This window comes from Vibrio hannami, from assembly GCF_029589055.1.
In the GTDB taxonomy this organism is placed as follows: Bacteria; Pseudomonadota; Gammaproteobacteria; order Enterobacterales; family Vibrionaceae; genus Vibrio; species Vibrio hannami.
The window spans coordinates 57,672-288,357 of sequence record NZ_JARQZP010000007.1 but is presented as its reverse complement, the minus strand read 5'-3'; the positions used below and the strand labels follow the sequence as shown (position 1 = coordinate 288,357).

The 230,686-nt window shown below is 43.9% G+C and carries 196 protein-coding genes, 14 tRNA genes, 1 other RNA gene, 13 pseudogenes and 1 riboswitch (2 of these 225 only partly in view); of the genes and pseudogenes, 119 read left to right on the top strand and 105 right to left on the bottom strand.

Features of this window, described 5'->3' with window-relative positions; all coding sequences use genetic code 11:
* The 6 genes in view from kdsA to hemA are tightly spaced (at most 37 nt apart) and all read right to left on the bottom strand, a layout consistent with a single transcriptional unit that may run on beyond the window.
* Positions 1-766, bottom strand: partial view of a 3-deoxy-8-phosphooctulonate synthase gene (gene kdsA / locus P7F88_RS15720; protein WP_277826222.1) — the 5' portion only. Its footprint begins 86 nt before the window's first position; the window shows 766 of its 852 coding nt (coding positions 1-766); its start codon is at positions 764-766; its stop codon lies beyond the left edge, outside the window.
* Positions 767-793: 27 nt separating this feature from the next.
* Positions 794-1,603, bottom strand: coding sequence for a SirB1 family protein (locus P7F88_RS15715; RefSeq protein ID WP_277826220.1), 810 nt, complete (start codon positions 1,601-1,603; stop codon positions 794-796).
* 3 nt (positions 1,604-1,606) lie between these two features.
* Complete coding sequence (locus P7F88_RS15710) at positions 1,607-1,990, bottom strand: SirB2 family protein (protein WP_277826218.1); 384 nt, start codon at positions 1,988-1,990, stop codon at positions 1,607-1,609.
* Between the two features lie 37 nt (positions 1,991-2,027).
* Positions 2,028-2,882: a peptide chain release factor N(5)-glutamine methyltransferase gene (gene prmC, locus P7F88_RS15705; RefSeq protein WP_277826216.1), complete on the bottom strand. Its 855-nt coding sequence runs from the start codon at positions 2,880-2,882 to the stop codon at positions 2,028-2,030.
* Between the two features lie 4 nt (positions 2,883-2,886).
* Entirely contained in the window at positions 2,887-3,975 is a 1,089-nt protein-coding gene (gene prfA, locus P7F88_RS15700) for a peptide chain release factor 1 (RefSeq protein ID WP_277826214.1), read from the bottom strand.
* An 8-nt stretch (positions 3,976-3,983) separates the two neighbouring features.
* A complete protein-coding gene (gene hemA, locus P7F88_RS15695) occupies positions 3,984-5,249 on the bottom strand; it encodes a glutamyl-tRNA reductase (protein ID WP_277826212.1) in 1,266 nt (421 codons plus the stop codon).
* Between the two features lie 276 nt (positions 5,250-5,525).
* On the opposite strand from hemA, the gene lolB reads away from it, so the two are divergent.
* The 19 genes from lolB (at position 5,526) to P7F88_RS15600 (ending at position 12,172) form a co-directional block, all read left to right on the top strand.
* Positions 5,526-6,128 carry a lipoprotein insertase outer membrane protein LolB gene (gene lolB, locus P7F88_RS15690; RefSeq protein WP_277826210.1) on the top strand — a complete coding sequence of 201 codons (603 nt, stop codon included), beginning with the start codon at positions 5,526-5,528 and terminating at the stop codon, positions 6,126-6,128.
* 2 nt (positions 6,129-6,130) lie between these two features.
* Positions 6,131-7,003, top strand: a complete 873-nt coding sequence (gene ispE, locus P7F88_RS15685; RefSeq protein WP_277826208.1) for a 4-(cytidine 5'-diphospho)-2-C-methyl-D-erythritol kinase — start codon at positions 6,131-6,133, stop codon at positions 7,001-7,003.
* 30 nt (positions 7,004-7,033) lie between these two features.
* Entirely contained in the window at positions 7,034-7,984 is a 951-nt protein-coding gene (locus tag P7F88_RS15680) for a ribose-phosphate pyrophosphokinase (protein WP_277826206.1), read from the top strand.
* 192 nt (positions 7,985-8,176) lie between these two features.
* A complete protein-coding gene (gene pth / locus P7F88_RS15675) occupies positions 8,177-8,767 on the top strand; it encodes an aminoacyl-tRNA hydrolase (protein ID WP_277826204.1) in 591 nt (196 codons plus the stop codon).
* 10 nt (positions 8,768-8,777) lie between these two features.
* On the top strand, positions 8,778-9,869 hold the full coding sequence (ychF, locus tag P7F88_RS15670) for a redox-regulated ATPase YchF (protein WP_277826202.1): 1,092 nt from the start codon (positions 8,778-8,780) through the stop codon (positions 9,867-9,869).
* 430 nt (positions 9,870-10,299) lie between these two features.
* A tRNA-Met gene (locus tag P7F88_RS15665) sits at positions 10,300-10,376 on the top strand.
* A gap of 38 nt (positions 10,377-10,414) precedes the next feature.
* Positions 10,415-10,499 (top strand) — tRNA-Leu (locus tag P7F88_RS15660).
* 44 nt (positions 10,500-10,543) lie between these two features.
* Positions 10,544-10,618 (top strand) — tRNA-Gln (locus tag P7F88_RS15655).
* A 117-nt stretch (positions 10,619-10,735) separates the two neighbouring features.
* Positions 10,736-10,812 (top strand) — tRNA-Met (locus P7F88_RS15650).
* A gap of 60 nt (positions 10,813-10,872) precedes the next feature.
* Positions 10,873-10,957 (top strand) — tRNA-Leu (locus P7F88_RS15645).
* A gap of 25 nt (positions 10,958-10,982) precedes the next feature.
* A tRNA-Leu gene (locus P7F88_RS15640) sits at positions 10,983-11,067 on the top strand.
* A 30-nt stretch (positions 11,068-11,097) separates the two neighbouring features.
* A tRNA-Gln gene (locus P7F88_RS15635) sits at positions 11,098-11,172 on the top strand.
* A 103-nt stretch (positions 11,173-11,275) separates the two neighbouring features.
* Positions 11,276-11,352 (top strand) — tRNA-Met (locus P7F88_RS15630).
* 60 nt (positions 11,353-11,412) lie between these two features.
* Positions 11,413-11,497: transfer RNA gene (locus P7F88_RS15625), tRNA-Leu, on the top strand.
* A gap of 25 nt (positions 11,498-11,522) precedes the next feature.
* Positions 11,523-11,607: transfer RNA gene (locus tag P7F88_RS15620), tRNA-Leu, on the top strand.
* A gap of 30 nt (positions 11,608-11,637) precedes the next feature.
* Positions 11,638-11,712, top strand: a tRNA-Gln gene (locus P7F88_RS15615).
* 132 nt (positions 11,713-11,844) lie between these two features.
* Positions 11,845-11,929 (top strand) — tRNA-Leu (locus P7F88_RS15610).
* Between the two features lie 29 nt (positions 11,930-11,958).
* A tRNA-Gln gene (locus P7F88_RS15605) sits at positions 11,959-12,033 on the top strand.
* 54 nt (positions 12,034-12,087) lie between these two features.
* A tRNA-Leu gene (locus tag P7F88_RS15600) sits at positions 12,088-12,172 on the top strand.
* A gap of 289 nt (positions 12,173-12,461) precedes the next feature.
* Here the strand turns inward: P7F88_RS15600 and P7F88_RS15595 are convergent.
* Complete coding sequence (locus P7F88_RS15595; RefSeq protein WP_277826200.1) at positions 12,462-13,616, bottom strand: 2-octaprenyl-3-methyl-6-methoxy-1,4-benzoquinol hydroxylase; 1,155 nt, start codon at positions 13,614-13,616, stop codon at positions 12,462-12,464.
* A gap of 248 nt (positions 13,617-13,864) precedes the next feature.
* On the opposite strand from P7F88_RS15595, the pseudogene miaB reads away from it, so the two are divergent.
* The 5 genes and pseudogenes from miaB to lnt all read left to right on the top strand — a co-directional run bounded on the left by miaB (position 13,865) and on the right by lnt (position 19,441).
* Positions 13,865-15,291, top strand: a pseudogene (gene miaB / locus P7F88_RS15590) (tRNA (N6-isopentenyl adenosine(37)-C2)-methylthiotransferase MiaB).
* A gap of 90 nt (positions 15,292-15,381) precedes the next feature.
* Positions 15,382-16,485, top strand: coding sequence for a PhoH family protein (locus P7F88_RS15585; RefSeq protein WP_277826198.1), 1,104 nt, complete (start codon positions 15,382-15,384; stop codon positions 16,483-16,485).
* A complete protein-coding gene (gene ybeY / locus P7F88_RS15580; protein ID WP_277826196.1) occupies positions 16,486-16,950 on the top strand; it encodes an rRNA maturation RNase YbeY in 465 nt (154 codons plus the stop codon).
* A gap of 76 nt (positions 16,951-17,026) precedes the next feature.
* Positions 17,027-17,898, top strand: a pseudogene (gene corC, locus P7F88_RS15575) (CNNM family magnesium/cobalt transport protein CorC).
* Positions 17,899-17,926: 28 nt separating this feature from the next.
* Complete coding sequence (gene lnt / locus P7F88_RS15570; protein ID WP_277826194.1) at positions 17,927-19,441, top strand: apolipoprotein N-acyltransferase; 1,515 nt, start codon at positions 17,927-17,929, stop codon at positions 19,439-19,441.
* A 27-nt stretch (positions 19,442-19,468) separates the two neighbouring features.
* Here the strand turns inward: lnt and P7F88_RS15565 are convergent, their stop codons facing one another.
* Positions 19,469-19,939, bottom strand: a complete 471-nt coding sequence (locus tag P7F88_RS15565) for a zinc ribbon-containing protein (RefSeq protein ID WP_277826192.1) — start codon at positions 19,937-19,939, stop codon at positions 19,469-19,471.
* Positions 19,940-20,064: 125 nt separating this feature from the next.
* Between P7F88_RS15565 and leuS the strand changes: the two genes are divergently transcribed.
* The 13 genes from leuS to P7F88_RS15500 all read left to right on the top strand — a co-directional run bounded on the left by leuS (position 20,065) and on the right by P7F88_RS15500 (position 33,094).
* Complete coding sequence (gene leuS / locus P7F88_RS15560; protein ID WP_277826190.1) at positions 20,065-22,638, top strand: leucine--tRNA ligase; 2,574 nt, start codon at positions 20,065-20,067, stop codon at positions 22,636-22,638.
* Positions 22,639-22,887: 249 nt separating this feature from the next.
* Positions 22,888-23,472: an LPS-assembly lipoprotein LptE gene (locus P7F88_RS15555; RefSeq protein WP_277826188.1), complete on the top strand. Its 585-nt coding sequence runs from the start codon at positions 22,888-22,890 to the stop codon at positions 23,470-23,472.
* Positions 23,472-24,509 carry a DNA polymerase III subunit delta gene (holA, locus tag P7F88_RS15550; protein ID WP_277826186.1) on the top strand — a complete coding sequence of 346 codons (1,038 nt, stop codon included), beginning with the start codon at positions 23,472-23,474 and terminating at the stop codon, positions 24,507-24,509. The genes P7F88_RS15555 and holA overlap by 1 nt, the downstream gene beginning before the upstream one ends.
* A 45-nt stretch (positions 24,510-24,554) precedes the next feature.
* Entirely contained in the window at positions 24,555-24,872 is a 318-nt protein-coding gene (rsfS, locus tag P7F88_RS15545) for a ribosome silencing factor (RefSeq protein WP_277826184.1), read from the top strand.
* Between the two features lie 3 nt (positions 24,873-24,875).
* Positions 24,876-25,346: a 23S rRNA (pseudouridine(1915)-N(3))-methyltransferase RlmH gene (gene rlmH, locus P7F88_RS15540; RefSeq protein WP_277826181.1), complete on the top strand. Its 471-nt coding sequence runs from the start codon at positions 24,876-24,878 to the stop codon at positions 25,344-25,346.
* A 6-nt stretch (positions 25,347-25,352) separates the two neighbouring features.
* Complete coding sequence (gene mrdA, locus P7F88_RS15535; RefSeq protein ID WP_277826179.1) at positions 25,353-27,242, top strand: penicillin-binding protein 2; 1,890 nt, start codon at positions 25,353-25,355, stop codon at positions 27,240-27,242.
* Positions 27,239-28,360: a rod shape-determining protein RodA gene (rodA, locus tag P7F88_RS15530; RefSeq protein WP_277826177.1), complete on the top strand. Its 1,122-nt coding sequence runs from the start codon at positions 27,239-27,241 to the stop codon at positions 28,358-28,360. Before mrdA ends, rodA begins: the two co-directional genes overlap by 4 nt.
* The gene (locus tag P7F88_RS15525) at positions 28,360-29,121 is read left to right on the top strand and encodes a septal ring lytic transglycosylase RlpA family protein (RefSeq protein WP_277826175.1); all 762 of its coding nucleotides are present in this window, start codon (positions 28,360-28,362) and stop codon (positions 29,119-29,121) included. Before rodA ends, P7F88_RS15525 begins: the two co-directional genes overlap by 1 nt.
* 124 nt (positions 29,122-29,245) lie before the next feature.
* Complete coding sequence (locus P7F88_RS15520) at positions 29,246-30,418, top strand: serine hydrolase (RefSeq protein ID WP_277826173.1); 1,173 nt, start codon at positions 29,246-29,248, stop codon at positions 30,416-30,418.
* 122 nt (positions 30,419-30,540) lie between these two features.
* Complete coding sequence (gene ybeD, locus P7F88_RS15515) at positions 30,541-30,810, top strand: DUF493 family protein YbeD (RefSeq protein ID WP_277826171.1); 270 nt, start codon at positions 30,541-30,543, stop codon at positions 30,808-30,810.
* A 217-nt stretch (positions 30,811-31,027) separates the two neighbouring features.
* Positions 31,028-31,693, top strand: coding sequence for a lipoyl(octanoyl) transferase LipB (lipB, locus tag P7F88_RS15510; protein ID WP_277826169.1), 666 nt, complete (start codon positions 31,028-31,030; stop codon positions 31,691-31,693).
* A 15-nt stretch (positions 31,694-31,708) separates the two neighbouring features.
* The gene (gene lipA / locus P7F88_RS15505; RefSeq protein WP_277826167.1) at positions 31,709-32,674 is read left to right on the top strand and encodes a lipoyl synthase; all 966 of its coding nucleotides are present in this window, start codon (positions 31,709-31,711) and stop codon (positions 32,672-32,674) included.
* Positions 32,675-32,758: 84 nt separating this feature from the next.
* Positions 32,759-33,094: a hypothetical protein gene (locus tag P7F88_RS15500; RefSeq protein ID WP_277826165.1), complete on the top strand. Its 336-nt coding sequence runs from the start codon at positions 32,759-32,761 to the stop codon at positions 33,092-33,094.
* A gap of 242 nt (positions 33,095-33,336) precedes the next feature.
* Here the strand turns inward: P7F88_RS15500 and glyA are convergent, their stop codons facing one another.
* Positions 33,337-34,587, bottom strand: coding sequence for a serine hydroxymethyltransferase (gene glyA / locus P7F88_RS15495; RefSeq protein ID WP_277826163.1), 1,251 nt, complete (start codon positions 34,585-34,587; stop codon positions 33,337-33,339).
* A 373-nt stretch (positions 34,588-34,960) separates the two neighbouring features.
* On the opposite strand from glyA, the pseudogene P7F88_RS15490 reads away from it, so the two are divergent.
* A pseudogene (locus P7F88_RS15490) lies at positions 34,961-35,562 on the top strand (YitT family protein).
* A gap of 108 nt (positions 35,563-35,670) precedes the next feature.
* Positions 35,671-36,006, top strand: coding sequence for a zinc-binding metallopeptidase family protein (locus P7F88_RS15485; protein ID WP_277826161.1), 336 nt, complete (start codon positions 35,671-35,673; stop codon positions 36,004-36,006).
* 69 nt (positions 36,007-36,075) lie between these two features.
* Here the strand turns inward: P7F88_RS15485 and treC are convergent, their stop codons facing one another.
* From treC to gmhB, 4 genes are all read right to left on the bottom strand, one after another.
* Positions 36,076-37,782, bottom strand: coding sequence for an alpha,alpha-phosphotrehalase (treC, locus tag P7F88_RS15480; protein WP_277826159.1), 1,707 nt, complete (start codon positions 37,780-37,782; stop codon positions 36,076-36,078).
* A gap of 64 nt (positions 37,783-37,846) precedes the next feature.
* A complete protein-coding gene (gene treB, locus P7F88_RS15475; RefSeq protein WP_277826157.1) occupies positions 37,847-39,271 on the bottom strand; it encodes a PTS trehalose transporter subunit IIBC in 1,425 nt (474 codons plus the stop codon).
* A gap of 366 nt (positions 39,272-39,637) precedes the next feature.
* Entirely contained in the window at positions 39,638-40,588 is a 951-nt protein-coding gene (treR, locus tag P7F88_RS15470) for a trehalose operon repressor TreR (RefSeq protein WP_277826155.1), read from the bottom strand.
* Positions 40,589-40,613: 25 nt separating this feature from the next.
* Positions 40,614-41,171, bottom strand: coding sequence for a D-glycero-beta-D-manno-heptose 1,7-bisphosphate 7-phosphatase (gene gmhB / locus P7F88_RS15465; RefSeq protein ID WP_277826153.1), 558 nt, complete (start codon positions 41,169-41,171; stop codon positions 40,614-40,616).
* Between the two features lie 267 nt (positions 41,172-41,438).
* On the opposite strand from gmhB, the gene metN reads away from it, so the two are divergent.
* The 10 genes from metN (at position 41,439) to thiE (ending at position 49,921) form a co-directional block, all read left to right on the top strand.
* Positions 41,439-42,473 (top strand): methionine ABC transporter ATP-binding protein MetN, encoded by a 1,035-nt coding sequence (metN, locus tag P7F88_RS15460; protein WP_277826152.1) that lies wholly within the window; start codon positions 41,439-41,441, stop codon positions 42,471-42,473.
* A complete protein-coding gene (locus tag P7F88_RS15455) occupies positions 42,463-43,140 on the top strand; it encodes a methionine ABC transporter permease (protein WP_277826150.1) in 678 nt (225 codons plus the stop codon). The genes metN and P7F88_RS15455 overlap by 11 nt, the downstream gene beginning before the upstream one ends.
* A 66-nt stretch (positions 43,141-43,206) precedes the next feature.
* Positions 43,207-44,016 (top strand): MetQ/NlpA family lipoprotein, encoded by an 810-nt coding sequence (locus P7F88_RS15450; RefSeq protein ID WP_277826148.1) that lies wholly within the window; start codon positions 43,207-43,209, stop codon positions 44,014-44,016.
* Positions 44,017-44,273: 257 nt separating this feature from the next.
* Positions 44,274-44,371, top strand: a riboswitch (TPP riboswitch).
* Positions 44,372-44,442: 71 nt separating this feature from the next.
* Positions 44,443-45,273 (top strand): bifunctional hydroxymethylpyrimidine kinase/phosphomethylpyrimidine kinase, encoded by an 831-nt coding sequence (thiD, locus tag P7F88_RS15445; RefSeq protein WP_277826146.1) that lies wholly within the window; start codon positions 44,443-44,445, stop codon positions 45,271-45,273.
* Positions 45,266-46,018: an ABC transporter ATP-binding protein gene (locus tag P7F88_RS15440; protein ID WP_277826144.1), complete on the top strand. Its 753-nt coding sequence runs from the start codon at positions 45,266-45,268 to the stop codon at positions 46,016-46,018. Before thiD ends, P7F88_RS15440 begins: the two co-directional genes overlap by 8 nt.
* 61 nt (positions 46,019-46,079) lie before the next feature.
* Complete coding sequence (locus P7F88_RS15435; protein WP_422128553.1) at positions 46,080-46,817, top strand: ABC transporter permease; 738 nt, start codon at positions 46,080-46,082, stop codon at positions 46,815-46,817.
* 39 nt (positions 46,818-46,856) lie between these two features.
* On the top strand, positions 46,857-47,804 hold the full coding sequence (locus tag P7F88_RS15430) for an ABC transporter substrate-binding protein (protein WP_277826140.1): 948 nt from the start codon (positions 46,857-46,859) through the stop codon (positions 47,802-47,804).
* Positions 47,805-47,817: 13 nt separating this feature from the next.
* Complete coding sequence (gene tenA / locus P7F88_RS15425; protein ID WP_277826138.1) at positions 47,818-48,483, top strand: thiaminase II; 666 nt, start codon at positions 47,818-47,820, stop codon at positions 48,481-48,483.
* Between the two features lie 9 nt (positions 48,484-48,492).
* Positions 48,493-49,290 carry a hydroxyethylthiazole kinase gene (gene thiM / locus P7F88_RS15420; RefSeq protein WP_277826136.1) on the top strand — a complete coding sequence of 266 codons (798 nt, stop codon included), beginning with the start codon at positions 48,493-48,495 and terminating at the stop codon, positions 49,288-49,290.
* Between the two features lie 4 nt (positions 49,291-49,294).
* Positions 49,295-49,921 (top strand): thiamine phosphate synthase, encoded by a 627-nt coding sequence (gene thiE / locus P7F88_RS15415; protein WP_277826134.1) that lies wholly within the window; start codon positions 49,295-49,297, stop codon positions 49,919-49,921.
* Positions 49,922-50,069: 148 nt separating this feature from the next.
* On the opposite strand, the gene P7F88_RS15410 is transcribed toward thiE, so the two are convergent.
* Entirely contained in the window at positions 50,070-51,662 is a 1,593-nt protein-coding gene (locus P7F88_RS15410; protein ID WP_277826132.1) for an AbgT family transporter, read from the bottom strand.
* A gap of 201 nt (positions 51,663-51,863) precedes the next feature.
* Entirely contained in the window at positions 51,864-52,004 is a 141-nt protein-coding gene (ykgO, locus tag P7F88_RS15405) for a type B 50S ribosomal protein L36 (RefSeq protein WP_277826130.1), read from the bottom strand.
* 117 nt (positions 52,005-52,121) lie between these two features.
* Between ykgO and tsaA the strand changes: the two genes are divergently transcribed.
* The 5 genes from tsaA to P7F88_RS15380 all read left to right on the top strand — a co-directional run bounded on the left by tsaA (position 52,122) and on the right by P7F88_RS15380 (position 56,122).
* Positions 52,122-52,820 (top strand): tRNA (N6-threonylcarbamoyladenosine(37)-N6)-methyltransferase TrmO, encoded by a 699-nt coding sequence (gene tsaA / locus P7F88_RS15400; protein WP_277826128.1) that lies wholly within the window; start codon positions 52,122-52,124, stop codon positions 52,818-52,820.
* 88 nt (positions 52,821-52,908) lie between these two features.
* Positions 52,909-54,624 carry a proline--tRNA ligase gene (locus P7F88_RS15395; protein ID WP_277826126.1) on the top strand — a complete coding sequence of 572 codons (1,716 nt, stop codon included), beginning with the start codon at positions 52,909-52,911 and terminating at the stop codon, positions 54,622-54,624.
* Between the two features lie 283 nt (positions 54,625-54,907).
* Positions 54,908-55,588 (top strand): tellurite resistance TerB family protein, encoded by a 681-nt coding sequence (locus tag P7F88_RS15390; RefSeq protein WP_277826124.1) that lies wholly within the window; start codon positions 54,908-54,910, stop codon positions 55,586-55,588.
* Between the two features lie 135 nt (positions 55,589-55,723).
* Positions 55,724-55,930: a YaeP family protein gene (locus tag P7F88_RS15385; RefSeq protein ID WP_277826121.1), complete on the top strand. Its 207-nt coding sequence runs from the start codon at positions 55,724-55,726 to the stop codon at positions 55,928-55,930.
* Positions 55,931-56,122, top strand: a complete 192-nt coding sequence (locus tag P7F88_RS15380) for a DUF4250 domain-containing protein (protein ID WP_277826119.1) — start codon at positions 55,931-55,933, stop codon at positions 56,120-56,122.
* Positions 56,123-56,278: 156 nt separating this feature from the next.
* Here P7F88_RS15380 and P7F88_RS15375 read toward each other — a convergent pair whose 3' ends face one another.
* Positions 56,279-57,025: a DUF2884 family protein gene (locus P7F88_RS15375; protein WP_277826117.1), complete on the bottom strand. Its 747-nt coding sequence runs from the start codon at positions 57,023-57,025 to the stop codon at positions 56,279-56,281.
* 86 nt (positions 57,026-57,111) lie between these two features.
* On the bottom strand, positions 57,112-58,188 hold the full coding sequence (gene dinB, locus P7F88_RS15370) for a DNA polymerase IV (RefSeq protein ID WP_277826115.1): 1,077 nt from the start codon (positions 58,186-58,188) through the stop codon (positions 57,112-57,114).
* A 118-nt stretch (positions 58,189-58,306) separates the two neighbouring features.
* On the opposite strand from dinB, the gene P7F88_RS15365 reads away from it, so the two are divergent.
* Both P7F88_RS15365 and P7F88_RS15360 read left to right on the top strand, forming a co-directional pair.
* The gene (locus P7F88_RS15365) at positions 58,307-59,524 is read left to right on the top strand and encodes a response regulator (protein WP_277826113.1); all 1,218 of its coding nucleotides are present in this window, start codon (positions 58,307-58,309) and stop codon (positions 59,522-59,524) included.
* A 30-nt stretch (positions 59,525-59,554) separates the two neighbouring features.
* On the top strand, positions 59,555-59,713 hold the full coding sequence (locus tag P7F88_RS15360; protein WP_277826111.1) for a hypothetical protein: 159 nt from the start codon (positions 59,555-59,557) through the stop codon (positions 59,711-59,713).
* A 56-nt stretch (positions 59,714-59,769) separates the two neighbouring features.
* On the opposite strand, the gene P7F88_RS15355 is transcribed toward P7F88_RS15360, so the two are convergent.
* From P7F88_RS15355 to P7F88_RS15320, 8 genes are all read right to left on the bottom strand, one after another.
* Positions 59,770-60,771: an FAD:protein FMN transferase gene (locus tag P7F88_RS15355; RefSeq protein ID WP_277829197.1), complete on the bottom strand. Its 1,002-nt coding sequence runs from the start codon at positions 60,769-60,771 to the stop codon at positions 59,770-59,772.
* Between the two features lie 289 nt (positions 60,772-61,060).
* Positions 61,061-62,287, bottom strand: a complete 1,227-nt coding sequence (nqrF, locus tag P7F88_RS15350; protein WP_277826109.1) for an NADH:ubiquinone reductase (Na(+)-transporting) subunit F — start codon at positions 62,285-62,287, stop codon at positions 61,061-61,063.
* A gap of 35 nt (positions 62,288-62,322) precedes the next feature.
* Positions 62,323-62,919: an NADH:ubiquinone reductase (Na(+)-transporting) subunit E gene (gene nqrE / locus P7F88_RS15345; RefSeq protein ID WP_277826107.1), complete on the bottom strand. Its 597-nt coding sequence runs from the start codon at positions 62,917-62,919 to the stop codon at positions 62,323-62,325.
* Between the two features lie 6 nt (positions 62,920-62,925).
* Positions 62,926-63,561, bottom strand: coding sequence for an NADH:ubiquinone reductase (Na(+)-transporting) subunit D (locus tag P7F88_RS15340; protein ID WP_277826105.1), 636 nt, complete (start codon positions 63,559-63,561; stop codon positions 62,926-62,928).
* Positions 63,561-64,331 (bottom strand): Na(+)-translocating NADH-quinone reductase subunit C, encoded by a 771-nt coding sequence (locus tag P7F88_RS15335; RefSeq protein WP_277826103.1) that lies wholly within the window; start codon positions 64,329-64,331, stop codon positions 63,561-63,563. The genes P7F88_RS15340 and P7F88_RS15335 overlap by 1 nt, the downstream gene beginning before the upstream one ends.
* Complete coding sequence (locus tag P7F88_RS15330) at positions 64,321-65,559, bottom strand: NADH:ubiquinone reductase (Na(+)-transporting) subunit B (protein WP_277826101.1); 1,239 nt, start codon at positions 65,557-65,559, stop codon at positions 64,321-64,323. Before P7F88_RS15330 ends, P7F88_RS15335 begins: the two co-directional genes overlap by 11 nt.
* Positions 65,560-65,562: 3 nt before the next feature.
* Positions 65,563-66,903 carry a Na(+)-translocating NADH-quinone reductase subunit A gene (locus tag P7F88_RS15325; RefSeq protein WP_277826099.1) on the bottom strand — a complete coding sequence of 447 codons (1,341 nt, stop codon included), beginning with the start codon at positions 66,901-66,903 and terminating at the stop codon, positions 65,563-65,565.
* 424 nt (positions 66,904-67,327) lie between these two features.
* Positions 67,328-67,636, bottom strand: coding sequence for a BolA family protein (locus P7F88_RS15320; protein WP_277826097.1), 309 nt, complete (start codon positions 67,634-67,636; stop codon positions 67,328-67,330).
* A 159-nt stretch (positions 67,637-67,795) separates the two neighbouring features.
* Between P7F88_RS15320 and P7F88_RS15315 the strand changes: the two genes are divergently transcribed.
* From P7F88_RS15315 to P7F88_RS15280, 8 genes are all read left to right on the top strand, one after another.
* Positions 67,796-68,923, top strand: coding sequence for a methyltransferase (locus P7F88_RS15315; protein WP_277829196.1), 1,128 nt, complete (start codon positions 67,796-67,798; stop codon positions 68,921-68,923).
* A 51-nt stretch (positions 68,924-68,974) separates the two neighbouring features.
* Complete coding sequence (locus P7F88_RS15310; protein WP_277826095.1) at positions 68,975-69,547, top strand: YajG family lipoprotein; 573 nt, start codon at positions 68,975-68,977, stop codon at positions 69,545-69,547.
* On the top strand, positions 69,547-70,092 hold the full coding sequence (locus P7F88_RS15305; RefSeq protein ID WP_277826093.1) for a peptidylprolyl isomerase: 546 nt from the start codon (positions 69,547-69,549) through the stop codon (positions 70,090-70,092). Before P7F88_RS15310 ends, P7F88_RS15305 begins: the two co-directional genes overlap by 1 nt.
* 69 nt (positions 70,093-70,161) lie before the next feature.
* Entirely contained in the window at positions 70,162-71,508 is a 1,347-nt protein-coding gene (locus P7F88_RS15300; protein ID WP_277826091.1) for an AmpG family muropeptide MFS transporter, read from the top strand.
* Positions 71,509-72,097: 589 nt separating this feature from the next.
* The gene (locus P7F88_RS15295; RefSeq protein WP_277826089.1) at positions 72,098-72,913 is read left to right on the top strand and encodes a nucleoside-specific channel-forming Tsx family protein; all 816 of its coding nucleotides are present in this window, start codon (positions 72,098-72,100) and stop codon (positions 72,911-72,913) included.
* A 113-nt stretch (positions 72,914-73,026) separates the two neighbouring features.
* The gene (panE, locus tag P7F88_RS15290) at positions 73,027-73,914 is read left to right on the top strand and encodes a 2-dehydropantoate 2-reductase (RefSeq protein ID WP_277826087.1); all 888 of its coding nucleotides are present in this window, start codon (positions 73,027-73,029) and stop codon (positions 73,912-73,914) included.
* Position 73,915: 1 nt separating this feature from the next.
* Entirely contained in the window at positions 73,916-74,512 is a 597-nt protein-coding gene (locus P7F88_RS15285; RefSeq protein WP_277826085.1) for a DJ-1 family glyoxalase III, read from the top strand.
* Positions 74,513-74,527: 15 nt separating this feature from the next.
* Complete coding sequence (locus P7F88_RS15280; protein WP_277826083.1) at positions 74,528-75,733, top strand: aminotransferase class V-fold PLP-dependent enzyme; 1,206 nt, start codon at positions 74,528-74,530, stop codon at positions 75,731-75,733.
* 249 nt (positions 75,734-75,982) lie between these two features.
* Here P7F88_RS15280 and csdE read toward each other — a convergent pair whose 3' ends face one another.
* The 4 genes and pseudogenes from csdE to P7F88_RS15260 all read right to left on the bottom strand — a co-directional run bounded on the left by csdE (position 75,983) and on the right by P7F88_RS15260 (position 79,094).
* Positions 75,983-76,414 carry a cysteine desulfurase sulfur acceptor subunit CsdE gene (gene csdE, locus P7F88_RS15275; protein WP_277826081.1) on the bottom strand — a complete coding sequence of 144 codons (432 nt, stop codon included), beginning with the start codon at positions 76,412-76,414 and terminating at the stop codon, positions 75,983-75,985.
* A 121-nt stretch (positions 76,415-76,535) separates the two neighbouring features.
* Entirely contained in the window at positions 76,536-77,345 is an 810-nt protein-coding gene (tcdA, locus tag P7F88_RS15270; protein WP_277826079.1) for a tRNA cyclic N6-threonylcarbamoyladenosine(37) synthase TcdA, read from the bottom strand.
* Between the two features lie 168 nt (positions 77,346-77,513).
* Positions 77,514-78,605: pseudogene (gene mltA, locus P7F88_RS15265) on the bottom strand (murein transglycosylase A); the annotation flags it as partial.
* Positions 78,606-78,626: 21 nt separating this feature from the next.
* A complete protein-coding gene (locus P7F88_RS15260) occupies positions 78,627-79,094 on the bottom strand; it encodes a DUF2850 domain-containing protein (protein WP_277826077.1) in 468 nt (155 codons plus the stop codon).
* Positions 79,095-79,304: 210 nt separating this feature from the next.
* Between P7F88_RS15260 and argA the strand changes: the two genes are divergently transcribed.
* Together argA and P7F88_RS15250 are read left to right on the top strand one after the other, a co-directional pair.
* Positions 79,305-80,642 (top strand): amino-acid N-acetyltransferase, encoded by a 1,338-nt coding sequence (argA, locus tag P7F88_RS15255; RefSeq protein ID WP_277826075.1) that lies wholly within the window; start codon positions 79,305-79,307, stop codon positions 80,640-80,642.
* Positions 80,643-80,829: 187 nt separating this feature from the next.
* Positions 80,830-81,015 carry a hypothetical protein gene (locus P7F88_RS15250; protein ID WP_277826073.1) on the top strand — a complete coding sequence of 62 codons (186 nt, stop codon included), beginning with the start codon at positions 80,830-80,832 and terminating at the stop codon, positions 81,013-81,015.
* A 55-nt stretch (positions 81,016-81,070) separates the two neighbouring features.
* Here the strand turns inward: P7F88_RS15250 and recD are convergent, their stop codons facing one another.
* The 3 genes from recD to recC form a co-directional block, all read right to left on the bottom strand.
* Positions 81,071-83,134 carry an exodeoxyribonuclease V subunit alpha gene (recD, locus tag P7F88_RS15245; RefSeq protein ID WP_277826071.1) on the bottom strand — a complete coding sequence of 688 codons (2,064 nt, stop codon included), beginning with the start codon at positions 83,132-83,134 and terminating at the stop codon, positions 81,071-81,073.
* On the bottom strand, positions 83,127-86,747 hold the full coding sequence (gene recB, locus P7F88_RS15240; RefSeq protein WP_277826069.1) for an exodeoxyribonuclease V subunit beta: 3,621 nt from the start codon (positions 86,745-86,747) through the stop codon (positions 83,127-83,129). The genes recD and recB overlap by 8 nt, the downstream gene beginning before the upstream one ends.
* Positions 86,748-87,010: 263 nt before the next feature.
* Positions 87,011-90,457: an exodeoxyribonuclease V subunit gamma gene (gene recC / locus P7F88_RS15235; RefSeq protein ID WP_277826067.1), complete on the bottom strand. Its 3,447-nt coding sequence runs from the start codon at positions 90,455-90,457 to the stop codon at positions 87,011-87,013.
* 179 nt (positions 90,458-90,636) lie between these two features.
* Between recC and P7F88_RS15230 the strand changes: the two genes are divergently transcribed.
* The 7 genes from P7F88_RS15230 (at position 90,637) to P7F88_RS15200 (ending at position 98,711) form a co-directional block, all read left to right on the top strand.
* A complete protein-coding gene (locus P7F88_RS15230; RefSeq protein WP_277826065.1) occupies positions 90,637-90,933 on the top strand; it encodes a YebG family protein in 297 nt (98 codons plus the stop codon).
* Positions 90,934-91,221: 288 nt separating this feature from the next.
* Positions 91,222-92,604 carry an NCS2 family permease gene (locus P7F88_RS15225; protein ID WP_277826063.1) on the top strand — a complete coding sequence of 461 codons (1,383 nt, stop codon included), beginning with the start codon at positions 91,222-91,224 and terminating at the stop codon, positions 92,602-92,604.
* Between the two features lie 204 nt (positions 92,605-92,808).
* Positions 92,809-93,840, top strand: a complete 1,032-nt coding sequence (gene dapD, locus P7F88_RS15220; protein ID WP_277826061.1) for a 2,3,4,5-tetrahydropyridine-2,6-dicarboxylate N-succinyltransferase — start codon at positions 92,809-92,811, stop codon at positions 93,838-93,840.
* Between the two features lie 103 nt (positions 93,841-93,943).
* Positions 93,944-95,086, top strand: a complete 1,143-nt coding sequence (locus P7F88_RS15215) for a sugar diacid recognition domain-containing protein (protein WP_277826059.1) — start codon at positions 93,944-93,946, stop codon at positions 95,084-95,086.
* A gap of 126 nt (positions 95,087-95,212) precedes the next feature.
* Positions 95,213-96,346 (top strand): glycerate kinase, encoded by a 1,134-nt coding sequence (locus P7F88_RS15210; RefSeq protein ID WP_277826057.1) that lies wholly within the window; start codon positions 95,213-95,215, stop codon positions 96,344-96,346.
* A 133-nt stretch (positions 96,347-96,479) separates the two neighbouring features.
* Positions 96,480-97,421, top strand: coding sequence for a LysR family transcriptional regulator (locus tag P7F88_RS15205; RefSeq protein WP_277826055.1), 942 nt, complete (start codon positions 96,480-96,482; stop codon positions 97,419-97,421).
* A gap of 291 nt (positions 97,422-97,712) precedes the next feature.
* Positions 97,713-98,711 carry a substrate-binding domain-containing protein gene (locus tag P7F88_RS15200; protein WP_277826053.1) on the top strand — a complete coding sequence of 333 codons (999 nt, stop codon included), beginning with the start codon at positions 97,713-97,715 and terminating at the stop codon, positions 98,709-98,711.
* An 8-nt stretch (positions 98,712-98,719) separates the two neighbouring features.
* On the opposite strand, the gene P7F88_RS15195 is transcribed toward P7F88_RS15200, so the two are convergent.
* On the bottom strand, positions 98,720-98,965 hold the full coding sequence (locus tag P7F88_RS15195) for an HP1242/YdcH family protein (protein WP_277826051.1): 246 nt from the start codon (positions 98,963-98,965) through the stop codon (positions 98,720-98,722).
* Positions 98,966-99,266: 301 nt separating this feature from the next.
* Between P7F88_RS15195 and P7F88_RS15190 the strand changes: the two genes are divergently transcribed.
* Positions 99,267-99,680 (top strand): C-GCAxxG-C-C family protein, encoded by a 414-nt coding sequence (locus tag P7F88_RS15190; RefSeq protein ID WP_277826049.1) that lies wholly within the window; start codon positions 99,267-99,269, stop codon positions 99,678-99,680.
* 155 nt (positions 99,681-99,835) lie between these two features.
* Here the strand turns inward: P7F88_RS15190 and galM are convergent, their stop codons facing one another.
* From galM to P7F88_RS15165, 5 genes and pseudogenes are all read right to left on the bottom strand, one after another.
* The gene (galM, locus tag P7F88_RS15185) at positions 99,836-100,909 is read right to left on the bottom strand and encodes a galactose-1-epimerase (RefSeq protein ID WP_277826047.1); all 1,074 of its coding nucleotides are present in this window, start codon (positions 100,907-100,909) and stop codon (positions 99,836-99,838) included.
* Between the two features lie 14 nt (positions 100,910-100,923).
* Entirely contained in the window at positions 100,924-102,084 is a 1,161-nt protein-coding gene (galK, locus tag P7F88_RS15180; protein WP_277826045.1) for a galactokinase, read from the bottom strand.
* A gap of 23 nt (positions 102,085-102,107) precedes the next feature.
* Positions 102,108-103,163 (bottom strand): UDP-glucose--hexose-1-phosphate uridylyltransferase, encoded by a 1,056-nt coding sequence (locus P7F88_RS15175; protein ID WP_277826043.1) that lies wholly within the window; start codon positions 103,161-103,163, stop codon positions 102,108-102,110.
* 91 nt (positions 103,164-103,254) lie between these two features.
* A complete protein-coding gene (gene galE, locus P7F88_RS15170) occupies positions 103,255-104,265 on the bottom strand; it encodes a UDP-glucose 4-epimerase GalE (protein WP_277826041.1) in 1,011 nt (336 codons plus the stop codon).
* 410 nt (positions 104,266-104,675) lie between these two features.
* A pseudogene (locus tag P7F88_RS15165) lies at positions 104,676-106,777 on the bottom strand (alpha-galactosidase).
* A gap of 272 nt (positions 106,778-107,049) precedes the next feature.
* Between P7F88_RS15165 and P7F88_RS15160 the strand changes: the two are divergent.
* Complete coding sequence (locus tag P7F88_RS15160; protein WP_277826039.1) at positions 107,050-108,105, top strand: LacI family DNA-binding transcriptional regulator; 1,056 nt, start codon at positions 107,050-107,052, stop codon at positions 108,103-108,105.
* A gap of 113 nt (positions 108,106-108,218) precedes the next feature.
* Here the strand turns inward: P7F88_RS15160 and P7F88_RS15155 are convergent, their stop codons facing one another.
* The 4 genes from P7F88_RS15155 to P7F88_RS15140 form a co-directional block, all read right to left on the bottom strand.
* On the bottom strand, positions 108,219-111,335 hold the full coding sequence (locus P7F88_RS15155; RefSeq protein WP_277826037.1) for a beta-galactosidase: 3,117 nt from the start codon (positions 111,333-111,335) through the stop codon (positions 108,219-108,221).
* A 388-nt stretch (positions 111,336-111,723) separates the two neighbouring features.
* Positions 111,724-112,950, bottom strand: coding sequence for an ABC transporter substrate-binding protein (locus P7F88_RS15150; protein ID WP_277826035.1), 1,227 nt, complete (start codon positions 112,948-112,950; stop codon positions 111,724-111,726).
* 181 nt (positions 112,951-113,131) lie between these two features.
* Positions 113,132-113,983 (bottom strand): carbohydrate ABC transporter permease, encoded by an 852-nt coding sequence (locus tag P7F88_RS15145; protein WP_277826033.1) that lies wholly within the window; start codon positions 113,981-113,983, stop codon positions 113,132-113,134.
* Positions 113,983-114,903 carry a carbohydrate ABC transporter permease gene (locus tag P7F88_RS15140; RefSeq protein WP_277826031.1) on the bottom strand — a complete coding sequence of 307 codons (921 nt, stop codon included), beginning with the start codon at positions 114,901-114,903 and terminating at the stop codon, positions 113,983-113,985. Before P7F88_RS15140 ends, P7F88_RS15145 begins: the two co-directional genes overlap by 1 nt.
* Positions 114,904-115,248: 345 nt before the next feature.
* On the opposite strand from P7F88_RS15140, the gene P7F88_RS15135 reads away from it, so the two are divergent.
* The gene (locus P7F88_RS15135; protein ID WP_422128035.1) at positions 115,249-116,292 is read left to right on the top strand and encodes an ABC transporter ATP-binding protein; all 1,044 of its coding nucleotides are present in this window, start codon (positions 115,249-115,251) and stop codon (positions 116,290-116,292) included.
* Positions 116,293-116,613: 321 nt separating this feature from the next.
* On the top strand, positions 116,614-117,768 hold the full coding sequence (locus tag P7F88_RS15130) for an HD domain-containing phosphohydrolase (RefSeq protein WP_277826029.1): 1,155 nt from the start codon (positions 116,614-116,616) through the stop codon (positions 117,766-117,768).
* 77 nt (positions 117,769-117,845) lie between these two features.
* Here P7F88_RS15130 and P7F88_RS15125 read toward each other — a convergent pair whose 3' ends face one another.
* The 15 genes and pseudogenes from P7F88_RS15125 to P7F88_RS15060 all read right to left on the bottom strand — a co-directional run bounded on the left by P7F88_RS15125 (position 117,846) and on the right by P7F88_RS15060 (position 130,463).
* Positions 117,846-118,898, bottom strand: coding sequence for a tetratricopeptide repeat protein (locus tag P7F88_RS15125; RefSeq protein WP_277826027.1), 1,053 nt, complete (start codon positions 118,896-118,898; stop codon positions 117,846-117,848).
* Between the two features lie 9 nt (positions 118,899-118,907).
* Positions 118,908-119,848 (bottom strand): annotated as a pseudogene (locus P7F88_RS15120) (type II secretion system F family protein).
* Between the two features lie 11 nt (positions 119,849-119,859).
* Positions 119,860-120,824: pseudogene (locus tag P7F88_RS15115) on the bottom strand (type II secretion system F family protein).
* 20 nt (positions 120,825-120,844) lie between these two features.
* Positions 120,845-122,134: pseudogene (locus P7F88_RS15110) on the bottom strand (CpaF family protein); the annotation flags it as partial.
* Complete coding sequence (locus tag P7F88_RS26460) at positions 122,113-122,301, bottom strand: hypothetical protein (RefSeq protein ID WP_422128032.1); 189 nt, start codon at positions 122,299-122,301, stop codon at positions 122,113-122,115. The pseudogene P7F88_RS15110 and the gene P7F88_RS26460, both read right to left, overlap by 22 nt.
* 13 nt (positions 122,302-122,314) lie before the next feature.
* Positions 122,315-123,529, bottom strand: a complete 1,215-nt coding sequence (locus P7F88_RS15105; protein ID WP_277826025.1) for a CpaE/TadZ family protein — start codon at positions 123,527-123,529, stop codon at positions 122,315-122,317.
* A gap of 38 nt (positions 123,530-123,567) precedes the next feature.
* A complete protein-coding gene (locus tag P7F88_RS15100; RefSeq protein WP_277826023.1) occupies positions 123,568-124,062 on the bottom strand; it encodes a TadE/TadG family type IV pilus assembly protein in 495 nt (164 codons plus the stop codon).
* The gene (locus P7F88_RS15095; protein ID WP_277826021.1) at positions 124,062-124,487 is read right to left on the bottom strand and encodes a TadE/TadG family type IV pilus assembly protein; all 426 of its coding nucleotides are present in this window, start codon (positions 124,485-124,487) and stop codon (positions 124,062-124,064) included. The genes P7F88_RS15100 and P7F88_RS15095 overlap by 1 nt, the downstream gene beginning before the upstream one ends.
* 1 nt (position 124,488) lies before the next feature.
* On the bottom strand, positions 124,489-125,808 hold the full coding sequence (locus P7F88_RS15090; RefSeq protein ID WP_277826019.1) for a pilus assembly protein TadG-related protein: 1,320 nt from the start codon (positions 125,806-125,808) through the stop codon (positions 124,489-124,491).
* Between the two features lie 21 nt (positions 125,809-125,829).
* Positions 125,830-126,126: a hypothetical protein gene (locus P7F88_RS15085; protein WP_422128029.1), complete on the bottom strand. Its 297-nt coding sequence runs from the start codon at positions 126,124-126,126 to the stop codon at positions 125,830-125,832.
* 10 nt (positions 126,127-126,136) lie between these two features.
* Positions 126,137-127,581: pseudogene (locus P7F88_RS15080) on the bottom strand (type II and III secretion system protein family protein).
* Positions 127,582-127,592: 11 nt separating this feature from the next.
* On the bottom strand, positions 127,593-128,348 hold the full coding sequence (cpaB, locus tag P7F88_RS15075; protein WP_277826017.1) for a Flp pilus assembly protein CpaB: 756 nt from the start codon (positions 128,346-128,348) through the stop codon (positions 127,593-127,595).
* Positions 128,345-129,694, bottom strand: a complete 1,350-nt coding sequence (locus P7F88_RS15070) for a P-loop NTPase family protein (RefSeq protein ID WP_277826015.1) — start codon at positions 129,692-129,694, stop codon at positions 128,345-128,347. The genes cpaB and P7F88_RS15070 overlap by 4 nt, the downstream gene beginning before the upstream one ends.
* A 9-nt stretch (positions 129,695-129,703) precedes the next feature.
* Entirely contained in the window at positions 129,704-130,195 is a 492-nt protein-coding gene (locus P7F88_RS15065; protein ID WP_277826013.1) for an A24 family peptidase, read from the bottom strand.
* Between the two features lie 64 nt (positions 130,196-130,259).
* Positions 130,260-130,463, bottom strand: coding sequence for a Flp family type IVb pilin (locus P7F88_RS15060; RefSeq protein WP_277826011.1), 204 nt, complete (start codon positions 130,461-130,463; stop codon positions 130,260-130,262).
* A 208-nt stretch (positions 130,464-130,671) separates the two neighbouring features.
* On the opposite strand from P7F88_RS15060, the gene P7F88_RS15055 reads away from it, so the two are divergent.
* Together P7F88_RS15055 and P7F88_RS15050 are read left to right on the top strand one after the other, a co-directional pair.
* Positions 130,672-131,403 (top strand): helix-turn-helix domain-containing protein, encoded by a 732-nt coding sequence (locus tag P7F88_RS15055; RefSeq protein ID WP_277826009.1) that lies wholly within the window; start codon positions 130,672-130,674, stop codon positions 131,401-131,403.
* 428 nt (positions 131,404-131,831) lie between these two features.
* Entirely contained in the window at positions 131,832-133,520 is a 1,689-nt protein-coding gene (locus P7F88_RS15050) for an AMP-binding protein (protein ID WP_422128551.1), read from the top strand.
* 50 nt (positions 133,521-133,570) lie between these two features.
* On the opposite strand, the gene pgpA is transcribed toward P7F88_RS15050, so the two are convergent.
* The 14 genes from pgpA to P7F88_RS14980 form a co-directional block, all read right to left on the bottom strand.
* Positions 133,571-134,080 carry a phosphatidylglycerophosphatase A gene (pgpA, locus tag P7F88_RS15045; RefSeq protein ID WP_277826008.1) on the bottom strand — a complete coding sequence of 170 codons (510 nt, stop codon included), beginning with the start codon at positions 134,078-134,080 and terminating at the stop codon, positions 133,571-133,573.
* A gap of 3 nt (positions 134,081-134,083) precedes the next feature.
* The gene (gene thiL / locus P7F88_RS15040; RefSeq protein ID WP_277826006.1) at positions 134,084-135,061 is read right to left on the bottom strand and encodes a thiamine-phosphate kinase; all 978 of its coding nucleotides are present in this window, start codon (positions 135,059-135,061) and stop codon (positions 134,084-134,086) included.
* A 281-nt stretch (positions 135,062-135,342) separates the two neighbouring features.
* Positions 135,343-135,810 (bottom strand): transcription antitermination factor NusB, encoded by a 468-nt coding sequence (gene nusB, locus P7F88_RS15035; protein WP_277826004.1) that lies wholly within the window; start codon positions 135,808-135,810, stop codon positions 135,343-135,345.
* Positions 135,810-136,280 (bottom strand): 6,7-dimethyl-8-ribityllumazine synthase, encoded by a 471-nt coding sequence (gene ribH / locus P7F88_RS15030; protein ID WP_277826002.1) that lies wholly within the window; start codon positions 136,278-136,280, stop codon positions 135,810-135,812. Before ribH ends, nusB begins: the two co-directional genes overlap by 1 nt.
* A gap of 239 nt (positions 136,281-136,519) precedes the next feature.
* A complete protein-coding gene (gene ribBA / locus P7F88_RS15025; protein ID WP_277826000.1) occupies positions 136,520-137,629 on the bottom strand; it encodes a bifunctional 3,4-dihydroxy-2-butanone-4-phosphate synthase/GTP cyclohydrolase II in 1,110 nt (369 codons plus the stop codon).
* A gap of 51 nt (positions 137,630-137,680) precedes the next feature.
* Positions 137,681-138,340 carry a riboflavin synthase gene (locus tag P7F88_RS15020; RefSeq protein WP_277825998.1) on the bottom strand — a complete coding sequence of 220 codons (660 nt, stop codon included), beginning with the start codon at positions 138,338-138,340 and terminating at the stop codon, positions 137,681-137,683.
* 22 nt (positions 138,341-138,362) lie between these two features.
* Positions 138,363-139,460, bottom strand: coding sequence for a bifunctional diaminohydroxyphosphoribosylaminopyrimidine deaminase/5-amino-6-(5-phosphoribosylamino)uracil reductase RibD (gene ribD, locus P7F88_RS15015; RefSeq protein WP_277825996.1), 1,098 nt, complete (start codon positions 139,458-139,460; stop codon positions 138,363-138,365).
* Positions 139,461-139,468: 8 nt separating this feature from the next.
* Positions 139,469-139,918, bottom strand: coding sequence for a transcriptional regulator NrdR (nrdR, locus tag P7F88_RS15010; protein ID WP_277825995.1), 450 nt, complete (start codon positions 139,916-139,918; stop codon positions 139,469-139,471).
* Positions 139,919-139,934: 16 nt separating this feature from the next.
* Positions 139,935-141,185: a glutamate-5-semialdehyde dehydrogenase gene (locus P7F88_RS15005; protein WP_277825994.1), complete on the bottom strand. Its 1,251-nt coding sequence runs from the start codon at positions 141,183-141,185 to the stop codon at positions 139,935-139,937.
* 9 nt (positions 141,186-141,194) lie between these two features.
* Complete coding sequence (gene proB, locus P7F88_RS15000; RefSeq protein WP_277825993.1) at positions 141,195-142,307, bottom strand: glutamate 5-kinase; 1,113 nt, start codon at positions 142,305-142,307, stop codon at positions 141,195-141,197.
* Positions 142,308-142,438: 131 nt separating this feature from the next.
* Positions 142,439-142,828, bottom strand: coding sequence for a sigma factor-binding protein Crl (gene crl, locus P7F88_RS14995; RefSeq protein WP_277825992.1), 390 nt, complete (start codon positions 142,826-142,828; stop codon positions 142,439-142,441).
* 91 nt (positions 142,829-142,919) lie between these two features.
* Positions 142,920-144,161, bottom strand: a complete 1,242-nt coding sequence (gene frsA / locus P7F88_RS14990; protein ID WP_277825991.1) for an esterase FrsA — start codon at positions 144,159-144,161, stop codon at positions 142,920-142,922.
* Between the two features lie 96 nt (positions 144,162-144,257).
* Positions 144,258-144,716: a xanthine phosphoribosyltransferase gene (gpt, locus tag P7F88_RS14985; protein WP_277825990.1), complete on the bottom strand. Its 459-nt coding sequence runs from the start codon at positions 144,714-144,716 to the stop codon at positions 144,258-144,260.
* Between the two features lie 112 nt (positions 144,717-144,828).
* Positions 144,829-146,118, bottom strand: coding sequence for an NCS2 family permease (locus P7F88_RS14980; protein ID WP_277825989.1), 1,290 nt, complete (start codon positions 146,116-146,118; stop codon positions 144,829-144,831).
* 949 nt (positions 146,119-147,067) lie between these two features.
* Here P7F88_RS14980 and P7F88_RS14975 point away from each other — a divergent pair.
* Both P7F88_RS14975 and P7F88_RS14970 read left to right on the top strand, forming a co-directional pair.
* Positions 147,068-148,537 carry an aminoacyl-histidine dipeptidase gene (locus tag P7F88_RS14975; protein ID WP_277825988.1) on the top strand — a complete coding sequence of 490 codons (1,470 nt, stop codon included), beginning with the start codon at positions 147,068-147,070 and terminating at the stop codon, positions 148,535-148,537.
* 203 nt (positions 148,538-148,740) lie between these two features.
* Positions 148,741-149,961 (top strand): M20/M25/M40 family metallo-hydrolase, encoded by a 1,221-nt coding sequence (locus P7F88_RS14970; RefSeq protein WP_277825987.1) that lies wholly within the window; start codon positions 148,741-148,743, stop codon positions 149,959-149,961.
* A 190-nt stretch (positions 149,962-150,151) separates the two neighbouring features.
* On the opposite strand, the pseudogene P7F88_RS14965 reads toward P7F88_RS14970, so the two are convergent.
* Together P7F88_RS14965 and purL are read right to left on the bottom strand one after the other, a co-directional pair.
* Positions 150,152-150,382: pseudogene (locus tag P7F88_RS14965) on the bottom strand (DUF3622 domain-containing protein); the annotation flags it as partial.
* Positions 150,383-150,653: 271 nt separating this feature from the next.
* Positions 150,654-154,547: a phosphoribosylformylglycinamidine synthase gene (gene purL, locus P7F88_RS14960; RefSeq protein WP_277825985.1), complete on the bottom strand. Its 3,894-nt coding sequence runs from the start codon at positions 154,545-154,547 to the stop codon at positions 150,654-150,656.
* Between the two features lie 291 nt (positions 154,548-154,838).
* Here purL and mltF point away from each other — a divergent pair.
* A pseudogene (mltF, locus tag P7F88_RS14955) lies at positions 154,839-156,451 on the top strand (membrane-bound lytic murein transglycosylase MltF).
* Between the two features lie 298 nt (positions 156,452-156,749).
* On the opposite strand, the gene tadA reads toward mltF, so the two are convergent.
* From tadA to P7F88_RS14930, 5 genes are read right to left on the bottom strand one after another with little or no spacing between them, the layout of a single operon-like run.
* Entirely contained in the window at positions 156,750-157,277 is a 528-nt protein-coding gene (gene tadA, locus P7F88_RS14950; protein WP_277825984.1) for a tRNA adenosine(34) deaminase TadA, read from the bottom strand.
* 50 nt (positions 157,278-157,327) lie between these two features.
* Positions 157,328-157,714 (bottom strand): type IV pilus modification PilV family protein, encoded by a 387-nt coding sequence (locus tag P7F88_RS14945; RefSeq protein ID WP_277825983.1) that lies wholly within the window; start codon positions 157,712-157,714, stop codon positions 157,328-157,330.
* Complete coding sequence (locus tag P7F88_RS14940; protein ID WP_277825982.1) at positions 157,704-158,087, bottom strand: hypothetical protein; 384 nt, start codon at positions 158,085-158,087, stop codon at positions 157,704-157,706. The genes P7F88_RS14945 and P7F88_RS14940 overlap by 11 nt, the downstream gene beginning before the upstream one ends.
* A complete protein-coding gene (locus P7F88_RS14935) occupies positions 158,084-158,716 on the bottom strand; it encodes a PilW family protein (protein WP_277825981.1) in 633 nt (210 codons plus the stop codon). Before P7F88_RS14935 ends, P7F88_RS14940 begins: the two co-directional genes overlap by 4 nt.
* Positions 158,697-159,203: a pilus assembly FimT family protein gene (locus P7F88_RS14930; RefSeq protein WP_277825980.1), complete on the bottom strand. Its 507-nt coding sequence runs from the start codon at positions 159,201-159,203 to the stop codon at positions 158,697-158,699. Before P7F88_RS14930 ends, P7F88_RS14935 begins: the two co-directional genes overlap by 20 nt.
* A 92-nt stretch (positions 159,204-159,295) precedes the next feature.
* On the opposite strand from P7F88_RS14930, the gene P7F88_RS14925 reads away from it, so the two are divergent.
* A complete protein-coding gene (locus P7F88_RS14925) occupies positions 159,296-159,712 on the top strand; it encodes a type IV pilin protein (protein WP_277825979.1) in 417 nt (138 codons plus the stop codon).
* 58 nt (positions 159,713-159,770) lie between these two features.
* Here the strand turns inward: P7F88_RS14925 and dnaJ are convergent, their stop codons facing one another.
* The 3 genes from dnaJ to grpE all read right to left on the bottom strand — a co-directional run bounded on the left by dnaJ (position 159,771) and on the right by grpE (position 164,022).
* On the bottom strand, positions 159,771-160,916 hold the full coding sequence (gene dnaJ, locus P7F88_RS14920; protein WP_277825978.1) for a molecular chaperone DnaJ: 1,146 nt from the start codon (positions 160,914-160,916) through the stop codon (positions 159,771-159,773).
* A 306-nt stretch (positions 160,917-161,222) separates the two neighbouring features.
* Positions 161,223-163,145, bottom strand: a complete 1,923-nt coding sequence (gene dnaK, locus P7F88_RS14915; RefSeq protein ID WP_277825976.1) for a molecular chaperone DnaK — start codon at positions 163,143-163,145, stop codon at positions 161,223-161,225.
* Positions 163,146-163,404: 259 nt separating this feature from the next.
* Entirely contained in the window at positions 163,405-164,022 is a 618-nt protein-coding gene (gene grpE / locus P7F88_RS14910; protein WP_277825974.1) for a nucleotide exchange factor GrpE, read from the bottom strand.
* A gap of 147 nt (positions 164,023-164,169) precedes the next feature.
* Here grpE and nadK point away from each other — a divergent pair, with 147 nt between their 5' ends.
* The 3 genes from nadK (at position 164,170) to bamE (ending at position 167,415) form a co-directional block, all read left to right on the top strand.
* A complete protein-coding gene (gene nadK / locus P7F88_RS14905; RefSeq protein ID WP_277825972.1) occupies positions 164,170-165,054 on the top strand; it encodes an NAD(+) kinase in 885 nt (294 codons plus the stop codon).
* 147 nt (positions 165,055-165,201) lie between these two features.
* The gene (gene recN, locus P7F88_RS14900) at positions 165,202-166,863 is read left to right on the top strand and encodes a DNA repair protein RecN (RefSeq protein ID WP_277825970.1); all 1,662 of its coding nucleotides are present in this window, start codon (positions 165,202-165,204) and stop codon (positions 166,861-166,863) included.
* A 192-nt stretch (positions 166,864-167,055) separates the two neighbouring features.
* On the top strand, positions 167,056-167,415 hold the full coding sequence (gene bamE, locus P7F88_RS14895; RefSeq protein ID WP_277825968.1) for an outer membrane protein assembly factor BamE: 360 nt from the start codon (positions 167,056-167,058) through the stop codon (positions 167,413-167,415).
* A 49-nt stretch (positions 167,416-167,464) separates the two neighbouring features.
* On the opposite strand, the gene P7F88_RS14890 is transcribed toward bamE, so the two are convergent.
* Together P7F88_RS14890 and P7F88_RS14885 are read right to left on the bottom strand one after the other, a co-directional pair.
* Complete coding sequence (locus tag P7F88_RS14890; RefSeq protein ID WP_277825966.1) at positions 167,465-167,815, bottom strand: RnfH family protein; 351 nt, start codon at positions 167,813-167,815, stop codon at positions 167,465-167,467.
* On the bottom strand, positions 167,815-168,243 hold the full coding sequence (locus P7F88_RS14885; RefSeq protein WP_277825964.1) for an SRPBCC family protein: 429 nt from the start codon (positions 168,241-168,243) through the stop codon (positions 167,815-167,817). Before P7F88_RS14885 ends, P7F88_RS14890 begins: the two co-directional genes overlap by 1 nt.
* Positions 168,244-168,330: 87 nt before the next feature.
* Between P7F88_RS14885 and smpB the strand changes: the two genes are divergently transcribed.
* From smpB to P7F88_RS14850, 7 genes are all read left to right on the top strand, one after another.
* Positions 168,331-168,816 (top strand): SsrA-binding protein SmpB, encoded by a 486-nt coding sequence (smpB, locus tag P7F88_RS14880; RefSeq protein WP_277825962.1) that lies wholly within the window; start codon positions 168,331-168,333, stop codon positions 168,814-168,816.
* 68 nt (positions 168,817-168,884) lie between these two features.
* Positions 168,885-169,251, top strand: a transfer-messenger RNA (tmRNA) gene (gene ssrA, locus P7F88_RS14875).
* Positions 169,252-169,434: 183 nt separating this feature from the next.
* A complete protein-coding gene (locus tag P7F88_RS14870; RefSeq protein WP_001964156.1) occupies positions 169,435-170,661 on the top strand; it encodes an integrase domain-containing protein in 1,227 nt (408 codons plus the stop codon).
* Between the two features lie 396 nt (positions 170,662-171,057).
* Positions 171,058-171,336 (top strand): helix-turn-helix transcriptional regulator, encoded by a 279-nt coding sequence (locus P7F88_RS14865; RefSeq protein ID WP_000115789.1) that lies wholly within the window; start codon positions 171,058-171,060, stop codon positions 171,334-171,336.
* 137 nt (positions 171,337-171,473) lie between these two features.
* The gene (locus P7F88_RS14860; protein ID WP_222771448.1) at positions 171,474-173,894 is read left to right on the top strand and encodes a DEAD/DEAH box helicase; all 2,421 of its coding nucleotides are present in this window, start codon (positions 171,474-171,476) and stop codon (positions 173,892-173,894) included.
* Between the two features lie 167 nt (positions 173,895-174,061).
* Positions 174,062-176,506 carry an EcoAI/FtnUII family type I restriction enzme subunit R gene (hsdR, locus tag P7F88_RS14855; RefSeq protein WP_222771447.1) on the top strand — a complete coding sequence of 815 codons (2,445 nt, stop codon included), beginning with the start codon at positions 174,062-174,064 and terminating at the stop codon, positions 176,504-176,506.
* A gap of 268 nt (positions 176,507-176,774) precedes the next feature.
* Positions 176,775-177,767 carry an Abi family protein gene (locus P7F88_RS14850; RefSeq protein ID WP_222771446.1) on the top strand — a complete coding sequence of 331 codons (993 nt, stop codon included), beginning with the start codon at positions 176,775-176,777 and terminating at the stop codon, positions 177,765-177,767.
* Positions 177,768-177,829: 62 nt separating this feature from the next.
* Here P7F88_RS14850 and P7F88_RS14845 read toward each other — a convergent pair whose 3' ends face one another.
* The 3 genes from P7F88_RS14845 to P7F88_RS14835 form a co-directional block, all read right to left on the bottom strand.
* Positions 177,830-178,486 carry a DNA-methyltransferase gene (locus P7F88_RS14845; RefSeq protein ID WP_258669066.1) on the bottom strand — a complete coding sequence of 219 codons (657 nt, stop codon included), beginning with the start codon at positions 178,484-178,486 and terminating at the stop codon, positions 177,830-177,832.
* Positions 178,487-178,877: 391 nt separating this feature from the next.
* Positions 178,878-179,084 carry a hypothetical protein gene (locus tag P7F88_RS14840; RefSeq protein WP_062866013.1) on the bottom strand — a complete coding sequence of 69 codons (207 nt, stop codon included), beginning with the start codon at positions 179,082-179,084 and terminating at the stop codon, positions 178,878-178,880.
* Positions 179,085-179,159: 75 nt separating this feature from the next.
* Positions 179,160-179,525 (bottom strand): elongation factor Ts, encoded by a 366-nt coding sequence (locus P7F88_RS14835; protein ID WP_277825958.1) that lies wholly within the window; start codon positions 179,523-179,525, stop codon positions 179,160-179,162.
* Positions 179,526-179,599: 74 nt separating this feature from the next.
* Here P7F88_RS14835 and P7F88_RS14830 point away from each other — a divergent pair, with 74 nt between their 5' ends.
* Positions 179,600-179,749: a hypothetical protein gene (locus tag P7F88_RS14830; protein ID WP_277825956.1), complete on the top strand. Its 150-nt coding sequence runs from the start codon at positions 179,600-179,602 to the stop codon at positions 179,747-179,749.
* A gap of 129 nt (positions 179,750-179,878) precedes the next feature.
* On the opposite strand, the gene P7F88_RS14825 is transcribed toward P7F88_RS14830, so the two are convergent.
* On the bottom strand, positions 179,879-180,277 hold the full coding sequence (locus tag P7F88_RS14825) for a hypothetical protein (protein ID WP_237306662.1): 399 nt from the start codon (positions 180,275-180,277) through the stop codon (positions 179,879-179,881).
* Between the two features lie 165 nt (positions 180,278-180,442).
* On the opposite strand from P7F88_RS14825, the gene P7F88_RS14820 reads away from it, so the two are divergent.
* The 4 genes and pseudogenes from P7F88_RS14820 (at position 180,443) to drt2 (ending at position 186,563) form a co-directional block, all read left to right on the top strand.
* A complete protein-coding gene (locus P7F88_RS14820; protein ID WP_277825954.1) occupies positions 180,443-181,933 on the top strand; it encodes an N-6 DNA methylase in 1,491 nt (496 codons plus the stop codon).
* A pseudogene (locus tag P7F88_RS26455) lies at positions 181,933-183,059 on the top strand (restriction endonuclease subunit S); the annotation flags it as partial. The gene P7F88_RS14820 and the pseudogene P7F88_RS26455, both read left to right, overlap by 1 nt.
* Before the next feature lie 577 nt (positions 183,060-183,636).
* Positions 183,637-184,632, top strand: a complete 996-nt coding sequence (locus tag P7F88_RS14805; protein ID WP_277825950.1) for a PDDEXK family nuclease — start codon at positions 183,637-183,639, stop codon at positions 184,630-184,632.
* Between the two features lie 629 nt (positions 184,633-185,261).
* On the top strand, positions 185,262-186,563 hold the full coding sequence (gene drt2, locus P7F88_RS14800) for an antiviral reverse transcriptase Drt2 (protein ID WP_235428437.1): 1,302 nt from the start codon (positions 185,262-185,264) through the stop codon (positions 186,561-186,563).
* A gap of 329 nt (positions 186,564-186,892) precedes the next feature.
* Here drt2 and P7F88_RS14795 read toward each other — a convergent pair whose 3' ends face one another.
* A complete protein-coding gene (locus P7F88_RS14795; RefSeq protein ID WP_025506639.1) occupies positions 186,893-187,483 on the bottom strand; it encodes a recombinase family protein in 591 nt (196 codons plus the stop codon).
* A 626-nt stretch (positions 187,484-188,109) separates the two neighbouring features.
* Positions 188,110-188,397 (bottom strand): hypothetical protein, encoded by a 288-nt coding sequence (locus P7F88_RS14790; protein WP_030000947.1) that lies wholly within the window; start codon positions 188,395-188,397, stop codon positions 188,110-188,112.
* 705 nt (positions 188,398-189,102) lie between these two features.
* Between P7F88_RS14790 and abiEi the strand changes: the two genes are divergently transcribed.
* The 5 genes from abiEi (at position 189,103) to P7F88_RS14765 (ending at position 196,235) form a co-directional block, all read left to right on the top strand.
* Positions 189,103-189,630 (top strand): type IV toxin-antitoxin system AbiEi family antitoxin, encoded by a 528-nt coding sequence (gene abiEi / locus P7F88_RS14785; protein WP_277825948.1) that lies wholly within the window; start codon positions 189,103-189,105, stop codon positions 189,628-189,630.
* 293 nt (positions 189,631-189,923) lie between these two features.
* The gene (locus P7F88_RS14780) at positions 189,924-192,689 is read left to right on the top strand and encodes an AAA family ATPase (RefSeq protein ID WP_031415409.1); all 2,766 of its coding nucleotides are present in this window, start codon (positions 189,924-189,926) and stop codon (positions 192,687-192,689) included.
* A gap of 555 nt (positions 192,690-193,244) precedes the next feature.
* A complete protein-coding gene (locus tag P7F88_RS14775; RefSeq protein ID WP_031415402.1) occupies positions 193,245-194,039 on the top strand; it encodes a metallophosphoesterase in 795 nt (264 codons plus the stop codon).
* Positions 194,040-194,327: 288 nt separating this feature from the next.
* On the top strand, positions 194,328-195,659 hold the full coding sequence (locus tag P7F88_RS14770) for an ATP-binding protein (RefSeq protein WP_031415399.1): 1,332 nt from the start codon (positions 194,328-194,330) through the stop codon (positions 195,657-195,659).
* Positions 195,660-195,773: 114 nt separating this feature from the next.
* Positions 195,774-196,235 (top strand): helix-turn-helix transcriptional regulator, encoded by a 462-nt coding sequence (locus P7F88_RS14765; protein ID WP_025795024.1) that lies wholly within the window; start codon positions 195,774-195,776, stop codon positions 196,233-196,235.
* A gap of 288 nt (positions 196,236-196,523) precedes the next feature.
* Here the strand turns inward: P7F88_RS14765 and P7F88_RS14760 are convergent, their stop codons facing one another.
* Positions 196,524-197,390: a hypothetical protein gene (locus P7F88_RS14760; RefSeq protein ID WP_277825946.1), complete on the bottom strand. Its 867-nt coding sequence runs from the start codon at positions 197,388-197,390 to the stop codon at positions 196,524-196,526.
* A 75-nt stretch (positions 197,391-197,465) separates the two neighbouring features.
* A complete protein-coding gene (locus P7F88_RS14755; protein ID WP_277825944.1) occupies positions 197,466-198,008 on the bottom strand; it encodes a recombinase family protein in 543 nt (180 codons plus the stop codon).
* A gap of 335 nt (positions 198,009-198,343) precedes the next feature.
* Here P7F88_RS14755 and P7F88_RS14750 point away from each other — a divergent pair, with 335 nt between their 5' ends.
* From P7F88_RS14750 to P7F88_RS14735, 4 genes are all read left to right on the top strand, one after another.
* Positions 198,344-198,640, top strand: a complete 297-nt coding sequence (locus P7F88_RS14750) for a helix-turn-helix domain-containing protein (protein ID WP_078754421.1) — start codon at positions 198,344-198,346, stop codon at positions 198,638-198,640.
* Positions 198,624-199,937, top strand: a complete 1,314-nt coding sequence (locus P7F88_RS14745) for a HipA domain-containing protein (RefSeq protein ID WP_277825942.1) — start codon at positions 198,624-198,626, stop codon at positions 199,935-199,937. Before P7F88_RS14750 ends, P7F88_RS14745 begins: the two co-directional genes overlap by 17 nt.
* 682 nt (positions 199,938-200,619) lie before the next feature.
* The gene (locus P7F88_RS14740) at positions 200,620-201,981 is read left to right on the top strand and encodes a type II toxin-antitoxin system HipA family toxin (RefSeq protein WP_277825940.1); all 1,362 of its coding nucleotides are present in this window, start codon (positions 200,620-200,622) and stop codon (positions 201,979-201,981) included.
* Positions 201,966-202,466 (top strand): helix-turn-helix transcriptional regulator, encoded by a 501-nt coding sequence (locus P7F88_RS14735; RefSeq protein WP_277825938.1) that lies wholly within the window; start codon positions 201,966-201,968, stop codon positions 202,464-202,466. The genes P7F88_RS14740 and P7F88_RS14735 overlap by 16 nt, the downstream gene beginning before the upstream one ends.
* Before the next feature lie 91 nt (positions 202,467-202,557).
* Here P7F88_RS14735 and P7F88_RS14730 read toward each other — a convergent pair whose 3' ends face one another.
* The 3 genes from P7F88_RS14730 to P7F88_RS14720 form a co-directional block, all read right to left on the bottom strand.
* The gene (locus P7F88_RS14730) at positions 202,558-202,752 is read right to left on the bottom strand and encodes a hypothetical protein (RefSeq protein WP_277825936.1); all 195 of its coding nucleotides are present in this window, start codon (positions 202,750-202,752) and stop codon (positions 202,558-202,560) included.
* Between the two features lie 88 nt (positions 202,753-202,840).
* Positions 202,841-204,595, bottom strand: coding sequence for a gamma-glutamyltransferase (gene ggt / locus P7F88_RS14725; protein ID WP_277825934.1), 1,755 nt, complete (start codon positions 204,593-204,595; stop codon positions 202,841-202,843).
* 278 nt (positions 204,596-204,873) lie between these two features.
* Positions 204,874-205,545 carry a YiaD family glycine zipper/OmpA-like lipoprotein gene (locus tag P7F88_RS14720; protein WP_277825932.1) on the bottom strand — a complete coding sequence of 224 codons (672 nt, stop codon included), beginning with the start codon at positions 205,543-205,545 and terminating at the stop codon, positions 204,874-204,876.
* Positions 205,546-205,834: 289 nt separating this feature from the next.
* On the opposite strand from P7F88_RS14720, the gene P7F88_RS14715 reads away from it, so the two are divergent.
* From P7F88_RS14715 to P7F88_RS14685, 7 genes are all read left to right on the top strand, one after another.
* On the top strand, positions 205,835-206,473 hold the full coding sequence (locus tag P7F88_RS14715) for a response regulator (protein WP_277825930.1): 639 nt from the start codon (positions 205,835-205,837) through the stop codon (positions 206,471-206,473).
* Positions 206,460-208,043 carry a signal transduction histidine-protein kinase/phosphatase UhpB gene (gene uhpB / locus P7F88_RS14710; RefSeq protein WP_277825928.1) on the top strand — a complete coding sequence of 528 codons (1,584 nt, stop codon included), beginning with the start codon at positions 206,460-206,462 and terminating at the stop codon, positions 208,041-208,043. Before P7F88_RS14715 ends, uhpB begins: the two co-directional genes overlap by 14 nt.
* 72 nt (positions 208,044-208,115) lie before the next feature.
* Positions 208,116-209,429 (top strand): MFS transporter family glucose-6-phosphate receptor UhpC, encoded by a 1,314-nt coding sequence (uhpC, locus tag P7F88_RS14705; protein ID WP_422128006.1) that lies wholly within the window; start codon positions 208,116-208,118, stop codon positions 209,427-209,429.
* 108 nt (positions 209,430-209,537) lie between these two features.
* Positions 209,538-210,578 (top strand): ABC transporter substrate-binding protein, encoded by a 1,041-nt coding sequence (locus tag P7F88_RS14700; protein ID WP_277825924.1) that lies wholly within the window; start codon positions 209,538-209,540, stop codon positions 210,576-210,578.
* Positions 210,579-210,697: 119 nt separating this feature from the next.
* On the top strand, positions 210,698-212,794 hold the full coding sequence (locus P7F88_RS14695; RefSeq protein ID WP_277825922.1) for an ABC transporter permease: 2,097 nt from the start codon (positions 210,698-210,700) through the stop codon (positions 212,792-212,794).
* A gap of 18 nt (positions 212,795-212,812) precedes the next feature.
* Entirely contained in the window at positions 212,813-213,868 is a 1,056-nt protein-coding gene (gene fbpC / locus P7F88_RS14690) for a ferric ABC transporter ATP-binding protein (protein WP_277825920.1), read from the top strand.
* A 141-nt stretch (positions 213,869-214,009) separates the two neighbouring features.
* The gene (locus P7F88_RS14685) at positions 214,010-214,567 is read left to right on the top strand and encodes a GGDEF domain-containing protein (protein WP_277825918.1); all 558 of its coding nucleotides are present in this window, start codon (positions 214,010-214,012) and stop codon (positions 214,565-214,567) included.
* A 68-nt stretch (positions 214,568-214,635) separates the two neighbouring features.
* Here the strand turns inward: P7F88_RS14685 and P7F88_RS14680 are convergent, their stop codons facing one another.
* Positions 214,636-215,295, bottom strand: coding sequence for a hypothetical protein (locus tag P7F88_RS14680; RefSeq protein WP_277825916.1), 660 nt, complete (start codon positions 215,293-215,295; stop codon positions 214,636-214,638).
* A 172-nt stretch (positions 215,296-215,467) separates the two neighbouring features.
* Here P7F88_RS14680 and P7F88_RS14675 point away from each other — a divergent pair, with 172 nt between their 5' ends.
* From P7F88_RS14675 to nqrM, 4 genes are all read left to right on the top strand, one after another.
* Positions 215,468-216,622: a hypothetical protein gene (locus tag P7F88_RS14675; protein ID WP_277825914.1), complete on the top strand. Its 1,155-nt coding sequence runs from the start codon at positions 215,468-215,470 to the stop codon at positions 216,620-216,622.
* Between the two features lie 93 nt (positions 216,623-216,715).
* Positions 216,716-217,024 carry a DUF134 domain-containing protein gene (locus P7F88_RS14670; protein ID WP_277825912.1) on the top strand — a complete coding sequence of 103 codons (309 nt, stop codon included), beginning with the start codon at positions 216,716-216,718 and terminating at the stop codon, positions 217,022-217,024.
* On the top strand, positions 217,021-217,602 hold the full coding sequence (locus tag P7F88_RS14665; protein WP_277825910.1) for a NifB/NifX family molybdenum-iron cluster-binding protein: 582 nt from the start codon (positions 217,021-217,023) through the stop codon (positions 217,600-217,602). The genes P7F88_RS14670 and P7F88_RS14665 overlap by 4 nt, the downstream gene beginning before the upstream one ends.
* A gap of 13 nt (positions 217,603-217,615) precedes the next feature.
* Entirely contained in the window at positions 217,616-217,825 is a 210-nt protein-coding gene (nqrM, locus tag P7F88_RS14660) for a (Na+)-NQR maturation NqrM (RefSeq protein ID WP_277825909.1), read from the top strand.
* Positions 217,826-217,899: 74 nt separating this feature from the next.
* Here the strand turns inward: nqrM and P7F88_RS14655 are convergent, their stop codons facing one another.
* From P7F88_RS14655 to guaB, 4 genes are all read right to left on the bottom strand, one after another.
* The gene (locus tag P7F88_RS14655; RefSeq protein ID WP_277825907.1) at positions 217,900-218,907 is read right to left on the bottom strand and encodes an ion channel; all 1,008 of its coding nucleotides are present in this window, start codon (positions 218,905-218,907) and stop codon (positions 217,900-217,902) included.
* A 113-nt stretch (positions 218,908-219,020) separates the two neighbouring features.
* Positions 219,021-219,629: an acetate uptake transporter gene (locus P7F88_RS14650; RefSeq protein WP_277825905.1), complete on the bottom strand. Its 609-nt coding sequence runs from the start codon at positions 219,627-219,629 to the stop codon at positions 219,021-219,023.
* Positions 219,630-219,823: 194 nt separating this feature from the next.
* Positions 219,824-221,401 (bottom strand): glutamine-hydrolyzing GMP synthase, encoded by a 1,578-nt coding sequence (gene guaA / locus P7F88_RS14645; protein ID WP_277825903.1) that lies wholly within the window; start codon positions 221,399-221,401, stop codon positions 219,824-219,826.
* 178 nt (positions 221,402-221,579) lie between these two features.
* Positions 221,580-223,043: an IMP dehydrogenase gene (guaB, locus tag P7F88_RS14640; protein WP_277825900.1), complete on the bottom strand. Its 1,464-nt coding sequence runs from the start codon at positions 223,041-223,043 to the stop codon at positions 221,580-221,582.
* A 271-nt stretch (positions 223,044-223,314) separates the two neighbouring features.
* On the opposite strand from guaB, the pseudogene xseA reads away from it, so the two are divergent.
* Positions 223,315-224,660: pseudogene (gene xseA, locus P7F88_RS14635) on the top strand (exodeoxyribonuclease VII large subunit).
* A 260-nt stretch (positions 224,661-224,920) separates the two neighbouring features.
* Here xseA and P7F88_RS14630 read toward each other — a convergent pair.
* The 6 genes from P7F88_RS14630 to ispG all read right to left on the bottom strand — a co-directional run.
* Complete coding sequence (locus P7F88_RS14630; RefSeq protein WP_277825898.1) at positions 224,921-225,151, bottom strand: zinc ribbon domain-containing protein; 231 nt, start codon at positions 225,149-225,151, stop codon at positions 224,921-224,923.
* Between the two features lie 407 nt (positions 225,152-225,558).
* Complete coding sequence (der, locus tag P7F88_RS14625; RefSeq protein ID WP_277825896.1) at positions 225,559-227,043, bottom strand: ribosome biogenesis GTPase Der; 1,485 nt, start codon at positions 227,041-227,043, stop codon at positions 225,559-225,561.
* A gap of 147 nt (positions 227,044-227,190) precedes the next feature.
* Positions 227,191-228,351 carry an outer membrane protein assembly factor BamB gene (bamB, locus tag P7F88_RS14620; protein ID WP_277825894.1) on the bottom strand — a complete coding sequence of 387 codons (1,161 nt, stop codon included), beginning with the start codon at positions 228,349-228,351 and terminating at the stop codon, positions 227,191-227,193.
* An 11-nt stretch (positions 228,352-228,362) separates the two neighbouring features.
* On the bottom strand, positions 228,363-228,977 hold the full coding sequence (locus tag P7F88_RS14615; RefSeq protein ID WP_277829194.1) for a YfgM family protein: 615 nt from the start codon (positions 228,975-228,977) through the stop codon (positions 228,363-228,365).
* Positions 228,978-228,991: 14 nt separating this feature from the next.
* Positions 228,992-230,260, bottom strand: coding sequence for a histidine--tRNA ligase (gene hisS / locus P7F88_RS14610; protein ID WP_277825892.1), 1,269 nt, complete (start codon positions 230,258-230,260; stop codon positions 228,992-228,994).
* A 25-nt stretch (positions 230,261-230,285) separates the two neighbouring features.
* Positions 230,286-230,686: the final stretch of a flavodoxin-dependent (E)-4-hydroxy-3-methylbut-2-enyl-diphosphate synthase gene (ispG, locus tag P7F88_RS14605; RefSeq protein ID WP_277825890.1), read on the bottom strand. Its footprint extends 724 nt past the window's final position; the window shows 401 of its 1,125 coding nt (coding positions 725-1,125); the start codon falls outside the window, past its right edge — the gene reads right to left on this strand; its stop codon occupies positions 230,286-230,288.

Sequence of the window (230,686 nt, the reverse complement as noted above, 5' to 3'; positions counted from 1 at the left end):
GTAAAGCAGAAGGACCATCACATCTAGCTTGATCTGGGTTAGGGTGCGCTTCGATAAACAAACCAGCAATACCCGTTGCTAAACCTGCCTTAGCCAGTTCAACAGTCTGCTCTCGGCGACCACCTGAAGCAGCACCACTTGGATCGCGCATCTGAAGGGAGTGAGTTACATCAAAGATAATCGGGCTACCTTTCGATGCTTTCTTCATAACACCAAAGCCAAGCATATCAACCACTAGGTTGTCGTAGCCATGACAAGAGCCACGCTCACAAAGAATGATATTGTCGTTTCCACACTCACCAAACTTCTCAACAATGTTCCCTACCTGCCCTGGGCTCATAAACTGAGGCTTCTTAACGTTAATTACAGCGCCTGTTTTTGCCATGGCCTCAACCAGATCAGTCTGGCGAGCAAGGAATGCAGGTAGCTGAATAACGTCTACTACATCAGCAACTGGCTGTGCCTGTTCTTCAGTGTGCACATCCGTAATCACCTTTACGCCAAAGGTATCTTTCAGTTCCTGGAAGATTTTCATCCCTTCTTCAAGGCCAGGACCACGATATGAGTGTACGGAACTACGGTTCGCTTTATCGAAAGAAGCCTTAAATACATATGGAATGCCTAGCTTCTCTGTCACTTTCACATAGTGCTCACAGATCTGCATCGCAAGATCGCGTGATTCAAGTACGTTCATCCCTGCAAATAGGGTAAATGGCTTGTCGTTCGCAACAGGAATGTCACCAACGTGAACGATTTTTTGATCCATTTTCTTCTCTCTAAATTCAGTTTCTAATTAATGAAAAACAGTCGGTGTTTCATTGAGTGCCTTTACCTGAGCTTTTAGCAGTTCTGCCGCAGGATCTTCCGGGCATTGATCGATAAAAAACTCATAATCCGATTTCGCTACCTGGTGACAATCAAGTTGCTGATAGATGAAACCTCTGTCTCTGATCTCATACGGATCATCAGGAACAAACGTCAACGCTAAATCAGTACACTTCAACGCCAAAGTGTAGCGCTCTTCTCTTAACAAAGCGCTTTTAATTATTGCCAGCCAACGGCCAATCACTGTTGGGTTGTCTGCTGACTGCAGGTGTTCTGCTTCAAGTTTCGCCAGCGGACCCTCGTGCCCGATTAACCAGGCACCCAGTACTTTTTCAGCAACATACTCACCGTTAAACGGGTTAATATACTGAGCACGTTCATCGTGCCAATTCACTTTAACAATAAACTGAGTAGGAAATGCAACGCCTTCTACTGGTAGCCCAAGCTTGCGTCCAAAGTAGAGCAGCAGCGCGCCAAGGCTAACTGGTATGCCTTTTCTTCTTTCCAGCACTTTATCCATAAAGGTATTTTCTGAAGAAAAGTAAGCGTCTGCGTCGCCAGAAAATTTCCATTCGTGATAGAACAGGCGTAGGAATGATTCAAACTTTTGTTTTTCATCGGTCTCATGAACAAGAGACAACTCCGCATCTTTTAGCAGCCTGTTTAGTTCTTGTTCTGCCCACTGGACCTCTGTTTCAGGATTAATCGCGACATTTAACGCCAAAGCACCTTCCACCAACTCCATGTTGTCCAGGTCTTCATCAAACAAATCAAACATCGCTTACCCCATTAATGCAGGTATTTTGGTCACCGCAATTCGTCCTGCCATAAATAGCCAGCCAAGAGCACCAAAAAAAGCAAAGGTACGGATTAATTTACCCTTGGCCATTCGAAGGGTGAACATAGCCAACGCAAAGTAGGCAAGGATACAGGTCACTTTTTCTGTGAACCACTCGGTACCAGCAGTAAATGGAACAAATCCTAGAGTAAACACCAGTGCAATACCGGACACTAGCAATACTGAATCGACTATATGTGGCGTTACCTTCAGAATCTTGGCGTTTACTTTGCTTGAATCAGCCATGATAAGTGCGTAACGAATAGATAAAAGAATCGCACTTAGAGCAATAGCTACTAGATGAATATGTTTTAAGGCAAAATACATTTGTTCTCGCTTATTTTATTTTGTCCTGATACTTCTCTTAACCGAAAAACTGACCCATGGTCACTCGATCGTTTCCGGCATAATCTTTTTCTGTAGACACATCGCTGTAACCTAATTCTTTCATCAAGTTACGAACATCTGACCCCTGTTCAAAACCGTGTTCAAACATCAACCAACCGCCGGTATCAATATGAACCCGTGCCTCTGTTGCAATGTGCCTGATATCCGCAAGACCTTTCTCTTCCGCAACCAGAGCAGAAAGTGGTTCAAAACGAACATCTCCCTGCGTCAAATGCGGGTCGTCTTTTTCTATATACGGCGGATTTGAAACAATTAAAGCAAACTTTGTTCCGTTTTCAACAGGCTCAAACCAACTGCCCTGAAGAAAACGACAGTTTTTGATTCCAAGGTTACTAGCGTTTTCAGTTGCCAGGCGCTGAGCTTCTTGCCTGATATCAATACCAACAACATTCGCAGTAGGTAGCTCAGAAGCTAAAGCAAGAGCAATAGCACCTGTACCTGTGCCTAGATCAAGAATTGAGGCCACACCTTGCGGGGCTTTATCCAGCGCCAGTTCTACCAACCTCTCAGTATCCGGTCTTGGTATCAATGTAGAAGGAGAAACTTTCAAAGGAAGAGACCAGAACTCTCTCTCTCCGGTAATGTACGCGATAGGTTCGCCAGAAATCCGACGGTCTAATAATAGGCGGAAAGATTTCTGCTGCGATTCATCCAGCGCTTTATCAGGCCAGGTGAGTAGATAGCTTCTTGGTTTGTCCAGAACGTGGCAAAGAAGTACCGCTGCATCCAAAGACGGCGATTCGGTTCCACTTAACTGTAGTTCCGCAATAGCCGCCTTCAGAGATTGCTCAATGGAGGGTTGTGTATCCATTAAATTAGTTTTGTTCCGCAAGAGCCGCTAGCTGATCAGCCTGATGCTCCTGAAGTACAGGATCAACCAAGCTCTGCAGGTCGCCTTCCATAACTTCATTCAGACGGTAAAGCGTAAGGTTGATACGGTGGTCAGAAACACGACCCTGAGGATAGTTATAGGTGCGGATACGGTCACTTCGGTCACCACTACCTAAAAGGTTACGTCTTGTATCAGAAACTTCTGCTGCACGACGCTCCTGTTCAGCCTGTACGATTCGGGCTGCAAGTACAGACATCGCTTTCGCTTTGTTTTTGTGCTGAGAACGCTCATCCTGACACTCTACTACTGTACCGGTTGGTAAGTGAGTAATACGGATTGCAGAGTCCGTGGTGTTTACGTGCTGACCACCAGCACCTGATGCACGGAAGGTATCAATCTTCAGGTCTGCCGCTTTAATTTCCGGCAGATCCGCTTCAGGGATCTCCGCCATAACCGCTACAGTACAAGCTGATGTATGAACACGCCCCTGAGACTCTGTAGCAGGTACACGCTGAACACGGTGGCCGCCAGATTCAAACTTAAGGATACCGTATGCACCATCGCCATTAACCTTAGCGATCATCTCTTTATAGCCACCCTGCTCTGATTCGTTAGAGCTCATGACTTCAATGCGCCAGCCCTGCTTTTCCGCATATTTACTGTACATACGGAACAGATCACCCGCGAAAATTCCTGCTTCATCACCACCGGCACCGGCACGGATTTCCAGGAAGCAGTTACGCTCGTCATTTGGATCTTTAGGCAGCAGCAGAATCTGCAGCTCATCGGCCAGGCGCTCGATTGCCGCTTTAGATTCTTTGATCTCTTCCTGCGCCATTTCGCGCATTTCTTCATCGTCTTCGTTTGCCATTTCCTCAGCAGCAAGCAGATCTTCCTGAGCCTGTTGGTATGACTGGAAGCACTTAGTCACTTCTTCCAGCTGAGAATATTCTTTAGATAAAGCACGAAATTTGTCTTGGTCACCTATAATTTCAGGATCACCAAGAAGATGCTGAACTTCCTCATATCGTTCTACAAGGGTTTCCAGCTTAGTTAGAATGGACGGTTTCATAATCTTCTTTAATTCTGTTGTAGGTCCTCTAGACCTAAAGCCTGTCTTATGACAGAAAGCTTATCAGGCTCACCTCGTTCAGCCGCCTGTTGCAGGGCTCGTGTAGGAGCATGGATAAGCTTGTTAGTTAACTTATTGCTTAGTTCTAGCAGTACTTTCTCTGGATCACCACCTGACTGCAAACTCTGAAGGCTTTTAGTCAAAAGCTCTTCTCTGGTCTCATTTGCTGCAGTGCGGAAATCCCTAATACTATCGACAGCCTGAAGGGAGCGAAGCCATGTCATAAATGCGGCACTCTCTTCGGTTACAATTGCTTCAGCTTCGATAGCTTCTACTTTTCGTTGTTCTATATTTTGCTCAACGATAGATTGCAAATCGTCGACAGTATATAGATAAACGTCCCTCAACTCACCTACTTGCTGCTCAACATCTCGAGGAACCGCAATATCTACGATCAACATGGGTTGATGTCTACGCTGTTTGATAGCGGTTTCAACCATACCTTTACCAATAATAGGCAGTGGACTGGCTGTCGAACTAATAACAATATCGGCGCGATGTAAGTGCTCAGGAATTTCAGAAAGGCTGATAACTTCAGCGTTGAACTCTTCAGCTAAACCAAGCGCCCGCTCTCGGGTTCGGTTGGCGACAATCATACTCTCACAGCCGTTGTCTGCAAGATGCTTAGCCACAAGCTCAATTGTTTCGCCAGCACCAACAAGAAGAACCGTAGATTCACTCAACGACTCAAAGATATGTTTCGCTAACGTACAGGCCGCATAAGCCACAGAAACTGCGGCACCACCTATTTCGGTTTCTGTTCTTACACGTTTAGCCACCGAAAAGGTTTTCTGGAACAGCTTCTCCATCGTGCCATCAACAGCTTTGTATTCACGCGCACTGGTATAAGCTTGTTTAACCTGCCCAAGGATTTGAGGCTCACCCAATACAAGTGAGTCAAGGCCACAGGATACTCTCATCAGATGTTTAATCGCAGCCTGCTCCTCGTGGATATAGAGGCTGGACATAAGCTCTTCAGGAGTGATTTGATGAAACTGAGTCAACCAATCGATAACCTTATTCTTGCAAGCTTTCTTAACGTCGCAATAAATTTCTGTACGATTACAGGTAGAGACAATTACGCCGCTATTTACATTTGCATCTGATTCTAATTGTTTATGCGCTTCAGTTAATTTTTCTGGTGAAAAAGCAACCTTTTCTCGCAACTCAACCGACGCTGTATTGTGATTGATACCAATAGCAAGCAAAGACATGTGTATAGAATTCTCGATTTGGAACACAGACAAAGAAGGAATTTTACTTGATGGCTCAATCTAATAAAAGTGCGTTGCTTCACTGTTTTCCTTAGTTCGTGACCTAAAACCGTCTGTGTGCGGTATCTGTACAGCACAGTTCTGAAGAATTACCCCTAAAGGGTTAGGAAATAATAGAAAATGCTCATTTGACACGCAAATAACCTGAGACTTATTTTCATTTGGATTGAGTGGTATAGTTTGCAGCTAATACGTTCAGCTGATTTTTTGCCGCTAATGAAGACTCTATTTCGATTTTTTCTCTGTTTGTTCCCCGTTTTGTTACTTACCGCCTGTGAAACTGCGCCAAAAGAATCAACTCTAAGTGTAGAGTGGCAGAAGCATGAGGGGCTGCTAGCACAAATAGACCATTTTCAGGCATCCGGTAAACTTGGCTATAAAAGTCCGGATGTAAAGCAGAGCCTGAATTTTATCTGGAACCATTCTCCTGACAAAAGCCAACTTCGTTTAACCACCTTTCTTGGAAAAACCGTACTTAACCTGACAATGACACCGGAAGGCGCAACGGTTATCGATATCGACGGTAATGAATATCAGGATAAAAACGCCACTATGCTGGTATACAAGTTAACCGGGCTGGTTATCCCGGTTACCTATATGCAGGATTGGTTAAAAGGCCGGCCAACTGAGGCAGATGACTTCGTGTTAAAACAAGATACCAATACTCTTTCATCACTATCAAAGAAGCTTGGCAGTCAGTTCTGGAACCTTGAATACACCAGCTACCAGGCAGTAAATAGCATACCGCTACCCTATGCGATGAATCTGACTCAAAGTGACACTTCATTAAAAATTGTTGTATCTAAGTGGAAAATTTAACCATGATCCAGGGCACTACTTATTGGCCTTCTCCGGCTAAACTCAACCTTTTCTTATATATCACTGGCCGTCGTGACAATGGTTATCATGACTTACAAACGCTATTTCAGTTTCTCGATTATGGTGACGAACTGACCATTCAGGCAACAAAAGAACCAGAAATAGTTATAACGCCTGAAATTAAGGATCTTGCCGTAGAAGACAACCTGATATGGAAGGCCGCTAAAGCATTGCAAAACAAGGCTAGCTGTCGATTTGGTGCAACAATAGATCTAAAGAAGATCCTTCCAATGGGGGGCGGCATTGGTGGTGGTTCTTCTAATGCAGCTACGGCTCTGGTGGCTCTTAACTATTTATGGCAAACCAACCTTTCAGAAGATGAACTAGCAGAAATTGGCTTAAAGCTAGGGGCAGACGTTCCGGTATTTGTACGTGGTTTCGCCGCTTTCGCCGAAGGTGTGGGTGAAAAACTTGAAAAAGTGAGCCCTGACGAAAAATGGTATCTGGTTGTAAGGCCGGATGTCAGTATCTCGACAGCAGAAATTTTTAATCATCCAGAGCTCACTCGTAACACGCCAAAGCGAGGCTGTACCGAATTGTTAACTGGATCATACGAAAACGATTGCGAAAAAATCGTACGATTAACGTATCCAGAGGTTGATAAGCAACTTTCATGGCTGCTACAATACGCGCCGTCAAGATTGACGGGTACCGGATCATGCGTTTTTGCTGAATTTTCAAGCAAAACTAGCGCAGAAAATGCCCGTAAACAACTTCCTGACGATGTCTCTGCATTTGTTGCTCAGGGGAAAAATATTTCACCTTTGAGTAAGAGACTGTCTGAATATAAATCAGACATCATCCAACCGATTTAAAAAACTGGACGCAACCTTGAGGTTTCCACCGTGCCTGATATGAAGCTTTTTGCTGGTAACGCTACTCCCGAACTAGCACAACGTATTGCTGACCGCCTATACATCTCCCTTGGTGATGCAACTGTAGACCGATTCTCAGATGGCGAAATTGCTGTACAAATTAACGAAAACGTTCGTGGTAGTGATGTTTTCATTATCCAATCAACATGTGCACCAACTAACGACAACCTAATGGAGTTAGTGGTAATGATCGACGCAATGCGTCGTGCTTCAGCAGGCCGTATCACAGCTGTAATCCCATACTTTGGCTATGCTCGTCAGGATCGTCGTGTACGTTCTGCTCGTGTGCCAATTACAGCTAAAGTTATTGCTGACTTCCTTTCTAACGTAGGTGTTGACCGCGTTCTTACCATTGACCTTCACGCTGAGCAAATTCAGGGCTTCTTCGATGTTCCTGTAGATAACATCTTCGGTACTCCTGTGCTACTGGATGACATGCTAACTCGTGGTCTGGAAGATCCTGTGGTTGTTTCACCTGACCTTGGTGGTGTTGTACGTGCACGCGCAACAGCAAAAGCTCTGGGTAACATCGACATCGCTATCGTAGACAAGCGTCGTCCTCGTGCAAACGTATCTGAAGTAATGAACCTTATCGGTGAAGTTGAAGGCCGTGACTGCGTTATCGTAGATGACATGATCGACACAGGCGGCACACTGTGTAAAGCAGCTGAAGCTCTGAAAGAGCGTGGTGCTAAGCGAGTATTCGCTTACGCAACTCACCCTGTATTCTCTGGTAACGCCGTTAAGAACATCAAGAACTCTGTTCTTGACCAGGTGATCGTTACAGACTCTATCTCTCTAACTAAAGAGATGGCTGCAACAGGTAAAGTTACTCAGCTAACACTATCAAGCATGCTGGCAGAAGCAATTCGTCGTATCAGCAACGAAGAGTCTATCTCAGCAATGTTTAACTCTAAGTAAGGCATAAGGTTACTGGACGCGTCGCTACAAGCGACAGGTTTTGTAATCTCACCATACTCAAACGCCCGGCCAATTAAGCCGGGTGTTTTGTTTCGTTTAGTCATAATTTCTGTAACCCGTCACCTGTAGCCTGCAACCCAGAATGTGTGCTACCATACGGCGCTTTTTTCTATTCCAAGAGAGATCCTAGCCTTGAGCCAAGAGATAAAATTGCTGGTTGGTCTTGCCAATCCAGGGCCAGAATATGCCAGAACCCGACACAATGCAGGCGCATGGGTTATCGAAGAGTTGGCGAGAGTTCATAACGTAACTCTGAAAAATGAACCGAAGTTTTTTGGTCAGACGGGTCGAATCATGGCAAACGGTCACGATCTTCGTCTTCTGATACCAACAACATTTATGAACCTTTCCGGTAAATCCATTGCTGCATTAGCAAAGTTTTATCAGATCAAGCCAGAAGAGATCATGGTCGCTCACGACGAGCTTGATCTGCCTCCGGGTGTTGGTAAGTTCAAGAAAGGTGGTGGTCACGGTGGTCATAATGGCTTAAAGGACACCATCAGTAAGCTTGGAAATAACAAAGAATTTTACCGTCTGAGGATAGGCATAGGCCATCCCGGACATCGAGACAAAGTATCCGGTTATGTGTTAGGTAAGGCGCCGACAAAAGAGCAGGAGTGCCTTGATGCTGTTGTCGATGAGTCTGTTCGCAGCCTCGACATATTGCTAAAAGACGGCTTAACTAAAGCACAAAACCGTTTACATACATTCAAAGCAGAATAAGGTTACTATCATGGGTTTTAAATGTGGCATCGTTGGTCTGCCTAACGTAGGTAAATCAACCCTGTTTAATGCACTAACAAAAGCGGGTATCGAAGCGGCAAACTTCCCGTTCTGTACTATCGAGCCAAACACAGGTGTTGTTCCTGTGCCAGATCTTCGTCTGGACGCTCTGGCAAAAATCGTTAACCCACAACGTGTTCTGCCAACCACAATGGAGTTCGTAGATATCGCTGGACTGGTTGCCGGTGCTTCAAAAGGTGAAGGTCTGGGTAACAAATTCCTGGCTAACATCCGTGAAACAGATGCAATCGGTCACGTTGTTCGTTGTTTCGAGAATGAAAACATCGTTCACGTTGCAGGTAAGATCTCACCTCTTGAGGATATCGAGATTATCAACCTGGAACTTGCACTTGCTGACCTTGATACCTGTGAGCGTGCTATTCAACGACAGGCTAAACGAGCAAAAGGCGGTGATAAAGATGCAAAATTCGAAATCACTGTTCTGGAAAAACTGCTTCCTGTACTAACTGAAGGCGGCATGGCGCGTAGTGTTGAACTAGCTAAAGAAGAGCTTGCAGCAGTTGGCTACCTGAACTTCCTGACACTTAAGCCAACCATGTACATTGCAAACGTAAATGAAGATGGTTTCGAAGATAACCCATTCCTTGATCAGGTTCGTGAACACGCAGCTAAAGAAAATGCGGTTGTTGTTCCTGTTTGTGCTGCAATTGAATCTGAACTGTCTGAACTTGAAGACGAAGACCGTGAAGAGTTCCTTGCTGATATGGGCATCGAAGAACCAGGTCTTAACCGCGTAATTCGTTCTGGTTACGAACTTCTTGCCCTTCAGACGTACTTTACTGCTGGTGTTAAAGAAGTACGCGCATGGACAATTCCAATTGGCGCTACAGCTCCACAGTCTGCTGGTAAGATCCACACAGACTTTGAAAAAGGCTTTATCCGCGCAGAAGTTGTTGGTTATGACGACTTTATCGAGTACAGCGGCGAAAGCGGTGCAAAAGAAGCAGGTAAATGGCGTCTTGAAGGCAAAGATTACATCGTAAAAGATGGCGATGTCGTGCATTTCCGCTTTAACGTTTAATGGTCGTTTCTGCGCATTAACAGTAATTAATTGCGTAAAAAGAGTCGGTGAACGGCTCTTTTTCCCTAGTTCCCACGCTCCGGCGTGGGAATTCATATCTGACTATAAATTTCTCAACTAATCTATCAATATCTAAAGAATTATAGATACCAAAAAGAAAACATGTTCATATAGCCATACTACGTGTATGCATTACCACGCAGAGCGTGGGAACGAGAACATTGCCTATTGCCTAATTTTCTTTCCAATGATGTTAATTTTATTGAGACTTTTTGGGTATAAATAGGGCGTTTTGTTTAAAAAAGACTCGAACAGTCGCTGAAATGCATTTTATTAAAAAAAGTAGTTGACGGTTTTCCTACAGATACGCATAATGCGCTCCGTCTTCGGCACTGAGGCAACTTAAGAGCCAAAGACAAAAATTAGGAATGGCTACGTAGCTCAGCTGGTTAGAGCACATCACTCATAATGATGGGGTCACAGGTTCAAATCCCGTCGTAGCCACCATTTCCTAAGTGCTTTCTCGAAAGTCTTTAGGAAATAATGCGGAAGTGGCGGAATTGGTAGACGCACCAGATTTAGGTTCTGGCGCCGCAAGGTGTGAGAGTTCAAGTCTCTCCTTCCGCACCATTATTTAGAGTGCTTTAAGAAAATAGTTCTTTGAGTATTTCTGCAGGGCTATCGCCAAGCGGTAAGGCAACGGGTTTTGATCCCGTCATTCCCTGGTTCGAATCCAGGTAGCCCTGCCATTATTAAGTTAATGGCATAACAAAGTTTAACTTGTTCTGACATTAATTTTTGAATATGTACAATTAGTACTGTTCAAAGGGTAAAGTTTATATTATATTACTTCGCCCAAACGGAATGGCTACGTAGCTCAGCTGGTTAGAGCACATCACTCATAATGATGGGGTCACAGGTTCAAATCCCGTCGTAGCCACCATTTATTTAAGTTTATTAGTTTTTACCAATTGACTGATAAATCTGTAGAAAAATTTGAGACGCGGAAGTGGCGGAATTGGTAGACGCACCAGATTTAGGTTCTGGCGCCGCAAGGTGTGAGAGTTCAAGTCTCTCCTTCCGCACCATCTCAAATCTCTCTACAACAATTTTGCGGAAGTGGCGGAATTGGTAGACGCACCAGATTTAGGTTCTGGCGCCGCAAGGTGTGAGAGTTCAAGTCTCTCCTTCCGCACCATATTTAGAATAACTCATTGAGTTTTTCTGCAGGGCTATCGCCAAGCGGTAAGGCAACGGGTTTTGATCCCGTCATTCCCTGGTTCGAATCCAGGTAGCCCTGCCATTATTAAGTTAATGGCAGAATAGATAACGGGTTTTGATCCCTCAGTTATCACCCTGATTCAAATTCAGATAGTTCTGACATTATTTGCTGAAAAGCATATAGTGGCTACGTAGCTCAGCTGGTTAGAGCACATCACTCATAATGATGGGGTCACAGGTTCAAATCCCGTCGTAGCCACCATTTATTAAAAGGTTATTAGCTTTTACCAATTAGCTGATAAACCTGTAGAAAATTTGAGACGCGGAAGTGGCGGAATTGGTAGACGCACCAGATTTAGGTTCTGGCGCCGCAAGGTGTGAGAGTTCAAGTCTCTCCTTCCGCACCATCTCAAATCTCTCTACAACAATTTTGCGGAAGTGGCGGAATTGGTAGACGCACCAGATTTAGGTTCTGGCGCCGCAAGGTGTGAGAGTTCAAGTCTCTCCTTCCGCACCATATTTAGAATAACTCATAGAGTTTTTCTGCAGGGCTATCGCCAAGCGGTAAGGCAACGGGTTTTGATCCCGTCATTCCCTGGTTCGAATCCAGGTAGCCCTGCCATTATTACAAAGTGGTAATATCGATAACGGGTTTTGATCCCTCAGTTATCCCCCTGCTTCAAATCAAGCAGCATTGCCATTATTACAACGTTAATTGAATTAACCAATTATTCAGTTAACTACAGATTAAGTTGCGGAAGTGGCGGAATTGGTAGACGCACCAGATTTAGGTTCTGGCGCCGCAAGGTGTGAGAGTTCAAGTCTCTCCTTCCGCACCATTATTTAGAAGGCTCACTGAGTTTTCTGTAGGGCTATCGCCAAGCGGTAAGGCAACGGGTTTTGATCCCGTCATTCCCTGGTTCGAATCCAGGTAGCCCTGCCATTATTACAATTTCTTGTTGATTTCCAACTCTGTCGACAAGAATACAGAATTGATGCGGAAGTGGCGGAATTGGTAGACGCACCAGATTTAGGTTCTGGCGCCGCAAGGTGTGAGAGTTCAAGTCTCTCCTTCCGCACCATCATTAGAAAAACCACCTTAATGGTGGTTTTTTTATGCCTAAAATTCAACAACTCTATACTAAATACCGCTCGGTATGCATTCCAACGGAGACCGTTGGAACGAGGCATAGGGCAACGAGGCTAATCAACTGTCTCACCAAGAGGTTACTTAGGGTATGCAGGGCATGCTCTATGTAGTGAACATGCCTGATACCAATATCAAACCGAATCACCCGTAGTTAGCAAAAAGCGGTTCACGGAATAGAGCATTCCTGTATGCCCATACCCCGCATTAAGTACAAATATCAGCTATATCCCCAACGCATACTTCAAAACCTGCGTCTTGATTGGCCCTGAGTTTTCAGCCATTTTAAAGCCAATGTTTCTAAGCAACTTCAATGGCCCAAGTTCATTACTAAAACTCTTATAGAAAAAATCCATCCCCGACTGCATCAGCAAGTTGTCCGGGCGACGCCTTCTTTCATATTCAGCCAAAGAAGCTTCACTATCCCAATGTTCGTTACCAAGAATATCCAGCAAAACCTGTACATCCTTAAAGCCAATATTTACACCCTGCCCTGCCAACGGATTAATCGTATGAGCCGAGTCACCAGCAAGCACACACCGCCTTTCAGAGTACTTTTGGGCATGTCTGCGTGTTAACGGAAAATAGCCTGATTGGAGCACCTTGATATCACCCAGCTCTCCAGGGAAATGCGCTATCACCTCTTCTCTCAAAGCTTCCGACGACATTGCTTGCAATTGCCGAATACGTTTTGGTGAGTCATACCAGACCAGAGATCCTTGATTCCCTTTTAACGGCAGAAACGATCTCGGGCCTGAAGGGGTAAACCATTGCCAGGTGATGTCCTGCTGAGGCTTTTCTGTTTCAACATTAATCAACATACAGTGCTGCCGATAATCCCAGGCAGTAACACCGATATTTGCCAGATTTCGAACTTTAGAATTTGCACCGTCAGCACCGACAACCATCATGGCTTCTAATTCTTCTCCTGACCTAAGAACAACCGTGTTTGACCCAGTAGAAAACTCAATTCGCTCTAAAGAATCTGGACAAAACAGAGATAAATTTGGGTACTGGCTAAACTGATTCCATAACCCCAACTGAATCAATCTGTTCTCAACGATATAACCCAACTGATTCAGAGAAAGCGAATCGGCATCGAACCGAACCCGACACTCCTGATGCTCCCATGTTTCCAGGCGGCGATAAGGGCATACCCGCATCTCAAGCACATCATTCCACACACCAAGCTGTTCTAATAACTCAACGGATTTATGGGATATAGCAGACACGCGGATATCCATTGGTTGATCCGGGCGATAAGCCTCAGGAGCCTTACCTTCGACAAGAGCAACACTTTTTCCGGATTTAGCCGCACCCAATGCAATTGCAGCCCCGACCATTCCTCCGCCGATAACGGCGATATCAAATTTACGCATCTCTTAATAACTTCACTTCTAACTTTACTATTTAGCTTGAACCGGCCTGTTTAATATGAGTACTGGTCAGTTGGTTTTTAAAGCAGTACAATACGCGGCTCGCTTTTGTACTAACTCCAATCAGGAGTATAAATGACGATAAAGCGACCAGATAACAAGCCATAAAACTGAGCTCTATAGTAATAGCTATCAGTAGTGAATGGTATGTGCTTGAACGATTTAAGATTTAATTACGAGCGAAATGTGAGATGAGTAAGAAACTGCTAATTAAAACCTGGGGCTGCCAGATGAACGAATATGATTCATCAAAAATGGCTGATCTGCTTAATGCCGCTAACGGTTACGAGCTGACTGAAGATCCAGAAGAGGCAGACGTACTTCTCCTTAACACCTGTTCGATCCGGAGAAAAGGCTCAAGAAAAGGTATTCCACCAGCTTGGCCGTTGGAAAACACTAAAAGATAAAAAGGAAGACGTGATCATTGGTGTAGGCGGCTGCGTTGCAACCCAAGAAGGCGATCATATCCGTGAACGTGCGCCTTTCGTTGATGTTATTTTTGGCCCACAGACCCTTCACCGTCTTCCTGAGATGATCAAGACATCTCGTAGCAACGAAGCACCGGTAATGGATATTTCTTTCCCGGAAATTGAAAAATTTGACCGTCTGCCAGAACCTCGCGCAGAAGGTGCTACAGCGTTCGTTTCCATTATGGAGGGTTGTTCAAAGTACTGTACTTACTGCGTTGTACCATACACTCAGTGGTGAAGAAGTAAGCCGGCCAATGGATGACGTACTATTTGAGATTGCACAACTTGCAGAGCAAGGCGTACGTGAAGTTAACCTGCTTGGTCAGAACGTAAACGCATACCGTGGCCCAATGCACGATGGTGATATCTGTTCATTTGCCGATCTACTTCGTTTAGTTGCTTCTATCGATGGTATCGACCGTATCCGCTTTACAACAAGCCACCCGCTTGAGTTCACAGACGACATCATCGCAGTGTACGAAGACACACCAGAACTGGTTAGCTTCCTGCACCTTCCTGTTCAGAGCGGTTCTGACCGTGTTCTGACCATGATGAAACGTCCTCATACCGCTATCGAGTACAAGTCTATTATTCGTAAACTTCGTAAGGCACGCCCTGATATCCATATCAGCTCTGACTTTATCGTGGGTTTCCCTGGCGAATCAGATCAGGACTTCCAGGACACAATGAAGCTAATCAAAGATGTCGACTTCGATATGAGCTTCAGTTTTATCTTCTCTCCGCGCCCAGGAACTCCAGCAGCAGACTACCCATGTGATTTGCCTGAACAGACCAAGAAAGAGCGTCTGTACGAACTACAGCAGCAGATCAACAGCCAGGCTATGCGCTACTCGCGCCAGATGCTAGACACAGAGCAACGTGTTCTGGTTGAAGGCCCATCGAAGAAAAACCTGATGGAACTGCGTGCACGTACTGAGAACAATCGCGTTGTAAACTTCGAAGGTTCAGCTGAGCTTATCGGCCAGTTCGTTGATGTGAAGATTACAGACGTATTCCCTAACTCATTACGTGGTGAACTGGTTCGTACAGAAAAAGAGATGAACCTACGTGTTGTGACCTCACCAAGTGAGATGATGGAAAAAACACGTCGCGAAGATGAATTAGGTGTTGCAACCTTTACGCCATAGAGTTTAGATATACTAAACTAATAAATGATAATCATGCCAGAGAGCCCGGTCGTAATCGGGCTCCGCAAAGGCAAAAACTGAGAGGCTATATTGAGCAATAAAATCGTTACTCTGGAAATTGATCTGGAGCCTGCTGATAACCACCGACTATCCAGCTTGTGTGGTCCATTCGATGACAACATCAAACACCTTGAAAGACGCCTAGGCGTTGAAATCAATTATCGCGGCAACTTCTTCTCTATTGTTGGTAAACCACATACTGCTGCAGCAGCTTTAGAAATTCTAAAGAGCCTTTATGTCGAAACCGCTCCGGTAAAAGGCAAGATCGCCGATATTGAGCCAGAACAGATTCACTTAGCCATTATTGAAACTGGTGTACTTGAACAGAACACCGAATCTGCGATTGAGCACGGTAAAGAAGTATTTATCAAAACTAAGAAAGGTGTAATTAAGCCACGTACACCTAATCAGGCTCAGTACCTGGTTAATATGGTGACACACGATATTACTTACGGCATTGGCCCTGCTGGTACAGGTAAAACCTACCTTGCTGTCGCGGCTGCGGTAGATGCTCTGGAGCGTCAGGAAATCCGACGCATTCTTCTTACTCGCCCAGCTGTTGAAGCGGGTGAAAAGCTTGGCTTCCTTCCTGGTGATTTGAGTCAAAAGGTTGACCCTTACCTGCGCCCTCTGTATGACGCTCTGTTTGAGATGCTTGGTTTTGAGCGCGTAGAAAAGCTAATTGAAAGAAACGTTATCGAAGTTGCTCCTCTGGCGTACATGCGTGGCCGTACCTTGAATGATGCCTTTATCATTCTCGATGAGAGCCAGAACACCACTGTTGAGCAGATGAAAATGTTCCTGACTCGTATCGGCTTTAACTCTCGCGCTGTTATTACTGGTGACGTTACCCAGATCGATTTACCGCGTGGCGCTAAATCCGGCCTTCGTCACGCGATCGAGGTTCTTTCTGAAGTTGATGAAATCAGCTTTAACTTCTTCCAGGCTGATGACGTTGTACGTCACCCTGTTGTCGCACAAATTGTTAACGCTTATGAGAAGTGGGAACAAAAAGATCAGAAAGACCGCAAAGAAGCAGAGAAACGACGCAGAGAAGAGCGAGAAGCAAAATTGCTTGAAGCTCAGAAAGCTGAATTATCACAGGCTGAACTATCAGGCTCTACAGGTGAGTAAATGAGCATAGAACTCGATCTTCAAATTGCTGTAGAAAACCAGGAAAACCTGCCTTCCGAGGCAGATTTCCAGAAATGGTTACAGACAACAGTATCTCAGTTTCAACCAGAGGCTGAAGTCACCATTCGTCTTGTCGATGAACAAGAGAGTCATGAGCTTAACCATGAGTATCGCGGCAAGGACAAGCCAACCAATGTACTCTCCTTCCCATTTGAAGTACCAGAAGGAATAGAGATAAATTTGCTTGGTGATCTGATTATTTGCAAGCAGATGGTTGAAAAAGAAGCCAGTGAACAACATAAAGATGTTGTAGCCCACTGGGCTCATATGGTTGTACACGGTAGTCTACATCTGCTAGGTTATGATCATATCAAGGATGACGAAGCTGAAGAGATGGAGTCCCTCGAAACAGAAATTATGCAATCTATGGGGTTTGAAGACCCATATATTGCTGAGAAGGAATAGATCCCTGCCTTCGCAGGAATGACGAACAGGGAATGCGGGCTATCACGCATCTGGTAGCGTAAATTAAAGAGATATCATGAACGAAGAAAACCCTCCCTCATCTGAAGGTCCGAGTAGAAAGTCCTTCCTAGAACGCCTGGGGCAAATATTTCAGGGCGAACCCAAAGATCGCCAGGAACTGGTCGATGTTATCAGAGACTCTGAAGTAAATGACCTTATTGACCACGACACTCGCGATATGCTCGAAGGTGTTATGGAAATATCCGAAATGCGAGTTAGGGATATTATGATCCCCGCTCTCAAATGGTTACCGCTGAGAAAGAGCACGACCTTGATCAGCTGGTTGAACTGATAACCGATGCTCAGCACTCCCGCTACCCGGTTATCAGCGAAGACAAAGACCACGTTGAAGGTATTCTATTAGCGAAGGACTTACTTAAATACTTAGGCTCAGATAGTGCTCCGTTCAGTATAGAACAGGTTATCCGCCCTGCTGTCGTTGTTCCTGAAAGTAAACGAGTTGACCGATTACTAAAGGAATTTCGTGAAGAACGTTATCATATGTCTATCGTCGTTGACGAGTTTGGCGGTGTTTCAGGCCTGGTGACCATCGAAGATATTCTGGAAGAGATTGTCGGTGAGATCGAAGATGAGTTCGATGATGAAGATGAAGCAGATATCCGTAAGCTGAGTAAACATACCTATTCGGTTAAAGCGCTGACGGAAATCGAAGAATTCAATGACACTTTCGGCACAAAATTCAGCGATGATGAGGTCGATACTATCGGCGGCATGGTAATGACAGCCTTTGGTCATTTACCAACTCGTGGTGAAGTTGTGGATATCGAAGGCTATAGCTTCAAAGTCACTGCTGCAGATAACCGTCGAGTCGTTCAGCTACAGGTAACCGTACCTGACGAAGAGCCTCTTCCTGATATCGAAGAATAATTGACTTAACATAGTCTGGAAAATAACGATGATGCATAAAGCAAATCATCGCCTACTGCGGCCCATTGTGGCCGCTTTTGTTGGCGCCTTAACAACCTTAGCTTACGCTCCATACCAAATCTGGCCGCTAGCCATTCTCAGCCCCGCAATACTATTTTTGTTAATCGACAAAGTAACCACCCGCACAGCCCTGGCCGTCGGCTTTTTCTGGGGTGTTGGCCACTTTGCAACAGGCTTAAGCTGGGTACATGTAAGTATTGATACCTTTGGTGGAATGCCAAAAGCCGCCAGTGTCTTTCTGATGGTTTTGCTTATCTGTTATCTGGCTATTTATCCGGCTCTGTTTACCTGGTTAACCAACAAGTTTTTCTCTGGGAAGTCATCAACAAAGTACTTTCTTGCTATCCCAGCACTTTGGCTATTAACAGACTGGGCCCGTGGCTGGGTATTTACCGGTTTTCCGTGGTTATGGCTTGGCTATAGTCAAATAAATACACCCCTTTCCGCTTTTGCTCCGATAGGTGGCGTTCAACTGGTCACATTGGCTGTAACTCTCTGCGCTTCTTCATTAACTTATCTGGTACTCACCAGAAAGTGGCAGTGCCTCGCTTTACCTGCAGTGATATTTGCCACCAGTTTTGTTCTTAAGAACATTAACTGGGTAACACCTAATCCGGATAGCAAAACTACTTTTGCCTTGATTCAGGGCAATATTCCCCAGGAGCTTAAATGGCACCCGGATCAACGCTGGCCAACGCTAATGAAATTTATGGACTTGAGCCGGGCAAACTGGGATGCGGACATCATTATCTGGCCAGAAGCTGCTATTCCTGCTTTGGAAAAGGAACTACCTAGCTTTTTAAGCAATGTCGACTCTGCTGCGCGCCTGAATGAATCAGCACTGATCACCGGGGTTGTCACTCAAAACGAGATGGGGCGTTTCTACAATAGTGTGATTACTCTTGGGGATACACCAAGCGGTGAATACAACTACCAGACTCAGCCAAGATATAACAAGTATCACCTGCTACCATTTGGTGAGTTTGTACCATTTGAAGATCTGTTACGTCCATTAGCGCCGTTCTTTAATTTGCCGATGTCGTCATTTAGTCGTGGTGACTTTATACAAGACAATATCGTGGCGAAAGGCAGACATCTGGTTACAGCGCTTTGCTATGAAATCATCTTTAGCGATCAGGTTCGTCAAAATATTACTGAAGATACTGACTTTATTCTGACTCTGTCCAATGATGCCTGGTTTGGCGAATCAATTGGTCCACTACAACATATGGAAATCGCCCGTATGCGTGCGCTGGAAACAGGTAAGCCAGTTATACGTGCAACCAACAACGGTGTAACGGCGGTAACCGATTATAAAGGCAATATCACGGATTCAGTACCCCAGTTCAAAACCGAGGTACTGAAAGCAGAGGTAGTATCGACCACTGGTACAACACCATTCCGAACCCTTGGCAGCTGGCCTCTGGCGATATTTGTACTACTGGGACTGTTAGTTTCCTGGAAAAGATCCCGTAACCTGTAACCTGTAACCTGTAACCTGTAACCCAGCTTACGGCTTCAACGGTATCCGGCTAAACTCATCCGCACCACACTTAGCACATGGCTCAATCACCGTTGGGTGAATATATTGAGCCTTGTGCCCACATTTTTCACAAACCAAATGACCAAGGCCAATAACATCACCCGTTTTGTAAATACCCTGATGCTCGATATCTTCGAACATCTCTATCCACTCTATTTTGGTTTTATCAGTAATATCAATCAGTGCCTGCCACATAGAGTCTGCAATCATGATGGAAAAAGGGCTACTCTTGCTCTCTTCATAGTTCTCTGAAAACTCTTTTAAATCCGACTTCATATAAGCCGAGATCAGTGATAGCTCATCCTTGGTCATATCGCTTGCTGCATTCGCTACCTCTTCAGAGGCTTCAAACACTTTATTTATCTCTTCAGGACTATGTTTTAGCGTTTCTACGACCTCTTCAAACTTCTCTTCGTAACCTGCTTTACGCTTTGGCATAAACAACCTCCATTTTCACTTGCTTATAGTTATTGTAGCTTGTCCTAGCTTTAGGTATTCTATGCCGATCTATATTTATGCGATCTAACCGATCTCACATATTCCACGATAACCGGAAATCATCGATGCAAGAGCAATATAATCCGCAAGATATTGAACAGAAAGTTCAAAAGCACTGGGATGACAACAAGACGTTTGTTGTAACTGAAGACCCAAGCAAAGAAAAATTCTACTGTCTCTCAATGTTCCCTTACCCAGGTGGCCGACTCCATATGGGTCACGTGCGTAACTACACTATCGGTGATGTTGTTTCCCGCTTCCAGCGTCTGCAAGGTAAAAATGTAATGCAGCCAATTGGCTGGGATGCATTTGGTTTACCTGCTGAGAACGCAGCTGTTAAAAACAAAACAGCACCAGCGCCATGGACGTATGAAAATATCGAATACATGAAGAACCAGTTAAAACTACTGGGCTTTGGCTACGACTGGAATCGCGAGTTCGCAACATGTACACCTGAGTACTACCGCTGGGAGCAAGAGTTCTTCACCAAGCTTTATGAAAAAGGTCTGGTTTACAAAAAGACTTCAGCAGTGAACTGGTGTCCGAATGATCAGACAGTACTGGCTAATGAGCAGGTAGAAGATGGCTGCTGCTGGCGTTGTGATACGCCTGTAGAGCAGAAAGAGATTCCTCAGTGGTCTATCAAGATTACCGCTTACGCTCAGGAACTACTTGACGAGCTGGACAACATGGATGGCTGGCCTGAAATGGTTAAGACCATGCAACGCAACTGGATTGGTCGCTCTGAAGGTGTTGAACTGAAGTTTGCGGTTGCGGGCCAGGAAGACCTGGAAGTTTACACAACTCGTCCTGACACGCTAATGGGCGTGACTTACGTTGGTATTGCAGCAGGTCACCCTCTGGCTACACTTGCTGCTGAGAACAATGCTGAGCTAGCTAAATTTATCGACGAATGTAAGAACAACAAAGTTGCCGAAGCAGATATGGCAACAATGGAAAAGAAAGGTATGGATACAGGCCTGAAGGCTGTCCATCCTCTGAATGGTCGTGAAGTTCCAATCTACGTGGCTAACTTTGTACTTATGGATTACGGCACAGGCGCAGTAATGGCTGTACCAGGCCACGATCAGCGTGACTACGAGTTTGCAACTAAGTACGGCCTTGATATCGTTCCAGTTATCAAGCCTGCTGATGGCAGTGAGCTGGATATTTCTGAAGCTGCATACACTGAAAAAGGCATCTGTTTCGACTCTGGTGAGTTCGACGGTATGGAGTTCCAACAAGCGTTTGATGCTATTGCTGCGAAACTTGAGTCTGAAGGTAAAGGCGAGAAAACCGTTAACTTCCGTCTACGTGACTGGGGGGTATCCCGTCAGCGCTACTGGGGTGCTCCAATCCCGATGGTAACTACTGAAGATGGTGAGGTTCATCCGGTTCCTGCTGACCAGCTGCCAGTTATCCTGCCAGAAGATGTGGTAATGGATGGCGTAACTAGCCCAATTAAAGCTGACAAGAGCTGGGCAGAAACAACCTTCAATGGCGAGCCTGCTCTGCGTGAAACCGATACCTTCGATACCTTTATGGAATCAAGCTGGTACTATGCGCGCTACTGTTCTCCACAAGCAGATGAAATGCTGGATGCAGATGCAGCAAACTACTGGCTGCCAGTAGACCAGTACATCGGTGGTATCGAGCACGCTTGTATGCACCTTCTGTACTCTCGCTTCTTCCATAAACTGCTTCGTGACGCAGGTATGGTAAACAGCGACGAACCATTCAAGAAGCTACTTTGTCAGGGTATGGTTCTGGCTGATGCTTATTACTACAACAACGAGAAAGGCGCGAAAGTTTGGGTTTCTCCGACTGACGTAACTGTTGAGCGTGATGAGAAAGGCCGTATCGTTAAAGCTATCGACAAAGATGGTAACGAAGTTGTTCATACTGGCATGACTAAGATGTCTAAGTCTAAGAATAACGGTATCGATCCTCAGGAGATGGTAGACAAGTACGGTGCTGACACAGTACGTCTATTCATGATGTTCGCCTCTCCAGCAGATATGACGCTTGAATGGCAAGAGTCTGGTGTAGAAGGGGCAAACCGCTTCCTTAAGCGCGTATGGAAACTGGTTAAAGACCATACTTCTAAAGGTGAAGCTGTTGCCGTTGATACGTCTGCACTTACAGCTAACCAAAAAGCTATCCGTCGCGATGTTCACAAAACTATCGCTAAAGTGACTGACGATATTGAACGTCGCCAGACTTACAACACGGCTATCGCTGCAATCATGGAACTGATGAACAAGCTGGCTAAAGCCGCTCAGGAATCAGAGCAGGATCGTGCAATCCTTGATGAAGCGCTCAAAGCGGTTGTTCGCATGCTATACCCAATCACTCCGCATATCTCTTACGAGCTATGGGAAGCGCTGGGTGAATCAGGCATCGATACAGCGACATGGCCTGTAGCCGATGACAAAGCGATGGTTGAAGATGAAAAACTGATCGTTGTTCAGGTTAACGGCAAGCTTCGTGCAAAACTAACGGTTGCTGCGGACGCTTCTAAAGAAGAGGTTGAAGCGCTAGGCCTTGCAGATGAACACGTTGTTAAGTTCACAGAAGGAAAAACTGTACGTAAAGTAATTTATGTACCAGGTAAACTTCTGAACATTGTAGCGAACTAATTTCGCTATAAAATGTCTTTAAACAGGGTGAGCATTCACCCTGTTTATATTTATCTAAGATCAGTGTGATGGCTTCGAGCACCAATGTGGATATACCTCCACAAACCGCTCAAGACATCCATGTACGCTTAAACAAGGACATCCATGTCCTTGTATGTTTGTTCCGGCATAACCACACTGGTGAATAAACACTACGTATAACGCCACTGATATTAGCTAAATATAAATAAACAAAATAGAGAGCATTTTGTGAAATCACTGTTATCAGCATTCCCGACAAAGCTATCCATTGTTTTACTGCTGGCAGGCACTCTGTCTGCCTGTGGTTTTCATTTCCGTGGCAGTTACCAGCTACCGGAAGAAATTTCAGATATATCAATGACCAGTTACGACCAATACAGTAGCTTAACAAGGGCTGTAAAAAATCAACTACGTCTTAACGGTATAACCACTGTCACTCCAGCTGAAAACGTATCAAATATACACCTAATGAGTGGTTCGCTAGGTGAAAGAACCATTTCGTTGTATCAGAACGGTCAGGCTGCAGAAAAAGAGCTAACTTACTCTGCAAGCTATCGCGTAACCATTCCAGAGATTGGTACAAAAACATTCACAACCACAGCCTATCGTACATACTTAACTAACCCGCAAACCGCACTGGCAAAATCGGTGGAAGAAGAGATGCTAGAGCAAGAGATGGTTGAACAATCGGCGATTCAGATCATTCGTCAGATGGCTCGCCTAAAATATCAGCTTGAACATAACGAACTGACTGCGGAAGAGTTTGACGAGTTATCAGAGTCTAAAACAAGCGAACAAGAAACATTGAATTAATGCGTATTTTCGCAGACAAACTTGCAGATAATCTGTCTCGTAACCTAAGTGGTATCTATCTGGTTTTCGGTAACGAACCCTTACTACTACTAGAAAGCCGCGATCAAATTTTTGCTGCCGCTACAAAAGCAGGATTTGATGAAAAACATCAGTTCGTTGTCGACAGTAGTATCAACTGGAATGAGGTTTACGACTGCTGTCAGGCAATGAGCCTGTTCTCCTCCAAAAAAGTTATTGAGCTGGAAATTCCAGAATCAGGCATTAACGCGGGAGCAAGCAAAGAGCTTGTCGCTCTTAGCGAATACCTGAACGAGGACATCATTCTACTGCTTACCGGTAGCAAACTCACCAAGCAGCAAGAAAATGCGAAATGGTTTAAAACCTTCAATCAAAAAGGCATTTGGGTTAGCTGCCTGACTCCGGACATTCAGCGGCTTCCAGGCTTTATTCAGTCAAGGTGCTTCAAGCTTGGGTTAAAACCCGATCCAGAAGCCCTGCAAATGCTCGCTCAGTGGCATGAAGGTAATCTTTTGGCTCTTTCTCAAGGGTTAGAAAAGCTAGCCCTTTTATATCCTGACGGCGTATTAACCCTAGTACGTATCGAAGAGTCACTAAGCAGACACAATCACTTTACTCCATTTCACTGGATGGATGCGGTGCTTGCAGGGAAACCAAATCGAGCACTTAGGATATTGCGTCAGTTAGAGGCGGAAGGCGTTGAACTGATAATCCTTCTCAGAACGCTACAAAAAGAGATTCAGTTGCTCCTTCAGTTAAAGCAAGAGAGCCAGAAGTTAGCCAATCCGGGAATGTTATTTGATAAATACAGAATCTGGCAGAGTAAGCGATCACTATATAACGCAGCGTTGAATCGACTATCGTACAAAAACCTGACAGACAGCTATAAATTACTCACTAAACTAGAAATACAAACCAAAACTCAATATGAAAACTCAGGGTGGCTGGATATCAACCGCCTTTCGATTGAGTTATGTTCACCTGATAGCCTGCTGCCGCTAACGGTGGACAAAGGGTGATATAATTACCCAGTAAAAAAACGAAAAAGATACCGAGGTAAAACATTGCAACTGGAAGAACTAAAGGACTTTCTTGTCGACAAAGCTGACGATATGAAAGCAGAAGACATCGTTACTCTTAATGTTATTGATAAATCTAGCGTAACCGACTACATGGTTATTTGCACTGGCACGTCAAAGCGCCACGTTACTTCCATCGCCGATAATGTAGCATCTGAAGCCAAGAACGCCGGTATGACCCCATACGGAATCGATGGTGAAAATGAAGGCGAATGGGTTGTTCTGGATATGGGCAGCGTGATGGTTCATGTTATGCAGGAAGAGCAACGAGAGCTTTACCAACTAGAAAAATTGTGGAGCTAAAGGTTGAAGATCCAGCTTATTGCCGTCGGAACCAAAATGCCCAAATGGGTTGAAGAAGGTTTTCAGGAGTACAAACGTCGCTTCCCTCATGATATGCCACTGGATCTGGTAGAGATCCAGGCAGGAAAGCGTGGAAAAAATGCTGATATTGCTCGTATTCTGCAAAAAGAAGGCGAACAGATGTTAGCAGCCATTCCAAAAGGCAATCGCATTGTCACTCTGGATATCCCCGGTAAGCGCTGGGATACACCACAGCTTGCGCAACAACTCGAAAGTTGGAAATTGGATGGTAGAGACGTTTCCATACTCATTGGTGGTCCTGAAGGGCTAGCTCCCGCCTGTAAGGCTGCAGCGGACCAAAGCTGGTCACTGTCACCATTAACTATGCCACACCCGCTTGTACGTATTGTAATGGCGGAAAGCCTTTATCGCGCCTGGAGCATCACAACCAATCATCCGTACCACCGAGAATAGTCAGGAATGAGACGAAGACGCACGCACATTAGGGATCACAATGCGGAGATGTCTCTGTTCCGCAACAGAGCCATCGTCTCATTTATCGGTATTGTTTTTTTAGTCGGCGTATTGATCACCAACCTGTACAATATCCAGGTTAATCAATATCAGGACTATAAAACTCGTTCTAACGACAACCGGATTAAGGTCGTACCGATCGCACCTAACCGGGGACTAATCTATGACCGTAACGGTAAAATACTGGCAGAAAACCGACCGGTATTTAGTCTTGAGCTGATACCTGAAAAGATCAAAAACATCGATGAGACTATCGCTCATCTTCAGGAAATTCTGGAAATTTCTCCTGATCGAGTCGAGTCTTTTCATAAAGAACGAAAAAGAACGCGTCGTTTTAAATCTGTCCCTCTGTTAACACAACTGACTGAAGAACAAGTAGCCATATTTTCTGTCCATCAGTACCGTTTTCCTGGTGTTGAGGTTACCGCAAAACTAAAACGACACTACCCTTATGGTTCCGCACTTACTCATGTTTTAGGCTATGTATCTCGCATTAATGACAGAGATATTCAAAGACTCATCCGTGAAGATAAAGAGGCAGATTATCAGGCAACTCACGATATTGGCAAACTAGGTATAGAGCGTTATTACGAAGATACTCTGCATGGCACGCCGGGCTATCAGGAAGTTGAAGTAAACAGCCGTGGCCGGATCATCAGGACGCTTAAATATATTCCTCCCGTACCCGGTGAAGACATTGTTCTCAATCTGGACATTGAGTTACAACTATATGTGTACCAACTGCTTGACGGGCGCAGAGGCTCTGCTGTTGTCCTGGATCCTTCCGATAATGGTGTGCTTGCTATGGTTTCCAGCCCTAGCTACGACCCTAATGCCTTTGTTCATGGCATCTCCGGGCCTGATTATCGAAAGCTGCTTAACGATAAAAATCGACCGCTGGTAAACCGTACTACGCTTGGCATTTACCCTCCTGCATCAACTGTTAAGCCATTTATTGCCGTGGCAGCACTTCAGGAAGAGGTCGTAACACCATACACAACCCGTAATGACCCTGGGTACTGGAAAATCCCTAACTCAAAAACCAAACCTTTCAGGGACTGGTTAAGATGGGGGCACGGTAGAGTCAATATTATTCAATCCATTGAAGAATCTGTGGATACGTTCTTCTATCAGGTCGCTTATGACATGGGCATCGACAGGCTATCCCGCTGGATGATGATGTTTGGGTTTGGTGATTATACAGGTATCGATATTCACGAAGAAAGCAAAGCAAATATGCCTACACGTGAATGGAAAATGGAACGACACAGAACTCCATGGTATCAGGGTGATACCATTCCGGTAGGCATCGGTCAGGGGTACTGGACAGCAACACCAATGCAAATAGCAAAAGCAACGTCTGTACTAATACACCGAGGTGAGGTTATGGCTCCTCATCTACTTCGATCTACAATCGATACATCGAAAGAAACCGAAGTAGAAACAATAGTACCGCCGGAACTATACCCACCAATTACCGGCGTTACTGAAAAGTACTGGGATATGTCGATTGAAGGCATGTATCTGGTAAACCACGGTAAGAAAGGAACTGCACGCAGAGCCTTCCAGGGAGCGAAATATAAGAGTGGTGGTAAGTCAGGAACCGCTCAGGTATTTGGCCTGAAAGAAGACGAAGAGTACAACGCAGACGAAATTGCAGAAAACCTACGTGACCATGCGCTATTCACCGGGTTTGCTCCTCTTGAAGAGCCAAAAGTAGTCGCGACTGTAGTACTAGAGAACGCCGGCGGTGGTTCAACGAACGGAGCTCCTGTCGTTAGAAGGATATTTGATTACGTATTATTAGGTGAAAAAGAAGAGGCTGAGAAAAAGTGAAAGTAGATCCCTCCACAGGTAAAAGCCGAATCTTATTTGAGCGTCTTCATATCGACCTGCCCTTACTAATCGGGATTATTCTGATTATGATCTTTGGTCTGCTGGTCATGTACAGTGCCAGCGGGCAAAGTATGGCAATGATGGATCGTCAGGCTCTGCGTATGTTGCTTTCGCTAGGAGTAATGGTCGTTTTGGCGCAAATTTCACCTCGCACCTATGAAGCGTTAGCTCCTATACTTTTTGTCGCTGGTGTCGCGTTATTGTTTGGCGTGTTGTTCTTCGGAGAAGCGTCCAAAGGCGCTCAGCGTTGGCTGAACCTTGGTTTTGTTCGCTTTCAGCCATCTGAGCTACTAAAGCTCGCCGTTCCACTCATGGTAGCGCGATATATTGGCAAAAAGTCACTACCTCCAACGTTCCGAACTTTGGCCGTATCGTTAATACTGGTCTGTCTGCCAACAATACTAATCGCAAAACAACCTGACCTGGGTACATCAATTCTTATCGCTGCATCAGGTATCTTTGTTATATTCCTGGCGGGTATTAGCTGGAGAATTATTTTCGCAGCCGCCGTTGCAATTGGTGGATTTATCCCAATTTTGTGGTTCTTCCTGATGCGTGAGTACCAGAAAGTGCGGGTCAGAACCTTGTTTGACCCTGAATCTGATCCATTAGGTGCCGGATATCATATTATCCAGAGCAAGATAGCGATTGGCTCTGGGGGTATAACCGGTAAAGGTTGGCTACAGGGCACTCAGTCTCAGCTTGAGTTCCTGCCTGAAAGACATACTGACTTTATCTTTGCAGTAATCGCAGAAGAATGGGGTATGCTTGGCATCTTAATGCTGCTAACTCTGTATCTGTTTGTTATTGGCAGAGGCCTATATCTCGCCAGTAACGCCCAAACTGCGTTCGGAAGGATGATGGCAGGCAGTATTGTACTGAGCTTTTTCGTTTATATTTTTGTGAATATAGGTATGGTCAGTGGAATCCTACCCGTTGTTGGCGTACCACTACCACTAATCAGCTATGGTGGCACATCAATGGTGACACTAATGGCTGGATTTGGAATACTAATGTCTATACACACTCACCGGAAAATGCTTTCAAAGGCAACATAATGAGCTTCAAACAATCAGTCATTACATTGTTATACCTACTTGTTCTGGCAGGCTGTTCCAGCTCTGGCAGGTACTCTATTTCCGATGACGTCGCCCCGGAAAAGCCGCTTTCTGTCGATCATATTGAAGACGCACATCCTAAATATGAACCGTACAGTCGAGGGGGTAATAGAAATTACTCGCTTCGCGGGAAATCCTACGAAATCATTAAGGATCCGAAAGACTTCACTCAAAAAGGGATTGCGTCCTGGTATGGCAAGAAGTTTCATGGGCACCTGACATCAAATGGAGAAATTTATGATATGTACTCCATGTCAGCTGCACATAAAACACTACCGATTCCAAGCTACGTCAAGGTTACCAACCTTGATAATGGCAAAGAAACCGTAGTCAGAATTAATGATCGGGGCCCATTTCATGAAGGCCGTATAATAGACTTAAGCTACGCAGCTGCCTTCAAACTGGATGTGATAAAGACGGGAACAGCTAATGTTCAGATTGAGCATATTAGTGTGGCGAACCCAGGAGCAGACACTCAATATGCTATTCAGGTAGCCGCTTCAACTCATGAAGACAGAACAAAATCTCTGGCAAGCGAACTATCTGAGCAGTTTTCTGTCGAAACATTCATCGAACACAGAAATGGAAAATATCGCGCAATGATTGGCCCTTTCAATGATTTCATGCATTCGGAAAAAACGCTTGAGAAGGTGAAACAAGGCGGATATTCGGGCGCATTTATTAAGAAGATAACTCAGTAAAAATAACTTCATAGCTAGCGTACAAGGGCATTTTTTGTCATAGTGGCAGCAATTGAGAATTCGAACTTAGCAGAAGGATTCTGCTAAGATGCAAAACAAATTGGCATAGACGTTCAAACTAACAATGATTAATTCAAAAAACCTACTTAAATCTTTACTAGTTTCTACAACGCTGCTGGGTGCGACTGTTGCACACTCAGCTCCGATTGTTGTTCCTGATGCACCAGACATTGCTGCAAAAGGTTATGTTCTGATCGACTACAATTCTGGCAAGGTGCTGGCAGAAAAAGAGAAAGACACCAAGCTTTCACCAGCAAGCCTGACCAAGATGATGACCAGCTACGTTATCGGGCAGGAACTGGCTAGAGGCAATATTTCTCTGCAAGACGACGTTGTCATCAGTAAAAATGCATGGGCTAAAAACTACCCAGATTCGTCAAAGATGTTTATCGAAGTAGGCACAACGGTAAAAGTTGAAGACCTGAACCGCGGTATCATTATTCAGTCAGGTAACGATGCATGTGTGGCAATGGCTGAGCACGTCGCAGGCTCTGAAGATGCATTTGTAGACCTTATGAATGCCTGGGCTAACTCTATTGGCATGAAAAATACGCACTTTGCTAACGTTCATGGTCTGGATAACCCGAACCTGTACTCAACACCATATGACATGGCTCTTCTAGGTCGCGCTCTTATCCGCGATGTACCGGAAGAGTACGCTATCTACTCTGAGAAAAAATTCACTTACAACGGTATTACCCAATACAACCGTAACGGTCTGCTTTGGGATAAAAGCATGAATGTCGATGGCATCAAAACCGGTCATACATCAAAAGCGGGTTATAGCCTGGTAAGTTCTGCTACTGAAGGCAAAATGCGTCTAGTTTCCGTTGTAATGGGCACAAAAAATGAAAATGCCCGAAAAGCAGAAAGCAAAAAGCTTCTTAACTACGGTTTCCGTTTCTTTGAAACAGTAGCACCACACAAAGCAGGTGAAACCTTCGTAAACGAGCGCATCTGGATGGGTTCTCAAGAAAATGTCGCTCTAGGTGTTGCGCAGGATACGTACGTAACCCTTCCTCGTGGACAAGCTAAAAACCTGAAAGCAAGCTTCGTTCTTGAAAAAGAGCTAAGAGCACCAATATCTCAAGGCGACGTTGTTGGTACGCTGTACTACCAAATTGATGGCGAAGATATTGCTGAGTACCCACTTCTTGCACTTGAAGATGTTGAACAAGGAAGCCTGTTCAGTCGTCTTATCGACTACATCGTTCTGCTATTTAAAAGCTGGTTTTAATTAACCCGTATACTCAAGACTAGTGTAAGCGCGGGCGATTAAGGCCCGCGCTTTTTGTTTAACTTGAGTTCCTTTTCTATTGAGCGTAATATTCGCGGTCAACTTAGTATCCGGAGTTAATCATGCAAGAGCAGCCAAAACTAAAAGATCTCTTAGAGTTCCCTTGTCAGTTCACCTACAAGGTTATGGGTTATGCGAAACCTGAACTTCCTGAGTTGGTTCTGGAAGTGATTCAGAAACACGCTCCTGGTGACTACAGCCCATCGGTAAAACCAAGCGGTAAAGGCACATACAATTCAGTGTCGGTTACTATCACTGCTACCTCTGTTGAGCAGGTAGAAACGCTCTATAAAGAGCTGGGTGAGATTGAAATCGTAAGAATGGTTCTGTAATCATCGGATCCCGGGAGTAAACCCCATAGAAACAGCGGCAAATCAGCCGCTGTTTTTGTATCTGAATTTGTATCTGAACACGAAAAAACAAACATCCATTCAAATATTCCAACAAAAGTTATAAATAAATTTTATAATCTTGTAACTTTAATATAGTTCTGTGTTTCAAAGCAGTTTATAATGAAATAACTTTATTAATTAACATGTGATGAACGCTTTGACTGACGTAACAGATAAACTGATCGTAAAGAATCTCGGCTTACAAAACTACGAGCCTGTATGGCGAGCTATGCATGAGTTTACTGACACACGTACAGACAACACGATTGATGAGGTGTGGTTAGTCGAACACAACCCCGTTTTTACTCAAGGGCAGGCAGGAAAAGCAGAACACCTTCTGGCAACTGGCGATATACCTGTTGTTCAAAGCGACAGAGGTGGTCAGGTTACCTATCATGGTCCTGGTCAGTTAGTAGCATATTTCCTGATCAACCTAAGACGAAAGAATCTGGGCGTAAGAGATCTCGTTACTCACATAGAAAATTTGGTTATCAAAACCTTAGCTGAATTTGATATCCAGTCAGCAGCAAGACCCGATGCCCCTGGTGTATACGTCGATGGAAGAAAGGTATGTTCTTTGGGGCTACGTATCCGCAAAGGATGCTCTTTCCACGGTCTGGCACTGAACATTAATATGGATCTATCCCCTTTTCTTCGTATTAACCCATGTGGTTATCAGGGTATGGAAATGGTCCAGGTATCTGAACTGGGCGGACCGGATAACGTGTCTGCTGTCAGTGATAAGCTTGTCGATGAGCTGGTATCATTATTGAATTACAAAAGCGTTGAAGTTATTCAACCTGAAGCATCAAATAACGTATAAAAGAACACTGAAACTATGAGCAAACCAATCCAGATGGAAAAAGGCGTTAAATACAGAGACGCTGACAAAATGGCTCTGATCCCGGTTAAAAACATGCCGTCAGAGCAAAAAGAAGTTCTGAGAAAACCGGAATGGATGAAAATCAAGCTGCCATCAGACAGCAAGCGTATTCAAAGCATTAAATCTGCGATGCGTAAGAATAACCTTCACTCAGTTTGTGAGGAAGCGTCGTGTCCAAACCTTGCAGAGTGTTTTAACCACGGTACTGCAACCTTTATGATTCTTGGTGCTATTTGTACCAGACGTTGTCCTTTCTGCGATGTTGCCCATGGTCGCCCACTAACTCCTGATGCTGAAGAGCCTGCACACCTGGCTAAGACCATCAGCGATATGGATCTGAAATACGTGGTTATTACATCAGTAGACCGCGACGACCTACGCGATGGTGGTGCTCAACATTTTGCGGACTGTAACCGTGAAATCCGTGCTCTTAATCCAAATATTCGTATCGAAACACTGGTTCCTGACTTTAGAGGAAGGATGGATACAGCACTCGATATTCTAAAAGATAACCCGCCTGATGTGTTCAACCACAACCTTGAAACCGCGCCTCGTCTATACAGAAAGGCTCGTCCGGGAGCGAACTACAAGTGGTCTTTGCAGTTGCTCCAGAAGTTCAAGGAACAGCATCCTGATATCCCGACCAAATCTGGTTTGATGATGGGCCTGGGTGAGACCAAAGAAGAGATTGTTGAAGTTCTTAAAGATCTCCGTGCACATGGTGTGACTATGCTGACCCTTGGCCAGTACCTGGCACCAAGTCGCCACCACTTACCTGTTGAAAGATACGTTCCACCAGAGGAATTTGAAGAGCTGAAAGAGATCGCTCTGGAACTTGGCTTTACTCACGCTGCTTGTGGTCCTTTCGTTCGCTCTTCCTACCACGCCGATCTTCAGGCACAAGGTGTAGAAGTAAAGTAATTTTTGTGTGAACGGATACTTTGAGTTAAGGTCTACAGATAAGCTATAGTAATCAATATAGATATTGTTAAAAGGAATGATCGAATGAAAAAGCTAGGTTTATTAGGCATTTTCGCTGCGGTGGCACTTGCCGGGTGTTCATCGGGCAATACTCAAAACGACAACTATCTGGACGCCTCATTCGAGCTGTGTAATACAGAAGTTGATATATATTCAGTAAGTGATGATGGTCGCGTTCGAATCATCTGCGCAGACGACTCTAAGTTCACCATGGACAGTGAAGATACTTTAGAGATCATGCGTGATATCAATATCGATTACTGTGCCGGAGAAGGCCTTTCTAAGTTCAACGAAAGCCGTCGCTACTACTCATTCAAGTGTAAGTCTGGCACCACACTAAGCATCAACAAAGACGAGTAATCGCACACCCACATCTGATATCAAAAAGGGCGAGCTGTCATTAAACAGCTCGCCCTTTTGTATTTCTAAGTGAATGGTTTTAGTTCAAGGAAAAGGCGCGGAGTTTACGTTAGTAAGTGAGCACCTTTGACGCAGAAATAGAACCATTCACGACGAAATTCGGTGAGTTCTAGGAGGAAGCGCGGCGTGTACGCCAGTACATGAGCACTTCCGACAACGAAATCACCAAATTGACGACGAAATTAAGCGTAAACCGGTAGACGCTTACAGATATCTAACACTTTCGCTTTTGTTGCTTCGATAACAGCTTCATCGTTGATGCTATCAAGAACATCACACATCCAGCCCGCTAGCGCTTTAGCGTCTTCCTCAGTGAAACCACGACGTGTAATCGCTGGAGTACCTACACGAATACCAGAAGTTACAAACGGGCTGCGTGGGTCATTTGGTACTGAGTTTTTGTTTACAGTGATATTTGCTGCACCTAGTGCTGCATCTGCTTCTTTACCTGTGATGTCTTTGTCAATTAGATCAACAAGGAACAGGTGGTTCTCAGTTGAACCAGAAACGATTTTATAGCCACGAGCGATAAACTCAGCAACCATTGCTTTAGCGTTAACAACTACACGCTCCTGGTATGCTTTAAACTCTGGCTCCATCGCTTCTTTAAACGCTACTGCTTTACCCGCGATAACATGCATCAGAGGGCCACCCTGACCACCTGGGAATACTGCTGAGTTCAGCTTCTTGTACATGTCTTCACCTGCATTAGAAAGGATCAGACCGCCACGAGGGCCAGCAAGTGTTTTGTGCGTTGTGGTTGTTACTACATGTGCGTGTGGAAGTGGCGTTGGGTATACACCCGCCGCAATCAAACCAGCAACGTGTGCCATATCTACAAACAGGTACGCATCAACCTTGTCTGCGATTTCACGCATGCGCGCCCAGTCAACTACCTGAGAGTATGCAGAGAAACCACCGATGATCATCTTAGGCTTGTGCTCAAGAGCCAGTGCTTCCATCTCATCGTAGTTGATCTGACCCGCTTCATCGATACCATAAGGGATAACGTTGTAGTGCTTACCAGAGAAGTTTACTGGTGAACCGTGAGTAAGGTGACCACCGTGAGCAAGGCTCATACCTAGCACAGTATCTCCTGGCTTAAGAAGCGCCATGTATACTGCACTGTTTGCCTGAGAACCAGAGTGTGGCTGAACGTTCGCGTACTCACACTCAAATAGCTGACATGCACGATCGATCGCTAGAGCTTCAGCTTTATCAACGTACTCACAACCGCCATAGTAACGCTTACCCGGGTAGCCTTCTGCATACTTGTTTGTTAGCTGAGAACCCTGAGCTTCCATTACTCGTGGGCTGGTGTAGTTTTCTGAAGCGATTAGCTCGATATGCTCTTCCTGACGAAGAGTCTCTTCCTGGATGGCTGCGAATAGTTCCGCATCGTAATCGGCGATGTTCATGTCACGCTTTAGCATCTGTATCTCCTGACTCAGATATTCTGAATTTGCAAAAAAACCACACATATAAACTACGCTAGGTAGCATAAAAATGTAGAAATATTGTCCAAGCAAACGTTTTCGTTAACTTAAATAGAGGCGATATTCTACCTAAATTGATTTTGGTCAGAAAGCCACTTAACGACATTTCTTTATGCAGTTTTTTCATGTTCCATTTGAAATTAGCTCATAAAAAGATGAAAAATCAACTCATCATAAGCTGTCAACTCTGTGCTTTACACTCCGTAAAAAGCAGATTACACAGGTTTACCATTAATTTTCGTCCCAAGCTACCGAAAAATTAACTTTTTCTCTACTATTCGCGTAATAAATTAACCTGAAAACTTTATTAATGGCTGAAAAACACACACTCAAAGAAGACTGGATTGCAATTCTTACCGGCACCTTTATTACCGCTCAGGGAATCTTCTTTCTTCAATCTGCAAACTTAATAACTGGAGGCACCGCTGGCCTTGCGCTCTTACTTAGCCAGGTGCTTCCTATTAGCTTTGGTGTACTCTATTTTTTGTGTAACTGCCCTTTTTCTATCTGGGCTGGAAAAGGTTTGGGTCTACATTTGCAGTGAACAGTATTATTTCTAGTGCTTTAGTGTCCCTATTCGTCGATCACCTAGATATGCTTGTTCATATCGATCGAGTCAATAGTGCTTATTGCGCCGTGATTGGAGGCCTAATGATGGGGCTAGGGATGCTTATTCTGTTCAGACATCGATCCAGTTTGGGTGGTTTTAACATCTTTTGTCTTCTTGTTCAGGACAAAAAAGGCATCCCGGCAGGGAAAGTTCAGATGTTGATTGACTGTACCATTCTTATTGCATCTATGTTTTTTATTCCAGTATGGACACTGGTTCTATCGGTTCTGGGAGCAATTGTTCTCAATATGGTTTTAGCCATGAATCATAAACCTAGCCGCTATATTGTAACTTACGGTTAGATACGCTCTGCGCAGGTTGAAATCGGTATTTCATTAGTTCTATACTCTCAACCCTCAGAGTGGCAAAATACTCGAAAAAGCGAACACTAGGCCAGATAGAGAAACAAGATGACCCAGCCAACACAGAAAACAGAAATGGAAATAGTTCTTCAGGGACAAACCGATGAAGCAATAAGCCCGCTAAATGCGATGACTGACATGCTTAGCTTCCTTCAGACACTTCCTGAGCAATTTTCAGATAGTGGCTGTGAGGTCAAAGTCGTTCATGCTGCTTTAGGTAAAGCTGAATACAGTGCAGAACCCGAGTCTGCAAAGATAATGGCATTGGTACAAAGCAATCGCAGCCTCACTTCGGATGCGATTAAGATGGCGGTAAAAGTGAAACTGGCCGATATCTGTGAGGTAAGCGGAATGACCAGCCAACTTAGCTGGGCTGCCCAATAACCGGATGATCAAACAAAAAAACGCCTCTTCATTTATAAAAATGAAGAGGCGTTTTTGTATCTACAGTCTTTACTTCTGTACCAGAAGAATTCTCGTTTCGTATGGACGAAGCGTCATCTGATTGCTGCTGTCAGCTTCAGAATAGTTAGAAAGCAGACAGATCGCTTTAGACAAATCATACTGCTCAGGTATAGAACACTCTGCTTCTTCACCATAGTAGTTGTTGATGCAAAGAAGCACCTGATTCGCATCTTCACGCGCATAACAGAAGACCTGCATATGCTCAGGCAAAAGGTCTGTAAAACTGCCTGTTGTGATGACAGGCACCTCTTTACGCAATTCAATCAAACGCTTATAGAAATAGAACACCGAGTCCTGATCATCCACTGCTGAGGCAGCATTGACCTTGGGATAGTTCTTCGCAACTTCAAGCCATGGCTGCCCTTTTGAAAAGCCAGCGAAAGACTCACGATTCCACTGCATAGGGGTACGCGAGTTGTCGCGAGATTTTTGATCCAGAATCGCCAGCATATCTGATTCAGCAACGCCCTGCTGATTCACCATAATGTCGAACATATTGGTACTTTCTACATCGCGATACTGACTAATATCCGTGTAGTGAGGGTTAGTCATACCAATCTCTTCACCCTGATAGATGTATGGTGTCCCCTGCATCATATGCACAGAAGCGCCAAGCATCTTAGCTGACTCAACCCGGAACTGTTGATCATCACCAAGACGACTTACAACACGAGGCTGGTCATGGTTGCACCAGAACAGAGCGCCCCAGCCTTTGCCATTCAGGCCAGTCTGCCAGTGATTAAAGATCTGTTTCAACTGGATAAAATCGAATGGCGCTTTGGTCCATTTTTCACCATTTGGGTAATCAACCTTCAAATGGTGAAAGTTAAACACCATAGAAAGCTCTTTGTTGTCCAAAGAAGAGTACTGCTGGCAATGTTCAAGCGTGGTTGACGACATCTCACCTACAGTGACTGAGCCATACTTTTGGAATACTGCTTCACTGATTTCCTGAAGGTATTCATGTACACGAGGCCCATCAGTGTAGAAACGGCGGCCATCACCGATATCATCATTTGGGAAATCTTGTTGTTTAGAGATTAGGTTGATTACATCCAGGCGGAAACCATCTACGCCCTTTTCAGCCCAGAACTCAATAACACCCTTCACTTCTTCACGAACTTTTGGGTTTTCCCAGTTCAGATCTGCCTGCTCTTTGGCAAACAAGTGCAGGTAGTATTGGCCTGTTTTCTCATCCAGCTCCCACGCATTACCACCAAATTTGGACTCCCAGTTATTTGGCGCTTTACCATCGATAGGATCTTTCCAGATATAGTAATCACGGTATGGGCTGTTTTTATCACCTAGTGCCGACTGAAACCATTTGTGCTCAGTAGAGGTGTGATTCACAACGATATCCATAATAATGCGAATATCCCTGCTGTGCGCTTCTTCAAGTAACTGGTCGAAATCAGCCATGGTTCCGAAGTCAGGGTTTATAGCGTAGTAGTCGGAAATATCGTAACCGTTATCAATCATCGGTGATTCATATACAGGCGTTAGCCAAATTGCATCAATACCTAATAATTTAAGGTAATCCAGTTTAGAGATAATACCTTTGATATCTCCAGTACCTTTATCACCGCTATCGCAAAAGCTTTTTGGGTAAATCTGGTAAATGGAAGCCGTTTTCCACCAAGCCTGTCCCTGAGCCAGATTTTTTGTCTGATCCTTTGCCATTACTTGTACGTTCATCTTACTTAATACTCATAGAAAAATTGCAGAAAAAAGAGAGTGGCCAACTGGCCACTCAAGGGGCTTACGCGCTAGCGACTCTCAGTTCGCCTTTTACTTGTGCACGCTTGTAGAAGAACAGGGTCAGGAATGCAGGAACTACGATTGCTACCAGCATTGCGATTGCATAGATTGTCCAGTACTGCGGTTGGATAGAAAGGATACCCGGCAGGCCACCTACACCGATACCGTTAGCCATTACACCAGCGCTACCACAGATTGCTGCTGCAATTGCAGAACCAACCATTGCACTTAGCATTGGGAATTTGTATTTCAGGTTGATACCGTACATTGCTGGTTCTGTTACACCAAGGTAAGCAGAGATTGCAGCTGGTACAGAGATATCACGCTCGCCTTCTTTGCGGCTAATCATGATGATACCAACAACAGCAGATGCCTGAGCAATGTTAGATAGTGCAATCAGAGGCCAGATTGGCGTACCGCCAAGCTCTTGCATTAGTTGCAGGTCAACGGCGTTAGTTGTGTGGTGAACACCCGTAATAACCAGTGGAGCGTAGAAGAAGCCAAAGAACATCGCACCGATTACCGCAAAGTCACCTGTCATCGCTGCTTTAGCTGCAAATGCAACACCATCACCAATCATACGACCAAATGGACCGATAAGAGCGTGCGCAAGTACTACAGAAACAATGATAGATACGAACGGTACAACAACAAGGTACAGGTACGAAGGAACGATGCGTTTCAGATTCGTTTCAATAAACGCCAGAGCCATACCTGCTAGCATTGCAGGGATTACCTGTGCCTGATAACCGACTTTTTCGATAACAAACAAGCCAAAGTCCCATGCTTCAGGAACGGCTTTACCTATCATGTAAGCGTTCATCAGCTGTGGAGAAACCAGAGTTACACCTAAGGTAATACCCAGGATTGGTGTTCCACCCAGTTTCTTCACAGTTGACCAACAAACACCAACAGGAAGGAAGAAGAAGATCGCTTCACCAATCAACCATAGGAATGAGTGAACCGTTGCCCAGAACTGACTGATTTGAGTCAGCGTCTGGCCATCAAACATACGAATATCACCGATTACATTACGGAAGCCAAGGATCAAACCACCAGTGATGATTGCCGGAAGCAGTGGTACAAAAATTTCGGCTAAATGGGAGATACCACGTTCCAGGATGTTCATGTTCTGGCGGGCCGCCTTCTTGGCGTCGTCTTTAGAGGCTGATTTCTTACCAGCCATCTCAATCAAAACCTTATAAACTTCATCTACTTCAGTACCAATAACTACCTGGAACTGACCAGCGTTGGTAAAGCAGCCTTTCACCATTGAGATGGTTTCAAGCGCTTGTACATCAGCTTTGTCTGTATCATTAAGAACAAAACGTAAACGAGTCAGGCAGTGGGTTACACTTGCGATGTTGTCGCTACCACCAACTAACTCTATAAGACGTGCAATGTCTTGTTTTGCAATCTTACTCATAATTCTCTACCCGTTATCGAATTAATTAAATGTTACACCCAAAAATGGGGGTGTGATAAAAATAATGGGAACAGTCCCAAAATCTGTCGATATATTAACCCCGGTTATTTGGAAATGAAATGGGACTGTTCCCAATAATTGAATATGATCACAGAAAAGATCTTGTGTTGTTTATAAAACAATGAGTTATAACCAAGCAACCTCAAAGTGCTTTTTAAGCGAGAGTTTATTGTATTGACGTATACTGGGAATGCTCGACTACACGAACCGCTTAAACAGACAATTGTTGTCAGGTTTACTCACAGTTGATAGGGCATGTTCGTTACGTCGAGCACACCCAGTAAACATTAAGCTGTTAATTTGATTTCACTGATTACTTGTAGGAGACAGGGTAATATGTACTCTTTCGCTATCACCGGATAGCTGCTGGATAAGTTGAGCCGCGGCTCTTTGACCTGCTTCTTCGTAGCCGGGATCAACGCTAAATGTGTTAGGGAACAAAAATGAGAGCAAGTCATTACCACCAACACCAGTGACCGCAATCTCTTCGCGCCCCAGCTCTTGTAGGCGCTTAATCACCCCAATCGCCAGAGTATCACTAGCACAAGCAATGGCTTCAGTACTTTCATTCAGTACCTGATCCACCAGCTCGTAGCCGCTTTCATGGTGCAGGCGACCGGTAACATATCTGGGTTGTACACCGTTCATTTGGCACCAGTCCAAATAAGCCTGGAGACGAAGTTGTCCGGTTGTACGGTCAGAAGGGTCAACACCGATATAGCTGATCTCCCTGCGGCCATCAGCCAAAAGGTGAGCCAGAGCTTTATCTATCACACCCTGGTTATCATAGTTAATAGAAGAGATAGCACTGACATCCATAGCGATCACCACCATCTTCTCCTGCCAGATCTCCAGTTGCTTCTGGTCGCAATCGGTAAAACCAAACAGGATGACTCCATCCACGTTACGCTTATGCAGTACATCCAGGTGTTCGTTGGTCTTATCACGATCGAACTGGCTCTCCATAATCACCGCATCGTAACCAGCAGCGTACAGCGTTGTCAGTATGCTGCTAACAGCGCGATTTTCTGAGTGAGAACCAAGACGGGAGATAATCACACCAATCACCTTCTGACTCCCGCCGCGCATGGACTGAGCCGATTTAGAAGGGACATAGCCGGACTCTTCTATTACCTTTTCTACATGGGCTTTAGTTTCCGGTTTAACTTTCGGGTCGTTAGTTAGAACTCGCGACACAGTAGACTTACCGACTCCGGCCAGTGCTGCTATATCATGAATGGTTAGTTTTTTACTCATATGCTGGTAAGACGAAATGGACTAATCACTTAATAGAAGCAACAAATTCTGGTACTTCTTTAATACTGTCAAGGACCGTAGTTGCGAGCGCTTCACCCTTTTCGGTAACGGGTTTTCCTGTACGCACCAAAATTTTGGTACCCACACCAGCAGCTTCTGCAGCCATCATATCTTCAGCTTTATCGCCGACCATAATGGAGTTGGCCATATCAATTTTTAAGTAATCTCGGGCAGAGATAAACATACCTGGCTTCGGTTTACGACATTCACAGTCTTGCAGATAATCACCCTTGCCTTCTGTAGGGTGGTGCGGGCAATAGTAAAAACCATCAAAATCCACACCGTTGTCAACAAAGTTCCAGTCCATCCACTGAGTAAGAGAAAGGAAACGATCTTCTGTGTAATAACCGCGCGCGATACCTGCCTGATTGGTGACCATAACCAGAAGGTATCCCATTTCCTGAAGCTTTTTGGTTGCTTCAAAAACACCTTCAACAAACTCAAAGTCATGCTCATCATGAACATACCCATGATCAACGTTAATCACACCATCACGATCTAAAAAAACGGCAGGTTTAGCCAAAGTTCTGTCCTCTTTAACGATTATCCCGGAAATTATTGCACTCTTTTTACTGCTTAGCACTAATTAAATCGCTCTGTTATAACTCTCAGTCATAGGAAATTACAAAATCGAACTGACCACACAGCAATTTAGACGTCTAGACGTAAAAATATCTATTGACTTAAAAACGTATTACCAATAGCATCTTCTACCAATGACGACAGAACCCCAAATAATATGCTGTCGGGAATACAAGTCTACGGACACAACTTCCATGTGAGTTTTTAAATGATTGAAGTTTCTCAGGTAAACAAGGTTTTCTATCAGGGCACAAAGGAAATCAATGCTCTGAAGGATATTAACCTGACCATTTCTCAGGGTACGATCTTTGGAGTGATCGGATCTTCTGGTGCTGGTAAGAGTACGCTTATACGCTGTGTAAATATGCTATCTGCGCCCACTTCGGGTTCAGTGATAGTCGATGGCGTCGACCTGACAACCTTATCGAAGTCTGAGCTAAACAAAGCACGTCAGAACATCGGTATGATTTTCCAGCACTTTAACCTGCTTTCTTCGCGTACTGTGTTTGAAAATATTGCGCTACCACTTGAGCTGGCTGGTAAAGAGAAAACACATATAGAGTCAAAAGTTAACGAGCTATTGTCACTGGTTGGTTTAGCAGATAAGCGTGATACCTATCCCTCGAATTTGAGTGGCGGTCAAAAGCAACGTGTTGCTATTGCTCGTGCACTGGCCTCTGACCCAAAAGTGCTTTTGTGTGATGAAGCAACAAGTGCGCTAGATCCTGCTACAACTCAGTCTATTCTTGAGCTGTTAAAAGAGATCAACCGAAAGCTGAATATCACCATGCTTCTGATTACTCATGAAATGGATGTTGTAAAAAGTATCTGTCATGAAGTTGCCATTATCGGTGATGGTGAGCTGGTAGAAAAAGGTACGGTTGGTGAGATCTTTGCTCATCCTAAAACTGAACTGGCGCATCAATTTATTCGCTCAACTCTGGATCTATCTATTCCTGACGATTATCAGGTTCGCCTGCAAAATAAGCGAGTTGACGGTAGTCACCCTCTGGTTCGCCTTGAGTTTACAGGCGCAACCGTTGATGCTCCGCTGGTTAGTCAGATCAGCCGTAAGTTCAATATTGATATCAGTATCCTTAGCTCTGACCTTGATTACGCCGGTGGCGTTAAATTCGGCATGATGGTAGCTGAGATATTTGGTAACGAAGAAGATGATAACGCCGCGATAAACTACCTTCGCGACCACAATGTAAAAGTAGAGGTACTGGGTTATGTCCTTTAACGATATCGGCAACTGGCTAAGCCTGAATGGTGACCTACTTCTTGGCGCGACCGGGGAAACCCTTTATATGGTTGCTGTATCCGGCATTGTTGGCTTTGCTGTAGGGATCCCGCTAGGCGTGATTCTTCATATCAGCAAAAAAGGTGGACTTGCAGAGAACCCTAAACTGAACTCTATCTTAGGCGCTGTAGTAAACGTTGGCCGCTCTGTTCCATTTTTGGTACTGATGGTAGCGATTATTCCGGTGACTAAGCTACTGGTTGGTACATTTATCGGTACAACCGCAGCAATCGTACCATTGACTATTGGTGCCATTCCGTTTGTTGCTCGCCTTATTGAAGGTGCGCTATTGGAAGTTCCGTCGGGCCTGGTTGAAGCAGCACAATCAATGGGCGCAAGTACAAAACAGATCATCACAAAAGTATTACTACCAGAAGCACTACCAACCATTGTGAACTCGGTAACTATTACTCTGGTAACGCTGGTGAGTTACTCCGCTATGGCTGGTACTGTTGGTGGCGGTGGTCTTGGCGACGTAGCTATCCGTTATGGCTTCCACCGTTACGATGTGGTGATCATGGCAGTTACCGTAGTAATGCTAATCGTGCTGGTACAAATTATTCAGTCAATCGGGGATGCCGTTGTTCGCCGTGTTGACCATAGATAACTGAAAAATGGATATATAAACAAAAGCTAATCAATAAAGCTTAATGAATTTAGACAGGAGATAATCATGAAATTTAGCCTTAAGAATGTTTTAGCAATCGCAGCAGCAGCTTCTGCCCTGGTCCTAGCTGGCTGTGGTGAAAAAGAAGTAGATACAAGCAAAGTAAAAGTGGGCGTAATGGCAGGTGCGGAAGCACAGGTTGCTGAAGTAGCAGCAAAAATTGCTAAAGATAAATACAATCTTGATGTTGAACTGGTTACCTTCACTGACTACGTGACTCCAAACGCAGCAACTGACGATGGCTCTGTAGACATCAACGCATTCCAGCACAAGCCATACCTTGATCAGCAGGTTGCTGACCGTGGCTACAAGTTAACTATCGCTGGCAACACGTTTGTATACCCAATTGCTGGTTACTCAAAGCAGGTTAAATCTGTAGACGAAATTGCTGAAGGTTCTCGCATCGCAGTACCAAACGATCCAACAAACCTTGGTCGTTCTCTGCTTCTTCTTGAACAACAAGGTCTTATCACACTTCGTGAAGGTGTTGGTCTGCAAGGTACTGTTCGTGATATCACGGCTAACCCTAAAAACATCACTATCGTAGAACTAGATGCGGCACAGCTTCCACGTTCTCTTGATGATGTTGCACTTTCAATCATCAACACAACTTACGCAAGCAGCATCGGCCTTACTCCACAGAAAGACGGTATCTTTGTTGAAGATAAAGAGTCTCCATACGTAAACCTTATCGTTGCTCGTGAAGACAACGTAAATGCTGAAAACGTTCAGAACTTTGTTAAGGCTTACCAGACTGAAGAAGTATACAAAGCCGCTTCTGAGATCTTTAACGGTGGTGTAGTTAAGGGTTGGTAATAGAAACAAACCATTTGCAATGAGTTTTAAGGCCAGTTCATATTGTGAACTGGCCTTTTACTTTTTGTGTGATGAATTTTTGGGGAAATATCAGGTATTCCCGGAGTAAAACCTATTTTTCATGGAAGAAAAATTAGAGCGTACTGGGACGTATTTACAGCGTTTTTACGTAGGGACTGCCTTATATTTGCCTAGCGACGCACATCCTGTTCCTTCTATCCATTTGCACAAACAATCCATTTTGTTACACTAGCGCTACAAATTAGTCGGGGAGCCTTGTGCTGAGACCGTTTATGCGGGACCCGTTGAACCTGATTCAGTTAACACTGACGTAGGGAACTAGTGTCTTGTCTAAGCCGTTCTTATTTCTGCGGATCTCTTCTAAGGCCATTACTGTTCCCAACGTTAGTTGCAAGGAACACAAAGATGGCATCTTCAATAACAAAAATAACACCCATTGTACTCACCATAGCGGGCTCCGATAGTGGCGGCGGTGCTGGTATTCAGGCCGATATCAAAGCTATTTCTGCTACAGGAAGTTACGCTTGTTCTGTGCTTACCGCACTTACAGCCCAAAACACTCAGGGCGTAACCGGAATCTACCCGGTAACACCAGAATTTGTAGAACAGCAGCTCGATGCAGTATTTACCGACCTCAATGTCGTCGCTGTAAAAGTTGGAATGCTCAGTGATTCTAATGTAATCAAAGCGGTTGCTGGAAAAATTCGCCAGTATCAGCCAAAGCACCTTGTGGTTGACCCGGTAATGGTTGCGACCAGCGGTGACCTTCTTCTGGAACACTCTGCCATTGATACCTTGAAATCCGAGCTGCTACCTCTGGCCGATGTGATTACTCCTAACCTTCCTGAAGCCGCCGCTTTGTTGAATGTGGAAGTTCCTAGCACCGAAAAACAGATGGATGAGTTGGTAACCCAACTTCGTGAACTAGGTGCTAAATCTGTGCTGCTGAAAGGTGGTCATCTGGAAAACGAAGAGCAAAGTACAGACTTGCTTATCGATGATAGCTCTGTTATCAGACTCTCTACTGCTCGCGTTGCTACCAACAACACACATGGCACTGGCTGCACACTCTCTTCAGCTACAGCAAGTTATCTGGCTCAGGGGGAGTCGTTAAACCAAGCGGTTCAACAGGCTAAAAACTATATCACTCAGGCACTAAAACACGCTGATGAACTTGATATTGGCAAGGGATACGGTCCGGTTCACCACTTCTTTGACGGACATCAGAATGCCTGAGCAAACTGGGCTTCAGATAAATAATGGCAGTCTCCGCTATCAGGATAGCGAACTGCCTATTATTTCCAATCTGAACATGAGCCTTCCCCACCAGCAGTGGACATGCATTCTCGGCAGAAGTGGTTGTGGAAAAACTTCCCTACTCCGCTATTTGGCGGGGCTACTGGATGATACGGCAGAGTGGCAAGGCTCAATATCCGGCATTCTGGCACAAGAGATAAAAAACAACGTTGCTTATATGGCGCAGCAAGATCTGCTAATGCCATGGCTTAGTGTGCTTGAGAATGTCTGCTTTAGTTTTAAGTTTGGTAAACAGCCAGCTTCTGGTGCCACCGAGAAAAGAGCGACAGAGCTGCTGGATAAAGTCGGCCTCAGTGGTTATGAGCACAAACTTCCGCATCAACTCTCTGGTGGTATGAGACAAAGAGTTGCTCTTGCGAGAACTCTGATGCAGGACAAACCAATTGTTCTAATGGATGAGCCTTTCTCTGCACTGGATGCCGTTACCAGGCATAAGCTTCAGAACATGGCAGCCGAGCTGCTCAGCGATAAAAGCGTAATTCTGATTACTCATGATCCACTGGAAGCATTAAGACTTGGCGAACGGATTTATGTGTTTCAGGGCTCACCAGCCAAAGCGCTACAAGTAAATCCTCCAGATACATCGATTCCACGTCAGCTCACGGCTGAAATGGCGACTATGCAACAAGAGATTATCTCGCAGTTGGAGGCTGACTATGCCTGATGCGACAAATATCACCGTGGTTCAAACCGTTGCCACCAATACAACGAAAAACAGCAGCTCTATTCAACCTTATATTAGGTTGTTTATTACAGTCGTGATCATTCTGGCGTTCTGGCAACTGGTTGTTAGTTTTTTCAAGCTTCCACCCTTTATTTTGCCTGCTCCTAAAGCCGTTTTTATAAAACTGATAGACAGATATGACGTCCTGCTTAGCCATACCTGGGTCACCGCTCAGGAAATCTTTCTGGGGCTGTTACTTGGATTAACAATGGGGTTGATGTTTGCGCTACAGATGTTGCTGTTTGATCCCGTTAAGCGTTGGTTGTTGCCGATTCTTATCGCCAGTCAGGCGATACCAACTTTTGCTATTGCACCAATATTAATGCTTTGGCTGGGCTATGGTATTGCTTCAAAAGTGGTAATGGCTGCACTCATCATCTTTTTCCCGGTCACGACCTGCTGTTATGACGGACTCAGAAACACACCAACTGGTTATCTGGATCTGGCGAAGACTATGTCGGCTTCTAAATGGGAACTTCTTAGATATGTTCGCTTCCCGGCGGCTCTGCCTGCTTTAGCATCAGGTGTTCGTGTTGCTGTGGTGGTTGCCCCAATTGGCGCAGTTGTCGGAGAGTGGGTCGGTTCCAGTGCCGGACTGGGCTACCTGATGTTACAGGCAAATGCCCGAATGATGATCGACGAAATGTTTGCCGCCCTATTTATTCTCGCGACATTTTCAATCGCTCTCTACTTTATCTCAGACAAATTACTAAACCGAGCTATCCCCTGGAAGCTCTGAAAATCAATACATTAAAGCCTTACTCAAAGGAAATCAGAAATGATAAACACGATTAAAAAAGGACTATTCACTCTGGCGCTGGCGCTTGGCTCTACTGCTGCTTCTGCACAAGATAAAGAGCTAACCCTGATGCTCGACTGGTTTGTGAACCCTAACCACGGTCCTATTGTTATCGCTCAGGAAAAGGGCTACTTCAAAGACGAAGGATTAAAGGTCACTATTCAGGAACCAACCGATCCTAGCCTGCCCGCTAAACTGGTAGCAGCAGGTAAAACGGATCTGGCCGTTTCTTATCAAACAAGCCTGACGATTGATGTTGCGGAAAACCTGCCACTGGTTCGTTCAGCAACACTTATCTCTACTCCACTAAACACCATGATGGTGCTGGACAACGGAAAGATAAACACACTTGCTGATCTGAAAGGTAAGAAAATTGGTATCGCAATTGCCGGGAATGAAGAAGCAACCATTGGCACCATGCTTGAAACAGAGGGTGTGGAGTTTAGCGACGTTGAGATTATCAACGTTGGCTGGGCACTATCTTCATCGCTGGCTTCAGGAAAAGTTGATGCTATCTGGGGCGGCTTAAGAAACTTCGAAACCAACCAGCTTGAACTTGAAGGATACAAAGCAAAAGCCTTCTTCCCGGAAGAGCATGGCGTTCCGTCTTACGATGAACTTGTTTTTGTTGCTAATGCCAACAGCTATGATGCAGACGCGCTGAAAAGATTTAATAAGGCAATTGAGAAAGCGACGATCTATATCGTCAACCACCCACAAAAAGCATGGGATGAATTTGTTGCTTACTCTCCAGATACGCTAAACAACGAGCTAAACAAGCGCGCCTGGAGAGACACACTTCCACGCTTTGCGCTGCGCCCTTCTGCCGTTGATAAAAAACGTTACGACGACTTCGCTGAGTTTATGTTCCGTCACAAGATCATTGCTAAGCAGCCAACTGCTGAGCAGATGCTCTCTGCCCTTTAAGGATTTAATAACGATGAATCATAAGGACTTAATCAACGCTTGCCAGGAAGAATGGGAAGCCTACACAAAACATGATTTTGTGCAGCAACTATCACTGGGGACTCTTGAGCACAGCTCGTATCTCCACTATCTGAAACAGGACTTTTTATTCCTGAAGCAGTACGCCCGAGCTTATGCGCTGGCGATCTACAAGGCTCGTACCCTGCAAGAAATGAGAATGGCTCTACCGAGCGTACAAGCCCTTCTGGATTCTGAGATTGCCCATCATGTGAGTTACTGCGGCCAGTGGGGGCTGACAGAAAGCGATATGGAAGCTGAAGACGAAGACTTTGGCACCGTGGCTTATACGCGATATGTATTAGATGCAGGCAACAGTGGCGACCTGACCGACCTGATGGTTGCTCTTGCTCCCTGCTCTATCGGTTATGGTGAAATTGGCCACAACCTGATTAATGGCCCGGAAACGGTTCTTGAAGGAAATCCATATAACAGCTGGATTTTGCTTTATGGCGGGGAAGAATTTCTGTCTGGTGTAGCAACCAGTACTGAGCAACTGGATGAATTACTGGAAGAGATTGATTTAAATAGTGCTCGCGGTAAACAGCTTTGCAATACATTCAGAGTCGCAACACGTATGGAAATTGCGTTCTGGCAACAAGCATTGGACATAAAGAGATAAGGACACAGCATGCAAACTCTAAAACAACAAATTTCAGAATCACTAAACACCCTGCGTAAGCAAAAACCGTTGGTTGTAAATATCACCAACTATGTAGTGATGAATAATACCGCCAATGCCCTACTGGCAATTGGTGCATCACCAATAATGGCTCATAGCAAAGAAGAGATGGCGGAGATGATGAGCTTTGCCGGAGCTCTGGTTATTAATATCGGAACGCTGGACAGTGTTTGGGTTCCTCGTATGGAATTCGCCGTCGAGCAGGCAAACGCTAACGATAAAGTTATTGTTCTTGACCCTGTAGGCTGCGGGGCAAGTAAGCTACGCACTGAAACCGCCCGTAAGATTGTTGCAGCTGCAAGTAATCTGATAATCAGGGGTAACGCATCCGAAATAATCGCTCTGGCTGGCGAACAGGCTCAAAGCAAGGGTGTAGATGCTTTGGATTCAAGCGATTCTGCGGTCAATGCTGCCAGGTTCCTGGCGTGTGAGTATAAATGCTCTGTGGTTATCTCTGGCGAAACAGATTATGTAGTCACTGAAAGCAGCACTGTTGCGCTTAAAAACGGTCACCAGATGATGCCGTATGTAACAGGCATGGGTTGTACTCATACCGCACTCACTGGTGCATTTGCAGCTATTGGTGATACTACCGGATTAGCCGCGACTGCCGTATTGGGTGTGGCTGGCGAGCTGGCAGCAGAGAAGTCAGCGGGACCGGGTTCCTTGCAGCTAAACCTGCTGGATGCTCTGTATCAACTAGATGAAGAGCAATTATTGAAAGCCCTTAAGCTAGAAGCATTGTAATTATATGAGCCCATATCTTTTATATCTGGTCACCGATGATCATCAGGATATAGAAACCCTGAAATACGTTGTTTCTGAAGCAGTCAAAGGTGGCGTAACTATGGTGCAGGTTCGTGAAAAGCACGGAGATATCCGTGCCTTTATCGAGCGCGCAAAGGCTGTAAAATCGGTGCTTGAAGGAACTGGCGTACCACTAATTATCAATGATCGTGTTGATGTTGCTTTGGCGGTAAAGGCAGACGGCATTCATCTTGGTCAATCAGATATGCCTGCGACTATTGCCAGGGAGCTGATTGGCAAAGATATGCTTCTTGGGCTTTCGGTAGAAAACGAAAAGCAGTTAGCTGAAGCTCAAAGCCTGCCTGTGGACTATCTTGGTGTAAGCGCAATCTTTGCCACCCCAACCAAAACCAACACGGTCAAACACTGGGGTATTGATGGTCTGAAAAAAGCGGTTGAAGCCAGCAAACTTCCGCTAGTTGCCATTGGTGGAATCAAGGATTCGAATATAAGGAAAATAGCTGAGACAGGGGTTGATGGAATCGCACTGGTTTCCGCAATCTGTCATGCAGAAGACCCAAAGCTAGCCAGTTACGATCTGAGGGCTATCATTGAAAGTTCTACGGAGTAGGTCTTCAAATAGCCTGAATGGTCATGATTCCACAAACCGCTGAACACATCCCTGTTCGCTTAAACAAGGGCATCCATGCCCTTGTATGTTTGTTCCATCACAACCAATCAGACTAACGGCTGTCCTAGATAATTAATGCGTAAGTTGATTAAGGCGTATAGTAAGTTGCTGCACCCGGACCTACCGGTAAACCAAGAACAAATACCCAAACATAGAACAGCAAACTCCATCCAACAATAAAGACCATTGAATAAGGAAGCATAGTCGCGATAAGCGTACCGATACCCAGGTTCTTCATGTAGCGCGTAGCTACCGCCAGTATCAGACCGAAGTAACTCATCATCGGTGTGATGATGTTAGTGGTTGAATCACCGATACGGTACGCCGCCTGAATGGTTTCTGGCGCATATCCCACTAGCATTAGCATAGGAACAAAGATAGGTGCAGTTACCGCCCACTGAGCAGACGCAGAGCCTATCATCAGGTTGATAAAACCACACATCAGGATAAATGCGAAAAACAGCAATGGTCCTGTTAATCCGATGCTTTGCAGGAAGTCAGCACCCGCAACCGCGAACACCTGTCCGAAGTTAGTCCATTTGAAGAAAGCAACAAACTGAGCCGCAAAGAACACCAGTACGATATACATACCCATAGAAGACATGGATTTAGACATGGCATTAATGACATCGCGATCATTGTTCATGCTACCGGTGACTTTACCGTAAACAAAACCCGGGATAGCGAAGAATACAAAGATAAAGGCAACGATACTCTTAAGGAACGGTGACCCTGCTACAAGACCAGTTTCAGGATTACGCAGTACACCACTTTCCGGAACCACTGTAGAGGCAATAATCGCTCCTACCACAAGTACAGCAATACCAGCCCACTTCAGACCCTTTTTCTCTTCTGCTGTAAGTGTGCCCATTTTGTCATTCGAGAGATCTTCAGCTGCCTCTTCTTCGTTATATTGACCCAGCTTAGGCTCTACAATCTTCTCCGTTACAAAAGCGCCGGTAAAAGCGATAAAGAAAGTAGATGCAAACATAAAGTACCAGTTAACTTCAGGGCCAACCGTATAGCTTGGATCGATCATCTGCGCGGCAGTTTCAGTAATCCCTGAAAGTAGCGGATCAACCGTACCAATAAGAAGGTTTGCTGAATAACCACCGGATACACCTGCGAACGCAGCAGCAAGACCTGCAAGCGGGTGGCGACCAAGCGAGTGGAAGAGCATAGCTGCCAGTGGAATAAGAACAACGTAGCCAAGTTCAGAAGCCGTATTCGAAATAATACCGGCAAACACTACAGCTACAGTAACCATGCGCTTCGATGCGCCCATGACCAGCCCGCGCATAGCCGCTGAAAGCATACCTGAATGTTCTGCAATCGCTACACCAAGCATAGCAACCAGCACTGTACCTAATGGTGCGAACCCAGTGAAATTGCTCACCAGGTTAGTGACAATCAGTCTTAGGCCATCTGCATTTAACAGACTTACAACCTGAATAATTCCATCTGCGGAACGACCACTAGCACCCTCAGGCCTTGGATCTACAACTGAAACCTCAAAATAACCCGCAATACCTGATGCTAATAAAATCGCAATACAGAAGATGGCAAACAAAGTAATCGGATGAGGTAATAGATTCCCCAGATATTCAACGCCATCCAGAAAACGCGTAAATAACGGCTTTTTTGGCGGCAGTTCTCTTTTTATTGAAGTAGATGTACTCATCTCTCCCCCTTTAAATAATTTATGCGACAAATGTCGCACAGGGAGAATACTTAATGAGTAAATGTTCGACCTGCATTAGTATCTAACTTATCGCAGTTCTGACCAAACCCTGACAGAACTGCATATACACTGACCTACTACGATAATTTTGCCAAATATCCAGGACGTAAAGACATTTTCATAGCAAATAACCTCACTTTCTCATCTTTTGCTTTTCTTGCCCTGAACAGCTTTAAAGCGTGGATTTGTTTTACAGATTACGTAAATTCGGCCTCTTCTCTTTACTATCTGACAACCAGGATGACGCGTTTTTGCGCTTTTGAGTGAACTTAATACCTTCATAATCTCCTCTAAAAATTGTTATATTATAACATAATTTAAATGATATTGATTATCACTCAATTAATCGAGCATTTTTTGTGTTATTTTGTTTTTAACTAAATTTAAGCAAATGAAACGATGGACTACTCAGTTACCCCTGTTGGATTTATAGAAAGCCCTTACAAAGAGAAATTTGCAGTTCCAAGGCAGCCCAGGCTAGCTCCTAGTGCGACTTCACGACTTCGTTTAACTGGTGATGCCAACTCTCTGGAAGCCGTTAGAGGGATAGAAGAATTCAGCCATTTATGGCTACTCTTTCTATTTGATCAAAATCTGGAATCCGGCTGGACTCCAACCGTTCGACCACCAAGGCTTGGTGGAAATGAAAGAGTTGGTGTATTTGCTACACGTTCACCTTTCAGACCAAACGGTATTGGTATGTCAGCAGTCGAACTCAAGGGAGTTATCCATAAAAACGGTCAGGTATGGCTGGAACTGGGAAGCGCAGACTTAGTCGATCAAACCCCTATCGTGGATATAAAACCTTATATCCCTTACTCAGACTCCATTCCTCAGGCAAATGGCGGCTTTGCCAGTCATGAACCAACACAGCTTGCGGTTGTGTTCTCAGATCTTGCGACACAGCAGCTACGATTCCATGCAAATCAGAAGCAGGTAAAAGCAGTTATCATCGAGGTGCTGGCTCAGGATCCACGGCCTGCTTATAAAAAGAACAAGCCAGATAGCAAAGAATATGCGGTAAATTTGTTCGATTTGAATGTTAAATTCAGGATATCAGACGAAATAGTTACTGTGACGTCAATCGAACGCTTTTGACATGAGTTGAAGACTGCTATTATTAGCGGCTACTCTAATTACTGCTCTTGCAGTATTTTTTATTAACTTTCATAAACGGATACCATAAATGCGTACCAGTAACTATCTTCTTTCTACTCTTAAGGAGACTCCAAACGACGCAGAAGTAGTGAGCCACCAGCTCATGCTACGTGCAGGTATGATCCGTAAGCTGGCTTCAGGTCTATACACCTGGCTACCTACCGGTCTACGTGTGCTGCGTAAAGTCGAAAACATCGTTCGTCAAGAGATCGACAATGCAGGTGCTGTCGAAACATTGATGCCCGTTGTTCAGCCGTTTGAACTATGGGAAGAAACAGGCCGCTCTGAAAAGATGGGCGATGAGCTACTTCGTTTTACTGACCGTCATGAACGTCCGTTTGTACTTAGCCCAACAGCTGAAGAAGTTATCACTAGCCTTGTGCGTAACGAAGTTGCTTCTTACAAACAGCTACCGCTTAACCTGTACCAAATCCAGACTAAGTTCCGCGATGAACGTCGTCCACGCTTTGGTGTAATGCGCGCTCGTGAGTTCAGCATGATGGATGCGTACAGCTTTGATATCGATAAAGAAGGTTTACAGAAATCATACGACATAATGCACGATGCTTACTGTAAAGCATTTGATCGTATGGGCCTTGAGTACCGTCCGGTGCTAGCTGACTCTGGTGCAATCGGTGGCAGTGGCTCTCAAGAATTCCATGTGCTAGCAGAAAGCGGTGAAGACCTGATTGCGTTCTCTACTGAGTCTGACTACGCGGCAAACATTGAAAAAGCAGAAGCACTGGCTCCAGAAGGCGAGCTAGAAGCTCCAACTCAAGAGATGACACTGGTTGATACACCAAACGCTAAAACGATTGCAGAGCTTGTTGAGCAGTTCGATCTTCCTATCGAAAAAACCGTTAAGACACTGTTTGTAAAAGCATCTGAAGAAATTGAAGCTGACCTGATTGCACTTATCATCCGTGGTGATCACGAGCTTAACGAAGTTAAAGCTGAGAACCTGAAAGAAGTGGCTTCTCCTCTGGAAATGGCAACAGAAGAAGAGATTCGTGCGCTAATCGGTGCTGGCCCTGGCTCACTAGGCCCTGTTGGTCTTGAACTGCCGTTTATCGTTGACCGCACCGTTGCTAAAATGAGTGACTTCGGCGCTGGCGCTAACGCTGATGACAAGCACTACTTCGGTATCAACTGGGGTCGTGATGCAGAGCTGGGTCAGGTTGAAGACCTACGTAATGTCGTTGAAGGCGATCCAAGCCCATGTGGTAAAGGGATAATATCTCTTAAACGTGGTATCGAAGTTGGTCATATCTTCCAGCTTGGTACTAACTACTCTGAGAAGATGAACTGTAACGTTCTTGGCCCTGATGGTAAGAGCGTAACTCTGGAAATGGGTTGTTACGGCATCGGTGTTTCTCGTGTGGTTGCTTCTGCAATTGAGCAGAACCACGATAAATTCGGCATTATCTGGCCAGATGCGATTGCACCGTTCCAGGTTGCGATTGTTCCTATGAATATGCACAAGTCTGAGCGCGTAAAAGAAGCAGCTGAGAAGCTTTACGCGGACCTGACTTCTGCGGGCATTGAAGTACTATTCGATGACCGTAAAGAGCGTCCGGGTGTAATGTTTAAAGATATCGAGCTTGTGGGTATTCCTCACACTATCGTTATTGGCGACCGCAGCATGGACGAAGGCAACTTCGAATATAAGAACCGTCGTTCAGGCGAAAAGACTGGCATAGCGATGGAAAACATCGTTGAGCATGTAAAGGCTCAGCTAGCTTAATTCGATAAGCTGTTACTTACTAAGGGTCGCATTCGCGGCCCTTTTTTCTTGTCTCGGCGGCCTAACATGACCATCTGGGGTGTGCTCGATGGAACGAACATGCTTAGTGGTTAAATAACATTTGCACTCGACATGTGCTTAGAGCGGTTCGTGGAAGCGAGCATTCCCAGATGGCCATCGCTCACTATTTTGTAAAACATCGTAAATATGGAATAACTTCCCGAATAGGTTGTCTATTATTGGTATCAATATTAGAAAAAGAACTATCTGGGGGGAGATATCCATGGATCTTAAAAGTTTACTTAATCAGGCACTAAACTCGGATATTGTTAAACAAGGTACCGAACAACTAAAGCAAGGCTCTTCAAACCTTGGCAATATGGCGAAGGATAACAAAAGCAACCTGACAGCCTTTGGAGCTGGCGCAGTTGGTGGAGGGCTACTAGGTGTACTTATGGGCTCAAAGAAAGCCAAAAAGATGGGGAAAAAGGCGTTAGGCGTAACCAGTGCTGCCGCTCTTGGCGCTCTGGCATACAAGCTTTATAACGATTATCAGGGCGGGAATGATTCAGGCTCTTCTCCGGCACAACCACAGCAGCAACCAGAAACTCTGGATGAGAACCAGCACAGCACCTTAATCCTTAAAGCCATGATTGCAGCAGCAAAGGCAGATGGGCACGTTGATGCAGAAGAACAGGCAAAAATTGAACAGGCTCTGGCAGAAATGGGCGCTGATGACTCAGTAAATACTTTTGTTCAGACAGAACTAAACAAGCCTTTAGATCCTTCTGAGGTGGCGCAATTAGTTTCTTCACCCCAACAGGCAACAGAAGTCTATCTGGCCACACTTTTGGTAGTCGATGAGCAGAACTTTATGGAAAAGGCCTACCTGAAGGAGCTAGCCACCCAGCTAAACCTTGCTGATGACCTGGTCCTGCAATTAGAGAATCAGGTTTCTCAATAACGATGCACCAATGTATATCGGAGAGAAGATAACCACTTCTCTCCTTTTATTGCGCCAGAACAAACTCATATTTTGTCTTTGTCTCATTCACAATGTATATTGAGACAAGTTCTCATTTAGTATTGGATTTAGAAAATGAAAGTTTATGATTGTTGCGACATGATTCGCGAACTTTACTCTCTGATTGGTAGTGGTGACCAGGGTTATGTACCTCAGGCTATAACCTGCGCACTAAAGGCTCTGAACGATATTGCTTCTGACACCAACCTTCCTAAGGATGTTCGAGAAAAAGCAGCCTTCGCCGCAGCTAACCTGCTTATTTCTGACTTTGAGGATAAGTAAGTGAATCTTGCGAACTTCGAAACAATGGAGCCGGTGATGCTGATGAGTATCGTCAACATGAAGTTGCGTGATGACTTTAGTGGCAAGCTGGATGAACTGGTTAAATACTTCGATATTGACCGGGAAGCTCTGGAAGCCAGACTCGCGACTGCCGGCTTTGAGTATTTACCTGAAACAGGCCAGTTTCGATAGGCTCAAGCTAAATGGCAAATAATCCCTTGATTTAAAGCTGTTTACTGGATGTACTCGATGGAACGAACATGCTCATGTTGATGGCGTATTCACAAATACCTATTTAGCAATGGCGGTTCGTGTAATCGAGTATTTCCAGTAAGAAGCTCAGAAACTTTAAATCAAAAACACCTGATAATCTTTCAGCTCAGGAATCTTCTCGTGTAGCATTTTCTCTTCTTCTGCTACCTTTTCAACGTCTTCACAATATTGCTGCGCGTCTTGCTGGAGCTCTGCCGAATCCGCTTGCAGCTTACCATCCAGATTCTGTTTCAGAGACATCAATTCTTCTTTCAGTTCGGTGAGATTAATACCACCTTCCTGCTTCATCTTCTGAGAAAGAGCATCAAATGCGCTTGAGAAAAACTCTGAATTAAATGTCTCTCTGGCATCGGCAAAGTCCTGCTTCCAGTTATTGAAAGCATCACTGAACGCCGCTTTCTGCATGACAAAACCATCTTCTTTGTAGTACCGTTTTTCCAGCTTAGTCAAAAACTCTTCCAACACTTTTTTCACGTTATTAAACGCCTCTGAGTTATTGAAGCTTACCGCAATGTCATCCAAAACGTCATTCATCAGGGCTAACCCATCACGAGCGATCTCTTTTGCTTTTGGAAGATACTCATTTAGATTCGAGCGATAACTATCAAGCGCCGCCTGCTGTGTGGCTGACAGTTCCATTTTTTGGCCATTGATAAACAGTTGGTTATCCTGGTCGATAAGTACTTTAGGCACATCATCCTGATAGATTTCTACCTGCTTACCATCCAGGTGAACCTCGTTCTGAATATCAACCTTGCACTGACTTTGTGCGAAAGCTGTAGAGCAAAATAGTAACGCAAAGCCTAATAGAAGCTTTTTCATGAATACCTCAACAATCATCCTGATACGACCTTAATCGTATTACTCTATCAGAGTAGACCTATAATTTTTGTAAATGTTTCGTTAGCTTACAGGTCAAAACTAAGCTGTTTTGTCTGTTCTTCTGGCTTTAGCATAACGTTTAAACCCAACAACCTGATTTCCCTTCCCTTTTGCCGCTTAAGAATATCGGTAAGTAGCTCTTTAAAATATTCCAGGTCAAGTTCGTTATGAATATGCTCTATGGTGGTCAGCTGAAAATCAGCGAACTTAACTTTAATTCCCTGTTTTATAATCGCCCTGTTAGGGTCAGCTTTCGTTAGTCGTTTATCAAGCTCTGGAAACAACTTATTTTCGATAACTTCCCAACACTCTTCATATGTTGAAATATTGGTGGAGAAGGTTCTCTCAACACCAACAGATTTTCTTTCTCGTTCGGTCACAACCTCTCGGTTATCGATGCCATTACTCTTTTTCCACAGTGACTCACCCATTCTGCCAAACTTCAGAAGCAGTTCTCGATAATCACTGTTTTTAATATCTTCACCAATATAAAAACCGGCTTGATGAAGCCGCTCCAGACTCACCTTCCCCACCCCAGGGATTTTTTCTAAAGGGAGCTTATCAATGACTTTTTGAACGTCCTCTGGAGGAATGACGAATTGCCCATTCGGCTTATTCATATCAGATGCGATCTTGGCAAGAAACTTCAGCGGAGCCACCCCGGCTGAAGCCGTTAACTGCAGTTCATTCCAGATATCTCTGCGTATAGCTTCAGCAATTAAAGTGGCAGAGCCATGGTATTGTTTGCATTCCGACACATCGAGAAAGGCTTCGTCCAATGAAAGCGGTTCAATAATCTGGGTATAACGTTCAAAGATTTCCCTAATCTGCCTAGATACGGATTTGTATACATCCATACGCCCAGGTATAACAGTTAAGTCTGGACACAACTGGATTGCTCTCGCTGTTGGCATAGCTGAACGAACACCATATTTGCGAGCTTCATAATTGCAGGTGCTGATAACACCTCGCTGCCTTTCACTTCCTCCAACCGCCAGAGGAATTCCCCGGTATTTTGGATTATCACGCATCTCAACGGCCGCATAGAAGCAGTCCATATCAACGTGGATTATTTTTCGCAGATGTTGAGGAGTGTCGTACATAGCTCAGAAGATTTTACAGTAAATATAAATATATATTCTTTATAAATCACAACAAATCACTTACTCTAAATTTACACATGGTATTCAACTGTTAAGGAAGGGAGAGCTCCGTACACGTATGAGTATTAACAAAGTACTGATCGTTGAAGATAGTCAACTATACAGCAAATATCTCGTTAACCAACTTTCTCTACTTGGTTTTGATGTTGTATTAGCCGAAAACTACTCTCAAGCTCAAGATATTCTCAGCCAACAAAGCAATTTTCTTTGCGCACTCTTAGACTACTGCCTTCCTGACGCTGAAAATGGTGAGGTTATCGATCTCGCTTTTACATATGGTTTGAAAGTTATCGTTCTCACGGCTCATTTCAACGAACAGACTAGGAAAGATATTATCGCCAAAGGCGCTATCGACTATATGACAAAAGATAGCCTGACTTCGATTTCTTACCTGCCTCCTCTTTTAAAACGACTAGCGAGAAATAACCACCACAAGGTATTGGTGGTTGATGATTCCCAAACCGTTAGGAAGCATCTGACTGATTTGCTTCAACACCACTATTTAGAGTGTGTTGAAGCCGAAGATGGAGAAGAGGCATTAACCGTGCTCAATCAAAATCCAGATGTAACACTTATCATCACGGATCATCATATGCCCAAAAAAGATGGTGTGACTATGACTGCTGAAATTAGATCTCAGTTCGATAGAAATCAGATAGCCATTCTTGGACTTTCAGCCACAGACAACGAGTCACTCACAGCGCGCTTTCTGAAAGCAGGGGCAAATGACTACCTTAAGAAACCCTTTAATCAGGAAGAGTTTTACTGTCGAGTTCAGAATATCCTGGATATGAAAGATATCAACGATGATATGTTCCGTATGGCAAACGAAGATGCTTTAACCGGACTTTGGAACCGCAGATACCTGTTTAACAACGCCGATACCAATCAAGAGCAATGTAACGTTGCTGTGATGGACATAGACTTCTTCAAAAAGGTAAATGATAACTACGGCCATGACGGTGGAGATCAGGCGCTGATCATGGTGAGCAAGATAATATCTGTTTACTTTGCTAATGACCTAGCTGCGAGAACTGGTGGCGAAGAGTTTTGTATTGTTAACTACGGTGACTATGATGATTTTGTCTCCCGCCTCGAAAACATGCGGGCTCGGATAGAAAAAACACCAATTCCATACGACGGTAAAGAGATCTCTCTTACTATAAGTATTGGCTGTACTAAGGCTAAACGTAATATCGACACTATGATCAGTATTGCTGATGACAGGCTATACGACGCTAAAAATTCGGGTAGAAACCGGGTCATAGCCACCTAGAATTTGATAAAACTAATAATGGATTAATAAATGAGAAAACACATTACATCGCTTACCGTAGGCTTCTGGTTAACCACACTCCTTGTTGGTTATAGTAACGACATCAGCTTTTATGGTACCTGGGTATGCGTTGCTATTGCCAGTGCGCTAACAGCCGGATTGTACTTTACAAGAAACCGAACCGAATAAGCTTGGAGATCCCGTATGATTCAAGCCAGCCACTCGTAAAGTGGCTGGCTTTTTACTTATTTTAGGTATTTAGAAAATGCCTCTGAATAGACTTCTTTATAGCCATCTTCGGTTTTCACCACCATAAACACCGGAATATTGTTCGCGTTTGCGACTTCAAGTCCCACTTTTTCACCCAGAACCATTAAACCAGTAGCCAAACCATCTGCTGTCATACAAGAGGGATCAAGCGCCGTTACCGAAACCACTTTATGGCTAATTGGCTTACCTGTTTTTGGTTCAATAATATGGGAGTAGCGGATACCGTCACGCTCAAAGTAGTTACGGTAATCACCTGAGGTAGCAACCGCCATATCGCCCGGCTCGATAATTTCCTGAATCGCACGCTCGTTTACGTCCGGTTTTTCAATAGCGATACGCCAACCAACCTTTTCGCGGTTAACACCCTTCATACGGATCTCTCCGCCAATTTCAACCATGTAGTCAACGACGCCCTGCGCTTCCAGGAAATCAGCAACAACATCAACGCCCCAGCCTTTGGCTATGGTAGATAAATCTACATAAAGATCAGGGATCGATTTAGCCAGAGTCGTATCGGTCACGGTCAGATTTTCGATACCAACAATTGCACGGCGTGTAGCAAGCTCCTCATCCGTTGGAACCACTTCAGGGCGAGCTTCAGGTCCAAAGCCCCAAAGATTAACCAGCGGCCCAACAGTAACGTCCAGTGCACCACGAGTTAACTTATTTAGCCTTACCGCTTCCTTCGTTACCAGTGCTGTCTCTTTAGACACAGTAAATGGCTCAGAGCCTTTGTACTGGTTAAACAGACTTAACTCGGAGGTTTTACGATAAGTCGACATCTGATCGTTCACCTGCTCTAACAACTCATCAATTGTCTTCTGCATATCAGCCGGAGAGCGAGAATTGTTAGCGTTGAAGTACTTAACATTGTAAGTCGTACCCATAGTTGGGCCGGTAAGATGAATTTGTTCTCTTGGTTCGCTGCATGCAGTGATAAATAGCAGTGTTACTAATGCTACAAACCAGACTTTAATTTGTTTCACGGGGGCTCCTGAGTTTTTATACGCAACTATCTAGGTGTTGACCTCGAATAAGTCACTTCAGCGGTTCGTGGAATCGGGTATTCCCGGTAATGCCGGAACGAACTCCAACACGACACCTTTAAATAAGATAGGCATTCCTACGCAGAGCGTGGGAACGAGTATCTAGGTGTTGTTCTAGGGTGCTATTCTCCTACTAAACACCATAAAAAACAAATGGCTGATCCCTTTCAGAATCAGCCATTCTCATTTTAATTGTAACGAATATTACGTTACTTAATTCTTAACCACCGAAGTCATCAAGCAGGATGTTTTCATCCTCTACACCAAGGTCTTTCAGCATGCCGATAACAGCTGCGTTCATCATTGGTGGACCACACATGTAGTACTCACAATCTTCTGGTGCTTCGTGATCTTTCAGATAGTTCTCGTAGATAACGTTGTGGATGAAACCTGTGTAGCCATCCCAGTTATCTTCTGGAAGCGGATCAGAAAGCGCACAGTGCCAAACGAAGTTATCGTTTTCAGCTTGTAAGTTATCAAAATCTTCAATATAGAACATTTCACGCTTAGAACGTGCACCGTACCAGTAAGACATCTTACGCTTAGACTTCAGACGAAGTAGCTGGTCGAAGATATGAGAACGCATAGGAGCCATACCCGCACCACCACCGATGAATACCATCTCGTTGTCAGTCTCTTTCGCGAAGAACTCACCAAATGGACCAGAGATCGTACACTTATCGCCAGGCTTAAGTGACCAGATGTAAGAAGACATGATGCCCGGAGGCGCATCCGGCTTATTAGGCGGCGGAGTTGCGATACGAACGTTCAGTTTAATCAGGCCTTTCTCTTCGGGGTATGAAGCCATAGAGTAAGCGCGGATTGAATGCTCTTTCACGATAGATTCGTAACGGAACAGGTCGAACTTATCCCAGTCTTCACGGTACTCATCCGGTACATCGAAATCAGAGTATTTGATGTGATGAGGTTCAGCTTCGATCTGAATGTAACCACCAGCACGGAACGGTACTTCTTCACCCTCAGGGATCTTAAGAACCAGTTCTTTGATGAAGGTTGCTTCGTTGTCGTTAGAAAGAACTTCACATTCCCACTTCTTAACACCGAAGATCTCTTCAGGTAGCTCGATATCCATGTCAGTTTTTACTGCAACCTGACACGCAAGACGTTCGCCCTCACGCGCTTCACCTTTAGTGATGTGGTCAAGCTCTGTTGGCAGAATATCACCACCACCAGATTTTACTTTCACGCGGCACTGACCACATGAGCCACCACCACCACAAGCAGAGGATACGAAGATACCACTACCAGCCATAGCGCCTAGAAGCTTATCACCAGGAGAAGTTACGAAGCTCTTCTCTGGATCGCCATTTACGGTAATTGTAACGTCACCTGATGGAACCAGCTTGGATTTTGCCATAAGAATGATCAAAACCAACGCCAGTACAATCACGGTAAACATCACTACACCAAGAATAATGCTTTGCATTTACTATTCCTTATTTATTGTGTCGTTTACCCGACTTACAGTTGAACACCAGAGAAAGACATAAAGCCTAACGCCATAAGACCTACCGTGATGAAGGTGATACCCAGACCACGAAGGCCAGGAGGTACATCAGAGTACTTCATCTTCTCACGCAGACCTGCAAGAGCAACGATTGCAAGCATCCAGCCAACACCAGAACCAAAACCGTATACTACTGATTCTGCGAAGTTGTAGTCACGCTGCACCATGAAGGATACACCACCGAAAATCGCACAGTTAACTGTGATTAGCGGCAGGAAGATACCCAGTGCGTTATACAGAGGTGGGAAGAAACGGTCGAGTACCATTTCAAGAATCTGTACCAATGCAGCGATTACACCGATAAAGGTAATGAAGTTAAGAAAACTTAAGTCAATACCAGTTACCAGAGCACCATCTTTCAGGATCAGGTTGTAAAGCACGTTGTTCACAGGTACTGCAATTGTCAGTACTACGATTACCGCGACACCAAGACCGAAAGAGGTTTTAACTTTCTTAGATACCGCAAGAAACGTACACATACCTAAGAAGAATGATAGTGCTAAGTTCTCGATAAAGATCGAACGAACAAGCAAACTAATATAATGTTCCATTTCGGCTTACTCCTTCGCTTCAATCTGTTCAGGTCTTAGAATTCGGATAATCCAAATCATGAAACCAATCAGGAAGAACGCAGATGGTGCCAGTAGCATCATACCGTTAGGCTGATACCAACCACCGTCAGATACAAGAGGAAGAACCTCCATACCAAATAGCTTGCCTGAACCAAACAGTTCACGGAAGAAGCCAACAGTGATAAGTACGAAACCATAACCAAGACCGTTACCAATACCATCAACCAGTGATGGAAGTGGCTCAGACTTCATTGCATAAGCTTCAGCACGACCCATTACGATACAGTTGGTAATAATCAGACCAACGAAAACAGATAGCTGCTTCGAGATATCGTACAGGAACGCTTTTAGGAACTGGTCTACCACAATTACCAGAGATGCGATGATTGCCATCTGAATGATGATACGCACACTGTTTGGAATGTGGTTACGGATAACCGATACGAAGAAGTTCGAAAACGCACATACAAAGATAACTGCAAGCGTCATTACGAACGCAGTTTCCAGTTTTGTTGTTACAGCCAGTGCAGAACACACACCAAGTACCTGAAGGGCAATTGGGTTGTTGTCCATAATTGGTGTAATTAGATGACCTTTCATCTCTTTAGCATCAACAGACATTATTGCAGCCCTCCTTCACGTACTTTAGTCAGGAACGGACCAAAGCCGTCTTCACCTAACCAGAAATCGAAGGTTCCCTGAACACCATTTGCAGTCAGAGTTGCGCCAGATAGGCCATCCACACCGTGGATATCGCCTGGCTGAGCACCACCTTTTACGATTTTAAGTGCTGGCTTGTAGTTTTCGTCGAACAGTTTCTTACCAACAAACTGACCACGCCAGTTCGGGTTCTCGATTTCACCACCAAGTCCAGGAGTTTCACCCTGTTCGTAGTAAGTGATACCAGAAACTGTGTTACCGTCGGTTTCAACAGCAACAAATGCGTACATCATCGACCACAGACCGTTACCGTGCATAGGAAGGATAACTTTCGATACGTCATTACCTTCTTTCACCAGGTAAACAACACCCTGATTTGCACGACGTAGAATTTTACCCGCGTCTTGATCTGCACTTAGCTTAATAGACTGAGCTGGATCTTTCGCTGCAGCACGCTGATCATAAGCAGCTGCATCACCATCAACGAACTCACCTGTTTTAAAATCTACCAATTTTGGTTCGATAAACTGCTCGTACAGTTCAGGAATGCTACCTTCTTTACCTTCAAGGCCAGCAACTGCAACGATGTTTTTCTGTTTATCCAGTACCGCATTCGCCTGTTGTTTATCACGTAAGAATACCGCAGCAGCAGAAACTACTACTGAGCACACTAAACTTACTGCGATAACAACAAACAGCGTTTTCTTAATGCTATCGTTATTACTTGCCATAGCGTGCTAGCCTCCGCTTAACGTTTTTCTCTACTACGTAGTAATCGAACAGAGGTGCAAACAGGTTAGCGAATAGAATCGCCAGCATCATACCTTCTGGGTACGCTGGGTTAACTACACGAACCAACACACACATCAGGCCGATTAGTATGCCGTATGCCCACTTACCTTTATTCGTAAATGAAGCTGAAACAGGGTCTGTCGCCATGAAGAACATACCAAATGCAAAGCCACCAAGAACCAGGTGCCAGTGCCAAGGCATGCTAAACATTGGGTTAGTATCAGAACCAATGATGTTAAACAGGAACGAGGTAGCAATCATACCGATCATTACACCCGCAATGATACGCCATGATGCGATGCCCATATAAACAATCATCGCCGCACCAATCATCAGTGCCAGAGTCGATACTTCACCGATAGAACCAGGGATGTTACCAATGAATGCGTCCATCCAGCTGATTGTTTCACCAGTGATATTGTTAACAAGAGCAGAACCACCACCCTGAGCCCACTGGCTAAGTGCTGTTGCACCAGAGAAACCGTCAGCCGCAACCCATACAACATCACCTGAAATCTGAGCAGGATATGCGAAGAACAGGAATGCACGACCAGCAAGTGCCGGGTTTAGGAAGTTTCGACCAGTACCACCGAAGATCTCTTTAGCAACAACAACACCGAAGGTAATGCCTAGCGCTGCCTGCCATAGAGGTAGTGTTGGTGGAACGATAAGAGCAAACAGGATAGAAGTAACAAAGAAACCTTCGTTTACTTCGTGTTTACGTACGATACAGAACAGAACTTCCCAGAAACCACCCACAGCAAATACCACTGCATAAATTGGCAGGAAGTAGGTTGCCCCCAAGAGCATCTTGGTAGCCCAACCAGCCTCTGTCAGACTGCCAGCAATCGCCTCAGTCAGCCAGTAGTGCCAGTTGCCAGCAATCGCGTCCGCCAGCTGAGCACCTTCGTACAGAGCCGTAAGACCACCAATCGCCTGATGACCAGCGTTATACATACCCCAGAACATCGCAGGGAAAACCGCAAGCCACACCATAATCATGATACGCTTCAGGTCAACACTGTCACGAACGTGAGCGCTGCGCGGAGTTACTGTTCCTGGTGTGTAGAAAAGGGTTGCGGTCGCTTCGTAAAGCGGGTACCACTTCTCATACTTACCACCGGACTCAAAATGCGGTTCTAAGTCCTCAATAATCTTTTTAAGCATGGATTACCCTTCCTTCTCTATTGTATCCAGGCATTCACGCAGCATAACGCCGTACTCTGATTTGCCTGAACAAACATAGGTGCACAATGCTAAATCTTCTTCGTCTAGCTCAAGACAGCCAAGACGCTGAGCACTATCCACATCACGTGCGCATAGGTCACGTAGAAGCGGTGTCGCTTCCATATCCAGAGGCATCACTTTTTCAAAGCTGCCGATTGGAACCATTGCACGCTCACCACCATTCAGTGAAGTCGTCATGTTGAATAACTGACCTTTGAACAGGTGGCTAAGGAAAGTTTTACCTGCAGAGAATTTGTTCTTACCAGGCATTGCCCAGCCAAACAGTTCTTTCTCACGACCTTCACGCAATACAGATACCTGCGTATGATAACGACCAAGGTAAGCATGAGGGCCAGCAGCTTTAACACCAGAAAGAACACTGCCTGAAATTACACGAACTTCACCTGGCATCAGCTCACCATCAACGATGCCTTCAGTGGAAGCACCAAGTTGAGTACGAACTAAACGAGGATTAGTCACTACAGGGCCCGCAACCGCTACAACACGGTCAGTATAGATTTCACCAGTCAGGAAAAGCTTACCGAATGCAATCACATCCTGATAGCCAATGCTCCACGCAACGTGGTCCATATCTACAGGGTAAAGGAAATGCATGTGAGTACCCACAAGCCCGGCTGGGTGCGGACCAGAGAATACATGCTCTTCTACTTTAGATAGCTCACTACGCGGTAGGCTTGTGCCTTTTTTACAGACATAAACCTGACCGTCGGTCAGTGTGGTTAACAGATCAAGACCAGCTACGAAAGCTTCAGATTGCTCATTAATAATGACTTCAGGATCAGCTGCTAATGGATTGGTGTCCATTGCAGTAACGAAAATCGCCTGAGTTGAAGAGTCAATAGCGGGTACCTTGCTGAACGGACGAGTACGCAAAGCGGTCCATGCACCAGAGTCGACCAACTGCTTCTTAACCACTTCACGGTCAAGGTTAGCCAACTCTTTAGCATCATAGCTGTCGAAAGTAATCTGCTCATCGCCAGCCACTTCAATCACAACAGACTGAAGTACTCGCTTAGCACCACGATTAATTTCAACAACTTTACCACTTGCAGGAGAAGTAAAGACTACGCCAGGGTTCTTTTTATCAGCAAAAAGAATCTGGCCTTTTTTTACTTCATCATCAACGCGGACATGCATGGTAGGTCGCATGCCAACGTACTCTTCGCCAAGCAAGGCGACTTTTTTGACAGCTTTGCCGTCATTAATCACCTGGGCGGGAGCTCCCGAGATCGGAAGATCTAAGCCCTTCTTTATTGTAATCATACGCACTTGCACTATTTTATCGGGAAAAAGATTCTTTTGATTGCGTAGTTATAAGACACGACATTTTGTGTCCGGATTTGACACTAGATCGTCAAAATCGCAACATCCTATTAATAACACCTGACACTTACTACGTCAGCATCAGGTTCTCCAAGTTCGACAGTTTAGCATTTTTACGCACAGCGATGCCACGCCCAACAGGCGCATAAATGCTTTATTTTTCTTCATATCGCATTAAATATTTAAACAAAGTTTAATAAGTTTGACCTACAGCACAAATGTTCGAATATTTCTAAAAACATGACTAAGAAGAACATAAAACAGACAAAATTAACCTTTACATTTTTTATTTACAGTGTTGTAAAAAGGTTAATTAACATATCGAGATTACGTTTCTTATTTGTAACATTCACGCGCAGTATTATTACTTATCACCACCTTTGCAATGAACGGATTCGGGCTCTGCTTCATTTCTGTCAACCCACTCTTGTTTTGTAAACGTGTGGATGGATAGCGCATGTATTGCTTCTTCCAGCTCTTCAGACAGTGTTGCGTTTACTTTTCTGTGCCTCGCTATCAACCTTAAGCCTTCGAATTCTTCACTAACTACTACGACTTTGAAGTGGCTCTCTGAGCCGGGAGGCACGTTATGAAGGTAACTTTCGTTTAAAACCTGAAGATGGCTTGGGCTAAACGCGCTTTGTAATTTTGATTCTATAACTTCCTGAAGCATGAAATTCCCTACTCCTGATGCGGGCTAGTATGTTACTTAAACCCTATTGTGACTGTAATACCTATTTGTGAGTATATAACGAGCGCTAGAACACGGAACCGTTATCTGCCACAATATTCTCATTATTTCTCGCAATATCAAGAATCCCAAATGAGTGATGTGAAAACCGAACTCAAACTATTAGACAAATCCTTAACTCTCCATCGATATCCCAAAAGAGCCAATGAGACGCTCCAGGCATGGGACGCGGGTGACGAGTATCTGATCAAATATGTCGAAGAGCTAAACCTGCCTGAGAACCAGAACATTCTTATTCTGAACGACAATTTTGGCGCTTTGTCATGTTGGTTATCTGAGAAACATTCTGTATATATGATGAGCGACTCCTTTATCTCTCATAAAGGTACGCTTAAGAATCTGCTAAGAAATCAGTGCAATAAAGTCGAGTTTTTGACTGCAATGGAGTCGTTGCCAGAAAGCCTGGATCTGGTTCTAATGCAGATTTCCAAAAACAATCGCTTTCTTGCCTGGCAACTCCATCAGTTAAATACCCAGTTGCCTCATAACTGCCCAGTAGTCGCTGTAAATAAAGTCAAAGAGATCCATACATCTACTCTGAAGCTGTTCGAGCGCTATTTAGGTGAAACGAAAACCTCTCTGGCCTGGAAAAAACACCGACTTGTTTTCTCGACGCCGGATAAAAGCTTCACGGAGAAAGTAAACCCTGTAACCGAATGGGCTATAGAAGGTGATATCCGGTTAAAGAACTTACCAAATGTTTACTCAGGAGAAACTCTGGATTTGGGTGCTCGCTTTATGCTTGAGCATATCCCTTCAGATCCAGAACTAAAGCATGTCCTGGATTTGGGGTGTGGCAACGGCGTTTTATCCGTAAGAGTGGCGCAGCTCAATCCACATGCGAAGATCACCAGTGTTGACGAAAGCTTTATGGCGACAGAGTCAGCAAAAATGAACCTAGAGAACAATGTCGGAAGTGAGCGTGATTTCGCTTGTATTACGAACAACTGTCTGGATGGATTTGAGAAACAAGATGTGGATCTAGTGCTTTGTAACCCACCTTTCCATCAGCAGTATGCAATAACGGATCATATCGCCTGGCAGATGTTCTGTGATGCTAAGCATGTTCTTAACACTGCTGGCAAATTATTAGTTATCGGTAACCGCCACCTGGGCTACGATGTGAAACTTAAACGCCTTTTCGGTAAATCTCAGGTAAAAGTTATCGCATCAAACCAGAAATTTGTTATTTTACAGGCGACTAAATAGGTTGTACTTCGCCACTGAACGGCAGAATTACAAAGAAAAAGGAAACTTACTATGAAAAAGATGTTCGTTGCTGCATCACTAGCGTTTTTGGCAGCTTGTTCTTCCACGCCTCAGGAGCCGCAAGTCAACTTTGCTCCAAAAACAACCACCAGCCAGAATAAGATGGTGGACAACCTTTCTTTTACTCTGGACAGCAAGGACATTCGTTCCGCTCAATATGTCGCTTTGGTCGATAGTGGTAGAAACAATATCCAGCCGATCCATGCACAACAAAACATCCGAATCACTCTGGAAACAGCGCTACAAGAGCAGTTCCGTTCTCAGGGCTATATGATGTCTGTAAACAGTAAGAACAGTGTCGAGTTAGAGATCGTTGAGCTGCTGGTTAATGTATCTCACAGCGTGATGGAAAATGAGATGGATGCAAAAATCACACTTAAACTGACCGCAGAAACCCCCGAAGGTAAGTTAGTTAAAACTTATAACGGAACAGCCAGAAAAACCGGAACATTCAGCGCTTCAGATGCACAAATTGAAATGGTTGTGAACGATATTTCAAGCCTGGTGCTAAAAGAGATCGCAAATGACCAGGAACTAAATAGCTACATGAAGGAAAGATTCTAATGCGCAACTTTTTAATTTCTCTCGTATGTTTGTTTAGCGCTACAGCGTTTGCCGCACCTACCGTTTTATTTGAAACAACTTTAGGCGATTTTGAAGTTGAACTTTATTCTGAAAAATCCCCGGTTACGGTTAAGAACTTCCTTAAATATGTAGAAGATGGTAGTTACGAAGGTTCTATCTTCCACCGTGTGATTCCTCATTTTATGGCCCAGGGTGGTGGATTCGACACCGACTTTAAACGTCTGCCAACTTATGCTCCAATCAAGAACGAAGCAAGCAACAGAATGACAAATGATGCGGCAACTATCGCAATGGCACGTACCAGCGACCCACACTCTGCAACCCGCCAGTTTTTTATCAACTTCGAAGACAACAAAGCACTGGATTATATGCATGGTAATGATGGCTATGCCGTGTTTGGTAAAGTTGTTAAAGGATTCGATGTAGTCAAATCCATGGCTAAGCAAAAGACAGCGTCTATCGGTGGTTATCACGATGTTCCTGTAACAGCAATTGTTATCAACAAAGTCTCAATCAAAGAATAATACAATAATGGCCTCTGATTCAGAGGCCACTTTTCTTCTCCCGTTCAGTCAGGCAAAAGGGATTTCACAATGACCAGTAAGATGTCTTGGGGCGAAACTATTCGCAGTTATATGGATAAACGCCTTTTATGGGTGTTTATGTTGGGGTGTTCCAGTGGTTTCCCCTGGGTATTGATTGGCTCAAATATGTCTGGCTGGCTTAAAGATGCCGGACTAACGCGCGCTGCCATCGGTTATTTTGGTTCGATATTCGCCGTCTATGCGATTAACTTTCTTTGGGCTCCACTTGTAGACAGAGTTAGACTTCCTGTATTAGGTGCTCTCGGGCAACGACGTAGCTGGGTGCTGCTTTGCCAGTCTGTGATTCTGGTTTGCACTCTGGCCATCGCTGGTATCGATCCAGCTAGTAACCTGATGTTTACGTCAATGCTGGCGCTAGGCATCGCTATCGCGTCCGCAACACAGGATATCGCGGTAGATGCATTTCGTATCGATACTTTCCCTAAATCGGAATCCAGTAAACTTCCACAAGCTTCGGCTATGGCAGTTATAGGTTGGTGGACGGGATACTCGCTACCGGGTTATTTAGCATTTATCAATGCGGATAGCATCGGCTGGAACGGAGTATTCTACGGTATGGCCGCGGTTATCGTACTACTGATGGTCTTTACCCTTCTGGTTGGTGAACCAAAAACCGAACGCGAAAGGTTGCAAGACGAGGCTGAAGCGCGCCACAGTAAAGTCGTTGGTTCCAAAGTCACAGCATGGCTAACCGTAACAGTGATAGAACCATTCCTCGACTTCTTTAAGCGCAATGGTGTACGTGTTGCGCTAACGTTGCTGCTGTTTGTATTCCTGTTCAAGATCGGTGAAGCCTTTCTTGGTCGTATGTCGATACCTTTCTATAAAGAGATCGGCTTTAGCAATGAACAGATTGGCCACTACTCGAAATTGATAGGTTGGTGGGTTACCATCTTCTTTACTCTGGTGGGCAGTATGTTCAATGTGAAGTTTGGTATCGTGCGTGGTCTGATGATTGGCGGCATAGCGATGGCGGCAAGTAATTTAATGTTCTCATGGATCGCGAATGTCGGTCCAAATGAAAACCTATTCCTTGCAACTATTATCGTGGACAACTTCACCACCGCGTTCTCAACGGTTGCTTTTGTTTCCTTCCTCACAGTAATGACAGGTCAGGCTTTCTCAGCAACTCAATACGCCCTGCTGGCTTCGCTCGGTAACTTTGGACGCACAACACTGGCCTCTTTCAGTGGTGAACTTGCTGATTACCTGAATGACTGGTCACTGTTCTTTATTATTACCGCGCTTATGGTCATTCCAAGTTTGCTTATGCTTTGGTCTCTAAGACACTATTTCCACGATCTACTGGAAAAAGCAAAAGCGAGAGAAGACTAAAAACTAACCCAGCATTTCTCACTCTGCTGAAGGCCGCGTTATCAATTGATAACGCGGCCTTTTTTACAACTCAAGCTAACATCCTGATAACAAGGAGTTTAATTAGACAGAGATTGAGTTCAAAATTTTAAATCAAATACTTGCAACACAAGCAAAAATGAGTCTTGTAAATATTAATAACACACTTTAATCCACTAGCCATATTTGCCTCCAGAACCCTTTATACAAAAGGGCTTTCTAAGGAATGATAACTATTTTTGTTGTTTATAATACGGCAATCGAAAAAACCATTCACATCATAAATATAACGCTAGATCACTTTATTTATGCAATTTCATGTAACGTTAACTAGAAAAGTAAAAAGTTCCGCAACCGACTGTCATTTTGAGATAAAAATCACACAAAATTTACATTATTGCATCCGCTATCACTTTTATTTGAGATTTAAATCGATATGATTCACCCCGAAATGAAAACGGCGTATGAATTATCCACAGTTTAATTTGTACCCAGATAAGATAAGCAATGCTTATCAATGTCAGATTGGTGAGAATAATATTTTCACTCAAACAAACATAAAGAGTCCCTTATGCGTAAATCACTTCTTACTCTTAGCCTTTTAGCGGCAACTTCTGCACCAGCTCTAGCAGCAGACTACTCAGATGGCGACATCCACAAAAACGATTACAAGTGGATGCAATTTAACCTTATGGGTGCATTTAACGAGAAAGGTGCAGGTCCAGAGTCAACTCATGATTACCTTGAAATGGAATTTGGTGGTCGCTCAGGTATTTTCGATCTTTATGGTTACGTTGATGTATTCAACCTAACTTCTGATTCAGGCAGCGACAAAGCTGGCGCAGATAAAATGTTTATGAAGTTTGCCCCACGTATGTCTCTAGACGCAGTAACTGGTAAAGACCTATCTTTCGGTCCAGTAAAAGAGCTTTACGTTGCAACTCTAATGGAGTGGGATAACAGCGTTAATAACCAGAAAATTGGTCTAGGTTCTGACGTTGAACTTCCATGGTTTGGCAAAGTAGGCATGAACCTATACGCAACATATGCTGGTTCTCAGAAAGATTGGAATGGTTTCCAGTTCTCTACTAACTGGTTCAAGCCTTTCCACTTCTTTGAAAATGGCTCATTTATCTCTTACCAGGGTTACATTGATTACCAGTTTGGCATGGATGACAGCGCAGGCAATAAGTTCAACACCACTTCAAGCAATGGTGGTGCTATGTTTAACGGTATCTACTGGCACTCTGACCGTTACGCAATTGGCTATGGTCTGAAATTATACAAAGACGTATATGGCTTCAAAGATGGTGAAGCTCTACCATGGACTTCAACAGTTGAATCTTCAGGTGTTGGTCACTACATAGCAGTAACTTACAAGTTCTAATTGAAGTTGTAATAGTTCATCCCCGAAAAAGGCGCTATCCAGCGCCTTTTTTGATTGGTTTTTTACGCCATCCTCGCTATCCTTTGCCCAAATTTCTTTCCGGGATAAACGCTTTGAATATCACTGTATTGGGCGCGGGTGCTATTGGCTCTCTCTGGGCTTACAAACTTGCAGAAGCAGGACACAATGTTTCTGTCTGGACCAGAGATACAACTCAAACTAGGTTCGCTATTGAGTTAGACGAGAAGCCTTTAAAACAGTTCACTGCAAATAGCTTTGATACTTTAGCTGACAGCGACTTGCTGCTGATTACCGTAAAAGCCTGGCAGGTAAGAAAAGCGTTGCTACCTATTCTGAACAGGCTTCATTCCGAGACTATCCTTGTTTTTATGCATAACGGGATGGGTGCGGTTGATGAAATAAAAGCAGAAATTGAACGTTTTCCAGTAGTATTAGCAACAACAACGCAAGCCGCATATAAACCAAATGCCAATAAAGTTCTGCATACCGGAAATGGTTCAACCCAGTTAGGAGCATATAATACAGCAGGTAAACAATGTGCCTTCCTTGCTGAAGTATTTCAGCATGCTCTCCCGGAAGTAAGCTGGAACAAAAATATATCCAATGCATTATGGAATAAACTCGCTATCAACTGCGCCATTAACCCACTTACTGCCATTTATCAGATTACAAACGGTGAGCTGAGTGAAGAAGAGTATCAACCCTCATTGGAAAAGGTCGTAGAAGAAGTCTCTCTGGTTATGTCTGCAGAAGGTATTGAAACAGACCAATTTGCCCTACTAGAAAAAGTGAAGGCGGTGATATCAGCAACAGCAAGAAACCACTCCTCGATGCAACAGGATATCTATCATCAAAGAAGGTCAGAAATTGACTATATTAATGGGTACTTATGTCGAACTGCTGATAGACACGCAATTGACGCCCCTGAGAACAAAAAGCTGTACAATCAGATCAAACAAATAGAACAAGGCTGGAAATAACATGAGCAAAAAAGTACTTGTCCCGATTGCTCCGGGAACAGAAGAGATGGAAGCCATTACCATCATAGATATCCTTGTTCGAGCTGGTTACGATGTAACCACTGCCAGTGCCGATTTTGATGGTAACCTAACAATGAAAGCTTCCCGGGGCGTGACTCTGACTGCAGATTGCAAGCTGGTTGATGTCGCTGATGAAGAGTTTGATGTAATTGCCCTGCCCGGCGGGGTTGCCGGTAGTGAAGTATTCAGAGACAGCACTCTCCTTGTCGAGATGGTTAAGCAACAAAAGTATGATGGACGCTGGATGGCGGCTATCTGTGCAGCCCCTGCTCTGGTTCTGCAAACCCATAATATCTACCCGGGTGCACTCATGACCTGTCACCCTTCTTTTCAGGAGCATATCCCAGAGAAACTTTGGCGTGTAAAACGTGTAACAACGGACATCAACAATAAGCTGATCACGAGCCAGGGACCAGGCTCTGCTCTTGAGCTTGCAATGGAAATTATTATTCGCTTGTCCGGAAAAGAGCATGCGTGGAAAGTTGCCGAACCTATGGTGACTCTGCCAAACCTTCACTACAACGAATTAGGCGAATAGAGGAAAGAGACCAAAGTGAGTTTTGATGTAACCAGTATTCGCCAGCAATTTCCAGCATTAGATAACAGCGAGCTAGTTTATTTTGATAGTGCGGCCACGACACAAAAACCAGCATGTGTTATCGAAGCGATAAAGCGCTATTACAGCATGCAAAACGCAAACGTCCATCGCGGTAGTCATAGCCTAACCGCCCATGCAACCAATCAGTTTGAGCAGGCCAGAGCACTGGTTTCTCAATTTATTGGTGCAAACAGCCCGAAAGAGATTGTCTGGACTCGCGGAGCAACGGAAGCACTTAACCTTATCGCTCAAACCTACGCGAGAAGTACGCTCCAGGAAGGTGATGTGATTCTTGTAGGTGAATCAGAGCATCACGCTAATATTGTCCCGTGGCAAATCGTCGCAGAGCAGACAGGAGCTACCGTTATTCCTATTCCGGTAAAAGCTGATGGTCATCTTTGTCAGGATGCCTATGAGTCTTTACTAAGCAATAAGGTAAAACTGGTTGCTATAGCGCAAACCACTAATGTCACTGCGACCAGAAACCCAATTGAAGCCATGATTTCTGAAGCCCACAACGTCGGGGCGAAGGTTGTTATTGACGGCGCACAGGGCGTGGTACATGAAGAGGTTAATGTAGCGGATCTTGATGCTGATTTTTACGTCTTCTCAGGTCACAAGCTCTACGCACCGACCGGGATTGGTGTTCTTTATGGCAAACAAGCGCTTCTGGAGCAAATGCCACCGTGGCATGGTGGCGGGAAGATGGTACAAAAAGTATCTTTTGGTGGAACAACCTACTCTGAACTCCCGGGGAAATTTGAAGCAGGAACACCAAATATCGCCGGAGCCATAGCATTAGCTGAGGCGATTAACTGGTATCAATCTTTCGATAGGCCTGAAATAGAAAATCATATCTCCACGCTTCAAAAAACGGCTTACCAGAAGCTAATCGCACTCGATGACGATATTAAAGTGATTGGATACCAACCCGGTTCAAGTGTGATCAGCTTTGTGATGGAAGGCGTTCATCATGAAGATATAGCTACGCTATTAGACAAGCAGGGAATCGCCGTTCGCAGTGGTCATCACTGTGCCCATCCGTTAATGGATGCATTCGACATTCCGGGAACTGTTAGGGTTTCTTTTGGGATTTATAACACGCTTGAGGATGTAGAGAAGCTGATCTCTGCGTTGGAGAAAGCGTTAGATATATTGTGACGCATATAGAATCGGCTTGACGAATATGGTTCCACGAACCACTCAAGTCTTCCCTGATCGTTTAAACAAGGGCATCCATGCCCTTGTATGTTCGTTCCACCATATTCATCAAACCTAACAACGGTCTGCCTAAGTTCGCTTTTAAGAGTATCTGGTCGCATCATTTCCACGATCACCGTTGGAATTGCATACCTGACTTTGCAATCTCTATGAGTATTCCCACTTCACAGCATCGGAACAAAATGTAAGTCAGTTTTTGGATACTGTAGCTTGGATAGTCTCTATAATCGCCTTCAACCCATTGCCACGAGATGCACTCAGATGCTCTATCAGACCAAGCTTTTCAAAGTAACCATTGATATCAAAACTCTGTATCTCTTCAGCTGATTTCTCGTTGTATGCCGCCATCACCAAAGCTATCAGGCCACGGACAATACGGGCATCGGAATCAGCACAGAAATACCACTTTCCGTCTTCATATCGGCTTTGCAGCCAGACCTGACTTTCACATCCGGCAACAACCACTTCTTCAGCCTTTAGCTCATCAGGCATTTTGGGGAGCTTCTTACCCCACTGAATAACTTGACGATACCTATCTTCCCAGCCTTTAAATGCAGACATGGTGCTAACAATATCTTCGGCAGAAATTTCAGATGGAAAAGGTGTTGTTGGGAAGTTCATATATCTAGTCCGCTCGTTCCCACGCTCCAGCGTGGTAATGCATACTGTGGGTTAATGACACCACATAGCATTTGGTAATTTCGGTATGCATTCCCACGGAGACCGTGGGAACGAGATAAAACTACTTACTGTGTTTTAATAGCAGCTTTTCAATAATACGGGAAACCGCCACAAAACCAAAAGTTGCGGTTACAACCGTCGCTGCGCCAAAACCGCTGGCACAGTCCATTTTTTTGGGGCCTTCAGCGGTAGCCTTTGTTGAGCAAACACTGCCGTCCGCTTGAGGATATTTTAGCTGCTCGGTAGAGAATACACACTCAATACCAAACTTGCGCTGCGGATTTTTACTGAAGTTATAAAAGCGGCGCAGGTTATCTTTGATTTTCTTTGCAAGAGGATCCTGAATCGTACGAGCCAGATCTACGACCTGAATTTGAGTCGGATCAACCTGTCCACCAGCACCACCAGTAGCTATAACTTTAATCTTGTTACTACGACAGTATGCCAAAAGCGCTGCTTTAGGCTTAACGCTATCTATAGCATCAAGAACATAGTCAAAATCTTTAGTGATGTACTCACTGATGTTTTCCGGAGTAATAAAATCATCAATCAGATTCACTTTACAATCTGGATTAATTAGCTTTACCCGCTCTGCCATCACTTCTATCTTGCTTTGACCAACCGTGCCTGTCATAGCATGGATCTGACGGTTAATGTTGGTCACACATACGTCGTCCATATCGATCAACGTCAGTTCACCAATCCCCGTTCTTGCCAGAGCTTCAACGGCCCAGGAGCCAACGCCTCCTATTCCGACAACACACACATGTGCGGCACGCAAAATCTCAACTTCACTGTTACCGTAAAGCCGACGAGTACCGCCAAATCTCTGGTCATATGAATCTGATGCTGGCGTGTCTAGTTCGCGCATGATTTGTTCCCGGTTAAAGATAGAAATAAGAAGAGTGCGTTTTATACGCACTCTTTAGTAAAAAGTCTAGCCTGAAATCTGTTGAATCAGTATGTACTAATTCGAAGCAATGGGTTGCGTTTCTTCTGTGCTTTCAGCCTTGCTTTTAAGCTCCTGCTGCAACCTTACTTCCTCAGCAGTCAGCCATGGTTTTTCTGTTGCTGTACTCTCCATTCCAAGCTTCCAAACCCGACCGAAATGTTTGTAATGACCAGCTTCTGTGCCTGCTCTTGGCCCCATGCCGTGGTAGTAATCAAGATGGTTCTCCTTCACCGCTCCACCAGTATCCAGAACGATTAAAAGCTTTAGCTGATGCGCTCCACTCCAGCTACCATCCGGATTAAGAAGCGGTACTTCCGCCAATATAGGCGTTCCCATTGGAAACAATTCTCGATCACCAGCAACCGATGACATTGGAAGCAAAGGGATCCCTGCAGTGCCACGAACGGCGTTGTCAGGTTTTGGCTGGAAGAATACAAAGGAAGGATTCTGCTCCAGCAGCTCTCTTACCGTCTCTTCATCATTTGCCATCACCCACTCTTTTATCGCCTTTAACGACATTTTTTCGCGTGGTACCTGCCCTCGGTCAATCAACACTCTACCAATGCTGACATACGCTTTATTGTTTTTGCCACCGTAAGCAAAGTACTCAAGGGTATCGTCGTCATCAAAATGAACAAAACCACTTCCCTGCACTTCCATAATAAAAGGATCTATCATGTTGGAAGCATAACCCAACTCCAGTCCTTTACCATCAAGCGCACCATCATAAATTTGCGCTCTTGTCGGGCAATCTTCCGAACAATCAGGCTTGGCATAAAGAGGATATTTGTACACATCGTCAGGCTGATGGCGAATCTCAATCACCGGAGAAAAATAGCCAGTAAACAGTACATTACCCTTTTTATCCCCGCCACCTAATTGGGCAAGCTGAACACCATAGTTTGCTAACTCAGACGGATCGCCGCTCTGGAGAATCCAGGCATTGAGTTGATCATAAAGAGGCTTATATTTCTCTGCCATAGAGGGAGAGTTTTCAACCACCTGTTCAGCTTGTTTGGAAAACGTAGTGAAGTCACGAGGTTGATGGGATTCAATAGACTCAACCTGATTTAAGTTCGACTCGAATTCAGTACCAAAATACTGCTGTCCCATATCAACTGGTTGAGCACAACCAAATAAAAAAGCAGCACACGCTGCCGGAAATAGAGGTTTAAACACTGTTCTGTCCGTTAAGTATATTTATTGATGTTCGGCTTCTTCTGCTAACGTATCCGCTTCTAATAATTCTTCCGAACCTTGTAAAACAAAAGTAGAGAGGTAATGAGCTGGTTTAACTCTGATTAAAGCAATGCTTTCATCCTCTTGCTCTTTCACCTTATATACATATTGCGTTTCACCATATACATATGTGAGTTCGCTACCGTCAAAAGTATACTGAGTATCTATGATCCTCTCGTTAACCAGAATACCACCTTCACTCACAACGAATCTGTCTCTGGCAAACTTAGGTACATTTTGCTCTATCCAGACGCCATAGATAGCTTCTCTGTTTTGCATGGCCTCTTTCTCTAAGTGCCGATTCAAGATGACACTCACTGCACCAGCAACCAACAGTAAGATGAGCATGCTTACTAAAAGCATCGCTTTCTTTAGCCTCTGAACTTCTCGCTCCGAGTTTCGCAACTGTTCCTTAGACATATCAGCCATAATAGTTATTTAGTTATCTTTATTGTATTACATAAATTGATGACACAGCTTCAATAAAACGTAATGAAATGTCTTAATCTGAGTATAACAGGAGGCGGCTCAAGATACATATCTCAAAAGCTCATAAAAAACCATTGAATAAAAATGAATTTTAATTCAAAATAATCAAATAATAATTCAATCAACTTGTATTCTAAGTATCAGGCATCTATGAAGAGCAGAAGTACAGCCTTAGTTAAAGGTTTCAGACAATCGACACCTTACGTTAACGCACACCGGGGTAAAACCATGGTGATAATGCTTGGCGGAGAGGCTTTTGATGCCGAAAACTTCACGAACATTATCAGTGATATAGCCCTGCTACATAGCCTGGGAGTCAAAATTGTCCTGGTCCATGGAGCAAGATCGCAGATTAACCATCTTCTGAAATTAAATCACTGTGAGACGCCTTATCACAAAGGGATCCGAGTTACCGATGAACAAGCCTTAAACCTGGCAATGCAGGCTTCAGGGCAGCTCCAGTTGTCTATCACTGCCCGCCTGTCCATGAGCCTTAACAATACCCCAATGGCAGGGACTCAACTTAATGTGATTAGCGGAAACTTTATTATCGCCCAGCCCTTAGGCGTTGATGATGGCGTTGATTACTGTCACAGCGGTAAAGTTAGAAGAGTAGATACGAAAGCCATTAATCAGGTGCTGGATCAAGGCTCAATTGTTTTGCTAGGGCCTGTCGCTGGCTCTGTAACCGGCGAATCTTTCAATTTGCTCTCTGAAGAAGTCGCTACCCAGGTAGCTATCCGCCTGAAAGCAGATAAGCTGATAGGTTTCTGTTCAGAGCAAGGCATTATTGGTGAAAATGGTGAAGTTATGGCGGAACTATTCCCTAGTGAAGCCGAAAGTATTCTTAAAGCACTTGAAGAAGATCAGGATCAATCGAAAGACAATAGTTCAGGTACTTTGCGCTTCTTACGAGGCGCAATAACAGCGTGCAGAGCCGGAGTCGCGAGAAGCCACCTTGTCAGCTATCAAGAAGATGGCGCTTTAATTCAGGAGTTGTTCTCACTGGATGGTATCGGAACGCAGGTGGTAATGGCGAGTGCCGAACAGACTCGAATCGCGCAAATCGACGATATTGGCGGTATTTTAGCCTTAATTCGTCCACTGGAAGAACAAGGTATCCTGGTTCGTCGTTCCAGAGAACAGCTCGAACAAGAGATTCACAAGTTCACCATCATAGAAAAAGATGGCCTTATTATCGGCTGTGCTGCTCTTTACACCTATATTGAAGATCGTATGGCAGAGATGGCATGTGTTGCTATTCATCCGGATTACCGAGATGGCAACCGAGGATTGGTTCTGCTGAATCACATCAGACAGCATTCAAAAACTCTGGGAATCGACAGAATATTTGTTCTAACCACCCACAGCCTGCACTGGTTCAGGGAGCAGGGTTTCTACGAAATTCCGGTTTCCGATTTACCAATGGAAAAGCAAGATCTCTACAATTATCAGCGTAGGTCAAAGATTCTTGCCTTAAACGTTTAAGATAATTTCAATAAAACTATTTTCTAAAACAAATAGTTATAAAAAAGCAGTAAAAATAGTATTTCTTAGTGCTTTTTTTGTACAACAAAGTTATAAAATTTACTTGCTCAGTTGGCTCATAAGTGAAGGATGCCACTCCCATACGGAAAAGCGGGGAGCATAAAACCAAATCTTTTTGAGCACAGATATGAAAACAATTGTATGTAATTCTGCCCAGAGTTTTATTGATATGGCGGAAAATGATTTTCTTAACGGGCTAAACGTTCATTGCGTTTTTCCGGTAAACGAGAGTGTTAAGAAAATGATTCTCCACTGTCAGAAAAGGCACCAAATTAGGAATATTACATTCTCTAAAGCGGTCGCTAATGCTTAGTCAGAAAAGTTAAAGGCTTAACCTATTGGTTAAGCCTTTAATTTATATGGTTTATTTAGGCTAATTTGTGTTTTAACCCGCTATTTCTCTCTGTTTTGGTTCTTATCCCTTTTGCTAAAACCTCTTGCGCCGCATATATAGAGAGGCTCTCCTTAGCACGGGTAATTCCGGTATAAATCAGCTCTTTAGTTAACACTGGGGAAAACTGTGGCGGCAATACCATAACCGGAGCACTAAATTCACTACCTTGAGATTTGTGTATCGTCATGGCAAAGGCTGTCTCATGCTCGGGAACCCGACTTGGCAATATCGACTTAATCGTTCCATCCGGCAGCTCAAAATAAACTTTCAATTTTAGCTCATTATTAATACAGCAAATACCTATATCACCGTTATATAAACCCTGCGAATAATCATTCTTAGTGACCATTACGGGTCTGCCTGAATACCAAAGATCATCTCCAGGTGAAATCGATCCTTTTTTTGCCAGGGTCTTTTCAATTTTGGAGTTGAGCCCTGAAATTCCATATTCACCGTCTCTAACCGCACACAATAAGCGGGTTTGACTAAAACATTTCAGGCTATCTTTTATTAGTACTATTTGTTTATCTCCGGTGCTTGTTTCAGCCTCAGAGATCAGGTTGAGGTAACCTGAATACCTTCCCGCCACAGAATCAATCATATGTTGGTAATAAGCATCATCCAGTGGGTACAAAGCGATATCGTCAAAACGGGTTAATACGCCAGCTAGCTCAGAAACCACACCTTCGTTGGTTACTCTGGCAAGCTGCCCTATTCCCGATCGTGCATCAAAACGATAGCTCTTTCTCAGCATACACAAACTGTCAGAAAGCGTAGATGTTCCTTGTTCCGAGATCTTAAAGTTTTGATGGCCAGTTAACTGAGAAAGCAACAATCCCTGATTCCGGCTATAACCTTGCTCTGTGAAAGAACATATATCCCCTAGCACTGCGCCAGCCTCCACGGAAGCTAACTGGTCTTTATCGCCCAGTAGGATAAGCCTTGCATGAGAAGGAAGTGCATCGATAAGCTTATACATCATTGGCAGATCGACCATAGATGCTTCATCGACTATCAATAGATCCAAATGAAGCGGATTGCTCGCGTTATGTCTGAACTCAGCTCTGCCCGGGATGGCACCAAGCAATCGGTGAACGGTGCTGCCTTCTTCCGGAATCAATGCCTTGATTTCCTTGCTGACCGGCAAACCGCCTATCGCCTTTCCTAATGACTCAGTTAATCTGGCCGCCGCCTTTCCGGTAGGAGCAACCAGCTTAATATTCAGTGTCTGACCAGCCCGATAACTCTGCTCTGCAAGAGCTGCGAGCAACTTTGCAACCGTTGTGGTTTTACCCGTACCCGGTCCACCGGAAATAACCGAAAATCGACGTGTGAGTGAAACTGCTGCTGCAACCTTCTGCCAGTTGATGCAATGACTTAGAGGCACGAGTTTATCCAGCTCAGACAATTGCTCTGCTTTATCTGCATTAGATAGAACCTTTTCGATAGCAGGCCAGTTCAGTGACTCAGTATCCACGATATCCAGATGGTCACAAACTAACTGTTGTCGGTTAAGTATATTGCCATCGCTCTCTTGCAGGGCAGTAAACAGAAAACCATATTCACGGGCAAACAGCTGATCAAGGGTTGTTTTCAGCGCTGAGATTTCATCCGAAGACATATCAATCGGCTGGCTTATCGCTTTCAGCTTGTTCGCCAGAGTCTCTTCATAGAACCAGTATCTTTGCAGGTACAGCCTTTCACCATCAAAAATCAGTGGTTTTGTATCACCCGGCAGACCAACACTAGCTGATGCAGAAAACAGCGACTTCCAGTCGACACCATCTAGCATTTCAATCAGCGTAGCTTGCTGCTGACCGAAAACACCCAACTCTCTGGAAAAATCAAACTCATTCAGACGAATGCAGATATGTCCTTTTGCCAACTCTGCACTGACTACTCCAGCGATAAACGCCAGTTGCTCAGCCGATTGCGATTCCTCAGAAGCGGACTCCAGCGAATAAACAAATTTAGCAAACTGGTAGTCCAGCTGACGAATCGCACCTTTGCGGCTAAGTTCTTCCAATGACTTAAGCATGAACTTCTCCTGCATTCTCTCCATCAATTAGCTTGTCCAATGCTTCCAGTAACTCCTGAGTAGGTTTGGCTGAAAATATCCCACTTCCCATCTTTGGTGAGTTTACTCTGTCTATCCCACGCAAGAACAGGTAATACACTCCGCCAAAATGTTGCTCATAGCTATAATCTCTGACTCTGAACTTCAGGAACCGGTGCAGAGCTAATGCGTAAATCTGATACTGGAGATCATATCTATGCTCCAGCATAGCGTTGTCCAGTGCCTCTTTGTGGTAATCCGTCACCTGATCGCCCAGATAGTTAGATTTCCAGTCCAATACGTAGTATTTGCCTTCATGAACAAACACCAGATCGATAAAGCCTTTCAGCATTCCGCTTATGGTTTGAAATCCTAACTCTCCCGCTTTCGCTGACAAAGGATCATATTTATGGGTCACCTTGTTGAGTAACGAAGAAGACAATACTGATACCGGCAGCATAAATTCCATCTCCACCAGCTTCTGGCTCTCATCTTTTTGATTCAGTAACAATGACTCACCATCCAGAGGCGTGGTTAACACGGTATCCACCAGCTCCTGAAGTATCGGTAGCCATTCTGGATCAAACTGCTCATTTTCCAGTAACTGACTAATAATGCTCTCCGTTTCTGGAGAGTCTGCAGGAAGCGTAAAGTCGATCTCTTCAAACAAGGTATGCAAAAACGTACCCGGCCTTGCCCCTTTGGGGAAGGTAAAAATGGATTGTTCCGGCTCTTCTGATTCCGCTACCTCTACATCATCGAGTGAATCGATATCCAGCCCCACAGGATCTAAGGTTAGCTCCTGATTTTCGGTTGTAGTATGCGAATGACCTTGCTTAACAAGCCCGGAATAACTACTCATCCGCCAACTACGATCTATCTCATTTTTTAACTGACTGGCTTGCAGTTCTAGAGTCTCATCTGCCGCATCAAAAAGAGCAAGCTGGATGTTGCTATCAAAAGCTTCAGCCAGTGGCGAAATTGCCATATTGGTATCTACGCTTGCCAGTTTTTCCTGTAACGAAGCCTGTAGTACATTTGCATCTGCCGCTTCACTTCCCTGAATCAAATGTCCGATAGCGCTTAGATGAGCCATCGATGGATTCTTTTTGGAGCGCCCTTTTAACGGTGCAATACCAACAAAACAGCCATAAACTGCACGAGTTAAAGCCACATAAAGCAGCCTTAAATCTTCCGCAAGTCGCTCTTTATCAGCCTGTTGAAGCGCAGACTTTTCCTGCCTGATGTCCAGAACCGTCTTCTGCTCTTGCTCGTCGTAATATTTCGCGCTTCCCGCTTCTCTGTACGCACTAACAAAGGGAAGAAAGACAAAGTCGTACTCAAGCCCTTTAGACTTGTGAATGGTCACTATCTGGACTAGATTCTTCTCCGATTCCAGCCGTTGAATTTCGTTTTCCCCGGCTCCTTTCTCACCGGAAAGTGTCTTTTCTACCTGCTCTGAGAACCAGCGCAGCAAGCCGTGATGACTTTCCATTGTCTGACTGGCTTGCTGAAGCAGCTCGGCAAGGTGCAAATAGTCGGTCAGTAACCGCTCTCCATTTTCTTCAGACAACAGGTTTTCCGCGATATGTCGCTTGCTCAGAACCGCTCGTAGCATCGGCATAACGCCGCGCTGAAGCCACAGTTTTCGGTACTCTCTGAACTCTCCCATGGTGTCATCAAGTAAGGTTTCATCATGGTTTAGCTGATCGAGCTGCTCGCTATCCAAAAACAACAACTCAGAAGCCAATACGGCTCGAAGCGCGGTTTCATCCTCAGGAGATAAGGTTGCTATCAAGATTCTTCTAATATCCTGAGCAACGGAACTGGAAAATACGCTATCTCGATTAGAGAGATAAACACTAGAGATACCTTTGCTGGCAAGTTTCTCTTTAATTAAGTGCCCTTCTGAACCTGTCCGAACCAAAACCGCAATATCACCAGCCTGGACAGTGTGACTCGTTCCTTTTGAATCCAGATAGCAAGCTTGTTCTTGCTGAGACAGTTCCAGCATGGAGTGAATCTGATTGGCGGTTGATTCCGACATTGCCTCAAGATAATCAGACTTAGGCAGAGGCTCATCACTATCCAGTGACCAAAAGCTAACTGCTGGCTGGGTTTCACCTTTTAACTTCCACTCACGCTTATCGGCTCCCGGACTATAGGTAACCGGAAGGAATGGAATATCGCTGTCATAAAGGAACGGACTGTCTGAAAACTCAAAAATCTGGTTCACCGAAGTCACCATATCGGCACTTGAACGCCAGTTGGTTCCTAATGTGTAGTGATCGCTTACTTCATTTCTGGCCTTGATATAGGTGAAAATATCCGCGCCACGGAAACCATAAATCGCCTGTTTCGGATCACCAATCATAAACAACCCAGACTCAGGGTTATTCAGATAAATACGGCTAAAAATACTGTACTGAAGCGGATCGGTATCCTGAAACTCATCGATCATCGCCACTGGATAAAGCTGCCTGATACGCTCACCCAGCATTCCTGAGTCGTCCAAATCCATCGCACCAGAAAGCTGGGTCAAAAGGTCATCAAATGAGAGCCAGCGTTTACGGCTCTTCGCCTCTTCAAGCATTTGACGGCAACTTTGTATTGCATGAGCTAACAGTGGTTCTTTAAGGCTAGGCTTGTTGGCTAAAAAAAGGCTGACTGCATCAAACACTTCATGCTGAGGTAGCTTTTTATCTTCCGGTGTCTTTTCCTGCAAAAACTCATTGGAAAACTTTTCCAGCTCTTTTGGAGGTTCATAACTGGTGGTTTCGCTTTTTGCCCAGGCGTTGATTAACTCAATCCAGGCGGGCAGATTCTTCTTAGTAAATGAACGCTTACTTACATCTGAATCATTGATGGTATTAGCCACATCACTTTCATGAGAAAGCCATTGCTGTTTAAACTCATCGACCTTTTTTAAGTTTTCAATATGCAAAGACTCAAGATCGGCCTGCATAGGCTCAACGCTTAGCTTGAGCGGACTACCTGTCAGATACGGTGAAATTGCAGAAAGCAGAGCTTTTGGTGAATCCCAGTAGCTACGCACAAGCGCAGCAAGCTGATGTGATAAAGAGTAGAAGTTTTTACGCCAATAATCAGATACCACCAGTGTTTTCAGGTAAGACTCATCGGTCACAAACTCGTTGTTAAAGCGGCTCCCAGACTCAAAGGCATTTTGCGTCAGCATGCGCTGGCAAAAGCCATGAATGGTGTAAACAGACGCTTCATCCATCTGACGCTCAGCATTTAACAGTACTCGCGCCGCCCAGTGATGATCATTAACCTCGTTCAATAGAGGTTCTATAACAGGATCACTACTTTCATGACGCATAAAGGCAATACGGGCATCGTGAATTCTCGCTCGGATTCTGTCTCTAAGTTCAGCGGTCGCAGCTTCGGTAAAAGTCACTACCAGTATCTGATCGACCGTCAGCGGTTCCTGATGACGAGTCTCTTCACTACCATGCCCTAACAATAAGCGCAGATATAACCCGGCGATTGTAAATGTTTTCCCTGTACCTGCTGAAGCTTCGATTAATCGAGCGCCGTGCAAGGGAAATGTCATGGTATTCAGCGTTTTTGCCATTCTTCTGCCTTATTTATAATTCACATACTGCAAGTTACTGACTTATGTGATCTACAGCTAACAATTGAAACTAAACTGCAATTTTGCTCTGAATCAGAAATTAATTCGAGATCCTAGTCACGGATCATTGCGCCACATCTGGCTAGTATCCTTCCCACAGAATTTGTGGTCCCTCTGACCCTGGTGGCCGTACTACTAATAGCAACACCCTACACAAAATAATCAAACGTAGACGGCCACAAATTTCCTTATTCTGTCATTCATCAACTTTTATACTCTTCTATGTCCTGACTATGAGTTAGTGTGTGCATAAGTACATCTTGCGTATTATTCAGCAACTGACTTTCCAAATTGCTATTCCACTGCGGCCAAACACGGCGAATGTAACTATTGCTGCCCTCTCCGGAAACAAAATAACCGTCATTAAACGCCGCTTCCATTTTGGCTCCGGCATCATCTTTACCTTTAATCAGCTGCTCGGCACCGGCGAGTGCGCAGCGAGGAAAATAAGCTAGCGGCTGATTTAATCCTTCAAAATAGAGATTGATCAGATTCTGGATATGCGCCTTTGCCGACTCCGCATCAATAGGCAATAAAACTTTATGTTGCAGAGGGTTCTTTTTAGCGCTTCGATCATAGCCAATAATATGTGTCGGTCGGCTGACACCACTTAAAGCCAGAAACAGGTGATCAACCCAGGCTGATAACCAGTCTTGAGAACGGATTTTCCCGCTTCGATACCTGACCATTCCCGATTGATACTGATTCTTCAGCCATCCTGTTATCAGCAGTGTTTTTTCATATCCCGGCAATTCAAACCGTTGGCTCACTTCAATATCGTCCAGCGGAGCCTGACAGTAGTGTGCCAGTTCATCAACTAACAGATTCACCTGCTCACTCCCCGCTTCAAACTCCAAATCACCGAAGGCTCCAACAGGCAAGGCTCCTTGAGCCTTGTACTTGCGGATAAAATGTTCTGCTTCTTCTGCTTCATCTTGTCCGTTTAACCGGGCGGTCAGCAATACTCCCAGTAGTTCATCTCGCAACTGGTAGCTTTGCAAGCCATCAAGCTTAAACGGCTCTTCATCTTCAGGGCTGTTAACCGTGTAATCGAATGTCACCTTAAGCCTGCGGTTAAAGAAGTACTGAACCGGCAATCTCCAGAAGCGCTGAAGCTCGGTTAAAGGCAGCTCGCTAAACAGTTCAGAGTCCAACAGAATATCCTGAAGCGGCTGAATAAACGGCTTGCGCTTTGTTCCCTTATTGTTCACAACAGGCAGCCATTCGCTGGCATAACTTGGCTTGCTTCTTTCGAATGCCAGCTCACTAAATGGCACCATAGGATGGATATGCTCTATCCAACTTTTTAGCTTTTTCGCTGACTGGTCACTATGAAGATCTTCATCTCCACCCAGACAGAAGTTTTCACCACAATAATCGAGTAGCTCAGTGACCAGAATGGAAGGAACACGCTCTGTATTGTCCTGAATCGAACGTCCGACATAGCTGATATAAAGACTTTCCTCTGCCGATATCAGTGCTTCCAGGAACAAATACCTGTCGTCATCTCGCCGCGAGCGGTCACCCGGCATAGCTCGCCCGTTCATCAAATCGAAACCATCTTTAGGAACGGAGCGAGGGTATGCACCGTCGTTCATTCCCAACAGGCAAACCACCTTAAACGGAATGGAACGCATCGGCATCAGGGTACAGAAGTTGACCTGACCAGATAAGAACCTCTGGCTGACTCTGGAGCCGGACAACTTCTCCTCCAAATAAAGACGAATAACCGGAGGGGTAATCTCTTCGGCAAATACCGCATCCGTCAGTTCGGTTTCCAGCTTAGTCAGAGCGTCGCGAATAAGCTTAAGCGAAATCTCACCATCCAAATCTACCGTAAAAAACGATTCCAGTAATCCATAAACCAGCTGCTTCCAGCCATCGATAGTATGGCTCTTTGTTAGCTGTTCTCGATAGTGCTGTACGGTTGAAATAAAGTGCGCCAGTTTACCTGCAAGGCCAGCATCCAGCCCCTGAACTTCGTTGTAAGGCGTAATCCAATGCAGCCCATGTTCAAACAGAGTCTCTTCACCAGCCATCGCATAGCCAAGAAGCATTCTCTGAATGCCAAACAGCCAGTGGTTCTGCTCTGACTCAGGCAAATCAAAATCTGCTGCGGTATTTGAATCTATCCCCCAGCGAATACCAGACTCTTCAATCCACAGCGCCGCTTTTTCAAACTCAGGTTCACTGATCTCAAACCGGCTCATCAGCTCTGGGGTTTCTAACAACTCCAGAAGTTCAGACACACTACACCGGCTTTCAGGTAGTGCCATCAGGGTCATAAATGCCGACAGTACCGGACTCTCCTCAGCACTGGTTCTATCCGAAATAGAATAAGGAATATAGCGCTCGCCCTGCGCGTTACCGAACACAGACTGAATTGCCGGACTGTAGGTGTTGATATCCGCAACCATCACGATGATGTCCCTAGGCTTAAGCTCCGGGTTATCATCAAACATGGCTAATAAATTGTCGTGCAGAACTTCCACTTCACGCATCGGGCTGTGACAGGCATGAACGATCAGAGAAGTGTCATCTTCCGATATGGAATTCTTGTGGCTGCTGGTATCGATATTTTCATCATCCTGCCGCTCTTCCAGATTAAGAATATCGGTTTGAATCTGATGCAGCAGTGTATCCCTGTTTAAATCAACAAAAGCTTCAATTTCATTCGACTCTAGCTGAGATAAAAGATACAGGTTGTCCCGACCAAGCTTGCCCATTGATGCAAGCAAGGAGTTGCCAACAACATCAGTATGCAGTTCATGCTCAATATTATCTTCAACACTGCCCTTCAGAACAGAGGATTCACCTTTAGGTTCATAGTGATCCTTTTGCCATTCAAGCTGCTTTCTCTGCTGGCTTGCCAGTTTTGCCAGATAGTTGCGATCCCTGACTTCGCCCCAGTAATAACGGCTGGGGTTGGTAAACATCAGATGGATATCAGTATGCTCTCCAAGTGCTTTTAGCGCATCCAGATATCGTGGAGGCAATGAAGAGATACCAAAGACAAAGATTCTTTCCGGTAGCTGCTCAAACTTGTGCGTATAGCTTTCCAGAGTATCGATAAAGTTTTCGTAGAGATTTGCCCGGTGATAAGGCGACTGCCCTAAAGACAAGGTGTAGTCGTATAGAGCCTGCCATAATATTGGCTGCCAGGGCTGCTCATCATTAAGAATAGCGACGCTATCCCCAGCCTCCCATTGGGCTATCCACTCAGGCCGGTATACCAGATACCCATCAAAGATATCGGCAACCTTACCGGAAAGCTGATATAACATTGAGCCATCGTTATCGCTTTCCAGATACTGCTTTAGTGGAGAAAACTCTTCCGTTTCCAGTAGTCCGGGAATCACCTGCATTAACTTCCAGGTCATGGACTCTTTATTAAATGCACTGCGATCCGGTACATCATCCAGAACCTGAATAAACATATTCCAGATAAAAGTGGCAGGTAATGGGAAGTCGATATTCGCAGCAATGCCCAGTTCTTTGGCTAGCTCGATTTTAAGCCATTGTGACATTCCCGGACTTTGGACTAGGATCATCTCCTTATCGAACGGGTTTTCCAGAGGGTTGGCTTTAATCAGTTCTACCAGTATGGACTTAAGAATATCTATCTGATTTGAATGGTAAACAGTAAACAAACGCACACCTTTGCGAATTTAGTTTATTGCTTACCAGATTAACATATGTGACTAACACTTCCGGACAATTTTTCTAGGCAAAATGTCCCGTCACATTATGGAACTATCAACTGGACTTTTTGCACTCAAAACTGTATAAACAACCAGTAATTAACTAAGTATATTTTTGAGGGATAACCATGGCTGTAATCGTCAAGTACGTGGTGGAGCGCAACGGAGAAGAAAAGATGACTTTTACCTCTAAAGCTGAAGCTGACGCTTATGACAAAATGTTAGATATGGCGGATGAGCTTTTTGAACTGCTTGGAAAAAGTGAACTTATCGAAGACGAAGCTAAGCAAGAAGAACTATCTATGTTCCTGGCTCAGCATAAAGAAGATGTTCTGTTCGCTCTGGGAGCCAAGCGCAAACCTGCTCCTAAAAAGCCGAAGAAGGTAGAAGCTGTTGAAGACGAGTCACAGGACAACGCTGCTTAATTAAGCTCCCTAATACGGATTTAATCCTTTAAAACAGATAGTTTAAAGCCGCACGATAGCAATATCGGGCGGTTTTTTATATTCCAATTATGAAAAGTACAATCATCTAAGCCAATAATTACATTTACATCAATAATATAGATTAAAAAGCAAACGCTCACCGCAAACGATCAAATGAGTTGTAAGCCCACTAATAAAAGAGTATTTTCCTCGCCCAAGCCAGGGTCTGTAGACCCTAAATCGCCGATTTTACAGGATGTTTCTCGGCATTATGTAAATGAGGAAAACATGTCTGAAATCAACCCGAATCTAACCGAGCAGAATATAGAAGAACAAAACGCTTCTCACTCTAAAGGCTGGTTGGATAACTACTTTTCTATATCTCTCCGAGGCAGCACTGTTCGTCAGGAAGTTCTGGCCGGATTCACCACCTTTCTGGCTATGGTCTATTCAGTCATCGTTGTACCGGGCATGTTGAGCGTTGCTGGCTTCGATCAGAGCGCAATTTTCACTGCTACCTGCCTCGTTGCAGCTTTTGGCTCACTATTGATGGGCTTTTGGGCAAATCTACCTATGGCAATCGGCTGCGCCATTTCACTAACCGCCTTTACTGCTTTCAGTTTAGTTTTGGGTCAGGGTGTATCCATTCCAGTTGCTCTTGGTGCCGTGTTCTTAATGGGTGTGGTATTTACCGTGATCACGGTAACAGGAGTGCGTCAATGGATCCTTACCAATCTTCCAACGGGAATAGCACACGGCACAGGTATAGGAATTGGATTGTTCCTTTTGCTTATTGCTGCTAGCGGGGTTGGTCTTGTTATCAAAAATCCGGTAGAGGGCTTACCTGTTACTCTTGGCGAGTTTACCTCTTTCCCGGTACTGATGTCGGTTGTCGGACTTGCCGCTATCTTTGGTCTGGAAAAGCGTCGTGTACCTGGTGGTATTCTTCTTGTTATTGTCGCGATCTCTGTGCTTGGGTTGGTATTTGATCCCGCGGTTACTTATCAGGGCTTCTTTGCACTGCCTTCGTTTGGTGGAGAGAACTCTCTGATTGGTTCGATGGATGTAATGGGCGCACTAAACCCTATCGTTTTACCTAGCGTATTCGCTCTGGTAATGACCGCTATTTTTGATGCCACGGGCACCATTCGGGCTGTAGCCGGGCAAGCAAATCTATTGGATAAAGATGGCAATATTATAGATGGGGGCAAAGCACTGACATCAGATTCTGTAAGTAGCATCCTATCTGGTTTTGTTGGTGGTGCACCTGCTGCTGTTTACATAGAGTCAGCTGCCGGTACTGCCGCTGGCGGTAAAACAGGTTTAACTGCGGTTATCGTTGGAACACTGTTTTTGCTGCTGCTTTTTGTTGCGCCAATCAGCTATCTGGTTCCTAGTTACGCAACCGCTCCGGCACTGATGTATGTTGGCCTTCTAATGCTTAGCAATGTAAGTAAGTTAAACTTCAATGACTCTGTTGATGCACTTTCAGGGTTGGTATGTGCGGTATTTATTGTTCTTACTGGCAATATTGTAACTGGTATTATGCTGGGCTTTCTATGTCTGCTTGTTGGTCGCTTTGTTTCTGGTGACTGGAAGAAGTTAAACCTGGGTACCATCCTAATTACAATCGCTCTGGTTGTCTTTTATGCCGGAGGCTGGGCTATCTAACATAAGTTAAGAGTAACCCTTGCACATGAAGCGCTTAATTTCCCGAAATTAGGCGCTTTTCTTTTTGTAGAAATATATCTATAGAAAGACAACACATATCTTTTTCAAGACTTTCTTCTTTTTCACTCTTTCATCTAAGAATTAGTCTCATTATTATGCTTAGCAACAAAGACGAATAACTACATATTTTGGAGACAGACAAATATGGCTCACTTCTCATTAGCTTTTGGTACTGCAACTAAAAACAACGCAGGTAAAATCATCGAAGCATTTTTCCCAAACCCAGTACTAAACCCATCAGAAGCACTAGTTGCTGCTATTGCAAAAGTTAGCGGTTACGAAGCTGGCAACCAGGCTATCGAAGTTTCAGCAGAAACAGCGGCGGAACTTGCTACCGCATTTGCAGCAAACGCAGATGTAGCAAATGCGTCTTTTGCAGAAAAAGCAGCCGCTTCTAAACAGCCTCTTGTTCTGGTTATTCTTGAGTCTGATGAGAAGCCACAATCTGTTGCTGAAGGCTTCCTGAAGCTACAACTGATCTCTAACCGCCTGGTTAAGCCACATGGCACTGTTCTTGACGGTATCTTTGGTCTACTGCACAACATCGCATGGACAAACGAAGGCCCTATCGATCTTCCTGAGCTTGCAGACCGTCAAATCGAAGCTCGCCTTGCTGGCCGCGTTCTGACTGTAGATTGCGTAGACAAGTTCCCTAAAATGGTGGACTACGTTGTTCCTGCTGGTGTTCGTATCGCTGACACTTCTCGCGTACGTCTGGGTGCTCACGTTGGTGAAGGCACAACGGTAATGCACGAAGGCTTTATTAACTTCAACGCTGGCACAACTGGTGTAAGCATGGTTGAAGGTCGTATCTCTGCTGGTGTTATGGTTGGCGATGGCTCTGATATCGGCGGTGGTGCTTCTATCATGGGTACGCTTTCTGGTGGTGGTACTGTGGTTGTTTCTATCGGTGAAAACAGCCTGCTTGGTGCTAACGCTGGTCTTGGCTTCCCACTAGGTGACCGCTGTACTATCGAATCAGGTCTTTATGTAACTGCTGGTTCTAAAGTAAGCATGCTGGACTCTTCAGGTAAAGAAGTGGAGGTAGTGAAAGCTCGCGACCTTGCTGGTAAGCCGGACCTACTATTCCGCCGCAACTCTGTAACTGGCCAGATTGAATGTCTGACAAACAAGTCAGCTGTTGAACTTAACAGCGAACTGCACAGCAACAACTAAGCCTCACTTTCTTAGTTAACAGATTAAGGGAGCTGATGTACCACATCAGCTCCTTTTTTGTTAATCTGCACAAATCATTTCTCTGACAGACTCCGAGTCAAACATGATTTTAGCGCACAAACTTGCCCAGCAGATTGTTGATCGAACCATGGATATTATCGACAACAACATCAACGTAATAAATCACACAGGGGTGATTATTGGCAGCGGCGATAAGCATCGAATAGGCGAAGTACACGACGGTGCTCTGCTCGCCATCAAACACGGAGATACTGTAGAAGTAACAGAAAGTGCCGGAGCAACGCTTAAGGGCGTAAAGCCCGGTATCAATCTTTTGCTCAAACATCAGGGAGAAGTCATTGGTGTAGTTGGTATTACAGGTGAGCCCGACTCGATACGTAGTTATGCAGAGCTAGTCAAAATGACCGCTGAAATGATAGTTGAACAATCGGCGCTAACCGAACAGCTTCAGTGGGATAAACGCCACAAGGAAGAGTTTGTAACAGCATGGGTTGAAAACCGTTTAAACGAAATTGAGCTTCAGAGCTGGGCTTCTCGCTTGAATATTGACCTAACAAAGCCAAGAGTTGTTACCGTTATTGAGTTCTCATCAGAAAATAGAGATTCCACCCTTAAGCACATTCAACAAGCTATTGATATTCTTGAATACCCATACAGAGATAACCTAGTGTCAGTTATGTCCATGAACGAAGTTGCTGTATTGAAACCCTACCAGGCATCAGACTCTAACAACTTCAAACAGACAGAAAGCAACCGAATAGACAAGCTCATTGAACGTCTGAACGATCGTGGAATATATGATGTCCATATCGGCTTAGGCAGATACTTCCCGGAGCTAGAAAATATCCATTTATCTTACCAAAGTGCAAAGCAGGCCATTCAGATAGGTAAAGCCAGCTCGACAAACGATCATAAGCACCTTTTTGATGCGCACTCATTCCCGATATTGCTATCACCCTTGATCGATTCATGGCAGGGTAATCAATTGACGACCCCTATCATTAAGCTAAAGGCCCAGGATAAATCCGGACAACTGACCAAAACCTTAACCGCCTTGTTCGAGAATGAAGGTAACCTGAAAGAGTGCGCCGACTCCTTATTTATTCACCGTAATACGCTACGTTATCGCCTGAATAAAATTGAAGAGATCACTCAGGTATCACCTCACACTTTTGCCGGACAGGTCGAGCTCTACCTGGCACTACAATTAAGTAAATCAAAATAATTGTGCAAACGCACAAAAATAAGCATTTTTCACTCTAGTAATTTGTATATGAGTCCGATGTATTCAGACTTACAAAAGAAGATAATCAATACCAATATAAAAACTCAATCATTAGGGTAGACATAAATGAAAGTCGTTATCGCACCAGATTCATTCAAAGAAAGCTTAACTGCAAAAGAGGTTTGTCAGGCAATAGAAACTGGCCTGAAAAGAGTTTGGCAGGATGCTGAGTTCGTACATGTTCCTGTAGCAGATGGTGGTGAAGGTACTGTTCAGTCACTTATCGATGCAACCGAAGGAAAACTGGTAGAACTTCCCGTCACAGGTCCGCTAAATGAACCTGTGGAAGCTTTTTATGGCGTTCTGGGCGATAACACCACTGCGGTTATTGAAATGGCCGCAGCAAGTGGACTGCACCACGTACCTCAGGCTCAGCGTGATCCTAAGCTTACAACTAGCTTTGGTACTGGTGAGTTGATTAAACACGCTCTGGATAACGGCATGACTAAACTGATTATCGGTTTGGGTGGTAGTGCAACCAACGATGGCGGTATCGGTATGCTAGCTGCGCTGGGAGCGAAGTTAACCGATAGCGAAGGAAACCCAGTAACTCCAAATGGTACGGGGTTAGCGCAGATTGAAAACATCAATATCGAAGGTATGGATAGCAGGCTAGCTGATGTCGATATCCTTGTCGCATGTGATGTTGATAACCCACTTTGCGGCGAACATGGTGCTTCAGCTACTTTCGGTAAGCAAAAAGGCGCAACACCAGAAGATATTGAGTTCCTTGATAATGGCTTAAGAAACTTCGGTGAAAAGGTTGCTACTCAACTAGGTAAAGAGATCATCTCTGTTCCTGGTACTGGTGCAGCCGGTGGTATGGGCGCTGCACTGATTGGCTTTACTAATGCAACAATGAAAGCAGGTATCGACATTGTAGTTGAAACTGTTCAGCTAAGTGACCAGATTGCAGGCAGCGATCTGGTTATCACTGGCGAAGGTCGAATTGACTGGCAGACCATCCATGGCAAAACACCTATGGGAGTAGCTCGCGAAGCATCGAAACACGCTGTTCCTGTAGTAGCAATGGCGGGTTGTGTTGGTGACAACTATCAGGCGGTTTATGATATTGGTATTCAGGCGGTATTTACCGCACTGCCAAGAGCAATGGACCTTCAAACTGCGTTTGCAGAGTCCAGTATTAACCTGGCAAACCTAGCTGAGAATGTAGCGAGAGTATGGTCGATTAACATATAAGTCGACGTAACGATAAGCGCTAATACTGAATGCTGTACTAGCGCTTGTTATTCCCCACTTCCTCTCTAAAGCACTGTTTTTATTATTCCTATCTGTCTATACTAGTGGGACAGCTGATCGATGGGGACGTTATGTGGCAAAGGATCTGTTTCGCAACTTAAACCTGAATTTACTTCGAACATTCTTAGTTATTTATCAAGAAAACAACCTTCAAAAAGCGTCTGTTAGACTGAATGTTTCACCACCAGCACTAACTAAATCCTTAAATAACCTTAGAGACCACTTTGACGACCGACTGTTTGTAAAAGTTCCGTCCGGGTTATCCCCTACCCCTTTTGCCGAAAAGCTGTACGATAATATCCTACCATCGTTCGACAATTTAGCTTTTAGCATCAATGCATTGCATGAGTTTGACCCGTCTGTTCTTAAAGGCGAATTTTCAATCGCGGTATCTCCATGCCTACTACAAGCTATCGGTAAAGATCTGTTTACAGAAATCAATAAGCAGGCACCAGAGTTAGAGCTTCACCTTATCAACTGGTCAAAAACTTCAGCGGAAGATATACAGAATGGTCATGTTCGATTTGGTATCAACTATGATCTGGATGACATACCTAAGGAAATTATTGCTAAACAGGTGGCACGCGACCAATTTAAACTCTACATGAGAAAGAACCACCCACTTAATGGGGAAGAAAAGGTACTTCGAAACATAGCAAAGTATCCCATTGCAACTCTCCTTGCCGCTGACTGGAATACCCGGCGTTCTCATGCCAGCCGAGTAATAGAAAAAGAACTTCCTGACGTAAAGCCTAATATCGTTTTTCGCTCCGAGCTACCATCTGCAATTTTTGAAGTCATCTCTGACTCAGATATTCTATTCCCAACAAGCCAGTATGTTCACATTGAGCGACATCCTCAGCTAACAACTGCTAGCATCATTACGACAAACGAGTCATTCGTGTTCGAAATTTCTATCTTTTATCATTACAGAAATAAACAAGATCCAATACTAAACTGGCTTGCAAACATTGTTGAAAGGATATTCTCTCAACACGCCAGCATTAACCAATAGTTAATATCGAACTACCTACAATTAAATAGATAAAACTCATGTTTGAAGTATCGTCGCTCATTAATACCTACTTCGAAGGTAGGGATGACAGTATAGAATTTGGGTTAAGTTTTGATTTTTAACTTAACACGACACAATCAATGTAACGTTTACACTAATTTTATTTATTTAATTTCAATCATTTAAAAACAACAAATCAATTATGAGAACTACCACATTGAAAGTCATTACACAAAGCACTTACACTTAAAACAATCAGAAGCGAAAAGCTCAGTTAAATTGGTGTAGAAGATGGCAACCATTAAAGATGTCGCTAGAGAAGCTGGCGTATCAGTGGCAACTGTGTCACGTGTTATAAATAAATCCCCTAAAGCAAGTGCAGCGTCCATTGAGTCTGTTAAGAAAGCAATGAAAAAGCTTGGCTACAGGCCAAATGCAAATGCGCGAGCGCTTGTAAACCAAAGTACGAATACAGTGGGTGTTCTGGTTGCGGACGTATCAGACCCCTTCTTTGGGACCATGGTAAAAGCGATCGATAACATCGCTCAGGCTCAGGGCAAACATATTCTGATATGTAATGGTTATCACGATCCAAAAGACGAAAAAGCAGCAATAGAGCTCTTGATTAATAGTCGGTGTGAATCGCTGATCATTCACTCTAAAAGCCTGTCCGATGAAACCATTATTGAGTATGCAAAAGAAGTTAAAGGTCTAGTGATCATAAACCGTCATATTCCAGAGCTAGCTGATCGCTGTATATCTCTGGATAACCGCAAAGGCTCATACCTGGCAACCGAGTTTTTGATTCGTCACGGTCATAAAAAGATTGCTCATATTGCCTCTCAACATCAGATTGAAGATGCCGACGAGCGTATTGAAGGTTATCTGTCTGCAATGCGTGATAATGGGCTAGATGCCCCTAAAAGCTTTATAGAGTACGGTGAGCCGAATAGTGAAGGTGGCGAAGTCGCTGCCACTAACCTCCTAACGAAGTCAGTTCCGTTCACTGCAGTAGTCGCATACAACGACTATATGGCTGCCGGAGCTATCTCTGTATTTGAAGAAAATGGTATCAAGGTGCCACAGGAGATGTCGATTGTCGGGTTCGATGATGGTTTGATCGCGAAATACGTACATCCTAAACTAACGACTATTCGTTACCCGATTCAGCTAATGGCTGAAAAAGCAGCAAGACTCTCTTTAGAACTGGCTCAGGGCAATGAAGCCGAGCAAGAGGCCAACCGCTTTTCTCCAACCATTGTCAGACGTATGTCTGTTGAGAAGGTTTAACGCCGATACTACTTACTGCGGAATTGAATCAAGCGCTGATATAGCCAGTCTTTCATTTCCGCACGTTTCATCTTTAAGCTGGAAAACGCTTCATCACTGGTGGGAACGCCATTCTGCTCTAGTTCGTAAAGCTCATCATCAAGTTTGTTGTACTCACTATTTACCGCTTTGAATTCATCGTCATTTAGGACACAGTTTCTCAGGGTATCAGCTAAATCTGGAAAGTCTCGGTCCAGGCTATGATGTTCTATCATCGTACTTATCTCCATGTATGAATTAACACAGGCACATTAGTGCCCGCAGATGCCTCACCATGATCGATACGGCCACACCTAAAAAACCGTTCAAGTCTTATTATTATTTGTGTATTAAATGTAGTTCAGAATGTGCTGGAAAAAACCGATACGGGTTACATATTCATCGCAATAGCTCACATTGTTACATTTTTCACAGCCATAAATAGGTAGTTTTTAACTATTATCAATTCCACTATTTTGTAAATGAGGTTACTTGAGCATAAACTCTCAATCAGGTTTAAATGCTAGGTTTTAAATTATGAAGAACAAACAGGCAGCAAAATATTTTCACGGCGAAGAAGGTTTGAACTGCGCTCAGGCAGTATTAAAAGCGTTTCAGCCCGAATCAGGCATGACCGACTTTACCATTAAGTCTGCACAGGTAGCCGGCGGTGGCCGAGCTAAAGACGGGGTATGCGGTGCGCTTTATGCTGTTCAAATGGTGTTTGGAGAAGGCAAAGCGACCGACGATGTTGTTGAAAATTTTGTAAAACAGAACGGTTCTCCGCTATGCCAGGACATCAAAACGACCGAATGTCAGTGTAGAGAGTATGTACGAACAGCAACAGAATTAGCGGAAAAACATATCGATATGTTGGACAAGGAAAACGCCGACTATGTGTTTGACCGAAAGATCCGTGAAGTAGATATGCTGGTTAAGCCTGAAAGCTAAATCCAGACACAATAATAGAAGCTGTCATCCCGGATGAGCCAAAGCGAAGTCCGGGATCTAGCTGTAGCCAGATTTCGTACTACGCTCGTACCTCGCTATACGGAATGACGGTATTTGGGTTCAATAATTCTCAAAGATTAACAAACGCAGTTCAGCTAAAACTCAAACTGATAGTCTGTTGTATAGCTATACTTTTCACCCGGCTCCAGAATAGAACTCTCCTGAGCCCATTCAGGATGGTTTGGTGAATCCGGCAAGAACTGAGTTTCCAGCGCCACACCTGAGTAATCCTGATACTCTCCACCAACACGATTTGGCGTACCGCCCAACCAGTTCCCTGTATAAAGCTGTATTGCCGGTTTACCAGTGAACACCTTCATCTTCAGACTACCATCAGGTAACGCTACCGTTGCCGTTGAATCAGCAATATCGCGCTCTGGATCTAACCAGAATGAGTGGTCATATCCTTTGGCATTTTCCTGTTGCTCATCCGACAACAGATCGTCAGAGATAGCTTTCGCCTTACGAAAATCAAAACTGGTATTAAACACTGGTGCTAGTTCGCCTAGAGGAATACCCACTTCATTAGTTGGCAGATAATGCAAAGCATTTAACTCAACAATATGTTCTTTGCAGGTATGACCGGACTCAGCACCCAGAAGGTTAAAGTAAGCGTGGTTGGTCAGATTGACCGGCGTAAGCGTATCTGTCTCTGCTTCATAACAAATAGAGACTCTGTTGTCTGCCGTAAGCTGATAAGTCACAGATACTGTTACTTCGCCAGGAAAGCCTTGATCGCCATCAGGTGAAACAAGACTATAGCGCACAAAATCGGAGCCCTGCTCTGCTATTTTCCAACGACGCTTATCGAAGCCGTTAGGACCGCCATGCAGAGTGTTTCCTGCCTGATTGGTTTCAACCTGATACAGGTTTCCACCTATATCAAATTGCCCTTTAGCGATACGATTTGCATAACGTCCTACAGACACGCCCATATAAGCAGCTTGTCGGTTAAAATCAGCCATTGTTGAAACACCAAGTAAAACTTCGCGCTCATCTCCGGCCACAGGCACCTTACAGCTTAACCATGTAGCACCGATATCCATAAAAGTAACACTCATACCTGAAGCATTTTTTAGTGTTACCAAAATAGCAGGGCGACCATCGAAGGCCGCCTCGCTTGTCATCGTTTTTTCCAACGAATCTGTTTTTTCTAATGTGTCAGCCATGACGTTCCTTAGCTTTATAGTACTTCGGCTAAGCCAGCTCCATCCTTCGCCTGACACACATAGATTGACTCTTTAAGGCCAGTTTCCGCTTCATATTTCGCTTCAACTGTTGCTTTTACATCATCCACATACGCAGGTGGAACAAGAGCGACAATACAGCCACCAAAACCACCACCTGTCATACGAACACCACCTTTATCGCCAACAACTTCTTTCACGATATCAACAAGGTAATCAATCTCTTTTACTGTAATTTCAAAGTCGTCTCGCATTGAAGCATGAGATTGAGCCATCAATTCACCCATACGCTTCATATCACCAGCGATAAGTGCTTTTGCTGCTTCTTCAGTACGATCATTCTCTGTAATCACATGACGAGCACGTTTCGCTACAACAGGATCCAATTCGGTAACCTTAGCATTAAACTCATCAATGGAAACATCTCTTAGTGCTTTTACGTTAAATATTTGCGCAGCTTGCTCACACTGTTCACGGCGAGTGTTGTACTCACTATCAACCAGACCACGTTTTTTGTTCGAGTTGATGATAACAACTGCCATATCTTCTGGCATTGAAACAGCTGTTGTTTCAAGGGAACGACAGTCGATAAGTAGCGCGTGGCTCTCTTTACCTTCTGCAGAAATCAACTGATCCATGATGCCGCAGTTACAGCCAACAAACTCGTTTTCTGCTTGCTGACCGTTCAGAGCAATTTCAGCCTGGCTGATTTCAAGAGCATACAGCTCTTTAAATGTTTGACCGATAACCACTTCAAGAGCAGCAGATGAACTCAGGCCTGCACCTTGTGGTACGTTACCGCTAACTGAGATATCAGCGCCTTTAAACTCATAGCCACGTGCAAGCAGGCATTTAACAACACCGCGGATGTAGTTTGCCCACATTTTATCTTGCTGGAATTCAATCTCTTTGGTCAGGTCAAATTCATCAGTCGCGTTTCCGTAATCTACTGATACTACGCGTACGATATTGTCATCACGCTTTGCAGCAGCAACCACAGTTTGGTAGTTGATAGCACATGGCAGCACAAAACCATCGTTGTAGTCAGTGTGTTCACCAATCAGGTTTACACGGCCAGGAGCCTGAATAATATGTGTTGCGTCATACCCTAAAACTGAGCTGAACGCCTCTTGAACGCTAGTGGATAAAGTCGTCATAATTCTGTCTCTCTAATAATTATTTATTTCTGCTCTTTGTAGTGAACGTCACTCAAATCGCGAAGTTTCTGTGCTGCCTGCTCTGCAGTCAGGTCACGCTGAGATTCAGCAAGCATTTCATAGCCCACCATAAACTTACGTACAGTTGCACTGCGTAGTAGAGGCGGATAGAAAAGTGCATGTAGCTGCCAGTGATCGATATCGGTTCCTTCTTCGAAGAACGGAGCATAGTGCCAGCCCATAGAGTATGGGAATGAACACTGGAACAGATTGTCATAGCGGCTGGTCAGCTTTTTGATAGCAACAGCAAGGTCGTCACGCTGCTCATCAGATAGCTCACTCATACGACGAATATGTGCTTTCGGTAGCAACATAGTTTCAAAAGGCCATGCAGCCCAATATGGTACAACGGCAATCCAGTGCTCGGTTTCAACAACCGTGCGCTCACCATCTTTCATTTCTGCCTGGACATAATCCACCAACAGGTTTGAACCATACTTTTCGTAGTATTCTTTTAGATTCTTCTCTTTACGTTCGATCTCATTAGGCAGGAAGCTGTTAGCCCAGATCTGACCGTGTGGGTGAGGCTGAGAACACCCCATGGTTTCGCCTTTGTTTTCAAAAGCCTGAACCCATAGATACTCTTTACCCAACTCTTCGATCTGCTCATCCCAGGTATCAATCACGCCACGGATCTTGTTAACCGGTAGCTCTGGAAGTGTTTTGCTGTGATCTGGAGAGAAACAGATAACGCGGCTTAGTCCACGAACACCTTGTGTTTTAAATAGCGGGTTGTCTGACTCAGGAGCATCCGGAGAATCTGTCATTAGTGCAGCAAAGTCGTTTCCGAAAACGTAAGTTCCTTCGTAATCTGGGTTTTTGTCACCAGAAATACGGGTATTGCCTGCACAAAGGAAACAGTTTTCATCGTAAGATGGCAGTTCTTCTGTTGCAGGTTTTTCGTCCTGACCACTCCAGGGACGCTTTGCGCGGTGTGGTGAAACTAGAATCCACTGCCCCGTTAAAGGGTTATAACGACGGTGTGGGTGATCAACCGGATCAAATTTGATATCAGACATACAAGCTCTCAAAAATTCAACTCAGGTGTCTCGTTAATTTCCAGGTAACGGACACCTGATTATTAATAACTAAATTATCACTAATTTTATTTTAGTAACCATTCGGGTTTTTGGACTGCCAATTCCAGGTATCAGCTGTCATTTCCATAACGCTTCGTGTTGCTTTCCAGCCAAGGTCTTTTTCAGCTTTAGCTGTACTTGCCCAACACTCAGCAATGTCACCAGGACGACGAGGACAGATTTCGTAAGGAACTGGTTTGCCACAAGCATCACCAAACGCCTTAACCATCTCTAGAACACTCGAACCATTACCTGTACCCAGGTTGTAGATGTGTAGACCCGCTTTCTCACCAACCGCTTTTAGTGCGGCGATATGGCCATCTGCAAGATCCATTACGTGGATATAGTCACGAACACCGGTACCATCTGGCGTGCTGTAGTCATCACCAAATACTGATAGTTTTTCGCGGCGGCCTACGGCTACCTGTGCGATGAACGGCATCAGGTTATTTGGAATACCTTGAGGGTCTTCACCCATAGTGCCTGATGGATGTGCACCTACTGGGTTGAAGTAACGAAGAAGCGTAATGCTCCAGTCATCATTTGCATCGAAGAAATCAGAGAATACACACTCAACCATGTACTTGCTGCGGCCGTAAGGGTTAGTGGTTGCACCAACTGGAGAATCTTCAGTAATTGGCACGATATCAGGGTCACCGTAAACTGTTGCCGATGAGCTGAATACGATGCTCTTTACACCAGCTTTGCGCATAGAGCGCGCAAGAACCAGCGAACCATTGACGTTGTAATCGTAATACTCAAGAGGCTTCGCAACAGATTCGCCTACCGCTTTCAGGCCAGCAAAGTGAATCACTGATTGAATGTCGTGCTCGCTGAAGATTTTGTCTAACAACGCTTCATCACGAATATCACCTTCGTAGAATACCGGGCGTTGGCTTGTTAGCGCTTCAATACGCTCAAGCACTTCTGTTTTGCTGTTGCAAAGATTATCGATAATGATTGGTTCCATGCCTGCTTCTAACATCTGCACACATGTGTGGCTGCCGATATAGCCCATGCCACCTGTTACTAGAACTTTCACATTTGCCTCTCTTTAGCGTGTAAGTCACGCCTATAAATAATTTTCAATAAACCCTGGATTGTTTATTGAGCTTGTATGAAGTGTAGAGTCTATTTGTCACTTATGCTGTGATCAAACTCAAATTAGTGTAAACGTTTCCACAATTTTTTACTCTAACTGAAATATATTGCAAACATATGTATGAAAAGGAGTCAGGGAAATGACAGTTATCCGCCAAGAATTTATTGTAAACGCTTGCATTTTATCGTTAAGGCACAAGTTACACGATATGTGTTATCTCATTAATGGGAACAAAAAGGCCTTACACCGCAGTGTAAGGCCTAGAATAAAAAGACTGCGCTACTCCCCCTTAAATCGAGTAGCGCAGTAAACACTCTGCCCAGAGAGACATGGTCTCGGACTGAGTAAAACTAGATTTTCTTAACGTGCACCATCAGAGCGGATTCAGGGTCAAGAATCGGCAAGGTCAGGCCTATTTCTTTCAGGTTATCCCCACTCAACGTCAGCGTTTTATCCAACCACTGTGGACGCTGCTTCATCAGCTGGAAGCTGGTTGTCGGCATCTCAACCAACTTAACTTCATAGCTAGCATCAGTATCGATGCAACTAATGCGTAAAGGAGTTGGAAGTGCGTAATCAGGCATAGCTAGCTGACAAACTGTTATCACCATCTCATCATCATTCATTACACCGTAGATATTCTGCCTGCCATCAGAAGCGTTCAACCTGAAGCTACGACCAGAGTGCAGAAGATCTCGATACTGCTTATGCAGAGCAATGTAGTGAGCGAAGGCTTTTTTCTCCTCAGCTGACTCTTTGACCGGATCAAGCTCTACCCCCATATGGCCTGCAAGCGCCGTCATACCACGCATGTTGATATGGTGCATTCTGCTGGTTGTATGTGCTTCATCCGGACCAATATGCGCGCCCATCACCTCTGGTGGGAAGAAGTAGCTCATACCTCTTTGAATGGTCTGACGCTCTAAAGCATCATTACAGTCAGATGCCCAGAAGCGATGCGTGCGCTTAAGAATTTCGAAGTCGATTCGGCCGCCACCAGAAGAACAAGATTCAATTTCCACTTCAGGATGCTCTGCAAGAAGACTATCCAATAGTTTGTACAACGCCTTTGTCTGGCCGTTTACCGCTGCTTTACCCTCATGGCCAGGTTGCACTAACTCTCGGTTCATATCCCATTTCAGGTAAGCGATATTGTATTGCGTTAGCAGTGAATCCAGTCGTTCATATAGGTATGCAAAGCAATCTGGATTTTGTAGATCCAGAACATACTGCCAGCGACCAGAAGGCTGATGATATCCCTGCAAACCAAGTACCCAGTCAGGATGATCGCGATATAGCATAGAATCTTTACTGATCATCTCAGGCTCAACCCACAGACCAAACTCCATTCCAGCATCATTGACGTGCTTGATGACTGGTTCGAGACCATCCGGATATTTTTTCTCATCCAGGAACCAGTCACCAAGCGCCGTACGTTCACCATCACGACCAACAAACCAGCCGTCATCAATGATAAAACGCTCTACCCCCATCTCTGCAGCTTCTGTCGCCATTTGCATTATGTATTCTGGCTTATGGTCAAAGTAGATACCTTCCCAGGTGTTAAGGTGAACCGGGCGTGGCTTAGATACCGGGAACTTCACAATGTTACTGCGAACAAAGCGGTGGAATCTGTCGGAAATTCCATTTAGACCTGTCGTACTGTAACAAGCGTACAACCATGGTGTGGTATAAGTTTCTTCTGCTTGAAGTGCCTTCTCCCCGAAAGAAGCAACTCGCCAGCCTGAACAAAACGTCGACCATCACTTTTCACATCCGCACGGATTTGATGGTTACCACTCCAACCTAAATGGAAGCCCCATACTAACCCTGACTGTTCATTGAAATTATCCGTACCTAAAAGCAAGCCAGGAAAGTTCTCATGAGACGTACGACCACGGCGGTTTTCCTGCATAAAGCCACCGTGAGCAAAAGATTGTCTGTGCGTCTGGAACTCGCGACTCCATCGACCATGGAAACTCATCAGTTCACTTGCATGCTGAGGAAGTGGCAGCGTTGATGAAAGCTTGTTTAAGTAATACTCGGAGCTGCCTTTGTTGGTTACGCTGATACGCTTTTGTACAACGTCCGTTTCGAAGTCCAGTTTCACTTCAATGTCCAACTGAAGATCAGAAACGCTATCAACCAGAGTAAACTTAGCACTATTATCTTTAACATCCTCGGCAGTAACACCAAAGACAGGAGCCCAGTCATAACCAGCACGATGCCCCTCTATACCCGGCGCGTTGAAATGCCCGCTTCCGAGCTCAGGACAAAGTGAAAGAGGAACATCCACATCCAATCGAGCCTGAGAAATAGGTCTCTCTGTTGAAAGTAGAAGATCGTCATCAATCTGACTGATAGCGGCCCCCCAATGCAAAATTTCAGGGACGCGATCAACCTTGATAATCAGGCTGCTATTCTTACTCTTTAAGTGGACGATCTTGTTCATCTTTAGAAACCTTTGTTTGCGAAAACATTTGATATGATAATGAACTTGAAGGGCGGAATTATCCAGATCAATTAGCAAGGTTCGTGATCAAGATCGTTATTTACCATCAATACAAAGTCGTTCACATGACATTTTGTGTTTTCGAAAACAAAATAGCACTAAATAGTGCTATCTTTACTACATCAAATAACAGCAATTCGATAGGCAAATCAATCAGCCTAATGCTAGAATCAAAACTTATTTTTAAATCACATCAGGCCAGATCCAATCAGATGAGCGTAACATTCAAAGAAGTTGCTAAATTAGCAGGTGTATCTACTCAAACTGTATCCCGGGTAACAAACGGCTCCTCAAGTGTTGCAGAGGAGACCAAAAAGAAAGTACTCGCAGCTATTGATGAGCTGGGTTATGTCCCTAACCGGGGTGCCCAGATACTAAGTCGTGCTAAAGCGAATGTTGTTGGACTTATCACTCTGGATATTGGCCTTCATGGTATATCCCTGATCGCTAGCAGCATCCGACAACACGCTCAAAAGAAAGGGTATGGTATCTCGCTCTCTATTGTCCCTGACCCAGCTTTCGACAATATGCTGTCAGCTATTCGGGAACTGAAGTCGCAAAAAGTTGAGAATATAATCTTCAACCTGCATGTGGTTAAGCATGACGCGGAAGCCCTGGTAAGGCAGTTTCCTGACTTAAGTTTTGTTTTTATCGATGTCCCACCGAACACTAAAGTCAGCTCAGTGAGCGCCAGTAACTACGAAGGTGCTCAAACCTCTGCCAATCTGATGCTGGAACACAAGCGTAATAAATTTATCCTGATCAGTGGGCCAGAAAATTCCAATGCCTCCCGACTTCGCTTACAGGGCTGGATTGATACCGTTTGTTCTAACGATGCAACTATCGTCCATCGATTTGAAGGTGACTGGCAGGCTAAAAGTGGTTACCTGAGCACTAAAGAAGCGCTTACCACCGGGGAAACCTTCGACGCTATATTGGTTGCCAACGATCAGATGGCTCTAGGTGTATTACGAGCTTTAGACGAACAAGGCGTAAAAGTACCTGAACAGGTGGCGGTTATCGGCTTTGATGATACCGAAGACTCTGCATTCTTTAATCCACCTCTCAGCACTATCCGTCAGGACTTTGCTGCCATTGGTGAACAAGCTGTTGATTTTGTTTTAAACAAAGAAGAGAGCGAGAGTAAACGTTCGATTGCAACCACCTCTCTGATTGAGCGGCAAAGCACCGCAATAAAACAAGATTCTCTGTACGATAAAAAAGAGATCCAGAATCTGTTAAATCAGATTAATCAGTTGCTTCCATAGCTCTGATTTCGTCATTCCGGACGAGCCTAAGCGAGATTCCGGAATCTACTTTCTTTTTTAGCTTAGTAGATTCCGTACTACACTCGTTCCTCGTTATACGGAATGACGTAATTTTAGCCCACTATTTCAAAGCAAATCCGATACCTAAACTTCTTATCGGTAATCAGAAACTCCGGATGAACACTTGGACTCCATGAGTCATCACCACCCACACCCATATGCTGATGATCCAGTCGTAGATATACTATTTCTTCAGCATTCAACTCGTTTGGATGTTTCGCTTCAGCGATTTGCTTTTGAGAGAACTTGCTTACACCGAAGTGGAAACTATCCGCTGTTACTTTCAGGTTGCCAAGCTCAACTAACGACGTATTACAACGCAGGCCACTCTCCGTCGGGAAAATGTAAGGCGTAAACATCTCTTCTATCGCTGACTGATAGTAGTTAACCCTTGCCGCTGATAGTCTGTCAGGGTAGTTTTCAAATGGCCCTAATCCATACCAGGACACATCTTTATCTACAGCTTCAGCCAACAAAGCAACTTCCAGCCCAATTCGTGGCAATGGAGGTAAATGCTCACTCACTTCAACTTCAATATCCAGAGTTAGCTTGCCATCATTACTCAGAGTGTAGTTCCAGCGACTCAACGCCATCACATCACTGTTATGACGGTAGGCAAACTCGCTAGTCACAGAGATCGAACTGGTAAGCTCGTTTACTTCCAGAGACAACAGCTCTTTTTGCCAGTTGCCGAGGCCAATCTCACCCCAGCGTGTTACCCAGGCATTAGGGTCAACAAAGTCCGCTTCACTTGTACCAATATCATTATCCAATGGCGCACGATAGAAGTTATCCGTTAGAGGTTGAGCTAATATCTCCTGTCCTTTGCTGCAAACCTGAGTCAGTTCACCTGTTGTTTTACTCCAGTTGAATGACTTGTTCGCCACTTCCGCAACCCAGTTATCGTCACTTTCTGTAAGCGCAACTTCTTCTGCTTTGATCTTTCTTACTTTCTTAGGAGCAAGACTCAACTTATTCGGAACTTTAAACTGTTCTGTTGCAATTACATGTCCTGCATCAGCCCATGCAGTCTTTTTGAGACTCTTAACATCGATATTTAGGCGGTAATCGCAACCTGCTCTCAAGGTGTAAGCACAGTTAAATACCCACTCTTGCTCACCTTCGGGCGCAATAACAAAGTCTGAAGAATCCAAAGCTACTGGCATTCCATCTTCAAGCAGAGTCCACATAAAGGTTTCGTTATCGCTGGCACGGAACAACTGTTCGTTGAGGATCTTAACCTTCCACTTTACTGTCTGGCCGTTATTTTCACTGCACTCTAAAGTAATCTGATACGGCTGCTGACAGTACTTCACTTCAAACAATGTTGGGTGCGGTGTTCTGTTAGGGAATATTAGCCCGTTAATACAGAACTGGCGGTCATTCTGAGTATCAGCAAAGTCACCACCGTACCCCCAGAAATGTTTACCGCTTTCATCGGTTTTACTGATCCCCTGATCAACCCAGTCCCAGATAAATCCACCCTGCAAACGAGGATACTGTCTGAATGCATCCCAGTACTTATTGAAGCTACCGATACTGTTACCCATCGCATGAGCATACTCACACAGAATCAATGGGCGATCTTCGCCCGGCATGCTAATCCACTTTTTAATCGCCCACTTAGGAACAGCAGGGAACGGCTGATCCTGATCAACACGAGAATACATTGGGCAGATAATGTCGGTTGCCGTGGTATCAGAACCACCACCTTCATATTGAACCGGACGAGAAGGATCACGCTCTTTCGCCCAGGCATACATAGCATTGTGGTTAGTACTTTGCCCTGATTCGTTACCTAACGACCAGATGATGACACTCGGATGGTTTTTATCCCGCTCCACCAGCTTAGTGAAACGCATCATATAAGCGCCCGCCCACTGAGGATCGGCAGATAAACGCTCCATCGGGAACATACCATGAGTTTCGATGTTCGCTTCATCTACCAGATACAAACCATATTGGTCACAAAGCTCATACCAGCGAGGATGGTTAGGATAATGCGCCGTCCTCACCGCATTGAAATTCGACTGTTTAAGAAGCTTGATATCAGCAATCATGCTCTTTTCGTCGATAGCATGACCTTTCACCTGATCATGCTCGTGACGGTTAACGCCTTTTATCAGCAGCGGCTTACCATTAAGGAGCAATTGACCACCGATGATCTCTACCGTCCTGAAGCCAATATCGTAGGCTTCAATGTCGACAACTTTACCTCCTTTATCCAGCAAAGTGACGACACAACGATAAAGATTTGGCTTTTCAGCACTCCAGTGCTTCGGTTCTTTTACATCGACAGACAAGAAAACCTTGTTATCCCAGCCCCCTTTTTCATCGACGATTAGGTTTTGAGTTGATCCCGAAACTGTGTCTGAAACTGGATTGAGCCCCTCAAAAACCTGTATCTGGACCTTGTGCGCTTCAGGATTCGTTAGCACAACCTCCACATCGACTTTTGCATCTCTGTAGCATGCATCCAACTGAGGCTTCACAAATACATCTGCTAAATGGGATTTCGGCTTGGTCAACAAGGTAACATCACGGAAAATACCGCTTAGCCACCACATATCCTGATCTTCAAGGTAGCTTCCATCACTCCAGCGAATCACCATCACCGCCAGGGTATTTACCCCTTCAACCAGATGTGCGGAAAGGTCAAATTCTGCCGGAAGACGGCTATCCTGTGAAAATCCAACCCACATACCGTTACACCAGATATGGAACGCTGAGTTCACACCATCAAAAACAATTCTGGTTTGCTCAAGCAAATCTGCCTTACTAATTTCAAACTCGGTGCGATAGCAACCTGTAGGGTTGTCTTCAGGAACAAACGGAGGGTTAACCTCAAAAGGATACTTTATATTGGCGTAGATAGGATTATCGGCCGAGCCTGCTTCCTGCAACTGCCAGTTAGATGGAACCGTAATCTTGCTCCACTCACTGTCGTCGAAATTGTTCTGAGTAAACTGTGCGGGTACTGACTCTGGCTTATCGAACAGGTTAAACTTCCACTCACCATTCAGGCTTACGCGTGAGCTATTTTTCTTTTTAAGTGCATCATCCTGACTAACGTAATGATGCAAAGGACTATGTCCCGCCAACTGATTGGCCTGATACGAGAGCGGGTTCTCCCAGTCTCGACGTGCTATAAGGGATTCAAAAGTAATCATTGTATTTTCCTCTCTACAGCCTTTCCAGGTTGTGTGGAATATCGGGCTTTCTGCCTCTGTGTTTTCTAATTTCTAAACTGCTTTTTCTTAGATACTGCTTATCAAACAGCTTGTTTACCTGGTGTACTCGATGTAACGAACATGCCGATACGATGTAAGTAAACCAAAGCACTTAAGTAACTTCAGCGGTTCGTGGAATCGAGTATTCCAGGTAAATAACTGAACTTTATTTGAAGTAGCTTATAGGCTTCCTCAAGTTCAGATCGAACAAACCCATATCAATCAAAATACCCGTACCATCTACGACCATTTTGATTAACGGCTTAATAAAACATGTGGTTTAACTAACGACCGCAGCCCGAAGGCTGCGGTTTCTTAGGGGAGACTTTTACTTGAACGTTCTCTTACGAACTTTTTCCAGACGCTTAAGGATTGCATCTACACGCTCAGGCTTAACCATAAATTCCTGGAAGCCCTTCATACCTTCTTTCGCCATTGCAGGATCGGTATCACGGTCGTAGAACTGAGCCGTACCATCCGCTCCACCAAGCACTTCAACACCGATGTTCAGGAACTCATTGTCCACTGTTGGTGCTTTAGAGTTAGTTGGGATCTGAAGGATCTTAGCATTGATAAGCTGCTGAATTTCTGGAGTAGCAACAAATTCCATGTATCTGCGAGCATCAGCTTTGTTCTTCGCTTTAGCTGGGATATGGATTGTATCCATTGGCGCATCTTCAGCAATAGGCACAGAAGGATCGATAACAGGGAACTGGAAGAAGCCCATCTTACCGTCTAGCTCTTCAGGGAAGAATGGAGTGATGAAGTTACCAATTAGGTACATCGCCGCTTCACCATTGTATAGGAATGGCTGAGCTTCCTGCCATGAGTAAGACGCGTGGTTTTCTAGGTAGTAACCTGGCTCAACAAGTTCAGCCCAGTTAGACATCGTCTTCTTAACGCGCTCATCAGTATAAGGAACCTTACCGTCCATCAGATCAATATGGAAGTCCAGGCCGTTAGTACGCAGGTTGATGTAGTCGAACCAACCAGCAGCAGTCCATAGGTACTTAGTACCGATAGCAAATGGAGCTACCTGATTCTTCTTAAGCGTCGCTGCAGCAGCCTTTAGCTCATCCCATGTTTTAGGCTCAGAGATACCGTATTTTTCAAATAGGTCTTTACGGTAGTAAACACCCCACTGGTAGTAAGTAAATGGAACACCATACTGCTTACCATTCACAGTCATAGCTGGCGCTGCTGATTTAAAATCATTCAGCATGTTGTTGTCTTGCCAGATATCACTTACGTCTTCCAATAGACCACGGTCAACGAAAGTTTTCATACGGTTACCCGCATACCAGTGAACGATATCTGGTGGTGAAGTTACCAGCCAGTTACGGATGGTTGTTTTGTATGCTTCCTTATCATACAGGTTGTACTTTACTGTAATATCCGGGTTAGCCGCTTCAAAGCGCTTAATTACCTCTTCCCACGCAGCTTTAGGAGCTGGGTCTGCCTGGTCGGAGTTAATGATCAGCTCACCAGCATAAGCGGTGGCGGATAGAGTAGCAGTAAGCACTGCAGATGCAGCAATATGTTTCACATATTTCATATATTGAGGTCCTTGTTATAGAGCCGAAGCTCAATTGTTCCGGTTGCTATTATTTTTAGCTTATTTCTCAATTTGTAGGGTGGTATAGCAATGCCACGAATCAAAACAGCTAACTCATGGCGTTGGTATTTTTGGTGCCAATTAACAAAGCTAACTGGCCAAAGCCAGCTAGCTGAATCAATTACCCTTTTGTAGCACCTAAAGTTAAACCTGCGATAAAGTGGCGTTGCATTGTAAAGAACAAGACTACTGGCGGTATTGCCGCAACGACAGCACCTGCCGATACAAACTGCCAGGAAGCTAACCATTGTCCTTTTAGCGCACTCAAGCCTGCTGTTACCGGACGAACTTCATCACTCTGAACCAGTACCAATGCCCAGAAGAAGTCGTTCCAAATAAAGGTAAATACCAGTACAGCCAGTGCTGCCAATGCTGGGCGAACTAGTGGTAGAACAACATGCCAGAAGATCTTCCATTCATTTACCCCTTCAACACGCGCAGCTTCTATAAGAGCATCAGGGATACCAACGATAAAGTTACGCATAAACAGAGTACAAAAACCGGACTGGAACGCGATATGGAAAAAAATCAGCGCCCAGTGGGTGTCATAAAGTCCAAAACTGATGGTCAGATCACGTACCGGAATCATCAGAATCTGGAAAGGTACAAAGTTACCGCCGATAAACATTGCAAATATCCAGATATTCGCTCTGAAGCGATATTTAGCAAGTGCAAAACCAGCCAGAGTCGAAAGCGCTACCGCACCAGCTACAGCCGGAAGGGTTATCATTAAACTGTTCATCAGGTATTGCCACATAGGCGTCGCGGTAAATACCTGAGAGTAGTTTTCGATAAAGTTAATATCTGTCGGCATCCCCCAGTAGTTACCTTTGTTGATATCCTCAATCGAACGGATAGAGGTCATCAACACCGCAGCCAATGGTAGTAGCCACATCATTAACGCAATAGGAAGAGCGACACGGTAGCTTATGTTTGTAAAGCGTCCGGATTTTTCAATCGGTTGTGGAAACATTATTTTTCACTCCTCAACATGCGCCATAGGAAGTAAGCGATATAGATATCCATTATCAGGAATAGCATTACTGCAACTGCAGCACCGTAACCCATACGGTAGTTGAAGATAGACTCTTCATACATTAGGTACGCCAACACGGTTGAACTACCCCACGGACCACCAGAAGTCATTATTGCGACAAGGTCGAACGACCGTAGTGCGCCGATAACGGTTACAACAATCGCGATAAAGGTTGCCGGACGAAGCTGTGGAATAACGACATACCAGAGCATCTTAAGTTTCTTAGCACCATCAAGGCGAGCCGCTTCCAGCTGTTCAGGATCCAGGTTATTCAAGCCTGTGAGGTAAAGAATCATACAGTAGGAGATTTGAGGCCAAAGACCTGCTGCAATAATACCGAAGGTAACCAGATCCTCGTCAGCCAGTAACGAAATAGCGTCAACCCCAAACCAGCCTAGCGCGATATTCAGAAGGCCCAGTTTAGGGTCATAGAACCACGCAAACACCAGACCAACAACCACCTGGGAGATTACAAACGGGAAGAAGAACAGTGACTTAACCACTCTAATCCCTTTAACCTGCTGATTAAGGAACAGAGCGATAAACAGCCCAATTGGCGGCGCTAACATAAAAAAGACAAGCCAATATAAATTGTTTTTTAGCGCGGTATAAAAAGCTTCAGAGTCAAATAACTCTGCATAGTTGGAGAATCCAACCCACGTTTTTTCACCAAGGCCATCCCACTCGTAAAAACTCAACAGGATACTGTCTAGAATTGGGTAAATTACATAGATCATAAACACTATCATGCCCGGGGCTAAAAATAGCCATGGGGACAGTGCTGAACTAACTCGCCTTTTCTTTTTGGCCGAAGGCATTCGGTTTTCCGGGTAGATCGTTTTCACTGAACGCTCCATTTTTCCGATACTCCCACTATTTACATCGCATTAACTCATCGCACTTAAACACTCATGTTCGAGCGTTCGTTTTTACTGCAAATCTACAAATACGACAGCGTACGAGTTTTATAATAGGACGACAGTTGCGTTTTTGCACAATAAAGACGCCGTTTTGTAAACGTTTCCACAAAATTTAGTGAAAATCGTGTTAGAAGTATGACGCCGATCAATAATTCCAACCTAGCCGCTAACAATATCCGGTAAAACGAGTATGTTTTATACAAACGCGGAGAAAACGACGAGATATTCAACTCACCGCGACTTAACGATCAAACTAAGCCAGCTGTAGCAAAGGAGTCAGTAATGGCAGACATTACGCTAAAAAATGTAATCAAAAGATTTGGCGACGTTCAAACTATTCACGGTGTAGATCTTGAAATAGAAAACGGTGAGTTTGTTGTATTTGTTGGGCCATCTGGTTGTGGTAAATCAACGCTATTACGCCTTGTTGCTGGTCTGGAAGAGATCAGTGATGGCGAAATCCATATCGGTAACACCCTGGTCAATGACGTAGACCCGGCAGAACGTGGTGTTGCAATGGTGTTCCAGTCATACGCGCTATATCCGCATATGACGGTAGAAGAGAATATGGGCTTCGGTCTTAAGATGAACGGCGTTCCAAAGGAAGAGATTGAAAAGCAAGTATCTATTGCTGCAAAAACTCTGCAACTTGAGACCTACCTTAAACGTAAGCCTAAAGAGCTTTCAGGTGGTCAGCGTCAGCGTGTAGCAATCGGCCGTGCCATTGTTCGAGATCCTAAGGTTTTCCTATTTGATGAACCACTTTCAAACCTTGATGCCGAACTGCGTGTAGAGATGCGCCTGCAAATCGCGAAGCTACACCAGGAACTAGCAAATACCATGATCTACGTAACGCACGATCAGGTAGAAGCGATGACACTTGCTGATAAGATCGTGGTACTTCGTGCTGGTCAGGTCGAGCAAGTTGGGTCACCTCTTGAGCTGTACCACAAGCCAGCAAATGAATTTGTTGCAGGCTTTATTGGCTCACCAAAAATGAACTTTATCCCAACTACGGTTAGTGCAATAAATGGTGAAACAGCAACACTGGTAACAGATGACAAACAAGAGTTCGTTGTTCCGATGCCGAAAAAAGCAATCACGGAAGGACAGAAAATCAACTTTGGTATTCGCCCTGAGCACCTGCTGATTAATGAAGAATCAGACATCGATATGACTTTCCAGAGTGAAGTGGTAGAGCGTCTGGGTAACAGCACCTATATGTTTGGCCAGTGTGCCAATGTGGATGGATTCAAGGTTCACCTTCCTGGTGACCAGGAAGTGAAGAGCTTCCAGACTTTAAAAATTAAGCTGCGCAGCAAGTGATGTTCACCTGTTTGACGCCGAGGGTATTTGTATTACGAGTTAGCAGTAATTAGCCGAGAGTATTTATTTCTCTACGTTTTGGCGGGCCTGGGGCCCGCTTTTTTTGTTTTCGCGACTGAGACAGTTTAGTTAACAACTTGAATCAAAAATAAAAACTCGTGCATTTACTCAAATAAAACTGGTACTTTTTGCTTATTTTGCTACCCAAAACTCCCCCCTTTTTCAATCTAGCTACTAAACTAATCATATAAGGATAATCTTATTTAAATATACCAGCCGAGTGTCAGGAGCATTCAGCTGTTTTGCTGACGGACGATCAAAATGCGTACTATAAGTGATTCATCGTATCTAATGCACTCCCAGCCTAACCAGTTAAATTCGCTGAATCATGAGTTAGCTGACCTGCATAAACGCGTTAAAACCAAGGTTCCGGATTTGGAAAGAATCGCGTTTGTCTTATACGATCAGAGTGCGGGCTTATTAAAAACCTATGCCGAGAGTTCAAATAACATTGATACCTTCAGTCATCATGAGTTTCCCCTTGATTCCTGTAGTGCTTTAAAAGAGTGTGCGGATTCAGGAGAAACCCGAGTTATCAATGATATACCATCCACCCTTAAACCTGAAAACAGACACTCAAAGTGGCTTCTTGAACAGGGCTACCGTTCTTCTTTCACCGTTCCTATTTACAACTTTCAGCAACTTATCGGCTTTGTGTTTTTTAACTCTCACAAAAGGGGGTTGTTTACACAACTGGTTCAAAACGAGCTAATTCCATTCTGTGACCTTATCAGTTTTGTTGTAAACGCTGAGTACTCACTGCTACACGCCATTTTAGCTTCTGCAGAGCTCACTAAAGAGCTATCGCCAGGCTATAAGAAAGAATCTAAGGAACATGTAGAAAGGATAAGTCGATACGCACACTTGATTGCGAAAGAGGTTGCTGACTTGTATCAGTTGGATGACGAAGTGATAGAAAACATTCATCTATTCTCCCGATTACACGATATAGGTAAATCCGCCTTATCAACTGATATCCTTCTAAAGCCGGATAGCCTGGTTTCTGACGAACGCGATACCATGAAAAACCACATCGAAAACGGTATTGCACTGGTGGATAAAATTCTGGACAACCTGGGCTCACCATCCCATCCATGTGTCGATATTCTGAAAGATATCATCGCGTGCCATCAAGAGTTTCTGGATGGAAGCGGTTACCCTAACGGACTATCACACGGTGAAATATCGATTCCTACCAGGATTATTACGGTAGCAAATATCTTTGATGCATTAACCAGCCACAGACCATATAAACAAGCCTGTTCAGTGCCAGCAGCCCTACTTGAACTGGAAAAAATGGTTTTTGACGGGAAACTAGATGGCAATTGCGTTTCTGCACTTAGAAATCATATGGACAGCCTTAACGATATTATCAGGCAGTTCCCGGAAAAAGATCCCGGCTACAACTATAACTAACTAAGGATCATCACAAAAAAGCAGCCGAAATAACATTGGCTGCTTTTTTATGTCTATCGTATTTTATTCTCAGGCTATCATTCAAAAATAATGTGAACCTTATGCTGAGTATTCAGCTTTTGCTCACTATGTTTATTCGCCCTGACCTCTGCCAACGCTCTGGAAAGGTTTTCATTGGCTATTTTATAGTAAGAGGCTTTCTTATCGATAGCCTGCTGTAAGTAAGGGATAGCCTGATCAGGTTTGCCCTGCAAGATCAGAAAATAGCCCACATTATTCAGTGCTTCTGGTGCTTCCATCTGGCGCATAAACACATTCAGTGCCTGAGTGTTTTCGCCCAGCGCTAAATGGATTAGAGCCAGATTATTCAGCGCTTTTTCGTTGTCCGGCTCAAACTGCAATGCCGTAGTCATCACTCGTTTCGCAATATGAAGATTACCACTCATATAATGAGAGTATCCCAGGTTGATCAACGCTTTGACATAACGATGGTTTATCTCCAGTGCTTTTTCATACAACCTTTTTGCTACATCGTATCTACCGTCAAGATCGGATAAAACACCTACCCCAACATAACTGTCGATAGGAGAAGAGTTGTCTACCAGCATGTTGCTAACCTGTTCTTCCGTCAGTATTTCAAAGCTATCGATAGGTACTCCGTTCTCACTTCGTGCCTGATCAGCATTTACTGCTCGGACAAGGTATATTTTGCTGTCGTTCAGACGCCCTGCTTTTGCATACAGAATACCCAATTGCTCTAACGAACCAGCGTGTTCAGGATTAAACTCGACCGCTTTCAGGTAAGCTTTTTCTGCTAACGCAATGTTGTTCCTTGATTGATGAATGCGGCCTATATTAAACAGACTTTTATCTTTATATTGCGCATCTTCAAATGCTAAAGATCGTATATATTCATACAATGCTAAATCCAGCTTGTTCTGGCTGATTGCCAGATCTGCTCTTTCTATCGCTTCCTGTTCGGATTTTGGCGGCTCTTCACTGGTTAGCGAGTCTAACGGAACACCAGAATACAGTTCGGTATCTAACGACGACCCTTCATCCTTTGAGCTACAACCCGTAACAGCCACCACCGATAACAATGCGGTTACTACATATCGTTTAAGTTTCATTACAACTCCTTACTTCAGTGCTTCCGTAACCATCATCATTCCCGGTCCAATTGCTACTATAAAAAAGCATGGCCAGATAAATACAATCATAGGAAACAGCATCTTGGTTGGTATTTTAGCTGCCACCTCTTCCGCTTCCTGCTGCCTTTTATCACGATAATCTTCAGTGTAGTCCCTAAGCGTCTGAGCCAGGCTGCCACCGATTCGCGCAGCGTGAGAAAGCATACTCACCAGTCCCCGAAGCTCCTCTAAACCCGTTCTGGTAATCAGGTCACCAAAGGCATCGGTAAGCTGAATACCGGCCCGAAGCTTGACACAAACCGTATCCAACTCATCAGCGAAGTCTGGGTGGGATATAACCAACTCATTGGCCACTCTTTGCAATGCCGCATTAAACCCAAGCCCTGATTCGGTACACACTACGAGTAGATCAAGCGCATCAGGAACCGCTGCACGAAGCCTGCGTACCCTTTTTTCACCATACGTTTAAGAAAAACATTGGGACCATACAGGCCTATAGCGATAGGCAGAGCCACGTACAGATTAGTAAGTTCAGTTTTGGGAAGAAATAACCAGACAAAAGCAGCTACACCAATACCGATAAGAGATAGCACGGTTTTGGCTGCATAAAAGACAGATAATGCGCTAGCCTGATGGTATCCGGCATGCATAAGCTGATGTCGAATCGACTCTTTTTCTTTTTTGTCTTTTGGTGTAATAACGGGTGAAAGCGATTCCAGTGTATTTTCCAGCTTATTTACTTTTCGCGCCTTAATGTCGTTTTGTGTGGCGTACTCTTTTAGCTTTTTCTTAACCGGAGAATTTGTCTTGCTCATGAGCAGTAAACCAACCGCGACAAAAAACGATATGGCCGCAATAAGAACCACGATTAAAAAGACAACTTGCCGATCCATGACAGGAAAACTGAGTAAAGAGAGTAACTGGTTAATCTGATCCATAGTTACACCTCAATATTAATGATTTGCCGAATCCAGAAGGTTCCGAGCACCAAACTAATAATCCCACCTGTGACCATGTCCATACCTTCAGGTGTGTATAAGGGCTCAAGATAAGCGGGATTCACTACCTGCAACATAAGAAAGAGTCCAAAAGGAGAAAGCACCAGAATCCAGGCTGACATACGTGCTTCTGCTGACAACGACTTAATCTTGCGTCCAAGCTTGAAACGAGCTCTGAGTACATTCGCTACCTTATCCAGGTTCTCCGTCAGGTTACCCCCGTCTCTTTCTGCAATAACACCGCACTGGAAAAAGCCATCATAGATACCGTGGGGTTGCGATCGACCATCTGCATAATCGCAAGCCTAAGATCATAGCCATAGTTGAGCATATTGAAGGTATTCATAAACTCTATGCCAATAGGCTCCGGCATCTCACGTCCCACTTCCGCAAAGGACTGATTCAGTGGCTGACCGGCCTGCAGCACCCTTTTGATAATGTCTAGTGCTTCCGGGAGCTGTTCTTCAAATTTGGCTAGGCGTCTTGATACCATTTTGTTGAGGATCATATACATAAGGATCCATACACCAACAAACCCGATAGCGGTGACAAACCAGGGTTGAACAAAAATAACCGTCAGCATCACCACTATAATACTGATAAGAAAAGTCATTCCGAGCGTTTTACTCAACCCCCATGAGCTACCGGATAACTCTATGATCTTCTTCATATCGGCAAAAAACGAAATATTAACCAGCTTTTTCTCTATCGGAGATAGACCACGCAGATAGTGTTCACGCAAGAGCGTTCTGCTCTCCTCATCTAACGATTGCTGAGTATTTTTTAACCTTGCCGCTAGCTCTTTATGTTTTGCACGTTGCCCAGCGGCAGGCAAAATCAAAGCCTGCGAGATAAAAACAATCGCAAAGAACAGCAACATTAAAAATAAAGTAGGACCTTCAGGCATACTTGGCATTAGGGGCCTCCTTACGGATAAGACTCGTTAAACAACTCATACGGCAAATCTATCCCTCTTCGGGTTAGCTGATCATGGCAAGCGGGAACAATACCAGTGGCTGTGTAATAACCGATGATATTGCCCTCTTCATCGACTCCCTGCCGCTGGAACTTAAAGAGTTCAGACATGGTAATCACTTCCCCTTCCATACCGTTGATCTCTTGAATGCTTACCATCCGGCGTTTACCATCTTCCTGGCGTTCCATCTGAATCACCAGATGAATAGCAGAAGCAATTTGTGAACGCAGATTTTTGGTTGAGATATTCCAGCCAGCCATTGAGAACATGTTCTCAACCCGGCTCATTGCATCACGAGGGGTATTGGCGTGAATGGTCGCCAGTGAACCATCGTGCCCGGTATTCATAGCCGCCAGCATGTCGACAGCTTCGGCTCCCCGAACCTCCCCGAGAACAATCCGATCCGGTCGCATACGAAGCGAGTTTTTCACTAACTCCCGTTGGCCTATTTCACCTTTACCTTCGAGGTTAGCCGGGCGAGTTTCCAGACGAACAACGTGAGGCTGCTGTAGCTGCAACTCAGCCGAGTCCTCTATGGTGACGATTCGTTTATCGGAAGGAATAAAACTGGAGCAGATATTCAGTGTGGTGGTTTTGCCGGAACCTGTACCACCAGCAATCAGGATGTTCATCTCTCCCTCAACCGCCGCCTCAATAAACTTTGCCATTGGTGCAGATAGAGAGTTATAGCCAAGCAGGTTATCCATGGTCAGCTTATCGACCGCAAATTTACGGATAGAAACTGAAGATCCATCGATAGCAAGAGGCGGAATGATAGCGTTTACACGAGAACCATCGGCAAGACGAGCATCAACCATCGGAGAGGCTTCATCTATTCGGCGACCAACCTGGCTTACAATACGATCTATGATATTGCGCAGATGCCTGTCATCTAAGAAAGTGTGAGGAGTCTTCTCCAGTTTACCTTTGCGTTCAACGAAAATATTTTTAGGCCCGTTAACCAGAATATCCGATACCGATTTGTCCTCCAGCAACGGCTCAAGAGGCCCCAGCCCAAAAACCTCATCTTCTATCTGCTTAATAACTCGTTTACGCCCCTCTGCACTTAATGGGTGTGAGGTATCCTCTTCCATCAACTGGATAATCGCATCATGAAGATCGTTTTTTGCTCTACCGGCATCCAGGTTAGCAAGAATCCCAAGATCCAGAGTTTCCAGTAGTTTTTTGTGGTAGTAGTGCTTAACATCCAGCTCCTGCTCTACCAGCTTACGACTCTCTGCTTCAGCTCGGGAAACTTCTTTACTCGGTTCCTTTTTCTTAACGACTTCTTCTTTTTTTCAGGCGTACTTTGAAAAGGAGTTCTGATCTCTTTCTTCGGCTCTTTCTCATTAATTCCAGAGACTTTTTGTTCAAAGTCCGGGTTGATATTCTTACGCTTAAAAAACATGATTCAGCCTCTCTCAGGAAAACAGTCTTGCAAAGAACCCTTTGGTCTCTGTTTTGGTTGGATCGAGATTGTTTGCAATGGAGACAATAGATTTAGCAATCGCGCTTTTTTTACTTGAAAGCACAATTGGGTTACCAAGGTTTGCGGACTCTACCGCCACTTTATAGTCATTCGGCACCATATGAATCTCGACATTTTCTATGGTGTTTTGAATATCTTTCAGGTTTACCGGCACGCTCTTCTCATATCGGTTAAGAATGATCTCTACCGAATCTTTGTTAATGCCATATTCAAGCTGGAGAACTCGAATTAGCTCGCTGGTATGCTTTATAGAGATAAGGTTCTGCTGTGAAACAAGATAAACCCTAGAAGCCGGCGCGATTAATGGTGCATAGAAGTGTTCAATCCCTCGCGACAAATCAACGATAACGTAGTCGTAAAACTGCCTGAGAATAGGCAGAAGCTTGCCAAAGTTTCTTGCCAAACTGTAATTCTCGTGGCTGCCATAGCTTGTGTATCCTATCAGGTCTAGCCCGGATTCATGGCTGGATACCATAGAAGGAAGCGATACCTCATCCAGGTCATTAATAGACTCAAGCGCGTCAGAGATACCAAATCTTGGCTTCATATCCAGATAGTCCGGTGTTGCTCCAAACTGCAAATCAAGGTCAACAAGAATCACTTTTTTAGAATGCGACTGGGCAATTTCAATTGCCATATTCACCGCGAGTGTCGTCGCTCCGGAGCCACCTTTGGTATTGATAAAAAGGCATAAGTCACCTAGATTACGGTTGACAATTTTTTCTTCTGCTGTGTTTTTCAGCAGGGGCATTAGCTCATCAATTGAAGCACGATAAGAAAGAAAGTCGGAAGCACCTAACCGCAGTGCAATCTTAAGGGCTCCGGTATCCTGCTCATCACCAAACACTATCAGAGAAGCCTCGTGATCCTGCAAGGTAGCATCCTGCTCCTGAAGGTCTACCAGTTTCTTGGCCCAGTTAACCCCTGTTTCAATAAAAACCAGATCCGGAGCTGCGAAACCGTCGATACCATCGGCATTAAAAATAGACAAAGAGATGGTCTCAACATTTAAGTTGCCACACTTACCTAGCTCTGCATTCATATGGTTTAAATATCTTTCGCTGGCATAAACTAGCCAGATGCAGAGGTTGGTCTTTATCTTGTAATTACTTTGATCATCCAGGCCCAACTTTACCGCCTCTCCCATATAGTTATTCTCCGGCGTTAACTTCTTCCTTTATAAGTTTAGATACAATCTGTGTAATCATCAGCTTTTGAGCTATAACGTAATACACCCAGATTTTCTGCTGGTACTGTGGTTTCGAAATTCGGTATTAAATTACTTTCACTGTTAAAGCTTTCAAGGACGTTAAGAAAAGTATAATTGATGTTTGTGATCCTGGCTCTGACGAAGCTGATATCACCGAAACTTCCCATTGGATCAGCCACAATAGCGCCACTTTCATCAAGGTATTCAACTACAACATCGGCACTACTGACCCCGGCTGGCAGGGTGTTTTTGATCTCCGCCATTCCCATAATATTGTTCTGATCAGAAACGTGACAAACTGCCGCAAGTCTTGCCACTTTTCGCGTCACTTCATTCAACATCTGCACTGAATAAACAAACCTGCCAATCTCAAATATGCCAAATAGAATGATCAGCAATGCAGTGGCGACAATTGTAAATTCAACAATTGCGATTCCCTTGTATCTAGTTAGACGCCGACGAATAGCCATCAGTTAGTCCTCATAACCGAAGAGGCATTAAGCGTCAGATTAAAATTCTGGGTAACATAGGGAATATTTAAGAAGATTGGAGAATAATCATAGCTTGCTGAAACTGTAACAAAGTTACCCACTTCAACAACTGATACATCTGCGGTAGTAAAAGACTCCAGCACCGAAGAGCTGCCGGAGGACATCTTGCCATACACAACCAGATTCTTGATTTCATTGCTGTCAGCAATCCCACCATTGGTACCAACAACACCATTCACCGCCCATCTGGCACCATCCTGTACCGCTTTGGTCAAGGTTGTATGTTGGATATAGAGGTTGCCTAGTTCGCTGAATATACCAACCAACATCAACAAAATGGGTAGCGTGATAACAAACTCTACCGCTGCATAGCCTTGTTCTGTGTGGGAAGTCATGTGTCTCATATCATGACTCTCCACTCATAGGATCTTTATACAGCACAATGCGATATGGACCTGTGGTTAATCCGGATGTCCCGTCTGAGCGACTTTTTTCTACAGTACAGTCCTCGATAAACTCACCGATAACCGGGATCGAATTTTTACCGCTATTACTGCTGGCTTTATCCAGCAGGAAGAAACAGCCGATCCCATCAACATTAAACTGGTTTGTACCTCCACCCGAAGACAATGGATTAACGCAATCAATCATGGGAATAGCTAACGTGCGGCGTTCTGATACACCGTCAGAACGACACCCCCCACTATTACTCCCGTTACAGGCAGACTTACTTGTCTCGTACTCATCATGACCCCAAGGGTCAATAGATACAGGTGTCCACTCATCCGGATTATTTACATTAGACTCATAGATTTTGACTGAATCTTCGTAGGGAAGGTCCTCGTCATAGACCACAGTGTTATAATCAGTAACTCCGTAAACAAACTTATCTGACGGGTAGGTTAGTTCCGTTCCTGACATATTACCCGTGTAATCATCAAAGCGAGTATTAAGGCCATCAGCAACCGGGCCTATCGTGTTACCCGGCTTCGTCGTCACCGGATCACTGATATCTACACATCCGGGGTAATCCCCGGCTAAACCAAGCCTTACATCGGCACCACCACTACCAAAATCAAGTAGTTGGTAGTTACCCGCTCCCATATCACTGACGTTATCTTCCAGTTTTAATACATATGCTTTTTCTGTGGTGTAGCCATAATAAGTGCCATCTGAACCGTCGGTATCCATTGAGTCCATTGAACATACCGCCATTGGGACTATATTACACACTTCTCTGGCACCAGAACTCGGCCCGGCTACCGCACTGACAGTAATGGTTTTATTGATACCAAACAGGCTGATAAAGTAATTATCCAGCTGATAAGCGGTGATTTGCACACGTACATAGATATCTGAAGAGTGGTCTACACTAGTACCCGGAAAAGAGATGGCGTCATTCGCGACCTGCACGATAACCGTTGGAGCATTTGCGCCAGTCAGGGTTAAAACCGTATTGCCTGCCGCATCATCAAATTTATCCAATGCCTCTGTTACCGCCGCATCAATATCTGATGCAATATCGGTCTGATCGGCCTGTTTCGCACCAGCCAGTGCAGCCGAATCGACGGCATTCTGCAACCTGGCTTTGTTTAACACCATATGGTTGATATCAATCGCCAGTGCAGCAAAGCCAATCATCAAGGCAAACGCGACCGTAATCAGAACAGCTACTAAGCCTTTCTGTTTATTTCGCAATGGATACTGCCGAAGACGATGACTCATAATCCTGCACTCTTGTTTATCTTATTTACTGCTACTCGAGCTAACCGGAATTGCCAGTACATTCTGCGCACTCATCGATGTGTCACTCTTCATGCTTGCAGTCTGTTTATGATACACATCCAAAGTCGCTTGCATCCGCTCACCGCTACCTGCAGGAACATAACCAAGGTTTTCTTCTGACGCCTCTGGGTTCATAGTCTGTTCCGATTTAATCATCGACACTGAGCTACCTAACGCTACCTCATAATCAGAAGCACACCCTGCTGCAAAAAGCACAGGCAATATTAAGAATGAAACCGTTCTAATCTTTCTCAACATATATAGCCTCCTAGAGAGTGTGACCAAACTTGCCTTCCGAACCACCCATCTCAGTCGATGATGGTAATGGCATCGGGGTTTTATCTTCTGACATCGAAGGTTCTACTTTCTGATAACCCGCCCGCTTGCCTAGCAGGTAAAACTCCCAGTCATTCGGTGCTACAAAACCATCCGTCGGCAGGGTAACTTTGTTTCTGTCTATAGGTGCCGCTAGCCTTGGTGTAACCAAAATCACCAACTCTGTCTCACCCGAAACGTATTCCTGGCTATTAAAAAGCTGCCCCAGAATGGGAATATCACTGAATCCCGGCATAGTGGTAACCACTTCTCTGGTTTGTTCGCTCAACAAACCTGCGATACCAATGGTTTGTCCGTCAGCAAGCTCGACCGTAGTTGAGGAGCTTCGGCTGGTGAGAGAAGGAATAAAAAATTGTGTCGTCTGCCCAAAATCCAGGGTTAAAGCGTTGGTGCTACTCAGCTCACTAACACCAACAACCATCGCCAGATTGATTTGCTTATTACTCAATATGGTGGGAATAAACTCAACGCTGACACCGTATTTTCGGTATTCAATAACAATACCATCGTCATCAGGAACTGGAATGGGATACTCGCCCCCAGCCAGGAACTCGGCTTTGGTACCACTCAGTGCGGTAAGGTTTGGTTCTGCCAATATTTTTGCACTACCATTCTCTTTTGCGATATCGAGAGCAAACTCAAATAGAGTGTTTCCGTCAACAAAAGAACCCAAAATACCTGTATCTGAGTAAGCAGGTATATTAAATATAGGGTCTATGCCACTTACCCCTCCTGCATTGCTACCTCCCCCCATTTAAAGTCTCCACTGGACTGGAAGAAGTTAAAGTCAGCATCAAAACGTTTGGTTAAGCTACGCTGCACTTCCGCAACCGTAACTTCCAACATCACCTGCTGCGAACCACCGATAGTCATAAGATTGATCACGCTCGATTCATTAACCTGACCTTCAGCTTCTGCATCAGCCTCTTTACCACCTGCGTATGATTCAGCCACCTTAAGAGCCAGATTCATGGTAGCCTGATTGCTTACCATTCCACTTAGTATCAACTTATTTTTGGAGCTATGAACAGAGATTTCCTCATCAGGCAAAAACTCGTAAAGCTTCGCTTTCAGAGTATTCAGATCATGAGTCACCTCGATGTTTAGTGCTTCTATCAATACACCGCGCTTGTTCCAGACCATAAGGTTGGTCGAGCCCAGTTTTTTACCTATCAGGAAAAGCTCATCGGACTTTAGCATCACGATATCAAGTACATCCGGGTCACCGAGAGAGACCCTACCGGCTGACGCTGTCAGGTTAATATGTGTTGATTTGTGGTGAGGAATATAAATGGTCTCTCCTGTTTGAGCCGTTACCGAGGCAAACAAAGAGAATGAACAAGTCAATAAACTGAGTAGTAATAATATTCTTTTCATCGATACAGACCTCACTCCTGAACCCGCACATCTGATGATTGTGTGCCCTTGATGATAGTTACACTTGGCTTAGGCTTGTAAACTCTTTTTGGTTTAGGCTTCTCGATCTCAAGAGGGTTTCTCAGCGCTAACTGGATCGACCCTTTTGAATTTGCTGTTAACAGCTTTTCCGCTTCCTTTGGCGTAACTTCGAGTGTTACTGCACGAACAATGATGGGCTTGTTCTCTTCTGTGCGGGTAGTCTGGTCAACCGCTAATACTTTAATATCTTTGAGTACTGTCGACGTTACTGCACTGGTCTTGCTGTATTGAATGGTATAAAGAATATCGACCTTACTTCCCGGAAGCAGGAACCCGGCCACACCAACAACATCATTCACCCGGATGGTCACCGCACGCTTATTCTCCGAAATAAGTGCAGATAAGGTTGTTCCTTCGCCAGGTAACGCTAGGCGTGAATTATGGACAATCTCTCCAGCGTAGATATTATCCTTGGCCACTCTGCCAACAATATCGTCTGTAGTAGCGAAGTGGTGTTCTTCGTTTATCCACTCTACTTCCAACAACTTAGTGCTCAAATTTTCCAGAGCAACCACGGTTCCGGTAGGTATATCTATCGCGGCCACAACAACTGGATGGCGCTCCACAAGCTCCATCTGGACTTCTGGTTGTCTTTGGTTATCCAGCCACTGCTTACCGACAAACACCGCAGCGAGACCAAACACCACTGAGAGTAGCAACAAGAAAATAACCTGGGTTCGGTTCATATCACGCCTCCTTTTCCATCAGAGGTAAAGTAAAGATCCCATGCCCGTTCCATGATATCGGGAGTAATAACCGGGTCGATCTCTTCAAATGCAATGATGTCCCGGCTTATACCGACAATATCCTTCGGGATACAAGGGAAATATCCAACTGAGTAGTGATTATGTAACGATAAAAGCTTGCTTACCGACTCCTCTGGCAAACCCAACTTCTTGCGATCAGTATTATCTTTCCACAGGCTGGTGTACTCCGACTCCTTAAGGGCGTAAAACTGAATCTTGTAACCCAGTCGTCTCAGGAAGGCGGGATCCGCGATTTTTTGTGGATCCAGGTTGGTTGAAAATGCCAGAGTAAGAATAAAAGGCACCGTGATCTGCTGACCATTCGGCAAGCCTAGATGGTCATAGAAATACTCCATAGGAACAATCCAACGGTTCAGAATCGTGTCAACAGGTACTGGCTGACGGCCAAGGTCATCAATCACCAGGATGCCATTATTTGCCATCATCTGCAGTGGTGCCGTCCATACCTTACTTTGTTCGCTATGGTTCACTTCCACCATGTCCATGGTCAGTTCACCACCTATCTGAATGCTAGGGCGCTGACATAAAACCCAACGTTTATCATACTGCTGGTCCAGCCTAGCACTGAGTAAACTGTTTTCTGCCTGAGGGACAGGCTTATGATGCTGAGGAGAAAAAACTTTAATGATGTTACCACCAGCATAAACAGCATGAGGAACATAAACAGAAGTGTGGTGAGCGTTGAGGATTCGCTCCGCGACAAAAGTTTTACCTGAACCTGCATGGCCGTAGAGTAACAACGCCCTACCTGAGTTAATCGCCGGGCCTATTACCGGAATAAGTCGCTCTGAACCATAGACATCTGACAGCGCCCTTTCTACATCGGTTCTGGTTACAACCCTTTCCCTGACATCCTGCTTTTGAACCATCTCGTTATATCGCCTGAGGGACACAGGCATCGGCCCTACGTAAGCATCTTTGGCAAATGCCTTGTCAGCTTCCTCAGCTCCTTGTTCAGACAGTGCGTATCGGACCTGGGTTCCGGAATTGTCAGTTTGGAATGCGTTGCGTTCAGCCTGAAAAACCTCGACCTGAGCTTTTTCGCGCAACTTTTGTAGAATGCCGTCAACAAACTGACTAATCACGCCAAGACTACGCGATAGCTCAATGACGTTTGATTTGGGGTAAGCCGCCAAATGTTTAAGGACTAGGTTTTCCAGAATAACAGCAGGAACATCCAGATCATCTAAGGACGTTGGTACTTTCGGCGCTTCCGCTTGCGGTGTCAGCCCCCCTCCCTGCTTCTTCTGCTCTGCTGAGCTCATGAGGACCCCTTAATGAAATGATAAATACTGGTAAAGTGCTAAACCTATAAAAACTGAAGGTGCAAATGGCATACGCAGATTGTCTTTGGTCAAAAACTCTTTACGGCCATCTTTATCTAAAAATAGTATTAGATTGCGGTATTTGGAAGCGGGATTAACCAGGTCTCCCAGGATGAATAAGATTCCCAATACACCAGAGGAAATAAGGATATAAAAGGATGAATCAAGCAGGTTTCCCCACCCAATCCAATATCCCAATACGCCCATGAGTTTTACATCACCCGGCGCCATAACCCGAACAAAAAACAGCACCAGACAAGAAAAGAACATGGTAGCCGCAGCCACCAGATTCATTCCGATTTCGCTCCAGGAAGAGAAGCTTATTAACGCATCTATAACATACAAAACTATCAGTAACAGCAAGCAGTAGTTGGGGATCCGGTTCTCTTTCAGGTCGTAAAGAGCTACTAAAAAAAGAGTCGACCATATAAATAAAGACACACCAGATTACCCCAACTATTTAGTTCTTAGTTTTAGTATAGTTAAGATGTTAAACACTCGCAGTTTAGTTTGCTGTCGTCGTATCTGTAGAAGACGAACCAATGCCTGTTACTGTTTCGTTTAGCTTAGTACTAAGGTCATCGCCCAATCCACTGAAGATTGCAGCCAGACCAACAACTAGTAATGCCGCACCTACTACATACTCAACAACAGTTAGACCTTCTTCGTCTTTCATGAATTCTTTACATAGATTGATTAACTTGCTCATAACGCGCTCCTAAAAGAAAAATAGTTTTGGAACTTCCCGTTCCCGCCTGTTCCTTGGTTATAAATCTAGGCTTTTTTAAATTTTTCGGTTAGGACTTTTTTATACTTGCATTGTACTTTTTTAAGATTATGCTTATATAAAAGAATAAAAATATTAATAAGATCAACGTCAGTTAAATCAATTAGTTAAGATTAAGGTTGATAATACGATGATCTGTTATTGGATTGGTAGCTCATTTAATGCCATCCCCGATGAAATAAAGGGTTACTTATCAAGTAAATTTGAAATTGTTGATTGTGGGAACGATTTTTCTGCAATCACGCAAAAAAATGTAACGTTTGCAATATTCTGTCTCAAAAAAGAGAATGAGAGCATTTTTAATATTTGTATTCAGGTGTGCAAAAATTTAGATATAAAGCTCATAACACTTATTTCTAATGGACACAGACCGAGTAACAAACAAACAGAACTCATTTATAATCAAATAGATATAAACAAAAGCAATGCAAAAAAAGACTTAAGTATAACGCTCAAGCAATTATTTGAAAAACCAGAATTTAACAAAAATTTAACATTTGAAACATATTTAAAACAAAGCTTGTTTGAAAGTGGAAGCAAGATCGATATATATCGCATTTTGGACTTTATCGATGCCAATATAGAGCAATCAATAAAAGAAGCGGACGTAGCGAAAACCTACGGTTATTCAGCACCTTATTTTTCAAAAATCTTTAAAAAAACAGTTGGAATCAGCTTTAGGGATTACGTTACCAGTAAAAGGATAAAAAAAGCCAAATCCTTACTAGTAGAAAGCCCTGACGAAAAAACCGCGTCGATAGCTTATCAATGTGGGTACAATGATGTTTCCTATTTTTCAAGAATCTTTAAAAAGAAAACCGGGCTAACGCCTATTGAATATAGAAAAAGTCACCAGCACTGATTAATTGAAGCATTAATTATGCTCTCTTAGATTCTAGTTTATCATTTGTCTCTATTAATTAGAGTTAATATTCAAAATTAACGAACCCAGTTTTTATTATTAACCCACTATTTATGGGGACAGGATCTAATTTATGCATGAATAATATAGAACTAAAACATTAAAAACTTTGATCTTCTGCTCAAAAATTAAATATGGAAATTATTCTATCTATGAATTCAATAATTAGCTTTATCAATTAATCTAAATTTGAAGCAGCATTCTTAACTATAAGAAACAACAAGCAAGCATTTAGACTTTGAGCTGAAGATCCCCCCATTCAAACATCTGTTTTAACTTTTTCATTTACACGACCCAAAACACAACATATTATTAACATTAACTTAACACAATAAGAATAAGTGAAACTAACGGAGAGAATGATGGTTATGCCTATGCCAGTAGAAGCCCTGCAGGACGCAACATGCACAATTCCACCACCAAACGAAATGATCCTTAAGTGGGCGGAAGAGCGCCCCGCTTCCGTTTACCTGAAACAGATTATTAACCGAGAATTTGTTGAGTACACTTATTCCGATGTTGCCGACATGGCATTGAAGATGGTGTCTGCTCTTCGGGCACAAGGGTTAAACCCTGGTGATAAGGTTGCACTTATCTCAAAGAACTGTGCTGAGTGGTTTATCTGTGATCTTGCGATGATGCTGGGTGACTATATTAGTGTGCCTATCTTCCCTACCGCTGGTGCAGAAACCATTGAATACTGTTTAACTCATAGTGAAAGTAAAGCGCTATTTGTAGGAAAGCTGGATGATTCTGCTGCCGTTCAGGAGGTAATGAATAACCAACCGGACTGTATCACCATTTCACTTCCTTATGACAGCGCTCCACCTTGTAAGCTGTCATTTACCAAACTGGTAGAGTCTCATCAGCCAAGTACCGAGAGACCGCAGCATTACGATGACAAACTGATGTCCATTGTTTATACCTCTGGCACATCGGGAGTCCCAAAAGGTGCAATGTTGACTTACGGTGCCTTTAGCTGGTCGACACAGAAGCTGATAGAGCACATTGGTATAGAAGAAGGCGATCGTCTGTTCTCTTACCTGCCGCTGGCACATATCACTGAGCGGGTGTATGTTTTCGGCTCATCCATTATGGGAGGGGTGACCACGGCATTCCCTGAATCCCTTGATACCTTTATTGAAGATGTGAAAATGCACCGCCCTACCCTGTTTATATCGGTGCCTCGACTCTGGGCGCTTTTCCAGCAACGTATTCTGGACAAGATGCCGCAGAAAAAGTTGAACTTCCTGCTTAAGATTCCTTTTGTGAACAATATCGTGAAGAAAAAGATAGCGGATGGTCTTGGGCTTGATCAGGGGCGTGTCCTTGGTTGTGGCTCTGCTCCGGTATCACCAGCCTTGCTTGAATGGTACCACTCCATCGGCCTGAATATCACCGAAGCCTGGGGGATGACAGAGTCATTCGCTTACAGCACGTTAAACTACCCATTCAGAGCCGATAAGATAGGTTCTGTAGGTAATGCAGGGCCTGGTATTGAGCTAAAAATTGCGGATGATGAGGAGATCATGGTTCGCAGTAAAGGACTATTCTCTGGTTACTACAAAAACCCGGAAGAAACTAAAGAAGCATTTGGCTCAGAAGGCTGGCTGCATACAGGAGATATCGGCTTCATCGATGACGAGGGGTATCTTTCAATTCAGGGACGTAAAAAAGACACCTTTAAAACAGCTAAAGGTAAGTTCGTTGCACCTGTTCCAATCGAAAAGAAACTGTATGAGTACACTCGTGTAGAGATGATGTGTCTGGTGGGCTTAGGCATGCCTGCACCGATTCTTCTTGCTGTACCGCATGCATTTCCTAACTTCGACAAAGAACGCTACGAAAGGCGTGCTACGCGCGTAATTAAGCGTATGAACCAGGAGCTTGAATCACACGAGAAGATAAAAGGCGTGTTAATGATTAAAGAGCCGTGGAGTGTCGAGAATGGCATTCTGACTCCGACTCTAAAAATCAAACGTCACCTGCTAGAGAAAAAATACCACGATGTTGGCGTAAACTGGCCTTCCGATAAAATTGTGGTTTGGGAAGAGTAAATCAGGCCTCGCTCCCACGGTCCTCCGTGGGAGCGCTTGAGTTTTATAAGCTAGGCGACCATCCAGTCAAAATAAACACAACAAATATACAACCCCACCGCAGCTATGATGCCCGCTACGATATCATCAATCATGATACCTAGTCCGCCGTGCATTCTTTTATCCAGCCAGCCGATCGGCCATGGTTTTACCATATCGAAGAAACGGAATAACACAAAACCAGTCAGAACAATTTTCCAGTCAAATACAGGTAAACCAAACAGAGGGACCACCAGCATAGTAATCCAGAATCCGGCAAACTCATCCCAAACGATAGAACCGTGATCGTGGACCTGCATATCATCTGAAGTGATCTGGCAAATCTTGATGCCGATAAGACAAGCAAACAGAGTTATCAGCACATAAACCACCAGCGGTGTTTGCGCTAACAGAAAATAAAAAGGAACTGCGGCCAATGTCCCCATGGTGCCCGGTACTACAGGAGAAAGGCCACTTCCGAATCCCATTGCCAAAAGATGCCATGGATTAGAAAGAGAAATACGATCCAGAGGGTTTGTCATTGATTAATCCTGGGTAGTGTTAAAGTGATCAAATCCTGAAAGAGCCCAGTCTACAGGCTGACCATCACGAAGCAATTCAAAGGTGCCAGAAGGGCGAATCTGACCAATACAGGTTACCTCTGTTCCGATATGAGCAAGTGCGCTATCAATGCTACCTTTGTGCTCTTCCGGCACAGTAAAACAAAGCTCATACTCCTCACCACTAGTCAGTGCGTACTGCAGAGCCAGATCGCGATCATCACAAAAGTCTATCAGCTCGCTGGACATCGGCAGTGAGCTAACATCAATGCTTGCACCAACATCAGAACGTTTAAGAATATGCTGCAAATCGGAAACCAGTCCATCTGAGATATCAATACAGGACGAAGCGATATTCAACAGAGCCTGCCCTGCCACCACCCTTGGTGTTGTTAGGTAGTGCCTTTTTTCCATCTCTAGGGCAAACGGCTTGCTTCGTTCAGCATCTCCAATAATCACATCCAGACCGGCTATACTGTCTCCAAGCGTCCCGGTTACATAGATCCAATCACCGGGGTTAGCGCCACTACGCAATAAAGCCCTGTTTTCAGGAATAAAGCCCTGAACGGTAAGAGTAATACTCAAAGGGCCTTTAGTTGTATCACCACCAATAAGCTGAACACTAAAGTAATCGGCTAAATCGAAAAAGGAGTCACAGAAAGGCTTTAACCACTCTTCATCTGGTTCTGGCATTGTGATCGCCAGTGATACCCAGGCAGGAGTTGCTCCCATAGCCGCAAGGTCACTAAGGTTGGCTGTTAGTGCTTTGTGGGCAACCCATGCTGGGTTTGCGTCTTGCAAAAAGTGAGTTCCTGCCACCAGCGTATCGGTACTAATAGCGATCCGAACATGTTCCGGAGCCTGCACAATGGCGCAGTCATCCCCCAAAGAAAGTTGAACATCTTTGCGTTGGGACTGACGGTTTGAGAAGTATTTGTCGATAAGACTGAATTCGCCTGACATTGAGAGATAAGATCCTTGTTTATGGGATGGCGTAAATTATACCAGTTAGTTCAGCAGTATGTTTACCGGGATATTCTTTATATCACCGAACCAAATTGGCTTACTGGATATGCTTGATTCCATTGAACCGCTTTAAGCACGCTATTCGCTAGGATTCAGCTTGTATTGTTAGCATGTTCATTCCATCAAGCATAACCAGCAATCCAGTTATCAATTACTAAGTGAATAGACACAAAAAAGGCCAGCATATGCCGACCTCTTCTCTATTAATCACCTAAGACTTACTTTTTACGTACGTGTGGTGCTGCTTTATCAAGTACACCGTTCACGAACTTGTGGCTGTCTTCCGCTGCGAATATTTTTGCAAGTTCAATCGCTTCGTTAATTACCACTTTGTAAGGGACATCTTCACGACGAGTCATTTCGTACATCGCTAGTCTAAGAAGTGCCAGCTCCATCATGTCTAAATCCTGCATAGGACGAGACAAGTAAGGGCGAAGTTTGCTGTCCAGATCAGTGTGAGCTAGAACCACACCACTTAACAGGTCGCGAAAGTACTCTACGTCAGTTTCAGGCGCTTTTAGTGCAGGCTCAGAAGAACGATGTTCTTCTTCGTCATACTTATCACCAGATAAGAACTGCTCTTCAACAGTGGCAACATTTTCTTTAGTAATCTGCCAAGAATAAATAGCTTGCAGAGCAAACTGACGTGCATTACGACGTGCGGCTGGTTTCACACTGGCCCCCATTAGGAATCAATTTCAGATAAAACGTTGATCATTTCTAGTGCGCTTAGTGCAGCCTCTGCACCTTTATTACCAGCCTTGGTTCCTGCGCGCTCAATAGCTTGATCAATTGTGTCTACAGTCAGTACACCAAACGCAACTGGAAGACTATATTCCAGAGACACTTGTGCAAGACCTTTGTTACATTCACTACATACATAGTCAAAGTGTGGTGTACCACCACGGATTACAGTACCCAAAGAAACGATCGCATCAAACTTACCAGTTTTAGCAACACGCTGAGCAACCAGTGGAAGTTCAACTGCACCCGGGCAACGAACAACTGTGATGTTTTCGTCACTAACCTGTCCGTGACGCTTTAAAGTATCGATAGCACCAGATAGCAGACTTTCGTTAATAAAGCTGTTAAAACGAGAAATAACGATAGCAATTTTTGCATTTGGAGCTGGGAATCCACCCTCGATCACTTTCATAAGCCTTCCTTTAACTATTTTCGTCAAGTGAGAATCGCCGGATTCTAGCACAGTTTTGTGAGCAAGATCTATGAGAAATTTAGGTGGTGAATAAGAGTTTTAGATACCAACTTCTAGTTCCCACGCTCCTGCGTGGGAATTCATATAAAAGTTAAGGTACACGTAGTTTCTACGTTAGATATGCATTCCCACGGGGGACCGTGGGAACGAGGATATTAACTATCTAGGAAGCGATTTACTTACTCACAAACATACTCAGTCACTTCAAGGCCAAAGCCGCCAAGTGCGTGGTATTTCTTATCTGTAGAAGAAAGAAGCTTCATTTTGTGAACACCAATATCAGCCAGAATCTGGGAACCCACACCTACGCGACGGGAAGTACCCTGCTTCTTCGCCATTGTTGGCGCTTCACCTTTATCCTGAGCCTCAAATGCTTTCACTCTGTGAGTCAGCAATTCTGTTGATTCTTCATGACCAAGAATCACTAAAACACCGCCCTCTTCATTGATACGCTTCATCGCACTATCCAGTGTCCAGCTACGATCCGCATTACGGTTAGAGCGAAGCACATCGGTAAACACATCCTGAAGATGAACACGTACCAGACATGGCTCTTCCGTTACCTCTCCTTTACGAAGTGCATAATGGATTTCATTGTCGATAGTGTCGCGGTAGGTAATCAGGTCAAACTCACCAAACTCTGTTGGCAGTTTACATTCTGCTACTCGTTCAATGGTGGTCTCGGTGTTGTTACGATATTCGATCAAGTCTGCGATAGTGCCAAGCTTAATACCGTGCTTCTCGGCAAAGATTTCAAGATCTGGACGACGCGCCATAGTGCCATCTTCATTCAGGATCTCAACAATAACAGAAGCAGGCTCCAGGCCAGCTAAACGAGCTAAATCACAGCCCGCTTCAGTGTGTCCTGCACGAGTCAGTACGCCACCATCTTGAGCGGTAAGCGGGAATATATGACCTGGCTGAACCAAATCAGCCGCTTTTGCATCTTTGGCAACAGCCGCTTGTACAGTAACAGCTCTGTCCGCAGCCGAAATACCGGTTGTAACACCTTCAGCGGCTTCAATTGAAACGGTAAACGCTGTTGTGTATTGAGCGTTGTTGTCCTGAACCATTGGTGGCAAGCCCAAATTCTCACATCGCTCTTTAGTCATTGTAAGGCATATCAGACCACGGCCATGAGTTGCCATAAAGTTGATAGCCTCTGGCGTAACGTGCTCAGCCGCCATAATGATATCGCCTTCGTTCTCGCGATCCTCATCATCCATAAGGATCACCATTTTTCCAAGGCGAATATCTTCGATAATTTCCTGTGAAGTGCTAATAGGCATTGTTGTTATTTCCTTTTTGTACGCCCTATGTATACAGGCTGTGTTATTGGGTTAGGCAAAACCGTTTTTCTGTAAAAAATCCATTGTAATCCTGGACTCTGGAAGCTCTCTTTCCGTTCTGTTAGCCAACAGCAGTCGCTCCATATAACGAGCTAAAACATCTACTTCCAGATTTACTTTTCTTCCAACGTTAAAGTTGTCGATGGTTGTCTCTTCTGTTGTATGAGGAACAATCGTCAGCTTGAAAGAGTTCTTACGCAAGTCATTCACTGTTAGGCTGATGCCATCGACAGTTACAGAGCCTTTTGGGGCGACATAACGCATAAGGTCGGAAGGCATTTCTACCCAGAATTCGATAGCACGACCAACCTGGTTTCTCTCTACAATCGTGCCAACACCGTCAACGTGACCAGAAACGATATGTCCGCCAAATCGGGTCGTTGGCAACATCGCTTTTTCAAGATTAACTTTATCCCCCACGGAATACTGTGCAAAACCTGTTTTGTTTAGCGTTTCCAGTGAAAGGTCAGCGGTATAGCTGTTTTCGGTGTATGAGGTAACCGTCAGACAAACGCCATTAGTCGCAATACTATCGCCAAGATTCACATCTGACATGTCCAGCTTTCCGGATTCGACTGTGATTGAAATGTCTTCGCCTTTAGGTGTAATTGCAGTAAGCGTTCCGACTGCTTCGATAATTCCAGTAAACATAGCTCGTCTTTGTTTATTTAACTTATTTGATATTAGCAATAACTCTGATATCTGGCCCAACCATCCTGATATCTTTGATCTCCAGATCAATTGTTTCGTTCATTTCTGTAAGCCCGGTCATATTTACAAGGCTACGGGAGTCAGCACCCATAACTTTAGGAGCCTGATACAAAATTAGCTCATCAACCAGATTTTGCTGAATGAGTGATGCAGCTAATGTGGCACCCGCTTCAACCCAGATATGATTGATATTAAACTCTTTCGCTAGTTGGCAAAGAGCCCGCTCCAAATCTAGGTTTCCATCCGTATCCAAAGAAACTTGAATATCGGCTGAAGAATCAGAAGACAGCCTAATGATCTCGCCACCAGCCTGAAAAAGTGCCAACTCTGGTGTAAGCTGGTTTTGACGATCAAGAATCACTCTTGCTGGTTGTCTTAGTTCACTCTCAGGGTAATGGCTCTTTAGAGATGCTGGTAGCTCATCCATTCTCACTGTAAGTGATGCGTTATCTTCAATAACTGTTTTGCTGGTAGACAGGATAGCTCCTGACTGAGCTCGGAATCGCTGCACATCTTGTCTGGCTTCCGGAGAAGTAATCCACTTACTGACACCATTTGATAAAGCGGTTTTCCCGTCAAGGCTGGAGGCTAGCTTTAACTGAACAAATGGCATTCCGGTACGCATTTTCTTTAAAAATGCAGGATTAAGGGCATTCGCCTCTGCTTCCAGTAAACCGACATCCACCTCGATACCCGCTTCGCGTAGCATATTCACGCCACGCCCAGCTACTTGAGGATTTGGATCCTGCATAGCACAAACTACCCGGGATACTTTTGCTTTAATTAAAGCTTCTGCGCAAGGTGGGGTTCTGCCAAAATGAGAACAAGGCTCTAATGTCACATAAGCGGTCGCGCCTTCAGCATTGCTGCCTGCGGCCCGCAGCGCATGGACTTCAGCATGAGGTTCGCCAGCACGGTAGTGAAAGCCTTCTCCAATCATTTTGCCATCTTTGATAATGACACAGCCGACATTTGGATTAGGGTGAGTGGTATAGATGCCCCCTTTTGCTAACTGAATAGCGCGGGACATCATTTCAAAATCAAGCTTACTAAATGGCATTAGGTGTCTTAATCCTCTAGTTTAGCGATCTCTTCACCAAACTCCCGGATATCTTCAAAACTGCGATATACCGAAGCGAAACGAATATAAGCGACTTTATCCAGCTCTTTTAGCTGATCCATCACTAAATTGCCGATCATTTCACTTGGGACTTCACGTTCACCTGTTGCTCGTAACTGAGACTTGATGGTGCTGATCGCAAGCTCTATCGCATCTGCGCTAACTGGTCTTTTCTCCAGAGCGCGCTGTACTCCGCCTACCATCTTATCTTCGTTAAATGGTTCGCGATTACCATTAGACTTAATCACCTTTGGCATCACCAGTTCAGCGGTTTCGAAAGTGGTAAATCGCTCGTTGCACGCCAGACACTGACGGCGGCGTCTTACCTGGTGACCATCTGCCACCAGACGAGAATCAATCACTTTTGTGTCGTTTTCCGAGCAAAATGGGCAGTGCATATAGCCTCCAAATAATTTAAGCTCTTGGCAGGTAGTTTGCTTTACCCACCCACTTATAGCTGGTTAGCTCTTCCAGCCCCATAGGGCCGCGAGCATGAAGCTTTTGAGTAGACACAGCTACTTCAGCCCCCAGGCCAAACTGAGCACCATCTGTGAATCGTGTTGATGCGTTTACATAAACCGCAGCTGAACCCACAGAGTTGATAAACAGCTCTGCATTTTCAAGGCTGTCTGTCATGATCGCATCAGAATGGCTCGCATTGTGAACTCGCATGTGATCTATTGCTTCTTTCACATCTGCTACCACTTTAACGCCAAGGGTATAGCTTAGCCATTCTGTATCGAAATCACCCTCGGCTACATCACGAATTTCAGCAGCGTTAGCCATAAGCGCTTTCGCCTTTGGCTCTACAACAAAAGTAACCTGACCATTTAAGCGCTCAACCAGCTTTGGTAGAAAATCTGCCGCTACTTTTTCATGAACAAGAAGCGTATCAAGAGAGTTACACGCCGATGGACGCTGAACCTTAGAGTTCTCGACCACATCAACAGATTTATCCAGCTCTGCACTTTCATCAACAAACACATGGCTGATACCAAATCCACCAATGATCACCGGAATCGTACTGTTCTCTTTACACATCTTGTGCAGGCCAGCACCACCACGAGGGATAATCATATCAACATAATCATCCAGCTTAAGTAGCTGACTAACCAATTCACGATCTGGCTTCTCGATGTATTGTACCGAAGCCGCTGGCAGGCCAGCCTTTTCAAGTGCTGTCTGGATTACTTTAACCAGCTCCATATTAGAGAAGAAGGTCTCTTTACCGCCACGAAGAATACTGGCGTTACCTGTTTTAAGGCAAAGAGCCGCAATATCGATGGTTACGTTCGGACGAGCTTCGTAGATAACGCCAACCACACCAAGTGGTACACGACGACGCGAAAGTGCCATGCCATTCTCAAGCACTTTACTATCGATTTCGCTACCAACAGGGTCGTTCAGGCTGATTACATTGCGCACGTCGTTCGCAATGCCAGTTAAACGCTTTTCGTCCAGCAATAGTCGATCCAGAAGTGCTTCGGTCAAACCCGCTTCACGACCTTTATCAATATCTTTAGCGTTTGCAGCCAGAATAGTGTCCGCGTTCGCTTCCAGTTCGTCAGCAATAATCTGCAGAGCTCTGTTCTTCTGAGCAGTCGATGCAGTCGCTAGATGAAAAGCCGCTTCTTTAGCAGCCTTTCCCATTGTAATCAGTTCCATATTGCTTCCTTATTCTTGTATTACAACCAGATCATCGCGATGTATAACTTCCGAACCGTATTCGTACCCCAAAATGGAGCCAATATCTTTACTGTGTTTTCCGATGATCTTTGTTAAATCTTCACTTGAGTAGCTTGAGATGCCTTTAGCGACAAGCTCTCCTTGCTCTGTTCTTACTCGAGCCACTTCGCCACGAGCAAAGGAACCGGTAACCTTGGTTACCCCTTTTGCCAATAAGCTACTGCCACGCTCTACTACAGCCTTTGCTGCTCCACTATCAATCACGATATCCCCAGAAGCCGAAGGACCAGCAAGAATCCAGCGTTTTCTATTCTCCAGAGCCTCAGGAAGAGGCAGGAATCGAGTACCATGTGGTTGATCGCTCAGCGACTCAAAAATAACGTCTTCTGCACTACCCGCTGCAATAATAACTTCGATACCGGCTCTTCTGGCAATATCTGCAGCCTGTAGTTTAGTTGCCATACCACCAGTACCAAGAGAGGTTCCACTCCCGCCAGCGATCTTCCTTAAAGTTTCGTCGATAGTAGAAACTTCGCGAATCAACTCTGCATCAGGATCTTTTCTTGGATCGGCAGTAAATAGGCCAGGCTGATCAGTCAGCAACAGCAACTTATCAGCGCCACACAAAATGCCAACCAGAGCAGAAAGGTTGTCATTGTCACCGACCTTGATCTCAGAAGTCGCAACCGCATCATTTTCGTTTACAACTGGAATAATACCGTTGTCTAAAAGCGTGTTGATGGTATCTCTCGCGTTTAGAAAACGCTCACGATCTTCCAGATCCGCTCTGGTAAGCAGCATCTGACCAATCTTAAGACCATAGATTGCGAACAGAGATTCCCAAACCTGAATCAATTGGCTCTGCCCTACAGCAGCAAGCAGTTGTTTACTCGACATAGTATTGGGAAGTGCGGGGTAATCTAAGTGCTCTCTTCCCGCAGCAATTGCGCCAGAAGAAACCATTACAACGCAATGGCCCTGTTTTCTTAGATTTGCACACTGACGCACCAGCTCAACCATATGAGCTTTATCCAGTGCTAATGTGCCGCCCGTCAGAACGCTTGTACCAAGCTTCACCACAACGGTTTTTGGCTGTGTCACTTTCTCACCCTTTACTTATATTCAAGTAATCAAAATTGATGTTACGTTTTAACAAGCATCCGGGGTTTACACAAGAAGAAAAGGCGCATAAACGCGCCTTTTTAAAGAATTGAATTGATAAGCTCTGTTAATCAGACAAATTCTTCTGATTCCGGATGTAACTCAAACCCAAGATCGAAACGATCTTTCAGTGCAGCAGTCAGCTTTTTCACAAACTCCTGCTGAGTGCGAGTTACTTCAGCACTGGCGTTAGCCGGGATATCCGTTTTTTCCCATACACCTTCCAGGTTATAGATTCCGGTTTTAAAACAGGCGATGTACCTGGAGTCTGTCACCGTAAGTTCCATCCACCATCCCCAGAACTCTCTCTCTTCCGGAGACTTTTTGTCATCAACACAAGCTGATAGGCAATCAAACAGATAGCTGTCTTCACTTGAATCCGGTTCTCTCAAATACGGGCCAATGGCCTTTAGTGCCGATAATAATCTGTAGTGTGTAGGGCTAGCAGCAACTTCCGTCATGATGTTGAATCTCCGTTTCAATTTTAATAATTAGCTCAGTAAGCGAACGATATACGGGGATTCCATATTTAACTAAATTAGAAAAAAGTCATTAAATTAGTTCGTCTTCAAGCCAGTTTATTGCTAAATCAAGAGATTGCTCATATCCATAAGATATTGAGCGGGATGAAATCTGCTTAGCCTTACCGCCTATACTGAAAAGCGCAGCCAGCTTATTGTCCGAATATGGTGATACTGGGTCCCCCTCCAGAGAAACCGCTAAAATAGGTACTTTGGTTTTTCTGCTGGACAAAAAGCCCTGCACTTTAAGGGACCAGGCCGCCATTTGGCCAGCTAGACTATTGATATCGACCGCTGTTTTACCTAGCCTTGAAGAGAGAATATCCAGATACATTTTAGACATACTTTTCATCTTTTCCGGTGACGAAAAAGTAGCGTGCAGCGGTGCCCCAAGTGCCACGCAAGCTTTAATTCGGTCTTGCTCTAAGAAAGAAAGGCGAACCATTGCATTACCACCAAAACGATATCCTATCAGGCCCACCTTAAAATGATCGACCCATGGGATATTTGGCAGTTCATCTAACAGAGCTTTATGCAGACAACTGGAATCTTCGGTTAGCTGCCACTGGCTGCTCGCACCAATGGATGGCATATCCAACGTGATCATCGCGATCTCTTTTGGTGCCAGATAATCTCTGAAAATCCGGTACATATCTGACTGAAGACTATCCAACCCCGTAGCCAGAATAACAACTGGTAACTGACGCTCTGTATGAGGCAAATGCAGATTAGCCGATATCTTTTTGCCCTGATAAGGGATCGAAAGCTGACGCATTTCATATCGGCTGTGCTTCATTGATTCTTCAAATGCTGTTGTTGCAAGGCTTTGTGCCTGAAGTGCCAGATTGTCGCCTCTCAGGTGAGGGTATCCCGCAAGGCTAAAGCAGAGGCTTGCAGTATAAAGTTCATCAGCCGCCGCATCGCCTTCCAGATCAGCAGCCTTTTTCTGATGTTCCATCCCCAGGGCAGTCCACTCATAGGCCCAGTTACCTGAGTGGTAACCCATCACTGTATCCAGCCAGTCGTCTGAAGTTCTTGAATGCTCAGACGAGGCAATTTTTGCCAGAACCCTCTCCTGCTCTATGGGATCAATACCTTGCCAGATCCACTGATAGCGCCGTATGTTACGATACCAGCGGTAACCCTCTCTAATTTGCTTCTCATCCAGAAACTCTTTACTGCTGGGCATATAGTTGGTGAGACCTGATGTCTCCTTTGCTTGTTTGTGCTTAACAAAAAGTGTTTCTGATAGGTTTTTTATTTTATCTGACATCAGCGATTCTACGTTTTACTGGCAACTGACTAAATCATATAAAAAAGTGGCCCAATACAGGGCCACTTTTCAAGAAAACAGTAAAAACTAAGCTAATTATTGCTTACAGATAGGATCCACGTACGCAATTTCCGTATCCCACGGCTGCTCAATCCATGTATCTTGAGGGATGTCTACAATATATTCATCGACCAGATCAGCTCCCGCAGGTTTAGCGCAAACTGTTATCAGCTTGCCTTTAGGATACATTTCACGAAGCTTACGAGCGGTATCACCACTGTCCACCAGGTCGTCGACAATCAGGAAGCCTTCGCCATCGCCTTCAACCGCTTTTACAACTTTCATATCGCGCTGATGATCGTGATCGTAACTAGAGATACAGACCGTATCAACGTATCGAATACCCAATTCACGCGCCAAAATAGCAGCAGGAACCAGTCCACCACGGCTTACACCGATGATACCTTTCCACTGCTCAGCCGGCATCTGTTTTTCAGCTAGTTGACGACAATACATCTGCATATTGTCCCAGGTGATGATGAATTTTTTAGTCATAATTATTAACCTGTTACGATCGAAATTGATTGGTATATATTCTTATACAACAAAGCGTGCTGACCCTTAGATCAGCACGCTTTTGTTTAATTTTTTATTTGTTAAAGTTCGATTAAGCAAAAATAAACTTAAGAACAAAAACAGCAGCCAGAACCCAAACACTAACTGGAACATCACGGCCTTTACCACTTAAACCTTTGATTGCCGCGTAAGCGATGAAACCAAGAGCAATACCATCAGCGATAGAGTAAGTAAGTGGCATAAGAAGACAGACAACTACAGTTGGAGCTGCTTCAGTAAGGTCACGCCAGTCGATAGAAACCAGACCAGACATCATAAGAATCGCAACGTAAAACAGTGCGCCTGATGTTGCATATGCTGGAATCATACCTGCAAGTGGCGAGAAGAATAATGCAAGCAGGAACAAAATGCCAACAACAACTGCTGTTAAACCTGTACGACCACCAGCAGAAACACCAGAAACACTCTCGATGTAAGAGGTAGTATTTGATGTACCAAGTAGAGCACCTACAGACGTAGCTGTAGAGTCAGCTAAAAGTGCACGGTTTAGACGAGGCAGTTTTCCATCTTCTTTAATCAGGTTAGCTTTAGTTGCTACACCTACAAGCGTTCCTGCTGTATCAAACAAGTCAACGAAAAGGAATGCAAATACAACTGAAATCATGCCCACTTCAAATACACCAGAAAGGTCAAGCTGCATAAATGTAGGAGCAATGCTTGGTGGTGTAGACATGATGCCACCGTACTGTACGTCACCGAAAGCAACACCCAGTGCAGTTACAACAAGGATTGCGATCATAACCGCAGCTTTAAGACCACGATGCACAAGCGCAATAGTCAGGAAGAATCCAAACGCAGCAAGAGCAGCTTTAAGTGACGTTACATCACCAAGAGAAACCAGAGTCGCAGGGTTATCACCTACAATTCCTGCACCCTGAAGTGCAATAAACGCAAGAAACAAACCGATACCCGCAGAGATACCAGTACGCAGAGACATTGGGATTGCATTGATGATCCACTCACGAATCTTGAATACACTAAGAAGGATAAACAACACACCAGATACGAATACCGCGCCCAGAGCTACCTGCCATGTGTGTCCCATGCCAAGAACTACAGAATAAGTAAAGAATGCGTTCAGACCCATGCCTGGAGCCTGAGCAATCGGGTAGTTAGCAACAATACCCATGATGAAACATCCGATAGCAGCAGCAAGACAGGTTGCAACAAAGATTGCTCCTTTGTCCATGCCAGTAGCAGATAGGATCGCAGGGTTTACAAAAATGATGTAAGCCATTGTCAAAAAGGTGGTAACACCTGCGATAACTTCGGTGCGAACATCGGTTTTGTTCTCACTTAATTTAAATAATTTCTCCAACATGGTGATTGGTCCCTAAAATGTATAAATAAAAAGGTAAACGTTTGCGTAATCGATTGGCGCGAATTATAAAGTTATCAAAAACCAATTTCTAGAAAAATTTTTGGTGTTAGTGGCCTTTTCTTATCTATTTAATATTACTGGTTGATCGATATTATAAAAATTAGAAATCAAAGTTTTGATAATTAAGAAATAATAATCAATCCCCTCAAGCGTTCTATACGTGTTTAAGATAATCATAACCACAATTTTGGTATCAGATATCGCAAAGAAAAACATACCTAAGTTTTATAAAACACCCTTCGCTTATTCTATTCTGTTTCTAGCAGATAAAAACCAACCATTATGTAATGGATTACATTTTCAGATATAAAAAAACGCTGCCAAATTTGACAGCGTTATAAAGAAAGAATCTTTAAAAAGTAAAAAAATTTCAAATCAATAGGGGCGAACATTAAGTTCAGTTACATAATTCTGGCTACCTTAGTAACCAAAGTATGTTGGGTAACGAAACCCGTGAGCAACAACATCTCTGTTAAACCACAAGCTTCTGTAAACTAATTTATTCATATTTATCACCTTTTCAAATAGTTAATACTTTTCGTTAGTATCTCAGTTCCATGGAGGCGATAATCGGACTCATCCTTTGAGCATTTTCTCTTCAACTCTGAAGTTGATGCCAATATATCAAACTGAAATAAAATTACAAGCAAAAAGAGATATTAATCACATTTTCTGTAAACAATCTTAAAATTTGTAATTTAATTACATTTTCATTAATGACAGCTTTGTGTGATTATGCGGCGCCAGTATACACATCCCTCTTCTGTCCGCTTGCTTGCAGTGGTATGATTTCGAAACTTTTTTATTGGTCAGAGTTACCATCAATTGTTCGACAAAATATGGCATGAACAATCAATAACTCTGACTTATTCGGTTTAAGGAGTTATCTGTGTCCCAATATCATTCCGAAATCAGCAATCTAGCCCCAAAGACGCTTTGGCAGTTCTTTGACAAGATTTGCTCAATCCCTCACCCATCTAAGCATGAAGAAGCATTAGCTAAGTACATTGTTGAGTGGGCTGAAGATAAAGGACTCGACGTTCGCAGGGACCAAACAGGCAACGTATTTATTAAGAAGCCGGCAACAGAAGGCATGGAAGATCGTAAGGGCGTGGTACTTCAGGCGCATATCGATATGGTTCCGCAGAAGAATGAAGAGACAAATCACGACTTTCTTACAGACCCAATCCAGCCATATATTGATGGTGAGTGGGTAACCGCAAAAGGCACCACTCTTGGTGCAGACAATGGTATTGGCATGGCTTCATGTCTGGCGGTATTAGATTCTGATGATATCAAACACGGCCCACTTGAAGTACTTCTGACTATCGACGAAGAAGCTGGTATGACTGGCGCATTTGGACTGGAAGAAGGCTGGTTAGAAGGCGATATCCTGCTTAATACTGATTCCGAACAGGAAGGTGAAGTATACATGGGTTGTGCCGGTGGTATCGACGCGTCACTTACATTTGATATCAAGCGTGAAGAACTACCAGAAGGCTATGTTACCCGCCAACTTACCCTTAAAGGCTTAAAAGGTGGTCACTCCGGTTGCGACATCCATACTGGTCGCGGTAATGCGAACAAACTTCTTGCTCGGTTCCTTGCTGGTCATGCCGATGAACTGGAGCTAAAACTGATCGATTTCCGCGGTGGCAGCCTGCGCAATGCAATTCCTCGTGAAGCTTTTGCTGTCGTCGCGGTGCCTATGGTAAATGAAGGTCGCTTAAACGAGCTATTCACATACTACACAAGCCTACTAAGCAAAGAACTTGGTAAAGTAGAGACCGATATTCTTTCTCTTTATGAGGTGGTTGATGAAACTGCACAACCTTTCAGAAAGAAAGAGCAGAAGCGCTTTATTTCAGCATTAAACGCTTGCCCTAATGGCGTTATCCGTATGAGTGATGATATTCAGGGTGTTGTTGAAACATCTCTAAATGTGGGTGTAATAACTACTGAAGAAGACAAAGTAACTGTTCTTTGCTTAATCCGCTCTCTGATTGACTCAGGCAGACAGCAGGTAGAAAGCATGCTGCAATCCGTAGCAGATTTAGCCAAGGCTTCTGCAGAGTTCTCCGGTGCCTACCCTGGCTGGAAGCCAGATGCAGATTCAGAAATCATGGCAACATTCCGCGATGTCTATGAAGGAATCTACGGCAACAAGCCAAATATCATGGTAATCCATGCTGGCCTAGAGTGTGGTTTGTTCAAAGAACCGTATCCTAAGATGGATATGCTTTCTTTTGGTCCGACAATCAAGTTCCCTCACTCGCCAGATGAAAAAGTGAAGATTGATACCGTTGCACTATTCTGGGAACAGATGGTCGCAATCCTGGAAAACATTCCAACAAAATAATTAAATAATTTTCTATATGCCTTCCGTTCATGGAAGGCATTAGTTTAATGGCAAAGTTCGTCATCCCTGCGAAGGCAGGGATCTAATATATTGATTTGTTTAGATTCCCGCCAAGGCGCACGGCTAGTGCGGGAATGACGACGTTAAAAGTTTGATGCCTTCTGATTATGGAAGGCATTTTTTTATTTTTATAAGAGTCACATATGAGTTCAGAAAACAATAAAACACAGGCATGGCAACAGCCAATGCCTCAAGCTCAGTTCGAGTTTATGTCTAAGGTTCTAGCTGCACCGTCTCCAATCGGTTTCGAAGCTGCTATGACCTATGGTGTTATCAAGCCAGAATTCGAGTCCTTTATGCCTAAGGGCTGGGGCGTTCACCAGTTCAAAGGTAATGCTGGTTTAGTCTTTGATTCCCATCCTGGTCGCGATGATCTGGTCAGCGTAATGATCGTTGGTCATGCCGACAAAATCCGCATGCAGGTTCGTAAGATCGATAACGATGGTAAAGTATGGATCAACACAGATTCGTTCCTGCCGACCACACTGATCGGCCATGAAGTACAGGTGTTCTGCCAGAATCCGGAACAACCTGGTCGTTACAAGATGATCGAAGGCTGCACCGTTGAAGCTCTTGGTGCAATCCACTTCTCGACTCAAAAGCAACGCTCAGGCGATCAGGGGATTAAACCTGAGTCAATCTACCTTGAGCTTCACACTCACGGTGAAGAGCGTAAGAAACAAGTAGAAGCCCTTGGTCTGCGCGCAGGCGACCCTATCCTTCTTAACCGTCCAATTAAACGTGGCGTATCACCAGATACTTTCTATGGCGCTTATCTTGATAACGGCCTGGGTTGTTTCTCTGTTACAGAAGTTGCTCGTATTCTGGCTGATGAAGGTCTAGAGAACGTTCGCGTTCTTTATACTGTTGCTACACATGAAGAGATTGGCCGCTTTGGTTCTACTCAGGTTGTTGGTGAACTAAAACCTGACGTTCTAGTTGCTACAGACGTTAATCACGACTACGAAGCAGCTCCGGGAATTGGCAGCCGTAATATGAACCAATTGAAAATGGGTGATGGCTTTACCATTGGCCGAGGTTCAGTAACTTCAGAGTACCTGGTTCATGAAATGGAAGCGGTATGTCGTGAAAAAGAGATTCCATATCAGCTGGACTTCTCTGGCCGCGATATGGGTACGGACGGTATGGCGGCAGCGCTTGCCGGTGTTGATAGTGCAGCAATTTCTATTGGCTACCCTATCCGTAATATGCATACCTCTTCTGAGTCTGCACATACAGGTGATCTGTTGGCTTCCATCCACGCAATCACTGAGCTGCTACGTCATTTCAATAACCTGAATGATGGTAAAGGCATTACACGCGATGATCTGATGAATAGTCATATTCGTTTGGATCAGATGTAAACCCGTATCAAAAAGGGCTAACACTCCGTTAGCCCTCTCTTAGAGAAACACCTCTTTGTAACGTCATTCCTGCGAAGGCAGGAATCTAATCAGTTGATGCACACTAGATCCCCGCCTACGCGAGGATGACACCTGTAGCTTTATCTAACGTCAGAAAGGTTCTACTCCATCAACAGTCGGCCAGAAATTACTCTTCCTTAGCCTTACGCCCTTCGCTTTTACGTTTATTACGCTCTGATTGAAGTGCGATAAATGCAGGTAGTTCTTTCTCTGCCCATGCAATAGCTTCAGCTTCCGTTTCAAAGCCCATTTGTCTCTTAGAAACTACTGTACGTCTGGCTGATACCTGACGAATAATTTCTGCCGCCCAGCCACTTCGTTTTTCAACAACTTTATAGCTAAACTTTTTACTATTGCTCATCTGATTTTCCTGTAACTATCAATTCGCGCGCATTAGAACACATTAAAGATAAAATTCATACCAAAGCTATACACTCCCACGCAGGAGCATGGGAGCGAGAACCAACAAAAACGCGAGCATCGATAGCTCGCGTTTTTAAACTTAAATTAATTTACCTACAACTTAATGTCGGTTTACAGCAAGTGAGAGGCTCTAGGTCAAGGAAAAGGCGCGGAGTTTACGATAGTAAATGAGCACCTTTGACGCAGAGATAGAGTCTCTCACGCAGCTATTAACCGATATTAACTCTAGCGTTGCGGAACATCCTCATCCATGGAGAATCTTCACCCCATGAATCCGGCGCCCACGAGTTTGCAACTGTACGGAACACACGCTCTGGGTGTGGCATCATAATGGTTACACGGCCATCAGTTGTTGTCAGACCGGTAATCGCATTTGGTGAACCGTTCGGGTTGTTCGGGTACTGCTGAGTTGCATTACCAAAGTTATCTACATAACGAACTGCTACTGTGCCTGAGTTTTCAATCGCATTCAGGTGCGCTTCATCGCGAACTTCTACGCGGCCTTCACCGTGAGATACTGCGATTGGCATGCGTGAACCTTCCATACCAGAGAAGAACAGAGAGTCAGACTTCTGAACTTCAACCAGGCTGAAGCGAGCTTCAAAACGCTCTGATTCGTTACGTACGAAGCGTGGCCACAGGTCTGCACCCGGAATAAGCTCGTGCAGGTTAGACAGCATCTGACAACCGTTACAAACACCAAGTGCTAGCGTATCTTCACGCTTGAAGAAGCCTTCAAACTGGTCGCGAGCCTGCTGGTTGAACAGGATAGACTTAGCCCAACCTTCACCCGCCCCAAGTACGTCACCGTAAGAGAAGCCACCACAAGCAACCAGACCTTTGTACTCATCAAGCACAGCCTGACCTGTCAGGATATCGCTCATGTGGATATCGATAGCTTCGAAGCCAGCGCGGTCAAACGCCGCTGCCATTTCAACGTGAGAGTTTACACCCTGCTCTCGCAGAATCGCCATCTTAGGCTTAGCACCTTTCAGGATGTATGGCGCAGCTACATCTTCCTGCACATCAAACGTTAGGTTAACGTTCAGGCCAGGGTCGTTGTCGTCCGCTTTTGCTGCAAATTCCTGATCCGCACACTTCGGATTATCACGTAGTGCCTGCATCTTATGGGTTGTTTCAGCCCAGATTGTACGAAGCTCTGTACGGCTGCGCTCAACGATAACTTTATCTTCTTTAGATAGAGTTATCTTATCCGACTGCTCTACTTCACCAATTACGTGGCTGCACTCTGCAAGACCGTAGTTAGCAAGAGTAGCTAGTACCGCATCCAGATCTTCATTCAGAACCTGAACTACTGCTCCCAGCTCTTCGTTGAACAGCACTGACAACTCATCTTCACCAAGGTCAGATATATCTGCTTTCACACCACAGTGACCGGCGAACGCCATCTCTGCAAGAGTAACGAACAGACCACCGTCACCTTTATCGTGGTAAGCAACCAGTTTGTCATCATTAACCAGTGCCTGCATTGCATCGTAGAAACCTTTTAGTTGCTCAGCGTTATCAACGTCTGCTGGCTTGTCACCAAGCTGCTTGTACACCTGAGCAAGTGCTGTTGCACCCATACGGTTTTTACCGTTACCAAGGTCAACAAGAACAAGGCTTGATTCACCTTTATCAGTGCGTAGCTGAGGTGTTACTGTGCGGCGAACATCTTCAACACGGGCAAATGCAGTGATGATTAGCGATAGCGGAGAAGTCACTTCCTTCTGCTCGCCATTCTCTTCCCACTTGGTCTTCATAGACATTGAGTCTTTACCAACAGGAATTGTCAGACCAAGAGCAGGACATAGCTCTTCACCAACCGCTTTAACAGCTTCGTAAAGACCAGCATCTTCACCAGGGTGACCCGCTGGAGACATCCAGTTAGCAGACAGTTTAATATGCTTGATATCACCGATATGTGTCGCTGCGATGTTAGTTAGTGATTCACCAACAGCAAGACGAGCAGATGCAGCGAAGTCAAGAAGTGCTACAGGTGTTCTTTCACCCATAGACATCGCTTCACCGTGGTAAGTGTCGTAACTTGCCGCAGTCACGGCACAGTTAGCAACAGGAACCTGCCATGGACCAACCATCTGATCGCGAGCAACTAGCCCCGTTACACTGCGGTCACCGATTGTGATAAGGAAAGTTTTCTCTGCAACAGCTGGCAGACGAAGTACTCGATCAACCGCTTCATCAAGCTCAACAGTTGTAGTGTCAAACGCTGGGCTTTCCGCTTTCTGAGATTTCACATCACGATGCATCTTAGGTGTTTTACCCAAAAGAATATCCATCGGCATATCGATAGGTGTATTGTCGAAATGTGAATCTTCCAGAGTCAGGTGACGCTCTTCAGTAGCGATACCTACAACCGCATATGGTGTTCTTTCTCGCTTACAGATAGCATCAAATGTTGCCATCTCTTCCTGACCTACAGCCAGAACGTAACGTTCCTGTGATTCGTTACACCAGATCTCAAGCGGGCTCATTCCCGGCTCATCGTTTGGTACATCACGTAGCTGGAACTTACCGCCACGCTCACCATCATCAACCAGCTCAGGTAGTGCGTTAGAGATACCACCTGCACCCACATCGTGGATAAATGCGATTGGGTTGTCTTCGCCCAGTTGCCAGCAGCGGTCGATAACTTCCTGACAACGACGCTCCATCTCTGGGTTTTCACGCTGTACCGATGCAAAATCAAGATCTTCCGCTGACTGACCAGATGCCATTGAAGAAGCGGCACCACCACCAAGGCCGATGTTCATTGCCGGACCACCCAGTACGATGATATTCGCACCTACAGGGATTTCGCGCTTCTGAACATGTTCGTCACGGATGTTACCCATACCACCAGCGATCATAATTGGCTTGTGGTAACCACGTACCTCTTCACCAGCGTGAGAGCTTACTTTTTCTTCGTAAGTACGGAAGTAACCCAGCAGGTTAGGACGACCAAATTCGTTGTTAAATGCCGCGCCACCTAGTGGGCCTTCAAGCATGATGTCCAGTGCATTTACGATGCGACCTGGCTTACCGAAATCTGTTTCCCAAGGCTGAACGAAGTTAGGAATCTTAAGGTTAGATACAGTGAAACCAACAAGACCTGCTTTTGGTTTACCACCAATACCAGTTGCGCCTTCATCACGAATTTCACCGCCAGAACCTGTAGAAGCACCCGGCCATGGAGAGATCGCGGTTGGGTGGTTGTGAGTTTCCACCTTCATCAGAATGTGTGCATCTTCCTGATGGTAATCGTACTGGCGCGATTCAGGGTTAGGGAAGAAACGACCTACTTTGGAGCCAGTCATTACCGCTGCGTTGTCTTTATATGCAGACAGCACATGGTCACTAGTTGTCTCAAAAGTGTTTTTGATCATCTTGAACAGAGATTTTTCCTGTTCAACACCATCGATTGTCCAGTCTGCGTTGAAGATCTTATGACGACAGTGCTCTGAGTTCGCCTGCGCAAACATCATTAGCTCGATGTCATTAGGGTTACGACCTAGCTTAGTAAAGTTCTCTACCAGGTAGTCAATTTCATCTTCTGCTAGAGCAAGACCCAAAGATACGTTTGCTTCTTCCAGAGCCTTGCGACCACCAACAAGAATATCTACAGCCTGTACCGGAGCAGGTTCAGCAACGGTAAACAGTGCCTGTGCTGATTCCATCTCTGAATATACAGTTTCCATCATGCGGTCATGAATCAGAGACTTCAGAACCTGAACCTGTTCTTCTGTAAGCTCTTGCGCAACTTCTACAAAGTAAGCAGTACCGCGTTCAAGGCGTTTTACCTTAGTCAGACCACAGTTGTTTGCGATGTCTGTAGATTTAGAAGACCATGGGGAAATCGTGCCAGGACGAGGCGTCACCAAAAGTAGAAGACCTTCTGGTTCATGCTCCTGGATAGTTGGACCGTAGGTCAAAAGCTTTTTCAGCTTATCAAGCTCGGAGGAATCTAACGCTGATTCTACATCAGCAAAGTGCATGAATTCAGCGTAAATACCAGTGATTGGTAACGCGTTTTCACGACACAGTTCCAACAGTTTGTTAACTCGAAACTCAGAAAGAGCTGGGGAGCCGCGGAGTATTTCCATGTGCTTAGGTCTCTTATATGCAGTGGATTAAGTGGTATTGGAATAAATTCAATAAGTTACGACAAATACTAAACTTACACCAATTTCACCTGCTCATTTGCGGGCGTATTATAGAGTATTTTTTTGTGACGTAACACCCAAAGCAACCGTTTGCGTCATTTTTTTCATATATCACGCAATTTGTGAATTTTCAGGTAACTTTGCAAATCATCAATGTTTTTGAATCCTGCTTTGCTCGACATACTCCCCTCTGTTATAAATAGCTAATACAAAACCTTGCCTCTATTTGTAATGCGTATTGCTTTTAAACGAACATATATAAAACTGATTAGTTTACTGATTGCCCTGATAGCTATTTCTGGCTGCCAGATCGACTCCGATCCAATGAGCGAATTAGATAAGATCCGCGAGCGCGGTGTTTTGCGAGTAGGTACCCTAAATAACCAACTCGCATACTATATTGGTCCTGATGGCCCAACTGGTCTTGATTATGAGTTAGCTAAGCGATTTGCAGATGAGCTCGGCGTTAAGCTGGAAATCAAACCTGCGTATCGTTTATCCGGACTTTTTCCTGCACTGGACAAAAATGAAATAGACATCGTAGCCGCAGGCTTGAGCCAGTCTGCTGAGCGTATAAAACAATATCGCGCCGCTCCTGCTTACTACTATGTCAGTGAGCAAGTCGTTTATAAAACCGGCTCGTGGCGACCTCGCAATCTGGATAAGCTGATAGAAAGGCTGAATGAAACTGAAGATAAGCTGACTGTTGTTGCTGGCTCCCAGTTTGAAAAAACACTAAACCACCTGGAGCTCGTAAACCCTGAATTGAAATACGATATCAACCGAAATTCGGACGTTAAAGATTTGCTGAGACAAGTCTCTAATGGCGAGCTTGCCTACACGGTAGCAGACTCTGTTGAACTCTCTTTAACTCAAAGGCTTTATCCGGATATTGCTCTTGCGTTTGAGCTTACTGAGGATCTTCCTGTTTCCTGGTATATGCGAAAATCGGACGACGAAAGCCTATATGCTCTTTTGATAGAGTTCTTTGGCTCTATGAACTCATCTGGTGATTTAGCACAACTGGAAGAGAAGTACTTCGGTCACGTTGATAGCTTCGATTATGTCGATACTCGCGCCTTTATCCGCGCCCTAGACAGCAAACTTCCTAAGTGGGAGCCTCTATTTAAAGAGTACTCTGGTGAGTTTGACTGGCGATTAATTGCTGCACTCTCCTATCAGGAGTCGCACTGGAATCCAAAAGCAAAATCCCCAACAGGCGTGCGCGGTATGATGATGCTGACCTTACCAACAGCCAAAATTGTGGGCGTGAAAGACCGTTTAGATCCTGAGCAGTCGATCAAAGGTGGTGTGAAGTACCTGAAAGGTATTGTCGAAAGAGTGCCCGACTCCATTGCCGAGCATGAAAAAATTTGGTTTGCTTTGGCATCTTATAACGTTGGTTACGGTCATATGTTGGACGCCCGCCGCCTAACCAGAGCGCAAGGCGGAAATCCTGATGCATGGACAGATGTGAAAGACCGGCTTCCTCTGCTGAAGAAGAAAAATACTACAGCCAAACTCGCTATGGTTATGCTCGTGGCGATGAAGCCCGTAACTACGTTGAAAATATCCGCCGTTACTACCAGTCGATTATTGGTCACGTAGAAAAGCAAGCGGTCACCGAAGAAGACGTCAATGTTGATGATCTACAGGTAATAGAAGTTGAACTACCGGAAGAGCCTGAAGTAGCAACTCCGAAAGCAATAGGTGATGAAACGTCTTCAGGCAATACTAGCCCAGCAGCTGAATCACCGGAAGTTGCGCCACCAGAATCAGTTCCACCACAGCCAGAAGGTTCTGCCCCAATCATTGAAGACTCAATAACTTCAACTGAGCTATAATGTTAAAAAGCTGGCAACTGCCAGCTTTAATATTGCGGTAATAAAAGCAAACTATAACAGTAGGTAAGTAAACAACTGAAAACTGAAGTAGCCGACAGCTACTAATTATGGGGGAATAACAAATGTTCTCTAGAAAAAAACGAACGACTAATAAATCCGTGGCGAAGACCGCCTCTGCAAACCGTCGCAAGCGCATGCTTGCAAACAATAAGAAGAAAATCATCTGGCGTCACCGCGCGTATGTCCAGACCGAAGTCTTCGGCTAAAACTTAGTAAAACCTGGGCAAAGCCTTCAACTTCAAGAATCTTTGCCCTCAGAACCCTGTTCCTGAGCTTTCAACTTTTTCTGTTCCTTTTTCTCTTTTCTTCTTCTTTTAAAAAATGCCTGCAACTGCGTACGGCACTCTTCTTCGAGCAGTCCTGCCTCTATCGTCGCGTAATGATAAGCTGCCTGAGTTTCGAAAAGATTCAGCACCGTTCCTGCCGCACCAGCCTTTAGATCGGGAGCTCCATATACGATTCGTTTTACCCTGCTATGTAGAAGCGCCCCGGCACACATAGGACACGGTTCCAGAGTCACATATAAAGTAGTATCAGTCAGCCTGTAGTTTTCCAGAACTTCACCCGCTTTTCTCAAAACCTGTATCTCAGCATGCGCTGTAGCATCGTGTAATCCAATGGAGCGATTCCATCCTTCAGCGACAACTTCTCCGTCTTTGACTAAAACCGCTCCCACAGGCACCTCTCCTTCTAACTCTGCCTGATGAGCTAAAGAGATGGCTCTGCGCATAAAGGTTTCATCTTGTTGATTAAAAGAATTAGTCAAAACAGCTTTCCGATATAGATATAAAGGTCGCCATTTTAGCGAGCTACACCTTAAGAATAAATAGTCATCACCGTACTTAGGCTGACACTATTCACTTCGCTTTGGTTGTTTTGCCAGATAACCTCAACTGAGACATGATACACATCTCCACTTGTAGCCGTTGGCAACTTAGATATCGATACTATTAACTCATATTCATTGTCTAACTGAACCTCTTCATTCAAGGTTTCAACTGCATCTGAATGTTCTGAAAACTCTATCGATAGTCTTTCCATTCGAGATTCAGCAATGCGCAAAGCTTCTGTACTTCGGTGCGCGTAATCCGTTTTCTGCTCCATATAGACCTGTAGCCTGATATTGCCCATAACGCCGAACACAATCAAAGATGAAGCGATCAATACTTCTAACAGTGTGGCTCCTCGTTGTTTAGAAATCACGCCAGCCTCCCTGCATCCATTGATACTCACCATCAGCAAGAACGATCACTGCTGACACTACTGCATACCGGTAACGAGATTGGATTTGATAAGTCACGGCATCCAGGTTGGTTACCTCAATATCCAGCTCTTTGGGCAAACTGCATTTATGAAATGTGGAAGGAAGCTGAGAGCCTGTTTTAAACTGTCCGTAAACACACTGAACACCACCTTCAGCAATCCAATGTGACTGCGCTTTTGCTACCTGGTTATTTGCCATCCTTGTTTGCAAAATAAGTGGCCTATAGCTGGTTAATGTAAGAATAAGTAACGCCACCAGAAGTAATGACGTAAACAATAAGGTGATCATCCCCTGCTCGGTGTTTTTGTTCATTGGTTTCTCGGTACTACTTCAACTGTCCTGCTCATATTGATACCAGGTTGATTCTTAATCTCTGCAGACAACGAGATCCTCAACAATGACCTTTCATCGTTTAGAAAGGCGGAATCCAGCTTAAAATCGTAGTCCGTCAGAGCAATATTTCGCTCATCAAACACCGAGTAATAGACGCGACAAGTTCCTTGTGTAAGCTTCTCTCTGTCGGCAATAGTCCGATGGCATATCTTAAGTTTTTTCTTTTTAGTGTCAGCTTTGTAAGAGATTAACCTGGCAGAAAACCTTTCACCTGAAGCACTAAGTTGATAAGCAAAAGTCAGTGTATTGTCGCTAAGCTCAAATGTATTCTCAGTTCCAATTAACGTCAGTTTTTGGCCAAGATCCGAGGTATATCCTGCGCGTCTTACCTCTCGGGCAATTTCGCTAATTACATTATCTAAAGACTTTGCCAATAGCGTTTTCTGATGACGAATCAAAGCCTGTTTCTGAGTTGTAATAAATAGTGTACTGACGGTTGTAATCACCGTCAGGCTGAGAAAGGTCGCTACCATTAGCTCAATAAGCGTAAACCCTGCGCATCTATGGTGTTTGCTTCTATGGCTGATATCAGCACTTAGGAAAGCCATAGAACTCACCACCTTCACCGCATATTTTTGTTCTTCCGGTAATACCGTAGTAAACCAGCTTTAGCGGTTTAACCGGGTTATTTTGATAACGAATAAGTAGATGCCCATTTCCCCGGTACTTGGCACTAATGTGGTCCATATATATGAAAGCAGGACCATTTTTATTTTGACTTCCTGATACCTGAATTTGCGTATAACGCCCTTCGACTATCTGAATAGCCTCACTCTGTTTTTCTGACCGCAATTCAAGAGTCCAGGATAAATCACCTAACGGTGAAGAATTAACAACAACGTACAGCTCTTCTCCTCGGTGCATGGTTTCTGAACGAACATTGAAGAAAAAACTACTGATTTCCGCTGCTATTCGCCTCATTCTTAGCTGTTCAAACAAAGATTCAAAACCGACACTCAGGCCAGTGAAAGCAACCGAAAAGATAAGCAGAACAACAACCAGCTCTATCAGAGTAAAACCGCGAACTATTTCCAAAATTTACCGTCAGCATATGCCCGCCTGAGAAGAATTATCAGATGCTATCAAGCTCATCCATTAAGAAAGTATGTTGAGGGTAAAAGCTGGAAGTGATTCGTTTATTCTTTTGCAAATATGAACTCAAGAAGTCGTCAGGAATGACATTGCTCGAATTAATTGTGGTGTTAGCGGTATTAGGGACTCTGGTTTTACTAGCACTGCCAACATACAGCCAGCACACTCTAAACAACCACAGAGTAAAAGCCATGTCTGATCTTATGCTATTGCAGCTTCGAATCGAAACGCTTAATACTTCAAAAGACAGGGAGATAGTAATAGAAGAAGGGTACTGCTCTGCCGGTATTCCATGCCAATCAGACAGAGGCAGGTTTCATTTTTCCGTTATTGAAACCAACGATGAGTATATTCTTCAGGTCAAATCCATTGGTCACCAGACAACAGATAAATGCCCTGTTTTATCTATTAGTTCTAATGGTAAGAAGGAGCCATTAGAGTGCTGGAAATAAAAAAGCCAGCGAATAGTTTCAGTTTCACTGGCTTAGTAATATTCGTTTTGCTGGCAGATTAGCTAGTCAGGTCATCAAAGAACTTTTTAACGCCTTTGAAGAAACCTTCAGACTTCGGAGAATGCTTAGTTGCAGCATCACCACCACAGCTTTCTGCAAATTCTCTTAGCAGTTCTTTCTGGCGCGAGCTTAGTTTAACCGGAGTTTCTACTACCAGCTTAACAATTAGGTCACCAACACCGCCACCACGAACACCTTTCACACCTTTACCGCGCATACGGAACATACGGCCAGTTTGCGTTTCTTCAGGTACCTTCAGGTTAACACGACCATCAAGAGTAGGAACTTCAACTTCACCACCAAGCGCAGCCATCGCGAAGCCTACAGGCACTTCACAGTATAGGTTGTTACCATCACGCTCAAAGATATGGTGCTCTTTCACATGAACCTGTACGTACAGATCACCTGCTGGTGCACCTGTCTCACCCGCTTCACCTTCACCAGACAGGCGGATACGGTCACCAGTATCTACACCAGCCGGGATCTTAACGTTAAGTGTCTTAGTCTTCTGCTTACGACCTTGTCCGTGACACGCATTACAAGGGTCTTTAATGATCTTGCCTTTACCGTTACAGGTAGGACAGGTTTGCTGAACCGCAAAGAAACCCTGACGCATCTGAACCTGACCATGACCATGACAGGTTCCACAAGTCTGAGGTGATGAACCTTTCTTAGCACCAGAGCCATGACAAACGTCACACTCAACCAGTGTTGGTACTTCAATCTCTTTTTCACAACCACGAACCGCTTCTTCAAGAGTCAGCTCCATGTTGTAACGAAGGTCGGAACCACGCTGAGCGCGTTGACCGCCACCACCACGGCGACCACCACCGAAGATGTCGCCAAATACATCACCAAAGATATCGCCAAAGTCAGCACCAGCACCGCCGCCGAAGCCGCCTCCGCCCATGCCGCCCTGTTCAAATGCAGCATGACCATACTGATCGTAAGCCGCTTTCTTCTGAGGATCGGTCAGAATTTCGTACGCTTCTTTTACTTCTTTAAACTGTTCCGCAGCGCCTTCATCACCCTGGTTTCTGTCCGGGTGGTATTTCATCGCAAGACGCTTATACGCCTTCTTGATATCGCGCTCTGACGCATCACGGCTAACGCCTAATACTTCGTAAAAATCACGTTTTGACATGTGTTTAAATACCGTTTCTTACTGCAAATGGCATCGTGCCATTTTTCTTAACTAAATCGATCTGGAGAATGTCTTCACACCGACATCACCTAGATAGATTCACTCAATCTTATTTACAAACTTGCGGGCGAAAGGAAACCCCCGACGCCCGCAATATATTTCAATAAAGAAGCTCTGTTATTAAAAGAACTAAATAATTGTGTTTTCTAAGCCAGATTGTGCGAGTTCAAGGAGAAGGCGCGGAGTTTATAAGCATAAATGAGCACCTTCGACGCAGAAATCGTTCAATCTGGCGACGAAAACTAATTATTTTTTGTCGTCTTCTTTAACTTCTTCAAACTCAGCGTCAACAACATCATCGTCTTGCTTAGGCTGTTCACCCGCTTCTGCACCACCAGCTGCTTGCTGTGCTTGCGCTTGCTGCTGAGCGATTTCCATTAGCTTCTGAGCTGCTGTCATCAGAGCCTGAACTTTAGCGTCGATAGCTTCTTTGTCGTCGCCGCTCTTCACTTCTTCTAGCTCTTTGATTGCTGCTTCGATCTTCTCTTTCTCGTCTGCTGGCAGAGCGTCACCCGCTTCTTCCATTTGCTTACGAGTACCGTGAATCATCTGATCAGCCTGGTTACGTGCAGTTACTAGCTCTTCGAACTTCTTGTCCGCTTCTTTGTTAGCTTCTGCTTCTTGTACCATCTTCTCGATGTCATCATCGCTCAGACCGCCAGATGCCTGGATAGTGATCTTCTGCTCTTTACCAGTCTGCTTGTCTTTCGCAGATACGTGCAGGATACCGTCCGCATCTAGGTCGAATGTTACTTCGATTTGTGGCATGCCACGTGGTGCAGGCTGAATACCTTCTAGGTTGAACTGACCAAGAGACTTGTTGTACATCGCTTGCTTACGCTCACCCTGTAGAACGTGGATTGTTACAGCGTTCTGGTTGTCTTCTGCAGTAGAGAACACCTGGTTAGCTTTAGTTGGGATAGTTGTGTTTTTCTCAACTAGCTTAGTCATTACGCCACCCATTGTCTCGATACCTAGAGACAGAGGAGTAACATCTAGTAGAAGTACGTCTTTAACGTCACCAGCAAGTACACCGCCCTGAACTGCAGCACCCATCGCTACTGCTTCGTCTGGGTTTACATCGCGGCGTGCTTCTTTACCGAAGAAATCAGCAACTTTCGCCTGAACCATTGGCATACGAGTCTGACCACCGACTAGGATAACGTCAGTGATATCGCCAACAGAAAGATCTGCATCGTTAAGAGCAACTTTTAGTGGCTCAAGAGAACGCTGAACTAGGTCTTCAACAAGTGACTCAAGCTTCGCACGAGTTACTTTAACGTTCATGTGCTTAGGACCAGTTGCGTCTGCAGTTACGTAAGGTAGGTTTACGTCAGTCTGCTGAGTAGAAGAAAGCTCGATTTTCGCTTTTTCTGCTGCTTCTTTAACACGCTGCATTGCTAGAGGATCGTTCTTAAGATCGATGCCCTGCTCTGCTTTAAACTCATCTACAAGGTAGTTGATCATGCGGTTGTCGAAGTCTTCACCACCAAGGTGAGTGTCACCGTTAGTTGCTAGTACTTCGAAAGTCTTCTCGCCTTCAACTTCGTCGATTTCGATGATAGAGATATCAAATGTACCACCACCAAGGTCGTATACAGCGATAGTGCGGTCACCGCCTGACTTGTCCAGACCGTAAGCTAGTGCAGCTGCAGTTGGTTCGTTGATGATACGCTTAACTTCAAGACCTGCGATACGGCCAGCATCTTTAGTAGCCTGACGCTGAGCATCGTTAAAGTAAGCAGGAACTGTGATAACTGCACCAGTTACTTCCTCACCAAGGAAGTCTTCAGCAGTTTTCTTCATTTTCTTAAGTACTTCAGCAGAAACCTGAGGAGCCGCCATTTTCTGGCCTTGTGCTTCTACCCAAGCATCGCCGTTGTCTGCCTTAACAATGTTGAAAGGCATAATTTCGATATCACGCTGTACTTCTTCGTCTTCAAAACGACGACCGATAAGACGCTTAATAGCAAATAGCGTGTTTTGAGGGTTGGTTACCGCTTGACGTTTTGCAGGCTGACCTACTAGCGTTTCGCCGTCTGTATAAGCGATAACAGATGCAGTTGTACGCTCACCTTCAGCATTTTCAATTACGCGTGGTGCATCGCCGTCTAGTACAGCAACACATGAGTTAGTAGTACCTAAGTCAATACCAATGATTTTACCCATCAGGCTATCTCCGAGAATTCAATTTAATCATTTCTATATCCCCCTAGATGGGGGCGATGAATTGGGATTCAACCCCATTCACACTAATGTTTCTTTGTGTATGCACCATAGATAAGGTCAGCGAATGGGTTTTCAAGGGAGTGACTAAAAAAAAGAGCAGATTTTTATCAGTTAGGGGAAAAATCAGCAAAAATGTAGTACCTGTAAATGAAAAAAAGGCCGCTTCGAAAGCGACCTTTTGACAAATAATTCGATTGAATTACTTAGAAACCATTACCATCGCAGGGCGGACAACACGGCCGTTTAGTTCATAACCTTTCTGCATTACGAACATAACTGTGTTTGGCTCAAAGTCTTCGCTTTCCTGGGTAGACATCGCCTGATGGAACTCAGGGTTGAATGGCTGACCTTCAGGGTTGATTTCTTTCAGGCCAAACTTCGCAACAGTGTCGATAAAAGTTTTATGAGTAAGCTCAACGCCTTCAACAATTGGTTTCACTTCTTCATTTTCCATGTTCGCGTGTGAAATAGCGCGCTCTAGGTTGTCGATAACAGGCAACAGCTCTTCAGCAAACTTAGTTAGTGCGTATTTACGAGCTTTATCAATTTGCTGCTCTGTACGGCGACGCATGTTGTCTACTTCAGCTTTAGCACGCAATACAGAATCCTGTTGTTCTTTCACTTTTGCTTCACTAGACAGAAGTGCGGCTTCAAGCTGAGCAATTTTAGACTCTTCTATTTCCTGCTCGCTTTCTTCATTCCATTCGATATCAGCGTCAGTACCAACAGCTTCCACTTCTTCTTGAGCTACTTCCTGCTCAACGCCTTCCTGTTGCTTCAGCTCTTCTTCTTTAACCTTGTTTTCTTCGTTACTCATGATATCTCCAGACTTCGGAACTCAATGTTTATAGCGAGCTTGTCATTAATCCTAAGATAAAACGCTCGCGTATTTAATCAACTTGCCTTTATTATGGGGACAGATATTTTTGAATCAAGCGTAACTGCTACCAATTGGACTATCCAGATGAAAAAGCCCTTCCAAGTCATCGGTATTATAGGAAAACCACGTAATCACAAAGCGGTTCAAACTCACAAAGAACTATTTTGCTGGCTATCTTCTGAAGGCTATCAACCAATAGTCGACGATCGTTTAGTTGATATCCTGGATGATATTCCTCAAGAGAACTTCGATTCTTTAGTCAATATTGGTGAAAAAGCAGATCTGGCTATCGTTGTGGGTGGTGACGGTAATATGCTTGGTGCTGCCCGTGTACTATCCCGCTTTGATATAAGTGTTATCGGTGTAAACCGAGGAAACCTGGGATTCTTAACCGACCTGAACCCGGAAGATTTTAAAACCGCGCTTAAAGCGGTACTCGACGGCCAATATGTAGAAGAAGAACGATTCCTGCTTGAAGCTGAAGTGTATCGACACGGTAAGAAAAAAAGCCATAGTGCTGCGCTAAACGAAGTGGTTCTGCACCCAGGTAAGATAGCCCATATGATAGAGTTCGAAGTCTACATTGATGATAGCTTCGCTTTTTCTCAGCGTTCCGATGGACTCATCATATCAACACCAACAGGCTCTACTGCCTATTCACTATCTGGTGGTGGCCCAATCTTATCACCAAGTCTGAACGTTATATCTATCGTGCCTATGTTCCCGCACACCCTTTCCAGCCGACCACTGGTGGTTGACGGCCACCGAAAAATTAAGCTAAGCGTTTCTCCTGATAACAGGGGAACTCAGGAAGTAAGCTGCGACGGACAAATTTCACTCCCCGTTTCTCCGTCTGATGAAATCGTTATTTATCAAAGCCCTAATGTACTAAGGCTTATTCACCCTGAGGATTACAGCTATTACCATGTACTCCGCAATAAGTTGGGCTGGTCTAGCAAACTCTTCTAACTGAGCATTCTGATTTTGTTATGTGTCACAATTTATTGAACAAAATAAATTGTTCATAAAAAAATCACCTGGATAACTTTACTGTATAAAGAAACAGTATATACTGTTTTCTTATACAGTAATGTTTGGTTATACAGGTATCTGAAAATGCTGGCTCACTTAAGTGTAAATAACTTCGCCATTGTTAAGTCACTTCAACTTGAACTTTCACAAGGTATGACAACCATCACCGGTGAAACTGGTGCTGGTAAATCTATTGCTATCGATGCGCTTGGGCTTTGCCTTGGTGGTCGAGCAGAAGCTGGAATGGTACGTCAGGGTGAAGATAAGACTGAGGTTTGTGCAGCATTTTTACTGGATAACAATATTCACGCAACTCGCTGGCTGGAAGATAACGAACTTCTGGATGGTAGCGAGTGTATTCTTCGGCGCATCATCACCAAAGATGGCCGTTCCAGAGCCTTTATTAACGGAAGCCCAGTTCCTCTTTCTCAACTAAAGTCTTTAGGGCAAAAGCTAATAAACATTCACGGGCAGCACGCACACCACCAGTTAATGAAGAGCGAATATCAGCTTTCAATGTTGGATCAGTACGCTGGTCACGGAGATTTGATCAGCAAAACTCAACAGCATTACCAAACATGGCGACAAGCTGAAAATAAACTGAAAGAGCTGCGCCAAAACAGCCAAGAAAATGAAGCTCAAAAGCAACTGCTCGAATATCAGATAAAAGAGCTGAATGAGCTGGCAATTGCAGAGGGCGAGTTTGTTGAGCTTGAGCAAGAGCATAAAAGACTTGCTAACAGTGGCGAGCTCGCAACTAACTGCCAGCAAGCTATTGAACTGATATATGAAGGTGAAGAAGTTAATGCTTTGGGCATATTGCAAACTGCCTCTACCTCATTGATCAAACTCGCTGAACTGGATCCTAAACTTGCAACTCTTCCGGGAATGCTAGAAGAGGCTCTGATTCAGATTGAAGAGACAAACAATGAACTTCGTAGTTATCTGGACTCTATTGATGTAGACCCAGAAAGAATGGCATTTGTAGAAGAGCGCTTCTCTAAAATCATGTCGATTTCCCGAAAACATCATGTCATGCCAGAAGAGCTTTATAGCCATCACCAGGATCTGTTAAAGCAGATTGAAGAGTTAGATTGTTCCGATGAAAAACTGGATGCACTTGCCGAAGAAGCAGAAAAGAAACATGCAAGATTCCTTTCCGGTGCAGAAAAGCTAAGTAAATCGAGAAGCCGCTATGGTAAAGAACTGGATAAGCTGATTAGCAAAAGTATGCATGAACTGAGCATGGAAAAAGCGAAGTTCTGTATCGATATTTCGCGTGATGAAAAACATGCATCGCCACTAGGTATTGATCAGGTTACCTTTATTGTTTCAACTAACCCAGGTCAGCCAATGCAGCCTATCGCTAAGGTTGCTTCAGGCGGTGAATTGTCGCGTATATCTCTGGCTATCCAGGTAATCACAGCGCAGAAAGTCGATACTCCAAGCCTGATTTTTGATGAGGTAGATGTTGGTATCAGTGGGCCAACAGCTGCAGTCGTCGGCAAAATGCTGCGCAAGCTAGGAGAATCCACTCAGGTTCTTTGCGTAACTCACCTACCGCAAGTTGCAGGTTGCGGGCACCAACAGTTATTCGTAGCAAAACAAACTAAAGCAGGTAAAACTGAAACCCAGATGAAACCACTCGATAACGAACAAAGAGTATCTGAGCTTGCTCGACTTCTGGGCGGTAGTGAAATTACAGATTCAACCCTGGCAAACGCTAGAGAATTATTAGCCGCCTAATTTCATAATTGACATAAATGTTATCTAGCCCACAAAATGAACATCTACTTTTGTGGGCTAACTTTATTTGAGACCCTAATTGCAACAAAACTCGAATTTTGCGGTCACAGGTAAAGTCCCTTTTACATATCGGCTCTGCTTGTTTATTATCTTGCGAGCTTAGCGAAATACATAGATACAGAAGTACCAATTATGCAATTAAAAAAGTGGTTAGTAGTAGTCCCACTGTCTATTACGATGATGACCGGCTGCTCATTGGCAGAAAAGCTTGTTTACCGAATTGATATCAACCAGGGTAACTACGTAGAACAACAAGCAGTAGATCAATTAAAGTTTGGCATGAGTAAAGAGCAGGTAAGATATGTACTTGGCTCGCCTATGTTAATCGAAAATGGTTATCCAAATACCTGGTACTACATCTATCACCATACTGAAGGTCACAACGACTCCATTCAAAAGAACCTATTTGTGCACTTTAATGAAGATGGTCGCCTTTTAAACCTGGAGGGAGATTTTCCACCAGGAGTCGGTTTTTTTGAAAGTCTGAACTAGTAATCGCCTGAAGTAATTATCGAATCCAGAAAAATAGGGCTTTATAGCCCTATTTTTTCCTCAGTTCGTTTGGCTTTCCACCTGTCACGGGATCTGCCTTCCCTGAGGCTTTAGCTTGCTCTGCTCGCTTACGTCTAATCTCCTTTGGATCAGCCAACAGAGGTCTATAGATCTCGATACGATCTTTATCTCTTACTTTGGCATCAAGCCTAACATTGCGGCTAAATATACCCACTTTGTTTTTACTCAAATCTATCTCAGGGTACATATCTAATACCCCGGACTGATTAATGATCTCTTCAACTGTTGAGTTTTTGTCTACTACTTGCGTAAGCACTCTTTGCTCATGAGGTAATGCATAAACAACTTCTACATGGATCATGTCCGATTCAATACTCATTAGTACACCTGTTTCGCACGATTGGTAAATGCACTTACCATATTATTTGTCAGCTCGCTGAATACCTTACCAAATGCCATTTCAACCAACTTACTGGAAAATTCAAAATCCAGCTTGAGTTCTACCTTACAGGCAGCTTCATCAAGCTCAGTGAAATACCAACCACCTTTTAAAGACTTAAAAGGCCCGTCCACTAACTCCATCAAAATTGCAGAGCTACTCTCTAACGTATTTGAGGTGGTAAAGGTTTTTTTGATTCCGGCTTTGGCAACATCTACAGACGCTATCATCTGATTGTCATCTGATTTCAGTATTTTGGAACCTGAACAACCAGGCAAAAATTCTGGATATCTTGATACATCGTTTACCAGATCATACATCTGCTCTGCACTGTATGAAACAAGAGCCGAGCGCCTGACTTGGGGCATACTTTCTCTCTTTTCTTCGTAATATATTATCTAATTCAACAAATAAGGATTTCCCAACAAGGAGACGATCCGTATAATGACGCCATTATGGCAAAGAAAAAATCAAAAACCAAAGCTGGTAGCAATACCATAGCGCTAAATAAAAAAGCTCGTCACGAATACTTCATTGATGATGAAATCGAAGCTGGGTTAGAACTTCAGGGTTGGGAAGTTAAATCTCTCCGCCAGGGTAAAGCTAACATTGCTGAAAGTTACGTCTACATACGTGATGGCGAAGCCTTTGTTAGTGGTATTACCATCACTCCTCTGAATCAGGCATCAACACACGTTGTAGCTAACCCTACCCGCGTGCGTAAGCTATTATTAAATAGAAGAGAGTTGGATAACCTATTCGGTCGTGTGAACCGTGAAGGTATGACGCTAACCGCACTTTCTCTTTACTGGTCCCGCTCCTGGGTAAAAATCAAAATCGGTGTTGCGAAGGGTAAAAAGCTTCACGACAAACGAACTGATTTGAAAGAGAAAGATTGGGCGCGCGATAAAGCTCGGATTATGAAGAGCAAATTGCGTTAAACTTAATCAACTGAACCAGCAAGTGCTAGACAGCATTAAGTTTTCTGGTACCATGCTCGTTCTATCTCGGGGCTGATCTAGGATTCGACGGGAATTTTGCAGTCTGAGGTGCATGTCGTGGGGCGGTTGGCCACGTAAAAAGCCGCAAAAAAATAGTCGCAAACGACGAAAACTACGCACTAGCAGCTTAATAACCTGCTGAGAGCTCTCTCGCCCTAGCTTCCGCTTGTAAGACGGGGACCAACGAGAGATCAAACCCAAACGAGCTAGCCCGGATTCTCCCGCCTGAGAGATGAACGGCGAAGTTTAATTCAGGATAGTCATTTACTAGCGTGTCGGTTCGCAGGTACTTGGTGAATTTAAAGATCGACTAAGCATGTAGTACCAAAGATGAATGGTTTTCGGACGCGGGTTCAACTCCCGCCAGCTCCACCAATCACTAGTAACGGGACGTCTCAGGACGTCCCGTTTTCTTTTCTAAACCCTTGTCCCATCTAGCTTTAAGTGGTTCAGGGCGTCTCATCGAGATTCACTTAATCTCAGTCATTTAGTAACATTCTGCGTAACACTAACCAATAACAACACAAATTGGTGTTACATCAGAAAGGAACCATTAAAATGGCTAAGCAAATCAAGCCCTTATCACCAACTCAAGTAACCAAAGCTAAGCCCTTAGAAAAAGAATATTCGCTTGCCGATGGCAACGGTCTGTACTTACGTATAAAGCCGAATGGCGCAAAACTTTGGATTTTCAACTACATCCACCCAGTAACTAAAAAACGCAAGAACATCAGCCTTGGTGCTTTTCCTGACATTACTCTCGCATCTGCGAGAGAGAAAACAAGAGAAATGCGCCAACATGTCGCTGAAGGTATTGATCCGAAAACTCACAGAGATAACCAACTCATTACCGCACAGATAGCTCAGTCATCAACTCTGAAATCAGTTGCCGAAGAATGGTTTGAAGTAAAAAAGCATGACGTTTCCGAAGACTATGCCAACGATATCTGGCGATCTCTAGAGCTACATATCTTTCCCAACCTCGGTAACATGCCGATAAGTGAGCTAACTGCCCCAATTGTGATTCAAGTCCTACGACCTGTAGAAGCAAAGGGCGCATTAGAGACAGTTAAGCGAGTATGTCAGCGAATAAATGAAGTGATGAACTACGCGGCGAATTGCGGAAAGATTCAGTCCAACCCATTGATTGGGATAAAGCAAATATTTAAGAAGCCAAAAACTGATCATATGAGCACTATCAGACCAAATGAACTTAGTGATCTAATGCAAGCGATGTCGTTAGCCAATATCAAGCTTGCTACCCGCTGCGCTTTTGAATTCCAACTCCACACTCTGACCCGTCCCGTTGAGTGTGCTGCCGCTGAATGGAGTGAAATTGATTTCGAAAACAAACTTTGGGTCATTAGCAAAGATAAAATGAAAATGAAGCGCGATCACAAAATCCCTCTTTCGGACGCTTCGATTCAACTTTTAAACTTTATGAAGCCCATCTCATACGGACAACGCTATGTATTCCCTAGTTCAACATCAGTTGATCAGCACATGAACAGCCAGAGCGTCAACGCCGCACTTAAACGTGCTGGAATGAAAGGAAAGCTGGTAAGTCACGGTATGCGTTCCATCGGCAGTACAGCGCTCAACGAACAGGGCTTCAACAAAGATGCTATTGAGCTGTGTCTGGCACACGTAGACAAGAACACAATCCGTGACATCTACAACAACGCTGAATATCTGGAAGAGCGACGAAAGATCATGGATTGGTGGAGTAATTTCATACTTGATGCTTCTAAAAACGCCAATACTATAGCAAAACCAAAAATTTAAGTGACAAATATCACAATTTTAGTGAGATGCGGGTAATTTTGTATTGACGATGAGAATCGCCCGCATTATTTTAAATCGCGTTTAAATATTTAATTTTCACATAGGAAACAGACATTTAAAGTCCGCTACGCGGCAACGTAACTTATTCCCGTTAAACTTCGGTTTAACTATTTGTTTATTGTTTTGGTATTAACTTAACTTTCGGAGCCTTTTTTGAAGACTTCACTATTCCATTACATACGAATACCTTCCTTTAATTGTTAAGGAATGAGTCTGTAACCCAATAGGCTCCAGTCCCATCTAGGTGTTCCTTCACTGATAATAAACTTCCGTGGATCAGTGTAAGTATTGGAATATAAAGTTAGTACTAGACATGAATTAATGTAGGTTATCGTTATGTCTGTAAATACAACTCCTCTTCTAAAAATCGTACGTAAATCTGACGTTCTACAGCGCGTTCCATTCTCAAGAGCGACTCTCCATCGCAAAATCAATGATGGAACTTTCCCACCGTCAATTCCACTTGGTGCAAACTCTGTTGGTTTCTTATCTCATGAAGTCGATGCAATTATCGCAGCCATGGCATTGGGCAAAGATCTACAGCAAACCGTTTCTCATCTTGTTGAGCAAAGACAGTCTCTTTTCGACAACAGTCTCTATGCACTAGCCGCATAACTAAAAACTCTCACTAAGCACAAATAAATCAATTGTTTACTGCATGCTTTAGCATGCTGGTAAAAGTGCAGAGTTCTTTAGTTATATATATTACTTAGAAACTTTGCACTTTTACGTTCTACTGGAAATAAGAATAAATGAACGTTATCGCGCAATCTCAAGCCTCAGAACATACACTGGTTCGTTCAACAGAGTCCTGCTCAGTCGCTATTCTTAGCGGCGAGTCTCTAAGCTTCGATCATGACAAGTACAGGGTCGTTGCTGTTCGCAACGACAAAAACAACCTGGCTGAAGTTATCCGCTATTACCGTGATGCTGGCTTCAATAACATCAAGTTAATCATTGATTCAAAAAAGCTCCCTGCTCAAGCTGTAGATTTCATGATGATTAATTATCGCGACGCTAGGTGTGATCTTTATGATTTAGCATCAAAGCGACTCTACAGTCTGAAAGACTACAACGATACAATCCAGTATCTATCTCTTTGCTATCAGTTGACGAATTGCGGCATGCGGGGTGACGAAATCATTGACTGGCTAGCTAAAAAACTAGTCCGTACAATTCCTCTGATCTGTTCCGATGCTAAATCATGCTTGAGAACTTACCGTTTCTATCTTCACAAAGACAATAATTTCCTAAGTAAAGTTTTAGATTGCCTTGAACTACAGCTACACCACTATCATTCGTCAGTTCAAGATTTTATGAAGCTTAGAACGCCGACGAAAACAATCCGTACTTCAACTCTCGACTGTCCAGAAGTGTGTGAAGCGCTAGCCAATGAGCGAACCCTTGCGATTAAATCTGCAACAGGGACTGGTAAAACGAAACACGTCTTTGGCCCTATTACTCAGCTAGCTGAGCAAAACAATAAATCCGTGGTATATCTTTCTCACCTGATGGCTTTAGTAGAACAATACTGCATTCAAAATCATGCGGTCAGCTATACCACTCAAAACTTAACTCAGCTTGAACAGTCGAAAGCGATGGGATTAGTCGTCAATAGTGTGTGGAAAGCACATATCCAAGCATATTGCCACAATGCTGATACCTTGATTATTGATGAGTTTGAGAAAGTAATTTCAACTGTCGTGTGTTCGGAGCATTCACTACAAATGCCTAAACAACGCGTCTTTCATTGCTTGTCTGAGATTATTCGCTCCATTCCACAAGTCATTGTGGGCGATGCTGATCTTTCCGATATTAGTTTAGGCTTCTTGAAGGATTTACGAGGTGACGTGACTTTAATCCAGTGCGACAAAAACCCATATCTGGGAATTGAAGCAGTTATCACAGATAAAAATCAGTATCTTTATAGTCAGGATGATCTCAAGTCCAAATTGTTGGAGGACAAGGTGTTTCTCTTTGACTCGCTAGTGACACTTCGAGGAGTAGTTAAACAACTTGGTTATGAGGACAAACAAGGTTTAGATAGTGAGACTGCGGCTCTAAACGACGGTGTGCTAGTCATTCACGGGGAGAATAAAGGAATGGACGCACAACGTGCTTTTCTGGCTAACCCGAATGAAGAAATCTCCAAATACAAAGCGATTATCGCTTCTCCCTGTCTAGGGTCAGGCTTCTCAATCGTCAAAAACTTTGCCAATAGAGTTGTCGTATTCTGTGACAAAACACTAAATCCATTTGAACTAGTTAACTTCGCACGTCGATTCCGTAAAGCAAAGGAGATTTGTTTCACCGTAGATGCCCATCAAGACTTCTTCTGCCGCCCGACAAGGGCAAGAGTCTACAATGCGAATATTCACTCAGCGCCAACAGACCACCTAGAGATTGCATTCGGTAACGTGAAATCACAGTTCACCGCACCTCTGGGGCTACATCTATGGCTAACATTGAAGGAACTCGGCTTTCATGTTGATCCGCTACCATCCTCAGTGTACTCACAGAGCTGTGGGTCTAAAACGAACAAGCAATATTTAAAAGCTTACAGAGAGGCGTTGGTCAACGCCATTATGCAATCTGTCGATTTAACCCAGCATGACGTGAAGCGGCTTATGATGGCTGATAAGCGCACAGCCAGTGACAACGCAGCCATCTCGAAGCATACAATCAAAAGCTACTATCATTTGACTGAAGTCACGAAAGAGGATGTCGAGTTTCATTTCCTGTTTTCTAAGAACAGAAAGCTCTTCGACAAGCTATTTTCTGTTCCAGCGCCAAACGAAGATAACAGCAAGTACTCAACATATCGCCGCTTGGCGAATTTAATCAATGAGGGTCTGTTCAACGGACACCAGCTTAATTCTCAATCACCTTCTATCATGATCCATAGGGAGCAGATTTTGGGGTTTGTTAATCTGATGATCGAAAATCGGGACTTAGTCAATTGGACACTGCACAAAGATACTCACATCCCACTATCACTCAACGAAAACAGCACGACAAATAAAAAGATGCTGTATTTTGGGCAACTCATGAAGTCTCTGGGTTTTGAAATCGGTAGATTTAGCGGAACAACAAATAAAGCGAAAATCTCTCTGACTCAAAGGGCGCGTAGCTACACTAGATTAAGTACCGAGTCTCTAGATATCGTTGCTTAACTGACTTCCCGTTATGCTATTGCATAACGGGATAACTATTTCCACGAATAGCATCTGGTATTTCATGCATACCGTTACCCACTTCACTGATAAGTCAGTATCTTTTCTGCTTTTATGCATCCTTTGGTATAGTCATGAAATGCATTTGTACTGAGCTGGCTAATCGCATGGAATCGACAATCAATAAATCAAAGCTATCTGAAACCGACATCATCACGAAATTCATTCTTCCCGCTATCAAAGATGCAGGATGGGATGATATGTCTCAAATCCGTCAAGAGGTTAAACTGCGTGACGGTAAGGTCATTGTTCGTGGTCAGGCAGCAGCGAGGAAAAAGGTTAAGTCTGCGGACATCGTCCTTTACCATAAACCGAGCATGCCTCTAGCCGTTGTCGAAGCAAAAGCGAATAAGCATGAAATCGGCAAAGGTATGCAACAAGGTCTAGATTACGCCAGCCTACTTGAAGTCCCTTTTGTCTTTGCCTCAAATGGCGACGGTTTTATCTTCCACGACAAAACCAACCCAGCTCAACTCGAAACTGAAATTCGACTTGAAGATTTTCCGACACCTCAGCAACTATGGGACAAGTACTGCGTTTGGAAAGGATACAAAGCCGAGCACCTTCCAGTCATTACTCAAGATTACCATGATGACGGTAGCGGAAAGTCTCCGCGCTACTATCAGCTACAAGCGATAAACAAAACCGTGGAAGCGGTCGCAGCAGGACAAAACCGTGTACTCTTGGTTATGGCAACAGGTACGGGCAAAACTTACACTGCTTTCCAGATTATTTGGCGACTATGGAAGTCCCGAGCCAAAAAACGCATCCTATTTCTAGCGGACAGAAACATTCTGGTCGATCAAACTAAGACCAACGACTTCCAGCCGTTTGGCACCGCTATGACCAAAGTCACTGGTCGAACAGTCGATCCCGCTTACGAAATCCACCTAGCTCTGTATCAAGCTCTGACTGGCCCAGAAGAGCACCAAAAAGCATACAAACAGGTCGATCCTGATTTCTTTGACCTTATTGTCGTTGACGAGTGCCATCGTGGCAGTGCCGCTGAGGACAGCGCATGGCGCGAGATTCTTGAGTATTTCGGTTCTGCGACTCAAATAGGGCTAACCGCGACACCAAAAGAAACCGATATCGTGTCTAACACCGAGTACTTTGGCGATGCCATTTATACCTACTCTCTAAAACAAGGAATTGAAGACGGTTTCTTAGCCCCATACAAAGTTGTGCGTGTGGACATCGATGTAGATTTACAAGGTTGGCGACCAACCAAAGGACAAGTCGATAAACATGGTGAAGTTATCGAAGACAGGATCTATAACCAGAAAGACTTCGACAGAACTATGGTCATTGATGAGCGAACAGAACTGGTTGCACAGACCATCACCAGCTACCTCAAGCGCACCGACCCGATGGCGAAGACCATTGTTTTCTGCAATGACATTGACCATGCAGAACGTATGCGACGAGCACTAATCAATTGCAACCCTGAGCAAGTTGCTAAAAATGAAAAATACGTAATGAAAATTACTGGTGATGATGAAATCGGCAAAGCTCAGCTTGATAACTTCATCAGCCCCAAAAAGGCTTACCCTGTTATCGCAACCACCTCAGAACTTATGACAACAGGTGTCGATGCAAAAACTTGCAAACTGGTTGTTCTTGACCAGGGCATTCAGTCGATGACCAAGTTTAAGCAGATTATCGGTCGCGGTACTCGTATCGATGATCGTTACGGAAAGCTATGGTTTACCATTCTCGACTTCAAAAAGGCGACTGAACTGTTCGCTGATGAGCGCTTTGATGGTGTCCCCGAGCGAGTTAAAGAAACAAGACCCGAAGACTTCGAAACCGATGAAGGACTCGATGAGATCATCGATGGTGAGGATGAACTTGAACAACATAATCCATTTGAAGGGGAAGATATTGACCCTGAAAGCATCCATGAATCAGAAGCTCCATACGACTCAGGTTCATCTCCTTCTGACGGTAGCAATTCCGATGATGATTGGCAGGATGAAAATCGAGTTAGAAAGTTCCATGTCAACGGTGTAACGGTGAAAGCCATTGCCGAACGTGTTCAATACTACGATTCCGACGGTAAACTCGTAACCGAATCGTTCAAAGACTATACCCGCAAGACGATGGCAAAACAGTTCACCTCAATGGATGACTTCGTTAAGCGCTGGCAAGATGCCGATAAAAAGCAAGCAATCATTGATGAACTGGCAGAGGAAGGCATCATCTGGGAAGCGTTAGAGCTGGAAGTCGGCAAAGATCTCGATCCATTCGACATGATTTGTCATGTCGTGTATGACCAACCAGCACTCACCAGAAAAGAACGCGCTGACAACGTCAAAAAGCGCAACTACTTCACTAAGTACGGTGAAACGGCTCAGCAGGTGTTGAACAACCTACTGGACAAGTACGCAGACAAAGGCGTTCAAGAGATTGAAAATATTCATGTACTCAAAGTTAAGCCTTTTGACGAGATGGGACGCCCTGCTGAAATCGTCAAAAAGTGCTTTGGTGGTAGAGAGCAATACTTAGAAGCGATTTCTGAATTGGAAGCTGAGATTTATCAATCTGCATAAGATTTTCGTCACAAATTGAACAATCACCTAATACACTATATATAGAAAACAATGACCATAAAGAGCATAGATATTGTATTTTGGTGTTTAAATACTACTTGTGTAGAAGATTTATGTGAACTATTTCACATTGACTATACACATCAGATAGACAATACTTCACCGCAATAGTGCCCAGTCCCCTGTTTCTGAAGTTATCTTTCGAGATGACTTTGGAATCAAGGCTGGGCGTTCTCGTTTTTACAGCAAGGAAAATCAAGGACACTGGATGCCACTAACCCCACCTAAGCAGTTTAAGCACTATGAGGAACTCATCGATATTCTCATCGAAAGAGACATGGTGATAGACAATCGTGAAAGAGCTATAAGAAAGCTCGCACAAGTGGGATATTACCGACTGAGTGGTTTTTGGTATCCAGCAAGAGTTATCGAACGAGACGAATCATATCAACCCATCCAGTGCGAACACTTAAAACGCCCAAAGCGACTCAACCACTTTCAACAAGGCACTAAGTTTGACCAAGTGTTCAATCTTTACCTTTTTGATAAAAAACTCCGCTTAGCAATGCTTGATGGCCTTGAGCGCATAGAGATATTTGTCCGTTCAGTCATCGCACATGAGTTAGGCCGAGGCAAAAAGAAACAGCCAGGTACGGGGGAGGATATTCCTGAACCATTAGCTTGGAAAGATTCTGATTACATCAATGGCAAATTTCTCAAGAAGCGAGGACATAGGCCAAGCCTTTGGGAAGAGTGGCAAAACAAACACAGTAAACTCATTGAAAGAAGCCAAGAAGACTGTATTGTTTGGCACAAAAAGAACGAGAAAGAAATGCCCTTTTGGGTTGTTATCGAAGCTTGGGACTTTGGAACAATGTCCAAGTATTACGGTATGCTCAAAGATCAATATCGCCAGCGCATCTGCTCAAGATTAGGAATCGAAGATAAAACTGAAACCGATGTATTACGAGCCTGGCTTATGGAAATGAACATTCTACGTAACCGATGCGCTCACCATACTAGGATATGGAACCAACAATCCTCTAAAGTTTTAAAAGTAACATCTCACGAGTCTTTCGAAGACATAAAGGAAAACGGTAATACGCTGTCTCGTCTATACGGCGTGATCCGTGTCATGTGGTTTTTAATTGAACAAATTGGCCCAAGTTCTTGCTGGTTTGATGACGTCAATAACCTTATAGAACAATTCCCTCAAGTACCAGGATGCCCACTCTCGTCGCTGGGAATGCCTGTGTCATAACAAATCTAGCATTGCTACTCGGCTACCTTCAGGTAGCCGTTAACTGTATTCGCCTTTTAGGTTCAAAAATCCGAACGCTGACGAATATGCTCATGGGCAGATGAGGAAATATCGTTTCCTTTGAACTGACGATTCAAGTTGTTAGCCGCAACCAAGGTCGAGCCAGAGCCAAAAAACGGATCAACAACTAGCTCGCCTTCTCTGCTACTTTGAGCGACCAGAACTTCCAAGAGACTTACTGGCTTTTCAGTTGGATACCCTCTATAGACTCGTTTATGGGTCAGTATGTCAGGTATGCTCAAATCATTGAGCTTCCTCTTACCCTTTTCAAAAAACAGTATGAATTCGTGCCGAGCACGGTAGTGGTAGCCCATACCAATACTCACTTTGTCCCATACAATAGGTTTCCAGAATTTGAAGCCGACTTTCTCCGCTATCGGCTTAATGACAAACATCGTTTCTTGATCACAGAATAGGTAGAAGTGGGAGTGGTTCTTGAGCACACGATAGACCTCACTGAGTAACGCTTCAAATCTATCGTTAGGGAAGATCTTAAACCATTGATTGCTTGACGCCTTGCTCACCTTAAGCCGAGTGGTTGTCCCAATTTTTCGGTGTTTTTCTAAAGACTCATAGGGAGGGTCGGTGATTAATAGATCAACGCTCGCAGCATCGAGCGTTGACAACCATTTTACTGCATCTTCTTGAAATAAGTTCATCAGAGTCCTATTCGATAAGACTACTGCATGTTTTCCCATTCATATAGGTTTGAGACTGCACTCCTTTATCCAGGTGACGACAATCTATACAGTAGCTTTGGTATCCTTCAGGGTTTCGAGCTGTCACTCTAGCAGGTGTTTTACCAAAGGACGATGGATATGGATGAAAAACGTGCTCTCCTCCATTCGCATCGGAACAGTGAGGGCAGGACTTAAATTTTTGGCCTGTATGGGGATCTCTTTTGTGTATCATCCCTACGTTCAAACGTTTATTACAACAACTGCATGTCATGCAAAGCACCTCTTTAGTATCAAAGACACTTTATGATACTAACTGCTTATAAATCAAACAGTGAGGAAAGCAACAAAGTTTATCTTAGCTTGTCACCTTCTAATCCTTACAAATGAGCATCCTCTTGGTTTCCTCGATAGAGATAAGACCCCAGCCTAAATTCTCATTCATTACGATTAGTCGTGTATCAGGCAAAACACTCATTGCTTCATCGACAGCCAACTTTAATGAATCGAAGTCTAGACTCATTGCACGGAGATCTGTCCTCTCTTTCCCGACAACATCATACCAATGCCCCTTGTACATCCTGCGCTCCTCTTAATAACGATAATTTATTAGTAAAAGTCAGAAAAAATATTTCTACGTCAAACGCATCCGTCTTTAACGGCTCTTATCTTCATCCAGCCAACTGGATATCTCTGCTAAACCTGCAAGCGAATCCTCATTCAAGCATTTATGGTTAACGTATTTTGGAACCACGACATCCAACCCCAATGCAACAAAATCTGGGTGATCCGAAATGATTTTCACGTACTGTTCAAGCCGACTCTCTGGTGTAGAGTCCCTTTGTAACTGCTTCTTGAGAGACTCTCTAAACTTACGAATTTCCTCAGGGGAAGCATTTTCTAAATGTTCGAACTCAGAGCATTGTAGTTCCTCATAAAGAACATCGGCCAGTTGCTTATAGCTCCAACCTAACGCATCCATCATGGTTCGAATTTGCTTGTGTTTTTGGGCTGTCCCCATTTGTCCCTACCCTACTAGTTACTATGCAATGGTCTCAGCGGAGACAAGCATTCATAAACGAAAAGGAAAATATTATGTCTAAAAACAAAGCACCAATGACCCCAGAAGCCGCTGCTCGCATTCAATCACATGAAGCGAAGAATAATGGCGGAAAAGTCGAAAAAGGCACTTTTACAGGCCGTGCCCAACGCGCTGCCGCCCACAACCAAAAACAAGGTAAGTAAGGAGATAAACATGAGCAAAGAAAATCCTAACTACCCAAGTAAAACTGGCGAGCCTTCTGGCAAAGGTCGTGGTAATACACCTAAACGTTAGCAATATTATGAGGCAGTCATCACTGCCTCATTTCCTATCTATGAACACCCTTTGGCGTTCAACTTAAAATTGCTTAAAAACAACTGTTGATCCGATTTATAGTCTGAATACGGTACAGACTTTTCCGTTTCTGCAAGAGCGCATAAACACGTTTCTCGCTTACTTTCATACCAACTTACCGACACCATATTCTTTGCTGAGTTTATGCAGGTATCAACGATGGCATACTCCACTTCGAGTGGGTAACGCTCTTCATCTAAAGCAGCGTTAACCTTGTATCCACCGATCGCGCCAACGAACAAAGCGGTACTCGCGGACACAAGTTTACGTTTGCTGAACTTGAAACCTTTGAAGCTCTTCTCACACTTTTTACAAGCAATATTTTCCGCAAACTCGATATCATTGTCGGTCTGACAATGTGGGCATTCTATTTTCATGAAACCTAGACAACCTAGTGATCAATTTATTAATTTTATATTCACTTGATTATTGTTTATTGAATCATAAATAACCACCCTTTTGCATATGCACTAATTCACGTTTTTCATATCAATTCTGCTATAATCAGCCCCAATTTTTCAGTCAGTTAGTAGTAGAACTCCATGTCAATCAGTTCAGTTATCAAGTCTATTCAAGACATCATGCGTAAAGATGCGGGTGTTGATGGTGACGCTCAGCGTCTAGGCCAAATGTCGTGGCTTTTATTCCTTAAAGTGTTTGATGCTCAAGAGGAAGAACTAGAGTTCGAGTTAGATGATTACCGCGAACCCATCCCAGCGAAGTACCTATGGCGCAACTGGGCGGCAGATAACCAAGGTATTACGGGTGATGAGCTGCTGGAATTCATCAATGATGACCTATTCCCGACGTTAAAAAACCTTACTGCGCCGAAAGACACCAACCCACGCGGTTTTGTGGTGAAAGAAGCCTTTAGTGATGCCTTCAACTACATGAAAAATGGCACACTGCTGCGCCAAGTGATTAACAAGCTCAACGAAATCGACTTTACTGACTCTAAAGAACGTCACCTGTTTGGTGATATCTACGAGCAAATCCTACGCGACCTACAAAGCGCAGGTAATGCGGGTGAGTTCTATACCCCTCGTGCAGTAACCCGTTTTATCGTAAACAGACTGGATCCAAAGCTAGGCGAACAAATTATGGATCCCGCCTGCGGTACGGGCGGATTCCTGGCTTGCTCGTTCGATCACGTGAAAGAGAACTACGTGACAAGCGCAGCCGACCACCAAACGCTGCAAAAGCAAATCCATGGTGTAGAGAAGAAACAACTACCACACTTGCTGTGTATCACCAATATGATGCTCCACGGCATCGAAGTCCCTGTGCAGATTAAGCACGGCAACACGCTCAATAAACCGCTTTCAAGTTGGGATAGCAATATCAACGTGATTGCGACTAACCCACCGTTTGGCGGCACCGAAGAGGACGGGATTGAAAAGAACTTCCCTGCCGAAATGCAAACTCGTGAAACCGCCGATCTGTTCTTGCAGCTTATTGTCGAAGTATTGGATAAAGATGGTCGCGCTGGTGTGGTGTTGCCTGATGGCACCTTGTTTGGTGAAGGCGTAAAAACCAAAATCAAAAAGATGCTGGCGGAAGAGTGTAACCTGCACACGATTGTTCGCTTACCTAATGGCGTGTTCAATCCATACACAGGTATTAAGACCAACATTCTGTTCTTTACCAAAGGCCAACCGACCAAAGAAGTGTGGTTCTATGAGCACCCTTACCCAGAAGGCGTGAAGAACTACAGCAAAACCAAACCGATGAAGTTTGAAGAATTCCAGCAAGAGATCGATTGGTGGGGTAACGAGGCAGATGGATTCGCTAGTCGCATCGAGACCAAGCAAGCTTGGAAAGTGTCGATTGAAGATATTATCGAGCGCAACTTTAACCTTGATATTAAAAACCCGTATCAGGACGAAGTCGTCAGCCATGACCCTGAAGAGTTACTGGCGAACTATCAGCAGCAGCAACAAGACATTAAAGCACTGCGTGACCAACTAAAAGGCATTCTCGGTGATGCTCTTAGCTCTACCATTCAAGATAAAAAGCAAGGTGGTGAGCAATAATGGCTGTAGAGAACCTAATTACCGAACATATTGATATTTGGACTTCAGCAGTTAAGGCCAGATCGACCTCTGGTCGTGGTAGCAGCAAGAAACTGGAGCTTTACGGTGTTAAGAAGTTGCGTGAGCTAATTTTAGAACTAGCAGTTCGCGGCAAACTCGTTCCTCAAAACCCAAACGATGAACCTGCATCTTTTTTACTTCAACGGATTTCAGAGGAAAAAACGCAGTTAATTAAAGAAAAAAAAATTACAAAGCCCAAAAAGCTCCCTGCTATTAAAAAACAAGATATAACGTTTGCTTTACCAGAAGGTTGGCAAGCTTGTTATTTTGGTGATATTTATAGCTTGGTTTATGGGGATAATCTCCCAAAAGCAAAACGTACTGAAAGTGGTGAATTTTTAGTCTATGGTTCTAATGGTTCTGTAGGGACTCACAATCTTTTTTCTGTTGGTAGCCCTTGTCTCGTTATCGGCCGTAAAGGATCTGCGGGTGCAATTAATTTAAGTGACCAACCTTGCTGGGTTACAGATGTAGCCTATAGCTTAATACCACCTGTAGGTATAAGCCTTAAGTATTGTTTTCTACATTTACAAACTTTAGGGTTAGACTCACTCGGAAAGGGTATAAAACCAGGCTTAAATAGAAATGAAGCTAACGCGCTAGTAGTTTGTATCCCCCTTCCGACGAGCAACACCGCATCGTCGCCAAAGTCGATGAGCTAATGGCGCTCTGCGACCAACTAGAGCAACAAACCGAAGCCAGTATTGAAGCGCATCAAGTGCTGGTAACAACACTGTTGGATACACTCACCAACTCTGCCGATGCTGACGAGTTAATGCAAAGCTGGGCGCGAATCAGTGAGCATTTCGATACCCTATTCACCACTGAAGAAAGCATCGACCAGCTTAAGCAAACCATCCTACAACTGGCGGTGATGGGTAAGCTGGTTCCACAAGATCCAAGTGATGAACCTGCTGCTGAGTTACTGAAAAGAATTGCGGAAGAAAAAGCACAGTTAGTCAAAGAGAAGAAAATCAAAAAGCAAAAAGCGCTGCCACCGATCTCTGAAGATGAAAAGCCGTTTGAACTGCCGAGTGGGTGGGAGTGGTGTCACTTGAACTCATTAATTAGTGAAATGGATGCTGGTTGGAGTCCAGCTTGTCCACCAGAGGCATCTCCAAACCACGAAACTTGGGGTGTACTTAAAACAACTGCCGTTCAGAATATGGAGTATAGAGAATATGAAAATAAAGTTCTCAGCTCCTCCAAGGAACCTCGACCTCAATATGAGGTAAAGAATGGAGATATTTTGATTACTAGAGCAGGCCCCAAAAACAGAGTAGGAGTCTCTTGCTTGGTTCAAACCACAAGGCCTAAGCTTATGATCTCAGATAAAATTATTCGCTTTCACCTAATAGAACTTGGGATGTCTAACAACTTCGTTTCGCTGTGTCTAAACGCGGGGGCTACTTCAGAGTATCTGGAATCATCTAAATCTGGCATGGCAGAAAGTCAAATGAACATATCTCAAGACAAGTTGAAAATGGCACCAATCCCACTCCCCCCATTAGAGAACAGACTCTGATTGCGAAGAAAGTAGAGGAGCTAATTGATCTATGCGATAAGCTCAAACTTTCTTTAGAAAAAGGAAAGCATGCACATTTCCAATTTACTGATAGTGTGATCGAACAAGCGGTGTAACTATGAGCCTGTACAATATCGCCAATAAAAACCTCACCGCACTGACACCGACCACCTTTGCAGCCGAAGGGCTGCAAGAACGGCACGATTTGCAAGAAGCGCTGAAAGGCTGTATTGATGCCATCGCCCCTGATTGCGTGGTGATATCAGAGGAATTTTCTGACTGGGAAGACAGCCGTCGCCGTATTGACTTGTTAGCCATCGACAAGAATGCCAACTTAGTCGTCATCGAGCTTAAGCGGGATGAAATCGGTGCGCATATGGAGCTGCAAGCGCTACGCTATGCCGCGATGATCTCTACCATGACGTTCGATAAAGCATGTGACTACTATGCCCAGTACCTGAAGAAAGAAGGCCAAGAGATTGATGCCCGCGAAGCAATTCTGGAGTTTGTCGATCTGGATGAAAACAGCCTGGATGACTTTGGTAACGATGTTCGAATCGTTCTAGCATCAGCAGACTTCGGTAAAGAACTAACCACCTCTGTCTTGTGGCTGCGTGATAAAGGTATCGATATCAGTTGTGTGCGCCTCACGCCCTATCGCTACAAAGAAGATGTATTGATCAATGCAGAACAGATCATCCCTGTACCCGAGGTAGAAGAGTACCAGGTGAAGTTCCGCGAGAAGCGTGCCGAGCAGCGCACAAGCGTTCAAAAAGGCGAAAAAGATTACTCAGAGTATCGCTATAACGGTCATACCTATAAAAAGCGTCACCTAGCCCTAGCGTTAGTCACTGACTGGATTGAGAAGCATCAGCCGCAAAGCCTGAATGATGTGCTCAACGCATTTAACGAACCAGTAAGACGACGCATTGCCATCCTAGCGGATGAAATCCCTCAAGGTAGAATTCGCCGCTTCCACAGCTATGAAGACGCGCTGATTACGTTGCCTAACGATGAAGTGATAGCCATCACCAACCAGTGGAGCCTCAGCAATATCACTCGATTGATTCACTTTGCAGAGCAAAGTGGCATGGTTGTAGAGAAAGTAGACTGATTCTGTTAGTCAAAGTCTCAAGTAACAAGCTTTGAGTAGAACATAGTTCTCCTCGAAGCATTTTTTATTTGTTAATCAAATACTCAATCTTTAGATTTTGATAATTTGAGCGAGAACAGTGTTCTCGCAGTATCAATAGCCAGCTCACCAATACCCTGTTACTCAACTCGTTACTCAGAGAACATTGTTCTCTGTTATGAAAATTAGAGTGGATAGGAAATTTCAAGCTCATTTTCAAGCAAAGGCGACTGAGAAAGTCTAACCACACAAGAAACATAAAGCAGCAAGTGATGAGAAATAAGACACCAATAAAGACTTGATTGCATATATAAAAATCAATATGCTGTCGGAGCTTCACGCGAAAGGCGTGGAGGTTTGTGACAGATTGTCAATACCGTTGCGCTTGCTGAGCCAAGACAACAACATTGTCATGAGGTGTACGATTATCATCATATAGTCTCCATCGCAGATTACATTATACATCATTTCTAATAGATCGCGGCGAGTGCCTTTCGGGGCCAGATGATTGGTTAGGCCAGTTAGTTAAAGCCCAAGGGGATATACGGAAAGGCCGCATGTCCACTCCTCTTGGGTTTTGCTAGAACTTGTGCGCTCAAAGTATGAAAAAGATGTCCGCTCCACTCTGGTATACAAAACGAAATTACCTTCACTTTGATGTACCTGTATCTGGAACAAAAGCAGAAAAGATCGTAACGAGTACAACATCTGTTGCTAGGCACGCATTTTTCCCTTTTATCTCCTACAGTTTCCAGCTAACTAAACTTGATAGAGATACTTCTACGGGTAAACTTTACCGCAAGCCAAAGCCAAGAGAGGTAGCATACTCTTCTCATATAGATAGCCATATTTATGCTTACTACGCTAATCAACTATCTAATTTATACGAACAAAAAGTTGAAAAATCAGGACTACATGAATCGGTTTTAGCATTTAGAAAGCTTGATGGAAAAAGTAATATCCATTTCGCGGACGATGCTTTTAATTACATACGTAAAATGAAAGAGTGTTCAGTTATCGCTCTCGATTTTTCTAAGTTTTTTAACACTCTTGACCATCGAATTCTAAAAGAAGAATGGAGTAAACTACTCCAAGTCAAACACCTTCCAAAAGATCACTACAACGTTTTTCGATCTCTAACCAAGTTTTCGACTGTCGAACGAGGTGAGCTTTTCAAAACGTTTGGTATATCTCAATACAACCAAAAAGCGAATGGAAGAAATCGCGTCTGTACCCCACTTGAATTCAGAGAAAAAGTTCGTGGTTCTGGTTTGATAAACCCAAACCCAAATGGTGCTATGGGCATTCCTCAAGGCTCTCCAATCAGCGCATTACTTTCTAACATCTACATGTTCTCATTTGATAAACACATGAAGAATTATGTTGACTCTATCGGAGGAAAGTACTTTAGATATTGTGACGATATGCTGTTTATTGTTCCATCAGAGTATCGAGATACTGTTGAGAAGCTGGCTAATAGTAAAATTACAGCACTAAAGGTACAGATAAACAGCGATAAAACAGAAATCAGAGATTTTAAATTCCATAATGGACAACTTTGCTCATTTGACGAATTTGGCAAACAGAAACCGCTTCAATATCTAGGTTTCTTATTCGATGGACATTCTATCTTTCTTCGTTCTACAGCCCTCGCTCGCTACTCAGAAAAAATGAAAGGCGGTGTTAAATTGGCCAAGAAAACGATGGAGAAAGAGAACAGAATACGTAAAAGTAAAGGCGAACCAGAACAGAATCAGCTTTACAAGAGAAAGCTCCATCGCCTGTATTCTTACAGAGGAAGAAGAAACTTCCTCTCATACGGCTACCGAGCAGCCAAGATTATGAACTCAAAAAGTATCAAAAGACAATTGAAGCCTCTATGGCAACGGCTTCAAGACGAAATAAGCAAATAACGAGACGGATACCAGTAATTATAACATATTTATTATGCTTCTGTTTTTTATTGATTATTCAAATAACCAATCTTTACTATTTTAGGGTTACCATAAGAACATTGTTCTGAGTAAAGAGCAGTTCATTCTCGATATGATTATCAGACATCAATTAGCAGCTTACTCAAAACTAGCGAAAGATAAGACTTCTACTGAATGTCGGCGAGAGAACTTGGTATTATTCGATAAGCTAGCGAGAACAAGGTTCTTACAATATCGTTTAAACCTCTTAGCTGATAACTACTACTGACTGGTAGATCTCCGCCTCTCGGTATCATGGAACATTGTTCTCATTGAACTCTTTCAGTTAGCCGCTTGTTCCAATGCCGCTTAACCGTGGGGACGGAGATGCCTAGAGCATTTGCTGTCTTAGATTGGCTCAGTCCCCTTGATCTACATTCTTGAACTTTTTGAGTTGTACTGATGGCTTCTGGTCGCCCAATCCGCTTACCCTCAGATTTAGCTCTGGCCTGCCCTTCCAATGTTCGCTCTCGAATACGGTTTCGCTCAAATTCAGCAAATGCTGAGAACATTTGCAGCATCAATCGTCCCTCCGCCGAGCTTAGATCAGCGGTCGGCAGATCCAGAGAAATTGGTGTAACACCTTTTTCTAACAGCATACTGATCGTATGCTGAACATCGATGTTATCTCTTCCAAGTCGATCAAGCTTAAGTACAACTAGTTTGTCCCCTGGCTCTAGTTTATGCTCAATCAACATTTTGAACTCACGTCGTTCTGTTGCAGGCACACTACCAGAAACTGTTTCATGTACAATTCGGTGTTCTTGAATATCGTAGCCAGCATTTCTGATAGCTAAGATCTGATTTGACACAGTTTGCTCACTAGTCGATACACGACAATAAGCGAATGTCCGTCCAATACTATTCACTACTCACTCCTTTTGGCATCACAATTGGTATCATCAACCTGTTAGGTGTCATAAAAATCCGAACCCTACTTTATGAGACCGCAAACACTTCATTCCCGTCTGGTATCAGAAAATGGATGTTTGTTGATACTACAGGGGTGTTTACATCTCGCTAAAGTTGACTAGTCAATAATTTTGGCAAACCACCTTTGCCTTAATAAAAATCGAGTAAATAAATTAATACGCATAGGCAAATATCATTACTCTAAAGTTATTTATATATAATTAAAAACAAATTCAGTTTAAAAACACCTTGACATTAAAATCCAACATAAAAATTAAATTTTATTTATTTAATTTTTCATGATATAACTATTATAACTGTTATAACTATTATAAAGTTATAATTCTAATATAAGGTTGACCTTTTAAAAAAGGAAGTTTATGACGAAGAAAGATTAAATTATTGAAAAAATTCTTCTGCCACTACTGACACTTTCAATGCCAGCATTGGCACATTGATTGCCAATCTTGGCAAATTCTCTTGCCACCTGCTTTAATGACGGAATTTTTAAGGCTTTTATCACTTGCCTGATACAAGTCCATAGGCTTTAACGTTGTGCAAAAAAAGAACAACGTTAGAACACGTTGAATGTCTCATTTTTTCTTGACTTATAACGGTTACAACCATACAAGCCAGGCACTCGGCATTCTTTCTCTTCCTTAATAGGTTGTCTTTTTAAACGAACTTGAGGAACATTGTTCTTTTCATCTAAATTAATAGAGTTTGCTCTACGTAATGCTTCTTCATCCGAAATATCATTATAAACGACTTGAAATCTATTTGGCTTAGTTTCACGTTCTTCTCTTGCAGATAGATAACTCATTTCACGATTACGTTTAGAATAAACCAAAACTTGAGACATATCGACAACCCTCTTGATATATATAGATAAATTCAATGACTATTATATTTATCAAGTAATATTCTCTTTGTAAAGGACCTTTAATCACTATTTTAAAAATCACATTAACATTTAATTATTAAATAAAAACCGTTTGTTTTTTAATTATTAAATTAGAAAAATAATAATTAGTTAAACTTCTACCTAAAAATGAAAAAGATCAGATTCTGGGCTATTAGTGTTGCGATTTCTCTCCTCAAAGAACCACATATTCATCACTATGAATTCTCGGTTAGGATCCTAACCGAGAATGAGCATCGGAGTCTGGCCGCGATTAGTGATTCTATTTCCCAAGCCTCATAGCAACCGAATTCATCACTACAAATTCCGAGTTAGGATCCTAACCGAAAATACACATCGGAATCTGGCTACGATTAGTGCTTCGGTTTCCCTAGCCTCACAGCAACCACATTCATCACTACGTATTCCACGTTAGGATCCTAACCAAGAATGAATATCGGAATCTGGCTGCGCTTAGTACAGCTATTTCCCCTAGTCTCAAAGTAACCATATTCATCCCAAAAATTCCGAGTTAGGATCCTAACTCGGAAAAACAAGTCAGGAATCACTAGGCTATCAGCGACTACCGATGTGCTTTAGCCTCAATCACAAGTAGACAAAAATATATGCTAAACTTACTTTTTATGACTACTTATAAGTATTGAAGTGAAGATTAAGACCGCTTTGGAGCGTCTGTATAAGTTTGACAAGCGAGGCATACACGTTTATCGAAAAAGTGACCTCGGGAGGTTATTTTTTGATGATTCACTTACAGCATTCCAGCAAAGTTTACCTCGTTTGGTGAAAGCTGGAGTACTAGAGCGGGTGTGCAACGGGGTTTATGTATTCTCATACAGTCGTCATAAGGACGGTTATACCATTGAATACATTGCTAAATGCTTGCGACGAGGAGAGTACAACTACATCTCTCTAGAATCGGCACTCTCGGAATACAGTGTTATTTCCCAAGTAATGCTTGATCGAATTACGATCATGACGACTGGACGCAAGGGAGAGTTTAAGACACCTTACGGCGTTATCGAGTTCACACATACGAAGCGTGATGCTATTGATATTATCAACAATACTATAACTTCAGATCGGCCTCTGCGAATTGCGAAAAAAGAAGCTGCGATTCGAGATTTGAAAAGGGTTGGAAGAAACACGCACTTAATAGTGACGAATCACAAGTAGGCAGATGCTGGCACTCCCAAAAACCACACACACAACTCACTTTTGGACAAAAGCTTGTCAGTGACTTTCCTAAATTAGACATTCATGGATAACTACAGATATGGAAAGCCGTTAACTACTCCGATTTGTTCATATCAAGGGGAAAGAAGCAGATCTCATTAAGTTCGCTTTTTTCAAAACACTCTGACAACTACATAGATCAATCTAACGGTTTAAGAATAAAACTTTGGGTAACATGCAGTTACTATAAATGGTAGCATTCCTTTACAACCAGTTGCACAGGTGTACCTTTCATGAGTTATCATTTAAATAATTTTCTAAAAAGTCAGATTCTAGATGATGATGTCTCTTATCTATATCTATTGTCCCTCATTAAAAATCAAAAAGACAAGAAACTGACAAAAGTGATTTTTTCGGAGCTTGGTGACATAGATAAGATAAAGAGAAGAGTGAAAAAGAATGTAGAAAGGTACAGGCGAATTGTAGATCAAAATATGGCTTTAGCACGTGATGACTCCAATTTAGTCCTGACACCTTTGAAATCAATACAAGTCAAAAACTTTAGAGGGTTTTCTTCACTTAACGACAATGATGAAGGGACGTTAATCCCATTTAGCAAGGGTGTTAATGTCTTTTTTGCACCAAACGGTGGAGGCAAAACATCATTATGTGAAGCTATAGAATATAGCCTTACTAATAACGTAAAAGAAGCGAGTAGAAGAAATACACCATTAAAAAGCTACATAAAGAATGGTGGGGCACCAAGCATTAACTGCAAATTGGTTAATGGAACCGTCTCCCAATCCCCCTTTTGGAATAGCTGCTTTATTGATAGAAACAGACTACAAGAATTCTCACTATTGGGTTCGAAGGATACGAACGTCAGACAAGCGGATGTTCTGGCTACATTGTTTGAGCTTGAAGAAATTGACGACATTGTAAATGGAATGGTTAAGCCAGCTTCATTCAAAGCGGCTGAGTTTTTTAGAACGTCTGGTCAAGACAGTTATGAAGATGTGACCCAACAACTCGCTGAAAAAAGGCGCTTGAGAAAAACAAAGAACGACGAAATCCAAAAAGAGCAGCAGCTCTTAGCTGAACTATTTGGATTAGAAAGATATGAACATGCTCATATAGTAACAAGGAAGAATTACTTCGATAGGTTGAAAAAACACCTAATGCTAAGTACTCAGAAATTTGAAGTTACTAGTGAAGAAGTTCAGCTAAACTCCTTAGCTAAATATATCGAGTCAATCACTTGGTTAATTGATTTGTCAGCAAGTAGAAGAAAAGTCTTAGCAAACAACGCTAGTAAAGTTAACTACAAAGATTTGTATAAGGCTATGAAAAACTTCGGTGATATGTCCGAAATTGAAATCTGCCCAACTTGTGAAACGCCTATTAAAGAGGTTCGAAAACATCCACAAAAAGTAGTTGAAGACGAGCTACCAAAGCTAGCGTTTTTAGAGCAATTATCCATAACCTGCGAAAAGATAGAGCACCAATTAAAAGAACGAATAGCTGTTTCCGTCGCTTATATACAAACGTGCCTAGAGCTACACCGAGATACCCTAACGAAAGGCTTGGTTTCAGCTATCAACAATGTTTTATCGTCAGACACATCTAATCCAGCCGAGTATTTAAAACAGTTATCGGCACTATACGGGTTCTCAACTGAAATTGAAAAACTGAATGATGATATTAGAGCAAGAAACAAGAGAGTAGCAAATCAAGCTAAACGCCTCGAGTCTCTTAACGCTAAAATTCACGACATCGAGAAAAAACTCGATTCTGCTACAGTTTTTGAAACAAATATTGAGGCGAAATCTGAGCTATTACTGGAAACACAAAAAGAAATAATTCGTCTTTTTGAACAAAGTAAAATTCATGCGATTCAAATAGTGCTTGACGAGAAGTTTAACGACTTTGCAAAGCAGCTTGAAGATAGTTACAAGAAATTATTTTCAAAACTTAATGAGTACAAGCAAGGAATAGAGTCTACAAATATAAATGGAATAGAACTATCAACACTGAGCTATTACAACCAAATCAATAAGCATGACAACCCGAATGAACTAGTGTCGGAAGTCAAATTTCAGCAAAAAGGCGGAACATATAGAATTATTCTTAAGATGCAAGATGGTAGTGAAGATGACGCGTTTTGTGTGTTAAGTGAAGGACACCTCAGAGGGTTAGGACTTGCCTTACTCTTATCTGTAGCAAAGAAAAACAGTCATCCAGTGATTGTTTTCGATGATGTAGTCAATGCAATTGATACTGAACATAGGTCAAATATTATAGATATGTTTAGTGATGATGTTTACCTAAAAACAGTTCAAAGAATAATTACAACGCATGACAGAATGTTCTGGGAGAAGATTTCGAACAGACATAAAAGAGCAACTGATGCGGACACATTTTCAAGTCAAATATTGAAATCGACACCAAAGGGGATAGTTATACAAAACTTCGGTGTGAATTACTCTCAAAAGGTTAAAGAAGCACTTGAGGTATACGACATTCGTCAAGCACTGGTCTACTCACGAATTTGGTTTGAGACTATGGTCAATGAGTATTGTGTTAGAAATCAAATCGAAATAACGACAACATTTTCTAGCAGACAACTCAAAAAAGACAATTGGTTGGAAATCAGCTTAGAGGAAACTTATCGCGAGTTTGCGAAATCATTGAACGGTAATGTCGGCACCTTTAACTACCTGAAAAACGATCTAATAAACTGGGGTGGTCAGAATCAAGAACATCACGCGTTTGATGAGTATAACTATAACTTTTCTCATGCAACAACTAGCTTAGAAGTTCAGACTATCTATGAGAAGTTATGGGTATTAGAGGCTCAGTTAAATCAAGAGCAAACTGTCGAGAAGTTGAATAGTGAAAAAGCAGAACATGAAAGAATCAGGGAACAAACTACCCGTCAATTAGCAAATCAAGGGTTTGTAGATAATGCTGATCAGAAGCTTGTTCAAAATTGCAGAGACCGCCTTGAGCGAGCTAATAGGGAGTTACTGTTGCTGAACAAGATCTTAGAACAAGTTTAGCTATAGACGAATGCTTGGTTGAATATCCCCCGTGATACATCACGGGGATTCAGCTAACAGGATTAGGGCAATGGATAACTTTTAGTAGGGCAAACACATACTGCCTCAGTCGTATAGAGTGCTCACTTTAAACGACTTTGGGGCACAAACGAGTTATAGTTGGTGATCAAAATCGTGCACTTCGGATAAGTTGAATTGTATAAAACCAAGTAAACGAGTCTAACCGAAGCATGTCTATAAAGTCGGTGGCTATTCACGGCTGTAGCACAATTACACTCTCGCCAGCCTCTGAGAAGTTTCCTCAGCAAAAAATCTTAACTGTTTACAATAAAAACGATTAATTTCAGACAGTTATAAACCACTAAGATTTAGACACTAAAAGTTAGTGTCTAAATCTTAGTGCCGAAAAATCAAACAAAGCGTCCAATCATTGTCTTCCATGGAGGTTTCACTTTAAGCTACTGATGTTAAAGCACTTAGCGTATGTGCTCACTTCTCTAATCTAAAAAAACCCTGTACCATGGAGAAGTCAATCAACTCTAAGGTCATGATAGTTTGAAGTTTTACGTTGTTTCCGATCTGCATCTCGACATTCACGGAATACGCCGTGATTTCTGGTATAGCTTCGATAACGAAGCCACTTTAGTCGTTGCAGGTGACACAGCGAACGGCCTCTTAGGCATGGCGTATGTGAAGAATGTACTTTGCCGCCACTTTAAGACTGTGATAATGATTGCAGGAAACCATGAATGGTATAGCAATAAGAGTAAATCCTACCGCCATAGAAGTACGTCCGTTGGGTGCAAATCTAGTGCTAACTCTGACGTTCTCAAAGATTCTAGGGGTTCCGTACTAGCCAAGCTTAAGGCTCATAGTGATACAACTGAAAACCTGTTCTTTTTGAATAATGAGTCAATTGATTTACATGGATATAGCATTTATGGGGGAACTCTTTGGTTTCCTATTCACACATACTCGTCTACACTGATTGATGCGTACTCAGAACTGATGAATGATACAAAGTACATCAGCCATCAAATGATTGAAGAGCAGCACAAAGCATTCATTAACAACTTTCCAGAGAAAGTTGATATAGCAATATCTCACCACCTTCCATCTAAAGAAGCTTTTGCTTTCGAGCAAAATGCCAGCAACGATTATGCTCCGTATTATCATGCAGGGTTGAGTAATGAGTTGATCTCAAGAGCTAGGTATTGGGTTGCAGGGCATCAACATGATGCTGTAGAGAAAGTGATCGCTGACGGTAGTACCACATTCATTTCTAACCCCAAGGGTTCTGTCAGCTTATTAACTAGTGGATTACTTACTAATAAAGCTTATTACCTATAAGAGCTAGACAGCAAGAAACTTCGGCATCTGAAAGTCCGTTAGGGCTTTCTCGCTGCGATAATTGATCACCTTGCCAAGCAACCAATCAGAAATGATGCATAGATTCATCACCTCCCTTCACAATCCCAACACTATCATTCGCACAAATACACACATAACACTTTTACGCGCATAAAAGTGTTATTTAATACATTTTTATGCGCATTTAAATGTTAACGCTTGCATTTTATTGCGCATTTTTATGTAATAAACAATCGACCAGATAAGCACTTTAACTGAGGTGGCTAGATGAAACGAACACTACTTGAAAACCTACTCACCTGGAAAGACAAGCCGACAAGGAAGCCTTTGCTGATTGACGGTGCTAGACAAACTGGTAAAACATTCCTATTGCAGGAACTATTAGGAAGTACATTCGAAAATGTCCTAAGAATCGATTTTCTAGAAAGCCCTGAGTTAATGGAAGCCTTTTCAGGCTCTCTAAACCCTGATGACATCATCACCAACATTGAACTCTTAACAGGAGAAATCTTCGAACCATCGACAGATCTTCTTATTTTAGATGAAATTGGTGAATGTCCAAGAGCGGTCACCTCTCTTAAGTACTTTGCAGAAAAGGCTCCCAAAGCTTATGTTGCTGCTAGTGGTTCAAATATCGGATTGCTCACGTCCTTTCCCGTTGGAAAAGTTGAGCAACACAATTTAAGGCCACTGACTTTCAGGGAATTCTTGTGGGCATCTGGAGAAAAAGCACTGCAAAAAGCATTTGACCAAAAGCTGAATTCTCCAGCAGCTCATACAAAATTAATCGAACTACTGACCGACTATTATTTTGTTGGCGGCATGCCTGAAGCCGTAAACTCATGGTTCGAAAACTCAGAACTCAGTATTATTGAACGCATTGAAGCCGTGTCTGAAGTCCATAGGAACTTAATTGAGGGCTACATGCGTGATTTCGGAAAGTACTCTGGAAAAGTGGATGCACAGCTAATCGAATCAGTATTTCGAAGCATTCCCGCTCAACTATCTTCGGTATTCGACGACTCCGTTAAACGGTTTAAATTCAAGGGAGTTCACGAACGCAAGTCTCGCTATGCTGAGTATGAAAGTGCGATCACATGGCTTCACAAGTGTCGGCTTGCTTTAAAAAATCATCCTATTGAAGGACAGCCTCGTTCTCCTTTAGCTGCTTATCAGAAGGAAAATACGGTTAAACTGTTTCTCTTTGATGTCGGGCTATTGAACCATATGCTCGGCACTGGTTACCGTGAAATCAAACAGCAAGGCTATGAATACAAGGGATATGTCGCCGAAAACTATGTTCAACAGGAAATCGCTGCGCTAGGTATTGAACCAAGTTTCTCTTGGGGAGACGCAAGAGCAGAGATAGAGTTCATTATCGCTGATGACCTAGGTCGAATTGTGCCTGTAGAAGTAAAGAGTGGTAAGCGAACCCGTGCGAAATCATTGCAATCCTACATCGAGAAGTGCAACCCCCACAAGACAATCAAACTTACAGGTACTCAAGGCTCTCCAGCAACAGAGAAGGAGCACATCGTGATGCCGCTTTACTACACAGAATACTTACTTGATCACCTCAGAGATCTAGATAAAAGCTAAGTGAGTAAGAAAATACTCATTAACATCTAAGAATCAATGTTATGAGTAATTTTTTACTCATAACATTAATAACTAATTCATAAGCTTTAGAGGATCTGATGAAGCGAGGCTGCTATGAATAAAAGTGCTCCAGAAAAAAGAGAGTCTGTAGAAGAAGTCATAGCTCGTTTAAGGGCCAATCGAGATGCACCTCACGAGATATCAGAGAGATATGTCGTTAATACATCGCCCAAAACTTCAATAAATCAGAGAGTCTCAAAAATCGCCCCCTCCACTCGTCCATCAGAACGCAAAACCGAGGCAAGCAAAACCATCAAGCAACTCTTGCTTGGTAAACTTACGCAAGGTCAAGCGTTGAAATATTTACGTATTAATATACTGGGACTCAAACAGGATGTGTTCGCAAAACTCGTCGGTGTTTCAAGAAAAACACTCTCAGATATAGAGAATGATCGGGGCAGCTACAATACAGAGATTCTCAACAAGGTATTCAAACCATTTGGCTTAAAAGTCGGACTACTCCCTTCTTCTCCCGATGCGTTAAAATCGCTATTAATGGATGGTGAGGATGGGTAAAATGCTCAGTATCAGCCCTATTTATTTAGATTGAATTGCTATAACAAGCTAGTATTTTTAAATGATTTAGGAATACATGGACGCGGGTTCAGTTCCTTTTTAAGCAGGAAATTGATGTAACATTTGATGCAACACCAAATTGGTAACATCGTTATAAGTTACTGAATTTATGAAAAGTGAGAAACCATTTCAACTCCCGCCAGCCCATTGCATGAGTAAACGGTGTATTTTCAATGCCTTAGCGCACTTCGAAAGTACGCCGTTTTCTTTTATCTACGAAGTGCCACACTAAAGTGCCACAGCATAGCACTCCACAGTTCTAATCCACTCCTTTGAAAGTTCTATATAATCGTGTAACAACTCCATTAACCAATCGATATCAGAAAAGTAAGTCGTCTTTATAAGCCCTGCTTGAAATAAGCCTGTTATAACCAGTACCAAAGTTAAGCACATCATCCACTTTGAATAACTCTCGGCTCTATCATTTCTAGCCTTCTCTTCACTTAAGTGCTCTAAGGTAACTAGGGCTTTACCGTTCACTGTATAATATATATTTGAATCAGGTACTTTATCCATCTCTCCAGAATCACAGAATGACTGGAAGATTTGTTCGACCTTGTACGTTAATGCTTTTTCGTGGGCTTGCAGATACCACTTGTACCCATAAATCTTTTTGAACACTTCCGAGGGAGTCACCCGCTGCACAGGGGTATCCGGTATATCTTCATTCATAGCAGTTAATACGTCCAATCTAGTAGGTAGTTTTACTTTACGGCGACTGGCTAACCAACACATAACCTGAGACTTAAGCAAAGCATCTCTAGATGCCCTCCTTGTGACAGTATGCCTAATGAAATCTTTTTTGTTCTTATAGCAATATCGCTCTACGCCATAGAAGTGATGGATTTCCATTTGCTCTATATCTGCAAGATAAACCCAATGCCCTGTATCCTGCCACTCTTCATCATTATCATTTTTGTTATAGACATATAGCTTTGAGTTTCGGGCAACTGCTTTAGCAAGGTATTCTGTATTGTTAACAGTAACGTAAACAATGTAGGCATCCGTTCCCTTTTTGATAGGTAATTCTTGTTTTAATTCATGCTTTTTTAAGGCATGTTTCAGCAATAGGCTCAGAAGTAAACTCTTAAACATACACCAGCAACTCCATAGGAAGAGAATGCATACTATTTTATATACTTCCAAACAGATTAGCGAAAGTCTGTTCACTCAATTGAGTAACCTATACAGCGTGGCTCTACCAATACCCAATTCCTTTGCTGCCTGTGCTTTTGATACACCAGTATCCAATAGCCTCTGAATATCTTCTTTCGTGACTTGAGCCTTTGGTCTACCGATATGCTTACCTGCTGCCTTGGCTGCCGCTATGCCCTCAGCCTGACGTTCTTTAATCAGTTCACGTTCCATCTGTGCCACTGCTGCCAGTATCCCAAGCACACCTTTTTGTGCTGCACTCATGGAACCATCGAACCGCATACCTTCCTTATGAAACTGAACGGACACGCCTTTCTCGTTCATCTGCTCCACCAGCGCCACAGCATCACCGGCACCACTTCGGCAAATCCTATCAAGGCTATGCACGTGCAGCACATCACCATCCCTGACATAATCCAAGCATGCTTGTAGCTGTGGTCTGTCTACTGTCTTGGCTGATACCTTTTCCTCGAACACCTTATCTAACTGCACATCAGCTAATTGTCTGCTGGTGGACTGCTCTGCTGTACTCACTCGGATATATCCAACGTGTGCCATACCTACCTCTTTACTGTCTCAAAACCTCTTAACACTTACAGGATTGCATGTATCAAAACTAAAAGTCAATACTTTTGAGACAACTTTAGATACAGTCTCATAAGGTATGGCTTTGAGTTATCTATTACTCGCACAAGACATAAAGTACCCTAAACTAGACTTTTAATGATATAGTTCAGACTAAAGCATAAAAGATGACTATGGTAGACTTTTAAGGTTAATCCTATCCGTTACATATTAAAAGTTAACTATGATGGACTTTTATAAAAAATCACTATCTAAAACACTTAAAAGTCTACTATGACAGACTTTAAAGCATTATTAAGTGGGGATTTATGGCTAAAAAAGTAAAAGCAATACCATCACCAGATCTCAGCCAAGCATTCACACCAACACTACTAGGTGAAGTAGTGCGAGCTAAAAGAACTCAAAGTAAAGTGACCCAGCAAGATGCTGCACTGCTTTGTGGCGTGTCAAAGCAGACTTACATAAAGATTGAGCAAGGCAGCTCTGATATTAAATTGACATCTCTTATGAAGGTTATTTCTGCTCTAGGAATAAAGATATCGATACTGCCGTGGCAAGATTCAGGTACTTCATCGCAGGAGAGTGACAATGATGTCTGGGTCTAATCAATACACTCTTGATATTGTCTACAGCCAACAAGTCATCGGTAAATTATCACTAAATAAAGAAAGCGATGATCTCTCTCTCACCTATTCACAAGATTGGCTGAATAACGGATTTCCAATATCTCCACACCTACCATTTAACACTGATATACCATCAACAAATATCAGGAGATTCTTACAGAACTTACTTCCTGAGAATAAAGGGTTAGATTACTTAATCGACTTTCTGGGCGTGTCACGTTCAAACGTATTTGCACAGATTGGAGGCATTGGCTCTGATACGTCAGGTGCCATGATGTTTCTACTTGAGGGGGTGTCTTCAGATGAAACTGACACTTCTTTTAAACCAATCCGTGATAGTGAATTAATCAAAAAACTTTCTGACCCTGAACTCTGGCACTTGGAAATCTGGGAAGGAAGGCCTAGGCTCTCAGTAGCGGGGGTTCAGTCTAAGCTTAACATGTTGTCCATCGATGGAACTTTAGGGTTTGGTGAAGGCGAACTATGCTCAACTCATATCGTTAAATTCGAGAAAAATGACCAACAGCATCTCGTCATCAATGAGTTTTTAACAATGAAGCTAGCAAAGCTAATTGGGCTGGAAGTTGCTGAGGTGGAGCTACGATATTTTGACCAGTTCCCTGCATTGATTGTCGAAAGATTCGACCGCAAGTTATTTAGCTCTACAAGTGTCAAAAGACGACACATGATCGATGCCTGCCAAGCCTGCAACTTAGGTGTAGACAGAAAGTATGAGCGAAATTTAGGTAAGCAAAGAGATGTAAGCCATATCCGTGACGGTGTCAGTTTCAGTCGACTCTTCTCGATAACAGAACTATGCACGAATCCATTATCAGCAAAGCTCACAGTATTGAATTGGGCACTATTCAATCTGTGTATTTATAACGCAGACGCTCATGGAAAAAACTTCAGTTTCTTTGTCCAAAATTCAGGCTTAACACCAACGCCACTCTACGATCTCGTCAATGTGCGAATGTATCCTGAATTTGAGCAAGATCTAGCAATGGCAATTGGAGACGAATTTGACTCAGACTCTATCAATGCTTACCAACTAATTGAATTTTCAGACGATTGTGATATTTCACCGAAGCTGCTTCAGCAGAGTCTAGTCAAAATAGCAAATGGCATTATAAGCCATATTGATGAGGCGATATCTCTCGTTGCTCCAAACTCAGATTCACAGTTAGCTTATCTAGAAAGATATCGTAAGGTTGTTATAGATCGGTGTGAGCACTTCCTTGAGCAAGCACCACTCGTTACGGAAATTGAGCTGTAATTGTAGTGTACAAAAAGCACAAAGAGTGCCTGCTCTTTGTGTTCTCTACTTGATAATAGTTAGCTGCCAGCTCAGCAACTATGAATCACAAAACACAGAATTTATCTTATACTAATCGAGCGTTTGAGAATTGAGATTATCCCCTATAAAAGATATCCGCTTCTACCTACCAGCCCTAAACGCCATACCCACCTATACGCTAGCTAAATCTCTTCGAGATAAAAACGCGTCAAGTGGCCATTTACTTCCCCTGTTCATTTTTTATGAACACACCTAAAAAGTGAACAGAACCTGATACTCCCAGCTTTTGTTTCTCAGACTCGAACTCTTCAATTAACTAATGAGTAATTAAAGTTACATAAATAAAGAAAAATCAAAATAGTGAGTAGTAAAAGTATCATTATTGGTAAATATGTCTTCCAATCAATCACCGATGAAATTTTTTAAAGCATGAACAGTGGCTATTTTTGCCCATAACACATATGGAAATAACTAACTCTTAATCAGCACGACGCAATACTGTATGCTCCGCACTACCATGCTAATTTGAACAATGAGCTGCTCTCTAAACTGGAAGCCCACACTGGCTTCCCTATCAAGTAATGCGTAAATATTTACACATTAATTGATAAATTCAATCATTATGAGTATTATACTACTCATAGATAAAGTGGAGTCCTCGATGGAAGAAATAAACATACAGGCTTTTATCAAAGGTGAATGGCTAGACATTGCTGTCATTTCATTTCCGAAAAGTGAACAGAACAACTTCCGAGTGACTGAACTCAATTACCTCGGAGACTATGCATTAGAACATCATGAAAAAGATGACCTACACGCCGTATCCATAAACCTGCCTGTATCTTTTTTCTTTGACGACATGGGGAGACCTGGATGGCTAACTTTTCTTGATGACATCATGCCAAGTGGAGCAAGCAGACGCTATTGGGTCAAACACCTAGACATTGAAGATCTTTCAATTGATGAACAAGACTATGTTTTACTAAAATTTGGCACAATGTCGCCTATCGGCAACTTGCGAGTAAAAGACTCTCTACCAGAACGCTATGAAGAGTCCGATACCCTCTACTTTTCTTTAGACGATGTAAAAAACCGCGCAAGTGATTTTTTAGATTATGCTCAGCAAAGAGGAGCAGCTGCTGGTGGTGCAACAGGAGCGGGAGGTGAAGCACCGAAACTAGTATTGCGTTGCTTTACAGGAAATACTGAACAAAATAATATATGGATCGATCCTTATCAAGATGATAACACCAACCAAGATCTACACTATTTAGTCAAGTATCCTAGAGGCTCAAGAGGCATTGTTGACTGCAATATTCTTCGAGCTGAGTTTCATTATTATCACGAACTCACCGCTATGGGCTTTGATACCATACCAATCCAAAATATGCGATTAGAAGAAGGATTAAATTACCCTTCTTTATGGTTACCTAGATTTGATATTCGTTTTAACGAAGAGCAACAGATTGAAAAATTCGGAATAGAGTCTGTTTACTCAATTCTGAATAAAGGTGCGGGTGTTACTCTAGAGCATGAAGCGACGATTAGAACGTTAATTGAAAAAATCACCCATAGTCATACGGTGCAAAATCAAGGGTATGACTTTGATGTTCAGAGCTTTGTTGTAGAGTGGGTAAAGAGAGACTTACTCAACATCCTATTTGGCAATAGCGACAACCACGGTAGAAACACCTCATTCTTAAAAGGTGATGGTTATATTAAGTTAGCCCCAATCTACGATTTTGCTCCAATGAAAGCCGATCCAGAAGGTATTCCAAGAACTACAAAATGGAAAGCCCCACTAGAAGTTGGAGGCACTTACAATTTTATCGGTATTGCAGAATCACTGTCTGACCTTGTGCCGAGTGAGTTCTTACTGAGCGAGCTTAAAGATACCGCAGAAAAGTGTCTTGATCTTAAAGAAAGACTGATTGTTCGTGGGGTTCCAGAGCAGATCATTAAAATGCCAGCTATTGGATTAAATCATATTCCTGAAAAATTGAAAAAATGGGGGCTGTTATGAGCAATAACAACAAGTCATCCAAAGAGTCTATAAATGATGTCGTTAATCGTCTCCGACATAATCGCAAACAGGTCTCTAGCCCCCACAATACAAACAGCGACGACAACGTAAAGGTTGATACTTTTAACCTAGGAAGTCGCACTTCTCAAAGGGCATCAAAAAAGACTCTACCTCCAAAAGCAGCCGAACGCAGCAGGATAGTAAATCAAATAGTTAAACAACTATTGTTTGGCGAACTAACTCAAGGGCAGGCATTAAAAGAGCTTCGAATCAATGTGCTAGGTTTAAAGCAAGATGTTTACGCAAAGCTCGTAGATGTGTCCCGTAAAACCCTCTCAGATATAGAGAATGATCGTGGTAACTACAAAACAGACATATTGAATAAAGTTTTCAAACCTTTTGGTTTAAAAGTTGGTCTAATACCGTCCTCATCGAGTATGCTAAACTCATTGCTCAACAGTAATAAATCACCTGTTGATAAATAACCATTACAGAGAGTTTTAAGACCATTTTGCTATATTTGGTAAGATTTTTAATAGCAAAGGTTATATTTGGGTGGGGGGGTAGATAAGTTGTCTAAACCCGCAAATTCCTCTTAAGGTGAAACACCAGAAAATCATGTGCGCCGTTTAACCAGTCAGACCACCTATAATCCGAGGCGATTATTTGCGCTTCTCGATTTAGCCAATTATAAACCTTGCTTACATCACCATTTAGCAAAGCCAGTTTTGATTCAGCATCGATAATACCTTGTAGATATGTCGCATTCATAAAGTATCTTCCTAGTCACGTTGATGTAACCAGGATAGATACGAATTATGCGGTCAATATGGATCAAAAATGGAGATAATGGCTGAGATTACTCTCCCATTGCTATTCCTTCTCTACGAGGGTCTGCTCCTCCAATGAGTTTATTGCCGGTAAATACTACTCCGTGAAGGCCGGAATTTAGGTCACGAACATTAACCTTAAATCCCATTTTCTCAAGTGGCTCTTTGAACTTCACTGCGTCCGTGCCTTCTTCCAGGTCATAAGTACCAAATCGATTCACTAGATGAGGCATATTGATAGCGTCCTGAATATCCATACCCCAATCAAAATGAGCAATAAGGGTTTGTGCTACATAACCAATGATTCTCGAACCTCCAGGAGAACCAACCGCCATATATGGCTTATCGTTTTCTAATACGATTGTTGGCGCCATCGAAGATCGAGGGCGCTTGCCCGGCTCAACACGGTTGGCAATTGGGTAACCATTTTTATGAGAAGCAAAAGAGAAGTCGGTAAGCTCGTTATTCAGGATAAAGCCATTACTCATAACCCTTGAGCCAAATCCATTTTCAACAGTACTTGTCATTGAGATGGTATTGCCTGCCTCGTCAACAATAACAATATGTGTAGTACTTGGTAGTTCAATCGATTGATCGTCGGCTAAAGCCATACGGTTACTCCATGGTGGATTACCAGGAGATACCTCAGACAGAGCAGTTCCTTTCGAAATCAATTTTGCACGACTTTCAAGATAAGCTTCATCTAATAGGCCATCTGGCATTGGTACGAAATCGGAATCAGCCATATAGCGCCCCCGATCAGCAAAAGCCAATCTGGAAGCATCGCCTATTATCTGCCAGGCTTCTGGGTTATTTGGCCCCATAGATTTCAAATCGAAATGACTCACAATCCCTAAAATCTGCCCTACAGTAAGAGCACCTGAGCTCGGAGGACCCATACCGCAGATATCGTACTGGTGATAGCTACCGCATGTAGCTTCTCTTTCTATTACCTTATAAATAGCCAGATCTTCCATTGCCAGATAACCTGGGTTATCACTGATTCCCGTTACCTTATTAACGATATCTGTAGCGATTACCCCAGAGTAAAAGGCCTCTTCTCCCTCTTTAGCTAAGGTATCCAGTGTTTTTGCATATGCCTTATTCACCAGCAAAGAGCCCTCTTTCAATGGTTCTCCATCTGGAGTGAAAAAATATGCTTTGGTATCTGGATAACGGCTAAGGCGTTTTTTATCTCGTTCGATTGAAGAAGCTAAACGCTCAGATACAGAAAAACCGTTTTCCGCCAGACTCATCGCCGGTTTCAGTAACTCTGACCACTCCTTCTCTCCGTACTTTTCATGCATAGTTGCAAGCAGCTTAACCGTTCCCGGTGTGCCTACCGAACGACCACCGACAACGGCATCATAAAACTTAAGAGGTTTACCATTTTCATCCTGAAACAGTTCAGGTTTTGCCGCTAATGGAGCCGTTTCTCGACCATCGAAAGTAGTGATTTTTTTGTTCTTCGCATCATAGTAGACAAGAAACGCACCACCGCCCAAACCAGATGATTGAGGCTCTACTAGCCCAAGAACAGTTTGCACGGCTACCAGCGCATCTGCTGCCGAACCTCCGTTTTTTAGCACCTCGTACCCTGCTTCAACAGCAAGTGGGTTAGCTGCCGCAACCATGTATTTCTCTGCTTCCACACTCTGTTTAGAGGTAACTTTACTGGTTAACTCTGGTGCGACACTATCTGCAACATCGCCCCCCGTAGTTGTTGCAAATGCAGAAAAACAAGCGAGAGCCACACTGACAGTTATTAGTGATTTTTTATACATGAATTCCCTTATTATTTTTTAAATTCCAGATAGTTAAGCAATCTTTACGCCTGAAAATATGGATTAAGAATTAGCCTTACAGAATGTAGTTAAAACAATACATTCTCCTGAATTATCAATAATATTAGTGTATAGCTTTAGGAATAGCAGGGAGGAGACAAATCGATTGCCCCATAATGAAGCAATATCAAGTTTTTAGAAGTGCAACAGCGTAAAACTAAAAAGCCCGGTTTGAGCAAACACAAACCGGGCTAAATGCTAACTTGATATTAAAATCGTTACTTGCTTGCTGGGTAGATATTAATTTCAACTCGTCTGTTACATGCGCGACCTTCTGGAGTGCTGTTATCACAGATAGGCTTCAACTCACCAACTCCCTGAATAAACAAGCGATCAGCGGCAACCTTTTGTCCCTGAAGGTAATCTTTTACTGAACCAGCTCTCTTCAATGAAAGCTGCTGATTGTATGCCTCACTACCCGTGCTGTCGGTATGTCCTTCGATTAGAAGCTGCGTATCTGGATACTCAACAAGAATTTTTGCAACACCGTTCAACGTGTTATAGATTGAAGAATTAAGCATAGAAGAGTCAGTCTGGAAGCCAATCCCATTTTCCATAACGAGTACCAGTTGATCTTCACCAACTCGCTTAACCTGTACACCCGAGTTAAGTAGCTCTTCACGCAATGCAGCCTCTTGCTGATCGAAGTAGTAACCAACACCCGCACCTACCGCACCACCAGCAGTCGCACCGATGATTGCTCGCTTGCGGCGATCATCTGCATCGTCACCGGTAGCTAAGCCAACCAATGCACCAGAAACCGCGCCGATAATTGCACCTGTTGTTGTAGAGTTAGTCTCGCTCTCACCAGTCGTAGCATTCTGTCGCTGCGTCATTTCACAGCCTGAAACTAACATTATTGCACTAAGTAATATTGCAGATTTTTTCACTTTATAACCCTAAACTTCCATATAACATTCAGGCGATCAACTATAGACGGCTAAAAGTCGATTACACCTCTAGCCAAAACCACTGAAGACAACCGCCGGTTCCATTGTGCTGCCATGCAGTTACACGATCAATATATATTTAACCATAAATTAAAAATGCTAATTTTATTCACCCTAAACATAACAATTAAGAGCACCATCACAGCTTAATCGCCAATAATTGAATCATTAGTTTCAATCTGAAATCATAAAACCTTCATATAAATGAAATGTAACCAGGTTCGAAAAAATGATTTCAGTAGCGTTAGTAGACGATCATGTGATGGTTCGCTCCGGCTTTGCCCAACTGCTCAATGTTGAGTCTGATATCCGAGTAGAAGGTGAGTTTAGCTCGGCTAAAGAAGCTTTCAGTACCTTGTCTTGCTCTCCAACAATAGATGTTGCTGTTATCGATATATCTATGCCAGATGAAAGCGGACTTTCTCTTCTGGAGCGGCTACGTGAAAAGAAACCAGATCTAAAAGCGATAATTCTCAGCATCTACGACTCCGCATCATTTGTTAGCAAGGCAATTGATGCGGGTGCAGTAGGATACCTTTCAAAACGATGTGGACCTGGAGAGTTAGTTACAGCAATACGAACCGTCGCTAACGGGAATCGCTACCTATGCGCAGACGCCCTTATTAACCTTAGTAATGCCTCCGCCCCACCTGCCGTGTTATCTGAGCTAACAAAAAGAGAAAAACAGATCTTCGACTACCTGATTCAGGGACAAGATGTAAAAGAAGTCGCATACGACCTATCACTCAGCCATAAAACCGTACATGTACACAGAGCCAATATTCTTGGAAAACTTGGGCTATCAAATAATGTCGACCTGATTCGTTTTGCCATTCAGCATAAGTTGTTACCTGATGACGAAGGATAACCACTTTTCAGGAAATCGTATTTTCTCATCCGCTTTTCTGTTTCTAATCTATACCATTACCTGGTTTTGTCTCTGGAGTATCAGTGGATATTTGGTTACTGATATTCACTATGCAGCTTTGTTATTCCCTGTAGGGCTGAGAATCGCTGCTCTTTTATTAACACCAGGGCAATTCTGGTGGGTCATCTTGCTCAGCGAGTTTATGGTTTGGTTGGGCATTACCTCTTCAACAGAGTTTGTACCATTCGATCTGCTATTACTTTTAATCCCCTTCGCTACTGCATTGATGTTAAAACCTTTTCAGTTTAGGTGGCAACAGCTTACGATTTACTGGCAACAACTACTGGCTCTTGTGGGTTTTGTTCTTGCGAACGCACTGCTGATTTCCTTTCTTTTCTTTATGCTGAGCAAACCACTCTATCTGGGTAATAGAGTGCTCTATAGTAGTGTTGTAGCAGCAATAACAGGCGGAATCCTTCTCGCTCCATTCTTTTATCTTTTACATGATTACATCATGCACAAGGTTTGGGTTCCTTTGTCTCCAACGCTTGTGCATAAGGCTGTAACCATTCGGCCTTCGGCTTACTTATGGGTATTAACTTTCTTCGTTATTGGCCTTATCAGTGAGACTGTTTTTCAGGAACAGTTAACGACATTACTGCTGATTATCGTGCTACTACCTAATATCTTTATGGCTTACAAGTACGGCTGGCAGGGTGGCGTATTGGCTGCTGTGATGAACAGCGTGCTTCTTACCGCAGCCAGAAAGGTGACCGGTTCATTCAGCAGCTTTGAAGAGATGCATATTTTTATTACGACACAGGCTTTAATTGGGCTTGGGCTAGGTATTGCAATCAGCCGACAACACCTTCTGTCTGAAAAGCTGCACCAGCTCAACCGCAATCTGGAGCAGGAGCTACACACAAAACAACAACTCACCAGACAACTAGTTCATGTCGAAGAAGATATAAGAAAATCTGTCGCCAGAGAACTTCATGACGAGATAGGTCAAAACATTACCGCTATTCAAATTCAGGCAACACTGGCAAACCGAACAGCCAAAGAAGAACAAACCAGACACATTTCAGATGCAATTAACAATCTAGCGCTAAAGATACATACATCCACCAGACACTTACTTACTCAACTTCGCCCGCAAATCCTTGATGAACTGGGTTTAGAAAACGCTTTAATACACCTGGCACAAGAGATGAAGTTTAAAGAGCGCGATATAGATTGTGTCATTAATATTGGAGTGAGCACTGAACAACTCGACGAAGTCACCACTGTAACTATCTATCGGGTAATACAGGAGCTACTGAATAACACTACTAAATACGCAGGTGCATCTGAGGTTCACATCACTCTGTTTCCGGGTAGCCACTTGCGTCTTGAATATCGGGACAATGGTATTGGAATCCCGTCCGATTGGCGTAAAAAAGGAACCGGCTTGCTCGGTATTGAAGAAAGAGTCACTGCTCTTGGTGGTGAATTTAATGTCGAAGACCGAGATGGCACCCGCGTAATTGTGAGCCTGCCTGCAAAGTCGGATAGCAAACCACCAAACTAGGAATTTTTCCTATTTGCCTAAAAACCTATCTCATCCATTCTCAATTTTATTTTTCTAACATGGCATCAGCAAGTGAGGGAGCCTGTGAGCAGGATTACCGACAGCAGAGAGATTGACTCGACATATCGCTACTGGCGAATTCATCTGATGTTGATGATGTATGTTGGATACGGTGTTTTCTATTTTGCCCGAAAGAGTCTGAATTTCACGATGCCAGCCATGTTAAATGATCTGGGGCTGACACATTCAGATATCGGTGTTATCGCAACAACGTATTACATCACCTACGGCACATCAAAATTCCTCTCAGCTATGGTCAGTGACCAGTCCAACCCTAAGTACTTTATGGGGCTTGGCCTTATCGCTTCAGGCATTGTGAATATTCTGTTTGGCCTGAGCTCCTCACTGACCGTAATGGTACTGCTCTGGATGCTCAATGCGTTCTTCCAGAGCTGGGGCTGGCCGGCATGCGCCAAGATACTAACCACCTGGTACTCACGCTCCGAGCGTGGCTTCTGGTGGTCAGTCTGGAACACCTGCATCAATATGAGCGGCGCCCTGTTACCTATCATTATTGGCTTTATAGCTATGCAGTGGGGCTGGCGTTTCGGGTTCTATATTGCAGGAACTACAGCTTGCGTGATAGGAGCAATCTTGTTCTTAAGGCTTAGAGACAAGCCCGGAACCATGGGACTACCCACAGTTGGAGACTGGCGGAATGATCCTCTGGAGAAACAGCAGGAGAGAGAAGGCGTAGGTCTGCTGTTCAGGGAAAAGGTGAAAACCTACGTTCTTGGCAACAAATACATCTGGCTGTTGTGCGGCTCTTACATGCTGGTTTATGTGGTTCGAATCGGAATCAATGACTGGGCAAGTCTCTATCTGGTTGAGAGACATAATACGAGCCTTATGGCTGCGAACACTGCGGTATCGATGTTTGAAGTGGGTGGTTTCTTGGGTTCCCTATTTGGTGGATGGGGCTCTGACCGCTTCTTCCATGGAAACCGGGCGCCAATGAATCTGATATTTGCTTTGGGAATTTTCATATCAGTGGCAGCGCTATGGTTAACACCTCTGGATAACTTATACGTGCTATCCGGATGTCTGTTTGCTATCGGATTTTTTATTTTTGGTCCACAAATGATGATAGGAATGGCTGCGGCAGAATGCTCTCACAAGGATCTAGCCGGAACCTCTACCGGATTTGTCGGGCTGTTTGGATATCTTGGTGCAGCGTTGGCTGGTTACCCGATATCTCTGGTTATAGAGCAATATAGCTGGGAAGGCTTTTTCAGCGTCGTAACTCTGGTTGCAGCGTCGGTTGGCTTACTTCTTCTTCCTTTCCTCAAAGCTCAGGAACCAGACACAGAACCTGATCCCGCCTAACCCCGACATGTATCGGGGGGATGGCAACGTCGAAAGACGTAAAATCCACCCGATGCGAAAGAGCAGCGAACTCTGGCATTGGGAAAAACAATAACAGAGGAAACAAAGATGAAAGGAAAATTCCGTCGCCATCTACTGGCTGCTTGTGTCATCGGTTCAGCTGCATTAGCAGCAGCTCCACAAGTTATGGCTAAAGGCCGCCTGGTTGTCTACTGTAGTGCTACTAACGCTATGTGTGAAGCTGAAACAAAAGCCTTTTCTGAAAAATATGATGTTAAGACTTCATTCGTTCGTAACGGCTCAGGCAGTACTCTGGCGAAAATTCAGGCAGAGCGCAAAAACCCAAGAGCTGACGTATGGTACGGCGGCACACTTGATCCTCAATCTCAGGCTGGTGAAATGGATCTGCTAAGCGCATATAAATCACCACAGCTTGAAAACATCATTCCTGAGTTCCGCGATCCTGCTAAGCGCAAAGGTAACTACTCTTCAGCGGTTTACATGGGCATCCTTGGTTACGGTGTAAACACAGAACGCCTGAAAGAAAAAGGCCTTGAAGTTCCACGCTGCTGGGAAGACCTGACTAAGCCTGAATACAAAGAAGAGATTCAGATTGCTGACCCACAAAGTTCTGGTACTGCTTATACAGCGCTGGCAACTTTCATCCAGCTATGGGGTGAAGAGAAAGCATTTGAATACTTCAAGAAGCTAGACAAAAACATCTCGCAGTACACTAAGTCTGGTGTAACTCCATCTCGTAACTCTGCTCGTGGCGAAATCGCTATCGGCATCGGCTTCCTGCATGATTACTCTCTTGAACAATCTCAGGGTGCACCACTTGAGCTTATTTCTCCTTGTGAAGGTACAGGCTACGAAATCGGTGGCGTAAGTATGATCAAAGGCGCTCGTAACGAAGAGAACGCAAAACTGTTCATCGATTGGGTACTTTCTAAAGAAGGTCAGCAGCTAGCATGGCAGAAGGGTAAGTCATTCCAGATTCTTACTAATACTCAAGCAGAGCAGTCTCCTTACGCTCTGGATCCAAGCAAGCTTGACCTTATCAACTATGACATGGACACCTACGGAGCTTCCGATACTCGTAAGCGCCTAATCAAGAAGTGGGTAAATGTCGTCAAAATGGGTGAGTAATTAGATCCCCCTGTTCCGACAGGAATCGATATTAAATTGCCTCTCCTTCTGCCCATGGGGTCTCGGGCAGGAGGAAAGGTAATCTTCCCTGAAAAATTCTACACAGCAAGGTGATTATCATGCCTCAGTTAGCTGCAGATAGCGCACTACATCTGCACAAGGAGCAGTCTACCCGCGATCCGGTGTTTTACTGGATTATTTCCATTGTCGCTGCTTTCATTCTTCTACCCGTTTTCGCTCTCGACTATGGCGTGTTTGAGTCCACATCTGATGAATTTTTAGATGCAATGGGCTGGAGCAGCCAGAATATTGCCTGGCTCTGGTTTAGCTTACCTCTTGTTCTGCTTGCTCGTCCTAAACTGGCTCAGAATAAGTATCAGAAAAAACGCCACTACTTTGATATCGGGTATTCCGGTTTCTGCATGCTGTTTACCATTCTCTCTTCATGGGGAACAGGAAACGGCCTCGGCTACGCGACTATCGTTCTGTTTATCGCTTTAGGTTGCATCATGACGCTGGGCTTTGCCCGCCTTGAGTTCCTTGGTGGTGATGTATTCGTTATTGGTGCGCTGGTTACCATCATAGGGTTAATCACAACCTTTATTCTTTACCCAAGTATCGCCATTTTTGTTCCTATGTTTCAGGACGAAATGGGGAACTTTGTCGCCTGGCAATTTATTGAAATTCTCTCCCAGCGACAGATCGTTCAGATCATCACAAACTCTATTATGCTGGGTACTTCGGTAGGTATCACGGCAACCTTCTTTGGATTGATATTCGCGATTTACTCAACCCGTATCGCAGTAAAATCTGCCTTTATTGCTCGTATTTTCTCGATTCTTCCAATCGTAACCCCACCATTTGTCGTTGGCCTGGGTGTAACGCTTATGCTCGGTCGCTCAGGCTATGTTACTGAGTTGATGGTTGACTGGTTTGGTTTAGAGCAGACTAACTGGTTATACGGTTTTACTGGTATCTGGATGGCTCAGGTACTGGCGTTTGCGCCAATGTCCTTTATGATTCTGGACGGTGCGATGAAGTCTCTGCACCCGTCTCTTGAAGAGGCATCTTATACTCTTCGAGCAAACCGCTATCAGACCTTCTTTAACGTGGTTATCCCTCTGCTAAAACCAGCACTGGCTAACTCGTTCCTGATTATTTTTGTGCAGTCACTAGCTGACTTTAGTAACCCACTTGTACTGGGCGGAAGCTTCGACGTACTGGCAACACAGATTTACTTCTACATCGCTGGTGCTCAATTGGATTACGCTTCAGCAAGTACCCTTGGTGCGGTTCTGTTGCTCTTCTCACTGGCGATATTTGTGGTTCAATACCTGTGGATTGGTAAACGTTCTTACGTGACGATTTCAGGTAAATCTTATCGTGGTGATGTTCAGCCACTACCAAATAGCTTGCGCATGTTTGTATCTGCAATGCTCTACTTCTGGATGGCGTTTAATGTACTTCTTTACGGAAGCATCGTGTTTGGTAGCTTCACCGTTAACTGGGGTGTGGATTACACATTAACGTTTGCAAACTATATCAACCTGTTTGGTATGGGCTTAGGTGAAGGTGCGTGGCCATCGCTTATCAGTACTATGACTTATGCGGGTATCGCTGCTCCTATCACTGCAACCTTCGGCTTGTTGATTGCGTACATTGTTGTTCGTCAGCAGTTCCACGGTAAAAAAGTGGTGGAGTTTGTCACCATGCTCTGTTTTGCCGTTCCGGGAACTGTTGCTGGTGTCTCTTATATTCTGGCATTCAACGATGCGCCTGTTTATCTGACGGGTACCGCAGCAATCGTGGTTATCTCTATGGTGATGCGTAACGTACCTGTTGGTATCCGAGCGGGTGTTGCCGGACTTGGACAGCTCGATAAGTCTCTGGATGAAGCATCTCTCAGTCTGCGTGCAAACTCATTCAAGACCATCATGCATATTCTTATTCCGCTGCTAAGACCTGCGATTCTTTCCTCGCTGATCTACAGCTTTGTAAGGGCGATGACCACAGTAAGTGCCATCATCTTCCTTGTGACACCAGAAACCCGTGTTGCAACCTCATACATACTAAACCGCGTTGAGGATGGCGAATACGGTATCGCTATCGCTTATGGCTCGCTGCTTATTTTTGTCATGCTAGCTATCATACTCACTTTCGACTTCCTGGTTGGTGAAGCCCGGATTTCACGCTCTAGAGCCAAGAACCAAGATTAAGGACCGGAGATACAAACAATGAAAGACAACAGCTTTGTAGTGCTAAAAAATATCTGTAAGCGCTTTGGCAATAACACGGTAATTGGCGACCTGGATCTTGAGATCGAAAAAGGCAAACTGATTACCCTACTCGGTCCTTCCGGTTGCGGTAAGACAACGGTACTGCGTTTGGTGGCTGGCCTTGAAAAGCCCACCAGCGGACAGATCTTTATCGACGGTGAGGATGTAACTAACACCTCAATCCAGCAACGAGACATCTGCATGGTATTCCAATCGTACGCTCTGTTCCCACATATGTCTCTGTATGAAAACGTAGCGTACGGCCTGAAAATGCTTAAGCTGCCAGCTGATGAAATCAAGCAGCGTGTTGATGAAGCTTTAAAACTGGTAGACCTTGAAGGCATGGGCGATCGCTTTGTGGATCAGATCTCTGGTGGTCAGCAGCAGCGTGTGGCTCTGGCTCGAGCTCTGGTTCTTAAGCCAAAGGTGCTTCTGTTCGATGAGCCTTTAAGTAACCTCGACGCAAACCTAAGACGTAATATGCGTGAAACCATTCGTGAGCTTCAGCAGCGTTTCAATATCACATCGCTTTACGTTACCCATGATCAGTCAGAAGCTTTCGCGGTATCTGATACAGTCATAGTAATGAAGGATGGCGATATCATGCAGCAAGGTACACCGGATGATCTCTATCGTACTCCTGCGTCGATGTTTATGGCGAACTTTATGGGCGATGCCAACATCTTTACAGGAAACTATCAGGAAAGCTTACTTGATATTAATGGCTACAAGATTCCTGTGAATGATGACACAGTAAGAGGTTTTCCAGCTGATGAATATCAGGTCGGCGTGCGCCCAGAAGCTATCCTTCTGGTTGGTGAAGGTGAAGATTGCCAGAAGTGTAAAGTGAAAGATGTTGTTTACATGGGTTCTATGTATGAGGTTGCAGTTGAGTGGCAAGGCCAAGAGCTATTACTGCAACTAAACTCGTCTCAGTTTGATCCAGAAATATCTGATCACGCGTACCTAACCATTAATCCTACCGGTATCTTTTTGCTGCCAAAAGCAGCCTAAAAACCACTAATGAGTGCTGCATATGATGCAGCACTCACTGCCTCATGAAACTTTCTCAAAAATACGATATCACGCAAATTATCAGTTACTAGCGGCTAACTTCGGCTAAAATTAACAATATATGGATAAGAGGAGTAGAAAATGACGATCTATACAAGAGAAGCATTAGCAGCAAATCGTCCAACTCCAATGCCTGGAATGTATGACCCTCTAACTGCATTGTATAACAAGACATTGTTTATTCAGGTAATGGAATCGTTGTTACGTATATCAGTGCGTCAACATATGCCTGTAACTCTTGTCATTGCCAGCATTGACAACTACTCAGGCATGGCTTGTAAATATTCCGAAGATGATATTGATGATATGGTCAGAGAAAGTGCCGACCTTATAAAAGCAGTATCACGCGACAGTGACGTTTTAGGCCACATAGAAACCGATCAGTTTGCACTCCTACTTTACAACTGTGACTGCAAATCATCAGCCATAGCAATAGAAAGGCTATCTAATCAGGTAGAAGAAAGTGTGATTATCGGTGACGAAAAAATTACACTTAATTTTGGAACAGCGACCTTTGGTGAAAGCCATAATGCAGGCCGGGGACAAAGTGTCAGTGCTATCGCTGATTATTTAATGACAAATGCTCTTGAATCATTAAAAAATGGTGGAACTTCCGAACCGAAAATTCGCCATATTTAGGTTAGTGAATATAGGCTTGCTATTGGCAGCAAGCCTTGATGCTCAAGGTACGGTTTATCAAGAACTTATTAATCTACTCGAGTTAGATAAAAACCACCGTAAGATACTTTCTGGAGACCAATAAAATCGCCTTTCTGCAGGAAATAGAACACCACCTTTTTGTTTTTTTTATCTTTGTCTTTTTGTCTGCCGATAAAACGATGCATAACTCCATCATCTGTGGTCTTTTTGGTGTAATTCGTTATTAATGCTGTTCTATGTTTGTGCTTTGATAAATACTCATACTCTGGCTTCGGTCCACCGTTTAATAAGTCCAAAAGAACCTGATTGAGTAAAGGCATAAACGTATAGGCGTTTTCAGGCAATTCGATCAGTTCGTCCTTACGTTTATTCTGAATTTCTTTGCCAACAAAATCGTAGGAATAGGCTTTCTCTTTAGAACCTATTTTTTCTTGATAATCGGTAGAGATTGGTACTACCCTTTCTCCCTCTCGCATATAAGAGCCTTTCTCGTTAACATCAGCTCCAATAAACATAAATGAACCTTTCGCGCGAGCCCGATAAAAACAGGTAGTGTCATTACAGGTTGAATCAATGTTCAGTTCTCCAAGCTCTATAGGCCCGAGCTCAACAATAAATTTCCCTTTCTCTCCAGGCATTACTTCAGAAGCAACGGCACAATTACTCAGTAGCAAAAGAGCTATAGAAAACAGACTTTGTCTTAGCATATAAAACCCTGTATTGATAAAAACATCAGGCACATAATTAAACTTAGTTGAGTTCGAAAAGCCAATCCACTCAGATTTGAGATACTCCAAAATAAAACTAAAGTGTTAGTATCAACTTATCGCAAATCACCTATAATAAACAATACAACATACAATAACAGACTGTTTATATTTGAAAAAATTCAAGGGAATGCGATCTAACCACCCAAAACTGCTTACATTGATGGGCAGTAACTTTGTATTGTCTGGCAGATTATTTACACCTTTATTACTATCTCTACTCCTCGTTCCTTTGGACACTGCATTCGCCGAAATTATCCATACGCCAGATGAAAATACTTATCAAATATCTATGGTTCCTGCTGGAGAGGAGCACGATATAGTTCCTGATCCCATTGAAAATAATTGGCTAGACAATACCGAGAATTATTTCTCTGAAGTCATACACGACATAAGCCACTATGTTGATGAGGGGCTTGCAAGAGGTGAAGATGACGAAGACCTAATTAACCGAAGCTATTTGAAAATAAGGTTACAATCTGAGTATTCACATCGGGGATATTACACTTCAAAATCAAGAATTAAAGCGAGGGTAGATTTCCCCCATATCAAAAAAAACTGGAAAATCATTCTGGAAACAGATCCTGATGACTTTGATTCTCTAGAGACAAAGCAAAGAGACTTCCCAATAGAAAGCCGTACTACCTCTTCCGGGGCGATAGGTGGGGTGCGTCTACAGGATGAAAAAGTTCACAGCTGGCTAACTAGCTTTGATATTGGTGTAAAGATACGCTGGCCGCTTGATCCTTTTGTTAGAGCACAAGCCGAAAGGGTTGAAGACCTTTCTGATAAATGGACCGCTCAGTTAAAGCCAGAGCTTTTCTACTTTGATTCTAAGGGAGCAGGTTCGGTAACTGAGCTCAACTTCTATCGCGCATTTGAAGAAGATCCACTTGATATCTTTAGGTTTAGTAATAGTGCCCAGTATCTATATGAAGAGCGCGGCTGGGAGCTTGTAGGCCAACTCGGCTATTTTGATCGCATTAATACTAATCACTTACTGGAATACACAACGGGCATTAGTGCCGAACCTCAAGATGATGAGGAAATCAGTAACACCTGGATTTCTGTCGCGTGGAAGCAAAGACTCTACAAGAAATGGCTCTACTTGACCGTTACCCCTTTTGTCGATTTTCCAAGAGACTACGATTACAAAGCAAATCCGGGAATCGTAATAGAACTTGAAGGCTTCTTCTCTAAACATCGTGAGCAGGACTACCTGTATCGCTCTATCCCAGCTTCTACCAGACGTACTACTAGTAACTAAACATCGCACCCATTAATGGCATATGCCAAAAATAATTATTGGCATATGCCATTAATGGGCGTAATATTGCGACGAAACTCAAGAGGAGAAAGCATGGCCAGACCTAAAAAATGCCGCCGCATTTGTGGGCGACCAGCACAAAGCTGCTTTAAACCAAATGGCATTCCGCTAAGCCAATTAAACAAAACAGAGATCTTACCGGAGGAATTTGAAGCGCTCAGGCTTGCTGACTTCGAAAACATGAGCCAGCAAGACGCTGCTAACCAAATGGGAGTTTCCAGGCAAACTTTTGGCAACATCATTGGTCGAGCGAGATTTAAGGTCGCCGAGAGTTTAGTTAAAGGTAATGCACTTGTTCTGGACACCTTTGATGCTCCGGAACATAAGGAAAATTTAGAATGATCTATGCGGTTCCAAACAATCGTGACAACGTTGCGAATCACTTTATTAAAGCCCCTCAGTTTTCATTTATTGATGAAGAAAATTCGTTAATACAAAATGTGACCAACCCAGCAGCAGGCAACTCTTCTTGCAGTGAAAAAAGTGCTGCAATCAAAATGCTAAAAGAGATGAAAACAGATGCGGTAATAGTAAGAAATATCGGAGAAAGGGCTCTGGGTAAGCTACTATCTGCCGGAATAAGAGTGTTTATGGTGACAACCCAAACACCTCTATCAGCTGCGGCAAACAGCCCAATGGTTGAGCTAACTGATACCAGCCAGGGGCGTCCATCCCATAATCATCACAAGAAAGGTGGCTGTTCACATGGTGAAGGTGGCTCTTGCTGCAGCTCTAAGCAAGACGGCTCACATAGTGGTTGCGGCTGTAATCACGGGCACAGCCATCAACATCATGGCAGAAGCACTCTAAATGATTCAGGCATACTAAAACATATAACCAATAATAACCGCAGTGGAAAAAAACGTGCTATGAGATTTTCTCTGAGTGGTATATCATCTCTGCGATCTATTAATAAGTAGTTAGGCAAATGTTATGACAACTGCACTTATCACGTTCGGTGTATTTCTTATCGTTATTCTTATGATGGCTATTGGCGTTATCCTGAATAAGAAAACTATTTCCGGTAGTTGTGGTGGACTAAATAGTGTCGGCGTTGATCGTGTTTGTAACTGTGAAGACGTTTGTGAAGAACACAAGCCAACGCTATACCAAATCACAGAGCCTGGTGAAAGCGATAAGTAACAAATTAGCTGTTAACGAGAAGCGCCTGTTGGCGCTTTTTTAATATCAGAGCAACTGAGATTTGTGTTCTCAGATCATCTGGTCATTTTCTTCACAAAAACAACCACAAACAATGCCATCGTGAAGCTACCAACGAAGGCCTCAAATGCTGCGATAAACCGAGCAACTCCAATAGGCGAGATATCCCCGTACCCTAATGTGGTAAAAGTTACGACACTAAAATAAATGGCGTTGAGAATTTCCAGAAAAACGGCTATTGGGCCTGTCGCACCTGGATAAATAGGGTTCTGAGCAGCGGTGCCAAGAATAAAGTAGGTAAGGGCGCAGAAAAGAATAAAGTAGGTAAGGGCGCAGAAAAGAATAAAAAAGATTGAGAATAACACTACCCTTAAAGGCGACTCTCCGTAACCACAAAAGATATCCACCGACTTAGAGAACCAACGCTTAAAGCTAGTTCTAGGCATCTGATAACGACGGTACGTCATCTCTTTTTTAAAAAAGTAGCCTGCGGTTTCAAAAAGCCCTTGTCGCTCACACTGCTTGCGAATGTTTCGGCATACCTCTTCGGCCTCCTGACACAATCCTACAGCTTCATCATGTTTACAGTTTTTTAGCGCTTCAAATGCCCGTTTCTCTTGCTTGAGCATAATACCCCAATTTATTGTCTCAAGGCGGGCATTAGTTAAATCGGCACCGAGTAAGTTGCAATCCTCCAGTTGAGCACAGTGGAGATTAGCTCCCTTGAGCTTTGTTTTCATCAAAGAGGTACCGCGAAGATCCAGCCCAAAGAAGTGAGCTTCTGTTAGATCTGCCCGATAGAAGTCAGCATTCCGGCATTTGTAGCCAACCTTATGTCCCTTATTTACAAGGTTGATGTCATTCAGATTCACTCTGGCAAGCTGAAAACCATCCAAAGGCTTTCCGTCTCTTGCCCATTGTTCTATCTCGCTTTTTATGTCATCACAACTTTTGTCTATCTCAGGGTCATGCCAGTAACACAGTCCCGACTCACCTGCTGGTTCAGAGCATCTCCATCCGTCTTGATTACAAAAGTTACAGGCCTCGGCTTTTCTTTCTGTCATCTGCCGTCCTCCCTACTCCTCTATAAGTAAAGTTTAGAAGAGAGTGCACAGAAACTAAAAAAGGCTTTAGCTGCTAAGCTAAAGCCTTCTCAGAAAATGGACGGTCTTGCAGATTAAGCTGCTACAGGTTCAGCTGGAACTTCTGAAGCCTTAGTGCGACCAATTAGTGGTTTGCCAACAGGTAATACTTCACGGCCAAACTCATTGTTAAGAACCTGAGCCATAGCAAAGTAGATTGCACTTGCGCCACAGAAGATACCTTCAAAACCAGCGATAGTACCGATTAGTTCACTACCAGTGAAATCGCGCGCTGCTAGCAGAGCAAAAAGCAGAGTCAGAGAACCGAACACGATTTGCTTCGCAGTTGGGTAGCATAGAGAACCAAGGAACATAAAGCCGGTAAAGATACCCCAAAGAGCAAGGTACCATGCCATGAAACCGTGTGGGCTAGCAGGTAGGCCCATAGATGGCATTACAATGCAACCAACCAGAGTCAGCCAGAACAGGCCGTATGAAGTAAATGCTGTTGTACCGAATGTGTCACCACGCTTAAAGCACATGATGCCTACGATCACCTGACCAAGACCACCATAAAAGATCCCCATAGCAAGAATCATTGAGTCTAGTGGGAAAAAACCTGCATTATGAATATTAAGCAGGATAGTAGTCATACCAAAGCCCATAAGGCCAAGTGGTGCTGGATTCGCTAGTTTAGTCGACATCAGGGGGAACCTTCAAAGTGTGAGTATCAAAAAATTTGTAAAATTTAAAATAAATTTTAGCGCGCGAATATTAGTCTAAAATTTACTCGTATTCAATACTATTTCGATGACTTCGACTAAAAATATTTTACTCAGTAAAATAAATAAAAGACCAGCTCAATGGCTGGCCTCTAATTCATTGATTTGGTGAAATATTATTCCCACTCAATCGTTGCTGGTGGCTTACCAGAAATGTCGTAAACGACACGAGAAATACCATCTACTTCATTGATAATTCTGTTAGAAACCTTACCCAGGAAGTCGTATGGAAGGTGAGCCCAATGAGCCGTCATAAAGTCGATTGTCTCAACTGCACGAAGAGAAACAACCCAATCGTACTTACGACCATCACCCATAACACCTACAGAGCGAACTGGCAGGAATACTGTGAACGCCTGAGAAACCTTGTGGTATAGATCTGCGTTATGAAGCTCTTCAATAAAGATAGCGTCAGCACGGCGTAGAAGGTCGCAGTACTCTTTCTTGATTTCACCAAGAACACGTACACCAAGACCCGGACCAGGGAATGGATGACGGTAAAGCATATTGTAAGGAAGGCCAAGCTCAAGACCAATCTTACGAACTTCGTCTTTAAACAGTTCGCGAAGTGGCTCAACAAGCCCCATCTCCATATCGTCCGGAAGACCACCTACGTTATGGTGAGACTTGATAACGTGCGCTTTACCAGTCTTCGACGCTGCTGATTCGATAACGTCTGGATAGATAGTGCCCTGAGCAAGCCATTTAGCATTTGCTAACTTCTTAGACTCTTCATCAAACACTTCAACGAATACGTGACCGATTGTCTTACGCTTATCTTCAGGATCAGATTTGCCTTCCAGCGCCTTCAGGAAACGCTCTTCAGCATCAACGTGAACGATGTTCAGACCAAAGTGATCACCAAACATCTCCATAACCTGCTTGCCTTCATCAAGACGAAGAAGACCGTTGTCTACAAATACACAAGTCAGCTTGTCACCGATAGCGCGCTGAACCAGCATTGCTACCACTGATGAGTCAACACCACCAGATAGACCAAGGATTACTTCATCATCGCCTACTTGCTCTTTAATACGAGCAACAGCATCATCGATGATTGACTGAGATGTCCATAGCTTCTCACAGCCACAAATATTAAGAACAAAGTTCTCCAGCATACGCATACCCTGGCGAGTATGAGTTACTTCAGGGTGGAATTGAACACCGTAGAATTTTTTCTCTTCGTTAGCCATTGCTGCGTAAGGACAAGTGTCAGTTTGAGCAACTTTAGTAAAGTCCGCTGGGATCTCAACAACCTTGTCACCGTGGCTCATCCAAACATCAAGAAGTGCATTGCCATCTTCTGCAATTGCATCTTCGATGTTTTTGAATAGTTCACACTGTTCTACAACTTCAACCTGAGCATAACCAAATTCACGCTCATTTGAACCAGCTACTTTACCGCCAAGCTGCTCAGACATAGTTTGCATGCCGTAACATACACCAAACACTGGAACACCAGCGTTGAATACATATTCAGGCGCGCGTGGAGAGTTATCTTCAGTAACGCTTTCTGGACCACCAGAAAGGATAATACCGTTTGGATTGAACTCGCGGATATCCGCTTCGTCTACATCCCAGCTCCAAAGCTCACAGTAAACACCGATTTCACGGATACGACGAGCAATAAGTTGAGTGTACTGAGAACCAAAATCCAGGATCAAGATGCGTTGGTCATGAATATTCTTTGTCATTTTTCTCTCAAATCTGTTGAGCTATTCACTTCACCGTTACTAACGATGACGAAATCAAATTGATTTCTCGGTTAATTTTTCTAAGTAGAATGGCTTTAGTACAAGGAAAAAGCGCGGAGTTTACGATAGTAAATGAGCACTTTTGACGCAGTAATCAAGCCATTCTGCGACGATAAAATTATCCGAGACGGTAGTTCGGAGCCTCTTTGGTGATCTGAACGTCGTGTACATGCGACTCTTTCATACCAGCGCCAGAAATACGTACAAACTCAGCTTTAGTACGCATATCTTCGATAGTTGCGCTACCAGTCAGACCCATAGAAGAACGCAGACCACCCATTTGCTGATGAACGATCTCTTTCAGGCGACCTTTGTATGCGATACGACCTTCAATACCTTCTGGTACAAGTTTGTCTGCTGCGTTGTCAGTCTGGAAGTAACGGTCAGAAGAACCCTGAGACATAGCGCCAAGAGAGCCCATGCCACGGTATGCTTTGTACGAACGACCTTGATAAAGAATCACTTCACCTGGTGCTTCTTCAGTACCAGCGAACATTGAACCAACCATCACACATGATGCGCCAGCTACAATTGCTTTACAGATATCACCTGAGAAACGGATACCGCCATCAGCGATTACTGGAATACCGTGCTCATTTGCTACTTCAGCAGCATCAGAAATAGCCGTTACCTGAGGTACACCAACGCCGGTTACGATACGAGTAGTACAGATAGAACCTGGGCCAATGCCCACTTTAACAGCACTTACGCCAGCATCGATAAGAGCCTTAGCACCAGCACCTGTAGCTACGTTACCGCCGATAATATCTAGATCTGGATACGCTTCACGAGTTTCACGAATACGGTTAAGAACACCCTCAGAGTGACCATGTGATGAGTCGATAAGAAGTACGTCGACACCAGCTTCAACAAGTGCAGCAACACGCTCTTCGTTACCAGCACCAGCACCAACAGCAGCACCTACGCGCAGACGACCTTGCTCATCTTTACATGCGTTTGGTTTTTTCTCTGCTTTATGGAAGTCTTTTGCAGTGATCATTCCTTTCAGCTGGAATTCATCATTTACAACAAGTACTTTTTCAACTCGAGCTTTGTGCATTTTCTCCTGAACTTCTTCACGAGATGCGCCTTCTTTTACCGCAGCTAGTTGATCTTTCGGAGTCATTACCTGATCAACCGTTTTGCTTAAGTCAGTAACAAAACGAACGTCACGGCCAGTGATGATGCCTAGAAGCTCATTGTTATCACCAACTACAGGGTAGCCAGCAAAACCATTCTTATGTGTTAGCTCTAATACTTCCGCAATTGTATTTGTAGGCTTAACTGTCACTGGGTGTGCAACAACACCCGCTTCGAAGATCTTAACCAGGCGAACTTGCTCTGCCTGCTCTTCGATAGACATGTTTTTGTGGATAAAGCCGATTCCGCCTTCCTGGGCAAGAGCAATAGCTAGACGTGCTTCCGTTACAGTATCCATCGACGCTGAAAGCATCGGGATGTTTAATTCGATATTCTTAGTCAGGCGGGTGCGAAGATCCGCAGTATTCGGAAGAACAGTAGAGTGTGCAGGGACTAGCAGAACGTCATCAAACGTTAGTGCTTCTTTTGCGATTCGTAGCATTGCAATATCTCTCAAAAAAGGGTTAAAAACTAAATATCCCTGTCGTTTCGCATAACAGGAGATAAATAAATGACAACTCCACTAAAAACCCAATCTGCACACAACCGTTTAGGTACTGAGCTAGATGTTTAGTGGAGTTGTCATCTGTGATATTGCAGACGGATTATACGCACAGCGCAATCGTTTGACTACTCATTTTTATTTTTTATTTGCAATATACCCCTTGCTATGTATTATATTGCCGCTAATTCCTATACTCACGTCCTGTGGTATCCAGTGTCCTTTCGAGATCAATCTGTTAGCGATAACAAAAACATATTTACTGTATCCCGTTTAAATGCAGAAGTGCGTTTACTTCTGGAAAATGAAATGGGTGTTGTTTGGTTGGTTGGAGAAATATCTAACTTCTCAGCTCCCGTATCAGGTCATTGGTACTTCTCACTAAAAGATTCACGTGCTCAGGTTAAGTGCGCCATGTTCCGTGGCAACAACCGTAGAGTAACGTTTAAGCCGATTAACGGTAATCAAGTACTGGTCAAAGCTCGCCTTTCTCTTTATGAGCCACGCGGTGACTACCAGTTAATCGTTGAAAGTATGCAGCCAGAGGGTGACGGTAGGCTGCAGCAAGAGTTTGAGAAGCTAAAGATGCAGCTAGCTGCAGAAGGGCTTTTTTCTCAATCTGAAAAGCTTCCATTACCAGAAAACCCGCAGCGTGTCGGTATCGTCACCTCAAAAACGGGCGCAGCTCTGTTCGATATACTTGATGTGCTTAAGCGCAGAGACCCTGGCTTACCCGTTGTTGTTTACCCAACCATGGTTCAGGGTGAAGAAGCAGCAATTCAGATCGCCCAAGCGATTGGAAGAGCCAATAGCCGTAATGAATGTGATGTACTTATTGTCGGACGCGGTGGTGGTTCACTGGAAGATCTCTGGTGTTTTAACAATGAAATTGTTGCCCGCACTATCGCTTCTAGCCAGATCCCAATAATAAGCGCCGTTGGTCATGAGATAGATGTCACCATTGCTGATTTTGTTGCAGACGTACGAGCCCCTACTCCTTCGGCGGCAGCGGAACTGGTAAGCAGAGATCAAAGCCATAAGTTACAGGCTATTAACTCTAGAACTTCGAAGTTAGGTCACGCAATCAGGCACTACCTATCTGATAGCCAAATAACGCTCCAGCAGATAGCTCACAGACTGGAGAGACAGCATCCAAACTATCGTCTGGAAAAGCAGAACCAGCAACTGGATGATCTTGAAAGCAGATTGAAGTCGGCAATGATGACTCGTATTCAGGTTGAACGTTCAACTTTGAACAGGTTTAGCCATCGACTGGATCTTAACTCCCTCAAAAGCAACTTAGTCAGCAACAGTATATGTTGGCACAGTCCAGACAGAAGCTGATTGATGCAATGGAGCGGAAGCTGCTGAAAACCAGGCACTCACTGGCCCTGGCAGCAGAAAAGCTGGATACCGTTAGCCCACTGGCAACTCTTAAGCGCGGCTACTCGATCACTAAAGCGGATAGCGGAAAGGTTATTACTCAAGCGTCAGAGGTTAATAGTGGCGATCAGTTAATTACTCAGTTAGCTGATGGGGAAGTTCGTTCTGTTGTGAGTTAACCTTCGGTATACCCTTTTATCCTGGTTCCCACGGTCCCCGTGGGAATTCATATCTCACGGAACAAAGACCACGCAGAAAACCCCATTGCTATGATATGCATTACCACGCAGGAGCGTGGTAACGAGTATAACCGTCCTAGTTCCCACGGCCCCGTGGGAATTTATATCTCACGGAACAAAGACCACGCAGCAAACCCCTTTGCTATGATATGCATTACCACGCAGGAACGTGGTAACGAGTATAACCGAATAAGGTCAAGCTAGTGGACGAAACTCAAATCGAGCCAGGCTTTTAGACTTCAGCTCATTGCAGGTATTACAGAAATAACTGGCCGCACCACAAGCCTGTAGCTTCTCAAGCTCCGCATCGCAATCAGGGCAATACGCAAACTTCTTATAGCTCACATCACAATCCTGACACTTGTAGTTTCCATCTACCCAATCCAGCTCTTTTTCACACTTAGGACAAATATTTTGTGTCGACATCACTTCACCTAAAATTCCAAAATAACTAAAAGTATATAAACAAGATCTTTATCACTGACATTGAGCATACTCAATCTAAAATTAGATTTCACTAATAAAAGATCTAGCTCTTTTGGTTTACCATGATCTTTATAAGATCATCTGCTAAATTCATTTTGATCAGCGATCAGCCCCATTAAGAACATTTATATAACCACATCCCGAAAGCATAAGTTACATATCCTGTTTTTGGATTTTATTTGGAATTATATATCACCGCAAAGATAAAAACCCATTTCATTTGAAACTTAATAAAAACGATCTCTGCTATCGCAAATCGAATAACACTGTTCTGTAATTTGAACAAATTATTATTCTTCCGGCAAAAAAATAGCGCCTGTGAGGCGCTACTTTCAAATAAACAGTGATTACTTCTTACGGTTCTTAATCATACCCATAAGACGCTTTTTCTTTCTCTCCTGAGAAAGTGTCAGCTTACCACCTTTGTTCTCGAATGGGTTTTCACTACTCTGGAACTGAATACGGATAGGAGTACCCATGATTTCCAGAGAGCGGCGATAATAGTTCATCAGGTAGCGTTTGTATGAATCTGGCAGTTCGTTTACCAGGTTACCGTGAATAACAACGATCGGTGGGTTGTAACCACCAGCGTGAGCGTATTTCAGCTTAACACGACGTCCACGAACCATTGGCGGCTGGTGGTCATCTGTCGCCATCTTCATGATACGAGTCAGAACAGATGTACCAACACGAGTTGTCGCAGACTTATATGCTTCCTGAACAGATTCAAACAGGTGACCTACACCAGTACCATGCAGCGCAGAGATAAAGTGAATACGTGCAAAATCAACGAAACCAAGACGACGATCCAGCTCTTTCTTCACAAACTCTTTAACTTCTGTATCCAGACCATCCCACTTGTTTACCGCGATAACGATAGAGCGGCCCGCATTCAATGCAAAACCAAGTAGGCTAAGATCCTGATCCGAGATGTTTTCACGAGCATCAATGATTAGAAGTACTACGTTAGCGTCCTCTACCGCTTTCAGCGTTTTAACAACAGAGAACTTCTCTACTGTTTCGTTTATACGCTTACGACGACGAACACCCGCAGTATCAATAAGAACATACTCACGTTCATCACGCTCCATAGGAATATAGATAGAATCACGCGTTGTTCCCGGCATATCGTAAACAACTACACGCTCTTCACCCAGGATACGGTTAGTTAGCGTTGATTTACCAACGTTAGGACGACCAATAATGGCAAGTTTGATAGGCTGATCCTGAAGACGCTTGAACTCTTCTTCCGCTTCTTCTTCGGTGTACTCCAGCTTCTCTTCTTCGTCTTCGATATCGGTAAGATCTTCAATTTCACCTTTTTCCTGATCAAGCAGCTCTTCAGCAAAAGGGTTTAAAGCACGATCAATCAGGGCACCAACACCACGGCCATGAGCCGCAGCGATTTGATACATGTTGTCCATACCCAGTTGCCAGAACTCTGCGCTCGCTGCATCGGCATCGATGCCATCAACCTTGTTTACCACAAGCATTGCTGGTTTCTCGATCTTTCTCAGGTGCATTGCAATAGCTTCATCCGAAACGGTAAGACCAGCACGGCCATCCACCATAAACAGAACAACATCAGCTTCATCGATAGCAGCAAGAGACTGCTCTGCCATCTTGGTTTCTACGCCTTCTTCCGTACCATCGATACCACCAGTATCGATTACGATAAATTCGTGTTCACCAAGTTTGGCCTGACCATATTTTCTGTCTCTGGTTAATCCAGGAAAGTCAGCGACAAGAGCATCTCTGGTGCGGGTAAGACGGTTAAATAGTGTCGATTTACCAACATTAGGACGCCCAACAAGAGCAACAACAGGTACCATAACAACCTCTAAAATTTGTTTCCTTAGGAAGTTATAGGTAAATCTGCTGCGATTTACCTATCAGGTTTACCTAAAACTTCCTATTACTTAGCAATAAAACGGCTCCTGACCTTACAGTCAGGAGCCGGATGTGAAGTCTATCACAATTTATTCAGCAATTCGTAGTTTCTTTACATCGCCATTACGAGTAACAATTACATAGCCATCTTCAATATCTACAGGACCGACAGCAAAGCCACTCTCATTAACAAGCTGCTGAGATATAAACTCACCTGACTCACGGTCTAGCCAGTGAAGATAGCCTTCGGCGTCACCAACAACAAGATAGCCATCAATGATCTTCGGCGCAGTAAGCAAACGGTTTTCAAGTAATGCGTTTTCCCATAGCTCTGTACCACTGCGCGAGTCAACAGCGACAAGGTGATCTTTATCTGTAAGTAGGTAAATCTTAGAGCCATCGGTTGCCATATCCGAAGACGATGAGTAGTTACGCTTCCATATTGGTGCACCAGATCGAAGGTCTATCGATACAAGATGGCCGTTATACCCTACAGTGTACAAGGTACTACCCAAAATAATTGGTGATGTATCTGAGTCTACAAGGCGATCGATTTCTGTCGCACCTCTTGGTGTACCCACTGGCTGTTGCCAGATAAGTTGTCCACGAGCAACTAAAGCCGCCGCTAATCGACCATTAGCCGTTCCCCAGAAAATACCACCAGAAACAGTGTTCGGTGTACTGTCGCCGCGTAGTGTCAGGTTTGGAACTTCTGTACTGATAGTCCAGACTTCGCTTCCTGTTTCTGCATCAAGCGCAGTTAACATGCCTCGGCTTGTGTTTACAATAACGTAGTTATTGTCGGTAACCGGCCTGGCTAAAATCTCACCAACAACCGTTGCCCGCCAAAGCTCTTCACCAGTTTCCTGATCAAGAGTAATCAATTCGCCGTTTTCGGAACCGATAAATACCTTTCCGTAAGATGCGGTCACGCCACCTGATAGTCGTGCCGAACCATCACCTTCAAGATCAGTTTTCCAGATGAGTTTTCCGTTCTCCGGATCTAGGGCTTTTACTTCGCCATCACGAGCAGCGACGAACAGCTTGCCGTACTCGAACTCAGGTGTAAGCTTAGAAAAATACTGTCCAACACCTTTACCAATAGATGATGACCATACACTTTTCGGTGTGAACTCACTCTGCACTTGAGGTACAGGTGCCATGATAACCGTGTCTTCTTCACTCGAACAGCCAGCTAAACCAGCGGCTATAACTGACCCTATTAGTATACGGCTGAAAAGTTTCTTCATTCAGTCAGCCCTTACTTGGCAAGATCGTCCAGTTTAACCTGAATACTCTGGCTCGCATCACCTGCTTGCTGAGCTTCGGTATAAGCACTATATGCAGCTTCTTTGTCGCCTTTAAGTAACATAATGTCACCCTTTAGCTCAGCCACCCGTCCAGTCCATGCAGAAGATGTGACCGTATTCAGTTCAGCAAGCGCGTCATCCAGTTCTTTCTTCTCCGCCATAATACGTGCAATACGGAAAGAGACTAAAGGAAGGATTGCTTCATCTTTGGTGTTCGACTTAACCCAGTTTAGCTGAGCAAGAGCTTCATCCAGCTCGCCAGCTTCTACCTGTACACGAGCTAGCTGAAGAGCAGCAAGGTTGGCATAGTCCGTATCTTTATTTTGATCGATAAAGCTCTGAGCCAGTGGTGCTGCTTCAATACCTTTCGTTGCTAGTGTTTCAATTGCAACGGTGTAGCTCTCTGACGCTGCTTCTTTCGCAGACATTACAGAGTCCTGATAGTACTGCCAGCCAAGGATACCGCCAATACCAATAACACCACCAAGAATGACTGCTTTGCCGTTCTCTTTCCACCAATCCTTTATGGCTTCAACCTGTTGTTCTTCGCTATCGTGTAGTGCCACCACGTTTATTCCTCTTAAATCAAATCTACTAGTTGAGAAGCAACTTCAGACTGAGTAACAGTGCGCTGTTCGCCACCGACTAAATCCTTAAGTACTACCGTGTTCTCGGCAACTTCGTTCTCACCTAACACTAATGCGACTGCTGCACCAACTTTGTCAGCACGCTTAAATTGTTTCTTAAAGTTACCACCACCAAAGTGATTCATAACTCGAATACCTGGTACTTCACCGCGAAGTTGCTCGGCAAGCTTCATTCCGGCCATCATGGTGCCTTCACCGGCAGTAACAAGATATACATCTACAGAGCGTCTTACTTCATTCAGCTCTAGGGTTTCAAGCAGAAGAACTAATCTTTCTAGTCCCATTGCAAAGCCAACTGCTGGCGTAGCTTTGCCACCAAGTTGCTCGACAAGACCGTCGTAACGACCACCGCCACAAACTGTTCCCTGAGCTCCCAGACTTTCTGTAATCCACTCAAACACAGTACGGTTGTAGTAATCTAAACCACGAACCAAACGTTCATTAACCTGATATTCGATTCCCGCAGCATCAAGAAGTTCACACAAACCCGCAAAATGTTGCTTTGACTCTTCGTCCAGGTACTCGGAAAGCTTAGGAGCATCACCCAGAATAGCCTGGATGTCTGGGTTCTTGGTATCAAGAACGCGCAGTGGGTTGGTGTACATACGACGTTTCGCATCTTCGTCCAGAACATCCATATGCTGTTCCAGATAAGCAATCAGAGCATCACGATAATTCGCACGAGCTTCCAGAGAACCGATAGAGTTCAGTTCAAGACGTACGTGGTCAGAAATACCCAGCTCACGCCACAGACGAGCGGTCATCATGATCATCTCCGCATCTACATCCGGTCCGTTCAGACCAAATACTTCAACACCAACCTGATGGAACTGACGGTAACGACCTTTCTGCGGACGCTCATGACGGAACATTGGCCCCATATACCAAAGACGTTGTTCCTGGTTGTACAGAAGACCATTCTCAATACCAGCACGTACACAACCCGCCGTCCCTTCAGGGCGCAGAGTCAGACTATCGCCGTTACGATCTTCAAACGTGTACATCTCTTTTTCTACAACGTCGGTCACTTCACCGATAGCGCGGCTGAAAAGATGAGTCATTTCAACGATCGGCATGCGGATTTCGCTATAGCCGTAAGCACTGATTACATTTTTTACAGTACCTTCCACTTTCTGCCAAAGCGGAGAGTTAGTTGGGAGACAATCGTTCATGCCTCGGATTGCTTGAATAGTTTTTGCCACAGTTTTGTTACCGTAATCGTTGAATTTAGTTTTCGTCTACTTGATTAATGTCGATTCGCTTAGCCTGATCCAACATAGATGCTTTAGCACGAATCTTAGCCTCTAACTGGTCGACCATATTATCGTTGTCAAAGCGCTCTTTCTGACGTTTACCGTCTTCATAGAAAGCACTCTTACGATTACCACCAGCTACCCCCATATGGGATACTTCCGCTTCGCCGGGTCCATTAACCACGCAGCCAATAATAGAAACATCCATTGGGGTAATGATATCTTCGAGGCGTTCTTCCAGAGCATTTACCGTACTGATTACATCGAATTCTTGTCTTGAACAGGTAGGACAAGCGATGAAGTTAACGCCTCTAGAACGAATTCTTAGTGATTTCAGAATATCGAAACCTACTTTTATCTCTTCAACCGGATTAG

What these genes read in the sequence shown, in the direction of transcription:
- P7F88_RS15145 (WP_277826033.1), bottom strand. Translation starts at nt 113,983, where the DNA reads ATGTTTCCACAACCGATTGAAAAATCCGGACGCTTTACAAACATAAGC.
- P7F88_RS15340 (WP_277826105.1), bottom strand. Translation starts at nt 63,561, where the DNA reads ATGTCTGTTGATGCTAAAGAGATGAAAGGTCATCTAATTACACCAATT.
- P7F88_RS14765 (WP_025795024.1), top strand. Translation starts at nt 195,774, where the DNA reads ATGAATAAAAGTGCTCCAGAAAAAAGAGAGTCTGTAGAAGAAGTCATA.
- nadK (WP_277825972.1), top strand. Translation starts at nt 164,170, where the DNA reads ATGAAAAAGCCCTTCCAAGTCATCGGTATTATAGGAAAACCACGTAAT.
- hemA (WP_277826212.1), bottom strand. Translation starts at nt 5,249, where the DNA reads ATGTCTTTGCTTGCTATTGGTATCAATCACAATACAGCGTCGGTTGAG.
- P7F88_RS14820 (WP_277825954.1), top strand. Translation starts at nt 180,443, where the DNA reads ATGTCAATCAGTTCAGTTATCAAGTCTATTCAAGACATCATGCGTAAA.
- P7F88_RS14850 (WP_222771446.1), top strand. Translation starts at nt 176,775, where the DNA reads ATGCCACTAACCCCACCTAAGCAGTTTAAGCACTATGAGGAACTCATC.
- P7F88_RS14890 (WP_277825966.1), bottom strand. Translation starts at nt 167,815, where the DNA reads ATGAGTATTGAATCGGACATGATCCATGTAGAAGTTGTTTATGCATTA.
- P7F88_RS14885 (WP_277825964.1), bottom strand. Translation starts at nt 168,243, where the DNA reads ATGCCCCAAGTCAGGCGCTCGGCTCTTGTTTCATACAGTGCAGAGCAG.
- pgpA (WP_277826008.1), bottom strand. Translation starts at nt 134,080, where the DNA reads ATGACAAACCCTCTGGATCGTATTTCTCTTTCTAATCCATGGCATCTT.
- prmC (WP_277826216.1), bottom strand. Translation starts at nt 2,882, where the DNA reads ATGGATACACAACCCTCCATTGAGCAATCTCTGAAGGCGGCTATTGCG.
- csdE (WP_277826081.1), bottom strand. Translation starts at nt 76,414, where the DNA reads ATGAACTTCCCAACAACACCTTTTCCATCTGAAATTTCTGCCGAAGAT.
- P7F88_RS15365 (WP_277826113.1), top strand. Translation starts at nt 58,307, where the DNA reads ATGAGTATTAACAAAGTACTGATCGTTGAAGATAGTCAACTATACAGC.
- frsA (WP_277825991.1), bottom strand. Translation starts at nt 144,161, where the DNA reads ATGTCAGATAAAATAAAAAACCTATCAGAAACACTTTTTGTTAAGCAC.
- fbpC (WP_277825920.1), top strand. Translation starts at nt 212,813, where the DNA reads ATGAAAGACAACAGCTTTGTAGTGCTAAAAAATATCTGTAAGCGCTTT.
- ribH (WP_277826002.1), bottom strand. Translation starts at nt 136,280, where the DNA reads ATGAAAGTGATCGAGGGTGGATTCCCAGCTCCAAATGCAAAAATTGCT.
- P7F88_RS15020 (WP_277825998.1), bottom strand. Translation starts at nt 138,340, where the DNA reads ATGTTTACTGGAATTATCGAAGCAGTCGGAACGCTTACTGCAATTACA.
- treC (WP_277826159.1), bottom strand. Translation starts at nt 37,782, where the DNA reads ATGAACGTACAAGTAATGGCAAAGGATCAGACAAAAAATCTGGCTCAG.
- drt2 (WP_235428437.1), top strand. Translation starts at nt 185,262, where the DNA reads ATGTCCGCTCCACTCTGGTATACAAAACGAAATTACCTTCACTTTGAT.
- P7F88_RS15215 (WP_277826059.1), top strand. Translation starts at nt 93,944, where the DNA reads ATGATTTTAGCGCACAAACTTGCCCAGCAGATTGTTGATCGAACCATG.
- P7F88_RS15100 (WP_277826023.1), bottom strand. Translation starts at nt 124,062, where the DNA reads ATGGCTATTCGTCGGCGTCTAACTAGATACAAGGGAATCGCAATTGTT.
- P7F88_RS15335 (WP_277826103.1), bottom strand. Translation starts at nt 64,331, where the DNA reads ATGGCAAGTAATAACGATAGCATTAAGAAAACGCTGTTTGTTGTTATC.
- nusB (WP_277826004.1), bottom strand. Translation starts at nt 135,810, where the DNA reads ATGGGGGCCAGTGTGAAACCAGCCGCACGTCGTAATGCACGTCAGTTT.
- P7F88_RS15360 (WP_277826111.1), top strand. Translation starts at nt 59,555, where the DNA reads ATGAGAAAACACATTACATCGCTTACCGTAGGCTTCTGGTTAACCACA.
- P7F88_RS14845 (WP_258669066.1), bottom strand. Translation starts at nt 178,486, where the DNA reads ATGAACTTATTTCAAGAAGATGCAGTAAAATGGTTGTCAACGCTCGAT.
- P7F88_RS14700 (WP_277825924.1), top strand. Translation starts at nt 209,538, where the DNA reads ATGAAAGGAAAATTCCGTCGCCATCTACTGGCTGCTTGTGTCATCGGT.
- hsdR (WP_222771447.1), top strand. Translation starts at nt 174,062, where the DNA reads ATGGAATCGACAATCAATAAATCAAAGCTATCTGAAACCGACATCATC.
- P7F88_RS15450 (WP_277826148.1), top strand. Translation starts at nt 43,207, where the DNA reads ATGAAATTTAGCCTTAAGAATGTTTTAGCAATCGCAGCAGCAGCTTCT.
- ybeY (WP_277826196.1), top strand. Translation starts at nt 16,486, where the DNA reads ATGAGCATAGAACTCGATCTTCAAATTGCTGTAGAAAACCAGGAAAAC.
- P7F88_RS14695 (WP_277825922.1), top strand. Translation starts at nt 210,698, where the DNA reads ATGCCTCAGTTAGCTGCAGATAGCGCACTACATCTGCACAAGGAGCAG.
- P7F88_RS14840 (WP_062866013.1), bottom strand. Translation starts at nt 179,084, where the DNA reads ATGTACAAGGGGCATTGGTATGATGTTGTCGGGAAAGAGAGGACAGAT.
- ribBA (WP_277826000.1), bottom strand. Translation starts at nt 137,629, where the DNA reads ATGCCTATTAGCACTTCACAGGAAATTATCGAAGATATTCGCCTTGGA.
- P7F88_RS14870 (WP_001964156.1), top strand. Translation starts at nt 169,435, where the DNA reads ATGGCTAAGCAAATCAAGCCCTTATCACCAACTCAAGTAACCAAAGCT.
- thiE (WP_277826134.1), top strand. Translation starts at nt 49,295, where the DNA reads ATGAGCCCATATCTTTTATATCTGGTCACCGATGATCATCAGGATATA.
- P7F88_RS14730 (WP_277825936.1), bottom strand. Translation starts at nt 202,752, where the DNA reads ATGAATGCGACATATCTACAAGGTATTATCGATGCTGAATCAAAACTG.
- P7F88_RS15715 (WP_277826220.1), bottom strand. Translation starts at nt 1,603, where the DNA reads ATGTTTGATTTGTTTGATGAAGACCTGGACAACATGGAGTTGGTGGAA.
- cpaB (WP_277826017.1), bottom strand. Translation starts at nt 128,348, where the DNA reads ATGAACCGAACCCAGGTTATTTTCTTGTTGCTACTCTCAGTGGTGTTT.
- P7F88_RS14680 (WP_277825916.1), bottom strand. Translation starts at nt 215,295, where the DNA reads ATGCTAAGACAAAGTCTGTTTTCTATAGCTCTTTTGCTACTGAGTAAT.
- thiD (WP_277826146.1), top strand. Translation starts at nt 44,443, where the DNA reads ATGGCATCTTCAATAACAAAAATAACACCCATTGTACTCACCATAGCG.
- P7F88_RS15430 (WP_277826140.1), top strand. Translation starts at nt 46,857, where the DNA reads ATGATAAACACGATTAAAAAAGGACTATTCACTCTGGCGCTGGCGCTT.
- P7F88_RS14860 (WP_222771448.1), top strand. Translation starts at nt 171,474, where the DNA reads ATGAACGTTATCGCGCAATCTCAAGCCTCAGAACATACACTGGTTCGT.
- lipA (WP_277826167.1), top strand. Translation starts at nt 31,709, where the DNA reads ATGAGCAAACCAATCCAGATGGAAAAAGGCGTTAAATACAGAGACGCT.
- P7F88_RS15140 (WP_277826031.1), bottom strand. Translation starts at nt 114,903, where the DNA reads ATGGAGCGTTCAGTGAAAACGATCTACCCGGAAAACCGAATGCCTTCG.
- purL (WP_277825985.1), bottom strand. Translation starts at nt 154,547, where the DNA reads ATGGAAATACTCCGCGGCTCCCCAGCTCTTTCTGAGTTTCGAGTTAAC.
- P7F88_RS14755 (WP_277825944.1), bottom strand. Translation starts at nt 198,008, where the DNA reads ATGGCACACGTTGGATATATCCGAGTGAGTACAGCAGAGCAGTCCACC.
- P7F88_RS14790 (WP_030000947.1), bottom strand. Translation starts at nt 188,397, where the DNA reads ATGTCTCAAGTTTTGGTTTATTCTAAACGTAATCGTGAAATGAGTTAT.
- P7F88_RS14940 (WP_277825982.1), bottom strand. Translation starts at nt 158,087, where the DNA reads ATGAACAAAAACACCGAGCAGGGGATGATCACCTTATTGTTTACGTCA.
- recN (WP_277825970.1), top strand. Translation starts at nt 165,202, where the DNA reads ATGCTGGCTCACTTAAGTGTAAATAACTTCGCCATTGTTAAGTCACTT.
- P7F88_RS14745 (WP_277825942.1), top strand. Translation starts at nt 198,624, where the DNA reads ATGATGTCTGGGTCTAATCAATACACTCTTGATATTGTCTACAGCCAA.
- P7F88_RS15395 (WP_277826126.1), top strand. Translation starts at nt 52,909, where the DNA reads ATGCGTACCAGTAACTATCTTCTTTCTACTCTTAAGGAGACTCCAAAC.
- thiM (WP_277826136.1), top strand. Translation starts at nt 48,493, where the DNA reads ATGCAAACTCTAAAACAACAAATTTCAGAATCACTAAACACCCTGCGT.
- tcdA (WP_277826079.1), bottom strand. Translation starts at nt 77,345, where the DNA reads ATGCGCGAACTAGACACGCCAGCATCAGATTCATATGACCAGAGATTT.
- dapD (WP_277826061.1), top strand. Translation starts at nt 92,809, where the DNA reads ATGGCTCACTTCTCATTAGCTTTTGGTACTGCAACTAAAAACAACGCA.
- P7F88_RS15455 (WP_277826150.1), top strand. Translation starts at nt 42,463, where the DNA reads ATGTCCTTTAACGATATCGGCAACTGGCTAAGCCTGAATGGTGACCTA.
- P7F88_RS15325 (WP_277826099.1), bottom strand. Translation starts at nt 66,903, where the DNA reads ATGATTACAATAAAGAAGGGCTTAGATCTTCCGATCTCGGGAGCTCCC.
- P7F88_RS14750 (WP_078754421.1), top strand. Translation starts at nt 198,344, where the DNA reads ATGGCTAAAAAAGTAAAAGCAATACCATCACCAGATCTCAGCCAAGCA.
- P7F88_RS14670 (WP_277825912.1), top strand. Translation starts at nt 216,716, where the DNA reads ATGGCCAGACCTAAAAAATGCCGCCGCATTTGTGGGCGACCAGCACAA.
- P7F88_RS15305 (WP_277826093.1), top strand. Translation starts at nt 69,547, where the DNA reads ATGCGCAACTTTTTAATTTCTCTCGTATGTTTGTTTAGCGCTACAGCG.
- der (WP_277825896.1), bottom strand. Translation starts at nt 227,043, where the DNA reads ATGGTACCTGTTGTTGCTCTTGTTGGGCGTCCTAATGTTGGTAAATCG.
- nqrE (WP_277826107.1), bottom strand. Translation starts at nt 62,919, where the DNA reads ATGGAACATTATATTAGTTTGCTTGTTCGTTCGATCTTTATCGAGAAC.
- galK (WP_277826045.1), bottom strand. Translation starts at nt 102,084, where the DNA reads ATGACGACTTTATCCACTAGCGTTCAAGAGGCGTTCAGCTCAGTTTTA.
- lolB (WP_277826210.1), top strand. Translation starts at nt 5,526, where the DNA reads ATGAAGACTCTATTTCGATTTTTTCTCTGTTTGTTCCCCGTTTTGTTA.
- P7F88_RS15155 (WP_277826037.1), bottom strand. Translation starts at nt 111,335, where the DNA reads ATGATTACTTTTGAATCCCTTATAGCACGTCGAGACTGGGAGAACCCG.
- prfA (WP_277826214.1), bottom strand. Translation starts at nt 3,975, where the DNA reads ATGAAACCGTCCATTCTAACTAAGCTGGAAACCCTTGTAGAACGATAT.
- P7F88_RS15260 (WP_277826077.1), bottom strand. Translation starts at nt 79,094, where the DNA reads ATGGCTGATATGTCTAAGGAACAGTTGCGAAACTCGGAGCGAGAAGTT.
- recD (WP_277826071.1), bottom strand. Translation starts at nt 83,134, where the DNA reads ATGCTTAAGTCATTGGAAGAACTTAGCCGCAAAGGTGCGATTCGTCAG.
- grpE (WP_277825974.1), bottom strand. Translation starts at nt 164,022, where the DNA reads ATGAGTAACGAAGAAAACAAGGTTAAAGAAGAAGAGCTGAAGCAACAG.
- P7F88_RS15060 (WP_277826011.1), bottom strand. Translation starts at nt 130,463, where the DNA reads ATGAGCAAGTTAATCAATCTATGTAAAGAATTCATGAAAGACGAAGAA.
- P7F88_RS15175 (WP_277826043.1), bottom strand. Translation starts at nt 103,163, where the DNA reads ATGTCTGATATCAAATTTGATCCGGTTGATCACCCACACCGTCGTTAT.
- P7F88_RS15050 (WP_422128551.1), top strand. Translation starts at nt 131,832, where the DNA reads ATGCCTATGCCAGTAGAAGCCCTGCAGGACGCAACATGCACAATTCCA.
- guaB (WP_277825900.1), bottom strand. Translation starts at nt 223,043, where the DNA reads ATGCTACGAATCGCAAAAGAAGCACTAACGTTTGATGACGTTCTGCTA.
- P7F88_RS14835 (WP_277825958.1), bottom strand. Translation starts at nt 179,525, where the DNA reads ATGGGGACAGCCCAAAAACACAAGCAAATTCGAACCATGATGGATGCG.
- P7F88_RS15375 (WP_277826117.1), bottom strand. Translation starts at nt 57,025, where the DNA reads ATGAAAAAGCTTCTATTAGGCTTTGCGTTACTATTTTGCTCTACAGCT.
- P7F88_RS15090 (WP_277826019.1), bottom strand. Translation starts at nt 125,808, where the DNA reads ATGAGTCATCGTCTTCGGCAGTATCCATTGCGAAATAAACAGAAAGGC.
- recB (WP_277826069.1), bottom strand. Translation starts at nt 86,747, where the DNA reads ATGGCAAAAACGCTGAATACCATGACATTTCCCTTGCACGGCGCTCGA.
- P7F88_RS15160 (WP_277826039.1), top strand. Translation starts at nt 107,050, where the DNA reads ATGAGCGTAACATTCAAAGAAGTTGCTAAATTAGCAGGTGTATCTACT.
- thiL (WP_277826006.1), bottom strand. Translation starts at nt 135,061, where the DNA reads ATGTCAGGCGAATTCAGTCTTATCGACAAATACTTCTCAAACCGTCAG.
- P7F88_RS15320 (WP_277826097.1), bottom strand. Translation starts at nt 67,636, where the DNA reads ATGCTTCAGGAAGTTATAGAATCAAAATTACAAAGCGCGTTTAGCCCA.
- P7F88_RS14830 (WP_277825956.1), top strand. Translation starts at nt 179,600, where the DNA reads ATGTCTAAAAACAAAGCACCAATGACCCCAGAAGCCGCTGCTCGCATT.
- P7F88_RS15005 (WP_277825994.1), bottom strand. Translation starts at nt 141,185, where the DNA reads ATGGAACTGATTACAATGGGAAAGGCTGCTAAAGAAGCGGCTTTTCAT.
- P7F88_RS15410 (WP_277826132.1), bottom strand. Translation starts at nt 51,662, where the DNA reads ATGAGTACATCTACTTCAATAAAAAGAGAACTGCCGCCAAAAAAGCCG.
- P7F88_RS15525 (WP_277826175.1), top strand. Translation starts at nt 28,360, where the DNA reads ATGAGCTTCAAACAATCAGTCATTACATTGTTATACCTACTTGTTCTG.
- P7F88_RS15135 (WP_422128035.1), top strand. Translation starts at nt 115,249, where the DNA reads ATGGCAGACATTACGCTAAAAAATGTAATCAAAAGATTTGGCGACGTT.
- P7F88_RS15230 (WP_277826065.1), top strand. Translation starts at nt 90,637, where the DNA reads ATGGCTGTAATCGTCAAGTACGTGGTGGAGCGCAACGGAGAAGAAAAG.
- P7F88_RS15485 (WP_277826161.1), top strand. Translation starts at nt 35,671, where the DNA reads ATGACCCAGCCAACACAGAAAACAGAAATGGAAATAGTTCTTCAGGGA.
- P7F88_RS15520 (WP_277826173.1), top strand. Translation starts at nt 29,246, where the DNA reads ATGATTAATTCAAAAAACCTACTTAAATCTTTACTAGTTTCTACAACG.
- P7F88_RS14715 (WP_277825930.1), top strand. Translation starts at nt 205,835, where the DNA reads ATGATTTCAGTAGCGTTAGTAGACGATCATGTGATGGTTCGCTCCGGC.
- P7F88_RS15210 (WP_277826057.1), top strand. Translation starts at nt 95,213, where the DNA reads ATGAAAGTCGTTATCGCACCAGATTCATTCAAAGAAAGCTTAACTGCA.
- ykgO (WP_277826130.1), bottom strand. Translation starts at nt 52,004, where the DNA reads ATGAAGGTATTAAGTTCACTCAAAAGCGCAAAAACGCGTCATCCTGGT.
- ribD (WP_277825996.1), bottom strand. Translation starts at nt 139,460, where the DNA reads ATGCCATTTAGTAAGCTTGATTTTGAAATGATGTCCCGCGCTATTCAG.
- P7F88_RS15130 (WP_277826029.1), top strand. Translation starts at nt 116,614, where the DNA reads ATGCGTACTATAAGTGATTCATCGTATCTAATGCACTCCCAGCCTAAC.
- tsaA (WP_277826128.1), top strand. Translation starts at nt 52,122, where the DNA reads ATGGACTACTCAGTTACCCCTGTTGGATTTATAGAAAGCCCTTACAAA.
- ybeD (WP_277826171.1), top strand. Translation starts at nt 30,541, where the DNA reads ATGCAAGAGCAGCCAAAACTAAAAGATCTCTTAGAGTTCCCTTGTCAG.
- P7F88_RS15070 (WP_277826015.1), bottom strand. Translation starts at nt 129,694, where the DNA reads ATGAGCTCAGCAGAGCAGAAGAAGCAGGGAGGGGGGCTGACACCGCAA.
- P7F88_RS14780 (WP_031415409.1), top strand. Translation starts at nt 189,924, where the DNA reads ATGAGTTATCATTTAAATAATTTTCTAAAAAGTCAGATTCTAGATGAT.
- nqrM (WP_277825909.1), top strand. Translation starts at nt 217,616, where the DNA reads ATGACAACTGCACTTATCACGTTCGGTGTATTTCTTATCGTTATTCTT.
- P7F88_RS15390 (WP_277826124.1), top strand. Translation starts at nt 54,908, where the DNA reads ATGGATCTTAAAAGTTTACTTAATCAGGCACTAAACTCGGATATTGTT.
- bamE (WP_277825968.1), top strand. Translation starts at nt 167,056, where the DNA reads ATGCAATTAAAAAAGTGGTTAGTAGTAGTCCCACTGTCTATTACGATG.
- holA (WP_277826186.1), top strand. Translation starts at nt 23,472, where the DNA reads ATGCGTATTTTCGCAGACAAACTTGCAGATAATCTGTCTCGTAACCTA.
- P7F88_RS14630 (WP_277825898.1), bottom strand. Translation starts at nt 225,151, where the DNA reads ATGTCGACACAAAATATTTGTCCTAAGTGTGAAAAAGAGCTGGATTGG.
- dinB (WP_277826115.1), bottom strand. Translation starts at nt 58,188, where the DNA reads ATGTACGACACTCCTCAACATCTGCGAAAAATAATCCACGTTGATATG.
- P7F88_RS14735 (WP_277825938.1), top strand. Translation starts at nt 201,966, where the DNA reads ATGGGGGCTGTTATGAGCAATAACAACAAGTCATCCAAAGAGTCTATA.
- leuS (WP_277826190.1), top strand. Translation starts at nt 20,065, where the DNA reads ATGCAAGAGCAATATAATCCGCAAGATATTGAACAGAAAGTTCAAAAG.
- P7F88_RS15055 (WP_277826009.1), top strand. Translation starts at nt 130,672, where the DNA reads ATGATCTGTTATTGGATTGGTAGCTCATTTAATGCCATCCCCGATGAA.
- P7F88_RS14685 (WP_277825918.1), top strand. Translation starts at nt 214,010, where the DNA reads ATGACGATCTATACAAGAGAAGCATTAGCAGCAAATCGTCCAACTCCA.
- P7F88_RS15710 (WP_277826218.1), bottom strand. Translation starts at nt 1,990, where the DNA reads ATGTATTTTGCCTTAAAACATATTCATCTAGTAGCTATTGCTCTAAGT.
- P7F88_RS15440 (WP_277826144.1), top strand. Translation starts at nt 45,266, where the DNA reads ATGCCTGAGCAAACTGGGCTTCAGATAAATAATGGCAGTCTCCGCTAT.
- gpt (WP_277825990.1), bottom strand. Translation starts at nt 144,716, where the DNA reads ATGACTAAAAAATTCATCATCACCTGGGACAATATGCAGATGTATTGT.
- bamB (WP_277825894.1), bottom strand. Translation starts at nt 228,351, where the DNA reads ATGAAGAAACTTTTCAGCCGTATACTAATAGGGTCAGTTATAGCCGCT.
- P7F88_RS14665 (WP_277825910.1), top strand. Translation starts at nt 217,021, where the DNA reads ATGATCTATGCGGTTCCAAACAATCGTGACAACGTTGCGAATCACTTT.
- mrdA (WP_277826179.1), top strand. Translation starts at nt 25,353, where the DNA reads ATGAGACGAAGACGCACGCACATTAGGGATCACAATGCGGAGATGTCT.
- P7F88_RS14655 (WP_277825907.1), bottom strand. Translation starts at nt 218,907, where the DNA reads ATGACAGAAAGAAAAGCCGAGGCCTGTAACTTTTGTAATCAAGACGGA.
- dnaJ (WP_277825978.1), bottom strand. Translation starts at nt 160,916, where the DNA reads ATGTCAAAACGTGATTTTTACGAAGTATTAGGCGTTAGCCGTGATGCG.
- P7F88_RS26460 (WP_422128032.1), bottom strand. Translation starts at nt 122,301, where the DNA reads ATGTTTTTTAAGCGTAAGAATATCAACCCGGACTTTGAACAAAAAGTC.
- P7F88_RS14980 (WP_277825989.1), bottom strand. Translation starts at nt 146,118, where the DNA reads ATGTTGGAGAAATTATTTAAATTAAGTGAGAACAAAACCGATGTTCGC.
- treB (WP_277826157.1), bottom strand. Translation starts at nt 39,271, where the DNA reads ATGAGTAAGATTGCAAAACAAGACATTGCACGTCTTATAGAGTTAGTT.
- P7F88_RS15095 (WP_277826021.1), bottom strand. Translation starts at nt 124,487, where the DNA reads ATGAGACACATGACTTCCCACACAGAACAAGGCTATGCAGCGGTAGAG.
- P7F88_RS15200 (WP_277826053.1), top strand. Translation starts at nt 97,713, where the DNA reads ATGGCAACCATTAAAGATGTCGCTAGAGAAGCTGGCGTATCAGTGGCA.
- P7F88_RS15195 (WP_277826051.1), bottom strand. Translation starts at nt 98,965, where the DNA reads ATGATAGAACATCATAGCCTGGACCGAGACTTTCCAGATTTAGCTGAT.
- guaA (WP_277825903.1), bottom strand. Translation starts at nt 221,401, where the DNA reads ATGACAAAGAATATTCATGACCAACGCATCTTGATCCTGGATTTTGGT.
- P7F88_RS15385 (WP_277826121.1), top strand. Translation starts at nt 55,724, where the DNA reads ATGAAAGTTTATGATTGTTGCGACATGATTCGCGAACTTTACTCTCTG.
- nqrF (WP_277826109.1), bottom strand. Translation starts at nt 62,287, where the DNA reads ATGCAAAGCATTATTCTTGGTGTAGTGATGTTTACCGTGATTGTACTG.
- uhpB (WP_277825928.1), top strand. Translation starts at nt 206,460, where the DNA reads ATGACGAAGGATAACCACTTTTCAGGAAATCGTATTTTCTCATCCGCT.
- P7F88_RS14865 (WP_000115789.1), top strand. Translation starts at nt 171,058, where the DNA reads ATGTCTGTAAATACAACTCCTCTTCTAAAAATCGTACGTAAATCTGAC.
- P7F88_RS14760 (WP_277825946.1), bottom strand. Translation starts at nt 197,390, where the DNA reads ATGTTTAAGAGTTTACTTCTGAGCCTATTGCTGAAACATGCCTTAAAA.
- P7F88_RS15285 (WP_277826085.1), top strand. Translation starts at nt 73,916, where the DNA reads ATGAGCAAAAAAGTACTTGTCCCGATTGCTCCGGGAACAGAAGAGATG.
- P7F88_RS15295 (WP_277826089.1), top strand. Translation starts at nt 72,098, where the DNA reads ATGCGTAAATCACTTCTTACTCTTAGCCTTTTAGCGGCAACTTCTGCA.
- P7F88_RS14825 (WP_237306662.1), bottom strand. Translation starts at nt 180,277, where the DNA reads ATGAAAATAGAATGCCCACATTGTCAGACCGACAATGATATCGAGTTT.
- P7F88_RS14970 (WP_277825987.1), top strand. Translation starts at nt 148,741, where the DNA reads ATGAGTTCAGAAAACAATAAAACACAGGCATGGCAACAGCCAATGCCT.
- P7F88_RS14740 (WP_277825940.1), top strand. Translation starts at nt 200,620, where the DNA reads ATGGAAGAAATAAACATACAGGCTTTTATCAAAGGTGAATGGCTAGAC.
- P7F88_RS15595 (WP_277826200.1), bottom strand. Translation starts at nt 13,616, where the DNA reads ATGCGTAAATTTGATATCGCCGTTATCGGCGGAGGAATGGTCGGGGCT.
- crl (WP_277825992.1), bottom strand. Translation starts at nt 142,828, where the DNA reads ATGACGGAAGTTGCTGCTAGCCCTACACACTACAGATTATTATCGGCA.
- ychF (WP_277826202.1), top strand. Translation starts at nt 8,778, where the DNA reads ATGGGTTTTAAATGTGGCATCGTTGGTCTGCCTAACGTAGGTAAATCA.
- P7F88_RS15190 (WP_277826049.1), top strand. Translation starts at nt 99,267, where the DNA reads ATGAAGAACAAACAGGCAGCAAAATATTTTCACGGCGAAGAAGGTTTG.
- P7F88_RS15105 (WP_277826025.1), bottom strand. Translation starts at nt 123,529, where the DNA reads ATGGGAGAGGCGGTAAAGTTGGGCCTGGATGATCAAAGTAATTACAAG.
- P7F88_RS15150 (WP_277826035.1), bottom strand. Translation starts at nt 112,950, where the DNA reads ATGAAATATGTGAAACATATTGCTGCATCTGCAGTGCTTACTGCTACT.
- galM (WP_277826047.1), bottom strand. Translation starts at nt 100,909, where the DNA reads ATGGCTGACACATTAGAAAAAACAGATTCGTTGGAAAAAACGATGACA.
- lnt (WP_277826194.1), top strand. Translation starts at nt 17,927, where the DNA reads ATGATGCATAAAGCAAATCATCGCCTACTGCGGCCCATTGTGGCCGCT.
- P7F88_RS14935 (WP_277825981.1), bottom strand. Translation starts at nt 158,716, where the DNA reads ATGGCTTTCCTAAGTGCTGATATCAGCCATAGAAGCAAACACCATAGA.
- P7F88_RS15500 (WP_277826165.1), top strand. Translation starts at nt 32,759, where the DNA reads ATGAAAAAGCTAGGTTTATTAGGCATTTTCGCTGCGGTGGCACTTGCC.
- P7F88_RS15225 (WP_277826063.1), top strand. Translation starts at nt 91,222, where the DNA reads ATGTCTGAAATCAACCCGAATCTAACCGAGCAGAATATAGAAGAACAA.
- nrdR (WP_277825995.1), bottom strand. Translation starts at nt 139,918, where the DNA reads ATGCACTGCCCATTTTGCTCGGAAAACGACACAAAAGTGATTGATTCT.
- smpB (WP_277825962.1), top strand. Translation starts at nt 168,331, where the DNA reads ATGGCAAAGAAAAAATCAAAAACCAAAGCTGGTAGCAATACCATAGCG.
- P7F88_RS14805 (WP_277825950.1), top strand. Translation starts at nt 183,637, where the DNA reads ATGAGCCTGTACAATATCGCCAATAAAAACCTCACCGCACTGACACCG.
- P7F88_RS14770 (WP_031415399.1), top strand. Translation starts at nt 194,328, where the DNA reads ATGAAACGAACACTACTTGAAAACCTACTCACCTGGAAAGACAAGCCG.
- P7F88_RS15085 (WP_422128029.1), bottom strand. Translation starts at nt 126,126, where the DNA reads ATGTTGAGAAAGATTAGAACGGTTTCATTCTTAATATTGCCTGTGCTT.
- P7F88_RS14650 (WP_277825905.1), bottom strand. Translation starts at nt 219,629, where the DNA reads ATGTCGACTAAACTAGCGAATCCAGCACCACTTGGCCTTATGGGCTTT.
- metN (WP_277826152.1), top strand. Translation starts at nt 41,439, where the DNA reads ATGATTGAAGTTTCTCAGGTAAACAAGGTTTTCTATCAGGGCACAAAG.
- treR (WP_277826155.1), bottom strand. Translation starts at nt 40,588, where the DNA reads ATGAGTAAAAAACTAACCATTCATGATATAGCAGCACTGGCCGGAGTC.
- P7F88_RS15125 (WP_277826027.1), bottom strand. Translation starts at nt 118,898, where the DNA reads ATGAAACTTAAACGATATGTAGTAACCGCATTGTTATCGGTGGTGGCT.
- dnaK (WP_277825976.1), bottom strand. Translation starts at nt 163,145, where the DNA reads ATGGGTAAAATCATTGGTATTGACTTAGGTACTACTAACTCATGTGTT.
- P7F88_RS15250 (WP_277826073.1), top strand. Translation starts at nt 80,830, where the DNA reads ATGAAAACAATTGTATGTAATTCTGCCCAGAGTTTTATTGATATGGCG.
- P7F88_RS15330 (WP_277826101.1), bottom strand. Translation starts at nt 65,559, where the DNA reads ATGCTTAAAAAGATTATTGAGGACTTAGAACCGCATTTTGAGTCCGGT.
- P7F88_RS15310 (WP_277826095.1), top strand. Translation starts at nt 68,975, where the DNA reads ATGAAAAAGATGTTCGTTGCTGCATCACTAGCGTTTTTGGCAGCTTGT.
- ispE (WP_277826208.1), top strand. Translation starts at nt 6,131, where the DNA reads ATGATCCAGGGCACTACTTATTGGCCTTCTCCGGCTAAACTCAACCTT.
- argA (WP_277826075.1), top strand. Translation starts at nt 79,305, where the DNA reads ATGAAGAGCAGAAGTACAGCCTTAGTTAAAGGTTTCAGACAATCGACA.
- P7F88_RS15300 (WP_277826091.1), top strand. Translation starts at nt 70,162, where the DNA reads ATGACCAGTAAGATGTCTTGGGGCGAAACTATTCGCAGTTATATGGAT.
- ggt (WP_277825934.1), bottom strand. Translation starts at nt 204,595, where the DNA reads ATGTATAAAAAATCACTAATAACTGTCAGTGTGGCTCTCGCTTGTTTT.
- P7F88_RS15565 (WP_277826192.1), bottom strand. Translation starts at nt 19,939, where the DNA reads ATGCCAAAGCGTAAAGCAGGTTACGAAGAGAAGTTTGAAGAGGTCGTA.
- tenA (WP_277826138.1), top strand. Translation starts at nt 47,818, where the DNA reads ATGAATCATAAGGACTTAATCAACGCTTGCCAGGAAGAATGGGAAGCC.
- glyA (WP_277826163.1), bottom strand. Translation starts at nt 34,587, where the DNA reads ATGCTAAAGCGTGACATGAACATCGCCGATTACGATGCGGAACTATTC.